Origin of the sequence: Paenibacillus sp. MER 180 (assembly GCF_023713665.1) — a bacterium.
GTDB classification, from domain to species: domain Bacteria; phylum Bacillota; class Bacilli; order Paenibacillales; family Paenibacillaceae; genus Paenibacillus_B; species Paenibacillus_B suaedae.
In genome coordinates, this window is the sequence record NZ_JAMAVT010000005.1 from 1 (window position 1) to 230,686 (window position 230,686).

Sequence of the window (230,686 nt, forward strand, 5' to 3'; positions counted from 1 at the left end):
ATTTGAACGAAGCATTCTTGAACACCTTCCCGATCTCATTTATTACCGTAATTATACAACATTAACGCGGTGTCGTGTTGAAATAAATGAATATAAAAATAGCTGTCGAGACTTTCTCGACAGCCTGGGGGTGCCTATACGGCACCCTTTCTTTTATAACGGAAAATACCGGAGTGGTGTGGGCAATTCAGGTGTTTGGCTAAACTAATGTCTATTTAATTCGCCGTATAGTATCCTTTCCCTGTATTAGCACCATCACCTACCACATAGATCGTGCCTGTGTCTGTTGTGCGATAATTGCTGGTTGAGGCTGAATGATGAACCGGATCGCCAATAAACGACGAGCCGTAATTCACTGCGTCTGGATAAAGGTTCAGCACATTATTTCCAGCGGAATACCAACTATCACTCCACTGGAACGGAAACCCGTACATAGCCGCGGCCCACCAAGCCATTTTAAATTTATCGGTCGTATTATCTGTTGGCTGGGCGCTGCTCGGGGCATTCGTAGAGATGACAGCCGTTTCAATGCCTTTATTGCGTTTGTAGGTGAGGCATTTGTCAGCCTTTACAGCCCAGTCAGAAATCGATTGATACGTATTGCTGTATATAAGCCAGCTCTCGGCAAGATACCAGTCACCAGCACCGACACGCGACGGCTGATACACTCCTTTTTCGTTAAGATCTCCTCCAATATGATCCGGATTCCAAGCGTTCATAAACACCTTGAGACCCTTCCCGTGTGCATAATCAGTGATATCATTCTGGATTGTTCTGGTCACGCCAATATAATCAAATCCTGCGCAATCAAGGAACACACCATATACGTTCATATCACTCCATTTGTTGATTTTTTGCTTAATCGCTGTTGTATCAGGGTTCGGAGTACATCCTAAATTCACGTATCCAAACACTTTCTTGCCGCCGAGTGCATTTAGATTGTTTATAACCGCAACTGTGTTGGCATGATCTCCATGTGTTGTTTCTTCAAGACCTGCCCCAAACACGATGATATCAAACTGAGCAAAGGTGTTCGTTGCAGTTGTTACATTTCCACCCGCACCATTTACGACAGAAGGCCAGCCATAATAGATTGCCAATCGCTGTTGCGGTGAAATGACCTCAGAAGCGCCAGCAGACGAAATAAAGCTGGTTAGCCCTATTAGGAAAGCTAGCAACGCCAACCATTTTTTATTCTTCATGCCATCATACCTTCCTTCACATGTTATTGATGATAAAGTCTTTATGCATTCGTAAATCGTCCAAGCCTTTTATTAAGCTGATTCTCCTCTCCCTCTCTTTACATCGCTTACACATGCTGGATGCAAAAAGGACCGCTATACTTATATTAGCGATCCTCGATCTTCATGAATATATTTTTATTTTGATTTCTCCGAACATTTGTCATTATAAATACTCCTATACGACACTCACCCAGTATTTCAAGAAGTCAACGATTCCATTGAGAAAAATGACAGTTTAACAAGGGAACCTGGAAATGTTTATAGAATAAGTATCTACAATGAAAGAAAGAAGTAAGTTTCCTTAGTTAAGAAAAGGACAGGGAATTACTAAAGGGAGAAAAAATAAATCACTTCACCTTTAAAATAATTTTACCTGCATTTTGGTTTCTCTCCATGCGCACATGAGCTTCGCTCACCTTTTCCAATGGATAGGAGGTATCGATGATTGGTTTTATGCTCCCGCGTTCGAAGTGCTTCATAATATTCAAGACGAAATCCTGTGTCAGCTTCGCCTTGTACTCATCACTTCTAGGCGTCAGCAAGGTTCCTGTGACTTGTACGCATTTTGCCATTAAGGCAAATAAGTTCACCTGCGGTACCTTGACCCCGCCGAGCACGCCAATGAGCACCCACCGGCCTTCCTTCTTGATGCTGGCAAGGTTCTTCTCCCAATAATCCGCCCCTACAAAATCCAGAATTACATCTGCCCCTTGCCCATTCGTAGCACGAAGCACCTCTTCGTCAAAGGATTGCTCCTTATAATTGATGAGTACATCTGCACCCAATTCTCGACAGAAGTCCAGCTTCTTCGCAGAACCTGCAGTTACAATTACGGTTGCCTTGCTGATCTGTTTCGCAAGTTGAATCGCAGCTGTGCCTACTCCGCTGGCGCCTGCATGAATAAGCACCGTCTCGCCTTGTTGTAGCTTGCCAATCCAATATAACGTCTGGTACGCAGTTAAGAATACTTCTGGAATTGCCGCCGCATCAGCAAATGAGAATGAATCGGGAATCGGGATAACCCGGTCAATTGGCATGACCGCATATTCGGCATATCCTCCCCCATTAACAAGCCCCATTACTCGATCACCAACCGTATAGGTGCTCTCTCCATTGACTTCGATGACCGTTCCGGCAACTTCTACCCCTAGAATAGGGTTTGTAGCATATCCGGCCTTGCCTTCGCGCATGACAATATCTGTTCGATTCACTGCTGCAGCATGCACTTCGATTAGCAGTTCTCCAGCTTGCGGCTGTGGGCTCGGTAAATCTGTTATCTCCAGCTGCTCTGGTCCACCTGGTTTGTTCACGATTACACCCTTCATTGAGAGCCTCCTTGTTTATGTATCTCTTCACTTTGTTTGATAGTTATAGAACTATCATATTTAAGGCAACCCTTAAAGTCAAGATTACGGTATCGGAGTTCGTTTCTAGGGTAATTTCATGACGTCCCGTCACTTTTTTCTACTAACCATTGATTTAGAAGCTTGAGCTGTTTTTGACGGGCATCATCTATAGTCCGATAAGATTTATTACTTGAGTCTGCATACCCATGAAGTAAAATCTCGCCTCCTTCGGACATGATATAGGACACCATATCACCCTTTTCTCCATAGAAAGATAGCAGATAGGCTGGGTATTCGGGGAAATTGGATGCCGAGAAGTCATTTCGAACCCGAATATCTTGAAGTGTACTCATAACGAGCTCAATTTGTTTGTTATCAGTGATGTGAGCGTAATTATTTCCTTCGTTATCCCCTGACATAAACTTCTTCAGAAAAATAGATTCGATCTTGGCTTCATTTACATAATCCATGACTAAATCATGTAGTGAATACGTAATTCGTGTCTGATACACATGATTACCTAGTACGCCCGAAATCAACAACAGGGCAACAATCATAATTGGCATTTTGTATCGTGACATTCCAACCGCCCCCACTATCGTTCTAGTTTTCGTATCTACGTAAATACTACCAGATTATAGAATTCAATAGAGCTACTCTTTTTTGAAACAAGTTATAAATGTAAATGAAGTTATTGATCAGATGACGGGATCGCAGATATTTCCCACATGGTAACTGAGGAATGACAGTATGAATAGGTGCAATTGTGTGAACACTGATTCAGAAGCATTGATCCTATTAGCTAATTCGAGGTGTGAATACTTGAATAACCATTTCTCAATCCGTTTTCTATATCTATATGTATTCATCACGGGCGCTTCCGTCATGGCGATCGAAATTGCAGCTTCCCGCTTCCTAGCGCCATACTTTGGTACTTCGATGATTGTGTGGGCGAACATTATTGGACTTATCCTTCTATCACTCTCTCTCGGATATTGGGTTGGTGGCAAATGGGCCGATCGTTGGCCGAGCGGCAAGTTGTTAATGATGCTGTCACTACTGTCCGGTGTCCTTGTGTCCTTATTGCCCTTATGGGGTAGCTTCATATTTCAGTTTCTTACCAATGGCATAATGAATACACCCGTCTGGATCATTTTCTGTTCGTTCTTCGCCGTTTTAATCGTATTTGCTCCCCCTGTATTTTTACTGGCGATGGTGAGTCCGTTTGCAATTCGGTTAGTATCCGATCAATCGAAGGACATTGGCCGTGTAGCTGGCAATCTGTATGCGTGCTCCACATTAGGGAGTTTAGTGGGCACATTCGGCACTGCTATGATTACGATCCCATTGTTGGGAGCAAGAGAGTCAATTTATATTTGGTCTGCTGCTCTGATTGTAATTAGCGGTTGGGGACTGCGACATACGAAGCAGCGTTGGTTGGTTTTGCTTCTACTTGTTCCTGTGCTTTCCTATTTCTTCATCAATGACAACGTGTCTACTTCCGCAAATGAGAAAGTCCTCTGGTCCAAGGATACGTTCTACCAATATGTCAGAGTCGTCGAGGCTTCTAATGGAGATATTTCTTTAGTATACAACGAGGGCGGTGGTGTTCAATCGATCCGGAGGGCTAAGCCAGGATTGCATGCTGGCGACTACTACAATGATTATTTAGTGCTTCCCTATTTGACCAACTCGCCGGATCAGCTGCTCGTATTGGGTTCCGCTGGTGGTACGATTCCTCGGTTGTTGGCTGAGTATGTGAAGCCACAATTTCCAAATATGAATGTTACTGGTGTAGAACTAGATCCCGAGGTTATTGCGCTTAGTTATCAATTTATGGGGCTGAAGCCTGAAGATGCTCAGATTGTGAATCAGGATGCGCGTGTATTTATTAGTAATACGAATCGAAAATACGATATCATAGTTGTCGACTGCTACTCGCAGCAAATCTATATTCCTGCTCATTTATCGACTCTGCAGTTTTTTGATACCCTTCGATTGCATCTGAATCCAGATGGACTCATTGCTTTAAATGTGAACGTGACAACACCCGATTCTCCACTGCTCTTAGCGATGGCGAAGACAGTGAAGCAGGTATTTCCCAACACGTACATCGTGAAGTCGTCAGGGCAATACAACTACATGATCATCGGATCCATACGCCCGCTGCAAACAGATAATCTCAATCGAATACATCTGAATAGTCCCATTCACCCGTATCTCGAACAATGGCAGAAAGGGCTAAAGGAAGTGAATGATGAGCTGCTTGCCAACGCACAAGTATTGACTGACAACCACGCTCCAACTGAAATGCTAACAGATTCGATGATTTTTGGGTCAATTCCGGATCGCCCTTAATCCTTGTATACGAATAAAGCCACTTTACTGAACAATATGTTCAAGTACAGTGGCTTATATTCATTTCATTTTTTTGACTCTCATAACGGGGGATTCGCGGCTTTATGATGTTGTTGTGAAGAATACCGTATATACAGCACTTTGCGTGATATTAGGAGCAGCATAGTTGTTATACCAATTTGGAAACCGTTTTGTTTCAGAACCAATTATCGCAGTAATAGGTGCTGCCAATTGAGAGGTAACTGGTTAGTATGGACATGTTGATAGCTTGTTATTTTCACTATGTTCGTAATAAGTGGCGATATTTCTAGAGTCATCCGATCCTGCCCTACTGCAATATGTGGCCCAATGACAGGCTGAACCTCAAGCGTAAGGAGAAAGTCATACCCACGATTCTTGGGATTTTGATCTATTCTCTCTGCCTTTACAATGTCTATTTCATATGGATACACAACAGGATCTACCTTCAATATCTTACTGTAATAAGAATTGACGGCCTCTTGGATTTGGGGCAGAAGCAGAAGCAACAGCATGTCGGGATACAAATCAGAATCTGCCTCTTTAAGCATTCTATTGACCTCGGCGTTTGCCTGAATGGGCAGGGACAAGACAACTGTGATTAGAATAATGGTTGTAAGAACATGAAATTGTTTCATTTGATTCACCTCATGCAAACTATCTCCAGAATTATGTTCCTCTATACATGTTCAGGTACTAAGATTCGTCTTCACAAGAAATTATTTTGCTCCAGGCAAAATATGTGTTGTTGGTGAAACATATTTGGAATATACTACATTCAAAGCTCACCTATTCATTATGAGAGAAAAACAGTTGAAGGAGGAGAATTCATACATATGGTTAACATGTATCGAATTCTAATAGAGGGATCAATTTACTCAATCCTATTTCTAGTCATCTTGCTCACCTCTCTTGCCTACAATCCAAGAATATGGCTACAGGATTATCCGAAGGAAATACAACGGTTGGCAAAGCCTAAAAGCAAGACGGAAGAAAGGCAGTTTCTTCTTATAGGCTCGGTTGTCATGCTGCTTACGCTTGCTCCATTGCTATCATCGATTGTACTCGATGGAAATCAGATTACGTTTTGGACTACTTTCATTCAGTTTTATTTGATTTTCACAATGGTTAGCCTGACGGATCTCATCATCTTGGATTGGCTCCTATTCTGTATCATTACGCCTGCATTCATTATCATTCCAGGTACACAAGGCGCTCGAGGATATAAAGACTATCAATTCCATTTTATTGGCTTTTTAAAGGGTGCCGTTATTTATGGAGCATTTAGCTTGATATTGGCCGGCATTCGCATTGTGGTAACGTATATTTAATCAAAAAAGACAAGCACCTTGACTCCTAATGATAAGGATGTGAGGTGCTTGTCCGTTATTCAATGTATGATCCTACTGTTGTGATATTATTTAAACGATGCGTAGCCTTCATCAGCCATGACAACACTGCCATTAATTGCGCTAGCTTCATCAAGGGAGAGCAAGTATACCGTATCGGCTACTTGTTCAGGCTGTGTCAACTTATTGCCGATAACCTTCGCTTTCATCGCATCTACCATGCCTTGATCTTTGTAGCCTTGAATAATCGGTGTGTCGACAGCGCCCGGTGCAACAGCAAGCACTCGAATGCCATATGCAGCGAGTTCAAGCGCAGCGGACTTCGTCATCATGATGACAGCCCCCTTCGTTGCATGGTAAGCGAATGTCCCCGGCGAAGCCAGAAATCCGAACACCGAAGCGGTATTAATAATTACCCCACGAATTCCGAGCTCTCTCATCTTGCGTCCAGCTGCAATAATTCCGTACGCAACTCCATGTTGATTCACATTAATCACATCATGGTAATCCTTCAGATTTTGGTCAAGCACAGGAGTCACGCGGCCAATCCCCGCATTATTGAACATCACATCAATTCGGCCGAACGTTTCAACAGCCTTCTCTACGAGTGCTTCTACCTCTTCTAGTTTGGACACGTCAGTTTTGACAAAGATCGCTTCACCGCCCAGTTTTTTAATGAGGGCAACGACTTCTTGTCCTGCTTGTTCATTAAAGTCAGCGACAACGACACGATCCCCTTTTTTGGCGAACTTCAATGCCGTCTCTTTCCCAATTCCACTTGCCCCACCTGTAATAACCGCTACTCTTGTCTCAGCCATGCTCGATTCCTCCTCGTCGAATGTGTACGTACTTCATCATAACTGTGAGATTATTCATTGACTCTTGCTTCTTGCTATGCCTTTATTGTAACACTCTAGATAATTAACTAAAATTTATATAAACTAATATATAATTAAGTATTACTTAAGTAATGAATTGAGGTGTCTATATGAATATTGAGCAGCTTGAGAATATTGTTGAGGTGGCGAAGACAGGATCTTTAACGAAAGCCGCACAACAATCGCATGTAACCCTTTCGGCCATTAGTCAGTCCATTTCCTTGCTGGAATCAGAACTCGGCATTCGAATATTCCAGCGTTCACGCGGACAAGGAGCGGTTCCAACGCCTGAGGGTCAAGCAATCATTGGCATTGCGAGTGAAGTATTAGCGAAACTCAATGAACTGAAGGCAGAAGCACAGTCTTATACCAATACCGTAAACGGACTATTACGGATAGCCACAATTCCCGGGCCAATGCATTTATTAATCGATGTTATATCCCGCTTCAAGCGCGATTACCCTGCTGTCAAATTTGAAATCATGGAAAAAGGCCCCAAAGAAATCGTGGATCTAATCAAGCAGGATAAGATTGATATCGGTTTGATCGCTTTATCGGAAAGTCTCCTTCATCAACAGCGCAATTTAACATTTCAGAGATTGCTCGAAGGCAAGCTTGTCGTCGGAGTGAATGAGCAATCACCACTGCGCTGGGAACATGTGATAACACCAGAGAAGCTAATCAATCAGACGTTCGTCCTCTATGAGGATGAACATATTCGGAATTACATGTCACAGTTTGTCGAAACGTATGGTGGGGTTGATGTTTTGTTCATCAGCAACAATACGCAAGCGATTCACAATGCGGTAAAAGAAGGAATTGCGGTGACGATAGGAATAGACTACTCGTTCAAAGAGGATAGTCAGCAAATCATTCCTATAACCTTGGAATCTCCTAATATAGAGCGATTTTATTATGGCTGGGTGCATGCCTCAGACAAGCAAATTTCGCATGTGGCGAAGCGGTTTCTGAATCGTTTAAAATCCGAACTCTAACTCAGTCGTCAAAAAATTACTGTTGACAAACGAATGCAGAGGTCTATAATTTGATTTATCACATGAAAGCCAAAAAGCAAAAAAGCAAGAAAGCAAAACAGTAGAATATCAAAAAGCGTAGAACTAATACAGTAGCTGTCTGTGGCGGAAAATCAGAGACTTGGTGGAAGGTGCGAACTAAGCCGGGACATGCAGTGAATTACAATTAGGGAGCTGACTTCGGTCCGGCAATGCCGTTAAATAGATGAGTGAACAAAAGTTATTTTGTTAATCAGGGTGGTACCGCGGAACTTCCGTCCCTATTTGGGGATGGAGGTTCTTTTTTTATATATACAGGTTGTTCAACAAGTCGACTTATGAGCATCAACCACTACAACTACGACATAAAGGAGTGAAACGAACATGAAACGACAAGTATCAATTGGGTTAGCGCTGTTACCTATCCTTGCGCTAATGGCTGCGGGGGCTGCCTCGATTTCCATCTGGAAAGCAGGCATGTTCATCCCGCTTATGATTGGCATCATCGTCACCGTTATAGTAGGGGTGATTAGCGGTTATAAATGGGATGAGCTTCAGGACATGATGGTAAATGGCGTATCCAAAGCAATGCCAGCAATATTCATTTTGCTTGTCATCGGGATGATCGTTGGAACATGGATTTCTAGTGGAGTCATACCTACCATGATCTACTACGGCTTATCTTTTATTCATCCCTCATTCTTTGTTCCAGCAGTCGCTATCGTAACTGGCATTGTTGCCATTACGCTCGGCAGCTCCTTCACTTCCATCGCTACGATTGGGTTGGCATTCATGGTCATAGGTGAAGGCATGGGATTCTCCCCCGGCTTAATTGCAGGGGCAGTCATATCAGGAGCATTCTTCGGCGATAAGCTGTCGCCGTTATCCGATACAACGAATATTGCACCAGCAATGGCTGATACGGATTTATTCAGCCATGTACGACACATGTTATGGGATACGATTCCCGCGTTTGTTATCGCAGTTGCTTTATATGCCCTAGTTGGCACGCGCACAGTAGAAGGTGCTGTGGATACAGCCAATATCGATATGATATTAACCGGAATTCAAAATTCGTTCATTATCCATCCCTTACTACTGTTGCTGCCTGTTCTTACCATCTTCTTAATGATTAAGAAACTTCCGGCTCTGCCGACATTGCTGTTAGTAGGAATCATTGGCGGAATAATCTCTATGGTCGTGCAAGGTGATAGCCTCACAACGATGGTGAACACAATGACGAACGGATTCCATACCGAATCCGGCGTGAAAGCAGTCGATTCCTTATTGAATCGCGGCGGTCTAGTCTCTATGCTGAATACGATCGGGCTGTTGACCATTGCAACTGCACTTGGTGGATTGCTTGAAGGAACATGCATTTTCCAAGCACTTGTTCGGCCATTCGTATCCAGAATTAAGACTTCAAGTTCGCTCATTGCGACTACTATTGCATCAACCTTCCTTGTAGCCTTTGCAAGTGGCGCGCAATTTCTGGCGATTATATTGCCTACACGTACATTCGTTCAGACCTACAAGGACATGAATATTGATACGAAAAATTTATCAAGATGTGTGGAAGCTGCTGGAACAGTCGGCATAACGCTAGTACCCTGGGGAGTTCCCGCTGTGTTCGCTGCAAACATGCTTGGCGTGAGTGCGGAACAATTTATTCCATACATTTTCTTCGCCTTCCTTGTTCCGCTTATTAATATCGTATACGGGATCACCGGTTGGACCATTGTGAAGAAGGAATATCCTGTTCACGCGAAGGGTGATCAAGTAACAGCAGGAGGAATCGGACATGAATGAGGTTATCGTCAATATTGTCGGAACAGCACAAGATGCTGGGGTACCGCACCCGAATTGTTTTTGTCAGAATTGTATGGCTGCAATGCACAATGGTACGCGCAGACGCGCCGCTTCCTTAGCCATTATCGAACCGGATCGCAAACAATGGCATCTTATAGATGCAACACCAGATATGCGAGAGCAGATGGCTTCCGTACAGATGAAGTACCAGCTTCAAGGAGAGCTCATGAGCAGTATTTGGCTGACCCATGCGCATATTGGCCACTACCCTGGGTTGATGTTCTTGGGCAGAGAGGCGATCGGTGCGAGAGGTGTTCCTGTCTTCAGTGGGAACAAGATGAAGGAGATGCTGGAAACCAACGCCCCTTGGTCGCAATTGGTGGAATTGAATAATATACAATTGAACAGCATTCACCACGAGCGGCAAGAACAGTTGTCTCCTCTCGTTCGAATAACACCGATTGAAGTACCGCATCGCAATGAGTTGTCGGAGACATTCGGGTTCTGGATCGAAGGCCCTTCACGCAAGCTGCTCTACATTCCGGACATCGATCGATGGAACGAATGGGATCGTGATATTTATGACATAGCGAAGGAAGCAGATATATGCTTATTAGATGGAACATTTCATTCCATTGAAGAAATTGAGCGGATGGGACGCAATTACAAAGAAATACCCCATCCTGTCATGACCGAAACGATGGATCGGTTGCAAGGATTGGCTGAGCATACTGAGATTTACTTTACACACTTCAATCATACGAATCCGGTTAACGACCAAGCAAGTTCCTTTTCGAAGCTCGTACTGGATAGAGCGTTCTTTATCGCTGAAGATGGAATGGAACTAAAATTGTAAATCGTTGATCGTTCAACAGCACTGCCTTTCTTTCTGCAAAGATAAGAAGGCGGTGCTGTTTTTTCTCTCCTTTGCAGCGCAGGGTTCATTTTTCTGGTTAGCGAAGCTTCTGATTTACACTTATGCTATGGATGAATTTCCTAACTTCGACTCAAAATAATGGTTATACATGATCGCATTGATTACTGAGTTGACTTGAGATCGAACAAAGGAGAACAAACCTCATGCCGCGACCTTCCATTACCTTTCTGCAAGCTTGTTTTATTGTCATTATGTCTACAGGCCTTATGAATCACGTTACTGTTATTCCACTTCTGCTGCGTGAAGCTCATAAAGACGGTTGGGTTAGTGTTCTGATTGCACTCGTACTCGCCTTGTGCTGGATTCCGCTGCTTTTGATCATAGTTCGAGCCAAGCCGAATCGCCCCCTACCCTTGTTCTCTTGGGTTTATTCGCTGGGTGGCAGCTTTGCCGCTTGGACGGTTACGATTTTGATTATTACGTATTTGCTCTTCTCGGCATTTGTGACATTAGAAGACACGGCAACTTGGACCAGAATCTCATATTTGCCAAGTACCCCGGCGACTGTAATCGCTGGTGCGTTGATTCTATTGTCCCTCTCCAGTGCCTTAATCGGCATACATTCAATTGCGATCTGTGCTGGCATTCTTCTTCCGATCGTCATTATTCTCGGATATGTCGTAATGAGTGCTAACTTTCAATATAAGGATTATTCCCTGATATTCCCATTATTCGAACATGGGTTTACTCCTATTATAAATGGGCTCATTCTGATCGGAGCCGGTATGGCCGAGCTGATTCTTATCATTTTCATGCTGCCGCACATGTCAAATAAGCCAAGATTCTGGGGTATGTCTACGCTTGCGTTCATTCTTGCCGGCCTTACAATCGGCCCTTATATCGGCTCTATAGCTAACTTCGGAATTGTAAATGCTTCTTCCATGCGGTATCCGGCCTTCGAGCAGTGGAGAATTGTAACCGCAGGCAAATACATTGAGCATCTTGATTTTTTGTCAATTTATCAATGGTTATCGGGTTCTTTCATCCGAATAGCTTTGGCGATCTTCCTCATCATCGATGCCATTCCACATCGAAGCCATCATACGAGGATCGGTGTTGGCGTGGCGACGACTGCAATCATATTCCTTGCTGTTGTTACTTATCGAGATGACATTCAATTCGTCAATTTGTTAAGAATCGTCTATTTCCCAATCGTTACGTATGTACTTATATTTCTGTCCGTGATGCTCGCTGTTCTCACCTACTACAGACAGCACAGATACAAAGGAGGGATCGTTCGTGAAACCAAATAAAACGTTGAATCAAAGACCGAAGGATCATTCAGCTGAAAGCCAGCCGATTACCCTCCAACAGTTATTTTGTGCATTGGAGAATTGTGCAGATGTTCAGAAGAAAACCTACTCATTTGGATCAAGCATGCGTTCGTACACTGTATCTTTCATCTATTGTGAAGGATTGGCTGACACTAAACAGTTGAATCAATATGTGATCCCCCAGTTGAAAGCCAATTTGGAGGATGCCAATTCTGTGCAGGATCTGCTTCACAAACATAATAGCTTATTAGCAATCCAGCCTATCGAGGCAAAGAATAGAGTACATGATGTAGAGACATTATTGTTCGCTGGGCATCTCATTATCGAGTTCAAAGAACAAAACGCTTACTATTCGCTCGACATTGCAGACCCGCCCAATCGAGCTCCCGAAGAATCCAATACCGAAATTTCAATTAAAGGATCGAAGGACGGCTTTACGGAGAGCTGTATGATGAACATTGCACTTATTCGCAAGCGTCTTCGTACCCGCTCATTAAAGTGTGAGTCCTTTGTTCTTGGAGTTCGAAGCCAAACCAAAGTTTCCTTGCTCTACATCGAGGATATAGCGAATCCAAGCATGATGCGTGATATTAAGCAGCGCATTGAAGCAATCGATACAGATGCTATCGTCAGCAGTTCGCAGCTAGGAGAAGCTCTTGGCGACTCAACTTATTCCTTGTTCCCTTTACTCGATTACATTGGAAGACCCGACTATGCCGTACAATCCCTCGTCAGGGGCAGATTCATCATCATTGTTGAGGGGACACCCATGGTGCTGATTGGTCCAGCAAACTTGGTATTAACATTAAAATCGCCTGAAGATATCCATTTCCCGTATTTTTTCGTAACGTTTCAAAGGCTGCTGCGGATTGTCGGTTTGATGATCTCTATCTTTATGCCGGGATTTTGGATTGCGTTAATTGCCTTCAATTTAGAACAGCTCCCATTCCCTCTATTAGCAACAGTAACGAACTCTCGATTAGGGCTTCCACTGTCTGCTCCTATGGAGATGGTATTAATGCTTGGGTTATTTGAGATTTTCCGTGAAGCAGGCATTCGCTTGCCAAAGGCGGTCGGGCAGACGATCGCCGTCGTAGGAGGGCTCATTGTTGGAGATGCCTCGATTCGAGCAGGTCTCAGTTCCCCTACTACGCTTGTTGTAGCAGCAGTCACGGCCGTCGCTACCTTTACTTTGGTAAATCAATCGCTGAGCGGCACGGTAAGTATATTGCGTCTGTTTGTGTTAATCGTGTCTTCCATGCTTGGCATGTACGGTTTCTTCATTTCCGTCATGGCCATACTTGTCTATTTGTCGTCACTGCATTCATTTGGCATACCCTACTTATCACCACTGTCACCGCCTATTTTCGGGGATATGCTGAAATCGCTTATTGCTTTGCCTGTCAAAATTGTAAATCGTCGCCCTATTATGCTCCGAACTACTGACAAGACCCGCGAAGGAAAGGAGCCAAAATGAGCGTATTTGATCACACAGTAGATAAATCTCCGTGCAGACACGGTATAAATAAACTATGCTTACTTATCAGCGTGCCTTGCCTATTCTTGCTCCTTACGGGCTGCTGGGACATTAAAAATGTTCAGGATCTGAACTACGTCACTGCTTTTGGCATTGATTATGATAACGGGAAATATATTGTGTATACGAACTCCTTGGAGTTCACAAATGTCGCCAAGCAAGAAGGGACAAGAATCTCTAGCAAAACACCTACTTGGATTGGACGCGGAGAAGGATATACACTGGACACAGCAGTAAATGACATTTTTGCAGCTTCCACGCTGCAAATTATTTGGGATCATACGGCTGTACTCATTTTCAGTGAGCGCGCCTTGCAAAAAGATGTGAATAAGATGGTTGATTCCCTTCTTCGTTTTTCAGGAATTCGTTATACGCCATGGGTGTACGGCACCAAAACTCCAATCGAAGACCTATTCACGGTATCGCTTCCATTCAATTTGTCACCCATCGCTTCTATGCTATATTCCCCGGACGATGTACTGAAGCAGCAGTCGAACATTCCTCCACTGCAGTTGATGAAAATGGTCGCACAGCTGAATGAGCCGGGAAGTACCGTATTATTGCCCAGCCTTTCCTTGAACAATGAGGAATGGACCAAGGACAAGAAGAAAATTAGTCAGTACGAGCTCAATGGAGTGTTTGTACTTCAAAAAGGGAAGTATAAAAGTTGGCTGAAGCAGGAAGAAGTACTTGGCTTGCGATGGATGTCAAATCAAATTAAAAGGGTTCATATAGGAGTAGGGCGTCCAACCACTCCTGATGCGGTTCTTACAATAAATAAACCGAAAGCATCAGTTAAGGTGTTGCTGCAAGGCGAAGTCCCTAAGTTCAACCTCGTAATCGATGTCCGAGGCTCTGTCGAAGAAATTACGGATAATTCAACCAAAGAATATATCGTTGCCGCGGCCAAGGAAAAAATAAGGAATGACGTACAACAAACATTTCAACAAGGATTGAATAGAAAACTCGACATTTATTCGCTGCAAAATCGTGCATATCGCAAGTACATCTCCATTTGGCAAAAAAACAAAAATGGTTCCTTACTGCAGCTCACGCCCAACTCTCTTGAACGGATTGACGTCAATGTCCAGATAGAGGATTCTGGGATGAATCGTCTGAACCGATAACAAAAGCCCTGACAACCTGTGTCAGGGCTTGCTTGTATGTTTGAAGCTACTGTCCCCACACCTCAAACTCATAGATGCGTGCTGCAGAATCAGATTCTTGTGTTGCCTTTGTTATGTTCAGCTTCGCGTAACGTGCCGAAGTTGGTACAATATTATGTGTCGTCTTGCCAGCATTATTGCCGCTTACCGTCACTACATCCATCCAGTTCACGCCATCTTCACTTAGCTGAATGTTGAAATCTCTTGTATTGAAGCTTGCCGCTTCTCCGCCTTCTTGCGCATGCTTGATGATAAATTTATCAACGGTATATACGGAGCCCAGATCGACCTGCAGCCAGTGGGGCTCAGAGCCCGTTGCACACCACTTGCTATTATTTGCAGTAGTTCCGTCAAACGCCTTGGCAGGTGTCTCACCCGGTACGAAGCGGTCTGCCGTAGCATTTTGATTAAGAGCTAAATTCATTGTGGAAGGGGCCTCCTGCCATGCAAAGCTTGCTTGAGCAGCGGAACTTCGTACCCCATTCGTTCCTAGCGCCAACACTTCTAATGTTGTTTGCTGCTCCCCGGAGTTGCGGCTCATCGGTTGAACATAATAGGCTGTATTCGGTGTCGCCCCTACGAACTCACGTGTTCCATCTGGCTTCACTCGATATACTTCATACGCTTGCACATTGCCGCTTGCAGATGCATTCCAATTCAACCGAGCATCTGCTGTATTGCCTGAGAAATCAACTTCCTCGATAGCCAAGTTGGTTACCGCTTCTGGAGAGGACATATCTCCTCTATTCCGAATAGATAATTGCCCAATATTGATCGCGTAGTTGTTAATTGCATTGCTGCTGTCGAACTTCAGTGAAATTGCATCAACAGTTCGATCTGCGAAGCTGCCGACGGATATCTCCTTGGTATTCCATACGCCTGGATCCCCATCCCCTACTTCGAAGAATTCGAATTGACCCGGATTATCAGCGAACGAAACGCCAACTTTCATATGAGATGCAGCTTGTCCTGTCTTATAGGTAACGGATATTTCCGTATCACCGGACAGCGGCAGATTCGTTCGATAGAGCTTCAGATGCGTTGCGTTCTGTGAACTCAATGAGCCAGACACCTTCAGTGAGCTTCCACCGTAATAAGCTGTACTCCAATCGAAACTCGGCTTCAACGCTGTACCGGAGCTTTCTGTAATCCAACGCCAAGTTGGCAGTACATCCTGTAAGCTGCGATTGTTCCATTCCTTCATACTTAGGACGGTACCATCGACTGCAAATTGATTGCCGTGCCCCGTATTAAAGGTAGTCGTGAACGGCAGATGCTGAATTGATGATTTATCAGCAAAGTAATTAGCGATCCCTTTCCAGCTTGAAGATGTTGTCGTATTGCGCGGGTCGCTGTTCGGACCTACCCAATATTTCATCTCCTTCGTATAGAATTCATCATTGCTCGTTGAACTGCGATATGCCCAATCTGGCCGATAAATGCCGAGTGAGGTAGCAGCTTTCTGATTGCTAGGGAAGATTCCAGCCCAGTTGACGTTCGTGTTGTAGCCATTCGCCTCTGTATCAATGCCGGCATATAAATCATAAGGATCGCGATTTAAACTGATCGCTTTATTTTTAGAGTTCTGAAGCATCGAAGCGGACCAATTGAAGTTGAGGAACATACTGTCCGCAACCTTTTGCGTACCATTTTGCAGGAACATTTGATTTCGTGCATTTAATTCATTTTGCCAGCTGATGCTGCCGCCGTTCGTCATTGAGTCATACCACATGATCTGCATATTGGATGGCTTATGCGCTTGCAAGTATTGCATAAATTGCTGCATCTTCGTGGCGTCCGAAGAATTCCCGCCAGCTGTCTCTTGGTTGATGAACCAGCCATCGAAGCCGAAGTAGCTGGCTGCTTCAATCAGTTTGTCAGCTACTGGAAAGGAACCATCCGGTTTCTGCTGCAGCATTTGTTTTACCCATTGGTATTGGCCACCATATGCAGTTGGAGGGAAGAAGATGGTTCCGAGAATCGGAACTCCATTCTTGTGTGCTGCATCAATAATATCTGCACTTGGCGGAACGATCAGGCCCTCGGAAGCTGATCCTCCCCACAGCACCATAACATCAACATATTGCCAGTAACCGAAGGCATCGGTACGGAACTGCCCTGTACCTTGAGACGGAACACCACTCGTATTATCATTCAGCGCCGACAATGCAACAAGCCGGGAATGGTCTTGCGCATTCGGATTTACTTTCTGTCCTGTGAACCGATCTGCAAGTGAGATCGTTCCACGGTTGAATTTCGCATCCTTGTCGGTTGTTGGGCTCCACTCTAGGAGAGTAGCTGGATGCCAGTATGAGGTGTGCGGCTGCTCCGCATATGCAGTGGGAGCCATCACCGGGCCGAATGTGGAAATAGCCAGAAGCGAGGTGATGAGTAGAAGCTTCACTTTCTTTTTCATCGTGTTGACCACTGTAAGTCTCCTCCTCGCACCATGAGGTGCTATATTCGAATACAATTTAAATCTACTAGAAATAAAGCGCTTACATAAGTGTAATTAACTTATATTCAATGTATAAAGTATAGTGTGTTTGAATTGTATATCTGGTATTTATATACATATCAATCAAAATTTAAAACATCCCTCTTTACTTGTGCTTGAAAAAGAAATCTCTTGCATTGAGAGGCGATCAGTGTGCTGAAGTCAATTACGAAGATATTGATAATTTAGATATTGGGGGAGTAGCCGTTTACAGTGGTCAACTCAACTGCTTTATACTGTCTGATTTGAGTGTTTACTCAATTCGTTAAATTACATTTTCTGTATAGTGCTTCGATGATGGCTAGCGAGACCAACGAGATGAATATCCCCCTGTTCTATTGGTCTCGACCTCAGTAATACCTTCCTACAGAAATTTTCCCTGGCCTGTTCTCTGACAGTCTAGCTCTGCCGAGAAACAACTGCCGTACAGAGTTAGCCTTGCGATTGTTGTGAACCGCTTGAAGCTCTGATTGCAAACAAGCCGGAAAGTGCAGCAGCTATCCCACAAGCACATAAGACCAGAAATAAATTGATCTGTGTATGATTCATTACCAGTGCTGCTATCATTGGGCCGGCAGCAACGCCGACAAAACGCATACTGCTGTACAAGGAACTAATCGTACCTCTATGCTTCTTCTCAATGCTTGCGGTTATAAAGGAATCGAGACAGGGCAAGGATGCTCCTATTCCGAGGAAAGCAGCGCTTAGCCAAATGAACAGGGATACAACAGATTTCGTTGGTATGCACATGCCAAGTCCTGCTGCTGTTAAGGCCAATCCGCACACAATGATCCATTTCATCGCGATTTTATTACTTCCTATGCATTTTCCAGCAATAAAAGAGGAAGTACTCAATACAGCCAACGGTATCGCAAGCAGCAGACCCTTTACAATTCCCTTATACCCATGCTTGTCTTCCAGCGATTCCGATAAATAAAATAACGAACTGAACAGCATGAACATGCCGAGTCCCCCGATAACAAATATGGCGATTAACCAACGCGAATTCTCTCGAATCAACTTCATCACTTGTATTAAAAAGTCGCGAACGGGTATTGGTTCGGAATCAGAATCAGATTCTTTGGGCTGCTTGACAAAAAAAAGGACGAGCAGAATTGAAATTAGACACAATACTGGAATGGCCCAAAAAGGAAGATACCAAACGATTGCTACCAGGGCTGTTCCCAAAATAGGGCTCAATACTTTACCGCATGTATTGGCCGTTTCGATAATGCCGAGACCACTGCTCACATCTTTTTCACTTTTGAACATATCCCCTACTAACGGCAGAACGATGGGCATTGCTCCAGCAGCACCAATTCCCTGCAGAACCCTTCCCAATAAAATGACTGAATAGGAATGATCCATCCAGACCGCTGCTGCGCCGCACACACCACCTCCAATGCCTGTTATGATAAGGCTGGGAATAATGACTGCCTTGCGGCCAATTCGATCAGATAAATAGCCGGCAATGGGTATGAGGAAAATCGCCATTACGGAATATACGGTAATGAGCAGGCTTGTTTGGAATGAGCTCACCTTCAACTGTCTCCTGATTTCAGGCAATACGGGAATTAGCATTGAATTGCCTAACGTCATTATCAAAGGAATTGATGAAAGTGCTAATAAGTCAAAACGTTTGTCAGCTTGCACTTGGGCACACCTCCGTGGGGTATCCACGTCATTTTAGAATTATTGTACACTTCCTCAATCCTTTTATTCTCTAATTCCGATGAATTAAAACGGATTTAAAGCGAAGTATGGGTACATCTAAGCAACACTTATGGCTTTAATACGACCTTTACGCATGGCTTGCTTGATCCAACGGCATTCGATGCGTAATGATGGCTGTAGGATCAAAACTGCCCTCCATTATTTTGTTATACAGCCCCGGCATATAATGGATTACTGGTGCTTGTCCCATTTTTAGTGTAATATTCCTTGCAAAAAAAGCACCTAACGGAAACAAATTATAATTGCCTCCATATACACCTGTTATCTGGACTGTGCCGCATTTGCGAACCGCTTTCGTCGATATTTGGATCGGTCCAAGCGTTCCCCCCTGCAGCTTCAGCTTCTGCTCGATATATTCAAGTGTTGATTTCTTCCCGTCAATACCAACGCAATCAATGACTACTTCGGCTCCCCCATGTGTAATTTCCTTTAAATGCTCCCCCATATCATCATTCTTCGTAAAATCAAACGTCTCGACACGATTTATTTGCTTGGCACGTTCCATTCGATAGGTAAGATGATCAACAGCTATGACGCGTTCGGCCCCTTTCATCCAAGCAAAGCGTTGAGCCATCAATCCTACAGGACCGCATCCAAGTACAATTACGGTATCGCCTGCTTTGACACCTGCATGTTCCACACTCCAATAGGCTGTCGGAAGCACATCAGACAGGAATAGAAGCGGCTCATCTTCAAGCTCGCAGGACGGGGGGATAACGAACGGCGTAAAATTGCCAAAAGGCACTTGAAGGTATTCCGCTTGACCGCCGGGGTAATTGCCGAACTTCTCAGAATATCCGAAATAGCCTCCCGAATCATAATGGGGATTACAACACGATCACCCTTCTTCATTCGAGCTACTTCCGATCCTACCTCTTCCACAATTCCCATTGGTTCGTGACCGATGATATAGCCTTTTGGCAGTGGAAAATTTTCTTGATATAAATGAAGATCTGATCCGCAAATGGATGTGCTTGTAATCCGCACGATAATATCATCTTTCTTTTCAATCTTCGCGTCATCTACGTTTTTTACTTCGATTGAATTTGCTCCCTGATATGTTACGGCTTTCATCATGATGCACCTCGCTATGGTTGTATGTTATTCCGTTATTGAGACAATATAATCATCGATATTATGTATCAGGGTTAGTAAGTTATTCAAAATAACACGGACTTCTATATTGGCATGAAAAAAGCCGCGCTGAGGCGGCCTGTATTCTATCGTATGAATATGAAAAATTAGCACCATGTTAGGTCTACAACTACAGGCAAATGGTCGGATGGAAACTGACCATTATCCTGATCCGAAAGAATTGCATATTGAAGAACATCGGCATGCTCGTTCACAAATACATAGTCGATAGGCGAATCTAGCTCCTCCCCGTTATCCCCTTTGAATACTGGTCCATTGTAGTATAGACAGTTGATTAATTGTGTCAACTGATAACCGTGGAACGTGAACGAAGGCCCAATGTGGGAGTTCTTAGCGGCGTATCGCGAATCCCTCAGCACCGCTTTGCCGTTAGCCTTGCCCGTCGTGAGAATCTGATAAGGTTCGGACGATTCCGTGCAGTTGAAGTCTCCTGTTACTACTACTGGTTCATTACCAGCCAATTCGGGAATCCGGTTCAAGATCATATAGGCACTCTGCTTCATCGCAACGGTTCCAATATGATCAAGATGCGTATTGAAATGTATGAACTTGGTTCCTGTCAGCTTGTCCAAAAACTGAACCCACGTCAGAATGCGTGGACAAGCGGCATCCCATCCTCGTTTTCCTGGGATTTCGGGTGTCTCGGATAGCCAAAACGTTCCGAACTCTAGCGGCTCAAGGCGATCCTTGCGATAGAATATAGCAACGAATTCTCCTGTGTCTGCACCATCGTCCCTGCCTGCCCCAATCCAGCCGAACTCAGGAAGCATTCGTTCCAAATCAGCAACCTGATGCCTCAATGCCTCTTGTGTGCCAACCACATCTATCTGATGGTAACGAATCATGCTAGCCACCATACCTGACCTGCGGCTCCAGCTATTCTCGCAATCTTGTTTGTAAGCGTCGTCATACTTGACGTTAAAAGTCATGAATCTGATATGCTGCTCTCCAACATTGCTCTTCATACTTTCTGCACTCCTCCTGATGCTAAGCTTACTTATGCACTAATCCAATTCATAGAGCTAAAATAACTCCAGAAGTATGTTCATTATCGCATGATTGAAATCGGAATGCCAGATTGCCATGTTAACGGATGAGAGGGATAGAAGTAGTGCCTGAACCGGCTGACGATAATAATAGTCTTATTGCTCATGCAATGAGTACTTGCATGGTTCTGCGTGGAACAAGGCTGAAGGAAGATATCACAGAAAACGGCACATTTAATCGAATGTGCCGTTCATGCATTAACCTCGCAACACCTAATTCGTCATGATCTCGGCCGGTGAACCTTATGCTTTCGAGCGAGTTAATAAATACAGAAAGTAAGGGGCGCCAATTACAGCGACGACAATTCCCGTGGGCACCTCTGATGGCTGTAATATCCATCGCCCAATTGTATCTGCCGTAATCACAAGCAAGGAACCGGCTAAAGCCGAAGTCGGCAGAAGGAGTTGGTGTTTGGAGCCCACAAGTCGTCTAGCTAAATGCGGTCCAATAAGCCCCACAAAGCCGATGCCACCGCTGACCGCCACACATGAGCCTGCCAATCCTACTGCTGCTGCCAACAGCAAAATTTGTTCTCTCGATACAAATGCCCCCAGCCCAGTTGCCGTCTGTTCACCCAAGTTTAGAACATTCATGATTCGAGCTTTGTAGAAAATGTAGGGTAATAGCACGGCGATGAACGGAAGAAGTGCAAGTACATACTTCCAATTCGTTCCCCAGATGCTTCCGGCAAGCCATGTCGCCATCGTTTGATATTTTTCGGGACTAAGCTTTAATGTCAGAACGATCATAGCTGCACTGATGCCGGCAGCTACCGCTATACCAGTTAACAGTAATCGTGTAGGCGATATATTCTCATGCCGTTTGAAGGATAGCAAGCAGATGAGAGCTGCTGTAAGTCCAGCCCCAAGCCACGCGAACACAGGCAATAAATAGATTGGAGCCTGTGCAGTTGACGGGTAAAACGAGATGAACAACATTACGGCAAGACCAGCGCCCGCATTAATGCCTAAAATGCCTGGATCAGCCAATGCGTTGCGCGATATGGCCTGCATGACACAGCCGGATACCGCCAGACCTGCACCGATAAGCAATGAAATTACAATGCGCGGTAATCGGAAGTCGAATAAGATTAGCTCTTCTTTTTTTGTTCCTGAACCGAACAATGTACGCAGCAAATCCATGGGGGATAAGCGAATAAATCCTGTATTCATGCTAATGATAACCATAATGACAATCAGCACGGCTATCGTAATCATAATCGCGATGCTCCGCTGCTTCTTTCGTTTTTGAATCATCGGTAAAGATAGACTTGTCATCGTTTACAGCCCCCTCCTTTCCTTGCGTGCCAAAAAGAGGAAGAAGGGTACACCGATTAAAGCGATTAATGCCCCGACAGGTGTTTCGTATGGCGGATTCACCATGCGAGCGGCAAGATCAGCGATTATAACCAGCAAGCTGCCAAGCAAGGCTGAGCATGGGATAATCCAGCGATAATCCACGCCAACTAAATAACGGGTAACATGTGGAATAATCAAGCCTACAAAGCCAACAGCTCCAACAACAGATACGGCTGCACCAGCCAAAATAAGCACAATGACCGTGCCTGCCAATCTTACGAGGCGTGTTCGCTGCCCCAGTCCCTTGGCGATCTCCTCTCCAAGACTGAGCATTGTAATCGAACGTGATAATACAATCGCCCCTACAAGAGCAGCTGCAATCCACGGAAACATCACTTCTAGCTGCGGCCATTTCGTGCCCGCTACTCCACCGGCGTACCAAAAAGCCAAATCCTGTCCAATTCGATAATATAATGCGATGCCTTCGCTCAGTGCGGATAAGAGAGCACTGAGCGCTGCCCCAGCCAATACCATTCGAACAGGGGTTAGTCCTCCCCTAGCTAATGAACCAATTCCATACACGAGCCCTGCGCCCAAGCCTGCGCCAAGAAAAGAATACAAAATTAAATACATGTAAGGCAGGCCTGGAAAAAATGCAAAGCATATGGCCAGCATGAACCCTGAACCCGCATTCAGGCCAAGCAAGCCTGAATCCGCCAGCGGATTGCGAGTCATGCCTTGCATAATAGCTCCGGCAACCGCGAAGCAGGCTCCTACCATTGCCCCACCCAATACACGCGGCAGTCTAATTTCTTGAATAATTTGATGCTGTGTTACTTCAGGATTGAAGCGAAAAATTGCCTCCCATACGGTAGACATCTGAATATCTGCCGCACCGAACGATACAGATATAGCGATCCCGAACAGCAATGCGAAGGAACCGCCAATAAGAATAAGTGTTGCTGCCATTGGACGTGAGCGAAATTCAAATGCTTGCGATGCAGCTTCCTTAGGTAAAGACTTAGCCACTTGACCCATACATGCCACCCTTGCTGATTCTAAATTAAAATGATATTGATTATCATTTGCATTAAGATATATTTTAGGACATTTTTCCTCTTGTGGCAATGGAGAAAATGAATTGATTTTTTGTACAATTGTCACTACTAATTCAGTTCATATCCGTCTTTTTTCAAATAGATGCGGACTAAATTTCTCATTTTCCAATCGTCGTCCACGACCAAAATTTTGCCGCTGTGCATCTCCTCCTCGATGTTCAAGCTTTGTATATTCACAATACTGCATAAATTTGTGTTTTTTATGAATCTCCATCATTTCTCCATATTTGCTGTCTATACTGAGACTGTATTCTACAAGAATGATAATTCAGGAGGCATGGAATTGAAAAGCTTATTCTCAACTCGCAATCGGATGCTCCAAACCATGGTCGTCACCGGGATAATTGCATTACTAGCAAGTGGATGCTGGAACGGAGGAACTGCCAAGGATCATACCAACATGGATCATGCTTCTATGTCGAACAAACAAGAGTCGAAGCTTACATCGAATACCGACACAGATATAGTAAAAGAAATAGTGAAGCGTACTGTAACTACACCCACTGTTGATGGCACATCCCTAACCATTACTGCTCAACCAAGTAACTTGGAAGTATCCAATGGGGTGGTGCTGCCCGTATGGACATTTAACAACTCAGTTCCTGGGCCGCAGATTCGAGTAACGGTTGGCGATATTGTCAAGATTAAGCTGGAAAATGAATTGCCGGAGCCTGTATCAATCCATTGGCATGGATATCCCGTTCCCAATGGTATGGATGGTATTCCTGGCGTCACCCAAGATGCTGTTGTGCCTGGGAAGTCCTTCATCTATGAGTTCAAAGCAACGGTACCGGGAACGTATTGGTACCATTCGCATCAAGACAGTGTAAATCAAGTAGACAAAGGACTGTATGGCTCGCTCATCGTCGAAGATCCGAAGGAGCAAGTTGATCGAGATTTTACGCTTGTGCTGGATGAATGGATAAGCATGGGAAAGATGAATACGGAGCGAGCAGATGAAAATCAATCGAATATTCAATCAGATATGTCAGGCATGGATCACTCCAAGATGAATATGTCGAAATCCGGCATGAGTGGCATGGATCATGGAACGATGTCAATGGGCGGTCATGATATGAGCATGTACGACCTGTTCACTATGAATGGAAAATCGGGTGATGCAATAGAACCGCTCATGGTCAAGCAAGGAGAAAAGGTCCGGATTCGCTTAATCAATGCCGGATATCTCTCACATCAGATGCACCTGCAAGGGCATGAATTCAAGGTCATCGCTATGGATGGTCAATACGTCAACAGTCCTGCTGTCATTCAAGATCAAGTGATATCAATTGCGCCTGGCGAACGATACGACCTTGAGTTCGTTGCTGACAACCCCGGTACGTGGCTGTTGGATGAACACAGCAAAGAGGATCGAGCTCGCAATATGAGAGCTGTCATTCAATATGAGGACTTCACGAAGCAGGCTGCCAAATCCGATGCATTGGAAACCCTGCCTCACTTCAATCTCGCTGCGTATGGCAAGATGGCGGAAACGGCATTCACACTCGACCAGAAGTATGATCAACAGGTTCTGATGAATCTAAACACAGAAAAACGAAATGGCGAGATGGTTTATACCATTAACGGCAAGGTATTTCCGGACACAGACAAAATCAAAGTTGCCAAGGGTGACAAAGTCATGGTTACCTTCGTCAATCAATCACCAACCGATGATCATCCCATGCATTTGCATGGACATTTCTTTCAGGTATTGAGCAGAAACGGGCAGCCTTTACAAGGCTCTCCTGTCGTCAAGGATACATTGAACGTTAAACCCGGTGAGCAGTATGTTATCGCTTTTGAAGCAGATAATCCCGGAGATTGGATGTTCCATTGCCATGACCTGCATCATGCTTCGGCAGGCATGGTGACAGATGTTAAATACAAAGACTATAAGAGTACGTATGTACCAGATTCGAATGTCGACAATAAACCTGAATAATGAACGAAATGAATACAGCCAAGCCTGTTGGTTAGAGAGTCAATAGGCTTGGCTGTTCACAGGGTATCAGCATAAATAGACGTTGATTGATTTCATGATGTCCTTTCATGTCTCATGTTGTACTAGCCATATATCGAGACCACATTCCTACTGCTATTGCTGGTGCTATTACTGGTTACTACCATTTTACTGGACAATCCCATTCCGAAGTGCGTATACGACTGCTTGTGTACGGTCATCGACTGCTAGCTTCTGCAAGATACGGTGAACATGTGTTTTCACTGTGCTTTCACTGATGTGGAGTATTGAAGCAATGTCTTCGTTGCGCCATCCATATGCCATTTGTTGAAGCACTTCAATTTCTCTTCCGGTAAAGGCCTCCGCACGCTCATCCTGGCATAATAGTTCAAATCGTTGAAGCGCAGGCTTCTCACCCATTCGTATGACTTGACTCATTACTTTGGATGCAACTGCTGTACGATAGATCGCTTCTCCACGATGTGCTGCACGAATCGCCTCAATCAGTTCATTGGGGGTAGCATCTTTGAGCATATATCCTACAGCGCCAGCACGAATGCCATCGTATACATATTGTTCAAGTTCAAATGTTGTGAGAATGATTACCTTCAGTTCGGGAAATGATGCAACAATGTCGCGTGTTGCTGCAATCCCGCTGTATTTCGGCATTTGAACATCCATTAAAAATACATGCGGCTGTACTTGTTCTGCTACGGCAATTGCTTCGCGGCCATTGGCTGCATAACCGACCATCTCCATATCTGACTGAGCATTAATAATATGGCTCCAACCACTGCGAACAAGCTCTTGATCATCTGCAATCGCGACTCGAATCAACTCATCCCTCATCCCTGCTTCCCTCCTCTACAAAAGGATCGTGATCTACGTAATCGTGAGTCGGTATCGCTACGGATAGCGCAAGCCCATGAGGATGTATGTGTACTAATCGCAAGGTTCCTCCTGCCGCCTTACATCTCATCTCCATATGAGATAAGCCAAACCCTGGAATTATAGGCGTCTGGCTATCGTTCTTTCCATTGTCCTGTACAGTCATTCTAATCTCCTCGTCACGCTCCACGATTGTTATCTTGACCTCCGTCGCAGCAGCATGACGGATGACATTTGTCAATGCTTCCTGAAGAACCCGGTATAGTAGTTCAGTGATGTATGGTGTCCAAGCACTGCCACAGTCTACAGCTTCAAATGTAATCAATAACTGACTCTGTTCTCTAACTTGCTGGATAAGTTTCTCCAGCGCATTCATTCCGCCATAAATCTGGTTATGATCTGTCATTTGATGCACGACCGCACGGACTTCGGTCAGGCAATTTCGAGCTACCTCGAGCACAGTGGCCATAGCCTGCTCGGCTTCTTCCTTATTCGCTTGCATCATATACGGCAATGCCTGAAGCTGGACGATAACCGAGGTTAATCCATGTCCGATACTATCATGAATGTCTCTTGCAATACGGGTTCGTTCTTCTAATACAGCATATTGAAGCAGGCGGCTTGTAGCCTCTTCCAGTTCGTAATGAGCACGCTTCAATTCAAGATGCGCCTGCTCCATATCGATATGCATGTCGCTCAATTGTTGGTGCGCCTCACGTCTCGTACGCGCTCCCCAGAAGATGACATAGATGCCGACGAGCAGAAGCATGTAGACTCCTACTCCATATTCAGGTGAATGGCTGGTATAAAACAACATAACTGCGCTAACAGCCGTGATTACAGCTGCAAGCACAGCTGCAAGCATCCCTTTTAGCCTCAATGCGATGTATGCGATGAGGTAAATTACTAATGATGCTGACGTTCGTACTGTATCAAAGAACAACCATGAAGACATGGTAAGTAACCATAGTAATAGGATGATTATGTAATAGTTCCGTGTATTCCGAACTCTTCCGCCTGGGGTCCATATCAGAAGGAAGACGTACGAGACGAACATCGCCAGTCCTGTCCCGATACTCCAAACTGAAGAAGAATTCTCATACGGAATAAAGATGATGAGGATGATTAGACTTAATATAATCACCCTCAATCGGCTATGCATAGGCTTCTCATATGAAATTATGGGTCGATTGACTCGCATAGATTGCAGATCACACCTTCTGAGAGAGGGATTCATGCCTCATATTCTCCCGTGGCCTTGCAGCTGCCGATAGCGCAAAAATAGAAAAAAGCGTCTCGCACATACACTGCCAAGCGGAATCATAACGAGTGCATTACTTAATGATACCAGAGCATGCTCTCTCCCCCAATAGCCAATTGCCAAGCGTAGAAGCATTGCAGCCATAAAAATAATGACGCCTGCAATTGAACTCTGTGAAGTTATTCTCCCAGTAACCGGATGAACACGGAGTTTTTCCAGGGAAGCCCTCCACATGCCCAGCCCTATGCCAAGAACAAGACAGATCGCATATAGCAGGAAGCTCATCCAAGTCAAGTTCGCAGTCTGTGAGATTGTCGTAAAGGTTACCCAAATGAACAATACTGGAGTGATCCACATGCGTGATGGGCGCAATTCCTTTTCCTTTCCCATGCGTAGAAGTACAATGGCCAGCACAATCATAAAAGTTGAAGCAGATGTCATGATATCTCCTCTTTACCTTATATTTGATTTTCTAATTAGCAGTATAAACAGAATGCTGCATATTGAAGTCCACCTACAGATTGAATTTTGATAAATAGTATGCAGGTTGGTTCATTGCTGCACGCTGTTCATCGTAGAGTTCAATGGTTGAACTAGACATTCATAGCCATTACAGCGTGTTACAAAAAAACGGTGCACTTCCTCACAAAAACAAGCTGCTGCCTGCAGATTGTGAGGATGTACACCATTATCTCCGCTTACTTCTCAATGTAGTCTCAGTGACGAATGACGTTCAGTTATCCGATATTAATGATGTTGTTGCTCGACAACTGGCGGTATTCCAGGATATTTCACGACTGGCCACTTCGCAGTTCGCAGGGCATTCATTAATTCAGGCGAAGCATTCACATTCGATTGGACGAGCTGCTTCGGCGTAAGCGCCATCCATTGATTGAGGGACACGTCTGCAAACCGATCACTCTTGAACATTTCGAGGAACCATAAGCTGTCTGTCCCTGTATTCTGAATATAATGTCCAAACGCAAAAGGAACGTATCCGACATCCCCTGCCCGATAGTTAAAAGTCCGTGCTACACCATTCCCCGAGAAAACAGTCATTCTGCCCTGTCCGGTAAGATAATATTGCCATTCATCATTGTTAGGATGCCAATGCATCTCTCTCATGGCGCCAGGCTTAATCTCAACAAGTGCTGCAGCTATCGTTCGTGAAGCTGGAAAATTGGTTGCATCCACGATGCGAACTGTCCCACCGGGAGTTGTGATTGGCGGCTGAGCCATCAAGCGATGTACGAAACCCGGCTCAATCGTCCCGTAAGGATCAGGCACCTGCTGACTCTCAATCGATCCTGGTACTTGAGATTGATAAATGTACACCTGCTCAGAAGGAATGTGCTCAAATGCACTTATCGGTACACCAAAATTAGCTGATAAAACCTCCTTCGGTGTATGCGCAAACCAATCCGATATCGAAAGGGTATTTAGATCCGAAAAACTCCCGTCATCGAACACGAGCAGGAACTCGCAGCCCTCCTCTAGCCCCTGAATGGAATGTGGAATGCCGGGAGGGAAGTACCACAGATCTCCCGGTCTAACATCTGCGATAAAATTACGACCGTTCTGATCGACCGCGGTCACCCGGGCGCTCCCCAGGATCATGAACGCCCATTCTGCCTGTTGATGCCAATGAAGCTCCCTTACCCCACCTGGAGTAAGCCTCATATTGACACCTGCCAGCGTCTTCGCTACCGGCAGTTCTCTTACCGTGACTTCGCGTGACCACCCCCCCTTATTCAGCTGCATGTGTGCATCGGAAAAGGAAAACTTCAAATTCGGAACAAGTCCTGCATCCGTTGGCGGAGGAACGAGCATATCTGGATTTTCCATATCCCGCATAACATCGCGTGGACCGAGATCAGTTGCCCCTGCACCGTCACTTTCGCGAATGGGCTGCGGAATATGCATCTGCTTCGAATCATGTATATCCACGATCCCACCTCTCCCTTCTCTGAAACTTATCGAACAACGCTAATGAGATGTTGCGTACATATAATGTTGCCTGAATAACAACTCAAGGAACTGGCAACGATTCCATTGATCCTTATGAACATGATGCTTCGATTATGCTGTAATATCCGCGTTCGGATGCAATTCAGGACTAGGAAAATGGATATCTTTCAACAACAACGAGTGATCCCTTATCTGAGGTATATACAAGCACCTTGTTTTAAATGGTATTTATTGTTATTTATCTTCTCGCATTATGGTATAGTAAACTGAAGGAGGGATCAAAGTGAAGCTCCATCGAGTATCGGCATTTGTTTTCATCCTATTGTCTTTGGTAACTGGTTGTATATCGGGTTCATCGGTTCCTGAGCGGATCAATACTCCCCCAACGATAACGTTAACTCCCATTGATCCATTTCAAGGTGAAGCAGCGAAGTTAAATCCTTTCCTCGGAAATATGACGGGGGCGTTTACCTTGAGATATGAAGGCACAAAACCAAAAGCGAACTTGGATATTGAGATCTGGAACTATGGCAAAAAAGTAAAATCCGTTGGCGGCCTTGGCGATATATTCTTCACACCTAATAAGGAGGAACGGAAAGAGATTGAGCTTATCATATCCATTGATACCGTTGCTGTCATAGGACAGGACAATATGAATCATATCAAGATTGGCATCGTCCATGAATCTAGTACAACCCTGTACGGCCTTTCGCCCCCAACAGATCATAAGGTGATGGGACGGGGGATCATTTCATATCATGAGCCTCAATCCTTTATTGCACAGGGTACGATTCGGGTATGGGGCATGCAAATGACGAGTGCAAATCACATGATTACTGCAGATTTCTCACAGGAATCACTAAGCAAAGTCGAGCAGGCGATCCTCTTCACTTTGCGGTTTGATGATTAATTTACGGTACATCATGTTTATGCTACTATCATTCACGAAGGAGTGTGTTGTTTGTGCAAGAACCATGTCTTCCTACTGGTGTGGATGTCAAAGACACCCCGTTTGGCTACACACTGTCTTTAATAGGCGGCAAATATAAAATGATCATTATGTATTGGCTGTCCGAGCATAAGGTCATGCGGCATAATGAGCTGAAGCGAAGCATCGGTACCATTTCATTCAAATCATTGAGCGTTATGTTAAAAGAGATGGAGGCAGATGGCCTTATCCAACGCAAGGAATATCCACAAGTGCCGCCAAAAGTCGAATATTCCTTAACGGAACGTGGTCTATCGCTCATCCCTATAGTAGATATGATGTGTGATTGGGGAGAGAAGAACAGACTATCACCCTTAGAAACTGTGGAACATTCATAATGCAAAAGAAGTATCTCCTGCATGAGGAAATACTTCTTTTGCTATTAGACGGGATAAAAAGAATAACTTACAGATTGTCAATGAATTTCACGTATTCAATTGCTCCCTGATCCAGCTTGCTTGCTGACGGCTCATGCTCCGCCCCGTAAAACGCATAGAACGAGCGATAATCTGCTTTACAATACTGAAAGCTTAATTCGAATGGGGATAATACTTGCTCGAATGTATAACGATATTTCCCCTCCTCGAAATCCTCTTTTTTAATTCCGGCAGATACAGCCAATGCAGCTTTGCGATCTTTCAGTTTATCGCCACTTGAACCATAGGCCCAACCATAAGTAAATACTTCATCAAGCCATTTTTTAAGAAGAGGCGGGCAATTAAACCAATAGATTGGGAACTGCAAGACAAGATTGCCATGAGATTCAATCAACTGTTGTTCTTGCTGAACATCAATGTTGCCATCAGGGTATACCTTATACAATTCGTGAACTGTATATTTGTCCGGGTACTTCTTGAGTTCTTCGGCCAAGCGTTTATTGACAACGGACGTATCTAAGTTAGGATGAGTTAAGACAACAAGTGTTTTCATCGATTTGACCTCCATAGATTGGTTTGCCTCTTGAGTATATGCTGTAAACTATCTATTTGTAAGTACGCACTTTTAGTTCAGGTACTTACATAAAGGTTAGTATCAAATGGTCAAAACCGACAACACTTGTGCAGTTGACTAGATGCTGGAAACCGATCCCCCGTCCACCCGAAGATTGCTTCCATTGATGAAAGAGGCCTGTTCGGAGGCTAGTACCTGTTACAATGGAGATGTCTATCCTCAATACCATGTGCAACATAAACAGAGAGCTCGCGCATGTGCACGTCCTCTCTGTTTCCTTACTCATTCAAATACGTTGTCACCCGATTTTGGATTAATTTTGCTACCTCTTCGGCAGATTTCTGACCAGCAATATACGATTTCGCTTCTTCGGTTACGATCGCGGACAGCTTGTCATCACTAGACCGATAACCGCCCGCTGCTGCCAGCAGCGTCTGACCTTTTTGGATGTAGCTCCCTTCTTTCACGTAGATCTTGCTAACCCGCCACGGTGCCGCATTCGCTAATTTCACTTCGGACACAGGCCGCAGGATACCACTTGCTTCAAGCTTATAATCAAGGCTCCCTAGTGCCGCTTTCTCAGTAACAACCTTGGGGAGCGTTAACGATTCCAATGTATTGCTGAATAAGGTACAGAACACTAACAGTCCGATAAATAACCCGAACAAAATGACTATCGTTCGTTGACGCTTTTTCTCTGTAGCAGCGACTTGTCCTTCACTCCCCACTTCCAATACTCCCTTCAAACCAATCTATCCCTTGATGCCTGACAACTGGACACCTTCGATAAAGTAAGGTTCCACATATAAGAACAAGAGCACCATGGGGGCCATATACAGCATCGAAGCAGCGAAAGCGACTCCCCTGGCCCCTTTATTGATGTTCGATAAATATACGGAGAGTGGCTGCTTAAGTGCATCGTGCAGGAAAATAAGAGGCTGCTCCACCATGTTCCAATAATCCACAAATAGCAAAATGACAAGGCCCGCTATTCCTGGTTTGATTAAGGGTGCGATAATCGACCAGAAAATTCGGAGGTGACCAGCCCCATCAATTTTAGCTGCCTCGATGTAATCGTACGGAATGTGCATCATGAACTGGCGAAGCATAAATACACCGAAGGCGGCAAATATCCCAGGAAGAATAACCGAGCTAGGATGATTCAGCAATCCAAGTTGATCGGCCATCATATAATGGGGAACAAGCGTAACTTGATAAGGCATTAGCATCGTGAACAGGTAAACAAGAAATAGGAGCTCGCGACCACGAAAACGCAGTTTGGAGAATGCATATGCGGCCAGAGCTGCAACTAAGGTTTGACCAGCGATAATCGGCACCACCATAAATACAGAATTCCAGAACATAGCTATATATTTCGAGTTCCGTATCAATAGCATGGAATACTGCTCTATGGACACTTGATCCGGAAGCAGCTTCAAATTCACGAACTGCTGGGCAAAAGCAGATACAGTTGAACCTACATGGCCAATCAATCCATAATTCATTTCAATTTCTTGTTCTGTCATTATTGAATTTGTGAATGTAATCACAATTGGTGACAATAACAATCCAGCAAACACTACCATAATGGCCGTCATTACGATTTTTTGTATTCTTCTCATACGATTGATCTCGTTACCTCCTTTCTCATGTCTGCTGCTCTATCTGTTGCTTAGTCCAACGAATGTCGAACACGACGCTCTATGAAATACATCCCGAATACGATGACTAAGATGCAAGCTGCCATTAATGAGGCCGCCGCCGTAAGCTTCTGGATGTCCAAGGACACAAACATATTGTTCATAAAATGCTGCAGCATATAAATGCTGTCATGCGGATAGTCGCCGGCAACTAAGTATGTTTCCCGAAATACCTTGAACGAATTCATAATCGACATGAGGACTACAAAGAACATCGTAGGTGTTAGATACACGAGCGTGATGCTTCTGAATTGACGGAAGCTGCCTGCCCCTTCTATATAGGCTGTCTCATAATAGTCCTTCGGAATCTGCTGTAAGCCTGCCAAGAATAGAATCATGTTATAGCCAATGTTTTTCCATATGTATACACCGATGATTACATAGCGAGCGGCGTCAGTCTTCATCCAATCCACACGTTCAAGCATCCAAGTACCTAACCAAGCGTTAAGGGAACCATTCCAGTCAAAGAGGATCTGCCAAATGAGCACGATAGACGCCGTAGGAACGACGAGCGGCAATACATAGGCTGTGCGCAGAATGTTGCGGCAATAGATGTGTTTGTTCAACATAATAGCGATGCATAGGGACAGCACGATGAGGATCGGAACGCTTATAACTGTAAAATATGTCGTATGTAAAAAAGCTTTGCGAAAAGAGTCGCTATCGAGCAGTTCGCGATAATTGTCAAGTCCGACAAATTGTCCTTGAACAGCGTTGTTCTGAAATGAATACATCATCCCTTGTACAAAAGGGATGAAATAAAAGATCGCAAACCCTATTCCGCTAGGCAAAAGAAACATAAAAGCTGCAGGTGTATCCTTGCGGAGCCATTTTGTCATTTCACATCCCCCATCATTCCTATCCCAAATGAAAATTCTTCATATAAACTATGGAAGTTGATATCAGACTCTACGTAGTATGAAGCATCCACATAAACATGAAAAAACCCACTTTCTCTCAACGCTTCTCTTATCCTGCACTTAGAATAGAGCAAACTGTTTAAAGAAAAAGTGGGGTAAAAATAAAGTTTTTCTTAAATTAACGTTTTTGGGCTAAGAGAGAATCATCGTTGTGATAAGGCAAGCGCACTTCGAAAATCGTTCGTACCGCATCACTCTGAACGGATATCGTTCCATCATGCTGTGAAATGATATTCTTCGTAATGAATAAGCCTAAGCCTGTGCTATCCCCTTGCTGGGATCGGGCTTGATCAGCGGTATAGAACATGTCAAACAAATGAGGGATATGCTCCGGCTTGATTTGATCCCCATAATTAATCACCTTCACAATCACCTCATTCAACACGATTTGGGCTTGAATATCTACAAACTTCCCATCACTTCCGTAGCGATTCGCGTTAGACAGTAGATTCTCGAATACTCTCGCTAGCATCTTTCCATTTCCGCAAATATACATGTGTGACGGTATATTCAAACGAACCTGTAAACCATTCTTCTCTAGAACGGGATATAGTTCCTCGGTAACCTGTATGAGAAGCTCACTTACATCCATTCGATGCCTCTCAATGGCCGCTGTACCATAATTCATTCTCGTTACTTCAAATAACTGATCGATGAGTTTCTCCAATCGTTGCGATTTAGTATAAGCGATTTCCGTGTAATGGATGATTTGTTCTTCTGTTAGTTTTTTATCTCGAAGAATGAGATCCAGGTACCCAAGGATAGACGTTAGTGGAGTACGCAAATCATGTGCCAAATTCATGACCAATTGATCCTTGCTGTTCTCAGCAAAGTCTCCTCTCTCAACCGCCTGCTGCAGCTTAATCTTGGCCAAGTTAATGTCTTTCGCGATAACCCCGAATTCATCTTTGGATTCGATATGTACTGGACTTGCGAAATCTCCGTTGGCAAGCTGGTTAATTCCATCAGAAATCATGTTAAAGTATACTGCATACCGCTTCGTAAGCAAGAAGAAAAACAAGATCGCAAGCGGTGTGAAAATAAGTAAAAAGAAATTAATATCCCCTATATCCCTAATGAAATATCGAACGGAGGTTAATGGATGTTCGTACTTCATGGTGTGATAATACATCTGAAGAAGTTTGTATAGTAAGAAAATGATTCCTCCGGATAGAAGGATACTGACACCAAAAAGGAACAGCATTTTAGCACGGAAGCTGCGAATGATTTTACCCATTGAACGTGTAACCTACTCCCCAGACTGTTTTGATTAATTTGTTTTTCGCGGTATCTTCTTTCAACTTTTTGCGAAGTGTACGAATATGCACCATGACCGTATTCGCATTCTCAAAATAAGCTTCGCCCCACACCTGTTGAAAAATATGCTCCGAGCTGAATACCTTCTTCGGGGAGCTCGCGAGCAGGTGCAAGATATCGAATTCTTTCGGTGTAAGTTCAATCGGTTCATCATACAGCCGAACCGAGCGCTGCTCGAGGTTCATAACAAGTCCGCCGTTCTCCAGTACATTGCGAGCTGATGCAGCAGAAGAATTGAACTGCATGCTGCGCCGCAGATGTGCATTCACCCGAGCAACCAACTCCATGGGGTTGAACGGCTTGGTCATATAATCATCCGCTCCTCTAACCAGACCCGTGATTTTATCCAAGTCGCTTGTCTTGGCGCTTACAAATATGATGGGCATATGGTTCTGTTCTCGGATTTGCCGGGTAACTTCATAGCCATCCAGCTTCGGCATCATAATATCGAGTATCGCCAAATCAATGGAATGGCGATGAACAGCATGTACTGCTTCCTCACCATCTGTCGCAATGATACAATGATAGCCTTCCTTCTCAAGATGATAAGCGATTAAATCAGCTATTTCCTTCTCGTCCTCTGCAATAAGTATCGTAATTTCTCTCATGCGATCTACTCCTGTGAAATGGTAACATTTCCTCCCATTGTAACAGATCCTCACTACAATTACAGAGCTAAGCAGGCATTGAACAATGATCAACCACCTGCTTAGCTAAGCTGTATTCGCTTCATGTAACGAGTACTGCCCATTTTGTGCGTTGTGACCGGATTTGTCAACCTATGCTTGAACTGCTGAAGCCAAGCTTCGAATCCTAGCCTTCCCCTCTTTCTCCATCCATTCCAGAAACGGCATTTGCTTCCTATATTGATGCTTCCACTTCACATCGGGTTCTGCGGAATGAATGGATTGGCTTAGGAAAAACAAACTGATTCGAGACACAGCAGCAGGGAGCAAGTATATCTCAATATCGGACAGCTTCCCATATCCAGTTAGGAAACTGGCGTCGAAGGTACTCGCATAATTCGGCAGCAATAAGTAGATTACCCATATCGAATAGGCAATGTCGAAGAGGCGTGTTCCGTTCCGTACAAAGTCAAAATCCAGCACACAGCTCACTTCATTGCGAATGTACTTCTGATTCCAGAAATGCCAATCACCGTGGATGATTGTCCGAGGCAGCAACGATGCATCTTTGTCGTATTTATGAAGTACTCGGTTCATGACACGCGATACTTCTGCATGCTCCTTGCTAGGAATTGTCGGCAATTCTCGAAGCCGGCTCAACCGTTCCCTTAAATCGCTGCTTTTATGGTAGAATGACCATTCAGGAAGTGGGCCCGGCGGCTCATCTCCCAGAATATGATGGAATCTTCGAAGCATACTTGCACTCGAATGCACTTGCTGCTCCCGGCACAAGAACGATCTACCTTGTACAAATGGCGTAACTTGAACCCGCTTCCCATCAAGCTCTACAAAGCTCATACCCTTCTCATCCTGAACAGGACGAGGTACAGGAATCCCTTCATTCTCTAGCTTCGCAAGCAGATTCGAGACATATTGAAGGTGAGCTTCACTTACGGATGAGCTAATAAAACGTACAACGAATTCCCCATTTGTTGTCGTTATTTTCAGATTAATATTATATGAGCCTTTTAACCTATCTCCTATGCCTACCAATTCCCCTAAGGAGAAATGTTGACAAACGAAATCGATAGCTGCTGCTGTTCGCAGCGATTCGTCTGTGATCATATCGAGTGATGGCTCCATACTCACATCTCCTTCTTCTTGCTTAACACGAAGCAAGTAGACTCTGCTATTCACTATATTCGAAACTACTTCAGTATTGGCATTACAATGGTGGAATAAGCAGGACAATTTCCAAAATATACGATTGTACCTTTCACTTTTGTTCCTATGACATATGAATATACTATACGCTAATCCCCTTATAAAGGGCGTGAACCAATGCAGAGAAAAAAACGGACACCGAATGTAACAAAGAATCAAAGAAAGCGCGAAAATCCTAGACGCAAAAAGATTATCAATACCACACAACACTCTACTTCGGTTACCCTTTCAGAACCTGCTGCCCCCTTATATCGCCCCCCTCCTGTACAATGGCCGCCGCGTATATTAATGATTATCGATCAATTCAATATTGGAGGTACCGAGACTTACACACTCTCATTGACGCGAGAGCTTATTCGGAGCGGGGCAGTCGTAGCAGTAGCAGGCAAGCGAGGCAAGATATTGGATTCCTTCATTGGTCTCGGCTGTCCGTACTATGAGGTTGATTTCGTGCTTGATAATTATGAGCCTGATGTCCAAAATGCAAAGCTGCATCTCGATGTATTAAAAATGATTATTAGCACGGAACGCATTCAAATTATACACGCGCATCAACACCCTTCCGGAGAGCTTGCTAAGCGCGCAGCTGAGGAGATGAATATCCCCTTTGTCTTTACCGTTCATGGCTGTTATTATGATGCATCGCATATGCAGAAGTTGAAGCCAAATACCACTTTTGTAAGTGTCAGTCCAGCGATCGAGCACTCACTGAACATGGATGGCATTACGTCCCATCTTATCCCGAATGGACTCGATGCAGTGGAATTCAGCAGTTACCCCGAAGCCTATCAGCGGTATTTGCGAAGCAAACTGGGCATTCCAAATAATGCCTTCGTCGTCATGTATGTAGGCCGTCTAACATGGGAGAAGGCAGATATATGCAAAGACGTCATCCAAGCGACATCTGCACTACGCAAAAAATCAGTCAGCCCTATCGTCCTTCTGATTGTAGGCGGCGGTATCCATCAAGAACAGGTCGTTAAGCTCGTCGAGAAGGAGCGTCATCAAGCTGGAGATTCCTTCATCATCTATCCGGGAGAAATGCTGAATATGAGGGCTTGTTACGCCATAAGCGATTGTGTGATCGGTACGGGGCGCATCGCATTAGAAGCAATGGCCTGTCAACGTCCTCTTATTTGTTCGGGGAGTAAAGGTTATCTTGGGGTCGTAGATGCAAGCTGTTATGAACAAGCGTGGAACTCTTGGTTCGGGGATCACCATTCTGCCAATTCCGTACCGAAGGGACTATTGACGGCACATATTGAACGAATCTGGAATATGGACTTCGAAGAAAAGAACGCGATGGTTCAGTCCGGACGAACATTCGTCATGCAAAGATTTCATGTCGCACAAATCACAAGTAAAATGCTGGATGTGTATCGTCAATTACTATTTCCTAAGCGTGACTAAAATCGATGTGGAGGGAATGCCGTTGGTTCAATTTCATATAGAACCGTGGGAACATCTTATTGATACCGTACCACCCGGCACGATTCTGGAACAATATGTGCCTCCCGAGGTTGAAGAAGCAGCACGTTATGTGATAACGAAATATGATATGCAAGTGTCCAGCATGGTGCTGATTACCTCTAAACCTGACAAGGGCGGTGCGATCTGGCGAATTGAAACGAATCATGGGCCACGAAGCCTTAAAGTCCTTCATCGTACTCCTGCTCGCAGTCTATTCAGCATCGGTGCACAGCAATATCTGGTTGAGCAAGGTGCTCGCGTACCAGCACTCATCCGGACGGTTGAGAACGATATCTATGTTGAGACTGGCGGAAAGCTGTGGATTGTAACGGACTGGGTTGAGCCCATGCAGCCTGTGTCGAAGGTTGACTTAGAAGGAGCTGCTCTTCTCTGCTACGGTCTCGGTGAATTCCATAAGTTCTCGAAAGGATACATTCCTCCTTCAAGTGCCGGCAAGTCCTCAAGACTATACAAATGGCCAGCATATTATGAGAAGATCATCGCCAAAATCGGCTGGTTCCGTGACATTGCCGCCGTTTATACCGAATATCCTGTCAGTCAGAAACTACTCGAAGTCGTAGATAGTTTCGAAACTCAGGCCAAAGAGACATTAGATCGATTGCTGAATGTATCGAAATATTTCAAAATGGTGGCAATGGGTGAACCCTATTGGGGATTAGTGCATCAAGACTATGGATGGTCTAATGGCCAAATGGGCCCAGGTGGAATATGGGTTATTGACTTGGATGGGGTCGCATACGACCTTCCTTTTCGTGATTTACGCAAACTGATTACAAGTACGATGGATGATATGGGCTACTGGGATACAACCTGGATTCGCGGAATGATAGGCGCTTATCATGAAGCGAACCCAATGGATCGAGAAACGTTCGAGCTGCTCTGCTTGGATATGGCGTTCCCGAACGAATTCTATAAGCATGTCAAAGAAATCGTATTTGACCCAACCACCTTCATGAGTATGGAATTGGAAGGTATTCTGCAACGTGTACTTGCTACAGAGAGCACCAAATGGCAGGCCCTAAACGAGCTTGCTGGCGACATCGAAAATTATGAACCCGGAGATTATTCGCAAGTTCCTGAATCATCAATGTGGCAGTTTACCATGCCTGGTATCGAATATGCTAACGGAGAACTTGTATTCGACAAGCTTCCTTCGCTACCCGAACAATCATCTGATCCTGCTCTTCAGCCAGCCGGAGAAATTGTTCCTGATACAATATCTACCCTACTACCTGATGCCGTCGGTCAATTCGAGAATGCAGTGTCGAGCCTATTACCAGCTGAAGTAATTGACGCAGCTGTCCCTCAAGAGGTCCCTGCACAGCAGCTACACGCCGAGGAGACAGCCGTTGCCGCTTCCGCTAATGAAGCGCTTCCGCTCTTCCCTACCCTCACTCTTACTCCTGATACGATCTATGCCGTCCGCCGCCGTAGAACTGCTCGCCGCAAGCGTAGAAGAATACGCCGCCACCGCTCAAGAAGAGTGCTTACGCGAAGACGTCTTGCTATTCGCCGCAAGCGCCGCAAAAAATCTTCGATCCTGCGCCGAATCCAGAGAACAAAGTTGTCCCGCACATTCGTCGGTCGGAAGAAGCGGATCTCCCGTTCAGCAGCGATACGCAAATCTAGAAAAAAATCACGTTCCGGTAAAACGGGATAAGACAGGAGGAAGCATACGGCGTGAACATATTAATGATCTGTACGGAGAAGCTTCCTGTCCCGAATATTAGGGGCGGCGCCATTCAGACCTATATCGGAGGAGTAAGCTCGCTGTTGAGCCGGAGTCATCACCTTACGATAGTCGGTAGATCGGATCCGGAACTGCCTGATGTTGAAGTGGTCGATGGGATTCCGTATGTTCGCATTCCTTCGGAGGGACTATTCGAGGTATATGCCGAAGGAGTTATTCGATTTCTCGCTCAGAATGGCAAGCAATACGATCTGATCCATATCTTTAATCGCCCACGACTTGTTCTCCCTGTGCGGAGTATAGCACCTCATGCCCGAATCGTCTTAAGTATGCACAATGACATGTTCCATCCTGGCAAGATTCATCCGGAAGAAGGAAGAGCCGTTGTCGAACAAACGGATGCTATTATTACCATAAGCAATTATATAGGACAGGAAATATGCAGATATCACCCTCACGCCGCAGCGAAAATACGTACAATATATTCCGCAGCAGACCTCTCCCTATTCGCTCCTTGGATTGAATCCGATTCTGCTCGCCAGGCACGCAATAGCCTTCGTACAGAGTATCAGCTGAATTCGAAGAAAGTTATTTTATTTGTTGGGCGATTGTCTCGTAATAAAGGCCCGCATGTGCTTGTGCGTGCGATGTCACATCTGAAACATTCAGATGCTGTATTAGTCGTAGTTGGCGGCGCATGGTACAGCGATAATAAAGTCAGTGACTATATTGGATACGTAAGAGCAATTGCGGCTCGCTCTCCTGTTCCTGTGATTACAACCGGCTATGTGCAGGCGAACGAAGTCCATCGCTGGTTCTGTGCAGCAGATATATTTGTATGCACCTCAATATGGAATGAACCACTCGCGAGAGTACATTATGAAGCGATGGCAGCTGGCCTTCCATTCCTTACGACCTCTCGCGGCGGTAATCCTGAAGTGATTCTTCAGGGAAATGGTCTTCTAGTTGAAGACCCAGAGAATCCACTAGAATATGCGAATAAGCTGAATCATCTTCTTGCAAATATGGATGAATGCAGACAAATGGGGCTGCGAGGAAGAAGAATTGCAGAGACACGGTTCGTGTGGCAGCGTGTCGCTCAAGAAATATTAGAGGTATGGGGTTGATTTACTGCTGTCATAACTGTGGCGCCGGCAACTCGGCGCCACCTCCTCCGTTATAGTCCGTACAATTGTCGAATCGATGCAACCTCCCGCTCTAGCCCCTGTAGCAGATCGATTTGTGGATCGTAAGCGAGCAGCTTCTGCGCCTTACTGATATCTGCCCATGTGTGGCTTGGCTCCCCATAAGTTCTTCCCATATATTGAATGCCTGCTTGATGTGGAATCAGCTGCTGCAACATATGAATGCAATCCATAATTGACGCTCGCTGCTTGCCGCCAATATTCAATATTTGTCCCAGAATACCATCCGTATGAACAGCGGCTGCAATTCCCTCAACACAATCGGATACATAAGTAAAGTCGCGTGTTTGGCTTCCATCACCAAATAAGGTGATCGGTTCACCGTGAATCATTTGATGAATAAAGCGGTGAAAGGCCATATCAGGACGCTGTCTTGGCCCATATACAGTAAAAAAGCGAAGTATCGTTACGGGAATCCCATCATTATGCAAATATACGCGGCACAGGTTCTCCCCAGTTAATTTGCTGACGCCATACGGCGACAATGGCTCCGTGATCGCCCCTTCATCCACTCTCCCCGTCTTTTCTCCATACACGGATGACGTAGAAGCATAAATAAATTTGCGTACCGGGCTCGACTTGCACGCTTCCAACAGCCGCTGTGTTGCCACAATATTGTGAGAGGCATAGTGAAGAAAATCCGGCCCCCAGCTCGATCTCACGCCCGGCATGCCTGCGAGGTGGCACACGACGTCGACATCCTTCAGCAGCAGTTCATTATTAGATTGCAATAAATTTGTTTCGTGAAAGGTAAATCTATCATGAGTTCGCAATGAGCTTAGATTGAGTTCCCTCTGAGGGCGCGGTGTTGACGAGTCAATATAGCCATCAATGCCAATAACGTGTACATGTTCATCCAGCAGCAGCCGTTCACAGAGATGGGAGCCGATGAATCCAGCAGCTCCCGTCACCAATATATACATATTCGACTACTCTCCTCCTTATCTATTTCTAACGGAACATTTCATACTCTTCTCTCTACTTGTGCCCACCCACTCCTTCATAATCGTATCCAATTGCTTGCATCTCATTTGCTCTGAGCATATTTCGGCCATCTAACAGAATAGGAGTTCGCATGATAGGGAGGGCCTCACTCCAATTCATAGATTCGTATACCGCCCACTCGGTGCAAATGATAGCAGCATCCGCATTGTGCAATGCATCCAAAATATGAGAATACTGTGTCAACCTAGCTGTTGGATAGTTGGGAGGAAGTGCAGCGACGGGATCATGAACGCTTATAGTGGCACCGCTGTTCCATAATTGGGTAATGATCGCTAGCGAAGGCGCTTCTCGTAAATCATCCGTTCCTGGTTTAAAGGTTAGTCCGAGGATTGCGACCTTTTTTCCATCAAGGGTGCCGAGCTTCGCTGTCAGCTTTGTAAGAAAATAAGCAAACTGCGTTCGATTAATGTGAACTACTTTCTCTAACAAGCTAAGATGGATGCCATACTGCTCTGCTGAACTCAGCAATGCGTTGACGTCTTTAGGGAAGCACGAACCCCCGTATCCGATGCCTGCACGTAAGAAGGAAGAACCGATTCGAGGATCTAACCCCATTCCTTGTGCTACATCTGTTATCGATACACCACATTGATCACACAGTCTGGCCAGTTCGTTTACATAGGAAATTTTGGTCGCTAGAAAGGCATTCGAGGCATATTTGATGAGCTCTGCAGTAGATGGCTCTGTTCGAATGATTGGACACGTATACCTTCGGTACAGGCTGCTTACGACATCGGCCGCAGCTTGCGAATCACTGCCTAGAATAATTCGATCAGGATGGAGCGCATCATGAAGTGCACTGCCTTCTCGGAGGAATTCGGGATTGGATACGACGTCGAATGAGATTGGTTTGGTTTGCTTGTTAGCAACCCATTCCTTGATTCGTTTCTGAGTGCCCACTGGCACTGTACTTTTGACTACAATGACTTTGTGTTCCTGCATATGTTCGCCAATCCATTCGGACACCTGCTGTATATATGTTAGATCAGCACTCCCGTCTTCTCGTGACGGTGTACCCACACAAATAAAAAGAATGTGATGCTTCTCAATCGCTTCCTTAGCATCGCTTACAAATTGGATGTTGCCCTGATCCACATACTTCTGCAACAGTTCTACTAGACCGGGCTCGTAGAAAGGAAGATCTCCCTTCTCTAAAGAACAAAGCTTTGAATGATCCGTATCAAATCCTGCTATTTTCCAACCATTTTCAGCAAAAGCTAGAGCAGTCGTTGTTCCGACATACCCGAGACCTACTACTAAAATATCCATGCTGTTCACCCCCCGGATGGTGATGCGATAGCGTGTTGATTCGCGATCACTTTATTAAGCTGTACATCCGTGATGCTGACATCCTGAAGCACAATGCTGTTCTCGATACTGCAGTGATTAATCTTAGCTCTTGGACCAATAGTTACATAGGGTCCTATGATACAGTCTTTCAATTCACTGGTAGAATCGATTACAACTGGTGGGATCAGGCGACATCCCGGATATTGCAACCGCAATTCATGTAAATCTCTATCCCTTATGTCTTCCAGTACCCAGTGGTTCGCCTCCAGCCATCGTCCTATCGTTCCAATATCAGTATGGTTCTTGTCCGTAATCGTGTAGCCAATTGAGAATTGATAGTCTATCAACCATTGAATGGCGTGTGTAATCTCATATTCTCCCCTCGGAGAGGGAGATATCGAACGTACAGCTTGAAATAGCTGCGGCGTGAACACATATGCCCCGAGAGAAGCTAAATTTGATTTTGGATGCTTCGGCTTCTCTTCTAGTCCTACTACTTGATCATCCCTAACTTCTACGATTCCATAATCTTGCGGATGAGCAACCTGTCCTAGTAGCATGCACGCATCGTGTTTTTTGTGCGCTACAACTTCCACGAGTCCTGATAGTGACTCCGTGATTAGATTATCTCCGAGCATAAGTACAAAATCACTCCAGCCAATGTAGCTTTCCGCCTGTCTAACTGCATCTGCAATACCAAGAGGCGTATATTGGAAAATATACGTAATCTCTACTCCCCAACGTTCCCCTCTTCCCAACTGTTCCTGGAATAACATATGGTGTCCAGGTTGAATCACGATTCCAACCTCTCGTATCCCCACTTCTATAAGCTTTTCGATGCAGTAATAGAGAAGCGGAACATTGGCAACGGGAAGCAAAGGTTTAGGGGTCGTGAATGAAAATGGTTGAACCCGTGAACCCTTGCCAGCACTGAGGATTAACCCCTTCATTTTGCTCGCTCCTTTATCTGTTAACAGCCATACATCACTATATGATTCTCAACTCTCCCAAGTAAGGGCTTCTGGAGGTTTATAGATGAAAATATACGGTTGTCATCTGTACTACAAACATATGAAAATTCCACACTCTAACACTTTTATTTGTCCATACCCTTACAGGATATGAACATAGAATAGAAGGAACGCTCATACTGCTTCCAAATCAATCAAGAGAGGATTGATCCGATTGAGTAAGAATGAATATGTAAACAAGATTAAAAAGTTGGAGGATATCGACAGCGTTGAAGTCGAATATGCCGACGGGGAGAAAGTCGAATTTAAGACTGATGAAGGCAGTGACCTTGCGTCTTTTCTAGAACAAATCGATTGGGATCATGTTGAGGATGTCGAAGTCGAGCTAGTTAATGGTGAGAAGACTGGCATTAAATTGGGTGATGACGAGGAAGACGAACTGAATAGCGACAACGATGATGATGACGACGATGATGGTGATGAGGCTGACAGTTACGACGTTGACGACGAAGACGATGATGAGTATGTCAGCGACGATGATGATGATGACGTTGACGACGATGATGATGACGATGAGTATGTCAGCGACGATGATGATGATGATGATGACGACGATGAGTATGACAGCGACGATGATGATGACGATGACGACGATGATGATGACGATGATGATAAATAAGATTGTTTACGACATAGACAAGACAAAAGACGAGGAGCGAACTCCCCGTCTTTTTTACATCGTTCGACTAGAACCCTCGATGCATGAGCAGGATGTGCCGATGGAACCCCCTAATCACTCGTCCCATAAGGTTGAAATACCTCACTCCAATTCCATCGCTCATAGTAATTGGTCCCGAGTGTCAGATTTGGAATCCACACATGCGCATTCTTGCCATCAGGTCTTGACAGCATAACATCTGCTGTCGAACGATTACTTCGAATCCACGCTACCTTCCTTCCATCTTCCACGAACACAGGCGCATAATCGCCGAATCCCATGGCGGGAGCCGACAGCATCGCTTGTTGCCCTGAATCAAGGTCAACCTTCACAAGCTTAGGCAACGGCCTCTTCTCCGCATCGCTTGACCACAACGCTTCGTCAGCTCTCGACGCGACAATTGTACGATCATTGTACCAAGTGAAACCAGTCTCTACTTTGCCCGCAGGAGTATAGATTTGCTGTTTCATTGGTGTCAAGCTGCTTAATAAGGTCAATTTTTTATTGCTTGTTGCTTCTCTTCCCTCACCCGCAATATAAGCAAGTTGATTTGCACTTGGTGCCCAGTTGAACCATTCTTCATCATGGAGCATTGTTCCTACTTTCAGAAAGGTTGTCCCATCTGAAGACAGCAAGCAGAGTGTATTGCTATCTGCAGATAATGAAGCAGTGGGAACAGCAATAAAGGCGATCCATTTCCTATCAGGAGACCATTTAAATGTGCTGGTTAACACGGCGAAGAAATCATCAGTTTGATTGGGAATCCGATACAGCAGTACTTTATTGGGTGTACCTGTTTCGGTGTCTAGGCCAATACGATATAACAATATATCCTCCCATTTCCCAGTTGGCAGCAGCTTAGAGAGTGTGGATACCAAAAAACCATTTCCGCTCGGATTCCAAGCATAGTTCCCGATGTTGTCTTCTATCGTTGTCACAATTGGGGTGCTAGGTGTATCCACATTGGCCATTCGAAGCGTGTAATCGGTTTGAAATGCGACTATGCCGTGCTTGGGCGACCACTGTATATTCTGACCCTTTCCTACTCTTCGAAGCGATTTCGTAGTCATATGGTATACCCAAACCTCATTTTCTTCCTTGCCTTTTGTAAAAGCGACCCACATCCCGTCATGCGACCATTTGGGATTCCGGATGTACTCCCCTGTTGTGATCTGTGTCTCTTGTGTGCCGCTAGTTATCCATAAATCATTGTTGCGAATAAACGCAGCTGTATAGGACGAATTTGTCGGCCATCCACTAGAGGGTGTCGACCATACGAACATCAGCACGAATACAACTATGGCTTGTATGCACTTTCTCATGACACACCTACTTATCATTTTCCTTAGTGTGCCACTGAAGCGAACAGCATATGTGTTGGCCAGATCATGCATGGATACATTTACAAAAACGTCCGTAACTCTAGTCGATTATCTTTTTAGAAATTCAATCGAATATGATCTTCCTCATGATACTATGCGAATTCCTAACAAATAAAAACACTCGATTTATAAGCTGCCGTCAGCTTCATAAATCGAGTGCTATCACTCTTACAATTGGCATTATACTAATCGACAAACCGATATTCCCAGAATACTTCCTTACTATATTTAGCTCGAAATGCCGGATCGTCCAACGTTCCATGGTCTAATAAGAACCTCACTTGCGATTGATGGGCATGAATGGCATAAATCTTTTGCTCGACAAAGTCACTAACATCATTCACTACGCCCGGCTCGCCTAGCACAGCCTTACGATTCGAAGAAAATGCGATGCACAGTACTGTAGGGCGCTCGCTCTCAGGCAGCAGCTTCACCGCTTGCACGACGGCAGCTCCAGTTGCATCGTGATCTGGATGCACACTATGTCCTGGATAGAACGTGTATACAATCGCTGGCTTAAGCTCTACCAGCAAGTCTGCAACTCTTCGCGCCAGCTTCTCCTGTTTTTCGAACTCAATCGTTTTATCATGATACCCCCACATGCGGACATCCTCGATTCCGATCCGCTTGCACGCCTCCAGCAATTCTTGCTTGCGGATGAGCGGCAATGTCACCCGATTGGCAAAGAGAGGGTTACCCATGTTCCGCCCCATCTCTCCCAATGTCAAGCATGCATAAGTAACGGTCATGCCTTGATGAATATGTCTCGCCAATGTACCTGCCATAATCCCTTCATCATCGGGATGAGGCAGCACGACGACAATGCGCTGTTGTGATTCCATTTGATGTCCCCTCTTCAGTTGTCTCCTAATAATGATCATTCGCAATCAGCAGTGAGAAGGCTTGTTCCTTAGAATGGCTGCTCACTAAGCATGAAGCTGACAAGCAAACGTCCCTCCGAATCATGGCCAGCCATAATCAGGCGTTTCTCGTCGCTCTCTTCCCAATGTGTCAGCCCTTCCGCATAAATCCACCCTTGCTCTGTCTTTAGGCCGATACGATAAGGGCCTGTTCCTGCCAATGTGCCATGTGAATAGCGGACGGGGGCATTTTTAAAAAACACGGATGCTGTCATTTTTGATTTATCCCGATGTGCCGCATAAGCACCAGTAGTCATCTCAAGATGCGCATATAACAACTTATCCTGTAAGCTTTGCAGCTGCTGTTGAACGCGATCTGGTTGTATAAGTTGCATGATTCGTTCCTCCATGGATCAATTAACCGCTGACATTATGATATGAATTTCAGTTCTCATTGTATCATATAAAGTTATAGCTTACGTACCTATTCGAGCAAACAACCCGCATCCTCCCCGTACCCTGCTTTACCTTGCAACTAATGACCTTTCTCGTCTCGACTTCACATTAACAAGGTATATGCTGAACAAAATGAAGACAAGCCCTACTACCAAATTGAACGTAAATTGTTCATGCAAAAATATGACACTTGCGACATTCGAGATGAGTGGAATTAAAAAAGTATAGGCCCCCACCTTGCTGGCCTCCCCAGACCCGATCAGTACAAAGTAAGTCAGCCAGCCTAATGCGATTACGAAAATAGATATAAACAATAAATTCAAAATAAACGACAAGTTCCATACAATATCCGACCAGTTCTCAATGAATGCTCCCGAACCCGTTAGCAGCAAGCCTCCAATCGTTTGCTGCAGCGATACGACCCACAGGGAGTCGACACGCTCGCTAATTCGCTTCATATAGACGGTTCCGAATGCCCAGCTAAGTGCCGTACCAAGTGCGAGACCGATTCCAATCACCGATGCATGCCCAATAATGCCAAACGCACAAATGACGGCAACACCCAAGAACCCAAGCACTAAGCCGAACATTTTTCTCGGATGCATCGATTCGCCCAGCCATAGCCATGAGAACACGCCTAGCAAGACAGGCTGAAGAAATACAACTGCCGAAAAAAGCCCTGCAGGCGTATAGAGCAAACCGAATGTCATTAGGCCATAGTACAGCACAATATTCAAAAAGGCAGACACTAAATAAATGGGCCACGTTTCCTTGAGTCGCAGGCTTTTGTATCGCGGCAGCGCAAGCAGGAGCAAAATGATCCCCCCGATAAAGGTACGCAGCCCCGCAAATAGCAATGGCGGCGCATACTGAAGGCCTATTTTCGTCAAGGGCCAATTCACGCCCCACATAATCACAAGAAAGACAAGCAGCAAGATCGTTTTATGTTTGGACAGCTGATTCATCATATTCATCCATTCCTTCCCTACCATTCTATCTGTAAAAGTTTACTTACACCTCCATGTATCATGTTATATTGTTTATGTGCATAAATAAAATGAATCATTGTTATAAGGAGCATATCAAAATTGTTATGACCATTACACAATTGCGTACTTTTTTGACCGTAGCTGAAACTTCCAGCTTTACAAAAGCCGGAGATATTCTTCATATGACGCAGCCTGCAGTTAGCCGTGCCATTTCAAGTTTGGAAGCCGATCTAGGCGTTACTCTTCTGATTCGTGATCGAAAGAACGGCATACTGCTAACAGATATAGGAAGGCGCATGCTCATCCATATTCGCGATATTATGAATGGAATTGAGAAGCTGGAGCAAGAGGCAGCTGCGGAGAAGGGATTAGAGATTGGCACGATCCGCATTGGCTCATTTCCAACCGCATCTGCCTTTTTCTTACCTAAGATTATTAGCCGTATCGAGCACAGATTTCCTCAGTTGGAAATCGAACTGTATGAAGGGACAATAAACGAGGTTAACAAATGGTTAGCTTCGCGCGAGATAGACGTCGGTATTGTTACACAGCCTAATAATGAATTTGAAGCCATACCGCTGTATAGTGACAAGATGGTTGCACTGTTGCGGGAAGATCATCCCTTATGTCACAAGCCCATTATTTGCATTCAAGATCTGAATGATGAACCGCTCATCATTTGCAAGGGAGGTAATGAAATCCCCATCATTGACATTTTTGAGAAGACGGAAACCAGTATGAATATCAAGTTTGTCGTTCATAACACGGGGGCTCTGCTCAATATGATCCAGGAAGGGCTGGGAGTGGCCATTTTATCAGAATTATCACTGATTACTACACCTCCTCATATAGTGACACGCGAGCTCGATCCGATAGTACGAAGAGAGATTTTATTAGCTGCCCCTTCCCTAACGGAATGTTCACTTGCCGTCCAATTATTCATACGAACAGCTCAGGAGTTATTTTGTCATAAAGAAGAGCCTTGATACTCAGATTCTGTTCTGATTCCATCAAGGCTCTACATGCTTCCAATTTTGCTTCTAGCACAAACAGCCCTGCCTCAATTGAGAACAGGGCTGTTCTTCATTTTATTCACTCTTCGACTACTTACCGACTACTAACGCACTAACAAATCCATCATAGCCTTTGCTTCCAACGGTTTGGATCGCCGTAGCATTTAAGCGAGGCTCCGCAGCAATCAGTTCGAAGAAGCTGCGCACGCCTAGTACGCTTGGATCATCGCTATACTCGTCCACGACAGCGCCGCCGCGGACGACATTGTCCCCGATTATGAGCGTTCCCGGACGGGATAGCTTTAAAGCCCATTTCAAATATTCCGGATTGCCCTGCTTGTCTGCATCAATAAAAATAAGATCGAAGGGACCGCGCGCTTCTTCTTCAAGCTGAGCAAGCGAATCAGCGGCAAGTCCTGTTCGAATCTCCACTTTATCCGCTACGCCTGCGTTCAGCAGGTTCGATTGTGCGACTTCAGCGTGCTTGAGACTGGCTTCCAGCGTGTATACCCGGCCATCCTGCGGCAGTGCACGGGCAAACCAAATCGTGCTGTAGCCGCCTAATGTGCCGATTTCTAATATCGTTCGAGCAGCTTGAAGTTTGGCCAGAAGATGCAGCAGTTTGCCTTGATTGGGCGATACATCATGAGCCGGCAAGCCTGCTGCGGCATTTGCTGCCAGTACCGCTTCCAGCACAGGATCGGAAGGAATGAGTTGCTGATTAAAGTAATGATCAACTGCTGTCCATGTATCTTGTTGATTCATGTCCTTGCCTCCTATTGATTCATATACTCTTACCTGTTTAGATAGAGACGTTCTACGATCTCTTTCATATGCGTCAACTTCTGCGTACTCCTGCTGCAATATTGATGGGTACGCTGCTCTAGACCGTAACGATCTATGATCACAACCACCCCTCTCATGATCCAGAGGTGGATATTTTCTAGCAGTAAGTCAGCGTCTACCTTCCCGTATAGCATATATCCCTCTATGAAACTGTGCAATGACCTAATACGATCTTCTTGTTCGCCAGTCCACTTCACACTAGAATCCAGCAGGGCAGCAAGATCAAAATGAGTATTGCCGTAACGCGCTTCACCAAAATCAATGATGCGGCATCCTGAATGCGTATATATGACGTTCCACATGCCAAGGTCGGCATGAATCATACCATTCTTCTCATGCTGGTAGGAAATTGCTTGCGTGACTGGAGCCTGGAGTTCACACAGCCATTCTGCTTCCTCATCACGGTATCGCTTTTGCACTCGATTCCATGTCGCGTCCAAGTCATACCGATCTGGCTGATCTGGGATGTTATCCTCATGCTGCATGACAAGATGCATTTGCCCCGCCGTTTGTCCCAATTCAAAATAGTCGGTCTCCTCGCACGCTATCGAATCCATATAAGGTTGTAGGTTGTAGTAAGCTTCATCCAACTTGATACTAACATCTTCCGCTGCAAGAAGGATTGGAGGTGTAATGTTATAGGATTAACGGCTCACTTATCATCTTCTGCATTCCATTCATTATGAAATTGCTCCAAGAACTCTTCCATAACAAGATGACGCTTATGAGCCAATTGTTTGCCACTGTTTGTATTCATGAGCGTCTTCAGCTTTAACAGCTTCTCGGAGAAATGATTAATGGCCGTGGAAGGCTGCTGCTTATACTCGCTTTCGGTCATCGCTTCCCTAGGAGCAAGATAGGGATCATGCATAAGGTGACCCTTGCATCCAGCATATGCGAATGTGCGTCCGATTCCGATTGCCCCCATTGCGTCCAATCGGTCTGCATCCTGCACGACTTGTCCCTCAATCGAGTCCATTGGCGGATTATGACCGCCATTGTAGGACATATTCGCAATGATCGAAAGGACTTTGTCGCGAATCTTTGAATCGACGCCATTTGACTCCAGCCACTGTGCAACTTTCTGCAAGCCGCTGTCATGATCCGGATTAAGCTTGGCATCTGCCACATCGTGAAGCAGCGCCGCCATTTCACATATGAGCACGTCCGCTCCTTCTTCACCTGCGATGCGGACTGCCAGGCGCCTTACCCGAACAATATGCCACCAATCATGCCCGCTGCTGTCGCGGCACAGCTCTTCGTGGACATATTGCTCTGCTCGTTCAATCCATCCTCGCTGCTCCTCGTTCATCTTCATTCTACTGCCTTCCGAATGTCCGCAAGCTGTGGCGACGCCGGATGTCGCAACGCCTCCAGGACAGCCTGAGCTTCATACCCATCACGAAAATCGAAATAATCTGCATGCTCTCCGTGAATGGCCCGAATGACCTGAGCGACTATCGGAGTTTGCTCGATTTCTTCAACGGCAACTTTCTCCAGTGGCTGTCCAATTGCTCCAACATGCAGCTCACTCCAATTTTCAAGGGCAATTGTGCCTTTACTGCCATAAACAACGAGAGAAACACGTTCCGCGCCTGCCATGCCCGATAAGCCATTCACATAGATCGGAACCTCACTGTTCAGCAGCATTTTTGCGCGTATCCCTGTTTCACAGCGTTCTTCATCCGCTGGCAGTTCCAACTCGCTCTGTACATGCGTAATCGTGCCGAACAGTTTCTGTATAACGTTAATCCAGTGAACGCCTACTTCTAACACGAATCCACCCTGTGCTCGTGTCGAAATCCAGCTATTATGCTGCCAGCTGCGCGGCCATGTCGGAAAATGCAAGATAAGCTCCATACTGCGGATCGTTCCAATGGCCTGCTCCTTAATCATCCGTTCCATTCGTTTCACAGATGGCTCGTGTGGCATCGAGAAATGAATAGCATGAACAACGTTCGCTTCTTCTGCCAGCTTGAGCAATTCAGCAGCTTCTTGTAAATTGTTAGCAAGCGGCTTCTCACAGAAGACATGAATTTTTTTGCGTAATGCCGCGCATACGAAATCATAATGATAGGCAGGAGGGACAGATACGTATAAAAGATTGATATCCAATTCTTCTATCATTTTGGAATAGTCTGTATAGTACTGCACATGCGGATAATCCTTCTGATATTGTTCATGTGCAGCCGCATTCGCCTCACATATCGCAACCAGCTCCACCTTTTCTGCCAACCCTGGATTGGAAATGGTTCGAATCATGTACCTCCCCATATTTCCTAAACCTACAACAGCTAATTTGATCTTGTTCTTCGTCATTGTTCGTTCTCCATTCCATTCGCATGTTGTTGTATGTATAAGTTCCACAATTCGGCAACAGGGACAGCTTTTCTGCTGCTGCGCTCCGCCGAGCCTTCTTCCGTCCACAACGGTGGATAATAACTGATTGCTTCATTTCCTTTCAGCGCTGCTATATCGTTTTCCCAGCCATCCCATCTGAATGTACGGTAAAAAAGCTCCAAGTCCCCATTGGCCAGCCACTCACAAAAATCGGAGTAAGACAATTCCGTATCCTCCCACTCTAATGTATCCGGGGCAAAATAATAGACGTTATGTCCTTCGCTAGCGAAACAGCCGCCATTCAAGGCAAAGAAACCACCTGCCAAGTCATAAGCAATTATGCATGCACCATGTAGCAGAGTGATGCCAATGTCATTACCAAAGCCATTCCAGCTCAGTAAATCGCCAAATACAGCATCATTTCCGGAGCCAAGCAGCTTAATCCAACCGCCATCTACTAGGACACCTCCCGAATGACGCGCAATCGCGCCTATATAACTATTTTCGCTTACTTGCAGACTCGATACTGTATTCTGTGCTCGTGCAGGATCAACGAACAAGACGTTAATGCGGTTGGTTCCTTCGTCAAAAATACGGATTATCTCGTTCCATGTCTGCTCATTCACGTTCACGTCACCATTCACATCACTGCTCAATATCTCATCCCCTTTTCCGTCATGATATTCTTGTTGATAGAAAGTGCAAATAGCGTTATTAGCCTCACAGTTTCATGTCTCTGTCCTACTATGCGCTATATGAACCAAGACCGTCAATCAAAATGAATGCCTTAAATTTGAAATGGTAGTTATGCAAAATCTGTTCTCTCCTTCTTCCTGATGTAAAATGAGTAGATCTTACGCAGTCGGAATTGATATATTTCTCAACATGTAATGGTGATTGAGGCCTGTTCCATTACCGAACGGCACTTGTCTCATCGTTCACGAAAAACAAAATTAGGTAGCAAGAGGCAAGAGGCATCCCATTGGTCGGGATGCCTCTCATTTGCAGCATTGTTATTTATATGGACGATTCGCTGCTGCTATATACCTGAGCTTTTCGCTCCCTTTGCCGTATGACAGATTATAGTCCAAGTTCTGCAGCATAGTTGCCCCAGTGAGGTCGGTTCCCATCCTCATCTACGAAATCATACTCGTCAGACAACCCCCACGAGCTAAGGGATTGCCCCGTCTTTTCCATTTTGTTCGGATCTGCCGCAAGCGCCGCAATTGCTCTTCCGACATACATCGGTGTTTCCGACATGATGAAATGCGGATCCTGCTTCACCGCATCCTTCCAATTCTCCTTCGTCACACCGAAGAGTTCAAGCATCGCCTCCGAACGCAAAAATCCAGGCGTAACCGCTACAGCAGTTACTCCGTGTGGGCGCAATTCTTCCGCCATCGCTGCTGCTAAGTGAATAGCTGACACCTTAGCTAAGCTGTAATACAGATTGCCGCGATAACGATAGTCAACGCCGTCTGTAATCTCAATAAGGAGCCCTTGCTTACGCGCTACCAATAGCGGAGATCCATAATAACTTGTGATCATATGCGAGTGAACCGCACGCTCCTGCATGAGTAGACCGCCCGCAAGCGAATGTTCCCAGAACGGCGTTCCCCATTCGGTTAATGGGTCTCCTCCCCATACATCATTGACCAATATATCAAGACGGCCATTCTGTTCCCTGCGAACTCGTTCGAAGAGAGCCTTCACTTCTTCTTCCTTCGTATGATCCACGCGCACTGGAATTCCGACTCCCCCGTAAGCCGTCACGATGTCTGCCGTATCTTCAATGGTTTCACTGCGCTTCATATCGGATTGGAGGGATCGTGTGCTCCGCCCCGTACAATATACGGTTGCTCCAGCTTCTCCAAGCATCGCCGCAATCCCACGGCCTGCCCCGCGGGTTGCTCCTGCTACTACCGCAACTTGGTCTTGTAATGGCTTCATGAATTGTCCTCCTCAATCGACATGTCTTCGATCTCATTATATCGGGACATATATGACAGCAACTGTCATATTGGATATGATACACTAAGATCACCTTGCAACCAAGAAAGGATGAGTTCGCTTGAGAGCTGATCGTTTACTGTCGATTCTGCTCATGCTGCAAAGCTACGGGAAGATGACAACCCGAGACCTCGCCGACCGATTAGAGGTCTCCGAACGAACCATTATGCGGGATATGGAATCACTCAGTATCGCCGGTATCCCCGTCTACGCTGAGCGTGGTTCCTACGGAGGGTGGTCCTTATCAGAAGGGTATCGAACGCAATTGACGGGAATGAAGCCGCAAGAATTGATGTCATTGCTCTTAATGAAATCCTCGTCATTAGTTGACGATCTCGGTCTTCGACAAGAACTCGACAATGCTTATCATAAATTGCTTGCCGCAAGTCCGATTGAAATGAGGAGAGACGCCGACATCGCTAGAGAACGTATACACATCGATGGAGCGGGATGGCGCCAAACGAAAGAGGGTACTCAGTGCTTATCAATCGTTCAGGAGGCTGTATGGATGCAGCATAAGCTCCGCATCACCTATGAACGTCATGACAGTACTGTGGTTCGAGACATCATGCCGCTAGGATTAGTTGCCAAACGAGGGGTTTGGTATGTCGTGGCTCAAGTAGAAGATGGATTCCGCAGCTATCGCATTTCACGGATACGCAACGCAGAAGTTTTGAATGAAGCCTTTGCTCGTCCTGACGGATTCGATCTGGCTCGCTATTGGGAGGAATCCACGAAGCAATTTACGTCTACCCTGCCTCGGTACTCCGCACGAATTCGTGTAAGAGATGAATTACTCCAGCGCCTTAAGCATGAACGATACGTAAAATGGTTGCATATCGAACCCGATCATAACGGTTGGTCATGTGCAGACGTCGAGTTCCATACACTTGATTCAGCAGCAGTGATAATCCTAGGATTTGGTGCTGCTATGGAAGCTCTTAAACCAGCAGAACTTCGAGACAAAGTCATAAATGAAATACGAAATATGCTGTCAACTTATGAGGGAGAACAATAGAGCATTCCATTGTGATCTCCCTCGCCTCCTGCTAGCTTTCCAAGAATTCCAATATATCGTCGCGAGTCAGCTCGTAATGCATCCAGCGCAGCCGCTCGTTGACTTCTTGCCATGACCCCTCTTCTGCAATACGAAGCGTCGTGTCCACTTTATCCATACGGAATGATAGGAATCAGCTGTATCATCCATATACTCCTGCAACATGTTCTCCACATGCATTTTCGTAATCATAATCTGGCCACCCTCGTAAGAAATATTTCCTAATTATTTTCTAACGACATAGAATCCTATAAATCTGCCTATCTGCCTTGAAAATATCAAATTATTAAACAACTCTTTCACATGTACAGTCACACACAAGTGATATATTACCAAATTAAATGTAAATTTTGTTAACGATTTTGTTGACAATGGCCTTTTCATTGAAATAACATATAACCATACAGTTATGTGTGAGGTGAATATTACGGATATTTATCGTGTTCTAAGTGATCCGACACGCAGGACGATTCTTCAAATGCTTGCTCAAGGCGATCGAACGCAATCGGATTTTGTTCAGTTTTTCGACATCTCTCAACCCGCCGTTAAAAAGCACTTGCAAATTTTATTAGAAGAAGGAGTGATCAGCGAGCAGAAGCAAGGGAAATATCGAATTTACCGTTTGGAGCAAGCCTTGTTGCAATCTGCCTATCAATCCCTTTTGCAAGATATGGGTTACATATTAGGAGATCGCTTAACTCGACTCAAAACATTTTTGGAAGGTGAGGAAAACTAATGAATAGCTTACAATCCGTGAAGAGAGATATGCTGATCGAAGCACCCCTTGAGAAGGTATGGAGCGCATTAACAGAAGCAGAACAATTAACTCGGTGGTATGCCAAGGAAGCAAGTGTTGATTTCCGTGTTGGCGGTCGAATGGAACTGGATCATGGATGGGGAGCGAGCACTTCAGGCGTCATTACTGAAATTGAACACGGCAAGCATCTCATTCTGCAAGGCGAGGATATGTCGTTGACCATTACCACACTTACCCAAGAGGCTGCTGGCGTTCGAGTTTCAATCGAGTACCGCCTTGAACTTCCTTTTGGAGATGCGGGACAAGCGATTGCCGACAATATGGCGTATGGAACCCTTCTCTTCCTTCACAACTTGAAGAACGTATACGAGATCTGTCAGGATTCACGAGAAAAAATGTGGAGAACATGGATCGGCATTCAGCATATGACTGTTCATTCGCAAGACGGGCAGCCGGCTGGCTCCAAGGTATTGTCGGTTAAGGATTCTTCACCAGCCGCTGTTGCTGGACTCCAACCTGGTGACATCATAGTGAACATCAACAACAAGACCATTTCTAGCTACTCTGACTTGGAAGCAGCCATCTGTGAACTGGCGATTGATGAGCAAGTCAGCCTAACCGCATGGCGTAACGGAGATATCATAAGCATTACTTGCGGCATTGGCAGCTATCCCGTTCCATATTGCGTATAAGCATCATTCCGGATAGAATTAAAGAAGAGCAGATCGTTTATTTATCTAACGATCTGCTCTTCTATTTGAATGATGCATGGAATTTTACGAGATTGAATGCTTCAAGATAACTTCATAGGCTTCAACAAATCGCTCCATCTCTTCTTCTGTTCCGATTGACACTCTTAGGAAATGTTCCGTTCGAGGCATCATAAAATGGCGTACGAGTATCCCTTGCGTTCTCAATTGCGCCTGCATGGTTTTCGCTGAGATATCTCTCTATATTTCTCTATTTCTTTCTCTTCTTTTTATAGTTCTTACTTTTTTAGGTCTCTCTAGATTCTATGTGCTACTCTTTGTTTCTCTTTGTTTCTCTTTGTTTTCCTATGTCATTCCTATGCGTCACCTATGATTCACCTAAGAACACGGGAACTAGCTTGTTTTCTGTTATGATTCTATCTCTGGATTCTACGCAGTAGGCTCTTGCATGCGGTCTGGAGCTGATCACTCGATGTATGTTCCGATCCAAATAGTGAACACCTACACCATCGTCAACAGCTATGCCATGTCCAACCTTGCCTTCCTGCATTAGCCGATGATAGCTGGGTCTCCGCTCTTGTTCCCCATCATAATGCGGACAATTGCTTCCCGACAAAAAACCTAAGCAAGTTAATCCGGTCAGCTCCCCGGGTATCGAATCTGTTACTCCTTCTTCGAACCAGCAGATGGAGCCAGCGCTTAACCCAGACAAAATAATGCCTTGCTCCCATGCTTTCTTCAGAATGGCATCCAATCCCCATTCCTTCCACAACACTAGCATATTGCGTGTATTGCCGCCGCCAACATACATGATGTCTTTGCTCAGCACATAGTCTTCCAAATCCGTCGTCGGAGGGTTGAATAATGACAGATGGGAAGGCTCACATGTATGTTCTCCAAATGCCTTATAAAACCGCTGTATATACCCATCCGCATCTCCGCTTGCTGTTGGCACAAAGCATACTTTCGGATTTTCCGAACTAGCTTGCTGCAAGACATACAGATCCAGAAGGGGATTCTCCGGCTCCATCGAGAATCCTCCGCCTCCCATTGCAATAATTTGCTTCATCATCATTCCCTCCTGAGATTACTTGTTCATCATCTTTTAAAGATTTCATTGATTTACATGATCGATTCAGCTACTTTGATTTCATCCGCAAACCGTCTAATACAACTCCCAAGCTGTGCAACGCAACGGCCAGCTCCTTCTCCGCATCCTGAGAATTAGCTAACCAGAAGGCTGCGTTCATAAGCCCGCCGTTCAACATCCGTGCTAATGCATGACTATCCGTAACCGCAATGATTCCTTCATCCATAAATTGCTGAAGCATTGTTGCCATTGTCGCTAAGCATTGAGACTGAGAAGGATGAGTAAATCCATTCCCAAGCACGGAAGGCGCGTCTCTAAGTACGATGCGCTGAATTTCCGGCTCAATTGCCATTTCAATATACGCACGGCATCGACCAACAAAGCCTTCCCATGACGTTGCTGCCGCATTCGAAATATCGTGAAGGCGATTATCCATCTCTTGATCAATTTCGTCAACAACTGCCGCAAGCAGACCCTTCTTATCGCCAAAATGATGGTACAGCGCACCTCGCGTCAATCCTACGGAAGCAGTTAACTCATCCATCGACGTATTGGCATAGCCGATTGTTCCGAACGCTTCTCTTGCCGCTTCAAGCAGCTTTCCCTTTGTCTCCTCGATCATTTCTTTTCTTGCTTTTCGAACCATGTTCCCTCCTGCACCGTTATGCAGTTTGCACGATGCTAGCTCAGTTTTATATTTCGTTCTATTCTACAATAAAATTTGAAATTAACAAGATTTATAACATACAAGAGCGAATCATTTCATACCGCATTTTTCCTCGATTGTTATTGACATACGTCCCGTATGTTAATATTATATTTGCATACGCTTCGTATGTAAATGGAAACTACCCTATTTCAGCTAGGAGGAACATTGTAATATGTTACGTGCTTATCGAGAATTATTTGCTGCTCCGGGTTCTCTTATTTTTTCTGCCGCTGGATTTATCGCAAGAATGCCGATCTCTATGACTGGAATCGGCTTGGTTACCATGATTGCTCAAATGCGCGGAGAATACGGTCTCGCTGGAGCCATCGCTGCCACTTTTGCCTTCGCTTCGGCGCTGATTGCCCCGCAAATATCCCGATTGGTTGATCGGTTGGGGCAATCACGAGTTCTTCGTCCCGCAGCAGCGTTAAGCATTATCTCCATATCGGCTCTGCTGCTATGTGCACGATTAGGCGCGCCCGATTGGACGCTCTTTCTGTTCGCAATCATGGCTGGCTGCATGCCCAGCATGCCCGCAATGGTGCGTGCACGTTGGACGGAGCTGTATCGGGGATCGCCCAAACTGCATACTGCTTATTCCTTTGAATCCGTCGTCGATGAAATTTGCTTCATTATCGGCCCTGTCATTTCCGTTGGATTATGCGTGTCCGTTTTCCCAGAAGCTGGCCCTCTCGCCGCATGCTTATTTATGGCATTTGGCATTGTACTATTTACGATGCAAAAGAGCAGTGAACCGGCAGTACAGCCGCAGCATAACACGAGTCAGGGATCTGTGTTCAAAATCGGTGCATTGCGCTTGCTTGCTCTTACGCTTGCTGCAATCGGCACGATATTTGGAACCGTGGATGTTGTAAGTGTTGCCTTTGCCGAACAGCAGGGGAACACCATCGCAGCCAGCTACGTCCTGTCTGTCTACGCAATCGGATCATGCTTGGCAGGTCTTATCTTCGGCACACTTACAATCAACATGCCGTTGTATCGTCAATTTGCAATTGCGGTTAGTCTTGCATTGGTAACCTTGTTTCCTCTATTCTTCGTCAACAATCTAACTACATTGGCGATTACTGTCTTCTTTGCGGGTATGTCCGTCGCACCTACGATGATTATCACGATGGGATTGGTGGAGAAGATCGTTCCTTCACATCAGTTAACCGAAGGAATGACATGGGCAACAACAGGACTTGGTATCGGGGTTGCGCTTGGCTCTGCGATTGCTGGATGGATGGTGGATCATTTTGGTGTACATATGGGGTTCACGGTGGCAATTGCAGCTGGTGTGCTTGCGCTTGGCATTATGATGGGCGGTTATAAAACCCTTCGCTCAGCATACAACTTTGCAGTAGCAAGTTCTGATCCAAGTTCAGATCATTCAATGAATGTGCCGAGCAACAAAACATATGATTGCTGATAAGAGGAATTGAAGAAAGGATACGATCAGAGTAAACGTAGAATACGAAATCTGTACTCGAAAAAAGTCCACAAACTTATTTCCCGAAGAGACATGACAGAATCATGTTTCTTCGGGTATCTGCACAACATACCACAAGTTTGCTTCTTCGTGAACGTTTTAAAACATGACTAAATCCTGCTTCTTCAGGTATGCCATTCTAGACATAAATGAAAACTCATTTTGTCTACTCATCCCATATGTGATCCAGCTTATCTGCGTAGAAACGAATTGCTTTCTCGAAACTAGCAATTCCTGCATCTTTCGTCGTATCTGCTAACTCTGTCAGCAGCAATTTCATCGCTTCTGCATGCTCACCAACATTGTACAGTGCCATTGCATAGAACACCTTTAGCTCTCTGTGATTCGGGAATTCACTCACACCCTGCGCCAATATCTCCTTCGCACTTTCGTATTGGCCCAGTGTCCGATAGGTGCTTCCTAGGCCTAATAAAGCTCCAGGTCGATGAGATTCACCTAATTGATTGCGAAGAGCTGCTACATAATAGGGCACCGCCTGCTTCTCTAATCCTAAGTTATCGTGTGCGCATGCCATTTGATACAGCAGCTCGGCATTATTCGGGTCCTTCTCCAGCAATTGTGCAAAGATTGTTATCGCCTGCCCGGCTTGCCCTTGAGCCCTCAATTGAACTGCTTCTTCATATGTGCTTTCCATTTCTACCGTTCTTCTCCCTTATTGACCAATTGATAAATGGATCTATAATGAAATTAGCAATCATTTCTTCATCTACCAGAAATAATTACAACCATCTTATCACGTAAGAACTTTTGTTATCAATCTAAAATGCTCTTACCGTCCTCTTTGTCAATCAGCATTGCCTTTCAGCAAATATCATCGCTCAAACCTACATTCAGTAAAAAAGGAGGAATCGTTGATGGTATCAGTAATCAGTCTTGTTGCGGCCTGTATCCTATATCTCATCAGCCTGCTCCATGTATATTGGGCATGCCGTGGTACATGGGGCACAACAGCTGTAATTCCCGAAAAAAATGGCAAGCGCACATTCTCTCCACGACCGGGAATGACCCTGCTCATTGCTGTTCTTCTTGCCCTTTCAGCCGTCATTTTACTTATGCGCGCATCCTACATTTCATTTCGTTTCAATGCTGTTCTCCTGCAAGCAGGCGCATGGATATGCGCTGTCGTATTCGCCTTGCGAGTCATAGGCGACTTCAATTATGTCGGGTTGTTCAAGCGAATCAGCAAAACGAAATTTGCAAAAATGGATACCTGGCTGTATGTGCCTCTATGTACTTTCTTATCGTTTGCATTTCTACTATCTATTTTCTTTGGTGGAACGCAGCAATAAAACCATGATTCCTTCTACATACAACACACTTCGAATAATAGACTCGCTTCCCATTCCGGAAGCGAGTCTTTGTATTTCCTGCAGCGTTAGCAACATCCCTTTTCCCTATTCAACAAACAGGTTACAACATCAACCACATCAGAAACTGGGTAAATGTGGGTTGACAGATAACACCACCAGTTATATAGTTAGTTACATGAGTAATTAACCAATTTGGTGGTGTAGATATGACAGTCACAATGGACGACAGCCGCCCCATTTTTGTGCAAATTGCCGAACGGATTGAGGATGACATCATCGAAGGTCGATTGCCTGAAGAATCGCAAGTCCCTTCAACGAATCAATTTGCTTCCTTTTTTCAGATCAATCCCGCTACTGCGGCTAAGGGCGTCAATGTGCTGGTTGATGAGAACATTTTGTACAAAAAGCGTGGGATAGGTATGTTTGTATCGACAGGAGCGAGGGCAAAACTCATGGAAAAGCGGAAAGAACTTTTTTACGAACAGTATGTGGTATCCATGATCCGCGAGGCAGAGAAGCTTGGCATTTCCAAGGAACAATTAACAGACATGATTCAGAGAGGAGATCGAACGAATTGAGAACCATTACTGAAGTTCAGGGATTAACCAAGTCATTCGGTGATGTTACTGTCGTACACGATGTTAGCTTTACACTCGAAGCTAACAAAATTTATGGCCTGCTTGGGCGCAATGGCGCAGGAAAAACAACGATAATGCATATGCTGACGGCGCAGTTGTTTCCAACAAGCGGTGAACTTCTTGTCTTCGGAGAAGCGCCTTATGAGAATAATCGCGTTCTGAGCAAGATTTGCTTCATTAAGGAAAGCCAGAAGTATCCAGACAGTTTTCGAGTCATTGATGTCATTGAGCTCTGCCCCTCCATTTTCCCGAATTGGGATCAGGAATTGGCGAGCAAACTGCTGAATGATTTCAATCTTCCTTTAAGGAGACGTATCAAGAAGCTGTCACGCGGGATGCTTTCTTCCGTTGGCATTGTTATTGGATTGGCAAGTCGAGCTCCGCTGACCATTTTCGATGAACCCTATCTCGGACTTGATGCAGTAGCTCGCAACTTGTTCTACGACCGCTTGATTGAAGATTATGCGGAACATCCGCGAACGATCGTACTGTCCACACATTTAATTGATGAAGTCAGTCAATTTTTAGAGCATGTGATTGTGATCGATGGAGGAAGGATCATTTTGAATGAGGAAAGCGATGCTTTGCGTGGCCGTGCCTACTCTGTCGTTGGTCAGCGAGAAATGGTCGAGTCATTCATCTCAGGCCATACCATCATCAATCGGCAGCCATTAGGCGGACTATTGTCTGCAACCGTGCTGGGCAATCTAACTTCTCATATCCGAGAACAAGCCGCATCGTTAGGCCTTGATCTCTCAACAGTATCCCTGCAGCAGCTTATTGTTCACCTCACAAAAAGAAAATCTGATCGCAAGGCGGTGGAGACGCGATGAATCGAGTAACAACCGTTATGAAAATGTACAGCAAGGATCACATCATGTGGTTTTTCGCTCCGTGGTGCTTTGTACTGCTTCCTAGTTTTCTGATCAACGTGTTGATCGGTTACTTGCTTCAACCGGAACAAGGCTACTACAGCGGCGGTGTGGTCTCCATTTTTATCTATTTACTGATTCTCGGCATTGTAGCCGTGACCCAGAACTTTTCATTCGCTTTTGGAATAAGCATCCGCAGAAAAGACTATTATTTCGGGACTATATTAATGTTCCTGATAGCCAGCGTAACTGTAGCCACAATTGTGATATTATTGTCTATTGGTGAACGAAGTATTACCCAAATGCTAGATGCAAATTTTCATTTCTTTTCCCTGCCTTATATTACGGATGGGAGTTTGCTCGAACAATGGTGGGTTTACTTCGCAACAGCTGCTCATTTGTCTACTTTAGGATTCATGTTCGCTATGTTTTTCCGTCGTTTTGGCCGCACGGGAATGTTTATCTTATTTCCAGTCACCCTTGCCATCTCCTCCATCTTCAGTTATCTCTGCACGTACTACAGCTGGTGGGGCAACATATTCTCATGGTTCGGCAGCCATTCAGCTGCGCAGCTTGCTTCTTACTTTTTCGCCTTGGCGGTTATCCATTCTTTACTTACCTTCATCATGATCCGCAGAACAACAATTGCTTAGCATATCTACAAACAAAGCCGCCGGATATATATCCAGCGGCTTATCAGCTATATCATTACCTAGTGACTCATGATTTCATATTAAGAAATGATTGCTCTTGCTTCTGCTTATTTAATCGAGACTTCGAACTTAGCTCCCGCTCCACCAGCAAATACAATGGTACCACCGCTTGGCAATTCAATTCCTTGTTTCCCTGTTGATGATAAGGAGAAATGTACGACATGCCCCTGCTCATTGTACACTGCAAATGAAGATTGCTTAGGCATTGTCGTAAAGGTCAGCTTCTTCCCAGCAACTGCTTTTGGCAGCTTAAACCATCTTGCATAACCATCCTCTTGAATGGTTACTGTAGATTTCGACCCTGGATACAAGGGCTTAATTGTATCCTCTGATACCATAATATACCCTGAACTATCTAAGTACTCCACTCCGTCCTTTGTGAAGAACTGATATTCCATAGTATCCCTTCCGCCCATAGCTGGGATTTGCACCTGATTACTTGCCGAATCCGGGCCTGTAATGGTCTTATCGTCCACGTAACCAGGCAGATCGGCGTGTTTATTGATTTTACCCCCATCCATAAGCAAATAAGTGAGGGAACTATATTTTTCATTCACTGGAAAATACTTTTTGCCTATGCGCTTCGTCCATGCGGATTCAACTTCTTTGGAGATATCATTTTTCTCAAGCTTCTCGCCAGTATACTGAGTCAGAGCTAGTTGAGAAAGTCCTGGTACATCTAGGTACATACTTTGCCATAAATAAGTACGTCCATTGTCTTTCGCATCGAACCGTATCTTCGTCGTTCCTTCTTCATTCATAAATGTGCCGTCTGCTGTATATACATACTTCGCTGCAGGCATATCAGGCGCTTGATTATAAGTGATAGACAGTTCGCCGTTCTTGGCAATGGCCACTTTCATGACAACATTGGTTGACGCATAATAACCTGCATACTTGGCAACATCAGCTGGCATTGCTGCTTTCTTCGGCTTGCCGAATGACTTAGCAGGTTGTAACTCCTTAATCGTACCTTTCTCTTTCAATGCCTGCAACACCATCTCGTTCGCCAACATCGCATTCGTCGAGCTGGATCCACCTGAAGACAAGACGGCCGCTGCCATATTGTGCTCTGGAAGTACAACCAGCGAAGCATGATACATGATCGTGTCGCCGCCCTTATTCTCAGCTTGGATACCGTATCTATTGAATGGATAGAGCTTTACACTGTCCCATCCAAGTCCATAGTTCACAACCGTGTCTACTTCTCCTTCTGGCCAGAATCCGCGCTTATATTCCTCTTGACGCATTGCTTTAACAGATGTAGACGACAATACTTTGTCATTCTCCCCTGTAAAGATTTGCGCGAAACGAACTAAATCCTCAGCCGTCGAGTATATTCCCCCCGCACCGATGACATTGCCGTTTTCCGTAGGGAGCTGCCCTTCATATGCAGGGTGATACGTGCCTGCAAACTTTGTTTTATCTGCATTGTCCAATGGTGTTTTTGTATGAGACATAGCTGCTGGTTCTGTAATATATTGATGAAGGAATTTAGTAAAGCCCATTCCACTCACCCGTTCTACCAGAATCTCAGCTAATGTAAATCCATCATTGCAATAAACAGAGAATGCACCTGGATCAGCCTTCAGCGTCTGCTTCTTCAATTGCTCCAGCATCGTATCGTGGTTAATCGTGTCATTGTCCCCAAGCAAGAAGCTATTTCCTAACGTTGATCCCCGGAGCCCCGAAGAGTGATTCAACAGCATCCGCGGTGTAATCTTCTTGTACCGCTCATCCTTCATTGTAAATTCAGGGATGTATTGCACAACAGGAGTATCTAGATCTACCTTTCCTTCTTCAACCAGTTTCATAACGGCTACCGTGGTAAATACCTTGCTGGTTGATCCGATTCCGTACATCGTGTTTTTCGACAGTGGTACTTTTCCTTGAGCATCATTCTTACCGGCTTGCCCAGATACTACGATGTTACCATGATCAATAAGTGCATATTGAACACTTGTCGTACCGAAAGTGTCCGTCAACAGTGAAGCTTTTTCAGTAGCAACTTTTTTAGTAGCGGAGTAATTCAAGCCCCCATTTGAAGCTGCAGCCATTGCGCTCGTCGGAACAAGCATTGCAACAACCATACTTATTGCCAATACCAAAGACAAGCTTTTCTTCATTCTTATGCCTCCCCAATTATGTACTTATAGGATAGTACGTTTGAACGCTAAGAAAGTTCAGTTTATTTCCAGTAACATCTGATTTATCTCGACGAATCACCCCCCATTAGCATGTTGGATTCCTTGATTTAGCTTCAGCAGCAAAGCTTCCGGGTTATCACACCTGAATACCACGGAACGTTTCGGGATCGTCCTCCCGAACAACCCTTTTGTCTCGATTGGTTCTTTTAGAACAATTTCGTATTGTGGGGAATCACAGATAATGACGGCATAATGCATATCTTTCGGAATTTTCTCCCCCATGCTGATTTCTTTGGCCTTCTGTATGACGGCAACATTGTTCAGGGGCACTTCAATCCTGTTTTGATAACCACAACGAATAATGATTCGATTGTCCACAACTAGGTGTGGCAAGTATTTCGCAGATTTATATAGTGCCATCAAATAGAACAGTCCATAGATATTAATAGCTGAAAGGATCCATGCAGCAAGTTCACTCCACATTTGTACGAGAAAATGAAACAATACACCTTCGATTATAAGTAAAATGGATAAAAAGATGGCCATGGTTTTCAACTGAGAATGTTGATGATAGGAGAATGCCTCTCCCCGCTCCTTACCTGGTTTCTTCATCCAAATCATAATCGAATAATAGATCAGATGACGTACATCTGATACGATGCTTGACATCTTCAGCTCCTCCTTAACTGATTTTCCTCAAATCGATGCACGGCCTCTTTGATGTAATCCTCTACTTCCTTGGAGAATATGGACACGTAAAGCAGCGAATGATCATCGAGATCTAACTCCGCTATTTTCTCCTGATAATGTGGTGCAATGTGTTCATTCATAGTCGTAATCATGTGCTCGATGGTACGCTGAACCACTACTTCGGATGGCGATACTCCTAATTTGCAATAATGCTGCAATTGATTCACAATTGCGAGCATTTCCCTCTCGAATTTTAGTCGTTCCTGTGGGGAAAGATGCTTTAGAAGCGCATGTTCGATAACTGATTGTGGCAATCGGTCTGATAGCCACTCTTCTTGTTCCTTTTCACGATGGATCGAGTGGATGATCGCTAGTAACAGGTCACTGTCTAAATCTTCATCTTGCATGATCTGCTCCACCCGCGTAATCGTATTGATTACATAGTCAAGCTCTCCTCTTTTTTTCGCGAGCATAGCCTTCTGCTTTTGCAGTGTATCGCGCATTTGAGGTGAATCGTGGTTCGCAAGGTAATCCGCGATTTCCTGTAAAGAAAACCCCAAATATTTGAGAGTAATAATTTTCTGCATGGTTGAAATGTCATCCTTACTGTACAGACGATGTCCATGTTCATTGTAACTAGAAGGAGCCATCAACCCTTTCCGATCATAAAAATGAAGTGTGCGTTCTGTAACACCAGTTAGTGTTGCAAAAGCTTTAACGGTATACATGTGTTCATTCAATAGGACATCTCCTCTCGTCATAATACCTTCAATGTACACTATGACGTAACGTCATAGGCAAGGCTTGAAAACAGAAAGAAACAGCATCTCACCTTAGATATGGAGAAATGCTGATTCCAGTAGTACCCTATTCCAATAGTTATTAAGATATTACCGTATAACTGAGCTTCTTTTTGCCAAAGTTAATAGCCGCTTGATGATTGGCAGTGCTATATTTCCCGAAATAGACATCAATCCAACGATATGAGAGTTTAGCTGTATTCTTGAGATCCCCTGTATCTTCCACAACAAACGTGTTTATCACGTAACCGCCTGGAATCGATATGCTCTCATTATTATTTAATACAATCATTGTACCAAACGGAAAAACAGGCTTGTTCCAGTTTCCCGCCCCCCAGATTGTCGGATGCACAGCAACACCACCGATGTAGGCAGCTTTTCCACCAGCAAACACCGGGTTATTGTCTCCTGCTGCCCCTGTATAAGCAGTAAAATCTTCATTCATATACGTGATATCCGCCTTCGCTGTAGATACTCCGGTAACTAGAAGTGCTGCTGACATGATTATGGCTGCAAACCACTTTCTCATCTTAATCACTCCCCTTGTCCAGACAATATCCTCCCCGTTACAGCATCGAACTCGATCTGCTGCAGTTGATCTTGATCATCTCGGCCAATCACCAAAATTGTAGTCAATCCTTCTCCTGCCTGAAGAATAAAGTGATAGCCGTTAGCCCATCCATCTCCAGGCAGCAAATGTCTTGAACGTATGCTTTTGAGTACTGCCACAGTACTGTCAATCTTGACCTTGTCGGTAGATACCATCCATTCGGAATTGTAATTACCTATTCCAGGTATGACCTTATCCACCTTTCCATCCCGAATCGCAATAACAGCGCGCTTGTTCGCAGGGGCACCCACTTGTAAATTCCATCGACTCCTTGTACCTTCTTGTCCACTTGTCTTCCCTAACCCGTCATCCACGCTTGTCACATAGAGTAGGACAGCTTCGGGATTCCACTTTTTTGCCGCTACCATTCCAACATGCAGTGCATCGATAAGCGATAATTGACTGTGTGAATTGGTACGTTCAACATGCGAATCATCCATTACAAAATGGTATATTAGTAATGAACATGCTAATACGATGACTGCACTTAGCGTGGCAAACATCTTATTCATCCCTAGCAAGCACCTTCCTGTAATGTACTATGATATAGACCAAAATCCTTTTATTGCCATTATTGCTATCACTACTCTATCAGACATTTCAAAACAAGCTCAATAGACAGACATGGATCTTGGAACAATCCCATTAAAGCCTATGAATATCACCGATTGCAAAAGGAACTTTCCAACTCTACAGACTCTACAGCGAAATCAAAATTTCCAAAGTTCATTTATTGTTGACATCCAGTTGTCAGGTTACCAATGTCATACTATATACAGGAACTGAATAGGAGGGATAACACAATGACAGCATATCATTACAACAATAAGGCTGCCTTAATTGATGCAATCCAATATACCTACAGGCGGTTTGATGAAGAATTCAACGATATCGAGGACAGTGCAAGGGATGTGCGGATCACTGGGGTAGATCGAACTCCAGCCGAGATCATCGCCTATCAATTAGGCTGGCTGCATCTCGTTATGGGGTGGGACAAGCAGGAACAGGAAGGCGAAATCGTAAATATGCCTTCTCTAGACTATAAGTGGAATCAACTCGGTGAATTATATCTATCTTTCTACGAGCATTATTCATCTTACTCATTAACTGAATTGCGCAATCAACTCAAGGATGCCGTACAGCTGTGGGTGAATTGGATTGATAGCTATAGCGATGAGGCATTATTCATACAAGGGGTTCGCAATTGGACAGGGGATAAGCAGAATTGGCCGATGGCTCGATGGATACATATTAATTCGGTTGCTCCATTTACATCATTCCGTACGAAAATCAGAAAATGGAAGAAAGGTTTTCTGAGTATGCCTTAACACTGCTCACCTAGTTGTGCAGCGGCAGATCAGTACGCTCGTAACCGGATATGAACCGTCTGCCGCTGATTCAACTAGGAATTTATCTATTCACCTTTTTATCTCTTCTTTTTATCTATATCTATAACTATATATCTATATCTATATCTATTTCAGCTTTTCTATATCTAGTTCAAGCAAATGATTGTATCTATTGTTACCTCGTCATAATAGAGGCAACATCCTGAATGGCCGTCCGTGCAGCGCCGCTTATGCCCGCAAGTTGGAAAAATCCGTGATTGACACCAAAATACTTCCTGCACTCAACACCAACTCCTGCTTCAAGCAGGCGTCGATACAACATTTCTCCCTCGTCTGCAAGAGGATCGAATTCGGCAAGAAGAATATGCGTGTATGGCAATCCTTCCAAGTCGCTTCGCTGAATAGGACTCGCCTCTAGATGTTCAGATGAAATATCTCCGAAATAAGCTTCAAAACCGCTGAGCAGTGCATCGCGAGTGATCACGTAATCATCTCCGTACCGTTGATAACTCTCGCTTGAACCACTAGCGTCCAACATCGGATATATCAAGATTTGTCTTGTTGGCATCCATTCCTTCTGCGCCTTGAGCCGCAAGGACGTTACTAGCGCAATATGTCCGCCCGCACTATCACCTGCCAGTGTAATATCATTCGGATTTCCTCCCCAAGATACGGCATGCTCACGCACAATTTGTGCGGCCTTATAGGCATCATCATGAGCAGCTGGATAGGCATGTTCTGGTGCCAAGCGGTAATCTACCGCTACCACGATCGAGTTCCCCTTGTTAGCTAGTGCTCTTAACTGACGGTCATGAGTTGTGAAATCCCCGCTCACAAAGCACCCGCCATGATAATAGATCATAACAGGAAGATTAGACATATACGACGGTCGGTAAATGCGTAAAGGGATGGAATCGATCGTATGATCGGTGATTTCCCATATAGGCTCCGCTTCTCCTGCCAACACAACCGATTGTACATAACCTTGACGGCGATCCTGATAGCTCTTCTGTCTCGCAGAAGGACGTCCTGATTCAATAAAATCCTTAACGATGCTTCGAATACCTGGTTCCAAATCACTCAAGCGCTCCATGATGTGAACTCTCCTCCGACTGAAATACATGATGTAATAGCATAATTCCATCAATATTCATGTTACACGCGAATGATCGAGGAATGCAATCCTTTCATCGAACGGGCAGCTTGAACTCCAGTTGTGGAATATAATTCTTATCCGGGCCTTTTCTAACAAACGGCTTAATGACGATTAAGCTAGGCTTCACCTTGAACGGCTCGTAAGAGGTTGAGAACACCATTCCTGTTCCTTCTCCTGAACCATTCCCAGCAATTGCATTCTGTTCATTTCCCTGCTCATCCTCGATATCGAACTCCAGATTGAGGAACCCATCAACTTTATAGCTATCCGGTATTGCATCCAGCATTTTACGATAATCTTCTTCTCCGCTTGCCCCGTGGACACCGACGAGCAAGCGGGTTGTGATGGGGGTAATTTCGACTCGATCGATCGACATATTTATCGAATCATGTGATTTGGTCTCTGATGTCTTCAGGATAATCGTTCGCTCCGTATCCTTCTTGATCGGGAAGAGAAACTCGTAATTCTCATCCACATCAGCCAAATACACGACCATCTTCATTTCGAACGAGTCTGGAAGCTCAAGATCAGCAGAATCTAAAGCGGTAACGATTATCGATTGCGGAGCATGCTCCCCACCCGGCTGGAGCCCCATCCCGGTATTTATTTGCTTGTCTCCCATATAAAAATCGATATTATTGGCTCGCTTGCTTAGCATGCGCTGCTTGTTCCATAACTGAAAAAAAGAAACCTTCGCCGCTTTCGAATCTTCTCTACTGAGCACTAGAGATAGCCTGCTGCCATCATACATCATCTCAGAAATCGTGAGCGTCACTCCCTTATGGGTTACGCGCTGATTGACTGAGGTGACCATCCCCTTTTCTCCAGCGGTTTGCAAGCCAAGATCCCCCACCAGTTTGAATACGCTATCCATGAACGGAATCTGCTTTAACGTCTGTGCGATCGCTGGAGAGGCAAGACCCGAGAAGATCATGACCATCCCGAGGCTCGCTACACCCGCTGTTGAAATCAACACTCTGCGCAGCCAGCGGTTCTTCCGACTTCTTCTCTTCCGTCCAGGAAGCATCTCGTCGATGATCTGGTATGTCCGATCCATTCGGTTGCGAACGGATTCTGGCAGCTCGCTAATATATGGTTCCCTAAGCTGTTCCAGTCGCTGATCGATAGGCAGTTGTATGTCTTTCATCCGTTCATCTTCCTTTCTTCAGTATCATCCAGCCATTCTGCGAGCGTGTGACGTGCCCGATGCAGCCGTGTCTTCACCGCGCCCACGGACATATCCATCATCTCGGCGATCTGATGCATAGGCAAATCCTGAAAATAAAACAAAATAACAATATTGCGAGATACTTCCTCAAGCCGATAGATCGCCTGACGCAAATCAAGATGATCACTGTATTCAGCCGTGGCAACACCAACTTCTGGGAGTTCAGCCAGCATGATGATGCGAGCCTGCTTCCGCAATATCATATTGCATTCATTGATCAATATCCGAAAGAGCCAAGTCTTAAAATAGGCATGATGATTTAGGTTTGTCAGTGCGCGATAAGCCTTGAGCACAGTCTCCTGCATCGCATCTGCACAATCCTCGTCCCTTCTGACGATCGACCTGGCCATGTTGAACATTTGGGCTTCATGCTGCTTGATGAGTCGAATAAATGCTTCTTTATTACCTTCCTTAGCCAATCTCACTTCTGTCTCTATATCGCTATGCAAGCCGTTTCTACTCCCTTCTTTACCCCATACACGCGAATCAAACTGTCAATTAGATGCACAAGATAGGCAAAAGGTTTCATTAAACGCAAAAAAACTGCCAAATGTTCACTTTCATGCATTTGGCAGTTTACTTAAAAGCAGGAATTGCTTCCTGCTTCTATTTATTTTTCGGATTCCCTATGCTTCCAATATAGACGCGTCTCAGACACGACGACTCCAGACAAACCGAGCAGTGCAACTAAGTTCGGCAGCGCCATTAATCCATTTACAATATCAGCAAGCTTCCATATCATATCCAGCTTGATAAATGCCCCAAAGCCAATGATCGCAATGAACATAAGGCGGTACGGCAGAATCGATTTGACACCGAATAAATAAACCATGCACCGTTCGCCGTAATAGTTCCAGCCAAGAATCGTCGTGAATGCAAATAAAATCAAGCAAAACATAAGAATGAGGGAACCGTATGGCAGCGCAGCATCAAATGCTGCCTGTGTCATGGCCGCTCCTTCCATTGGGCCATTCCATACACCCGTTACAATCAATGTTAATCCTGTAAGCGAGCAGACGATGATCGTATCGATGAATGTTCCGGTCATTGATATGAGTCCTTGCTCAGCTGGCCATTTTACCTTCGCAGCCGCAGCCGCAATCGGTGCGCTTCCGAGTCCCGACTCATTGGAGAATACACCTCTTGCAATCCCGTTGCGGATCGCCATCATAACCGTTGCTCCCAAGAAGCCGCCACCTGCTGCTGTTGCATTAAACGCGCCTTGGAAAATTAACGACAGTGCGTGCGGTATCTGATCCGCAAATGCAATAAGCACAACAAAGCTCGCGATAAAATAGATAATAGCCATGACAGGAACAATTGTCGTCGTCACATGCGATATACTCTGAATCCCGCCAATTGTAACAAGCGCGGTCACGATAGTCACGATTGCCGCAGTGACTACTGCAGGTACACCAAGGCTTGCTTCTGTAGAAGTGACGATCGCATTAATTTGCGGAAATGTACCAATTCCAAGCAAGGCAACCAGTACTCCGCTAATCGCAAAGAATACAGCAAGCGGCTTGAATTTCATGCCAAGTCCCTTCTCAATATAATACATAGGACCGCCTAGCACTTGTCCATTGTCATCAATGTTGCGATACTTGACAGCAAGCAATCCTTCCGCATATTTGGTGGCCATTCCGAAGAATGCAGCAACCCACATCCAGAATAATGCACCGGGTCCACCCACCTTAATTGCAGTAGCAACCCCCACGATATTACCAGTTCCAATTGTCGCCGCCAGCGCAGTAGCCAATGCCCCGAAGCTGGATACATCCCCTTCTCCCTCGTTCTTCGACTTGAATATTAACTTCAAGGCGAGCGGCAGGCGGAACAACTGTAGCGCTCCCAAGCGGATCGTTAATAAAATTCCCGTTCCTACTAATAAAATAAGAAGCGGTGCTCCCCATACCATGTTGTTCAATTTGTCTAACCATTGTTCCATCATTGTCAAATCAGTTCCCCTCTTTGTGAATAATAAAAAGAGTCAAATCGAATGATTTGACCCTGGGGACATGTGTGCAGAATAAATAACCTGACGTAAGTGACATACCTAAATAAGATCATCATACCAATGACTTACGATTTTTCTACGCTTCTGCATCCCTGTCCTTTTACCTGAGAGTTTTAACGAATCCACGAGAATCAAATTCGTCTTGCCCCTTCGGTGCCCCAATCATGGAGTCTCTCCAGAGTCCTGTCCATTTACGGTCCTGCTTATACGTATTCGAGCTCAAGGTTCGATATGTCTAAGCGCCTGAGAGCTTACCCCTTCGGCTAGACGATTCGTCTATCTCCCGCAAACTTCATCCAGTTATAAAGTTGTAGGTAACATTATAGTAGACACACTATCATTGTGCAATGATCCATTGCATTGTAATTTATCCCATACCATCTATCACACATGTGCTTGGTGACTGTAATATAGGGATCTGGCCTCATTTAATAAATGAATGAGTTCACTCACATTCTGCACATTCGTATCGTAATTGGTAAAGCATGCACGCAGCGTTGGTACACCATGAATGGTAAATACGGATAGCCACACTTTCCCTGTGCTCAATACGTGTTGATTCACAAATAGAGCGAAGTCCTGGTCGTTTCGTGTCCATGCTTCTTGATCAAGAAAGCAAATGACAGGCAGCACGGTATCATTGGCAACTGTCCAGCCAGATCGCATTAATTCTTCTCGGAATAGCTTGCCCATTTCAACTTGATGTCGCAAGACAGCCCGATATCCTTCCCAACCCGCTGTAGCCAGGGATAAATACAGCTTCAATCCTATAAATCTCCGTGACCATTGAATGGAATGCGTATATGGATCAATCGTGGGCAGCTCCTCACCCTCCTTCGGCATATAATCTGCCGTTATACGGAAGGTTTCATTCAATATACGTGAATGCCGTGTGAAGTACATGCCCGCCCCCATCGGAACGGACAGCCACTTATGAGCATCAAACGCGATTGAATCTGCTTGCTGGATACCATCCATATGGAAGGACAGCTCGGAATCCAATACGATTGCGCCGCCATAAGCAGCATCCACATGAAGCCACATCTGTTCATGCTCCGCTACTGCCGCGATTTCCATTAACGGATCAATTGCACCGGCTCCCGTCGTTCCCGCTGTAGCAATAATAAGAAATGGGGCAAAACCCTGCGCGCGGTCTATACGTATTTGTTCTAATAACGCTCCAATATCCATTTGCAAGGAATCGTTCGTACGAATGGAGCGAATTGAATTCGTTCCAAGCCCGCAGGAACGAGCCGCTTTCACCAATGAATGATGACTCTCTTCAGAAGCATACAGAATGGGTGGCTTCTCCAGAGCTGCTAATCCGTCTGTTGCATACTTTGGAAAATGATAAGATAGAGCCGTTAAGACTGCAGTCAAATTGGCTTCCGCTCCCCCAGTCGTGAAGGTTCCATCAGCAACATCACGCGAGTAACCAAATTGAGTGGCGAGCTCACGCAGTACATAATTCTCAATTTCTACGGCAAGCGGCGCATGACTCCATGCAGCAAGCTGGGGGTTAAACGCCGCTGTTATCGTGTCTGCCATAATCCCCATAAAGTTCGGGCGGGGATTGTATAAGCCATAATATCCTGGATGTGCTGTGTGCACTTGATATCGACGCAGTCCTTCTATAACATGCTGAACCGCAGTTTGAGGCTTGACAGGAGCAGCAAAGTCAATTTGCTCCGCATACTGCACAATCTCTGATGGGATTAATTCAGGGGCAACTACTACCTCGTCGGTGTATGATAGATACTGACTGATCTTCTCTAACGTATATGAGCCTAGCATATACTGTTCCTCAGTTGATAGATCCAAGATCGGATTCTGTCTAAGCATACGGAATCCAGCAACTCCCTTCCACTGTTCAATTCAAGAAAGATGTTCCAATTGAATAATAGCTTACCGACCAAGACGACAATTGAACAGGTACAGTTTATCAGCTCGCTATGAGGACAGACCATTTATCACTCTATTATACTTACCGTCCTTCCATTTACATCGTTTTTCGAATATGAGCGCAAGATTTCGAAATCTCAACTCAAAAAAACCGCCCCTATTACCTAGAGACGGTGTCTATTGCTTCCTTACTTTCTCATTTACTCAGGCAACCGGTATACGGCAAAAGGTTCCCCATAACGATATCGACGGCTTATTTCATCCAATAGGTTCAACTGTTCTTCATTAAGTTCGACATTGACACTCGTTATATTGTCCTCTAACTGCTCCACCTTCGTCGCTCCTACAATGACTGTCGATACACAAGGCTGGTGCATAAGCCAAGCTAATGACAACGAGCTTGGGCTACAGCCGATGTCCGCTGCCAATTCGCTCACCTGTTCACTTAACGCAAACCGTTCTTCATTGAAGAACTTGTAGAAATTCGGATCCGTATCTGCTCGTGAGCCAGCTGGCTTCTGATCGCCCACACGGTATTTCCCTGTCAGAATTCCTCCTGCAAGCGGATAATATGGAATGATTCCCACCCCTTGATCCTGACATAGCGGAACCAGTTCCAGTTCTGGCGTTCGATCAGCCAGTGAATAGCTGGTTTGCATGGACACATAACGATTCAGACCAAGCCGTTCACTGATGCCAATCGCCTTCATCAGCTCCCAAGCAGCGTAGTTAGACGCTCCGATATACCGCACCTTGCCTGAACGTATCATATCATCAAGCGTCCGCAGCGTCTCCTCAAGTGGAGTATGCGGATCAAATGTATGTATTTGATACAGGTCAATATAATCGGTATTTAGCCGCTTCAAGCTATTGTCTAATTCCTGCTGCAAATGAAAGCGAGATGACCCGCGCTCGTTCGGCCCCTGTCCTCGAATTAATCCTGCCTTCGTTGTCAGCACGACATTGTGTCGATTGCCTATCAGCGCCTCACCGATGATGCGTTCTGATTCTGAACCAGCATAAATATTAGCCGTATCAATAAAGTTAATGCCATAGTCCAGCGCTTGATGAATAATTCGAGTCGAAGCCAGCTTGTCAGCCCGCTTGCCGAAAGCATTTGTTCCTAATCCAAGCGCTGACACCTTCAATCCACTATTGCCAAGACGACGATATTGCATGACGATCAACTCCTTGCTTTCCTTATTTAGCAGTAATTATATCACAAGCTATCCCCTTGATCTGAATCCGATCAAATATGTGTCTGCCTTATGATTCCACTTCCGCGCACAAAAAAAAAAAAACTCATGCAGGCATGAGTTCTCAACAACAATAAAGAATCCAGAATCTCTATGGATTACAAGACATTTATACGAATGGAAAAATCGTCGGACATTGCATTGGAAGGCTGATGCTGCATGACTCTGGTATCGGAATTAATGCCCTAGGTTGACAGAATGTAGCTTCAACCATCAGCGGTATTGTAAATTTCACGATAAGCTCCAAACACCAATCCAATTGCAACTCAATCGTTAGGCTGTCAGTAATTCGTGCAGCACAATGGATATCGAATATTTGAGAAGTAATGTTGGATTCATCTAATGGGAGCGGTAAGCAGAGTGATACTTTCTCGTTGTTCTTGACTAATAGTGTAAACGTGCATGTTTCTCCTGTTCCGCTATCTGTTAACGTAATTGTTACCTCTGCAGAGCACGTCGTCAGTACAATAGCTGCTTGCGATCCGATAATGGGCAGCGGCAGCCGCTTTACAACCGTGATGCTGCATTCTCCCATAGCTGGCACTGCATTGCAGCTTACAAGCACTTGCCGACCGCCAGCAATTGCTTGTTCTACGAAAGCCCTGCAGTTTTCGGGAATAGACTCTTCCACGATGAAATCACTCCGAGTAACAACCCAATCGAACAGTTTGCTGACAGAAATGCACTCTAAAGGACGTACAACTAGCGTCGTAATCGTAGCTGTAACAGGAGGCGTATTATCCGCCTGAGCGGTAGCCGTGTTGGTAACCACCCCTTCTAACAAAGGAATGACTGTAATGATAATCGTCTGTTCTTGTTGACCCTCCAATGTGCCCAAGAGACAAGTAACGGTCTGCCCGGATACAGAGCAAGTGCCTCCTTCAGATTGAACACTAACAAATTCAACCGTAGGAGGAATGACATCACGCACGATTACATTCGTTAGAGGAAGTTCTCCGAGATTTGCAACACTGATCGTATATTGCAACAGGCTGCCGACAAGCACAGGGTTGCTTGAAGCTTGCTTCGAAATGGCGAGCGGCTGTAATACCGTAATGCTTGCGGTTGCTGTTTCAGGGTCTTCAACATTATCAGCGGTCACCACTGCTGTGTTCGTTAATATTCCTGTTATAGTCGTAATTGCTTCGATCGTAATCATAGCGCACGTTCCAGGGACAATGACACCGAAAGATGCTGTGATCGTTTGCCCGACCTGCGTGAATGTGCCTTCAGATACTTGGATACCAGTGACTTCAACGCCTGCAGGCAATGTGTCCACCGCAACCACATTTGTGGCCGCCGTTTCTCCCATGTTGCACACCGTCACTTGAAAGATGACTTCATTTCCAAGGGTTACAAGATCCGGCTCGGCAAGCTTCTCAATGGTTAAAAAAGCCGGAGGAAGCGCATTGACGGTTGTATCAATCGTGGATGATACAGGTTCTGTTTGATCAGATGTCGCTGTAGCTGTGTTCGTTACGACGCCCGGAGCTGTAGGAATAACGGTAATCGTGATGATTTCAGACTGACCAGGATCAAGATCGCCAATCAATGCTGTCACGGTGCCAGCCACTTCAGTTACGGTTCCTTGCGTAGTTTCGGCAGATACGAAGACGAGACCAGGCGGCAGCACATCCACCACTTCCACGCCGGTTAATAACTCCGTCGTCTCGTTGGAGACAACGATCGTATAGATGAGTTCTTCTCCAACAGTTGCAGGATCCGGCCCTGCAAACTTCGATATCATTAACTCAAGTATCGGCTCTTCGATAACTAGAGTTTCGGTAGTAGAGGATTGTGGCGCAGTCTCATCTGAAAACGTCGTTGCCGTGTTCAAGACTGTACCTGTGACCGTTGGGATGACGACGATAAAAATGACCACAGTCTCTCCCGGAGCAAGTGAACCAATGTCATTCGTAATTGTCGTGCCATCGAACGAAATCGTCCCTTGATCCGATTCAGCGGATACAAAGGTGGTTCCTGCCGGCAGCGGATCATTCATAACAACATTGGTCGCTGTGCTCCCTCCAATATTGGAGACAAATATAATATAAACGAGTTCTGAATTTACGGCGACGATTGGGGGAAAGTCCAGCTTCTCAATTTCTAGGATTGGAGGTGGCAGAGGATTTACGGTATTGACTGCGGTTGAGGAGATGATGCCGGTCTGATTTGCTTGGGCTGAAGCTGTATTGGATATGAGTCCAGCCGCTGTTGCCAGCACGGTAATATTGACGGTAATACTCTGACCAACCGGGATCGTCCCGATATCTACGGTAACCGTTCCAGCAGCAAACGATGCCGAACCTTGCGTAGTTTGAACCGATTGAAACGTAACACCAGCTGGTAGCGGGTCAGTAAGTACAGTGTTCACAAGCGGGGAGTCTCCATCGTTGCTGACGACAATGGTGTATACGATCTCTTCTCCAACGGTGACTGTATCAGGAAAAGAGGTCTTCTCCAGCAGCAGCGTCGGTGGAATATTGTCAATTTGAATCGCCAGCAGATTGACGGTATATCCGTCGCCATTCGTTCCGAATTGAAGTGCTGCTGAAGTTTGCCCGTTCACGAGACTGTTGGAAATGCTTACGTTGGCAATATCCCATCCTTGACGGTTCCCTGCAATGATATTCGTCCCTGGCTGCCCAGGTATAGGATTGCGATCCCCGAAAGTAGCTGTCGGGTTGATATTCCCGTTATCATCATAAATTAGTGATTGGAAGAAGTTATTCGTAAATCCTGCGGGCTGCGGAATCGTTGTAAGGTTGGCAAGGGTTGGGCCAAAGCGTACGAAATCTCCCGTAATCTCCGCATCTCCTTCTTGCGCGCTGACGAGCAGGCGGCCGGTAATAGGGCCTGTTGATGGAGTTTGGAAATTCCCGATCATTTCATTGACTGGTGGAGATATGGCTTGAATCGGGACGTTCCCGACATATAAATTCATGCTGCGGAAAGGCAATGCAGGATTCACGTATACGACCCCGAGTGACCAACCTGCGAAACTTGTCGTATTCGGATCCGGAACCAGTGTCCCAACAATTCTGCCAGCCCCGTATGTTCCCGCACCGCCTCCCGCAACCAGCGCAGTTACGTTGGCAGAGCGCACATAGCCTAAATCGCCTTGAGTATTAATGGCATAATTGAAGAACGTCTCTGGCTGGATATTGAACATGCCTGCCGGTGTACTGAATCTGACCGGGTCATTCAAGCGGGCTGATAAATCCTCGCCGCCCGGTGTATTGATCAAATATGTCCCGCCCCATACCAATTCAGCGTATACAACTGTACTTCCAGGAGGGAGGACGAGCGAATTTGTTGAGAAATTTATCAAATACATATTCGTCGTCCCCCCGCCAGTCGAAGGACTGGACGGAACTGTACCGCACATTACATTTGGATTATTAATAATAAAAGACCCTATCGCATCAGCCGTACCCGGTGTACAAGCAGGAGAAAATCTAGAGGCGCGGCTAATACCAAGAGAATTCCCAGTGAACGTAATCGCACCTCTTGTTATCGTACTGAAGCGCAATATAAATGGCATTGTCTACACATCCTTACAGCATACGTGATCGTGTGAGCATTATATTCTGTACGTACGCTGATAGTTCATTAACCCGATGTAGGCTTAACCACCCATCCTCCAAGTCCCTCAATGAGGGGAAATCATTGATTACAACTGCAAAATTATTTACAAATGCAAATACATTTCATATTGCTCGAGCTCATTTCGATTGAATCCATGCTTAGATACAAAGCCTTCTAGATAATGATTATTCGCAAAAGAAACCGATAATCGCTCTGGCTGCTTCTCTCTTATCATGGTCATAAGCATTTCGGTAGCAATCCCCTGATTTCGATATTCAACATCTACATAGAGAAAACTAACCTTGCCACTATCATTCATACATAAACTTGCAATGACCTTATCGTCTTTATAAGCTGCGACATAGTTATTGGCGTCAGACAGCCTCATGTAGTCCAAATCATTCTGCCAATTGATATGCGGGATGCGCCAATTATGCACATGCCGCTCAAAACATTCGTACGGAACTGGCTTTATTTCATGCCCCTCAACATTTCTGCCCAGCATACTAGCTGGATGATTCAAGGTAAAATAGCTAAGATCGTATACTTTGGAGTAGCCTTTCTTTTTATAGAATTGGATCGCTCTGTCATTCCCAACAATGACTTCAAGGAACAACTGCCCACAACCGCACTCCACTGCTCTAGCCTTGTGCAGCTCGAATAATTTTGAGCTCACTCCGATTCCACGATAATCAGGATGGATTGCAAGTGCTCCACAGCGCATCGTTAGTATGCCTTCATATCTCTTCAATCCGCCTAGTATCAACCCGACTGGTCGTTCCCCATCCATCGCAATATAAGAATTCTCTAGCTGGTTGCCTTCAACGCCAAAGAAACGAGTCTTGAACATCTCTTCGGTGATATCCATCTTCACGATATAATCAGAAAAGCCAACTGTAAACGCTTCATAAATGTTTGAAATATCTACTTTTGAACATGCAAGATACTTTACCATTTGCCATCATCCTCCAGTTCATTCCTCTCGGGACATATCTTACTCCACACAAAGAAAAGAAATCAACCAAAAGGTTGATTTCAAGGTAGCTCAATCTAACTTACATGTTGGCTCAATGTAAAGTTGCAGGGGTAGACCTCTGCTGCCTCGCAGAGATGGAGGCGGGATTGGTATGCTTAAGTATGAAGGCAATTTGCCCTGCATGCAGACTGGTATGATACAACAGGCGTCCAACCGCTTGTAGCGGTGTGATCGTTCCCATTGGCGACTTCACCGGAACATGCCATGCTTGTTCAGGCAGCGTACACATCGCTTGACGAATATGATGTTGCGAATGTTGAATCAATTGCAGCATGTCAAGTATGCTTGTATATCGATTCGAGTCTCCTGACGGCCCTCGACTCGTGCGAATTTCCACATCCGCAGGCAACTCTTGTCCAAAGTACCAATCTGCAAATAAATATTCCACCTCTGCATTGTGTCTAATCATGTAGCCAATTGTGGCACTGCCCACTCCATAACTCAATTCATCATCAGTCAGTTCCTGCACCATCTGATAGAACCGTTCTTGGATCGTATCCCATATGACCGATACCGTATCGTACGTCATTCCCTTCATCTCCCTCCTACATTGTTGGTTCAGACTGTTGATGCCCATCTCTTGCAACATGATCGAAGCGCAATGCTTCCAAATCGATATCATAGGCTTGACCAAATCCAGCAACATATCGTCCTTCTGTAGGTGACAGTTCAAACAATGAGAAATCAAGTCCTCTTAGCATGTGAATAAGACTTGATCCAAACGACGCTTCAAACTCAGCAAATATGTCCTCATTCGCCTCATTTTCCAGCTTCGCCGCTTGACATGAGAAGCGAGCACGTTGTCTAGCGAACATGTTTCCGGTCCTGGATTCATCTTCAATCATGAGAACATCTACACACGGATTATGCTCAAGATACCGATAATGCTGGGCAATTTTACTCAAATAAATATACAGCTTGCCATCCTTCCGCACATAGGGAGCGTATGAGCCAAACGGAGAGCCATCTTCGGCAATTGTGCTAAGCACTACAGATTGAACACTATCAATGAAACTCATATATTTTTGTTTCATTTTGTCATTATCCTGTTGCTTCATTCCCAATCCTCGCTTCCTTATTCCATTTATTCAACACATGTATTCGTGGATGTTCTCGATCCGGTAAATACTGAATATCTGTATCTACCCCATATACACTGCGAATCAGCTCTGATGTAAATACCGTACCCGGGGTCCCACATATGCGGATTCCCCCGCTCTGGATGACACATACTCGGTCACTGTAGGCACTGGCATGGTTCAAGTCATGCAGCACCATAATAACGGTTAGATTCAGATCACGATTTAGTTTGCGAACCAATTCCAAAACCTCAAGCTGATGCGCGATATCGAGAAAAGTCGTTGGTTCATCCAACAACAGCACTTTTGGCCGCTGGGCCAGCGCCATTGCAATCCATGCGCGCTGCGCCTCTCCACCTGATAAGGATACAACCTTTCTCTCCTTATAGGAGGTCATCCCCGTTAGCTCCATTGCCCAGCAGATAATCTCCTTGTCCTCATCATTCATCCGTTCATACCATTTCTTATGGGGCATTCGCCCATATCCAACCAGTTCTTCTACGGTCATATCGGAAGGGCTTGAATTGGATTGGCACAACATGCACATGATCTGCGACAACTGTTTCGAACTGAACTGCTGCAATTCCTCATTCGCAATACAAATTCGCCCACTATCACAGGGAATTAATCGAGTAATTGCCTTCAGAACAGTAGACTTGCCCGACCCGTTAGGGCCGATGATCGTAAGCACCTCGCCTTCATTCACATGAAGCGAGAAGTCGTGCACAATCTGTTTGTTCCCATAACGAATGTTCAGTGATGACAGATGCAGCATCGATCAGGCATCCCCTTTCCGCATCAAATATAAGAAGTATGGCCCTCCTACCATGGCCATGACAATTCCTGCGGGAATCTCTACAGGACTAAAGATTGTCCGACCAATGGTATCAGCGATGAGGAGCACCATTGAACCAAGAACAAAACTAAGAGGAAGACGATAACGATAGTCAGAGCCGATTAGTATTCTTGCAATGTGCGGCACAAGCAGGCCTACAAACCCAACAAGTCCGACCGTGGACACGGATATCGCTGCTAGATAGACCGCAATAAAAGAAAGTAGGATTCGAATATGAGTCAGATTAAGGCCTAAATTGTGTGCTACCTGCTCGCCTAATCGCAAAATATTCGCATGCCGTATACATAGCAGTGCTGCTGCCCATCCTATCAATGAATACGGAAGGATGACGAGAACATCTGCCATACTAGTACTGGATAAACTCCCGTTCAGCCATTGCAGAGCAGCAGGAAGCCTGTCGCTATACAAGATGGAAAGCAGTCCAATCATTCCTCCAAATACTGCATTCACAGCTACCCCTGACAAAATAATGCGCACAGGCGTTAAACCAAAGTGCTTCTTCCATGCGAGTCCATATACCATAAGCGCTGCTATACTGCCCCCAACAATTGCCGCGAGCGGAACCATCGAATAGTACCCAGGAATAACAAGCATAATGAACAGTACCGTTACTGCCGCACCGCTCGACACTCCAGTGAGTCCTGGATCTGCAAGCGGATTGAGCACCACTGCCTGCATTAGTGCGCCTGAAGCGGCCAGATTAGCACCAATAAACAAGGCCATCAGCACCCTCGGAATTCGAATATCCCACAATATCGTATTGGCGACATCATTCCCGTATCCGAGTACAGCATCTAGCGTTTCCTTCATACTGAACTGCACGCTCCCAATCCCAATGGAGAGCAGCGTCAGAATGGCAAGCAGAACAACAGCTAGAAGTAGTAGGATATATTTATGTCGTGACGCACTCTTCTTCACTCCGTAAGAACCCCTTATTCACCAAATAGGATTTGTGCCATATCTTTATAGGCTGCAGGCGCCTTGACTATGGACGCAATACCGTACAATTTGGAATCAAGAGCCTTCAATTTTCCATTTTTAAAGGCATTCATTTTCTCCCAAGCGCCATTCTTCTTCACGTCATCCTCAAATTTCTTGGCAACCGCATTCGGATCGCCGTGCGCGACCAGCAAGATGGCATCAGGATTTGCAGCTATCACACTCTCCATATTGAGCGGTACATAGTCCTCTGACTTCTTCATTACGTCAGACAACACATTTGTAGCCCCCAAATTGCGAGCAATACTTCCGGCGAATGTATTGTCATTCATTAGCATCAAGGCTTCTGCTGAACCGAACAGAATCATAACCTTTGGTGCAGGCTTGCCCTTCACGGAATTGAGTACTGCCTGCTCCTCATGCTGAATCTTCTCCAGATAAGCATTTGCCTTGTCTTCTCGGCCGAACACACGTCCTAGTACAGTCGTTGATAATTTCAACTGTTCTAACGAATCTGCCGGCAAATAAGCCGTAGGCAATGACGCTGGCTTCAACTTCTTCTCAATGCTGTCTTTAATAGACATTGGGCTTACGATTACATCTGGCTGCAGTTTAGCGATTTGCTCGAGATCAGGCTGGTGTGAAGAACCTACACGGGGGACGTTATCAAATGCTTCTGGCAGTTTATTGCTTGACTTAGGGACACCAGCTGGCGTTACCCCGATTTCGTTCAAAATCTCCGTAATGGAGACTGATAATGTCACAATCTTCTCTGGCTGCTTCGTCCCGAATTGCTTCAAGAGCTTCTCTACTTCTGGGTCTTCTTCCGGTTTCTTATCAACATGATTTGGCGAGTCTTGACCCGAATTTGTTGTGGACTTAGTTGCAGGCACCGAACCAGTGACCGTTGAATTCTCCTTCGCATTGCCGCAAGCGGCAAGCACGACGATCATGAGTGCGATGACCCCATATTTAATTACTTTCATTGATTATGTAAGCCTCCTTATTACCTTGTGTATGAGAATGATTATCAATTATATGATAACGATTCTCATTATATAGATATTGATTCTCATTATCAATGATATTTTTAATCTGATTCTCATTTGATTATCATAAAGCTCGATATTTGCTGTAGTGGTGCGGGATTCACGGATCGAAGGAAGATTATGGACGAAAAAAGATATGCTATGCTGATTGCAAGTCAACTAGGCGGTTATCACATTTGTTTATCCATAAGGAGGATTACAACATGAACAACATCATGGCAACACGTATGGGAAAAACTCTACTCAGCATCGGAATATGCGCAACGCTCGCCTTGTCGGGTAGTATTGTTAGTGACGCTGCAGTCATGAAGGTGGAAGCAGCCTCCTCTACTTCCGTAGCAAATAAGGTGATCCAAACAGGCAAGAAATTTATGGGGACTCCATATGTATTCGGTGCAGCAACAGGAAGAACGAGTGCATTTGATTGCTCTTCCTTTACACAATATATTTTCAAAAAGAATGGCATTAACCTCCCTCGCTCTTCCAGAGAGCAATCGCGAGTGGGTACTAAAGTCTCGAAGAGTCAATTGAAGGCGGGAGACCTTATCTTCTCTGACACGAATCGTGATGGCATCATCAATCACGTATCTGTATATATGGGCAATAACAAAGTCATCCACACATATAAGAAAGGTGTAGGAGTGACGATTTCCAACTTTAAAGGCAGCGCGTGGGACAAGACCTTCAAAACAGCACGTCGTGTGATTAAATAATTGTGAATTGGACGAGCACTTCCTTACATTCAGTTGTTAAGTAAAAGAAATTATTGCAACAGAAAAAATATAGGAGCCCATATCATTCGGATATGAGCTCCTCTTCTTTTTATCCTTCCGAGGAATGAAGATGGATAACGAAGAATATATTGTCCCCTCCAACTTCTCCTCCTAACCTACTTACGGCAGTTCCCATTCCTCATTATCGGTTCAATATATGTTCATATCCAACCGGCTCACACTGCAGCAGCAGCGCTTATGAACTAGTGGTGATATGTCGGTGCATAGAACGATTATTTATTGTACAATATAAGAAACTCTACCTGACGTATGGGCAAGAATAACGATGAACGAATGCTTCTGGATTTGTTCAATATGGTTCGAACGCCTAGGCTCATGTGAACGCGTCAAGTTCTGTTTCTATTATGACCTCATTCTTAGATACGTTGCGTATACGAAGTGTCGAGGTCATCCATCCCACACATAGGAAGGAGAAACATCAATGAACAAGGAACAAGTGGAACGAATTCATACGGGAGAGGGTTTTATTGCAGCATTGGATCAGAGCGGCGGAAGCACGCCAAAGGCTCTGCTGCAATATGGGGTTACAGAAGATCGTTACTCCAATGACGAGGAGATGTTCGAGCAAGTTCACGAGATGCGCACACGCATAATTACGAGCTCAGCATTTGATTCGAAGTACATATTGGGGGCCATCTTATTTGAGAATACGATGGATCGGACGATCGATGGACAGTTTACCGCAGATTATTTGTGGGAAAGGAAAGGCATCGTACCTTTTTTGAAGGTGGACAAAGGATTGGCTGATCTTGAACAGGGTGTTCAACTGATGAAGCCTATGCCTGATCTGAACGACCTACTGAAGCGTGCAGTCGAGAAACATATTTTCGGCACGAAGATGCGCTCAGTCATTAAGGAAGCGAACGCAGAAGGAATACGTAAAGTAGTCGAACAGCAATTCGAAGTCGGCATGCAGATTTGGTCGATGGGTCTTGTCCCAATTATTGAACCTGAAGTCGACATCTATAGCAAGGACAAGCAGCAATCGGAACAACTATTGAAGGAAGAGCTTCTGAAGCAATTGAATGCGCTTGGCGAAGACGTAAGAGTCATGCTGAAGCTGTCCATCCCTACTGTCGATAATTTCTATCGTGAATTGATTGAAGATCCGCATGTCCTCCGCGTTGTAGCCTTGTCAGGCGGATACGATCAAGATGAAGCGAATGAAAGACTGGCTCGCAATCATGGACTCATTGCCAGCTTCTCACGCGCCTTGTCGGTAGGATTAACTGCGCAGCAGACAGCTGAGGAATTCGATGAGACACTGTACCGCTCCATTCATTCCATCTACGAAGCATCCATAAGCTAACACGTATGCTTGCATGACGGACATCTCAATAAGCAGTGGACTGTCATGTGTGTAAATATGGAAGGAACTCCCGTGAATGCAGCCATTCACGGGAGTTTTTCTGTTTACTTAACCCTTAACTATCCCGCCGGTACAAGATGAGATCCGATATATAGACTCAAGGATTGTTCGTATTCCATTCACTTAGTAGATTGAGTGGTACCTTCTCATGAACGCAGCTGATTACTTGTTAGAAAGGCTTCAATCGTAGGACTTCCCGTTCGAAAGGCCAGACTGATCGGACGACTTGTCGCCTGCTTCACTGGTCTGATCGCCATTTGCTCATTGGACTGAAACAACAGTTTTGGCCCAATGGTAACACCGATCTCTTGGGATACCATGTTCATAATCGTGTTACAATGCAGGACTTCCATCAGCACATTTGGCGTCACCCCATGATTGGACAGACACTCCATCACCTGTGAATGATAGGACGCCATAGGCATGATGAAATCGACACCCTCAAGCTGCGAGATATCGATTGTGTCCAGCTGTGCAAGTGGGTGCTTTGGCGACATACCGATGACAAGCTCATCTTCATGAATGAATACTTGATGCAGATCTTGGTTCTGTCCCGCATTCATCATAAATCCAATATCCACAGTTCCCTTTCGAATCCATTCTTGAACTTCTTCATACGTTCCCTCAAATAAAATCACTTTCACACACGGATGATGTTTTTTGATTTGTGCAATCATCGGTGGCAGCAATTGTGACGCTGCACTTGTAAAAGCACCGATTCTAAGCAAACCTTCAAGCTGGTTGTTCTCTAGCGATACTTCCTCGCGAATAATTGCTTCGCTGCGCAGAATTTGCATCATATGCGGAATAAGACGATCTGCTAACACCGTCGTACTAATCTTAGCTTGCTTGCCTCGATTCAGCAGCGCATGACCAAGCTCCTTCTCCAAACTCGCAATCGCATGGCTGACCGCAGACTGAGTCATATTCAACTGCTCAGCAGCCTTCGTGAAATTCCCCTGCTCCACTACCTTCATGAACACTTCATAGCGCGCCAATGTCATGAGTTATCCTCATACCTTTCATGCCAAACATTAATTTCACTAATATAAGTATACTCGATACAATACATTCAGAACAGATGCTTGCTCTTACAGCGATCCATGTGTTTCATGCATATTATCATAAGGTTGGTGATCATCTTGAGAAACATTACTCTTCTACTATTCGGCATGTTCGCCTTAGGTGCTGATGCCTATGTGATGGCCGGAATCCTCCCCCTTATCGCAGGAGACTTCAACATTTCTATTGGTGCAGCAGGACAATCGGTCAGTACGTTCACCCTCTGCTATGCCATCGCAGCTCCATTCTTTGCAGCTATCTTAAGTCGAGCAAATACGAAACATATTTTACTTGCTGCATTATCGCTCTTTACATTGGCCAATATCATGTCTGCGATTACGCATCAATTTGCCGTATTTCTTATATCCAGGGGAATAGCGGGAATCGGAGCAGGATTATATTCGCCATTGGCATCCTCTGCGGCCGTTCATCTTGCTCCTGAAGGGCAGCGGGGCCGAGCCTTAAGTTTAATCTTGTTCGGTATGAGTGCTGGAACCGTTATCGGCGTGCCATTAGGGATTTATATTTCTTCCTTGTATAATTGGCGATTGACAATGTGGTTTATTGTAATTGTCGGTCTCTTGGGCATAATGGCACTAGCGAGTCAGTTTCCTACAATTCAGAGCAATAGTTTGCCGACGTTGAGCGATAGATTGTCGCTGTTCAAAAATAAGCAAATCACGCTCGTAATGCTTGTTACGGCGATTTTAAGCTTTTGCAGCCTAGGATTATATACGTATTTGGATCGAATCATCGCCGCATTCGAATATGAGCAATCGATTTGGTTCATTTGGATGTGGGGGCTGGGCGGAATCGCCGGAAGCTTCTTGATTGGCTCAATTATGGATCGATATAAGCGTCCGCGAACGATTATGCTTATTCTCATCATTGTGCTCATGTTGTCCATGATGCTCATGGGTAGTGTTCATCAAAACGCAGCAAGTCTCGCATTCTTGCTCATACTGTGGGGTGCGGCGGGTTGGGCATCCATAGCTGCCCAGCAAAAAACACTTGTCGAGATCAGCCCAAGCCATGCGACAATCTCAATCGCACTCCTTAGCTCGATGAACTATTTGGCGGGATCTTTCGGTACAATGACCTTCGGTGCCTTTCTTGAGCGGAATGCAGATCCTGCCAATCTCCCCTATCTCGCAGGAATGGTTCTCGTCGCTGGATTCTTGCTTCAATGCTTCTTCATGCACAAGGCACGTACCAGTAGAATCCGTACATCAACATAAGGCGCTTACTACAAAAAAGGATGGACTTCATAATGAAGCCCATCCTTCTTTCTATCATTCCGATAAATTGCGTACATTCGCTTCGTGATGCGGTTTGTCCACAATACGGCTTTTGCTGTCCTTGTCCTGAACCGGAACAATGCCGAATGCAATCCATGACCATGAAGTAACACGCGAAATCATATATACGATGAACCAAGAACCAATGAAGGCAAATATCCAGCCGCCTGCAATATACAGTGCATACTCGAGCATATTTCCCTTAATCCCTATTTTCCGATAAATAAAGAGCAGGAACGGATGCAGCAAATATATGCCGAATGAGCATGCTCCGATGGAAGTAACCCATGAAGATACTTTTCTTCCACAACGGTAAAATAGAACAAATGAGATTTGGATCAAAATGATGCACGACAATAAGGAATGAATATACCAAACGAGCTCATACCACAAGGTGTTGACGAATATCTTGCCAACATTCGCACGATAAAACATGTATGCATGATAGATTCCGAGCCCAATCCACGCACTCCATAAGATGACCCAGCCTACAATTTGCTTATATCCCTTCGACAAGTGAACAAGCCAATTCCGGATCGATTCGTAATGCATAGCGATCCATGCCCCGAATATGAAGTATGACAGATAGGAGATTGCCAGATTCCCTCTTGGGATTTGCCAACCATACTTATTAACAATGATAAATCCCCATTGCAGCAATGCAGCTGCCAGGAACATGAGCGGCACAGTCCGACGCATCTTTTGGAATACAGCCAGCAATAACGGAAACAATATATAAAACTGAACCATAATAATTATGTAATAGAGGTGCGTATACGCCCTGCCGCCGAACAAAGCTTTTATAAAGTCATATCCCACCGCCCACGATAGATCGAATAACATGTCGCTGCGATAGAGCTTCAATAAATAATAGAAGGCGGAAAAAACAAGGTATGGTACTAATATGTACAGTAATCGTTTCCGGTAAAACTGTCGTATCGTTCCTCCGCTTAACGGCTTGTCCGCATAATTATAAAACAATACGAACCCACTTAAAAAAATAAAAACAGGTACGGCAAATTTACTAAAGGTATTTATCAATAAGTAAAGCGGGTATGCCCGACTGCCGATTGTCGCTGCCAGCGCTTCCGATGTCGCATGGATCGCCAGCACCGCCATGATAGCAAGTGCCCGATAAGCATCGAGCTCTTGTATTCGTTCTCTCTTTGTCACGTATTTACAACTCCTCATTTGAGTTTTCTTATCATACGAAAAGTGCTCTTCACCATATCTAACAATCGAAAAGCCAAAAATGTGACATTGACAAAAAATTTTTTTATATAAAAATTGTAGCACAAAAAAAAGACCGAGTGTGGGAACATTTCGTCCCTGCTCTCGATCTTCTTCTGAACATTTACTTTTGCTGCTTGGTTTCCCGCGACCTATCCAATATCTCTTGTCCCTTGATTTGAAGTTCAGCAACCGCCTCATCCAGTGTTTTCTCTTTTTCAATCACAGAATTCAATGCATCCGACAGTAAAGCATCAAATTCGGAATGGAATCCTGCCGGAATGCTCTTTTTATCAGACACTCCACTGACTTGCATTGGCTTTAACAGATAGAACGCATCCGTTTCCCGCCCTCTAAAATCCTTGAAATAGTCTGACCGCGTGGGGAGCGTATCGTTCATTGCCTTCCCAGCAACCTGTGCCATTTCCGGCCCGTTCACGAACTTGACGAATTCCCAAGCCGCCCGCTTGTTCGGAGAATCTGCAGATATGGCATAGATCTCCGACAATTTCACGTAAGCCGATTCATCGGGCTTAGCAGGATTAACAGGCGCGGCCGCGACGCCCCAGTCGATCTCCGGTGTCTTCGAGTAGTATGGAATATCCCGCAAGAAGGAAGCAAACCACGGCGCTTGAATCGTCATTGCGGCTTGCCCCATGTAGAACATCTCGTTAGATCGGCTGTACTGCTTCAAGTAGTCTCTATGTTTCTCATAGTCGGCGTCATCGTATCCATCAAGCTGTTCACCTTCCTTCATTGGAGGAGGAGCATAAGCCGCATGATTGCGGACTGCATCTGCCGTCATCTTCATCGCTTCTTTCCAACCATCCGAATCGATCAACAGCTTGCCTGATTTCGCGTCAACTAGCTTAAGTGCCGATGCAGCAGCGATATCATACATCAAACTTGCTGGCCCTTTCGTTTGATACAAACCAAACACTTGCTTCTTTCCTGATTCAACGCTCGCAAATCTCTCTGCCAGATCAAGAAGTTCCTTCCACGTCATTTTCCCGTTTGGCGGCTCAATTTGATACTTCTTGAACAAATTTCGATTATAATAGATGACGTTTGTCTCAAAGGATGGAGTAAGCCCGTATAGCTTTCCGTTCCCTTTTGCCCGCAGCCTATCAATAAGTCCAGGCATGAATCCGTCCAGCTTGTATTGATCCTGGCTAATAGCTGGCTCAATGTCATACAACTTTCCTTCTTGAGCGAAGGCCTCAAACATGCTTTCATTCAAAAACAGCACGTCCGGCTTGTATTTATCGAGCAGCTTTTTCTTTTCCTCTGTCAAATTGAATGCCTCGTTTTTTTCGGCTTCGTCAAATAATTCTGCTTCACTGATAACCTCAATGTCGATATCAGGGTTCATCATTTTGAAGAAGTTCCCATAATCACTATAAAATCGATCTTCATCTTGATAGACGACCCTGATTTTCCCCTTGCCGTCCTTTAATGGCGCAAGCTCTGATCGTTCTCCGAAGCAGCCGCTTAAGAGAGACATGATCGTCAACAGCATAATGACGGTCTTTCCATTTTTCAACACGTACTACACGCTCCCTATTTTGCCTTGTCTTTGTTTGCAGATTCTCGTACTTTCATTAGCAATTCCTGTGCCTTCTCCTCAAGAGCAGCTGCTGCCTCATCAACTGTTTTCTCGTTCGCGACGACGGCATCCAGCTCCACACGCAGCAGCTTATCGAATGATGGGAAGAACTCGGATGGGATACGCTCATCTCTCTCAATGTTGTTCTCCGCCCTGATCTTTGGCGTATAGTACGGATCCGTACTTCTGCCCTTTATGTCCTTCATATAGCCGTTGCGCGAAGGAAGCTGGCCCTTCAGTGTACGAGAGCGGGCCTGCGCCATTTCCGGGCCATTTACGAACTTGACGAATTCCCAGGCTGCACGCTTGTTGGCTGAGTCGGCTGCAACTGCATAGATGAATTCAAAGTCGATACTTGAAGAATCCATTGCAGGATCTATTGGCGCTGTAACTACACCCCAATCTTTCTTGTTATTGATAAGCTCCAGGGATGTGTAAGCATTGCTAATCATCATCGCAGCTTGATCATTATAAAAATAACTTTTTTGCGAATAAATCTGGCCTTCCGGATGGAAAAATACCGTTTTGCTGCGCATCGCATCTGTTGTCTGCTTGATCGCTTTTTTCCAGCCCTCAGTGTTCAGAATCACCTTCTCTCCCTTTGGATCGAACAGTCTCAATCCAGAGGTATCGGCGATTCTGAACAAGAAGTAGCGTAAGCTTCCTATCCATTCGTAGTACCCGTGCACCTTACTCTCGCCGCTTCCGATATTGGCAAATCTTGCAGACAAATCAAGCACTTCCTGCCAGGTCATATTATTCTTCGGCGGTTCGATGTGATGCTCTTTGAACAATGCTGCGTTATAGTATAAAGCCTGTCGATCTATATAAGGAGCAAGCCCATATAACTTGCCGTTGCCTAAGCTTTTCATTCTATCGATGACCCCCGGCAAAAAGCCCTCCATATCATAGTCGTCCTGCCGGATTACATCCTCTAACTCGTACAATATGCCATTTTTCGCAAATAATGGGAACATATCCGTACCCATCCTTAATACGTCAGCACCGGAGTTTTCTAGCAGTTTCTTCATTTCCGCATCCCAATCTTCTCCACTAATCGAAGAGCCGAGATTTTTGAGTATCTGAGTCTGCGGAATGACTTCGACTTCAATTTGCGGATATTTCATATGAAAATACTTACCGTAATCTCGGTAGAAGGCATCCTCATCCTGATAAAGTACCTTGATTTTGCTAGGCTGCAATGGCTCCAGCACTTCCTTCTTGCCCATGCAACCGCTCATTAAGGAGACGATCGTCAACAGCAGAATTGCAACTTTCCATCTATGATGCATATTTTTCTAGCTCCTTTTTTTGATTAAACCTGTACGTAGTAGCGAACCCTTTGCTTCTTCTATTGTGAAATGTAAGCATAGATAGCTTGTGAAGCCTTTTTAAGGCTTCTTCTCCGCTGCTTCGCGCGCTTTTAGGAGTACCTCTTGCCCCTTGATCTCCAGCTCGGCTAACGCTTCGTCCACTGATTTCTTATTATCAATAACGGCTTGCATCTCTTCCTGCAGCGGCTTATCGAACAATCGGAAGAAGATATCTGGAACATGCTCATTCATCCATACCGTGTTCCCCTGCTTGACCTTCAGCAGATAGAATGCCTCCATGCTCTTGCCGTCGATCTCCTTTGCATAGCCAGTACGTGACGGGAGTGAGCCGTTTATTGTTCTTGAACGAGATTGGGCCATTTCCTCCCCATTCACGAACTTGACGAATTCCCAGGCTGCACGCTTATTCGGCGAGTCGGCTGCAATTGCAGCGATTTCGAAAAGAGAAATTGATTGCGATGGCTCCGCAGGATCAATTGGCACCGTGACTGCGCCCCAATCTATCGGCTTCTCTCCCTCCACATAAGTAGGTCGCTGCTTCAATTCCATCATTACGAAAGCATTCGCAACCATCATTGCGGCTTTCCCTTCGAAAAAATAGCTTTTTTGCGTATACACTTGACTCTCAGGATGGAAAAATACCGATTTACTGCGTACCGCACCCACTGCCAGCTTCATTGCATCTTTCCAGCCCTCTGAATTTAGAAGCACCTTCTCTCCCTTTGGATCGAACAGTCTTAAGCCGGATGTATCAGCGATTTGATACATCAGCCTGCCAGGATCTCCGAAGTATTCATACAAGCCGTACACCTTATTGCTGCCAGCACCGACATTAGAAAATCTCGCGGCTAAATCAAATAGTTCCTGCCAGGTCATGTTGTTCCTCGGTGATTCGATTTGATGCTCCTTAAATAAGGCCTTGTTATAATATAGAACCTCCCTGTTGAAGGATGGCGCCAGTCCGTACAGCTTCCCGTTGCCCAAACTTTTGATCTTGTCCAGCAATCCCGGCATAAATCCATCCACATCATACTCATCCTGGCGGATCGCGTCCTCCAAATCATACAGCTTGCCGTCCTGGGCAAAGATCTTGAATACATAATCGTCCAGTAAAAATACATCCGCGCCCGAGCTCTCCAGCAGCTTCTTTTTTTCTACAAAATATTCATCCGCATTAATGATTTTCCCAAGCTTTTTCAGCAGCTGCATCTCGGGAATAACCTCGACCTCAATTTGCGGATATTTCATATGAAAATACTTCCCGTAATCGCGGTAGAAGGCGTCCTCATCCTGGTAGACCACCTTGATTTTGCTTGGCTGCAGCGGTTCCAGCACTTCCTTCTTGCCCAAGCAACCGCTCATTAAGGAAACGATCGTTAGCAGCAGGATCGTTATTTTCCATTTGTGATGCACGTTTTCTCACCCGTTTCCTTACTTATGACTTTCCTTTTGTTTTCTGCTTTGCTTCTTCTTGCAATTTGGATAATAGCTCCTGTCCCTTTATCTCCAAGGCGGCAGCCGCTTCATCTACTGACTTCTTGTGATCGATAACGGCCTGAAGCTCTTCCTCCAGCGTCTTATTGAACTTCCCGAAGAAAGGAAATGGAACATAGTCATTCATCCAGACGCTGTTGTGCTGAGTCTTCAGCATATAGAACGGTTCCATGCTCTTGCCCTTGAATTCCTTCAAATAACCGGTACGTGAAGGTAAATTACCAGTCATCGTCCGTGATCGGGCATGAGCCATTTCCGATCCGCTTGTAAACTTGACGAATTCCCAAGCAGCGCGCTTGTTGGTCGAATTCGCAGAAACCGCAAAAAGCGGATAAAAGGAAACATTCGTCGATTCCACCCCAGGCTCAATTGGGACAGTGACGACCTCCCAATCTACCGGCTCGTCCTCATTAAATCTAACGGCATATGTAGCAGGTGGGCCGAATATAGTCATCGCAGCCACACCATCATCAAAAAAGTCGCTTTTTGACGAATACATCTGATCTTCTGGACGGAAATAAACCGCATTGTTGCGTACAGCATCCACAGCCATTTTCATTGCTTTTTTCCATCCATCCGAATTGATAAGCACCTTCTTCCCCTTCGGATCGAAGAACTTTAAGCCGGAAGTATCGGCAATATCGAACATCAAATTGCCTGCATGGCCATTCGAAAAGTACAAGCCATGCACAGGACGGTTTCCATTTTTAACATTAGAAAATCTCGCTGCTAATTGCAGCACCTCTTCCCAGGTCATCTTGTTCGTCGGCGGATCAATTTGATTTTCCTTGAACAATTTTGTGTTATAGTACAGAGCTCCAATGCTTACTTGTGGAGCCAGCCCATACAACTTCCCGTTGCCCAGGTTTTTGATCGAATCGATAAGTCCCGGCATAAACTCCTCGATATTATAGCCGTCCTGCCGGATGGCTTCCTCAAGATCATAAAGCTTCCCGTCGGTGGCGAACTGCTTGAACATTCCGCTGTCCAGCATATATACATCTGCGTCCGTTTTTTCGAGCAGCTTCTTTACTTCCGCCTCGTATTCATCCGCGCGGATCATTTTACCGAGATTTTTGAGCACCTGAACCTGTGGAATGACTTCGACTTCAATCTGCGGATATTTCATATTGAAGTACTTTCCGTAATCACGGTAAAATGCGTCTTCATCTTGGTAAATCACTTTGATCTTGCTTGGCTCAAGCGGTTCCAGCACTTCCTTCTTGCCGAAGCAGCCGCCTATGAATGACATGATCAATACGAGTAGAATTGAAACTTTCCAAACTTTGTTCATATTTCTCCTTCTCCATCTCCGCTTTTTCCCCCGGGGTAGGAAACCGTTTTAGATCACCCTCTCATGAGGCTTTCCTATATATAACAATCCGGATGATGTGAAATGTGACACATTGCGAAATTTAATGAGTCAGAGGGCGTCAGCTATCGGTGAACCGTACGCTTGAAGCAAGTCAGTGCAAGTCATTAGTTGTCAATCTCAATAGGTCAGCAAATAAAAAAATCCGTCAAAGTGTGGACTTTAACGGATTTCAAGACATTCGGATCAGTCTATTTTATTTGTTATTTTTGCCGTGCATTTGTTTCTCTTGTTGTAGTTCATGCGCGACCCGAAGCGCTTCTTGGCCCTTCGTCTGCAGTTCATTCACCGCCTCATCCACCGATTTCTTATTGTCAATAATGGATTGCAGCGCTTCGGACAACAATAGCCGGAAGGAACTGTTAAAGTCATCAGGGACGTTCTTGTTGCCCCACAAAGCATCCAATGCGGACAGTTCCTTCGGCTTCAATGCATAGAATGCTTCCGTGCTTCTGCCGTCCAATTCCTTGAAATATTCCGGTCTGGAAGGAATGGTAGGGATCATACCGACAGTCGTTCGAGCTGCCACCTTAGCCATTTCCGTGCCGTTTATAAATTTGACGAGTTCCCATGCGGCCTCCTTATTGCCGGAATCAGCTGCGATCGCATAAATTTCGTGAATGGTTATATTTCCGGTTTCATCGGGTGTCGCAGGATCGATCGGAGCTGTCACAACATCCCAATTGATTTTCTCGGCTTTCTTATTCCTTAAATGCGCCAAATCCCACGGCCTTCCCAGCTTCATTGCAGCCTTACCTGTGAAGAAGAGCCCTTTCTCCGGTTCAATGGGCTGCGGACCTTTATTAGCTGGTGGAATATACAGTGCCTTGCTTCGCACCGCATCCGTCGCCTGCTGGATGGTCTCCTTCCAGCCCTCCGAGTTGATCAACAGCTGCTCTCCCTTCGTGTCGAACAGCCTCAAGCCTGTTGAGGAAGCAATTTCATACATCAGGCTGTCTGCTCCGCCATATTCTTGGGCTAGCGCATACAGATGCTTATCCGTACCGCCCGCATTCGATATGCTTGTCGCCAGTTCAAAAAATTCCCTCCAGCTCATTTGATTTCGAGGAGGTTCAATATTATGCTCCTTGAATATATCACGATTATAGTATAATACAGTGGTATCTATAGTGGGGGAGAGTCCATACAATGTCCCCTTGCCCATTGCTTTGAGCCTATCGGTAAGACCTGGCATGAACCCTTCTAAATCATAACGATCTCGCTTAATGACTCCATCAATTGCATACAGCTTCCCGCCTTGGGCAAATTCTGTGAACGATGTCTCATCCAGCAGCAATACATCTGGCTTGTACTTGTCCAGCAGTTTCTGCGACTCTTTCTCAAAATCGAATTCAGGATCTCCGAACTTGGAGTACAACTCCGATTTACTCACCACTTCAACATCAATATCAGGTTGCTTCAGTTTGAACAATTGCCCATAATCTCGATAAAATGCCTCTTTATCCTGATAGACGACTCTAATTGTCCCTTTTACCTTATTGAAGGTCTCTACTTCCGATTCTCTACCAAAACAACCGCTTACTAATAACATGATGATGAGAAGCATTATCCACATTTTCCAGCTAGTCCGCACTCGCAATTCCCTCTCTCCCTTGCTTCGTTAAGAATATGGCTCTTCATATTCGGGAACCAGAATTGAGATTCCCTTACGATTTCTTCGCCGCCGTTTCACGCGCTTTTATTAATGCTTGCTGCCCCTTCATCTCCAGCTCTGCGAGGGCTTCATCTATCGTTTTCTGTTTATCAATGATCGCTTGCAATGCTTCTGCTAATAACGGGTCGAACAGGTCATAAAACCCGTGAGGAATGTTCTTGTCATCTAACAGTCCTTTTCCTTGTTTCGGCTTCAAGAGATAGAACGGTTCCGTGCTTCTGCCTTCTAAATCTTTAAAATAGCCTGTACGCGTAGGCAGCTTCCCGTTATTTCCCAGCGTCGCAACCTGAGCCATGTCCGTTCCATTTACGAATTGGATAAATTCCCATGCTGCCCGCTTATTTTCAGAATTTGCGGATATCGAATAAATTTCTGACAAATGCACATAGGCTGATTCATTCGGGCTGGCCGGATCGACCGGTGTCGTAACAATGCCCCAATCGATCTTCGGCGTTTTTTCATACATCGGAACTTCTTTCAAACGAACAGAGAACCAGGACTCTTGAAATGTCATCGCGGCTTTTTCTTGGTGAAAAGGCTCGTAATAGCGATCCATACGCTCATTGTTGGCGTCTTGCTCCGGGATGTATACGGACTTATTGCGGATCGCCTCCGTGGTCATTGTTATAGCTTCCTTCCAGCCCTCGGATTGAATAAGCAGTTTCTCTCCTTTAGCATCAACCAGTCGAAGCCCAGATCCAGCCGCAATATCATACACAAGCTTCTCGGGTTTCTCCGTTTGATACAGGCCATATGCCCCCTCTTTCGCGAATCTGCTGGCCAAGTCCAACAATTCTTTCCAGCTCATTTGATCTCGCGGCGGTTCGATATTGTATTGTTTGAACAGTCCACGATTGTAATACAACACAGGTGTTTCGAAATAAGGCGCCAATCCGAACAGCTTCCCGTTCCCCTTCTCTTTCAGCCTATCGATAAGCCCTGGCATGAATCCGTTAATATCATATTTATCCTGGTTAATGACCATATCGAGGTCATACAGCCTCCCATCCTGGGCAAAGGTTTCGAACATGCTCTCATTCAACAGCAATACATCAGGCTTAAATTTCTCTATGACTTTCTTCTTTTCCTCGTTCAAGTCAAATGGAGCATTCTGCTCTGCGGATTGATCAAACAAATCATCCTGTGCGATGACTTCAACTTCAATATCCGGATATTTCATCAAAAATAAATTTCCATAATCCCGATTGAATGATTCCTCATCCTTATACACGATCTTAAGCTTCCCTTTGCCGTCTTTCATCGGCTCCATTTCTGAATTTCCGCCAAAGCACCCACCCAATAGTGACGTGATTGTCAGCAATAGAAGTACTAGTTTATATTTTCTATGCATAATTCGCTCGCTTCCCCTTTTTATTGTCGTTCGTGACATGATGTATATGTGGAGTACGCTGCCTCATCGCTTCCTACCAACGATTCCTTATTTTCCGGTTTCGCTGCGTGCCTGCATCAGCACCCCTAGTCCTTTTTCCTCCAACACGGCGGCTGCTTCATCAATCGTTTTTCGATTCTCAATCACAGCCTGCATTTCTGCTCGCAGCGGCTCCACGAACAGGCGAAAAAAAGATTCCGGAACATGGTCATTCCCCCACTTTTGCGCTGTTTCCTTCACTTTTAGCATATAGAAGGCTTCTAGGCTTTTTCCGTCGTATTCCTTCAAAAATCCTGTCCGCGACGGCAATGTCCCGTTATATGTTTTGGAATTGGATTTCGCCATGTCTGCACCGTTTACGAACTTGACCAGCTCCCAAGCTGCCCTCTTATTGGAAGAAGCGGCTGATATGGCGAAGATTTCACGTGAAGATATATTCACGGACTCATCATTTGAATGGACGGGCATGGTTGCGATGCCCCAATTCATTTGGATACCGTTCTGCTTGAGCGACAGCATGAGATCTGGCGAACCAAATATCATGGCCGCTTCTTTGTTCATAAAATGTTTGTTGCTGCCATTCGAATTTAGAATCACCGACCCGCTGCGGACTCCATCCGTGACGAGCTTCATGACGCTTTTCCAGCCGTCCGTATTGATAAGCACATGATCTGCCTTCTCATCAAATAGCCTCAAGCCAGAATCGAAGCCGATATTCAGTACCTCGCGTCCGGGATCGGAATAGGTTTCCTCCAAGCCGTACACGTGTCGGCCGCCACTGCCTTGACCCGTAAATCTTGCTGCCAGTTCCATTAGCTCTTGCCAGGTCATTTTATTTCTCGGCGGTTCAACCTGATATTCCTTGAACAGATCCGCATTGTAGTACAGAGCATGTACGATGACGCGCGGCACAAGACCGTACAGATCACCCTTGCCTAACGCTTTGAGCTTGTCGATAAGTCCAGGCATGAACCCATCCAGATCGAAGTTATCTTGATGAATGGCTGTCTCCAAGTTATATAGCTTACCCTCCTCAACGAAGGCTTTGAACATCTCCTCATCTAACAGCAATACATCAGGACTGTATGTATTCAGGAACTTCCTTGTCGCTTCCTTATAATCAGTAACATGATTGAATTCGGTGATGAGCTTCGATTTGCTGATCACTTCCACGTCGATTTGTGGAAATTGTAATTTGAAGTACTTCCCGTAATCCTCATAGAATGATTCCTCATCGAGATAGACGACCTTGATTGTTCCTGCCTGAAGTGGCTCGAGTTCTTCTTTTTGTTCAGCGCAACTGCTCAGCAGGGATATGATCGCCAACATGAAAATTCCCGTTTTCCATACCCTTTTCATGGATATCCTCCTACTCACTTATTCATCGTAACGGACATGACATTGCCGACCCAAGGCTACATGGCTTTCATGTGTTTACTTGGCAGTTGGATTACTCGTACGCGCTTTGTCCCGTAATTGGCGTAATGCAGCTTGCCCCTTCTCCTTTAGTTCGGCAGCGGCTTGGTCTACTGTTTTCTTCCCGTCAATGACCGCTTGCAGTTCTTCCGACAGGATCGGTTCGAAAACGAGAAAGAAATCACGAGGTACATTCCGGTTGTCCCATATGCCGTCGGCCTTCTGCGGCTTCAATTGATAGAACGGCTCTGTTACTGTTGAATCAAAATCATTCAGATTGCCCATGCGCGTCGGCGCGTAGTCATAAACAAAGCGTTGGAAGTATGTCCCCATTGTTTCCTTGCCATTGATGAATTTGACGAATTCCATCGCAGCCTGCTTGTTATCTGAATCTGCTGCTACTGCATACACATAGGGCAGCTTCATATTCGCCTCTGCCAACTTCGGATTGCCAGGCGGCGACAGGACGCCCCATTTTTTGTGTAATTTTCTCTTATCGTCCGGCTGCATCACATCTTTATGAATAAAGGATGGATCCCCGATTAACATGGCAGAATCCCCATCTAAAAAAATCCCATCATGGGTCATGTTGCGCTCTTTCGGATGAACGAGCAGCGCACGGCTTCTCACTGCTTCTGTCATTTTCTTTATGACATGCTTCCATCCGTCTGTATCGATCAGCAGCTTCTCCCCCTTCTCGTCGAACAAGCTCAGTCCGGAAGAAGAACCGATCTGGTACATCATCGCCGGGGCGGCGGAGTACGTATGATAAATGCCGTGAAAATCCCGCTTCCCCGAACCGGGATCGGAGATTTGTCCAGCCAGCTCTAGCACCTCATCCCATGTCATATTGCTTCGTGGAGGAGATATATGATGCTTCTCGAACAGATCCTTATTGTAAAATAAGACTTGTCTGTAGAAATAGGGCGCTATTCCATACAGCTTCCCGTCTCCTCTGCTCTTCATTCGGTCGATCAGTCCAGGCATAAATTCGTTTAGATGAAAGCTTTCATCTTGCAGATCGGCCTCCATGTCATAGAGCTTCCCTTCCCGGGCGGTATCCGCGAACAGGTTCTCATCAACAACAATGACATCCGGCTTGTGCCTGTCTAGGAACTTTTTCTGCCCCTCGTAAAACTCATCTAGTGATTTTCCATCCTTGAACTTGGCGAACTCGTTCGTCTGGACAATAAATTCGATTTGATCCACTGGATAGTTCATCATTTTTATTTTGCCGATATCGATGTAGTACGCATTTTCATCCTGATACAGCACCTTGATTTTGCTTGTCTGTATGGACTCGTCATGCTCTAGCGTCTTGCCGGCACATCCACTTATCAATGCGATTATCATAAGGAGTGTGATTGTGACTCTCGATTTCCCCATACTTGCTGCCTCTCCTTCCTCGCTCCTAAGACGCTATTCCTTCTCTAGCTCTATGGTGAACTCTAGCTCTTTCATATAATGTTTTTCGATTTTCCGGGCTTCTAAAGACTCATAATCATACAAAAAAGGCTTGATCGTAATCGACTTCGGTTTTTGCCGGAATGGCTCGAACATCAAATCCAATCCATAATCATTCGACTCTTCGTACTTATTAGCTAATCCTCCAAGTCCCGCATGTATCAGTCCTTTCGCCTTGTTCCCCTGATCATCGAACACGTCTGCACTGAACAGCAGGTTATCGCGCAGTCCAAAGTCTTTTTTCGGACCTATAAATTTATCGGGAACATGCTGCATTTCTCCTCTTCCTCTCAGCATCACTCGTGTCGTGATTGGGGTTAACTCCAATTTCTCAAGCGACAGGCTAAGACCGTCATAGGATCTCGTGATATTCTCTGTAAAATTAATATTTTTCGTATTCTTCTTCACCGGAATATTGAACATGAACACCTCCCGAACTCCCGATAATGATACATTCATGCGGATATTGAACTCATCGGGTAGTGATTTCGGCTCGCTGCTGAGATTTCCATTTCTCGTTACTGAAGGTTCACTCCTACTTACTGAGATACCAGAATCTGGGTCTCCAGGAGTTTGGTACATGCTTAAACTTAAGTCGTATGTTATCTCCTCAAGTGAAGAGTCTAAGAAACGAATTCGACGAATTACTCCCCTATCGTCCGTTAAAGAGGGACTGAACAGATAGGAAGACACATTTTCGCCTTCACGCTCCCACGTAAAAGCCAAGCGGATGCCATCATAAACCATGTTTTTAATCCGAAGCGTTACCCCGTCATGGGTGATGGATTGATTGATTTTCGTAACCAGATTGTTATCAACCGCATAAGAAAGGCCAAAATCGCCGGTTTGCTGGAACACGACACCGATGAATGGCAGCTTGCTTAATGCATGTGCCATCGTTGGTGATACGAACCCGCTTCCAACTACACCACCGCTAATAACGGCTGCTAAGGAGGTAGCGATCAATGCTGGCTTCCAGATAGATTTCTTCTTCGCTGCTTTTTCTTCCCGAATCCGATTCATGATCCGATGACTGTATGTATAGACCGGCATTTCGGTATCGTGAATGATTTGTTCAAGCTGATTGATTTCTTGATCGGTCAGCTTAGTTCGATTGGACCATTTCGCCATTCGCAAAGACCTCCTTATCGTTATTTCGAAGCTTGGTACGCAGCCGCTCATATTTCTTGCGAATCGCAGCTGGATTACTGCCCATAATGTCCGCTATATCAGTAAAGCTATATTGCTCAACTGCTCGAAGCAGCAGAATATGCCTTTCCTCCACTGTCAATAGTTCGAGCATATTCTCAATGATTGCTGCATGATTGATAGGAACAGGATTAGGTGCAATCTCTCTACTGCGTAAGAGCAGCCGATACCAGCGTTTTCTCTTCTTCAGTACATTCATGCTGTGGTTATATGCAATCTTATACAGCCAAGCCGAAAAGTTCGTGTTCTGTATGTATTGATTCAGATTGCGGTAGGCCTGTAGGAAGATCTCCTGCAAAGCATCTTCTGCTTCTTCTCGATTCATTAATAGATAATAGCAATAGCTGTACATTTGCCTCTCGAAATGATGAATAAGGATTGCAAAAGCTTCATCATCTCCTTCCTGCACCTTCACAACAATTGCCTCAATAAATTGCTGCTTCTGTTGTCGTTCCCCCGGGCTGGATAGTTCCACAGGTTCACCTCCCTTGATGCTCTCCAACCTCTATAACAACCGTAATCTTCGATTTGTGACACGTGTCCAAAAATAAAAAAACAGATAGCGCCAACCGAATAGTTGTTCTATCCGATTGGCGCATACTGCTTATCCATTCCGGTATTTCAATTCAAAAGATTCGTTCGTTAATAAGTTTAATATGTAATCAGTTTCTTGCCTGCCTTGAAACTAAATGGAATGCTGGCCATAATGACAACACCAGCAATGATCGTACTGATAATAAGCTCACTTGCTGAAATTACATTTGCAGCAAGCCCTGTCTTCATAATGAGGCTATCAATCGGAACGATGACCAATAGGCCCGTAAATAAACCTGGCGAGTAACAGCGTTCGATAATCGTCGATATCAAATGCGGGAAGATGATGTTAAAAATCATTCCGCCCACATAGCCGAAATACGCGTATTTGAATACCGCAACGTCTGGATAGATGATATATAGGGCTGTAATCAAATAAGCGAATCCGGTTACCCAAAATAAGCCAAACAAAAACTGATCCTGAGTAACGGCTTTATGCATCTTCACCTTCCCAGCTGCGGAAGATTGTCTGGTGAGCCACACTGCTTCTTCTAAGTTGTGTATCGTAAATGCGAACAAAAACAAGATAATAATAGAACTATTCATATAGTATTCCTCCTTATTGGAACATTCAAGCAATACCAAGTATTTGTACAAGGATCACCTAATGGTTACTTCAACCCATTCAAGAGAAAATGAACGGTGCATGCAGCAATCTCGTCAACACTCTCTGCATTCTCTTCCATGACTGTTGTCTCGAACAAGTCGTCTAGCGCAGGTACATTTCGAGTGAAAATGAGAGCTCCTATGATAAAGTGCAGCGTCTGCTTCAAGGATGTGAATTGGAAGCATCCCTCCGCTCTTCCCGCCTTCAGTATGTCGCGAAGCTGCTTCCACAATGTGTAGACATAGGCTTGCAATTTCTCCATACGCGGACTTTGCATAATGATCTCCTGCTGCAGCAAGTTAATGAGCTCAGGCTCTGTCTGACGCAGACGAACAAATTCATGTATAAATTGTGAAAAGTCAGCCTCCGGATCTTGCAGCGTATAGGTTGCCGTTGCATAATTGGGAATCGACGACTCAAATAGCGCATAAAATACCTTTTCCTTGCCGCCAAAATGGTACGAGACAAGCGCGAGCGCTACTCCTGCCTCTTCGCAAATTTGCCTTACCGTTGTTCCTTCGAACCCATTGCGTGCAAACAGCTTCTTCGCCGCGCCGAGAATCTTTGCCTTCACGTCATTTGTGTCTTGAACCATCTTTGTTCTCCTCTCATGTTGTTATTGATGAATAAGTTCTAGGTTGATATTGACACTAGCAGTGAACAAAAAATTGAACATTGAAATTGAGTATAGGAACTGCGAATATGCTGGCCCTATTTATTGAACATTTGTTTTGAACGATCGTTTTGAACATATGTTCAAATCCCTATATTCCCATCCTACTCCTCTATAACAGCAGTGTCAACCCTAATATGTAATATGGAATATCTAAGAATCTGAGCCTCGGAAATCGGACACGATAACGGTATATGCCAATTTAACAAATAGAAGGAGGTACTTCCGTGAGTGATGGTATCAGTATATGGGCACTCAAGAAAATGCCCCTGCAGCAAGTGATTCAATATATAACGCAGCATAGTGCGCCTGAATTTCAAGCGCGAATGATAAGTATGCAGGAAGAAGACTTTGAAGCTCTGTCTCCTGAGCAAGCTGAGGATAGACTTCGTGATGCCATATCGGGAATGAGCGAGGAAAAGTATACCGATTATTTGCTGGAGTTAATTGACGAGTGATACCGGATGAAGCACAAGTGACGGCGCTTCAAACACAAAGAAGCATGCCCTCTATAACGAGAGACATGCTTCTTCTATTCATGATGCTAAGACATAGCCTGAACAACAACATGACTGTCAACATATTGCTTGAATGCTGCTATTTTGCCATCATCCAGCTTCCATACATGTACGAAATCTGCACGAATGGATTTCCCTGTAGCCTTGTATGTTCCGGTATAAATGCCCTCTGTAATTACGATTTTTTGATTCGTAACCTCATGGAAGGTGTGCACAGTGGCGACAAAGCCGTCCCAGTCCGTTCCTAAGCGTTCAAAAACATTGCTCTTAATGCTAGCGGCTCCATGGAATGTGCCACCGTACGGATATCCGGCCGCTTCCGTCCATACTGTGCTGTCAGTTAATGCTCCAAACAGAAATTCAGGCCCTTCATAGGTGCGGCGGATGATGTCTACATTTGCTTGCTGACTTTCCATATTCAGCCCCCCACTGTAACAATAGGATGCATAATCTTATTTATGGAACGTTACAACTTCTTCAAACGGCAGGAAGCTGCGCTCACCTGGTTGTTCATTCGGCTCACCGAATGGCATTTGCGCGATCAACGACCACTCTTGCGGAATATCCCATGTACGTTTCACTTCTTCATCTACGATCGGGTTGTAGTGCTGAAGGGAAGCTCCGATACCCTCTGCTTCCAGCGCTGTCCATACTGCATATTGCAGCATTGCACTGCCTTGATGGGACCAGAACGGGAATTGCTCTTTATAGCTAGGAGCATTTTCTTGCATGCTTTGAATCGTTGCTTGGTTCTCGAAGAACAAGACTGTTCCTACACCATCGCGGAAGCCTGCCAGTCTTTGAACGGTTGCATCAAAGTTCTCTGCCGGAACGCGAGCACGCAGCGTTTCTTTCACGATGTCCCAGAACTTCTCATGTTCACCGTCCAACAATACGACCATACGGCCGCTTTGCATGTTGAATGATGTTGGAGCATGCAAGGATGTTTTCAAAATTTCACGGATGCGCTCTTCTGTAATCGCGGGATTTTTAGTTACTTTGCGAATGGAACGGCGGTTGATGATTGCGTCTTTGAATGTTGTCATTGAGGTTTCCTCCATTTATAAATAATGTGATTGGTATACATGATAAACTTAGCAATTTCCATCGAGATCGCACTGCATACCTTCAACCGAGTCAAATGACTGCTTGGAAGCTGCGCGATCAATGGCTTGAGCCAAACGCTCCTTGCTAGCCAGACCTTGAATCACCTGATCACCGATAATGAATGTCGGTACAGCTGAGATGCGAGCCTCTTCATAAGCATGCTTGATCGCTGCTTGATGAGCTTCACGATATGTGCGGGATTCAAGCGCCCCGCGGAACGCTGCTGCATCCAAGCCAAGCTCCTCTGCAACCTTCGTCAATACTTCAATCTCCCCGATATTCTGCTCTTCTTGGAAAAAGGCTGTAAACACGCGCTGAATATATTCGTTGCCCTTGCCTTGTTCCTTCGCATATTGATACCCTTCAAATGCCAGGTTGGTATATGGATGAGGAGATACATGCGGCAGACGCATATCGATGCCGAGCTTCTCTGCTGTTGGCTTAATAAATGCATCCCACGATGCAAGCTTATCAGGTTCATTCCATGGATCGATCTTCGGATATGGTTCGGGACGAAGCTCGAATGGCATCCATTCCACTTCAACGTCCTTCTCCTTTACGATTTCATCCAACGGGCCTTTGCCCAGAAAACAAAACGGACATACAAAATCAGAATAGGCTTTAATCTTCACAGTCATATTCAAGTCCTCGCCTTCCATATCTCAATATGATGTAACAACTGTAGTTACACCGATAACAAAAAAATAATTCGTTCGATGTAACTATTATAGTTACAACCATAAAGAAAGTCAACTCTTCCTATTTATCTTCCTTCTCTATTTCGAAACTGAAGACAAAACTGTCTCTAAAAATGTTAATAAATTGAAACTTTACATGATAATTGCTTCCATACAAACAAACATTTTCATAGATTTCGTATATCTGCTCAATCAAATCAGCTAGGAAACGTATAAAATGTATCATATTTTATCGAAAAATGAAGAAATCAGGTGAGACGCTTATGTGGTTCAGAGCAAATGAGAAAGAGCTGCAAGCATTGCTCGAAGGAATTAGCAATATTGTCAAACAAGCAGTGCATGATTCACTGCTTAGCAATCCAAATGAGGATAATCCCATCATTAAAAGACTCAAAACTGAAGTCAAACAGGAAATGGAAAAACTGAACACGCCACATCCCCCCTCCTCTCCACTTCAGGAAATGATTGAGAGGTATGTGAATCGGAATGTGTCCATAAATACACCGGCCGGAATCGTAGAAGGGATAATCACAGAAGTCGGAAACGATTATGTTGAAATTATGGAGTCGGAAGATTTGGTCGTTATTGTGCAGCTGGCCAACGCGATATCACTGCAAGCTGGTTAATCTCATGAGAGGAGGTGATGACCATGATGGACAAGCTGAGACCCCTAATCGGTTCTAATCTGCAAGTTGCTACTTCGTTGGAGACTACAACCGGTACGCTCATTTCTGTCGATGAAACCAAGCTAACGCTGCGCACATCAAGCATATCTGGGTATGAGAATGGCCAATACGCTGTTTTCCCATTAAAATCTATCTCTTACATTCGTATTATTTAATTTCATATTGAATTCTGATATTGGAGTGGTATAAATATGACTTATTCTCGAATTAAAGGACTTGTCAGTGTGGTAATTCCAAATTATAACCGTGCAGCTTATTTGCAGGAATGCCTGAACGGCATCCTGCAGCAGACGTATACAAATTGGGAGATCATCCTGATTGATGATGGCTCGACCGATGATTCCATCCAACAGACACAAGCTTGGCTTCTCGATAATCGCATAAACTTACCCAATCATAATTCGATATTTACAATGGCACTTCCCCGGAATATCGGGTATGCAGGAGCAATGACAATTGGATTCTATATGGCCAAGGGAGAGTACATTGCAATCCAAGACTCCGATGATATCTCCCATTTGCAGCGGCTGGAAAAGCAAATCAACTTTCTTGAAGCTCATCAAAATATTGAATTGCTAGGCACAAACTATCACGTGTTCGAACATGACCCGAACGAGGTCGTTACAATCCCGAAGTGGCTTCGCTATGGAGAGCATATCCGTACAACCTATCGCAAGGGAGGGCACTGTGTATGTCATGGCACAATCATGATGCGCGGCGCTCTGTTCGATCGTATAGGCGGTCACACAAGACGTGTAAAAGGCGCGGAAGATTATGATTTTATTGCTCGTTCTCTGGATCCTAACCATTTGAATATTGAAAACATCCCTGACGTTCTCTATTACTACCGCAGTCACCCAAAACAACGCTCTCGAAAATATTTTTCAAAAAAGCAGGATCCAACGAATGAATCCTAATCGTATTCGTGTGATGATGGTGATGGACAGCTTAGCCGTCGGGGGTACAGAGACGCATGTGCTTAGCATTGTTAAAGCCCTTAAAAAGCGTGGAATTCACTCGATATACGCCGGCGCCAGCGGCAATATGTATGAGGCTTATGCACGAGCAGGATGTCAAATTCACGCTGTTGATTTATCGCCAGGAACACTTCTTCATTTGCAGAACCACATGCTGCCAAAAATCATCTCCTCATTAAAGCAAATCATGAAAACCCAGAAAATCAACGTCGTTCACGTTCACCAATCACCATCCGGCCTATACGCCGCAATGGCTGCAAAAGAGCTAGGAATTCCCGTTGTATTTACCGCTCATGGCACTTATTATCCTGAAGATCAATTAACTAGTATGAATCAATATAGTGACGCTGTCATTAGTGTAAGCCATCCAGTAAAGCAATTTTTGGAGGGCATGGATATTCAATCCGAGCTAATCCCAAATGGAGTAAATCCGGACGAGTTCATTGAAGTGGATTCCTCCTCTTTACGAAGCCGTCTCGGTATACCAGATCATGCAGACACCATCGTGTACGCCAGCAGGTTGTCATGGGACAAGGCTTATGTGTGCACAATGCTCATCTGGGCTGCGAGAAGACTGCGCTTGGAAGGACGTTCTCAACTGAATGTCGTCATCGTCGGAGATGGGCATCAATATCACGAAATTCGTGAATTGTCCAAAAGCATCGAATCTGAAATTGGACAACCGTTCATTCACATGGTAGGAAGTCAAAAAAAGGTTCGCGATTATCTAAGTCTCGCCGATATAGTCGTCGGCACAGGGAGAGTAGCATTGGAGGCAATGGCCTGCGGCAAGCCGGTAATTGCTATCGGCAACCACGGGTACTTCGGGCTTGTCACGCCATCCACGTATGAACAGGCATGGAAGCAATATTTCGGTGACCATGCTTCCGTATGTAAGCCGTCCGAAGAATTAATCGCGAATGAACTGCGCGAGGCATTGGCTAATAAAGCATCCTTGCGCAAGACCGGGTTACAGGGCCTTAAGTGGACGTTAGAGCATTTCGATATTCACAAAATCGTGAATCAGTTGGAAGATCTCTATCGACATGTCATCCTGCAAGCCGGCCAAGAGGAGGTGCAACACAAATGAGGAAAATACTATATCTGGGGTGGATTGGCTACAACAATTTCGGGGATGAATGGATGTGGAGCATGTTCCAGAACATGTCACAGGAATATTTGGAACCGGATAAGTACGAAATTATCCCTTCATTGCCAGGTGTTGATGTGAACGATATCTCCCCTTATGACACCGTAGTGCTTGGCGGAGGTTCTCTTCTTATACCAGGGTATGTTGATATTATGTATCACGCTGCCAAGAAGAACAAAACAACAATTATCTGGGGCAGCGGGCATGATCGACTCAGTCGGCTGATGATCAATGATGACCGCTCCTTAAGCCCTGAACCTGCAGCTGATAGTGCCGAATATCGCACAATGCTGCAAGAGGTTATCAGCAATGCGGCATATTGCGGCATTCGAGGTCCATGGACTTACGAATACTTGTCCAACAACGGTGTACAAATGGATCGTGTATCCATTAGCGGGGATCCCGCCATGCTGGCCCCGCTCCCTACTTCAGACCATGCAGGTGTGAGACAAACTAGTGAACGCTGGATCGGTCTGAACTGGGGAACGTCTTATAATCGCATCTATGGACGCAATGAATCCGTTGTAGAAGATGAACTTGCCTATGCGGCACAGCGCTGGATTCGAGAGGGATACAAGATCTACATTTATGTGGTATGGGGACCAGACCGTGAAGCCGCCAAACGTTTGCAGCAAAAAATCGGATTCCCAGACCATGTCGTATTCGATAAAGAGATTCATTCCCTTGACTCCTATTTAAAACTAGTACAAAGATTCGATTTCACTGTCAACCTGAAACTACACGCCAATGTATTGTCCGCTGCTGCAGGAATCCCATTCATCTGCTTGGGCTACCGCTTCAAATCGTATGACTTTGTACATTCGATGAGTCTCCCATCTATTATCATACCAACTCATGCCGATTATATGGAGATAGCATTAATAGAAACAGCAAACTACATTCAAGAAAATCGTGCGTCCCTCGTTAGTCATATGCAGGAGCTTCGAGATCGTGTGAAATTACAGCTTGTTACTCCTTTCGCAGACAAACTGCTATAAAAGCAAGACGCAACATGTGCATGCAAGAAAGCCCTGTGACATCGTCTAGGGCTTTCTTATATGTTCCTGAAATCAGGGGAAACCGTTAGTTTGCAGCATTCCAACTTTCTGCGATCTGAATAAGTTCTTCCTTCGTTAATGGGCTTTGCTTATTCGTAGAAATCCGATATTCAAGCTTCTTCTCTTTTACTTGCCACATCAGTACATTCGAATAAAGTGCATTGCTCCCTGTCGTATAAACCGCATCTAATCCATTTACCTTAACCTTCTCCAGTTTTCCGCCAACAGGAGCCGCGGGTGATTTTTCAATAGTCAGAGGCTGCATTCTAGTCACTGTCAAGAAAATGAAGTCCGACCCCTTCGCATACATGACTCCTGCCTCCCCGGCTTCCTTCCAGTTCAGCTTCTTCTGATACTCCTTTTTCCCTTTTGCTTCCTTTTTCAATTGGTCAAGTAGCACCCGATATGCCTCACTGAACGAATCAGGGTATGGAGGAGTGATTTCGCTCTTAATAAACCCATAACCTTCAGGCAAGGAAGCTGGCTCCGTAAACTTTGGCGCTTTATACTGAACAGCTTGTTTGAGAAACTCCTCATAAGTTTCCCCGGTTATCGTTCTGAAACTAAAATTAATGGAGTTATCCTTGCTTGTATACGTAGCATAAAGCTCACCATCCTTGATTGTAAGCTCTCCATTTTGCTTGGCATCTTCCTTTTTCTGTGACTCCTTTTTCTTCGTGGACGCTCCCTTAGCTGCAGAAGCTTCCTTTGCCGTCACCACTTGACTTATACTCATTGACATCGCAAGAACGGCGCACATGGTAATTAGAAATGATTTTGATTTCATAATTTGTCCATCCCTTTCTTCCCTTTGTTTTCGAAGGATATCGTGGAACCAAATGAACTGACTCACCTGACTCTCACTATGTATAACACTTGGCACCTGTTAAAAGGGACGGGAAAGATCTGTTTTTTAAAATAAATAAAACGGCCACTCGGGCCGCTTTCAAACATGCCTATTTCCCTACCATACTTTTCGCAATCTCAATAAACTCGGATTTGGATAGCTTACTTTCCGCTTCATCAGACAACATATAATAGGTATTTTCATCCTCCCGCATCCATTCCACTTGATGCTTGAAGCTGGCATTTTTCCCTTTTACATTTTCTTTGTACAGAACTTCCATCCCGTTCAACTTTAATTTGGTAACGGCAATTTCTGAAGTGTTTTGCGAGACCACTCGCGACTGAGTATGGTAAAAACCTATCAACTTTAGTTGATTTCCATCGTAATTGAAGTTCGCGCGTGAGCTGCCTACTTCTTTCCAAGCTAGAGGTTTGATAAACAGGTTTTGATTATTTTTTGCTTGTTTTGATTCTTTCTCCAATTGTTCTGCTAATCTTTTTATATCGTCAAATGGATATAAACTCGGAAATACCCATCCTGACTCAAACTTTAGCCCTGTTGGAGCATTTGCTATATCGACGGCAGGCACTCCAGCTTTATCCTTGATCTCCTGCTGCAAACGATCATAATTGGTATGCACGACCGGATTATATTCAAAATTAACTCTATTTATTGTAGTCAAATGAGCAAACTGTTCATCTTCAACGTAATACGCAGCCCATTCCCCCGGCTTTAATTGTGCTTTCACCATCTCCCCATATTCCTCTAGTGTCTTATCTATGCGAAAATCTCGTGGAGTGAGATTCCTTTCTCTTGTCTCAACAACGACATCCCCTTTGGAATTAAGAATTTGGATTATTCTAGATGCCGCATATCCCGAGATAGAGGTTAACGCAACAATGATGGAGGCAAGAACAATGATCGTCTTTCTACGAAATCTTGCTTTTGGACGATTCATGGGTTTCCTATGTATGTGTAAACTATCAATGCGCTGCATAACGGGTTCGCGAATATCGATCTTCATTTCAGTATCAAGTCCTCGCTCATATTGTCTTATTTCTTCATCTTCGATAATAGATCTGATTCGCTCCATCGAACCCGCCCCCCTTCTTCCGTCATGAACTGCTGCAATTTGATTCTAGTACGTCCAAACCGTTTCTTCACTGTCTCCGTGCTTTTGTTCAGAATCTCACCGATCTCTGCAAAGGACTTTTCCTCAAATACGCGAAGAACTAATAAGTTCCGTTCCTCCACGCTAAGTTGCTTCAATGCGGAATGAAGCGGCTCATCAAATAATGACTTCCCGACGGTGTCTTCAGCACTCTCCGTTGTCGACTCTTGTGTAAACCACCATTTGAATTTTTGTTGTATGTTGCGCTTGCGAATTAGATTGAGGCAATAATGGTAAGCAATCTTATATAGCCAAGAAGAGAACAATACATTTGGCTTATACAAGTGAATTTTCTCGTAGGCTCTCACGAATATGTCCTGAACAGCATCTTCTGCTTCATGCTTGTTTCCCAGCAGACGTGAGCAGTATCGAAATAACGGGTTTTGGTAGGTATTAATGATATGGATATATTCTTCGATTTGGCCTGCCTGCACCTGTTCAACAAACCCTTCAACAGACTCCATTCCAACTTTCCCCTCCTTCCCTCACCTATACAACACTTAAACTCACACAAAAGGGACATTGCCTAATAAAAAAGTTGCACCGCCTTCTGATCAGCAGTACAACTTTGATGGTAAGCTTATGAAGCTGTGTTCCTGTTATTTGCGAAGCAGTCCCTCCGTCACACATTCAAGCAGCAGTTCCTTGACCTGATCGAACTTACCTCCAATTTCCTCTCTGTGCAATGACAGCAGCATAACCGAGCGCAGTAAACCGATAATGACTTCTGGGTCTTTATCAATAATGACCTGCTTCTCCTGCCACTGCTTAATCAGCTCGGCACCAGCTCGATTGTCAGCTTGAATATGTTCTTCCAACTTATCTTTAGGCAATTTTCTGATCAGCAATTCGTATTCGTCTCGTTGTTGAACTCGTTTCAGGAACGGATTTGTCTCCAGCATCTCAAATGACAAGTCGAACAGGCCCTTCAGCAGTTCCTTCGGAGATCGTTCACTGTTCAGCATTTCTCGAATCTTCTGATCCTTGAACGATTCTTCTTCTTGCATGATGGTATAATACAGTTCTTCCTTCGACTGGAAAAAGGCATAAAATGATCCCTTCGCGATGCCGCATGCCTTTACAATTTCATCAACACTCGTTTTTTTCAGCCCATATTGAGTAAACAGTTCCTTGCCTGTGGACATCAGGCATGAACGAACCGCTTCTCTCTCGCTCTCACTAAACTTCGGAATAATGACTCTCTCCTTTACTTCAGGCAGCGATATACCGCCTGGCGCACCGCATTTTCACGCGGATTATTGTCCATATACCCGCCTATCTCATTTAACCCGTAGGCATATCCCAGCTCATAGTCTGGGTCCGCATAGCAGAAGGAACCTCCGGCTCCCGGATGTCCGTATGCCCGGTGGCTGCTGCCGAACGCATGCCCTTCAATGGGCTTCCAGAATCCGACGGAATAAGCCAGCTTAGTCCGATTCACATGGTCATAGGCCCCTGATAATGGCAGCTCCGGTGGAGCCTCTAGCGTTCGAAGTACCGATTTGGACAAGTTCAGCTTCTTGCCTCCCGCAGCAAATTCACCATATATGGCAGCCATTGCGCGTACCTCGCCAATTCCATTGCCGGATGGAAATTCGATCGCCAGCATCTCACGACGGTTGAAGTTCTCATTCGCAACTAGCCGCTTCGGATCAACCATGCTCCGCGCTGTTAACGAGCGAGGGTTGAGGAACCCCAGCAGCATGGAGAAGGGAATCTCATGAATATGCTTCAAGATTTGAGCTGGGCTGTTAATGCCTCTCACCTGAGCCAGTCTTGCATCTGGCACCGAAGCAGGCAGACCAATATAGAATTCCGCATCAAGCGGATGCGCAATCTCCTCGTGGAAAAATCGGCCCAAGCTTCTTCCTCTTGGGTCTACGCGACGTATAAGTTCACCGATATACCAGCCAACTGTCCAAGCGTGGTAGCCATGCCTCGCACCTGGTGCCCATTCCGGCCTTGCGTTCGCAAGCTTATTGGCAACTTGAGCCGTATCTAAATCTGCAAACTTCTCCAATTGTAATGTATCTACCGTGCACAGTCCAGCTTGATGCGACAACAGCTGCCTAACTGTGATGCGATCTTTGCCATGAACAGCGAATTCGGGCCAATAGGCAATGACTTGCTCATCATAATCGAGCAGCCCCCGTGATACCGCAAGTGCCCCTGCCAGAGCTGCGAAGCCCTTCGTGCTTGAAAACACCTGTACCATCGTATGTTCTTGCCATAATGTTCCGCTATAAGGGTCTGATACCCCGCCCCATAAATCTACAACCTTCTTCCCCTGTACATATACAGCACATGCTGCACCCGTTTCTTTGCGCCTCGTAAAGTTCCGTACGAACTCTTCTTCCACTTCTTCAAATCCTGCTGCCACCCAACCTTGTACATGAACCTGTGTCATCTGCTTCACGCTCCTATGTATGCTGCCAATAAACTTTCATTTATATGACTATTTTAGTTCATTTAGTCATATAAACAATAACGCATCTTATTCCATTTGTATATAGACAAAAAAATAGACAGCTATCGGAGTCGGCGAACTGCCCAACTTCCTACGCTGTCTATCCTTCTGTGCGTCTGTACAGACTATAAAATCCCTACAGTAATTCATGTATTTGCTATCTGTACTCACTGGCTTTACTGGCTTTACTGGCTTTGCTGTCTATTATATCAATGTCTACGCTGGGGCAAAGCCCTTCTGGCTTATATGAAGTTGATCGGGAGCAAACACGCGGCTGAACCGATCATACACGAGCTGATATGCATCTGGCTCGTACCATTCCTGTAAACCGAGCTCCTCGTACAATCTGAATATTCCCAATTGTCTCGTTCTAGCTCCCCCGCTACCATCACCCATAACGTAATCATCGATACAAATTCGATTCGTCAGCCCTGCCAGCTTCTGTGGAAACGATTCACTGCTTGGAAGAACGGGAGCGATCGTTGCCTGCGTCGGAATACCCGCCAGACGCAATTGTTCCAAAGCCTTCAATCTAGCTGCAATTGGCGGCGCCCCAGGCGTAAAATGCTTGCGAATCTCTTCCCTATCGGTCTCAACCGTCATACTTACACGCACCCTGTCCCTCATCTGCTGCAGCAGATCGATATCCCGCTGAACAAATGGGCTGCGTGTTTGCACCAATAGGAATTCAGGCTGCTCATCAGCCATAACCTCCAGCAGCGAACGAGTTACCTGTTCCTTGTATTCGATCGGCTGATAGGGATCAGTACTTGATGACATGAAGATCGTGACTCTGCCCTTCGTCTTCGCTCGGCGCAGTTCTTTGCGCAGCGCCGCTGCCGCCTGCTGTTTAATATCAATCCAGCTGCCCCATGCCGCCTTGCGGAACTTAGCCACTGGCATTTGTCGCACATAACAATAAGAGCAGGCGAATGAGCACCCGGTATATGGGTTCAGTGTATGGGAATAGTCGGCTAGGAATCCGGTACCTTTATTCAGCAGCGTTTTCGGTGTAGTAAATTGCAAGTCAATCATTCGCCTCACTCCTCCCTTCGCCAGCGATCAATCTTTATCAACCTTCTACGTCATGACTTGATCGCAGGCCGTTGTTCAACGTGCAGAAGACGTCTCTTCATCTCAAGCCCACCTCGATAGCCGGTTATAGAACCATCCTTCCCAATGACACGATGGCAGGGCACCGTAATCAGAATAGGATTCGCCCCGATTGCACTGCCAACGGCTCGCGCGGCCTTCGGTTTCTTAACCTGTTCCGCGATTTCGGAATAAGTTCGAGTTTCACCGTAGGGTATTGCACACAGTGCTTCCCATACTTCACATTGGAACGGAGTTCCCTGTATATCCAGCGGCACAGCGAATTCCGCACGATGCCCTGCCAAATATTCCACTACTTCCGTAACATATGGCTGCATACGTTCAGCAGCACGTACTAGACCAGCAGCGGGATAGTGCCGCTCAGCCCATTGACTAAGCTGTTCAAATGATTCATTCTGACCGCTAATATAACATAAACCGCGTTCTGAAGCAGCAATATACAGCTGCCATTCATCATGTTGCAACAATGCCCAATATATACTGAGGTTCTCAGTTCCCATGATTGTTCTCTCCTCCGCTTATCTCATCCTGATCGATATTCCATTCGCGCATCCGATAGGCTGCCGGTGTATGTCCGGTCATTTTTTTGAACAAGGTGATAAAATACGGGGTATTCGAAAGCCCTACAGTCTGCGCTATGTCCGCAACGGGATACTTGGAATGAATAAGTAGATGCTTGGCATGATGCATGCGCGTACGCTGAACATATTCCATCGGAGATACCCCCATTATCCGCTTAAATGTACGTTGTAAGTGATAAGGACTGCCGTGACAAAATTCGGCGAGTGCTTGAAGCGTCAATGACTCCGTGTAACGGCTGTGAATGCATTGAACGATCTGCTGGACCCATTCCTGATCCGGCATGCGTTCTCCTGATGGCTTGCACCGTTTGCACGGGCGAAATCCAGCCTTCTGTGCATGTTCCGCATTCTGAAATATACATATGTTCGCTCTAATTGGAGGTCTTGACTTGCATGAGGGTCTGCAGAAGATCCCTGTTGTCTTCACTGCATAGATGAATTGGTGATCGTAGGATGAATCATTCCCTAAGATGGCTTGCCACTGTTCCTCTGTCGCAATACCTACCATGATGGTTTGCTTTCCCCCATCTTCAGACAAAACTGTGAACCGAATAGGTTCGTTCCTCTCTGGCATAGAACTTCACCTCCTCTTCCAGTATAACCTGATAGACGGGGCTATGTACGCGAATAGGAATAGAAACGCAATATTTCGAAATCCATGTGATTCGGAAGTATGATACAACTAAAATAGTAGATATTTCTCGTGCAGGGAGGGATAACATGACAATGGAACACAAGAAAAATCAGACGCGGTTGGAGGTTCCTAAAGAATTCAACTTCAACGAGAATCTGAACTACTTATCTCGTACGACCAATGAATGTCTATATGAGATACAACAACACAAGGTATGTAAGGCAATTCCTCTTGAACATAGTTCGCCAATCGTAGAAATTAGCGCCAATGTAGATCAATCTCTGAACATTGTCTATCTCGGAAATACGGTTCCTCGTAGTCCGGAGGAACATCATGCTGTCGAACATTACGTTCGAGATTGGTTCGACCTAGATACAGACTTGACACCCTTTTATGCTCTGGCCCAATACGATCCCTTGCTTCAACATGCTGTCCAGTCATTCTCTGGATTGCGAATCATTGGCATCCCTGACCTATTTGAAGCGATGAGCTGGGGAATTATTGGCCAGCAGATTAATCTTGCGTTTGCGTATACGTTGAAGCGGAGACTAGTCGAACATTTTGGCAAGCGAATTACATATGATGGGAACACCTACTGGATCTATCCTACTGCCCACGATATCGCTTCTCTAGCCGTCCAAGATCTACAGCAATTGCGCATGACCGAACGAAAATGCGAGTACCTAATCCATACTGCACAGCTAATTGCCGATAAGCGATTGTCAAAAGAAATGCTGCTCGCAGCCGGCGACTTCAAGCAAGCCGAACAGATGTTGACGCAAATACGTGGAATCGGTCCATGGACGGCCAATTACGTACTCATGCGCTGCTTGCGAATGCCGTCTGCATTTCCGATTGATGATGTCGGACTTCATAATGCCATTCGCCATCGCCTCGGCTCCGACAGAAAGCCGACAAAGAATGAATTGCGAGAGATGTCCGAGAAGTGGAGCGGCTGGGAAGCTTATGCGACATTTTACCTTTGGAGATATCTCTACTAATCCACAAACGATCCTATAACGGACAATGATTATAGCATTGACACCAAATAGACCCGCCTTGCGTTCGAAGCAGGGTGGGTCTACCATTCCTTATTTCTTGTATACAATTTTCTTGATGCTATCTACAGATAGGCAATATTGTTCAGATAACTGATCAATCGATGCCCCTTCACGGAAATAGTGCCGAATCTTCTCATTTCTAAGTTGGAGCTCTCTTCGAATCCCAGAGTTTTCGCCCCATTTTTTACGAGAACCTTGCGGTGCTGGAATGTATATGAATTCACCACAGACATATTTCTGTATTTCTGATAGTAGATGTTCTGGCAAGCATTCATTCGCCTTCATATATTTCATGATACCTTCGCTCCTTAAAAAATTGGTCTCTTTTAAGGGAGCAAAGCCTACATTATAAACGTATTTTCACCATGAAAGTCAAAATGAAAGTGAACGGTTAAGAGATGTAACTCCACACAAGCAACCGTTCATGTCCATAATATAGACTTTGCATGGAGAAGTTCTAAGTCGAAACGCATGTATAACAAACGATCCCCTCATTTCATTATGTAGTAATATTTGAATATAACCAATTGTACCAGTATATCCCTTTACAATCAACGGAATGGCATCGTTTCCCCCTTTCTTACCTCTAAAGTTTATGAGCTGATGAAATGAAATTTAAATTTTGAAATTTACATAGTATTACATTGACATTTCCAACCTTCTATCCTATTATTCTTACTAATCCTATCAGATTTAATATTTAACAACCGGTTGATTACGATTTCGTTAGGAGATTTTATTTAATTATAATCCCGATTTATTCAATGTGTATTATGAGATTTTAAATGAACAGGAGACAACAGAATAATGGCTGTGCTGAAACGCTTATTCGCCATGCTGGTCACGCTGTGGATCATTGTTACGCTGACTTTCGTGATCATGCACATGATCCCAGGTGATCCATTCGCTTCAGATTCGAAGACGCTCCCAGAGTCCGTATTGGAGAACATGAGGGCAAGGTATAACTTGGATAAGCCTTTGCCTACACAGTACTTATTGTATTTGAAGAGCTTGATCACCTTGGACTTAGGGCCGTCAATCCAATCCAAGACAACGGATGTTAACACCTTGATAGCCCGCGGATTTCTACCATCAGCGATTCTCGGTATTCAATCTATGCTGCTAGCAATCGTGGTCGGAATCGGATTAGGCACGGTTGCCGCCCTTCATCATAACCGCGCGCTGGATTTTGTTGCGATGATGATTGCGATGCTCGGCATCTCGATTCCGAGCTTCATCTTGGCACCATTGCTTATTAAGTACATGTCGGTGAAATGGGGTCTTCTACCCGTCGCTGCATGGGGAACTTGGAAGCATACCGTTCTTCCCTCACTCGCGCTTGCAGTTGCGCCGATCGCGATCATTGCCCGCTTCGTGCGAACGAGCATGTTGGAAGTACTGCAACAGGAATACATACATACAGCAGAAGCCAAGGGTCTGCCTACTTGGAAAATTGTGATTCGTCATGGATTGCGAAATTCCTTAATTCCTGTACTTTCCTTCATGGGCCCCCTGTTCGCATCCGTCCTCACAGGCACGTTTGTGGTGGAGAAGATCTTTGCGATCCCTGGTATCGGAAAATACTTCGTCGATAGTATTTTCAATCGGGACTATCCCGTCATTATGGGCACAACGATTTTTTACAGCGTCGTATTAGTCGTTACGTTATTTTTAATCGACATGTCTTACCGGATCGTTGATCCGCGAATTAAACTTGCTAGCAAAGGAGATTAGCATGAAAGCTTCATCAGCCGAACTGGATCATCTGTTCCATCCCATCGAACGCAGCCACCAAGCAGAGCATCAGCTCGCAGCTCGCAGCGTTCCATTGTGGCAGGATAGATTGCGCAAGCTATCGCGCAACAAGCTCGCCGTACTCGGACTCGTGCTGCTGCTGGTCATTATTTTGCTCGCCGCGATTGGTCCATCGCTCGTTCCCTATTCTTCGAGCGCTCAATCGTTAACAGCTACGAATCTCCCCCCTTCCGGAGAACATTGGTTTGGAACTGACGATTTGGGACGCGATGTGTGGGCGCGAACTTGGGCAGGAGCACGTATCTCGCTTACGATCGGATTCGCAGCAGCGGCAATTGATCTTGTCGTCGGCATTTTAGTAGGTGGCATTTCAGGATATATGGCAGGTCGCGGCAGGCTCGGTGATCGCGTTGATAATGTGTTGATGCGCATTGTTGAAATTTTATACAGCATCCCTTACTTGCTCGTAATCATTTTGCTTCTTGTCGTTATGAAGCCAGGAATTTTCACCATGATTATCGCCCTATCTATAACAGGCTGGGTTGGAATGGCGCGTGTTGTACGTGGACAGATTCTACAGCTTAAGCAGCAAGAGTATGTACTTGCAGCGCATAAGCTTGGCACATCTCATGCTGGCATAATCTTTAAGCATCTGCTCCCGAATGCTGCGGGCATCATTATTGTCAACTTAACGTTTACGATTCCGGCGGCAATTTTCTCTGAATCATTTCTAAGTTTTCTCGGTCTAGGTGTACAAGCACCTGATGCCAGCTGGGGCACAATGGCCAACGATTCACTTGGCGTCATATTAAGCGGCCAATGGTGGCGACTGTTCTTCCCAGGATTGATGATTTCGCTCACCATGTTCGCATTCAACGCATTTGGAGATGGATTGCAGGATGCCCTAGATCCACGATCACAACAATAAGGAGGTGCACTCATGAAGCATTTGCTCGAAGTTCAACAATTGCATGTTGTATTCCAATCAAGAAATAGAGAGCTTCAAGCCGTGCGAGACGTGTCCTTCCATATTGATGAACGGGAAACACTCGCAATCGTCGGCGAGAGCGGCAGCGGCAAAAGCATAACCGCTCGAACCATTATGGGAATGCTCCCTGCTCCACATGCGAAGCTGAAGGGTGGAGACATTCATTTTCAAGGCCAAGACATCACTTCACTCTCTCGCTCTCAGATGAGGAAACTAAGGGGTTCCGAGATTGGTATGGTCTTTCAAGATCCGATGTCATCCTTGAATCCAACGATGAAGATCGGTACGCAGATCAGTGAAGGTTTGCGACAGCATCAGGTGCTTACCAGAACCGATGCACGAGCGAGAACGATACAATTGCTGCAGCTCATAGGCATTCCAGATGCGGAACGAAGATACGATCAATACCCGCATGAATTTAGTGGAGGAATGCGGCAGCGGGTATCCATCGCAATTGCACTCGCCTGCAATCCCAAGCTGCTGATAGCGGATGAGCCTACGACCGCACTGGATGTCACGATTCAAGCCCAAATTCTTGACATGCTGACAACGCTGCAAGAACAGATGGGGAGCTCGATTCTGCTCATTACCCATGATCTCGGTGTCGTGGCTGAGGTCGCACACCGCGTTGCAGTCATGTATGCCGGAATGATTGTGGAAACGGGCACAGTCGAAGATATCTTCGAGCGCCCGAAGCATCCATATACATGGGGCTTGCTTCAGTCCACCCCGAAGCTGGATACCTCCGAGGACGAACGGCTGACACCGATTGAAGGTTCTCCTCCAGAGTTATCCGAACAGATTACTGGCTGTCCTTTCGCGAAGAGATGTCCTTATGCCATGCAGGTCTGCCTGCAGCATCTGCCGGACACCCATTCGTTCTCAGATCAGCATAGCGCTCGCTGCTGGCTGAATGATCCCCGAACTCCAGTCGGTCACGGGACAGGCCCTGCAAGGAGGAATGAACATGTCGAAGCCTATTGTTGAGCTCCATCAACTGCACAAGCATTTTCGGACAGATTCGAATCACACTGTGAAATCAGTTGACGGAATCAGCTTATCCATCCTTCCCGGCGAGACGGTTGGCCTTGTTGGTGAGAGCGGCAGCGGCAAGTCAACATTAGGCAGAGTCGCTGTAGGCCTGCTGGAGCCTACAGCTGGAAAGGTGGTGTTCAATGGCAAGGAATTGGCTAGGGCACGCGGCCTGGAACGTCGTGAGCTGAATCGGAGCATGCAAATGATCTTTCAAGACCCGCATGCATCACTTAACCCTCGACTGCGTGTTGGCGACATTATTGCCGAAGGAATCGACGCACATCGCTTGGCAAGAGGCAAGGCCCGCAAAGAGCGCATTGCTGAGCTGCTTGAGAAGGTCGGGCTGCACCCTGATCATGCGCTTCGCTACCCGCATGAATTTAGCGGCGGGCAAAGACAGCGTATCGGAATCGCCCGTGCATTGGCCGTGAATCCGCAATTTATTGTCGCTGATGAACCGATCTCAGCACTCGATGTGTCGATACAGGCACAAATTGTAAATCTGATGAAGGATTTGCAAATCGAACAAGGCTTAAGTTATTTATTCATTGCCCATGACCTGGCGATGGTCAAGCATATTAGTGATCGAATCGGCGTTATGTATTTAGGCAAAATGATGGAGCTGGCAGATCGAAGCTCATTGTTCACCAACCCGCTTCATCCTTATACGCAAGCCTTATTATCAGCAATTCCAACAACGGATCCTTCAAATAAGAGACTTCGTGAACGCATTGTACTGCACGGCGATCCGGCAAGCCCGCTATCTCCGCCTACCGGATGTCCGTTCCATAGCAGATGTCCGGCAGCAACGGAGCTATGCGCCAATCAAATGCCGGAAGGCAAGCAAGTGTACAGCAATCACTGGGTTGCCTGCCACTTGTATTAAGAATGATCTATTACATATGAAGATATTATTGGAGGAACGAGCATGAAAAAATGGAACCTGATGTTAGCAATTCTTATCTTAGCCGCAACTGCCTTAACCGGATGCTCTGGAAGCAATAACGGGACAGCGAAGGAAACATCTGCTGCCGGTACAGAATCCAGCGACAAGATTCCGCAAGTGATCACAACGAATCTATCGGGCGGCGAACCGTATACCCTAGATCCAGCTCTCGCTTCAGATACAACATCTTATTTTATTATCGATAACCTATATGAAGGCCTCTACACTTATGACAAAGCCGGCAAAATTGTAGAAGGTGCTGCGAGCAAAGTCGATGTATCTGCTGACGCCAAGACGTATACATTCACGATTCGCGATAATGCGAAGTGGTCGAACGGTGATCCTGTTACAGCACAAGATTTTGAATACGCTTGGAAACGGGTACTGAATCCGAAGACAGCAGCGTATGACCCATCCTCCTTGTACTATATTAAAGGTGCAGAAGAGTATAACACTGGCAAAGGAAGCGCAGATGACGTTGGCGTTAAAGCCAAAGATGATCATACGTTGATCGTTGAATTGAAGGCACCACTCGGTATCTTCCCGATTATTTCAATGGGACATGCATATTTGCCGGTTCGTTCCACTGTCGTAGACAAAGACGAGAAATGGGCAGCTGAAGCGAGCACAATCGTCGGCAATGGTCCTTACACTTCGAAGGAATGGAAGCATAACGAAGAGATCACACTGGCAAAGAGCGATCATTACTGGAACAAAGACGCCATTTCGATGGATACCATCCATTTCAAAATGGTGCAAGATGCAACAACCTATTATCAAATGTACAAAACCGGCGACCTTGATTTGATTACGGCACTGCCAATCGATACACTGGATCAAGAGAAAGAAAATAAAGAATACTTGGCTCACCCTACTTTCAGTGTCTATACGTATTCGTTCAATGTAAATGAAAAACCATTTACGAATCCAAAAATTCGTCAAGCATTCTCCTATGCGATTGATCGCGAGACTCTGACAAAGAATGTAACGAAGGCTGGCGAACAGGCTGCTTACGGCTATGTGCCATACGGCATCAAGAACCCATCGGGCAATGACTTCCGTGATGATGCAGCTAAGTATTACGAGTTCAATCCTCAAAAAGCAAAAGAATTGCTCGCTGCAGGCTTGAAGGAAGAAGGGTTATCTACTCTTCCGCCTGTTACATTCAAATTGAATTCTGCTGATAAGCACAAAAAAGTGGCTGAAGCATTGCAGGCAATGTTCAAAGAAAATCTCGGCGTAGAAGTTAAGCTTGAATCACAAGAATGGAAAACATATATTGATACGTTCAAACAGAAGAACTTCCAAGTCGCGCGTATGGGATGGGAAGGGATCTTCCTTGATCCACTTGGCGTACTTGTACACTATCAATCTTCAAACTCGAACAACTTCACAAATTGGAGTAATAAACAATTTGATGAGCTGATTGCAAAATCAACGTACGAGTTGGATCCAAATAAACGGGTTGAAATCCTCCAGCAAGCTGAAAAAGTATTGATGGAAGACTTGCCAATCATGCCGATCTTGTTCTCCGTGGATACAGCACTGGTAAGTCCAAAAGTAACAGGCATCGTGTTCGATGTTCGTTCTAACCCGGATCTGCGCTTCGCAAAGCGTGTTGAGCAATAATCATGTTGGCACGATACGCGGTATCGTCGATTATCGTCGTGGCCCTCGTGTACATCATTTGTGCTCCCCCATTCGGGCTTATGAGTGATCGAATTGATGTAGGCAGTGTGAACAGATGCTTTCTGTATGGACTGATTCTATTGATTATTGGTGCATTCGCTTATGTCATGCGTACTGGATTTTTGAATCCAATAGTACGTGGAGCTTCTTCACTAGGCTCCATGTTCACAGCGACATCGAATGCACTGCGCGAGGAAGATAGACGTCTTCAAGCCAATGCTTCACTTCAGCACTGGAAGCTGACAGTTAGCCGCAAGCTGAGCGCATATGCGCTTGGCTGTGGCAGCGGCATGTTCATCGGCGCGGTTATCCTACAAATTCAATATTTCTAACCATGCGCCGCTATCAGGCTATCCCCTATTCTCAATAGGAGATAGCCTGTACTTCACTTCTTCATAAGTATAGATGATTCTCGTCTGCACGGTTGAGCGATTCTCTCATTCCTACTATTTTTCTAGTGATTGCGCATAATAATGTGAAAATCATTATATTCATGCAGAAAATGCAAGCTTTTAGTCAAAAAATAGCTCTAATGGGGCTTGCAAATTAGCGTCCTGCACTATAAAGTGTTTATGCATCCTATATATGGGAATCACACGAATAGTAAGGAGGATTGGTTAATGATCGATTTTTTACGGAAAAATGTGTGGGCAGCAGCACTATTGTTGGCCCTCCGGCTTTATGTAGGCTACACCTGGGTTTCAGCCGGATTGCACAAAATGACTGGTGGAGGCTTTGATGCAAGCGGATTTTTGAAAGGTGCTCTAGCAAAGGCTTCTGGCGAGAATCCTATTGTTCAGGGTTGGTGGGCGTCATTCCTCGAACATGTCGCAATCCCGAATGCCCAACTATTCAGCCTCATGGTTCAATGGGGAGAACTTCTTGTCGGTATCGGCCTGATCGTAGGCGGGTTAACGAGAACTGCAGCATTTTTCGGCATTGTAATGAATATGTCATTTCTACTAAGTGGTTCTATCAGCGCCAATCCTATCATGATTATCCTTACGTTGTTCATTCTCGTCGCCTATACCAATGCAGGCCGCTTCGGAGTGGACCAACTGTTGTTCCGCAGACTGAAATTGACTCGCAGCCATTCACCTCAAAGCAGCACTTCAACCTCAGTAACCTCGTGAGTAACACAACTGCTCATCAACACGCTCACAATGGTAAACAACATAGCTCGATCACTATTGTTCTTTTTTAGTCCTGCAAGTTATAGCGTATTTATTTTATTGACTATACAATTACAATTGTCAGCGTGACTCCCCAACCGCCTTTATTTAATCGCTTTAATACACTCGATGTTGTCATCGTATCCAACATTTCTTATTTACCTGACCCCATCAAGACATAAGCTTCCAGTCAGGCTCTATCTATAAGGCATGTAAGATTCACCTCTGTTTTCGCATATCTCCCATTTTATTTTGATTCATCCTGTGCTAGGCTGAATGCACCGTAAACTATCCTTCTAACGGTTCCTGTCATTGAGCTGCTGCGAGAGAACACTTCTTAATAAGTGATTTCTTAGCGGCTCTATGGCAGCTAACCTATGATCGCAGTACAATATAGATGTCTAGATGGACAATCAATGCCATGGGAGAGGATACTTTGATTGCAATTTCTATTGCCAGACTCGAAGCTGCCTTGAATACGGTGCCTGAACAGTTTCAAGCGCTGCAAGAGGAAGTCTATCAACCGCGTACGCCAGGAAAATGGTCTCGCCTGCAAATTCTCGGACATCTATGTGACTCAGCAATCAACAATGTATCTCGATTTATCCAGCTTCAGCAGAGTGGAAGCGCCAATGATTCCGCAGATCCGTCAAGTATCACTCCATATAATCAGAACCATTGGGTTGATGCGCAGCAGTACAACAACGCCCCAATTGAAGACGTAATCAGATTATGGTGCAGCTTGAATCAAGCCGTCCTTCGAGTGATCACACATCTCTCTCAACCAAGCCTTGATGTGAGCTGCAAGCTCCCTGACGGACAAATCGTGACCTTGGAATGGTTGATTCAAGACTACGTGGCGCATATGGAGCATCACCTGCACCAAATTTTCAGCAATCATGACATCTTGTCATCCAGTTCATAAATCAAAATGAAAAAAAGGACGGTTAGCATACCGTCCTCAGCCTGTTGAGAAACCTCACTATTTTACAGAACTATCAAAATTCGTGAAGTTCTTATCAAAAAGTCGGTTCTCAGAGCGTTTTAAATCGATTTTTATTTTATGAGATGAGAGCCACCACATAAAAATTAAAGTGTCGAAAAGTCCAAGGGACTTTCTCGACACTCTGAGGACGGTTAGCATACCGTCCTTACCGTCCTTTTTAGATTTATAACGTTGTGAGCACCACATCACTTGGTACCTACCCGCTTAGCTAGTTCAGTCAGATCATGCCCTTTCAAAGCTCCTTCAACCAATTCCGGCAGCAAGCTTGGTGTACAAGCGAAGCATGGTGTTCCATCCCGCGCTAGAATCTTAGCAAGATTCTCATCATAGAAGGGCTGGCCTTGATCAGATAGCGCGAGCAGGCACATTGTCCTTACCCCTGCCTCCCTTAGCTCCTTCATCCGGCGAATGAGCGCTCCTCGGTTACCGCCTTCATACAGGTCGGACACGATAATGAACAATGTTTTCTTCGGCTCCGATATGTACTGCTCACAGTACGCCACCGATTTGTTAATATCCGTTCCGCCGCCCAATTGAATTCCGAACAGCATGTCAACCGGATCATTAGCACACTGTTCTGTCAGATCAACCACTTCGGTATCGAATACGACAACCCGTGTGTCCAACGACGGAATCGATGCAAATATTGACCCAATAACAGACGCCCATATTACGGAGTCCGCCATCGATCCGCTCTGATCGATATCTACGATGACCGTCCATTCTTTATTGCGCTGCGCGCGGTCGAAGAAATAGAACCGCTCCGGAATGATCTGTTTCCGCTCCATATCATAATGCTTCAAGTTGCGCGAAATGGTTCTCTTCCAATCGATACCGCTTACAGACGGAAGCGGAGAATGCTGTCTTCGATTCAACGCCCCCGTAACCGCTCGACGTATGTCATTTTCTAGCATCTTCACAAGATCATCCACAACCGCCTGTACAAGCATACGCGCCGTATCCTTTGTCTTCTCAGGAATTTTGCCCTTCAATGACAGCAACGTGCCCACTAATTGTATATCAGGCTTTACTTGTGCCAGAACCTCCGGTTCGAACAGCAGCTGCTTCCATCCTTTTCGCTCCATCGCATCATGCTGAATGATCGATACGACATCTTCAGGGAAGAAGGAACGCACATCTCCAAGCCATTTCGATAAGCGAGGTGCTGATTTGCCTAGTCCTGCGCCCTTGCCGCCAGCAGATGAGCCGGATCCACCTTGTGAATCAGTCGTCTCGTCATAGATTGCAGCCAATGCTTGATCCATAATCTGTTCTTCTTCCGACAGATGGGTACAACCATTCATGGAATAGCTGGACAGCTGCGCCTCCGCTGGCTGGCCGAGGATGAGCCGCCAACGTGTAAGTGCTTGTGATTCAGCGAATGTGCTCATGTTATATGTCCCCAAAATCAAAATCATTCAATTCGTCAATCATGCTCGCTTCTTCCTCCTTCAACTCACCCATAAGCAATTCTTCGGCCTGTTCGGGTTGGACGCCCCACAATTCCCCAAGCAGCTCTGCTATCATCGCCTTCTCTCTCGGATCGAATGTGCTGAATGCTCGCCGCAGGAAGACGAGTGCTCTTACAAACTCGCTATCATCAAGAGATAGAATATATTCATTCAACTGTTCCCAGAGCGTCATGCGTGACAACAGCGCATAACGATTGCGCATTGATAATCCTTCGAACCACCCCGCACCCAGCTCTGCTGGGATACCTGGGGACAAGCGGCGTGACACCTCCTCTGCACATTGCTGTGCAGAGATGACGTTGCGTTCCATCAATATGGCACAGGCAAATCCGCATAACCGTGGATTCCGATCATCCCGTTCTGCCAAATGTTGCAATTCTTGCAGCCATAGCACTTCATCAACCCGTTCGCTATGATCGAGTGATATGCTATTCAACTCGTTCATCGCGATGATCATGGCATTGGCAGCCTCATCATTGCAGCTACTGGCATCGAGCAGGAACAGACAAGCGCGGAAGAACAGCTGCTCCAGCAGCGGCAGCAATGGCGTCATATCGATACGTCTTATATCACCGTAACGGATAATCGTAGACAGGTCTCTTGCAGCCGCCGCAATCTGAACGACATCCCGACTGTCCACTGCCAGCCGCTGCAGCGCTTGGCGAGCGGCTTCCATCTGCGTCAGCATGCCGCACTCGCAGGCGACGCGGATTAGCTTGGATGCCTCGTCAATCGTTACGCAGCCATCCAGCCTCTGCTGAAGCACGTAAGCAGCAGCTACCTCAACTGTCTCCCCCAGCAATGTGGATTCGACGACTTCAATTTCTACTTCCGGCGTCCATTGAAGAACCCAATGCTCGGCCCAGGTTGCTTGCTCTTGCGCGCTCGGCTTCTGCTTCGCAAGCGATATACCAAGCAGAGTTAGCCGATGGAGTAGAAATGAGCGATTCAAGTCAAGAAATGCAGCTTCTTCCGAGCTGACACGACGATTCTCGCGAAGATCAAGCGCCAGATCGGTCGCCACGGTCGTCTTGTACTTCTCCAGCTTCAGCTTGCGCAGCCAACGGTTCAGATCATCCTGAATCGGTGTCTGGCTAACACCATCAGCAAGTGATCCAATTGCAGTTCCGATATCAATTCGCGCTAATGCTTCAGCGATGACAGACAGTTCACCGCGACCGAGCAGTGTAAGTGCCGCATCACGTAAATCCAGCAAGGTCGGCGCACTCCCTCCGTGTAAGGAGGCAAGCGATTGCGCCAGACGTACGGCTTCAATTACCTCTGCTGTTGAGCGATGCGTCCCTGATTCACGCAGTTGACGGGCAACTGCTGATAAATAATGCATGGGCAGATCAGCAAGCGTGCCGTCCAGCATGTGCTCCCACATCAACTGGAAGTAGCCAGGCGCATGATTACCCGCTCCATAACCTGAGCGTGAGGACAATCGATAATAGGAATAAGGCATCAGGGTAAGCTTCGAGCTCCGCTTCGGCAGCTGCGCCACTTCTTCATCCGTCATCGCTGCCGTTAGATCCGCCAGTGCAGAAGCATGATACGCACCGCATATCACGACGATTTTTTCAGGAGCATGGCCTGCGTTTATCGTGTCTTGGATGTTCCGCCGCATATATGCTTCTCTGATCGCGTTGTAGGCATATTCCGTGCGATCGGTCAGTCGTTCTGTCTCTTCTGTTAACAGCCGCATCTCAGTGGAAAAAGCCAATATGGAATCACGATAGGCACCCGGGTTCAAGTTGTGCTCGTAGTTTCGTTCCCAATACGTATCGTAATCAGGCTCCCCTGCCAGTTCGGCAATTCGGCCGTAAATCGAGCGCTGTTCCCCTTCCTGTATCCGTTGCTCAGATGATACAGTCTCCATGCTGTCACTTTCCTCATCAGCAGAATCTGCACGATGCCGTGTTTCCTGCAAAGCAAGCGTGACAGAGGATGGAAGATCGATAAATGCAGCCTGTGCGCCATGTTGCTCTGCCCATCTCATGGCTTGCAGCTCTGGCGAATAAGCGGCAAATGGCCACATGACCGTCCGCACAGGCAGATCATCCGTAAAGGCCAGAATAGCGATAGGCGGTTTCGTTACTTCATTCGTCAAATGACAGATGACCGGCGTCGCGTCCGAGGGGCCTTCGATAAGCACAGCTGTAGGCTGTATCCGCTCCAGTTCATCCAGCATATGCTTCGCGCCGCCCGGCGATAAGTGCCGAACCCCGAATATGTTCACGGCAGAAGCCGCAACCACGCTCATCACTCGTTCAGCTCCTTACAAGCCGTGTATAGTCCGCGCCATTCCGCGCCGCGCTTTTTCATCACGTTGTCGAGATATTCCTTCCAGACGAGTTTATCCTTGACATCATCCTTCACGATGGCTCCCTGGAGACCAGCCGCTAAGTCCTCATCGCTCAGTTCTCCGCTTCCGAAGCTTGCTGCAAGCGCCATGCTGTTCGTGAGCAGGGATATCGCTTCTGCCGTCGATATGACACCCGCCGGAGACTTCACCTTCTCCTTTCTGTCAACCGTCATGCCGCTGCGCAGCTCACGGAATATGGTCACAACCTTGTGAAGCGCCTCGTCAGAAGGAGCAGCTGTCTGCAAATCATAAGCGGAAGCGATCTCCTGAACGCGCTTCTTCACGATCTCAACCTCGGTATTCATATCCGATGGCGTTGGCAGCACAATAATATTGAATCGGCGCTTCAGGGCAGCCGACATCTCATTGACTCCGCGATCTCTTGTATTTGCCGTCGCAATGATGGAGAAGCCCTTGCGCGCGTTTACTTCCTTGCCGAGCTCAGGCACAGATATTGTCTTCTCCGAAAGTATCGAGATAAGTGCATCCTGCACCTCAGAGGCGCAGCGAGATATTTCCTCAAACCTAGCGATTCCACCAGCTTCCATTGCCCGCATAATTGGGCTCTGGACAAGCGCTTCCGGCGTTGGTCCGTTCGCAAGCAGCATCGCGTAATTCCACGAGTAACGTACATGTTCTTCGCTTGTTCCAGCAGTTCCTTGTACAACAAGACCGGAATGACCATAGATAGCGGCCGTCAAATTCTCGGAAAGCCATGACTTGGCTGTACCTGGTTCCCCGATCAGAAGGAGTGCCCGGTCTGTAACAAGCGTTGCAATCGCCATTTCCACTAATCGTCTGTTACCGATATATTTGGGTGTAATTGTCGTCCTGCCTGCCTTGCCTCCCGTGATGAACGTGAGCACCGCTTGCGGAGACATTTGCCATCCTGTTGGAATCTTTCCTTTGTCCGCCTTGCGTAGTGCCGCAATCTCATCCTCATACAAGCGCTCGGCTGAGAGTCGCATGATATCCTGCATTTGCTGTTGGCTCGTTGCCATCTCATCATCTCCCCTGACGTTTAAGCTCGTTACACGCACCTGTCTTTTAACTCTGACATATGCGCCCGTAATTTCAATTTTCGTGTTAGAAAGAACTAGCGCTATACCGATTCTGACGCAATCATTGCTTGCTTCTTCTCCATCTGTTCCACAACATAGCGCAGCTGTTCACCGGCCGTATACTTGTATGTAGGAAGAACCAATGACAAGCGGGCGTGATACGAGGCTGGCAGCTCATATAAGCACTCAAACACATTTCCATCAAATGTGTAACAATTCGAATTTTTTTTGTTCTCGATAGCTCCCACTAAAGCTTCCCAAATTACTTCTTCAGGCGCGTCAGCTCGCTTCAATCCAGACAAAATCAGTCCAGCGTACGTATTGCGGAATTCAGGATGCTGCTCCAACTTCCTCAACATAAACTTGACGCTTCTTTCATGTCCCGGTCGTGCAAAAGCACAGACGAGCTCAAGCTCATTCTGCTCAATGAACCAATCCAGCCAGCGCTCATCCCATGCAGCAAGAATAAGTGGAAGTGGTTGAATGACAGTAGTGTACAGTGACATCATTCCGTTGGAATAGCTCCACTGTGCAGGAACCTCAACATATTCCCTGGACAGTACCCGTGCTTCGATTGTGGAGCACAGTTCCTTCTTCCTTCTCTGCATCTCTTTGTTCGTCTGCATCTTCCATTTGTTCCGCATCGATTCTACATAGTGATCGTACATTGCCTCTAGTGATAACAGATTGAACGAGGCGCGAACAGCATAAGACATGAATCGTACGTCAAGGTCTTCAATTTTCCGCAAATGAGCAAGTGCCTCTTCCGAATTCTCTGTCTCCATATACCAAGCGACGGAGTGGAGCAGCTCCAGCCATTGGAAGGGTCTATATTCTTCGTAGCGGTTCACGAAATTTGAATATACGTCGTAGAGTTCTGCGCATCGCTTCTCATCCAATGCACGCACTACATATCGGATCCTCGTCCAAGCCGCATCCAGCTTCTTCTTATCATCTGCTAGTTCCAACGCTGCTCTCAAATCGCGATCCAAATCCTGCACCAACTGGGCAGTCAGCTGCGGATGATCACATCCAGCTGCCGCATCTGAGGCAAGTTCAATATCCTTGCTGGCAAACGCTTCATGCAACCGTGCCACCGCTCTGTCTGTTCCATAGTTCGCAAGCGTATGATACGCGGATTCTCGAATCGCTTTCTTCTTCTCCTTCGTCCAATCAAGAACCGATTCTTCATATTGGATATAGGCTGACAACAATCGGATTGCTGTCGCTCTCACTTCATCCGAGCCGGACTGGGCCGCTTCATAGATAAATGCTGCCACTTCTTCTCCGCCGACGGTACCGATGACGCGAAGCTTTCTTGCTTCCAGCTTGCCGCCATCGATTTGGAATGTCTTCATCAGATGTGGTACGACTTGCGAACCGTAGGAAGGAAGAATCTTATCCGTAGTCAGATCTGCAATTTCCGTATAGGGGTCTCCAAGTGCTGCAATCGCATACTGGAGCAAGCGCAGATCGGCGAACATTCCGTCCTCGAATGCCTGCAAGATCACTTCATAGCGTCCTCCGCCTGTTGTCGTTAATGCTTCTTGCACCGCCGCCAGCTTGCGGTAGGACAGCTTCGTAGACAGATTGCTCGGATAGCTCTCCATGTCAGTCAACTGCCCTGCCGGAGCCGAGCTTCCCTGCGTATATAAGACGGAATGAAGGAGCATTCCAATGTCCTGCAGCGTCTCCGCTGAAGACTGCTCCTTGCCCGCAGGAGGCTCAATTAATGATGCAATTCCTTCTGCCAGCCGCTTGAAAATGGGGGCCCGCTCACCTAGCTGCTGGAACTGCGGAAGTAGTCGTTTTAGACGGAAGTCGCCTACTGCCAAATCACTGCCTGCAATATACAGTCGCCGTACTTCTTGATGAAGCTCTTGCAACAATGCTGTACTCATGGCCAATCCTCCTTAATACATGAGACGGATCATTTCCGCATCCTTCATTATTGTTAATGGCTGTGCAAGCAATCGTCCGCTTGCAAGTCGGTGCTCGAACATGACCAGCATCGAAGCATCCTTCGTCCAATCAGCAGGGAGCAGCGGGAGCAGAGACACTGTGGAATGATGAGAAGCGCACACATCATCAAGCACGATCTGCTGGCCCGCTTCATCCAACAATACATATTCATTCTGATCTGTCTGCTTTATGTCTGACACATGAAGGAGCATCACTGGATTTTTATCGCCGAGCGGATTTTTCAGCTGATTTTTCACTTTCTTGAGTACATCAGCATACGAACGCTGTGCATGTGCGGACAAGCATTCCACATCTTCCGCTCCTACTACTCTAGTAATCAATTCATCCCAGCGTACTCTGCGATTCATCTCTCCCGGATATCGATAGAGCGTCTTCACTTGTGCAACATCGAAGAAGCTATCATCTGCACGCATTTGCTTAGCCGCCTTATACGGACGATACTGCATCGTGCGATGAATATCACCAGTTTCTCTCTCCATCCAATAGCCCTGGTCGACATATTCTTGTCGAGCTTGATCATCATAGCTGAGGAAGGAGAGTTGAATAAGCTCCACATTCTCGCTCATCAATCCGCATTCTTTCAATTCGTTAAGCTGCCATGCATGACCCAGCCACTCTTCTACGGTGCTCTCGTGATCCAGTGCCAGTTCCGGATCATCCAGCTTCGCAGTCAGATGGCTCCGCCCCTTCTTAATGAAGGCATGTAGGAGAGTCAACTGCTCCATTACATTGGTATAGATGGTTTCTCGATCTTCATCACTCGATAAATATAAGGCCAGTCTGCGTAGTTCATTCTGCGCTCCAGGCAAATAGTGATTCCCTAGCTGCTTGGCATGATCCTGAATCATCTTAATCGTCTTCGTATCAATCGTACCGATGCCCCCGCGCACGAGCGACAGCACCAGCTTCTCTAACGTCTCCAGTCCGTCCAGCTGTGCCTGAACTTTCTTCTTCAGCGCGGTCTTGTTTACTTTCTTCGGCTTCGGCTCAGCACCATCCGCTGCTTGCTGCTGCTTCTTCTCTTCGCGTTTCTCGGCCTTCTCCCGCTTGGAGAGGATATCCTCAGGCACAGGCGCTGTTGCGAATTCCCCTCCGCCTACATAAGCATATAGCAGCCCAAGCGCATGCTTGCATGGCAGCTGCCTGCTTGGACAGGAACAGCGCAGAATTGGCTTCTCAGGCTGGATGAAGTCTGCCGAGCATTGATAATTCGATTTGCCGCTGCCCGAGCATTCCCCAAATAAGAGTGAACCGTCCTCTGAGCGGTTCAACTGTACGAAGCTCCGCTTTTTCACGAGCCCCTGTCCATTCTTGATGGCTGAGGCGTTCGGGGCAAGTGAATCTACGTATGACTCTGTAATTTCGATCATGTTGATTCCTCCTATCTGTCCAATGTCAACTATCCTTTTTATGTACTCGATTCCTATTCATACAACCACTTGCCAAAGTAATGCTCAACCGCATGATCGGAATACCCATCCACTCCACGCCAGTTTACAACAGCGAAGAAGTCGTTTTTCCCACCCCTGCCTGGCCTGTTCTCCGAACCAGCTCGCAGCACACCCGCATAAGACAAAATTTCCATCATCACATCGCGTTCCTGTTTATTGGATGGCAGCACATTGCTTAAGTTCTTCTCCAATTGACGCGCAGCATCGCTAGGCTGGCAGCTTTTTATCGCGGTCAGCATATGTTTGAGAATGGTCACGTCCTCTTCCGTAACGTCAACCGCCCCTTCTGCTAGGAGCTGTTCCAGATCTAATAGACAATATAGGATATGGTTAAGACGAACGCCTCCCCATTTCATCCGCTCGAAATTCAGAACATTGATATCTTCATTCGTATAGGATTCAAGAACGGCAATCCCGCTCTTGTCACATTCATAGCAATCCCCATACATCGCGTACGTGCTGCTCTTGCATCTACCGATATTGCTCTCAAATAGATGGGGTAGCAAACTATGTGTTAGTGCCCAACTGGAGAGCGCACTTCGCAAATGCACCTTACGCGTAGACAGGCTGTGCAGGAAGGCTTGTGCCACCATCTCCTTCGTAATCAATTTATGCAATTCTACGATGCGCAGCACACATTCATCGTGACTCATTGTCACGGGATCGAACATCAGACCTTTGTCCTTAGCGTACTCGAAATCCTCCCCAGCGAACGTTATCGTACGAGTATCTTTCCATCCCGCACTGCTCCAGAACGTTTTCATCAGTATCTGCTTCGCCTTCTTGTCCACTTCGTCCTCCTTCAAATTTACCGCATTCGTGTCATTTTGATGAAAGGTTGCGAACATACGTTTCTTTTTATTGTGAAAAAAAACGCCGAAAGCAGTGCTTCGACGAATCTCTTCTTCATAATAACGAATTTATAAGCTAACAGAACAGGTCTCTTAGTCCCATTCCTTTCGTTTCTTCATTGCAAATTTATAGGAATATAGTACCACCTGCATATTCAGAACTACTTATAGATTGTTCTCGCGAGTGCATTCACAGCCATTATGCCCTTCTCCAATTGCTTCCCCCCTATTGGATTTATACAGCTATAGTACATGTTGCCCTACGATTTCGTTCAGTCTATAAGACATGAAAAATCCCCTCCAATGTCATTGGAGAGGATTCATAAGTAAATTTCATTTGCTCTACTCTATAGGTTCATGCAAACTTGAAGATCATGATTGCGTCTGGCATCGAGCTTCATCCCAGGCAGATTTGAAAGCTGCAATGCTTGGAAATCGTTGGTCTCTATCCTGCTGAACGGCTTGCAGAGCGATCTCATACAGCGCTTGTCCCGCTTCCCAGCGTTCCAGAGCGTGATTTCGTTCCCCACCTAACAGTCCAAAAGCAATGGCTCCTAAATTGTACACATTCGTTCGGGAATCGATCGGCGCGCCTAATTCGTATTCCTCTGGCGATTTGGATCGCACCGCTCCCCAGAATTGTTCCCCGATATCATTGACCGTAGGAGATCTCCGATAAAAGTCGATGTCACAAATCTTCGTTCGATTTGTAGTGAAATCATATAGGATACTTCCATCATAAAAATCTACTGCCACATATCCCTGTGCTTCCACATGCTCATGAAATGAGAAAATGACATCCAATGAGTTCAGTCGCTGCTGCATGGGAAGATGCCGATGTCGATAAAATGGAGATCTTGGATCATGATACTTAGCCGGCGGCGGGAACGACCAGTGGGAATGAAGACATTTCCCATTGAACCACTCAAAAACAGCGGCATAGCCACCGCCCTGAACCTCAAAGTGCTCCAATAACTCAATCAAGTTCGGATGCTTCAGTGCCGTATATAATGGAACCGCCGCTTTTAACCGCTCGATGGCAACTTCCGGCTCGCCTGTATACTCCTTCGTTCTAGCACCTGCATATTTAATAAATCGCTTGCGCCCTTCCTGCTCAACGCCAAACGCAATATTCCCCGAATCCTGCTCGTCGAATACGCAGAATACATGACCATACTTGTGAATCCAATCGAAAGAATGAGCTTCCCTGAGCTCAAATGCTACATTTCCTAGCTGAATCGTTACAGAAGTGAATGATTGTGTTGTCACGATGCTTCCCCTCTCATCCTATCGGGGCTGCCGCAGTTTCGTGGGCTACTTATGCGTTGACCCCATCTCGTTGATACACCCAATTCATTTTCGTCGTTTTTGCCATAGCACAACGCCTCCTTCACTGTTCACGTTTCTCCAACCTATCACATTCATTAGCTACATACAATAGAACTACAATTAAGCTTGCTTCCTTTCTACCACAACATCGTTGTAAGTTCTTAGCGGTCTGTCTTCGAAGAAATCGATAATCATCTCATTGAAAATATCTTTGCGCATTGTGCTCAGAGGATCGTAAGCATCTTTGAACAAGGCGAGTATCGCATGATTGATTTGATCATAAATGGTACGAGACCCTTTCCCCTCGTCAATACCAGTCATTACCTTTCCTTCTCCCCCCATGACTAAAGCTGTTGACTGAATGCGGTGCAGTTCATTCGTATGCGTCGGGAAAGGAGCCTTTTTCATAGCAAGAAGCATCTTCTTATCGATTGAGAAAGAATTGCGTAATATTCGCTGTGTATATGGATCATCCTTATAAAACTTCATCATGAGATTCACGATCGTACGGTAAGGAAGCAGGCTGAAAAGAAAATTGGAAATGGACAGCACCCAGCCCGCTGCAACCGTCGGCATTTCACTATAGCTGTTCGATATGACTAGCTTATCTATATATTGTGGATACCGGATCGCAAGCAGGGTCGCCAATTGTCCGCCCTGCGAGACACCGATGACATGTACTTTGTTCAGCCCAAGCTCATCCAAGAAACACTTCAAATCTTCAACAATCACGTAATGATCATATTTGCCTTCTGGAAATTCCTTAGTAGAATCGCCATGCCCCCTATAATCCGGCATTATCATGCTGTACCGTTCTGAGAAGGCTTCGAATTGCGGTTCCCACATTCGCCATGATGATCCACTGCCATGCAAGAATAAGACAGGCGTACCCTTTCCTTTACGCTCATAATTCATGATCATCCCATTCACAACTGCCTTCGGCATGATGCTGTTTCCCCCTAGTTATGACTGTCCTTATGTTGACGTTGTTCCTGCCACTGAACTAGAATTTGCTTCATTTGGTGGACGACAAAATCAAAAAACTCGATGCTTTCATCCATTTTCATTTTTGCTTGTTCATCCGATGCGATGGACTTCGCCCGCCTCACGTAATTCCCCATCATTCCCCCTTGCGCAATGCTCGTATGCAAAATCGACGTCCAAGCATCCGGATGCAGTTCGTAGTAATCCCGTTTGCTTCCAGGGATACCTACTTTGCGAAATAAGGATACTTGAACCCCTTGACGGACAGATAAGGATGCTGTGCCTTTACTAATCTGCAAGTCCAGCACCATTTGATCAAGCGAACGCGGCTCTCCTGCTAGCAGCAGATAGCCCCATATTTTCCCGAGTGAGCGTGCACCCCCTGATGATTCGATATACGTTCCGAAATCCTCTATTAAAGATTGCTGTGCATCATTTAATGTCATCTTGTTCAAGCCTAAACCTCCTAATGATTATTCATTATGTTTTGTACGTTTAATATATATTAAACATTATAAACGGGAAATAGCAAGCATTTTCCACTGAAGAAATAAAAGAAGGGCATCTCAACAGTGTTGATGATATCCCTTCTCTTTTGGTTGGTTATCGTAGCCTTGCCTGCCTTATTCGTCTTTGTCCACATCGATATCTTTCACTTCTTCAGGCAGTTCCTTCGAAGCACCAGGTACATCACGTTGCTTGTAGCGAATCTCTTCCGATGAGTAAACACCAATATGTACGCTTCCCCCGTTGGCAAAGGCTCGGATCAATATCGGTTGATTATAATGATTATGGAAGGTAAAGTCGGGGCCATTCCAGCTTACCGTTGCATCACGACCAGGCGGTACATAGGTTACATTCCTAGAGTGAGAGTAGCGCTTCACAATCTGAAGTCCTGCTCGGTCGACAGCGTTGAACAGGGTGGATGATATCTGACATATGCCGCCCCCTATTCCTTCTGACAATTCCCCCTTCACGATGATAGGCGCACGCACATACCCTCTCTCTTCCGTGCGCTGCCCAACAACTTTATTAAAAGAGAACGTCTCTCCTGGAAATAGGACGTGATTGTTAATCGCCTCAGCAGCAAGTTTTATATTCATAGAACGGTTTTTATTGTTCGTATTATAGAAGGTTGTGTAATGACCAATTTCCTTCTCACGAATATGCGATAGGAGTTCACTGTCTACTTTTGGATAGACAATCTGCATCGGCACCTCTATCCTCATCGAACCGCTATTGACGATGTATTTATAAAACTGCTCGATAAATGATTCTCGATCCAGCCGCATTCCATTTTTCTCAGGAATAATCCCACCATAACCATTCAATGCTGCATTAATCGGAGCAATGGCTACTTGGCGATCTATCGCTTTCATCAGCTTGTCTAATTGTTGCTCGTTCACAATAGCAGCACCAGGAAGTAAATAATCCGCACGGTGAGCAGATGCGATTTGTTGGCCATGATGTCCAATAAGGATTGGTTCCGATACGGTTGGCCGTGGGAGCAGCAATAGCACTAACCAGAGAAGTTGCAGATACATGTTATTCTCCTTTATGACAATTCCTTATCCTTGAGGCACAACTGAACCCATTCCACTTGCATGAAATAATTGCCGCTACCTTATCCTTTTCTTATTCCAAACGATATATACATGCTCTACCAGTTCGCGCTGAGTTTTGCATTTTATGACTGTTATTTTCATGACTTTGGTCACTTTATTGTTCATGTTTCATGAAAATGATATGATATACATACGTAAAGTTAGTACTAACCTATAGACAGAGAGGATTTGTTGCATGGCTAGAGTTCATAAGAAAATGTCCGTTCTAGACATCTTGAAGAGATTCATCTTCATCACGTCTGGTGCAATTCTAATGGGGGTCGCGTTGGAATTGTTCCTCGTCCCTAACAGTGTGATCGATGGCGGAATAACAGGGATCTCCATCGTAATATCCAAGCTAACCGGAATTCCGCTAGGCGTGTTCATCTTCCTTATTAACCTTCCGTTTCTCATCATCGGATACAAGCAAATCGGGAAAACATTTGCATTTTCCACCTTATATGGAATCATAGTCATGTCCGGAACGACATTTTGGCTGCATCCTTACAGCGCATTCACGAATGAGAAAATCTTGGCGGTACTGTTCGGTGGCTTTATTCTCGGTCTCGGTGTTGGTCTCGTTCTTCGCTTCGGTGGATCACTGGATGGTACTGAGATCGTAGCTATTCTCGTGTCCAAGAAGACTCGGGTGCCAGTTGGTCAAATTATTCTCTTTATTAACGTGTTCATCTTTATTATTGCTGGGTTTGTCTTCGGTTGGGATTCAGCAATGTACTCCATCTTTACTTTCTATATTGCTTCGAAAGTGATGGATATTGTCGTTGAGGGCTTGAATGAATCGAAGTCGGTAACCATCATATCGCAGGAGTATGAGGAAGTATCAGAAGCAATTCAGAGCCGCTTGGGTCGAAGCACGACCTTCATCTACGGCAGAGGCGGTTACAGCAAGGAAGATACCCAAATTATCTATTGTGTCGTTACCCGTCTGGAGCTTGCGAAGCTGAAGTCTGTTGTCCAAGAGATTGACAGCAAGGCGTTCATTGCGATCGAAAGTGTATCGGATGTACTCGGAGGCAACTTCCAGAAGAACGATATCCACTAATCACAAATCCCCTGCATGTCTCAGCGCTTCGCTGACGTATGCAGGGGATTCTCTATTTAACATCTCTAATTAGCTTGTGTAGGCACGGTACATGGCATCCAGCAACGTATGCGTATGATCGCAGCTATATTCCCAGAACATAACGCCGGCAATTCCCTGCTCCATCACATACTTGCACTTGTGCGTTAAGGATTCTGGATCGTCATACGTAATAAAGCTATGTCCGTCGTACAAGTATGGAGATTTCGCTTCCTCATCCCAATGACGAACGAATCCATTCTTGTCGATATATTCCGCAACCAGCTTCGTATAATCAGGTCCATATCCACCCGATCCAGGCGCCATTTGCAAGTAGCCATTATTCGTATTCGGCACATCCTTCCACATTCTTGAATAGAAGGCAGCACCGATGACAATCTTCTCTCTAGGCACTCCTGCAGCAGCGAATAAACGTACAGATGCATCTATGCTAATGCGGAACAAGTCGCCAGTCGATGTGTACAAGTTCGTGTGATGCCCCGTCAAGGTTTGGAAGCCGCCGCGCATATCGTATGTCATGAGCTGAATGAAGTCCAAATACGAATGGATCACATCCATTTCTGTACCATCGATATAGTATTGGTCTGCCCCTGCTGCAATCGTCAGCAGATAGTGTCTTCCGTCTGCTTGCCCCTTGGCGTCAAGCACCTCGCGCAGTTCCTTGAGAAGCAAGGTGAAGTTCTGCTTATCATTCGGGCTGGACGCTATTCCTGCTTCCGAATAGCATGGGTACTCCCAGTCAAGGTCGATGCCATCGAACGGTGCTGTCTCTAAGACTCGCACTGCAGACTCTGCGAACAGCCGTCTTCCTTCTGCTGTCGACGCAGCCTCAGAGAACCCCCCTGCACTCCATCCGCCCACAGACAGTAGAATGAGCAGCTCAGGGTTGTAAGACTTCAATACTTGCAATTGAGACAAATTCTGCAAATGATCAATCGTAATGCGGTCGTTCTTCACATGACCAAATGCCACGTTCAAATGAGTTAGTTTCTTCGCATCTTCTGCTGTAACATTCGGCAGTACAGGATCACCTGCATAACCCGCTAAAATTAGCTTGTTGCTGCTCATGCTGTCGTCTTCCTCTCTCCACGTTGTGTTCTCTATGATTGCAACTTCCTAGTTGTGTGTAACCACGGCACCGGAACCGCCGTACATATCCAGTTCGCCTTCCAGTTCAATCTTCAATACCGTTACATTCTCATGCGCATCTTCCGGGGTCATATGTATCCATGTTGTACCCGGAATATTGAACCACGGCACACCGCCTTGAATTTCATAAGTTAATTCCTTGCCAGAATGAAGCACCGTAATCTTTTTAATTTTATTCGAGAGACCTTTTAAGCAAACGCTTTCTTTCGGATCATCATATACAAACAAATATAACGTCTGACGATCCTTGGACACGGTACTGCCGCCCAAATAATAACGTGTATGAATGCCTTCATCCGTCTCATAAATAGCCTCTTCATGCGTCCGAATCCAGTTGCCCAGACCAATGAGCGTCTCTTCCTGACGCTGCGGAATTGTTCCGTCCTCCATTGGCCCTACATCCAACAGCATATTCCCGCCCATCGTAATGCAGTCACAGAACATTCGGATAATTTGATTCAATGTTTTATAATAATCATCATCGTGTTGATAGCCCCAAGAGCTGTTAATGGTCGTGCAGAACTCCCATGGCCCTTCTGGTCTTGTAATTGGCAAGCCCTGTTCCGGAGTCTTGTAGTCCCCATGCCCTTGAAGCCTGGAGTTAATGATAAGCTCAGGGTTGAACGACAGCAGGTAATCCTTGAACGCAGGCAAATTCCACTGTTCTGCGCTTCGCTCCCAATCCCCGTCGAACCACAACAGATCCACCTTGCCATAGTCAGTAAGCAATTCACGCAATTGATTGTTATTGAATTCAAGGAAGCGCTGCCATGCCTCTTCATCCTGTACACCATCCGTCGGACTGCAGAAGCGGTTCACCTTGTTCAAATCCTCAGGCACCTTCCCGCCTTCGTACACACTTGCATAATCTGGATGTGACCAGTCTATCAAGGAATAGTACATACCAAGCTTAATACCGCGATCTGTAAGCGCCTTGGCATACTCTTTGATAAGATCACGCTTGGCAGGCGTCTTCTTCACAACGTTCAAGTCACTGTACTTCGTATCCCACAATGCAACGCCATCATGATGCTTCGTTGTCAGAACTGCATATTTCGCACCAGACTTCTCGAAGAGGTCTGCCCACTTGTCTGCATCGAACTTGCTTGCCGTAAATCCATCGAGCTGCTTCATGTAGTCTTCATACGACACTCTTCCATTATAGAAAGACCAGGATTCTGAAATCCCATCGACCGCATAAATGCCATAATGAATGAAAATCCCAAGCTTCGCTTTCTCAAACCACGGTTGTACCATTGTTGTGCCCTCCCATATTCTAGTTGTACAATTCGTATTATCGCACATTTTGGCAGAAAAGTGTTAGCGAAAACATTCCGCGCCACACCTAACTTTTTCACAGTTAGATGTGGCGCGGAATCCAAGTGGCAGACACGCCATATTTGGTTGTTGAAGTCTGGTTATTTCGTAATATCAATAAAGCCTTCTCCGAACACATCCCTAACATCATGAATCGTAATAAATGCATCCTTATCTGTTGCTCGGACGATTTTCTTCAGGGTTGATACTTCCTGCTTACTAATAACAATGTACAGTACTTGCTTCCGATCCTTCGTATAATAACCATGTCCTTCCAGCACCGTCACTCCACGATCCATGACGACATTCACTTGCTCCGCGATCCGATCATGCTCCACGGAAATAATCGTAACCGCCTTCTTCGGATTCAATCCTTCGATAATGAAATCCATCACTTTCGTCCCTACATACAGCATCGCAATAGTTAGCATCAAGCCTTGCGGTCCAATGATGAAGAACGACGCGAATGCCACAATGAGGTCGAAGAACAATAATGCGTAACTTACATTCCAATCCAAATACTTGTTCATAATGCGAGCCAAAATCGTCGAGCCTGCTGTTGTGCCCCCAACTCGGATGATAAGACCGATCCCGACACCTGCGAAAATACCGCCAAAAATCGCATTGATCATGAGCTCATTGGATGCAATCCGCCAGCTCTCCGTCAAATGCAGGAATAATGAGTTGAACACAACTGCAATGATGGTATAGATCGTCGTTTTCTTATCCAAGAATTTGTAGCCAACGACTAGCAATACCGCATTTAAGATCAGGTTCATCAATCCTGGTGACCATTCGAACAGATAGTAGAGAATAATGGTGACCCCTGTTACCCCGCCCTCACCGAAATCATTGGGGATGACAAACAAGTTAACTGCTAATGCAAAAATGAAAGCGCCTGCGATAATGATAGCAATATCCGTAATTCTTTTTTTCATGAAAGCCCGTCCTTTATGTATGAAAATCATCTGTCCGAATTATCTCATCAAACTAAAGCAGTGAAAATTGATTCATGAATATACGGGTGTTCCCCTAGTATGGATATACATGCAGCCGGTACATTAAGTATTCCGCTCTTATGACACGACAATACAAAAACAACTGAGCGTTCCCACTCAGTTGTTCTTGCATCATTCCTAGCAATCCTTATCATCTTATGCAAAGATATCTGATTGTTTGACACGATCGTTCAGCATTGTAAAGTCTTTGTCTTGCAAAGGCTCTACCTTACCCTTTTGATACCCGCTTCCCTTCGTGGAGAAGAAGTCATGTGTACTTGTTTCGGTACGGATACCGTTCAAGACAACGGGGTTAACATCTTCTTCTGGGAAGTATTGCTCAAAGCCCAAGTTCATAAGCGCTTTGTTGCCGTTGTAGCGAATGTACTTCTTAACTTCATGTGTAAGTCCAATTGCATCATACAGCTGCTCGGTGTATTCAAGCTCGTTCTCGTACAATTCAAGCATCAGCTTGTTCACGAATTGGGACAACTCACGCTGCACATCCGCACTTTGCTTATTGTAAATTTCCTGTGCAAGCAAGCCTACGAACACACCATGGACGCTCTCGTCGCGGATGATCAGCTTAATGATCTCACCGCTTGCTACCATCTTGCCTTGTCCAGCCAAGTACAGTGGATAGAAGAAGCCGGAATAGAACAGGAAGCTCTCCAAGAATACCGATGCCACCATCGCTTTGTACAAGCTGATTGGATCGTTGTCTTGAATGCCTTTATATAGGCCGTCAATGATTGCTGTTTTCTTCTGCAGGTGCTTATTGTCTTTTACCCAATCGAATGTCTCATCAATCATTGCTGTGCTAGCAACCGTCGTAAAGATAGTGCTATAGCTCTTCGCATGGATTTCTTCCATTGCTGCTTGGAAGATCAGAATTGCCTTCTTCTGCTTGCCTTCTACATGCTGCGCAATAACCGGCATTCCCACGTTCCCTTGTTCTGTATCCAGCAAAGTCAAGCCGCCAAGCACATGCATATAGGCAAGTTTCTCATCATCGGACATTTTCGTCCAAGACTTCAAGTCCTTCGAGATTGGAATCTCCGTATCAAGCCAGAATTGGGACGTATTTTGCGTCCACAGCATTTCCATATAATCCGATTCAGGTCTGTTCCAGTTAACAGCTTCAAAGTTTCTCATCTACGAATCTCCTTCTAGAGGTAATTCAAAAAGACCGCTTTTGATCACGAAGTAATCTACACAGTGCTCGGTGCTGAAAACCATCCTTTTTGAACTCTCATTTAATGCAGGTTGCGCTCAATTAGACAACGCAGCTTACACACTCATCGATTGTTTTCTTCTTCGTACGTGTATAGTAGAGCGTCTTAAGCCCCTTCTTCTGTGCGTAAATATAATATTTTGCAAGATCACGAGTCGTCAGATCATCCTTAACAAACAGTACCGTTGAGATCGCTTGGTCAATATGAACTTGAACATCCGCAACCAAGTCAATCAGGTTGAACATATCCATGTCATATGCTTCTTTGTAATAGAAGTAGTTCTCATCGTTAATGTAAGGCATTGGATAGATCGTCTTGGAATCTCCGTACTCACGCTCCTCGATGCGCTGAGTAATCGGTGCGATCGAAGCTGTTGACGACTGCAAGTACGAGATAGAGCCTGTAGGTGCGATTGCCAGACGGTATGCATGGTACAAGCCGTGCTCCATCACTTGCTCCTTCAAGCGAGCCCAATCCTCCAATGTAGGCATCGTGTGACCTTCGAACAATTCCTTCACGCGATCTGTCTTCGGAGTGAAGTCCGTGTTCAAGTATCTATCGAAATATGCGCCGCTCGCATATTCACTCTTGTCAAAGTCCGTGAACGTCACGCCGCGCTCTTTCGCAATCAGCATGGAACGTTCCAAGGAATAGAAGTTCAGCATCATGAAGAACGCACGCACGAAGTCTCTTGCTTCCATGGACTCATATGCAATCTTGTTCTTCGCCAAGTAACCGTGCAAGTTCATTGCACCAAGGCCTACCGAATGAAGCTCACGGTTCGCCTTCGCTACGGATGGAACGATACTGATATTGCTGCGGTCAGATACTTCTGTCAGTGCGTCCATAGAACAATGAACCGTATCACGCATCCGCTTATTCTTCATGACGTTAACAATGTTAAGTGAACCCAAGTTACAGGAAATATCGCGGTTAATCTCATCCTCAATGCCGTAATCGTTAATTGTGGACACTTCACTAAGCTGTGCGATCTCACTGCACAGGTTGGAGAATTTAACCTTACCGATTTCTTTCAGGGCATGATATTCATTCGTGTTATCTACGAACATGATATATGGGTAACCAGATTCCATCTGAATCTGTGCAATTTTCAAAACTAGGTCGCGAGCGACAATTTTCTTTTTGCGGACTTTCGGATTGTCTACGAGCTCATCATACATTTCGGAGAGATCCATATCATCCAAATGCTTGCCATATGCTTGGAATACCGTGTGCGGATAGAACAAGTACATGTCTTTATCCTGCTCAACAAGCTCGAAGAACTTGTTCGGAGCAACGACGCCAAGCGACAAAGTCTTAATGCGGATTTTCTCATCACTGTTGATTTTCTTCGTATCCAGGAATTCATGGATGTCAGCATGGAACACGTTCAAGTATACAACGCCGCTTCCGTCACGCTGTCCAAGTTGGTTCGCGTAGGAGAAAGCATCCTCGAACAATTTCATAACGGGGAGTACGCCGCTTGCCTTACCGTCTAGCCCTTTGATCTGCTCGCCTGCACCGCGAATCTTGCTCAAGTTCAAGCTCACGCCGCCGCCAATTTTACTTAACTGAAGTGCGGAGTTGATCGCAAATCCGATCGAGTTCATGGAATCGTTCACTTCGAGCAGGAAGCAGCTGACAAGCTCTCCTCTGCGCTTCTTCCCTGCATTCAGGAAGGTTGGCGTTGCTGGCTGATACTCTTGTGCAATCAACAGATCTGCATATTCGAATGCTTTGTTCATATCTCCGCTCGCTAAGAACAAGGATACAACCGCCAGTCTGTCTTCATAACGTTCCAAGAACTTCGTATCATCATTCGTCTTCATCGCGTAGTTATTGTAGAACTTGAACGCACTCATGAAGGATGGGAAGCGGAATTTCTTCGAGTACAGGAACTCGTACAATTTCTTAATATCTTTAAATTCATATTGGTCGAAAAGCTCTTTCTCATAGTAATCATTCTCGATCAAATAATGAATCTTCTCTTCAAGGTTATGGAAAAACACTGTATTTTGATTGACATAATCAACGAAGTAGCTCTTTGCTGCATCGTGATCCTTGCCAAATTGAAATTTACCGTCCTTCTGAACCATGATTTCATTGTTAAGCTGTATCCATTTTGGTATCAAAGTCATGGACCTCCCGAATAAAGTTGTCTACATCTCGTTTTGTCCCGCTGAGTTCAAACTTCATCAGTACGGGGACGGAGTATTCTCTGGAAATATGGTCAGCTGCAAGCCCATACCGAGTGCCCCAGTTCATGTTGCCGCTGGCCGCGACACCTTGGAGCAAATGACTGTGTTCTTCCAGGAACTCTTGCGTGGACTGTGGAACTTGTCCGAACCCGGTTGTGTACGTAATCAGGATAAAGGGTTCATTAAGCTTGGTGTCAGGCGTTACACGAACACACTCCAAATCCAATTTATCGACGAATCGTTTCACGTTACCCGTCTTCGAATCGTAAGCGATAAGCACGTGATCCCTCCGTTGTTCGACTAGTTTGCAAATGGAACGAACAAAAAATGCTCATTCAAAAACAAGGATCAAAACGATCGACACGTGGCGTACCCTAATTTCGTGTATGCTGTCGCTTTAATCTCTCAATCTCTGAATAGGCATGTCTTAGAATCTGGCGCGTGGCGCCGCTCGATCCCAATTGCTGTCACAATATATAGTGTATGTATCGCATCCAACCAACTATATATAGTTCGCTATAGAATCATATACAATTTTAAGAGAAATGGCAAGGTCCATTTTATGACGCTTTCTCTATCAAATTTCATGTCGACTATTGGCACAAAACATTACTATCGTACCACACCTCAGACGAATATTGGAGATCATTTATTTTGGAATTGTAGAGAAATACATGATAAAAAATTCGATTGTTCCCCTTTTCAGCGACGGGATGGCGATCTCCCCAATCTCAACTTTTTTTATTTAACCAAGACATTGGAGTCAAATCAGCACACTTTTTGATTATCACATATAACAATCCAAACATCCGATATGAACAAGCATACAATAATTGGAGGTGATTACTAGAAGTGATCCATGTCAATTCATTTTGAATAGACGGAGGGAAACATCCGATGAGCAAATCTAAAGCGCTACGAACATCGAGATCATCTGATGTGGTAAATCAGGTGTATTCAAACCGGGTACTGCGATCTGAGTTTGATCGGAATTGGAGAACGGAAATTTCAAGAAGTGGTTATGTCATCTACATTGCAACTGCAAACCGGGCTCAAGTTGAGGTAATACTGTCGGGCGGGATAAACAAGCGATTGGTGTTTCCGAGAGGCGGAAGAGTGATCGTCGGTGGTGGCGGAACATCGCATTATAGCAAACCACATCGCACGATCACGATCTAATGATGATTTGTCAACTTGCATAGTATGTATATGGGTTACCGGGGAACGTTAAAGATATAGACCAGACCTGATACTAATGCAGAGATAGCGGCAGTACAAGACGCCGGATGCGTGTCTGACTGCCGCTGATTCGTGGAAAGTCACCAAATTTGCACCCTACGATTCATCCTCTGTTGCTGCCAAAAAAGATTGAATATGCGAGGCCATCTCTTGAGGATGCGTCAATGGGAGCATGTGGTCTGCACCTGCTATTTCGACGAAAGCAACACGCGGTATCCGCTTGAACTCCTGCGCGATCAGATGCATATCGTCCCACTCCACTGTCCCGTACATAAACAAAGTAGGAACCGCGATTTTCTCCAACTGTTCGATCGCAGGTGGCTGAGGCCAGATCACCTCAAAGCTGCGCCACTCTGTGAAGACACGCGTAAAGTATTGGGTGTGCATGTCAATAAAGAGATCACGCTGACCGCTAGCCATCACTGTACGATAAATAGGCCCCTGCAATGAAAACTGTATCACCTTGCTCACATCCGGAGACTAAGGTCACCTGTTCCAGCTTCAGGTCGTCCAGCAGTTGACGTAAATCTTCAACAAGGTTGAGCGGCTCTTGCGGTGCGGGCGATCGTCCCGTACCACGGGCATCAAAGGTAACGACCTGGTGAGTTCTTGCGAGAAGTGGTACAAGCTCCCCCCATGCCCTTGAATCGATGTCTCCGCTGTGAATCAGCACAATCGGCTCGCCTGTTCCATAAATCGAGTAGTTCAGATCCATTCATGCTCCCTCCCATGTGGCTTTTTATTGATTCTTTCATCTCATATATTAGATATGGCTCAATATTCATATCAATGATTTTTAAGTTTTTTCCTTGCCACAGAAGCACTACGGTTCCATCCTAGTCGGTCATCACCAATATCCAATATAGGGAACCGACCCGATACGGTTCTTTTGCTAACTCATGGGATTTCCCCAGCAAACCATACTCATTTCCCGTGCTTGTACTCTCATTTCCCGGGCAACCGCGCGGTTTCGAGCCATTGTGACAGTGAGGTACAACATAATCACAGAAAAACAGAGTCTGCTCCATGCCGAACATCACTCCTTTTTGTCTCTTCAAGCAGCAATGTGCATAACCATGCAAAGAATGATCCGCTACGGAAATAAGAAATTTCATTTTTGCGATGCCACCCTATTCCCCCATCTCATTCATATTGCTTGTACATCCATCACCTACTGAGAACATAAAGAAGACCGACCCGGAGGCCGATCTGCATCATTTAACTCCCTATATAGTTCACTTCATTTAATATCCATTCTATTAAAATACATAACGCTTGCTGCTAAGCCAAATAGCGAAGTGATACCAACCGCAATAAACGAGTATAGCGGTGGATAATCCGCTACATAACTTTGGGTCACAATTACATGTGCAGCTGACCAAGGGAACAGCGCCTTGTAATCGGAGCTGATCACGGTAACATTCCCTAACGTGATCACCGCTGTGAACATGATGGTAGGCACATAATTTTTGAATAAGAAGGTTACCCAAATCGTCGGTGTGGACAACAGAAACATAAGGACAGCACCTAGTACATAGTCACGCAATGATGACAACAGAACCGCAGCACTTAGCACGTCTGATTTGATAAAAAATGCGAAACCTAATGTAAGCACCCATGCCACCATCGTCAATAGAAGTATCCAGATGAATAGCATTAGCATTTTGCTCGCGATTAGAGCAACTCTTGATACCGGGATTGTAAGCAGGTTCTTAAGTGTATCTTCCACAAATTCTCGATTGAATAAATATGCAGTAATAACACCATACAACAGCACTCCAAGCAGCAGCATCACATTCAGATTTGTATTATAAAAGGAAATTTCGAAAGGGATTACTTTCTCTGGATCACGCTTCATCTGGCTCAAGTAGGCGATGAACATCATAATCGGTGCGGCAGACGCCCCAATTATACTCACGAGAAACATCTTCGATCGTTTCAGCTTTAATAATTCGGTATAGAGCAAATTAACCAATTGTACCACCGCCAATCCGCTTTACAAAATAATCTTCAAGCGTGTCCTCGTGGAGCGTCATTTTGAACACATCAATATCGTTCTGAACGAACATCTTATTCAGCTTGTTCTGTTCTCCAATCCGTGAATATACACGTATCAATCCGTCACCATGGATTTCATAATCATGGACGCCTGCTTGCGACTCGAGCAGCATCGCTGCCTTATTGTCATTAGACACACGGAACTCGATATATCTGCGATTTCGTTTATGCAGCTCTCCAATCGATATTTCCTCAAGCAACTTCCCCTCATGGATAATGCCAAGCTGGTCGGCAAGCTGCTCAACCTCAGATAAAATATGACTGGATATAAGCACAGTGATGTTGCGTTCTACCGCTAAAGATTTAATGAGCCTGCGCATCTCCTTAATGCCAATCGGATCAAGGCCATTCGTTGGCTCATCGAGAATAAGCAGCTCTGGATGATGCAGGATCGCCCTGGCAATCCCGAGTCGCTGCTTCATCCCCATCGAATATTGACCTACCAGCTTCTTCGTCTCTTCCTGCAGCCCGACCGTTTCTAGTGCTTCCTCCAACGCATTACGTTTGTATACGCCCATCAGCTTCGCATTAATGAGCAAGTTCTCATATGCCGTTAAATTCTCATAGAATCCGGGATGCTCCACCATCGAGCCGATTCTGGATAGGATTTCTCTAGGCTTAGCGTTCAATCGCTGCCCGAATAGCTCAATTTCCCCTTCTGTAGGCTTAATTAATCCGAGCAGCATGCGGATAGTCGTTGTTTTGCCAGCGCCATTGCGACCGAGAAAGCCGTATATTTCGCCCTGCTTCACATGCATGTTCAGATCATGAACAGCAATCTGTTCCCCATACTGCTTCGTGAGCCGGGTCGTACGTATGATCGTGCTCATGCAGCACCTCCTGAGTATGTAAGTCTACTATTATCGTAAGGGGATGAATTTAAATGCTGCTTAATGAGTTCTTAACTATCTCTTAACTGGTGGCAATGTCTTTCGAATTGGAATATTGACGATAAAGGCTGTTCGGACGTGCGGCTCGCTCAACACGGAGATGTGCCCGCCAAGCTTATCGACAAACGCCTTCGTAATTGCTAGTCCTAGCCCACTACCGCCATGCAGCAGATTCCGTGATCGTTCGGAGCGGTAGGTGCGCTCAAATATCTTCGATAACTCGTCCGCCGGAATGCCCGGCCCTCTATCCCATATCGTTATGGCAATGTTCGACTCATTCCACTCTAGTTCCACCCCTAACAACTGACCTTCCTTGCCGTACTGTATCGCGTTCTTGATCAGGTTGTTCAAAATTCGTATATACCCATAGCGATCCATTGCAACCATACAGGACTCCTCAGGAATCTGAACCGCTAGATCCATACCGTTCTTCTTCAAATCCGGCAGGAATGAAATCAGCGCTTCCCTCAGCAGCTCTGCAGCATCTAACGACTCCCATCTCATCTCGACTTCATCGGCATCCAGCTTCGCCATCTGGAAGATATGATCAATCAATTCCTTAAGCGCTTGTGCCTTCGCTGAAATAATCGCAACGTACTCATCCCTCTCTTGCTCTGAAGAGATATGTTCATCCTGCAATGCATCAACATAACCGATAATCGAAGTAAGCGGTGTCCGTATATCGTGCGAGATATTAGCGAGAAGCCTCTTGCGGGCAGCATCGGATCGAATTGCATTCACTTGAAGCTTCTCCATCTGCTCGATTAATTCATTAATCGAAAAGAGCATCTCATCATACGCCTCAGATTCATTCGCCAGCAGTCTCGTATTGACATTGCCGCGAACAGCACGCTTCACGGCGGCAGCATGGCTCCTAACCTCCGCGATAAACCGAACACGTCTGTAGAGCAGCAGCGCAGCAACGATGAACAATACAGCAAACAGCCCCCACCTGTATATACCTAGAGGCTGTATTGTCATACTATCGATGATGAACCATATCGTTAATCCCATTAACAAAATAACCAGCATTAGACTGTTTTTGTCATGCCTCATCGCGTTCACCTGTAAACTTATAGCCAATGCCCCACACCGTCTGAATCAGCTTCGGTTCAGAGGGGTCTGTTTCAATTTTCAGCCGAAGCTTACGAATATGAACCATAACCGTATTGTCGTCCTCAATGTATTCTGATCCCCACACCTGTCTAAAAATCTGCGTCTTCGTAAATACCTGCTCAGGATGAGAAGCGAACAATCTCAACAACTCAAATTCCTTGGCGGTCAGATTTACTTCTCGCCCATTGCGGGTAACCACGTATTTTTTAACATCAATTATTAATCCCTTAAATCGCATGGTTGCTGATCCTTCTTCTGCAAGGCTGCCGGCTTCACTGCCTAGGATCATGAATCTTCTCAGCAATGCCTTGCTCCTTGCAACCAACTCATGTATGCTGAAGGGCTTCGTCATATAATCATCAGCCCCGATACCCAGACCTACAATCTTGTCCATCTCTTCGTCCTTCGCTGTCAGCATCAATATCGGAACATTGCTTCTCTCGCGAATACGGCGGCACACCTCTACTCCATCTATGTAAGGCATCATTAAGTCGAGAACGATAAGATTATATTTATGCTGTTCGAACAATCGCAGCGCTTCTTCACCGTGAGCTGCTGTATCTACCGTGTATAATTCCCGCTCCAAGTACTTCTTCAATAAATCTCGAATCTCTAGCTCGTCGTCGGCGACAAGCACGCGAATAGGCTGCATCGTTCCGTTCTCCCCTTGTATCTATCGTAGATTCCTCATATCTGATTCGCATTCTACATACTTGCAAATGTAAGTGTAACGAATCTAGTAGCCAATTGCACGTGTTTGCCAATTTCCATACGACCGTGTACCTTTATCGGGCTGCAAATGGATACACTAGAGCCCTATCTGTCTGTCTCCAAGCAATACTGGGGAGAGTTCTCACGAACGCATCAATGTATGAACCGTAATTTCAGGCTTGCTAAGGAAGCGGACAGGCAGTTCTGTCGTCCCGATGCCTCGATTGACATAGAGTTTCATCGGCTTGTTCAGGGTAGTTGTTCCCTCGATTTTATACATCCCCTCAACATACTTCTTCGCTAATGGCGGCGTGTATATCGTGCCGTACCACGGCAATTGAACTTGGCCCCCGTGACTGTGTCCAGATAATTGCAAGTCGATCGGATAATCGATGACTTGATCGGCAACATCCGGCTCATGCACGACGAGCAAATTGAAGTTGTCAGGTTCTATGTCTTTCAGCGTTCCATGTATATTGGGCGTACCTAACAAGAAATCATCAAGCCCGCTAATGGTGATATATTCATCATGATTCGGGAGATGGATTTGCTCCGTAGCGTTCACGAGTACAGTGAAGCCTGCTTCTTCCATATAAGACCGATAAATCCGGCTGCCGCCTCCACCGCGATCATGATTGCCGAATACGGCATACTTGCCTAATGTTGCTTGCAGCTGTCCTAGTATTCGCTGGGAACGGTCTCTCCGATTTCCATACGCATTGAAATTGTCAACCATATCTCCCGTAAACACAATAATATCTGGATGTTCTTGATTAATCCGATCAACAAGTTCAAGCAGCTGGACATCATTAAAATGATCCCCCAAATGAACATCGGAAAAATGCACAATCTTCATGCCATGAAAGCTTGGAGGTATATACCTACTTAGTATCGTCTGCCTCGTCACGCTCAAGCTGTTCGGTTCCATCTTCATGCCATAAAATAATGTTCCTGCAAGGAGAAGCAACACAATCAGAGACACACGAATCGTATGCTTGCTCCACTTCTTGTTCTTCATGATCTCACCTCAGCCCAATCATAGGAGACCAATGTTACGCCAATATGACAAAATGAAAATAGCCCTCTAGAAACCTGTCTGCGTGAACATGAGCATCAAATAGCAAGAGCATGAAATTTATTGCCTACATACAAAAAACTGCCTTTCAGCAGTAAATTGAAAATACCACTCGAAAGGCAGCTTACATCTGCTCCCCCTGCTTGCATAGAGGAAGCACAATATGAAATTCGATATCTCCAGTATGCAGTCGTACGCCATAAGCCGCCTTGTGTTTCTGCAGGATCCCCTTCACAATAGCTAAGCCAAGTCCCGTTCCGCTAAGCTGCTTGTTGCGCGAGCTGTCAGCAACAAAGAACGGCTCCCACAATTGCTTCAGCTGCTCTTCAGTCATGGAAAACGTACATCCATTCCGAATGAACAGAACTAACGCATCATTCTTGTTCGTAAGATCAATCTGAATTTTCCGATTCGTCGTGTATTTCATTGCGTTCGATACGAGATTGTTCAGCACCATTTCAAGCTTGACCCTATCAGCCTGAACGCAACAGCTTTCCGCATTCTGATCATTCAAGGTCAATTCAATCGAATGCTGTTGCAGAGGTAGCTCATATTTCGCAATGACTTGATCAAGAAGATTAACGACATGAACATTCTCAATGTTCAGCTCTTCCGTCTGCAAGCGAGACCATTCCAACAGCTTCGTAACGAGCTCGGACATATCATCCGTTTGCGACTGTATGACATCCATGTAGGTGCCGTCATCCAGACCATCCTTCACCCCTGCGGAATATGCCTTGATCACGGCAAGCGGTGTCTTCAGTTCATGTGAGATGTCACGAATGAGGACACGCAAGTTCCGGTTCTTCTCCTCCAACTCTTGATGCGCCTGCTTCAGCTTATCACTCATCGTATTAATGCTGTGTGCAAGATCCTCAATCTCATCTCCTGTTCGGATATCAACTGTCCGGTATCTTTGTTCTGCGATATCCTCTGCCGTGTTCTTAAGCTGCTCAATTGGCTTCACTGTTCGCTTGGAGAACCAAGCAGCGAGCAGTAGCGCTAGTGTGAGCGCACCAACTGCCATAATTAAATTGAACTGATTGACGATACGTATCGTCTCGCCGGAATTGGCCACCGATTCGCCTGCTGCGAAGATCATTCCTTCCTTCATGACAAATGTAACGAGAACGCTCGACTTCAACTTTTCCTGCTGATACGACTTCGTAACTGTCCCGCCGCGCATTAGCTGTGCAAGGCTCTCTTCCGTGAGCCAGAATTTGCTCATCGCAATCCTCTCCCGCGTAAATTGTTCGCGCAGTGTCCAATTCAAGCGGTCAATGTCATGGTCGTAGGATGCATGAACGATTGTGAAATGGTAATCATCCGCTACCCGCTGAACTTCTTCAAGGAGCTGCTTCGACTCTATGCTGCGCAACCTCTCCACCGCTTCCGCCAACGCAGCACGCTTCTGATGGACAAAATAATTTGGCATAAAGAACGTATTCACACAATACGAGAGTCCGAACACAACGACAAGAATAAGCGCAATTTGCACAAACAGCTTGCGACTAAGCTTATTCATGGCTATTCGGATGCTCGAAGCTGTAGCCCATACCACGGTGCGTCCGTATCCATTCCTCGCCGATCTTCTCCCGCAAGCGGCGTATATGCGTATCTACCGTACGTTCCTCACCGAAGTAATCATAGCCCCATACATGATCAAGCAGCGCTTTGCGCGTTAAGACCTGCCCCTTGTTCAGAATAAAAAACTTCATCAATTGAAATTCCTTCTTCGTAACCCGCAGATCAATTCCACACTTGCTAATCTTCTGTCCTTCCATATCTACCTGGATATCCCCGAATAGATATTGTGCCTGCATGTTCAGCAGCTTCTTCGCCCTCGCCAGCAAAACCCGAGGATCGAACGGCTTCCGAATATACTCATCCGCTCCAGAATCAAGAGCTGTCAGCTCATCTTCGTGCTCTCCCTTGGCCGTAAGCATGAGCACCTTCAACTTCGAATTCGCTTTGATTTCTCGACACAACTCAATCCCGCTCATCTGCGGCATCATCCAATCGAGCACTGCCAAGTCCAGCGGCTGGTTGTAATAGATCTCAAGCGCTTGACGCCCGTTCTCTGCCGTAAACGTTCGAAAGCCCTCTTTATCAAAATAAGCCGCTAAAATTTTCAACATATGCGGTTCATCGTCTGCAATAAGTACATTCATTTACTTTGTATCTCCTTACCCTTGTATGTCTTGCGTTGAGTGCATTCTATATTATTGCATTTTTAATTGAATAAGGAAAACCCCACTGCTATACTGGAAGCAACAATAATGAGGAGGCGTTAAGATGAAGTGCGTAACATCAACTGGGGCAGGTATTGATCGGGGATAACGCATAATACCCCTGTAAACTGCGCAACTCCCCTTTAGCAAGAGAAAGGGGATTCCTATTCGTGGAACAAATGAACAATGACAACCGCATCGATGCGGCAGAACAAGAACAACCCGTGTATGCCTTTCCCAATGTGAAGAAATCGATCGCGTGGTTAAGCTTTTTAGCTTTTTTCAGTGTGTTGAATGAGACTGTTTTCAACGTATCATTGCCCGACATCGCATACGATTTCAATATCACTCCGTCCGTTACGAATTGGATCAACACATGCTTCATGATTACCTTCGCGCTCGGCTCCATCATTTATGGCACCCTGTCATCCCAATACGGCATTAAGAAGCCGCTGCTCATCGGTGTGCTCATCTATGGTAGTGGCTCGTTGCTCGGTTTCTTTGCCCATGACTACTTGTCAGCTGTATTGGCAGCCAGATTGATACAAGGTGCCGGGGCTTCGGCCGTGCCCGGACTCATCATGGTTATGGTCACTCGCTACGTTGGAGAGCAGCATCGAGGCAAGGCGTTCGGCATGATTGGTTCTATGGTAGCGCTTGGTGAAGGGATTGGCCCAGCTGTAGGCGGTGTACTGGCAGATTATGTGCATTGGTCCTACCTGTTTGTCATTCCGGTAATGACGATAGTCAGTCTCCCCTTCTTCTTGACCGCACTGCCGCAGGAGCCTTCTCGCAATGGACGAACAGATATCATCGGCATTGCCCTCTTGTCAGCAGGCATTATTCTATTTACCTTGTTTACTACGACATATGTCTGGTTCTATCTTGTCTGCAGTATGATTCTCGTTCTTGGGTTTGCCTTCCATATCCGCCGTATTCGCGAGCCGTTTATTGCTCCGTCCCTGTTCGCTAATCGCCCATATGTACTCGGCACGCTTGCTGGTTCCATTTTGCTAGGAACGGTAGCTGGATTTATTTCGATGGTTCCTTACTTCATGCGGGATGTACACCAACTTTCGACCGCCGTTATCGGCAGCGCGATCATTTTCCCAGGGACACTCAGCGTCATTCTGTTCGGCATACTCGGTGGAACTCTCGTTGATAAGAGAGGAACTTCATTTGTATTTGTCGCTGGAATAGGTCTCGTCACATTCAGTTTCGTCACGCTCATTGCATGGGGGAATGATTCTCCATGGTTGATGACGTTCGCCCTCGTGCTCGTGTTCGGAGGGTTGTCATTCATTAAGACAGTTATATCTGCATCCGTTGCAGAATCACTAGCACCTGACCAAGCAGGAGAAGGCATGAGCATGCTCAGCTTTGCATGCTTTATAGCTGAAGGCATCGGCATCGCTGTAGTCGGCGGTCTGCTTACACATAGTTGGCTGCTGACTTCACTGACACCTACCGTTGCCGTTGCCAATGAAGCTTCATTTCCCTTATACAGTGGCCTGATTATGCTGCTCATAGCAGTCCTTGCTTGCGGAGGGATCGTATACAGCTTGTCATTGAGACGACATTCTACAGCTTCACACGATTAACTATTAATGAGGATCAGGGTTTCTTCCTGATCCTCATTTTGTTCTATTCTCTCTCCAAATCTCCTAAACACGCTCACCACTCCTCCTCTTCTATGTTGTCCAGCGAACAATTTCAACCTCATAGACTTCTAACTTCCTCGTATCTTTTATGTTTTTTTGTAAACATTTCGTTGTCAACCTAACATGAATATTGTATGATATGAGCAATTGCATAGTCATACAAATTCGGGGGCTTGAGGAATCAAGCTGAGATTGTAGATAAGTATACCGCTACTGACCGTTAATCTGATCTGGGTAATGCCAGCGTAGAGAATCTGTATTTGTCATGTGATCATGCTCTGCTGTGATCTAGGACTCTTCTACCGTCTGGTTGCCAGACGGTTTTTTGTATGCTAACTATACAACAAAGGAGAGGGTTATGTTGCCAGAACAACAGAGAAGCAACAAATTAAAGTTCACGGATATTCTCATTACCGTGATGATCGGGGTCGTATTTGGTGTGATCTTCAAAATGTGGGAGAGCGTCTACAGTCTCGCGAAGCCGCTGTTCCCGCAAGCAGGACAATTAACATATGGCATGTGGTTTATGGCTGGCCCATTCGCGTACCTGGTCATTCGCAAGCCCGGCGTCTGCTTCCTGGCAAGTCTTGCTGCCGCTAATTTATCGGCTATTCTTGGCTCTGCTTGGGGACTGGAGACGATTGTGTATGGCTGTGTACAAGGTCTGGCAGCAGAATTGGCATTCACCATGACCGGATACCGCAAGCACAGCATCGTCATCGCAGGCATCGCTGGCATTCTGTCCGCAGTCGGCTCATTCATGATCGATCTCGGTTACGGATATGCAGATTACGAGACATGGGTGCTCGTCTTGAAGTACGGACTTCGTGTCATTAGTGCGTTCATCTTCGCTGGCGTATTTGCCGGCTTGCTCGTTCGCGCATTGGAAGCGACAGGGGTGACCAAATCCATACGTCCTGTATCCAAAGAGGATTACGCGGTACTTAATCAATAGCACGCATAATATGAATAGATAAAATTTGTGCGTACGCCACAAATTCGGAATAAGGTGGTTACACATGCAACAGGAATCTCATGCGAATTCGTCTGCATTTGTTGACCGCTTGCGCCTAACATTTCCAGGAGAGGATTCCTTGCTGTTCAAGGACCTCTCCTTCCACATTTCTATCGGCGAGAAGGTATTGCTCCTCGGGCCAAGCGGTTGCGGCAAATCAACACTGCTGCAAGTATTAAGCGGAATTATGCCCCACTCTATTGAAGTACCGATGAAATACGATCAGATTAAGATTCCTTCAAGCTGGGGCTTCGTATTCCAAGATCCGGACAGCCAGTTCTGCATGCCATATGTAGATGAAGAGCTCGCGTTTGTACTGGAAAATCTCTCGATCCCCCGTGATCAAATGCCAGCATGCATGACAGGCATACTCGAAAGAGTGGGATTGCAGTTCAACAATCTGCATACAGAAATCCATACGCTATCCCAAGGCATGAAGCAGCGGCTCGCGCTTGCGTCCGTCCTGCTGCTAGAACCAGAGGTGTTGTTCCTCGATGAGCCCACAGCGCTTCTTGATCCAGAAGGAACGAAGCAAGTCTGGGACACCGTGAAACAAGCTGCCGATTCCTCCACTATTCTAATCGTGGAGCATAAAATCGAGCATGTTATCGACATTATCAATCGTGTGGTGCTATTCGACAGCACTGGACAAATCATTGCGGACGACGAGCCGAAAAATGTATTTCTACATCATAAAGATAAGCTCATTGAATATGGCATTTGGTATCCAGGTGTATGGCAGGACTACATTCATTCAGAAGCTTACCAAGCCATATCGCAGCAACGAACGGCGAACGAATATCAACAACCTCATTGCAAGCAAGATGGCGGGCGCACTTACGCGCGTCTGCAAGCCGTGCAGCCACTGCTCTCTTTGCGTGATTTTAGCGGCTACTATGAAGAAATTCGTCGCATATCCGTCCCCAGCGTAGATATTTATCCGGGTGAATGGATTACGATTATTGGAGAGAACGGCGCTGGCAAGAGCACACTATTGTTGTCTCTTATGCAAATTCTGCGTACTACAGGCATGTATCTTATTGAGGGTCAAGAGCTGCCAGCACCAGCTCGCAAGCGATGGTTCCCGCGATTCAGAAATAGAGGAAAGCAGCCTCCAGCCGAACTCGCCTTCGTATTTCAGAATCCTGAGATGCAGTTTCTAACGGATTCGATCTATGATGAGCTTGCTTATGAACCAAGGCAGAACAACTGGGATGAATCGGACATTGCACATAGAGTGGAACAAATCTTGGAATCATTCGATCTGAATATCGAACAGGATCGGCATCCGTATCATTTGTCACTTGGTCAGAAACGCAGATTAAGTGTCGCTACAGCGATGATGCGTAAGCGTCCGATACTGCTCCTGGATGAGCCAACCTTCGGGCAAGACGCTAAAAACACATTTGCTATATTGGAAAAGTTGAACCGTCTTCGGACAGAAGGAACCGCCATAGTCATGGTGACACATGACATGAATATCGTGAATCGTTTTGCAGATCGGATATGGCATGTTGAGAAAGGCCAACTGATCGAACAAGAAGTTTCCCCACATGGACAGACAATGCGGGAGGTGCAGATGAAATGAAGCTGCTCGCTCCCAAATCGGAAACATGGCTTCATCAGGTTAACCCTGCGCTCAAGCTTCTCGTCTTTCTCGCTCTGCTCATCGTCGCGCTGCTTACCCGAGAGCTTGATTTTGCATGTTATCAGCTAATCTTGTACACACTGCTGTTGTTTCTATGTAGCGGCCACTCTACGAAGAAGCTGCTGTTCGTGACAACACCGTTCCTTCTCCTGTTCGTCTCGACAGCATCCACGATGATCTTGTTCGGCAAGGGGGAGCATGAATGGTGGTCATGGGGAATAATCCGCATTACAGAGGAGAGCTTCCTCCGCGGACTTGTCATCGGAGTGAAGACACTTTGCTTCGGCATGCTCGGCATTACATTCGCCTTCACGACGAAGCCAATATTGTTATTCTATGCGCTGATGCAGCAATTCCGGCTTCCGCCGCAATATGCTTATAGCTTCATCGCCTCCTTGCGGCTGCTCCCTGCGATCTGGGAGGATTACCGAGTTCGCACGCATGCCCTGCATATCCGCGGCGTCCAATACAGCAAGGGATTTAAAGGGATGTATGAGCGTCTACGCATGTACGCCCTGCCACTGCTCGCACAGAGCATTCGCCGTGCACAGCGAGTTGCTGTCGCAATGGAGGCGAAGCGGTTCCAGATGGGTCGATCACGTACCTACTATTATATTACACGCTGCCATTGGCGCGATGTATGGTTCACTCTGCTCATGGTTGGATTAATTACGCTCGCCTATATGGCCGCACTGCACTTCCCGTTCACCGGCTCGACCGTCTAATTGGCTTCAGATACAATCTGATAGGTCATTTAATTTTTATCATCAAAGAAACTCTCCCAGATCTAATAAGGAGAGTTTCTTCTCTTTCTTCTCTTTCTTCTCTAGCATGGAGATAAGATTCGACAATAGTCTTGTTGACGCGTCCAAGCTGGCTGATTGTATCCCTTCAGAGTGTTGCATATTCAAATCTACCTTCGATTTACGGTATATGACCACGTCTCATCTTCTATCACTTCACCGATTGATCGATGATTGATGTTCTAGCTCTTCGTCTCGGCTGAATGGTTGCCAAGCATACACCTGCCAGCACGAAGACAAGACCCACAGCAATCGACCACGTCATGCTGTCGCCGTACAGCCATACGGACAATAGTGAGGTTACGATTGGCGTCAAGTTCAAGTATATGCTCGCCTTGCTCGCACCGATCTGCTGCACGCCAAGGTTGAAAATAATATAACCGATAAGCGTTCCGCATACGACCATATACGCCATCTCCGTCCAACCTTGCAGAGACATATCGGGAACTTTACCCCAACCCCCTTCAAATAGCGAACTGACTCCCAGAAACAGAGAACCTAACAAGGTCATTACTGTAGTCGTGAACAAGGGAGAGACATCATGCACTACCTTTTTCCCAACAAGACTATATATGACCCCGCACATTAATGCTGCCAGAAACAATAAATCTCCTTCGTTGAAGGACAAGCTAGCTAATCGGTGCCATGAGCCCTTCGTAATTACGATAACCACACCGATGAAGGACAGCGCAAGGCTAATCCCAAACTTGCCGCTCCATCGTTCCTTGAAGAATAACATCGCACCAAGCGATACGAACAGCGGCATCGTCGCAATGATGAGTGAACCGTTAATTGCAGACGTATAATGCAGCGCCATAAAGAACAACGCATTGTATCCGAAAATTCCCGTAAGCGATACAATGAGAAGCCCCTTCCAATTATCCTTCCATGCACGGATATTCCACTCTGATCGCATCGTGAGCAGCACCGCTAAGATCATCCCTGCCAATGCAAATCGAATCGTTGCGGCTACGAGTGGAGGAATCTCGGTAATGACATGAGCTGCTGTAGAAAATGATCCACCCCAAAATAACGGCACGAGCAGCATAAGCACATAAATGCTTCGGTTAGACTTTTGATTACTCATGATAATCGTTCACCCTTTAATTAGATAATATGTTTAAACATTTAAACATACTTAGCAAAAAAATAAGCACTTCTTGCACAGAAACACTTTACCCATTGGATTTTACATCTTGATCCTATATAATAGGATTAGGAATTTGAAACTGTGTTCCACTGAATGGAACAGAAAAGGAGGTTACTCATGTCCCACATCTTTCATGGTCTTGACCATATCCAGTTAGCCGCCCCCGTCGAATGTGAATCCGTAGCACGGAAATTCTATCACGAATTATTGGGCTGGGCAGAGATTCCGAAGCCCGAAGCTCTTCAGCAGCGTGGAGGTGTATGGTTCCAATGCGGAAGTCACCAAGTGCATATCGGCGTGCAGCAAGACTTCATTCCTGCGACAAAAGCTCATCCCGCCTTCGTTGTTACCAATCTTGAATCCTTACAGTCCCATCTCCTGCAGCATCATATTGAAGTGACCGACGACTCCGCCCGGATAGAAGAAGGTGTAATTCGATTCTATGTAAACGATCCATTTGGAAATCGACTTGAATTCATGGAGTACCTGTAACACGATACGCATTCTTCTATCCGAACCAATCTGCCTTCATTGGTTATACTCCCGCTTCAATGGACAGCATCAACTCTTTAATCGTCGTCATAAATCCCCCTGCACGCAAGGAATACAGCTTCTCATTCGCCTGCTTGTCGAACGTGATGAGCCCGGCTTGTCTTAAGATTTTCAGATGGTGCGAGACGGCCGGTCTCGATATCTCCATATGTTCGGTGATTTGGTTCACATTCAGAGCGCTATGTTCAAGTAGGAGTATAATAATCTGCTGCCGATTCGTGTCTCCAAGCGCTTGAAAAATGGGGGTCGCCTGCTGGAACTTCTCCAGCACCTGCTCTTTGTTACTGCTGCAATCATATTGTCCGTGCTCAGTCGTGATGATTCTCACCTCATATGTTTATATGTTTAAACATTACATATTATGATGTGAAAATACCCATTTTGTCAATAGAGTAAGTCTCCATCGCACGAACCAATAGATTAATCATTTCCATTGCCATTCTCACGCTGCAGGAAATCATCAAATTCACCCGCAATCGCCGCAAGTTTCGTCATTGTATTCCAATTCCGTGTCGTTACATTCGATCCTAACTTTTGGAAATTATTTGCCAGTTTCGAATCCAGAACACTCTGGCGATACAAACAATATATCTCACGGCCTTGTATCTGGAATTCATCAACTTCTTGCATAGCATTAGACAATATACTTGCGGTGTCAGGCGAAGGCTCGTCCTTGCACATTGTAATCTGAATCCCCTCTCCTTCCTTCAGCACAGCTGCATCATACGGACATTCAGCTACAATAGCCTTCATTTCCTGAGCCGTCCGCAGCATGACGTTCGGCTTGAAGCCAAATGCATTCCCTATTTCCTCCTGAATTCGTGCTTCTAGCCATTCCCTTGCTTCTGATGAAGCAAATACAACATTGCCGCTCTGCAGCAGCGTTCGTACATGGGTAAGTCCCATATTTTCAAGAAGAAGCTTCAAATCTGCCATTTTTATCTTGTTTTTGCCACCTACGTTAACTCCACGCAGTAACCCGACATACATTTGCATCGGTCCGACCACATCCCTCAGTATCTTCTTCATTTCCATAACTACTTCACACAAAACTTCAAACCACTACTTCAAATAAATGCCGAGCGGTAAATTGGATTCCCCTGCCGTCATCAATTTGCATTGAAAGGTGCGAACACCAACAGGAGCCACAACCTTCGCGATCAAGCATACATTCGTGTTGTCCATCATGAGCGGTACACCGATTACTTTTCCATCAACGAATATAGCCCCTGCAAATGCTCCCCCTCTAGGATTTACATAAATGCTAACAACCGCTTCTTCCTCCGTATCATTATGCAGCGGAATATCCACCAAGTAAATAGCACCGAATTGACCGGTATTATCAACCGCACCTTCCCGTAATTCGCTAGCATTTGCGGCAAACAAAAAATCTGAAGCCACTTCTCCATTCATCTTCTTTCGGGCACACACACGGTATACACACTCTGTCCCTATAACATAGGCAGGCATACTAGCATGAACCTCGGCATAAGGCCAGCTTCCTCTAGGATGAGTGCCGTACGGAGTCAGCGGATCTGAATGAATGAGTCTTATATCGGCAGTGACGTCCCGACTTGCGACTGTACGGATCGCATACTCCGTCTCCCCTGCCCCTGAATCCCGTTCTATCGTGAACTCATAGATGAACCCTGCAAAATAGTTGGTATCGAGCCTTACCGACTCAATCATTGCTGTGCTAGTCACATCTGCGTGTTGGTCTACGGAAGTATAATGATCCAGCGTTCCGCTTAAACAAGACTTTGCAAGACATTGTCCTACTTGAATCATCTGATCTGACACCGGCTGAATATGGATATCCCTACGGATATGCTGAATGGCTATCCGGGTAGATGTGGACAGGTTTTGTACAGTCACCCCCAGCTGCAGCGGCTGTCCTGTTTCATTGCGATGCCATCCGAATAGGCGATGCGTGACAGATTCCTCATCGGAGCACACGATATCATGCCATAAGGTACACGCTGTCCCCGGGAATGAGGACTCATTTAATATTTCAGGATTATCGCTAACCAGTAAGCGGCGTTGATCACTGGCGAACGCACTTTCTACATCAACAAATACAGAAGTAGGTACATTTATTATATCAACGGTCAAATCTTCTTGTTGACAAGCCATTATGTATATCCCCCTCATCTATAGCAGCTTCAGCAACCCTATATCCTATGTAGATGGATGACTTAGTCTTTTGCTGCAAAGAACGTACTCTATGTATCCGTAGTCAGGACTTATATTCGAATAATATCAAAGAGGGTGGGACAAACTCCAATTACAAAGGAGCGTGCATCGGTGGACATCATAGCTCGTACTATATTTGCTTTCATCTCTTTGCTTGCATTTAGCCGATTGCTAGGCAAAAAACAAATGAGCCACATTACCTTATTCAACTACATCACTGGAATCACATTCGGTTCTATCGCTGCGGATATCGCAATTGAGACTCATATTTCCATTGTTGACGGAATCATAAGCTTAACAGTATGGAGCCTGCTAACAATAGGGATCGGTAAGCTGTCCTTAAAGTTCCCACGAATTCGCGTACTCTTAGACGGTGAACCTACCATTGTCATTAAAAAAGGAAAGATTCTCGAAAAAGCAATGGCGTCCATGCATCTCAATATGGACGATATTAGCATGCTGCTTCGCGAAAAGGATGTCTTCTCCATTCAAGATGTTGATTATGCAATTCTGGAACCGCATGGAAGAATGAGTGTGCTCAAAAAAGCCGAAAAAGAGTCCCCTACGAAAGAGGACCTGAAAGTGTACGTGCAGCCTACATTGTATATGCCTACCGAGATTATCGTTGATGGCTCCATCGTCTATAAAAATCTCCTTGACCTTAACCTGACGAAGGAATGGTTAAGCCAAGCGCTGCGTAAAGCAGGATGCTCTCCCGAGCAAATCGAGGAAATCTTCTATGCGGAGATACAACGTGACGGCACGCTGTATATAGACAAAAGAGTAGACAACATGAAATGATAACACACTACTTCAAGTGAACCGGGATTTGCACATAATGCTCCACCTGTGGAGGTGACTCATAATAAGCTTCCAGCAGCGCATTCCATTGTTCATATTGCACGGTATGACGAAAACCAACCGCATGCTCTTTCAAAGAGTGCCACTGCACAATCACCATGTATCGATCGGCTGCCTCTACACATTTATGCAATTCATGTGTGATATACCCTCTTGCAGCTTCCAATATCGAAGATGCATGACGGAAGGCGCTTTCGAAATCATTGCACATACCAGCCTTAATGGATAATGTAGCAACTTCCCGAATCATTTCAGCGCCCCCCTTCCCTAGCATATCCTCTGTTGTTAAATCCATGTAATGAAGTATGTTTGCTTCACAGGAACACCATTGCGTTCCGCCCATTTCAGAAGCTCCTCATTTCCACGTTGATCTCCCTTCGCGAAGGAAAAACAACATTTTAACGGAATTATATGCTTCGATTTTAATTGTATACCGATTGCAGGGGAATTGGCGCCTTTTATCTTAATGGATTCGATCTCATTTGCATGATACACATTGCCATGCAAGCGAATCGTGTCTGAAGTTGGATGTATTTCGACTGTCCGCTTAACCCATGTCGCGTATGCTCCCGCGATCAATGACATTACTACAATGCCAATAACCGCCATCTGCATGAAGAACAATACAGGAAATGTCCGCTCTGTCATAGCCGCAATTTGCAGCATTCCGGCACTGAATAACAGAGAGCCTCCCAATATCTCTTTTGTTCGCGTAGGAACCTTCACCTGATAATTCATTTCATCCGCCCCAATCTGAATATGCATGATAGGTTGTATGAAGTTTCTTTGTTGTCATTCCTTATTATACCATTAACGTTAACGGAATTGACACATATTTTTCACAATAAAGACACAATTATATTCAGGGTCGGTAATTCTACCTTACGAATACATTTGTTAGAGAATCGAATACACTTGCTTCAACACAAAAACACCATTTCCATGCAACAAAAAAGAGCCTGCCTTATGAGAAGGAGGCTTCACCTAGCCGTTATGAATCCCTTGCAACTAGCGCGAGAACTTATAATACCAAATAATCGCTCTTTCCTTCGCAGTTGCAAAATTCGCATACATCATATTGTCTACTGCGCCAATGACAAAGCCATACTTGGCATATAAGCGACACGCTTGAATGTTCACATCCTGTGTCTCGAGCATAAGACCGGCACAGTTATTTTGCATCGCCCATTCCTCAGCCGTCTTCAATAATGCAGTTCCAATTCCCTTGTGCCTCCAAGCTGCTGCAACTTGAATATGTTCAATGAGCGCAAATCCATTCCAGTTTGAACAAATTTTCATTTGTCCGACGCAGCTGTCCTCCCCGTAATAGAAGAACACTGCCTTATCTTTGTCCTCCATATAACGGTTATCAAGTTCTTCCTCTTCATATTGCTTGAAATACGGCTCATCAAATCGTTCTTCTGTATAAGACCATGTATCATTTTCATAGGTAGGAACAATCCGACCAATCACAGTAAACCCGTCGTCGTTTGGTTTATTGTAATCATCCCTATTCGAATGTGTCATTTTCACTATCATCGTTTCTTGACCCCTTTTCTTGCATAATGCCTAAGCAAATGCTCAACAACATATTCTGATTCTATTCGCTCCCCGTTCGTGTATTCCTTCTGCTAATTCATACAGCGAGATGAAAAAAAGCTTAATCTCCTAACTAAGGAAATTAAGCTTATACTCACTCTACCATTATTCAATTGCTTCAGTTGCTTCCGTTGGCTGACTATCCTGTGACTCCTTGCGAGCAAATGCCCACAAATAGCCGACAATTGCCCCCGCAATGGCAGGAACGACCCAGCCAAGTCCAGCTGTATACCACGGGAGATGGCTGTACAGTCTCTCAACCGCTCCCATTTCAATATTCGCCTGCTTCAAGCCATCCACTATACTAATAAATGCAGTTGCGAGCAAGCTGCCAATATATACGGCTGAATGTCCATGGAACATGCGATGAAGCAACGCCAAAATGATAAGGACAATGGTAAGTGGGTAAATGGCGGACACGATTGGCGCTGAAAATGAAATAATCTGATCAAGCCCCAAATTGGTTACGCCTACACTTACGACACACAAGATTCCAATCCACTTGTTATACGAAATACGCGGCATAATGGAATTGAAGTACTCTCCACACGCTGCCAACAGGCCGACCGAAGTCGTTAAGCAAGCAAGAAGGAATACAATCCCAAGCAGTACGGTGCCCCATTTTCCAAATAAAAATAGCACGATTGTAGTCAATATTTGACCGCCATTCGCAGCCCCTTCGATTACAGAATGGCTCGTGGAGCCAAGGTATCCGATCATCATGTAAATGATGGCGAGACATACACCTGCGATCAGCCCAGCCTTAATCGTGATGGCAGACAGCTTCTGTGTGTTCGTAACGCCACGCTTGCGTATTGCCGATACGACGACACTACCAAGCAACAGAGCAGACAAGGCATCCATCGTTGAGTAACCATCTATACCACCCTTAAAAGCAGCATATTGTACATACCCTTCTGCAGGCACACCATAGTCCCCGAGCGGATGGAATAAACTCTGAATGAAGACGATAATAATCATCACCAACAATATCGGTGTCAGTATTTTGCCGATGCGCTCGAACAGCTTCGATGGATTCAAGCACAACCAATAGCTGATGACAAAATAAATCACGGAATACGTCAATAATGACCAGCCGCTTGTTCGAAGCGGCTCTGGAAGGAGTGGGACTGTTCCCATCTCAAACGCTACGCTGCCGGCACGCGGAATGACGAGAAACGGCCCTAGCGCTAAATACGTAATAAGCGTAAACACAAACCCAAATCCTGGGTGGACGCGATTTGTAAGCGACTGCAAATCACCAGATTTAGCGATTGCTGCAACACCTAGAATCGGCAGTCCTACTGAGGTAATTAAGAACCCTACCATCGCCTGCCATACACTTGAACCTGCCGCATATCCCACCGCAGGTGGGAATATGAGATTACCTGCACCAAAGAATAAAGCAAATAACATTAACCCAAAAACAAACGTTTCTTTTTTTGATAGTTCAGTCATGCTGCATCTCCTGCTGTTATCTACCGACCTTATTATAACAATTCATTATAGAAAGCGGGCTTCTTTCCTGTCAAATCCAATTCCTGTGTTGCATTTGCTTCAGATTTATGCTCCTGAGATCGTCAAGCCCTTTACCTTCAATGATGGCGCATTACATCTGCCTGTGAATCGGATATCACTGCCTACAACCTCTATCTGCTTCAACATCTCGAACAAGTTGCCGGATACCGTGATTTGATTGACAGGACGTACGACTCTCCCCTGCTCGATAAGGAAGCCGGTGCAGGATAACGAGAATTCGCCGGATACGGCATTCGTCCCCGCGTGCAGACCTTGGAGTTGTACAATCATTACACCTCTCTCCATGCCTGCAATCATGTCCTCAAGCGCCGTCGAACCTGGAAGTACATACATATTGTGAGGCGCAATACCGATTTTACCGCGGTACCCGCCCTTAGAGGCATGACCTGTCGAGACCAAACCTGCCTTGCTTGCCGTCTTCCCATTATGCAAATAAGTGAGCAGCTTGCCTTCCTTAATCACTTCCGTACATGTGCAGGCATACCCCTCTGCATCGAACGAGCAAGCACCCAGAACGCCATTCATGAGCGGGTCATCCACAAGGGTGACATTACTTCCCGCTATCTGCTCGCCGATCTTATCCTTCAAGCCTGAGAAGCCCTTATTTACCGCCTCTGCTGAGAAGATGGACGTATAGGAACCTAGCAGCTGGCTGGCTGCATCATGGCGGAAGATGACTGGATATTGATCAGACAATATGGTATCCGCCCCCAGCTTCGACACCGCTTCCTCAACTGCCTTGTGAGCAATAACCTCGAAGTCGATATCCTCGAAGCGTTCCATGGAGTAATCGAACCAATCGCCTGTCGTCGTCTGGCCAGATTGTGTCGCCACAACGGATAGGCTGCCAACTGCAGTGCTGTATGATGCGCTACAATTCAACCCCTCTGTATTAGCGATCATGACCTCATTCTCAGTGAGCGTAACAGAAGAGCTTCTCACTAAGGTAATCCGTTCATCGGATGCTAGCGCGATTCGCTCCATGCCCATCGCTGCATCAATGAGAAGCTGTGGTGCCGTAAGCAGCAGCTCCGCTTCATGGGTTTTGACCTGCTGATAAGTGGGTGCTCCAGGGAACAACTTGTCTATTTCGCTGCTTTCGAGTGCATACGCATTACTTCTTGCTTCTTCAATCAGAAATGCAATGACATCCGTTTCTAATCTTTCCGAATAGGCATAGCCCATTTTGCCGTTGAATTCGCCGCGAAATGAGACGCCGCCCGTCTCCTTAATTGTAAATGCGTCGATATCTCCCTTAGAGACACGCACAGAAGTTGAACGAGTCTGTTCATAATAGACTTCCATCTTCACGCAGCCTTGTTTACGCCCTTCTTCAAATAGATGCTGTTGAAATGCTGCAATCTCCAATGCCATCGTTTATTCCCCCTTTCTTCCGCCGACCGTCATGCTGGATACACGAAGCATTGGCTGACCGCAATTGACGGGAATACTGCCGCTCAATGAGCCGCACATGCCTTGACCGTGATCTAGATTGTTGCCTACCATATCAATTTTCTGGAGAACATCGATTCCCTTGCCGATTAGAGTTGCACCTTTGACCGGTTCTTCGACCTTTCCGTTGCGCACGATATAGCCTTCATTGACCGCAAAATTGAATTCACCTGTCGCTGTATTAACGGAGCCTCCGCCCATTGTCTTGGCATACAGGCCATACTCTGTATTGGCAATAATCTCTTCCGGTGTGGAATGACCTGCTGCAATGTACGTGTTATTCATGCGGGAGGTCGGTGCAAATTGATAGGATTGCCGGCGGCCAGATCCCGTTGACGGCATTCCCATTTTGCGGCTGCCCAGCTTATCAATCAGATAGCCCTTCAGCACCCCATTCTCGATGAGCACATTACGCTGTGTTGGCGCTCCTTCATCGTCGATATTCAGTGAGCCCCAAGCATTCGGAATCGTCCCGTCATCGATGGCAGTTACAAGTGGAGACGCCACTTGCTCACCGATCTTGTCGGCGAACACAGAAGCCTTCTTCGCAACAGCTGTCGCCTCAAGTCCATGCCCGCATGCCTCATGGAATAGGACACCGCCAAAGGCATTATCGATAATGACCGGCAGCTTGCCGCTCGGCGCATAGCCGGCGCCTACCATTGTAGTCGCGATGCGGGATGCTTCTCTAGCGTACCAATCAATATCCATCGACTCGATTAACTCCAGACCCGCGTGAGAACCAGGAGCGACGTATCCTCCTTGCTTGACGCCCCCCGCTTCAGCAATTGAGCTGAAGCTTATTCTCGTGTAGGTTCTGCGATCTTCCACCAGCAGTCCTTCGGAATTGGCAATGCAAATATCTTGTACCCAGTTATTCAGTGCTATCGAGGTTTGCGTAATCGCTCGGCTGTATGCCATAGATGATGCATGCGCACGTCTCATCCAATCTATCTTGCGTCCCTTTCCCACTTCATTCGGTGGAATAAGAACCGGATGATGATCAGCGATGCTCGCTCGACGCAAATCAATTACAATATCTTTGGTTTGACCACGGATCGCTTGTGCAGCTGAAGCAGCTACCTTGATCAGATTATCTGCGGTGCAATCATTCGTATACGCATATACCGCGAACACCCCGTTGAATATGCGTATCCCGACGCCATAATCTCGACCGCCAAGTGTATGTTCTACGATCCCACCAATCATCCCCAGGCTAGACGTCGTCCGATCTTCCATAAATACCTCAGCAAAATCCCCGCCAGTTGCTAAAGCGGCGGTAAGCACATTCTCAATTAACGACGGATGAAGCATAAACTGTGCCCTCCTTGTAAGCTAGATTTCTTAGTTGCATATGTATGTATGTCGAAGCAGAGGATATCCCTAACGAACCATTTTCGCAACATCTTCGATGACGCGTAGCTTAATAATTCGTGTAGCTCGATAGCTAACTCGATAGAATGCCTCTCTTCTATATGTAAATGATTATACTATGATTTCTAGCATAACCAACTCAAACCAACAAAAAAAGAATGGTTAACCCACATTAACTCCATCTATTTACTTCATGCAAATAAGAAAATTCTCAGCATGAGCCCCATATTTACTAAAAAGCAGCGCAAATAGATGCTCAGCAATTGAAGTACCGTGCAAGAATGACACAGTCTCATATGTACTCGCAAGTTCAGTCTCCATTAATCTTTATCCATATTGGAGGAGAGAAAATGCAACCACATTCAACAGATAGAACATCTGCAAGAACTAATCCGAATCATCGCCGTGCTCGGAAGCTGATGATAATACTCTCACTTGCCGTGGCACTCACAACTGTCGCTCCGGCGTATGCGGCTGATTCGAGTACAGAATCTTCCCCGTCCGCAAGCACAGTAATACGGAACACACAAGCCTCGTCCCCATCAATCTTGACTAACGGCCCCTCCGATCCTAAGGAGGTTGAAGCATTTGCTGACAAGTTATTTTCCTCACCTTCAATGAAGAAGCTTCCGGGAGCTGTCTTTGTCGTCGTCAAGGATGGGCAAGTCGTATTAAGCAAAGGGTATGGCTATGCAGATGTAGAAACCAAAAAGTCCATGGATCCCGATCGTACGATTCTAAGGTTTGCTTCCATAACGAAGCCCTTCGCATCATTGGCGCTGCTTCAGCTCGCTGAGCAGGGTAAGATTGATCTGAAGAAAGACATCAGCGCGTACATGGGGGATGTCGCCATTCCTCGAAAAGTCGAAGGGTCGTTAACAGCTGAGCATCTTATGACGCACACGTCTGGTTTCGATTACCCTGAAGCTCCTGACGACATAGCAATCAAGACGAACGCTGAGTATATTCGCAAGTATATGCCAACGGTTGTACGCAAGCCAGGCACTGTATACAGCTATGACAATTTCGCCTTTCGACTTCAAGGTTATCTTGTTGAGCGCATAACTGGAGTTCCGTTCCACGAATATGGCATGCAGCATATTTTGCAGCCGCTTGGGATGACGAACAGCAGCTTCGTAATGACGCCAGAGGCTAAGAAGGATCTAGCGACAAGCTATACGAAGACAGGTGAAGTTCTTCCTTATTACGAGGTATCTCCCGCAGACGGCCCTGACGGAAGCCTGGTATCAACCGGTGCGGATATGGCTAAATTTATGATCGCGCTTTTAAATGGCGGTATGTACAAGGGGCAGCGAATCTTACAGCCTGCAACCGTACGCGAGATGGTAAAAATCCGTGTATCCGCTCATCCGAAAATTCCGAATACGACATACGGCTTCGAATCCTTGTTTCAAGAGTCCTATCATGGTGAAACCGTCATAAGCAAGGGTGGAAATCTTCCAGGGTTCGGCTCTTGGTTAAGTCTCTTGCCAGAACAAAATGTCGGCTTTTTGGTCGCATACAATTCAAACGAAGACTCTAGTGCAGATTATCGCAATACGGTTTTTCGTTCCTTTATGAATCACTATTATCCAGACAAACGGCCTGCCCCACCGCAAACGGAGCCCTCACAAGAGGTGAAAAATAAACTAGTTGGCCAATACCGTAGTCTTCGGATGGGCATCCAGGTCGTTCGAATTGCTGAGCAATCTGACAAAAAATTATCCCTGATCGATCCATTCTACGGAACCCATACATTGACTCAGATCGAACCATGGCTGTTCCGCACGGATCATGGAAAGTTAGTTGGCTTCAAACAGGAAGACAATGGAGAAATTTCCTACATGGATAACAGCAACGTAACATGGTTCGAGAAGCTGCCTGTTCCTAAAGTCCTCTATTCAGATATCGACAAGAATCATCCGTATTATGGATACATTCAAGATATCATGATGAGGAGTGGAGTATCCGAACATCAAGGGCAGTTCCGTCCCTCCTCCACCATTACGCGTGCTGAATTCGTCTCCATGCTCATGCAGTGCTTGCGCATGCAGCCTTCGTTGAACGCAGTCTCCTTCACCGACATGAAAGGCCACTGGGCTGCCAAAGACGTTCAAACGGCGTATGAGCTGGGGCTTATCACCGGAGCATCAGGTGAGCTCTTCCGACCTGATCAACCCATTCAACGGCAAGAAGCGGCAATGATTGCGTGGCGAATCGCTCAAGCGTTCGGAGCTCCTGTGCAAGAAGCGAAACTGGTTGGCGATACTGACGTCTGGGCATTAGACGGTGTCAAGTATGCTGCCGCTATGCACAAATACGGCCCCGAAATTAAAACTAACGCAGACGGCTCTCTGAATTATGAATCCAAACGCAGCATGCTCAGGCAAGAAGCAGCTGCCTTGATCAGCACATTGCTTGCTCAGCCGATTCCGCTTTAACCACAAGATAGCTCTCGTCGAATCTCTACGTTGCGGCGAGAGCTATTTCCTTTTCCAGCAGTCCAGAATGCATTCCCAACCCCAAGGTCATACTATAGGAAAACTTTGTGTAAACGTGGTGAACACATGTCAGCCCACTCCATATTACTAGTCGAAGATGAACAAAGTGTATCTCAATTCATCCAGCTTGAACTTGAGCATGAAGGGTACGAGGTACTTGTCGCTGTAGACGGGGAACAAGCATTAGAATTCTTTCAACAAGGCGAGTGGAGCCTCATCCTGCTAGACTGGATGCTGCCCAAGCTGAACGGCCTTGAAGTATGCCGGAGAATTCGCCGCGTCAGTGATGTCCCAATTATCCTCTTATCTGCTCGTGATTATGTTGGAGATATCATTGCTGGTCTCGATACAGGTGCAGATGATTATATTACGAAGCCGTTCGAGATTGAGGAACTGCTTGCCCGCATACGCACTGCTTTACGACGCCCCAACCATGCCGCTAATCCGGAAGAGAAGGAAGTATACCAGCTCGCAGATCTCATCTTGGATGTGAAGAAAAGAGTCGTAACCCGTGCTGGGGATCGTATCGAATTAACGCAGCGTGAGTTCGAGTTACTTCAATACTTAATGGAACATCTCGGTGAAGTGATTGGCCGTGAACAGCTATTGTCCTCTGTGTGGGGATATGACTTTGTTGGTGAGACGAATGTCGTCGATGTCTATATCCGATATTTGCGCAACAAGCTGGATCGCGGCTATCAGCATAAGTTAATCCAGACCGTTCGCGGTGTCGGATATGTGCTGCGTGAACCATAGGGTATCTGAAATGACCATGTTCAAGTCACTTATCCAGCAGCTTAAGCATTCTGCCAATACGTTAATGTTCCGCTTCACGATCTGGTATGTTCTTAGCCTATTAGCTGTCATTCTGTTAATCGGGATCTGTATTATGGGAGCAGTCACCCATCTGTTGCTCCAAGACTCCAAGCAGGAACTTTTCGCCGTCGAACGCAAACTAAGAGAAAGCATTCAAGATGGCTTTCTGGAGTGGCAATCCCTTCTCGATGAACTGCTATACCCCGATCACGCGAACTATGATGTTCAAATTGTGTCCTCTGATGGACGCATATTAGCACAAACTCGCAACTGGGACGAGGCTTTCCTCGCCGAACAGAAAAATCGAATCCGATGGTTTGATACCGTGCAGTGGAACACCGACTATGGACTGTTCATCAGAGATGAAGTCATATGGAATCAAACCAATGGGCAGGTCGGTCGAATCTATATTCATGTTCAGCTCCACTCCATTGAACGCATCTTGCTCATTATCACTAAAGTACTCGTCATTACTGCACTTGCCAGCTCAACAGCAGGCTCGCTGCTTATTTATCAAATAACAAGGAGGAACCTCTCCCCCCTGTTCAGCATAATGAATTCAATTGTTCAGATGAAGAATTCACCGAATTTAAGGCAGAGGGTTCATGTCCCGAAAACGCCGGTAGAGCTAACGAAATTGGCGGAGCGCTTCAATCAGTTGTTAGATGAGCATGAAGAACTGATTGAACGGGAGATGAACTTTATTACAAATGCTTCACACGAGCTCCGCACTCCGCTGACCGCGTTTCGTGGTCATGTGAAGCTGCTGAAGCGCTGGGGGAATCAAAATGCTGAGGTTCTGCAAAAATCACTGGATTCGCTAGATCTAGAGAGCCAGCGCATGCAGCGGCTTATTATTCAGCTATTGACGTTAGCCCGTTCAGGCAAGAGCGCCACGCCGAAGGAACAAGTAAATCTCACCGACATTGTCCGAGAAGCAATCAAGCAGCTATGGAAATCCGATTCAAAAATTTCCTTGCGTTTGCATCTGAATAAGGCTTCTTATGTACATGGGGATAAGGAACAATTGCGCCAGGTTGCCGTTATCCTCATTGAAAATGCCATAAGGTATACCAATGACCTGGGCTGGATCGAAGTTGCCGTCTATCAAGAGAAAGAAAATGCATGCCTTCGAGTATCGGATTCCGGAATTGGCATACCCGAAGAAGATTTAGATAAAATTTTCGATCGATTTTATCGTGTCGATAAGGCTCGCTCTCGCGTAACGGGAGGCACGGGCTTAGGGCTGGCCATTGCGAAGGAGCTCGTAGAGCAGCATCATGGCACCATTCGAGTTGAGAGCACGATCGGACAGGGCAGCACATTTATTGTGTGCATACCGTACTTGCACAATGCCTGAGAACATACAACAAGCCTAAAGCAGTACATCGTATTGCTTTAGGCTTGTCCATTATAAACTATTTAATTACACGACGAACTTTCGTCAAGCGGGACTCCCACTTGCTCAAGTTGTCAATTCTTACTCCGCCCTTGCCATAAGTGTGCAAGATTTTTCCATTGCCCATATAGATTCCTACATGATGAACCGGAGAGTAGAAGAACAGGAGATCACCCTTCTTCATATTCTTTTTGCTTACTGCAACTCCAACCTTGGATTGCTGCTTCGATGTGCGTGGAAGCTTGATTCCGTGTTTTCCATATACATATTGTGTGAACGAGGAGCAGTCGAATGCTTTCGTGCTTCCCGACTTGGCACCAAATTTATATTTAACACCTAAGTATTTTTTTCCTGTTGCTATAATTTTGTCTGCCTTAGAGCTTTGCGATGTAGAAGCCGCGCTAGCTGTTTGAACAGGCATTACTGCACCTGCTGACAGTGCAAAGGACAATGTTAATGTTACGCATACAAATATTTTTCCAAACTTCTTTTTATTCAACAATATTCTCATCTCCCAGAAAAATGGATAGTGCTGATGTGCTCACCAGCGACGTTACATACCATAACACATAATTTTTATCCATTATTTTCTAGAGAAGAGCTGAAACATTGCTGTTGTTTACTTTTTTGTAATCTATTAGAGCAACATTATAAATTTCTCATCTCTCTCTTCTTGACAAATAGGTCGTTGTGATCATTCCTCCTTTGGCAGGATAAAAAAATAAATAGATTCGATACTAGATCATCAAAATTTTGCGGTGCAGCAACTGCCGTTATCTCAGGATGCAGAATAAGCGATGAACACATGAAACAGCGCCATCTCATCGCATACAAACGTTGAAATGGCGCTGCATATGAATATTATCAATTGCCCAAGCTGCAGAGGCAACTTACATCGTAAGATGATCGTCATAGAGATTAGAGCGGCGCTTGAACCAGTCAAATAAATGCGTAACAACAACCTTGAGCACTGCATACCCAGGCACAGCCAGAATAATGCCCACTACACCGAACAGGTTGCCGGCTGTCAAGATGACGAAAATGATCGTAATCGGATGAATGCGGAGTGTCTTCCCCATAATTTGTGGCGAAATGAATTTCCCTTCCACCAATTGGACAATCGTCCAGACGATGATCATTTTCAGCAGCATCATCGGTGAAGTGACAAGCGCCACGATCATCGCGGGTGTGATTGCAATTGCAGGGCCCAAATACGGTACAATACTCGTACAAGCTGCAATTACTGCTAGAATTAGTGAATATTCAAGCCCAATGATTAAATAGCCCGCATACAGTAAGATGCCGATGCAGAAGCTTACAATAATCTGACCCCGTATGTAGGAACTGATTTGATTATTCATCTCGGACATCACTTGATGGGATTGCTTGCGCAGCGTAGTCGGCAAAAATGTAAGGATATAATCAGGCAGCCGCCGGCCATCCTTCAGTAAATAGAAAAGAACGAATGGAACGATGACAAGGCCGAGAATCGTTTCGGTGACTGCACCTAGAAATCCACCGATTCCATTGAATGTGTTGTTTAAGAGCGAGGTAGCCCGCTCGGACAAGGAGCTTACGAAGTTGCTGGAATTAATATCGATGCTCTGCTGGATACGGTTGAAGAACTCACTGCCGATCATGTCGCGGAACAACGTCTCAATCTGGGTACTGAACCCTGGAAAGTTGGCAATCAAGTCCATAACTTGCTTCTTAATGACAGGAATAACAGCAAGGACGACGACCGTAATAATGCCGATAATCAGAATATAGAGAATGAGAATGGATATGAATCGTTTGACTCTCCATTGTTCCAGAAGATCAACGATCGGATTCAGCAAGTAATAGAGCACACCTGCTAAAAGCACTGGAAAAAGTACTGTCTTAATGAAAATAATGAATGGTGAAAAGATAAATGAGATTTTCGTGAAAAGTAACACGTTCAAACTAACTAACAACACAATCAACAAAAACGAGATCAATCTATGATTCAAGATGAACGTTAACATTCGGCCTGGCCTTGTTGATCGTTTCTCCATGCATTAGCTCCCCTCAGTGTTGGATGTAATCTTAATCACGAATTGCCCCTTCCCATGCGGAATGATTGTTAAATTCCAATCAAATGCTTGCGCAACCCATCGTACTTGTACATATAGTTGGCCGTCTCGGATGATTGGTCCGCGGTATGACTTCTTCAACACTCTACAGACATCCGAGTTTGGAGCACAATCCTGATCTGGTTGATAAACATGGGTGTAATCTTCGTACTCCTCCTTGCCATTCGGATGTGTACTGACCCAATATCCACGATAGTCATTCCCCCAAACTTCGACTGTCTTGGTCTTCTGCGGCATAGCGTATACATGATAATCATATAATCCCGGTTGAAAAGCATAGGACATGTCGAGCCCCATAGAACCCGTTATTGTGGATAGTGGAACTAGGATCATCCCATGCTCATTCAATATCTCATTTTGTGGTACCGTTGCATTTCCTAGCTGAACTGCATATTTTGATTTCGCAGCAGCAGCGGTATCATCAATATTGACACTCCATCCCAGCAAGGCAAAAACAAGCAGCACACCAGCAAGAAACTTTCTTTTTATGTGATGTACAGTCAACTCCAGTCCTCCTTTTTTCGCTTCACAATTTCAATCACACATCTACCCACATATTACCACAAATAATTAATCAGTTGAGAAAGACATTTTGAATCATTTTCTGCATAAAAAAAGCAATGACATGGAACGACAACATCGTCGTTTCCTCTGTCATTGCTAGTTGTTTCTTTCCGCTGCGCAAATTTCCAACCATCCGATGAAATAGTGAATATCCAGACGAACATAGATGGTGCAGCCTTATGTTCTGGATGCTACAAACCAGACCACACATCCTTTGCGAATTTCCCTTCCGCTTGCAAACGTTCCAGCCAATGCTTCGCCTCCTCCTCATGAACACGATGCACGTTCTGAAAAGCTTGCCGCACAGTAGCTTCCACATCAGGCGCCATTTTGCTTCCATCTCCGCAGATATATAAGTGGGCTCCCTTATCCAGTAATTCTACGATTTGTTCCGCATGCTGAGCTATAATATGCTGGACATACGTTTTAGCCTCACCTTCTTTACGAGAGAAGGCGGTATGCACGGTTACGATTCCATCCTGCACGAATCTCTCCAGTTCCTCACGATATAAGTAATCTGCTTCATTCCGGCAGCCGTAATAGAGGATGGCTTGTCCAAGAGATTTCCCTTCTTGCTGCAGCGCCTGTCTAGCCTGCAAAAAGCCGCGGAAAGGTGCGACCCCGGTTCCAGGTCCAACCATGATAATCGGCGTTGCAGGATCGGCAGGGGGCTGGAATTTGGATTCAGGTGTCCGTACGAACATCAGAATCGAGTCGCCCACTTCACGCGAAGCCAAGTAATTGGAAGCAACTCCACGATATTCTCCCATGCCGCTCCACGCCGGGCCGAGGACGACCCCGACCGTGATGCTCGCCTGCTTCTCCTGAATGCGAGGTGAACTGGAAATGGAATAGTATCGAGCCTTAAGCGGAGGCAGCAGTTCTAAAAAACGCTCGAACGGCATCTCGCAAGCTTCGTATTTCTCTAGCAAATCAAGCATGGAAACCCGTTTGCGCAGCACTTCAGCTACATACTTATCCTCAGCTAGAAGTGATTCCAACTCACGTCTATGAGGCGGGCAAGCTGTATAAGACGCCAATTCACGGAGTTGAGCCCGGGTCGCAGCTTCCTGCAATTCTACACTATGACTCAACAAATCGGACAGGCTGACCGGTTGGCCAGTAGGCAGATGAGCCGCACTGCGTCCGCTTGCATTAACGATCAGATGATCGCTGCCGTTCAGCGCAAATCTTTGCAGCACGCGATTAACCTGTGAAGGATGATTGCGCGGCAGCACTCCCAAATGATCGCCTTCCTCATAGGTGACTCCATCGGGGAGTGCGATCTCGATATGACGGGTACTGCGCCCGCTTCCTTCCTGCTGCAACTCGCGATTGCTTACAACTTCGGCATGAACCGCTTCATACGAATTGGCCAACCTGCTGCCTGCATAATCCTTTACGAATTCAACAGTAAGCGTGCTGCGAACGGCTTCCGATTGCTTGCTCAGCTGTAATCCTAGCGCATTCATCATATCTGGCCACAGCTTGGAACGCCAGCTCTCGACATTCAGCTCAAAGTCGCCGCTCGCATCCCCTTCGCCCCGAATCACCAACCGTTCAGCACCCTTTTTCTGCATCTGCTCGTCAACGAATCGCGGTACATCTTGATAGGTGCTTGCCCAGTTATGATCCCCACATCCAAATACGGAATAGCGGACACCTTCCAGCTCGCCATCGTCAATCTGCTCGAGCCACTCCACGAATGCCTGTGCATTGCTTGGCGGCCTGCCGTTGTAGGAAGAGGTTACAATGAGGAGAGCCCCAGTCTTCGGGAGCTTGCCTACATAGTCGTTTAGTGGAGCGACCTCACTCCGGAATCCTTGGTAGCGTCCCTCATCCGCTAGCTCGCGGGCAATGCCCTCGGCCGTCCCGAGATTGGAGCCGTATAGGACGAGCAGCGGCGTGTCGTGCGCTTCGGCCATTGGAGCTTGTTGTTGAGCATTTTCATGCGATTCTGATTCGCCACTCAGCGCTCCTTTTGCAGACAAAATCCCCGCCCCCAGTTGCTTCCGCAGCCGAATGCGAATCCGAAAATCTTCAGGCTTCAGCGTCAGTGCTTCCTTCACCTTCAGCTGATAGTTGGTATGATCGATTATCTCAAAATGCTTGAGCACCATGCCCAAAACGAGCGCAGCCTCTTGCAGCGCGAACTGCTGCCCGATACACGCGCGTTGGCCATTGCCGAACGGCTTGTAGGCATGATGAGGAATTTGGCTCGGGTCTTCAAAACGTTCGGGTCGGAATTGCTCTGCATCCTCACCCCATACAGCACGGTCTCGATGAAGCCTCGGTACAAGCACATTCACACTCTCGCCCTTTGCAAGCGGGTATTTGCCAGCCAGCAGTGTATCCTCCTTCGCAAATAGTGAGAATGCCGGGGCGGTCGGCCATAAGCGAAGTGATTCATTAAGTATCATCCGTATGTATGGCAATTGTCTCACTTGTGCATACGTCGGAACAGGATCTGTCAGCACACGATCCACTTCCTCGTAAGCCTTCTGCAAGCATTCGGGATGCTTCAGTAAGTAATAGATTGCGAACGACAGCAGGCCGCTTGTCGTCTCGTGACCCGCAATTAGAAACGTAATAATCTGGTATCGGATATTCTCGTCATCCAATGACTCTCCGGTTGCTGGATCCTTTCCGTTCAGCATATGGCTCAACAAATCCTGACCAGCTTCATCCGGCTGCTGCTTCCGCTCCGCAATGATTTTGTCTACGAGCGAGTACATAAACTGGATATCATGCCGATACTGCCGCTTCGTGACCACCATGAGCTTATCTTGAATATTGAGGCGCTGAAGCTGATGCATTGCTTCGCTTAACGCACGAACCATGCTTGTAATAAACGGATGGGGCTGATCGCGATAAAAGCTATTGAATCGATAATTGAACCCACAGAGACCGATTGTATCGAGTGTCAGACGTGTCATGTCTTCTGGCACATCGATACTTTCATCCGGATTCAGCCTTGACCATTTTTGGATAAGCTGCACCGCAATATCAACCATCATCTCATGGTAACCGCGCATAGCCGACTGGCTAAAGCTCGGCAGCAATATATTGTGCGCCCTCTGCCAGTTCGGCTCTTCTGTTTCGCTTGTGAACAGTCCGTCGCCGGTAAATGCCCGCACACTGCGCAAAGGCGCCCATACGTTTTTATCGAAGCGCGATTCGTCGCACGCATCCTTTACCAACTCATGGCCAGAGATAAAAATTTCGCTTCTCCCCGGCAAATCAATGCGAAATATAGGGCCATACTCCTCAGCCAGCTGTACCATGGATTGAACTGGAGCTTCCAAGTTCAGCTGCGGCAAATTCCCCAGCAGACCAAATGTCTTCGGCTGAGGAATATGGGGTGAATTTGATTCTGACATTGCGGTATCTACTCCTTACTAATAGACATATCAAATCGTATATACTTTCAGTCTATTATTTGCAATACCGCATCACTTCATCCCACATAGCAAAAGAGCCGCTGCAAAACAATAACGGTTTCCCGAAATTATCTTCACAGAGGCTCTTTTACCTAGAGGCTATAAGTGCAGCTTCACTTGCTTACCACAGCTCTTCTTTCTTTTTCTTAGGCTGACGCTTTATTTTATTCTGAACAGCAGGCAAATGCTTCATGCTTCGAATCATTGGTCCTTTGCAGAGTGGGCAAGATTGCTCCCCAGAGGCAAATTCGTCTCTTACCCATGCTTTACATTCCGGATTTCTGCATTTCAGAATTTTTGTGATAATCAATTTCGGTTTGTCGTCTTGACTCGTTGTCACTTTCCAGTACATCCCTTTCCCATCAGCATTCATTTACCATTAGGCCGATAAAATATATCATTACTTAGCGTCACCTGTCAAAGCAAAATGTATGCTGATCCGACTATAGAAAAGAGACATCTCACGTGAGATGTCTCTTACATTCTTTATTATACAATTATTCCCGCTCGAACAAGGCAGCACCAGCAATTCCTGGCTTCGTCATTTCATGTGCATCCAGAATCGTATCCAGCTCTTCCTCTGTCAATACGTTATAGAGCAGGCACAACTCTCGAACGGATTTGCCGTTCTCCGTTGCTTCCCGTGCAATACGGGCTGACACTTCATAACCAAGGTGCGGGCTGAGTGCTGTAATAATCCCTACACTGTTCTCCACATAATCACGGCAGCGTTCCTCATTCGCCTCAATTCCTTCTAAGCAATGGGTACGGAATACAGTGAACACATTTTGCATCATGCTCAGCGATTGCAGCAGGTTGAATACAAGTACTGGCTCCATGACGTTCAATTCAAGCTGACCCGCTTCCGAGGCAAGACAGATCGTATGATCGTTGCCAATCACTTGGAAAGCTACTTGATTGACAATTTCGCACATAACCGGATTCACCTTGCCCGGCATGATGGATGAACCTGGCTGGCGTGCCGGCAATCGAATTTCACCAAAGCCAGCTCGTGGACCTGATGCAAGCAAACGCAGGTCATTGGCCATCTTCGACATATTCATCATACATACCTTGAGCGCAGCAGATACTTCAGTATACGCATCCGTATTCTGCGTTGCATCAACAAGATGCTCCGCATGCACGAGCGGCAATTGACTAATCTCAGCAAGCAGTTCAACGACACGCTGAATGTATCGCGGATCTGCATTCAAGCCAGTTCCCACAGCCGTTGCGCCCATATTCACTTCATATAAATGCTGCTTCGATTGTTCAATACGGTGCATATCTCTCGCGAGAACACGACTGTATGCTTCGAAGGACTGTCCCAAGCGAATCGGAACCGCATCCTGAAGATGTGTGCGCCCCATTTTAATGACATGATCGAATTGCTTGGCCTTGCTGCAAAATGCGCTGTGAAGCTCCTTCATAACAATGAGCAGCTTATCTAAGAGCGTTAAGACAGAAATATGAATTGCAGTAGGAAATGCATCGTTCGTCGATTGCGAACGGTTGACATGATTGTTCGGGCTTAGGCTTGCATAGTCGCCCTTCGCTTTGCCAAGCAATTCAAGCGCTCGGTTCGCAATAACTTCGTTCGCATTCATATTCATCGACGTGCCTGCCCCGCCTTGAATCGGGTCAACGATGAATTGATCATGCCATTGACCGCCAATAATCTCATCAGCGGCTTGTACGATCGCATTGCAAGTGTCTGTTTGAAGCTGCTTCACCTCCATATTGGCAAGGGCGGCAGCCTTCTTGACGATAGCCAAGCCACGAATCAATTCCTTGTTCATCCGCGTGCCCGAAATTGGAAAGTTCTCTACGGCGCGTAGTGTTTGAATACCGTAGTAGGCTTCGGCTGGTACTTCTTTTTCCCCTAAAAAGTCTTTTTCGATACGAGTCGGGTTCATAATCATTGGATTCCCTTTCCTTCTCTCATGAGTAGTAGGTTCATGTATAAGACAGAAAAAGCAACGCTCGCTTTGATTGTAATACTGTTTCCATAAATGTTCAATTTATCATTTGAAAAATCATTATATTTCATTTTTTAATGAATCGAATTATAATAGATTAGCAAACGTATGTTTGCCTTGATGAACGACGTGTGCACGTATAGAAAGGAGATTGTATGAAAGGTTCAACACACCTTAGTATCGGTGTGGCTATCGGAGCCGCAGCTGCGGCGCATTACCCGTTCTCCATTCAGAATGCGTCCATCTACCTCGCAGTTGCTGCGTTATCTGCGCTAAGCGCGGATCTTGATGGCCCAAGCATACTAAGCAGACGAATTGGCAAGGCTGCCAAACGGGTACATACTCTATTGATGTGGCTTGGCGTATGCTGTGCTGCAGGTGCCATCTATCAATATGGAGCGAATGGTTCGTTAAGCCAAGAGGCCATCGTTCTTACAATTGTAGTGCTTCTGCTCGGATTTGTAGCGAAGGAAGGGTTAATTCGCAACATCATCGTCAGCTGTGTCGGTGGGAGCATGCTCATAGGCGGCATCCTGCTTGGCTGGAGCTGGCTCATCGGCCTGGGCGTATTCGTTGCCTGGGTGCCATGGCTGAATCATCGGGGATTATCCCACACCATCTGGGCTGCTCTTTTATGGGGAGCTATTGGCTGGGGATTAGAACAACACTTGGAGCTCGAAGGAATTGCGCTCGTATCCTTACTTAGCTACGGTTCCCATCTCATTGCAGATACCTTAACCCCTCGTGGTGTGAAGTGGTTTTATCCACTATATAAGCGGTCGATTAAGCTGCGTCTGTAATGGCGCTGTCTCTTAGACGGTCAACCCGTTCCGTATCATGACAATGATGTGATGTCCCATGCAACTATCCATAGCCTTCATCATTAACTAGGCGAGGAGCCTCTAAGCGGTTGTACAATAGTACTTATCGCGATAGAGGCTCCTTTTCTCATGATTTTAGTAATGCGATATGATTTTGTTGTCGGTACTTCGTTGGACTCGTCTCCATTCGATTCTGGAATACCCGATTGAAGGTCGGATATGAACGAAACCCTGCCTCAAATCCTATTTCCGTTATCTTCATATCCGTACTGATTAACAAGTTGCATGCATGTGCCACTCGTATCCGCTCTAAGAAGGAGTAGTAGTTCTCTCCGACCATTTGCTTGAAGGCCGTGCTAATATAGGACGAGCTGTAATTATACTTTTGCGCTAAGGACTCAAGCGTAATCTCTTCTTTGAAATTTTGGTATACATAGTAGACAACCTCCCACATTCCCCTTCGCAAATGATCCTCGCCAGTATGGGCACCCTCATGAAGGTGGGAGATACGATATCGGTCGAACCACACGAATAGCTCGGTAAGTTTCGCAAGATAGATCATCCGGCTCCAAGGCTTATGCTCCTGCATTTCCTCAAACATGTCTTGAAGCAGCAGATGAATGCGCTCAGCGGTGCTTGGATCCAGTTGGTATGTCGTATTGCTGTCGCCCTCTGCGCCTTTGAGCAAGCTGTGAAGCGCAAGCAGAGATTCTCCAGCCCCAAAGAAGGCCTTAAGTCCGATTGCCCCAACATACAGCTTCAGTTCCTCTCCTTCCCGTATATCCAACTCATGAACCTGATGCGGGAATACAAGGGTGAAGGTTCCTGGAGTGAACTCCTTCTCTACCCCATTGATCAACTCCTTGCCTGAACCCTCTATAACGTATGTAAACTCAATAAAATGATGCACATGAGCGGGAACCGGTGCTTCAAGATGATGGATCTTCAGTGTGAACGGAAAGTCTCCATATATCTCCTCATCCCCCTGTAAATTGTATGGATACATCCGCTCACCTCCTCTTATCTTTCGATTGTTTGCTAAGATTATTGTATCATAAAAGTTGAGAGTTTTTTTAAATTAATGATAGGAGATAAATGAAATTATGTCATATAATACATTGTGTAAGTCATATTTGATATAACATTTAATATGTTGTGTGATTGGAGTATTCATTGCTCCTCCTGCGCAACTGTCTACAAAGGAGCGAACACCGATGAGCTTGCTATCTCACGTAAACCCACTTCAAGGTACGGATTCGATATATCCTTATTCCAACGGGAACACATTGCCGCTTATTTCCATGCCATTTGCTATGAATGCATGGAGTCCACAGACGACTGAAGCCGGTGGCGGCTGGTTCTTCAACCCGAATCACAATCGATTTGAAGGCATTCGTCTTACCCACCAGCCGAGCCCTTGGATTGGAGATTACGGACATATGACATTTATGCCGCAATCCGGACCATTGAAAGCTTGGGCACCTGAGCGTTCTTCCTCTTTCCGCAGACAGGACATGATCGTGCGTCCTGACTATTTCAAGGTTCGGATGCTGCGCTATCAGGCTACATTGGAATTGACGCCAACGACGCGCTGCGCAAGCGTGCGTCTGACCTTTGACCGTCCTGAGCAGTCTCGTCTAATCCTGTCTCCATTCCCTGGTGAATCTTCGATGAAGATTGATCCGAAGAACGGTACACTGACAGGCTACACGACGGCTAAGGCTGGAGGAACCCCTGACAATTATCGCATGTACTTCGTTGTGAAGTTCGACTGCGCAATCGATGCAGATGCAAGCGGATTGACGAACCATGAATCCAAGCCGGTTGCTGGCTTGTCTGGTACAGATGAGCGCCTCGGTGCATATGTAGGACTGCACGTGCCAGCCAACCGTGTTGTTCACGTTCAGGTAAGTACTTCATTCATCAGTGAAGAGCAGGCCTTCATCAACCTCAATCGCGAAATCGGCGAGCGCAGCTTCGATGAAGTACAGAAGCTGGCTGCAGATGTATGGGAGAAGCAGCTAGGCGTCATTCAGGTCGAGAGTGATGACAAGGACAAGCTGGATACGTTCTATACTTGTCTGTATCGGACTTCCCTGTTCCCACATCAAATCCATGAATTTGATGCGAATGATAAGCAAATCCACTTCAGCCCGTACAATGGGAAGATTGAAGATGGCCCTCTCTTCGCAGATATTGGATTCTGGGATACGTACCGTACTTCGTTCCCGCTGTACAACCTGCTCTATCCGTCCTTCATGAATGAAATGATGCAGGGCTGGGTGAATGCTTATAAGGAAGGCGGATGGATGCCGAAATGGGCTTCCCCAGGTGAGCGCAGCATGATGCCTGGTACGTTGATCGACGTCAGCTTCGCAGATTCCGTAGCCAAAGGCGTTACTGGTTTTGATGTTGCCACTGCCTTCGAAGGTTTGTTGAAGCATGCGATGACTGTAGCGGATGATCATCGTGTAGGACGCAAAGGAATGCAGGAGTACTTGAAGCATGGCTTCTTGCCTGCTGACATCCATACCCATGAGAGTGTCTGCAATACACTGGATTATGTGTACGGTGACTTCTGTATTGCACAAATTGCGAAGCATCTGGGACGCGATGCGGAATATGCGCAATTGATGGAACGTGCCCGCAACTACAAGCACCTGTATGATCCAACAATCGGTTTCATGCGCGGTAAACTCGAAGACGGAAGCTGGCTGGAGCCGTTCGACGCTACAGAATGGGGTGGCCCTTATACGGAAGGTGGAGCATGGCAGAGCAGCTGGGCTGTGCAGCATGACCTTCTTGGATTGGCAGACCTGATTGGCGGACGCGAGAAGTTGAAGGAGCGATTGGATGCCTTGTTCGCAGCAGATCCAGAATTCAAGGTAGGGTCCTATGGCTTCGAAATTCATGAAATGTCGGAAATGGCTGCAATTGACTTCGGTCAGTTCGCGATCAGCAATCAGCCAAGCTTCCATATTCCATATGTGTATACCGCGTTAGGCTACCCATCCTTGACTCAATATTGGGTGCGCAAGACGATGGACGAACTGTTCAGTGCTCAGCCTGACGGCTTGCCTGGCGATGAGGATAACGGCAGCTTGACAGCTTGGTATGTATTCGGTGCAATGGGCATCTTCCCTCTTACACCAGGGGTACCGCAATACGTACTAGGGACACCAATGTTCAAGAAGATGACTGTCAACCTGGACAACGGCAAACAGATTGTCATTGAGGCGCCGAACAACTCTTCGGAGACGAAATATGTAGCAGGTGTACAAGTAAATGGCGAGCACGTATCCAACCTGTATATTAATCACGAGCAGTTGAAGAATGGGGCTTCGTTGTCCTTCACGATGTCAGAAGAACCACAACAGCAGCAATATGAGGATGCGACCCTTCCATATGCAATGTCAAGAGCATAAGGATGCCACATCGTCTCGAACTTGATTAAGCTCATTGCGTAGATATTAACGAACAAGAATGAAACAAGACTAGGGGTGCTCCGGTCAACATCCGACCTGGAACACCCCTATTTCTCTACAATGCGCTCTGCAGCCTGAAGGGCCGTCAGTCTCTCCATCGCCAACTGCACTGCCATCACATCATCAATATATCCAATTGGGAACAGATAATCTGGAATAATGTCTGCCGATAAAATGAAATACAGCAGTGCGCTTCCTAATACGGCACGTTCTTCTACTGTTCCTTGTTCGCTGCAATATTGGGTGTACGTATCATTCAATTGATCGATAAATGGTCCCCAACCGCTTACTTCCTTCACCTTGGCATGGAAATTGTCGCGAATCATTCGATCTCCTTCATTGGTTTGCGCGTATTGCTCGTATTTATCCAGTTCTATACGTACATGCTCCTTCGTGAATGGATAATCAAGCAGCTGTATGGACTTGAGTATGAATTGAAGGCTATCCTCCTGTAATTCATCTCCAATCGGTACCACTGGTACCGTGCTCAATTTGCCGAACTCGACGCCAACCGCCTCCATGAGCTGTTCAACGGGAATTGATAAATGCTTGGAAAATGAAGTTAGATGGTGTATCTTAGCGGGTTGCTTGCCGTTAATAATTCGAGAAATTGTAGCGGTATCCATTCCAGTCCGCTCCCCCAATTTGCGCATGGAGAGCGAATGCTCCTTCATCGATTTTTTCAACATGTCACCGAGTGGGTTGTTCTGTCCGATGGTTATCACCCCTTGTCGCAGGCACATTCTACTGCCCATTCTCGCTCTCATTATGACATGTATATGCATAAGTTCGCCTAGCCTACCCCATAAATTTGACATCAACGTATGACCAAGTTTGAACGAGGAAGGCCACAGATGTAGACAGATAAGCATTCATTGCAATACCTCAACACATCTCCCATCAGCATGCAGTTGATTCCTATCACAGGCCAATCAGCTTCTGTTGATTTTTTTTCAACATTTCGGCGATTCCGGTTCACAACTCTCAACATCGTGACATATGATACCTCAACAGTGCTGCAAGCGGCACCGGATTATACCCACAATAAGGAGTTGAACAGCTATGTATTACTGCCTGCAATGTTCCAAAGTCCATCAAGAGGATGGCACATCGGTAGTATTTCGGAATGTGTTCTACGTAGATGAGATGAGCAAACGCAAATTCCAGCTTGGAGATTGTCATTCGAACCCCCCCCTGCCCTATTCAGCAGGAAGTGAGCATCAGCTAGTGTTCGTGCCTCCGAGGGAAACTGTGCTGCAGATGCTTCACGATTGACAGGACGGCAAATGACATTCGATAAACAACCATTTATAACTTCGAATAAAGGGAATTAACCAAGGGAGAGATTCATCATGCAATGGATTATGATTTTAGGATTAGCAGTCGCTTCGAGTATAGATAATTTAGGGGTGGGAATATCGTACGGAATACGGAAAATACGAATTGGAGTGCTTTCGAATCTATTCATTTCGCTCATCTGCTTCATTTTCAGTATGGCCGGTCTCATGTTCGGTCAATGGATATCGCAGGTTCTTCCTGGTATACTGCCTACCTTGCTTGCCGCATTCATCCTGCTTATTGTCGGCATCCGCATTGTTCTACTGACCTCTCACCATGGCAACTCGACGGAGACCACAGCAGTAGAAGCAAGCAATGAAGCTAATTCAAACTCTTCACTAGAACGAATGCTGCAGAGACCAGAGGAAGCGGATAAGGATAAATCGGGGACGATTAACTTATGGGAAGCAGCTGTGCTTGGCGTTGCACTGTCTGCCAATGCGCTTACAAATGGCCTAAGTGCTGGACTTATCGGATTATCACCGCTCGCCATATCCCTAACCGCAGCGATCGGCAGTTTTGTCACATTGTGGCTGGGTGCCGTGCTTGGGCAGAAGATGGCCAACATTCGCATAGGACGCTATACAGTAGGACAATTCAGCACGGTGCTAAGCGGAGCTATCATCATTCTTGTCGCTATCAATTCTTTCTTCTAACCTAACTAACATAAGAGACCCTGTCTGCTATGCGTTCAAGGCATAGCAGACAGGGTCTCTTATCATTTATGGAAGACGATTGACAGCAACTTCATTAAGAATCATTGCACTGCCACCGCCGATTAATTTTGTCTTGATACCATATACAACGCAATCCAGATGAGAACGAAGCCTGAAATTTGCGCTGCAGTGACCGCCTGATGGAACACGAACCAGTTCATCATCATCCCTACCAATGGGAATGACAACTCAGCTAGAGTCGCATAAGAGGCCTTAGTAGTGGATAGACCGCGATAATACAGCAAGAGACTAACCAATCCTGGAAGAAGGGCCTGCAAGAAGATGTAGAACGACAGCGTTCCCCATTCTGATGCGGCGAAATTCCAGCTTGGAGACTCCCATGATGTCAGCACAATGAGCAGAGGGAGTGCCATCACAAATCGCAGCGATGTGACCGTCTCATATTCCATTTTGTCGAGAAGCAACCGTCCCATAACTGTGGAACCGCCCCATAGGAATGCTGCTCCAAGTGCCAATAGACTGCTGAAGCCAATGACTTCATTGTAATGCCCAATTGGCAATGACCATCCAAAAGTCAATAAATACGTACCGATAATAGCAAGAATAAGCAGCAGTGAGAAGCGACGCGGAAGTGTCTCCTTCAACAACAGCCGCGCTAAAATGATAGCAAAGACTGGTTGAAGCTTCTGCAATAGCAGTACTCCATTCGCATCACCATGTGCAAATGCTTCTGTAAACATAATGGTGGCTATTACTGAGCCGCCCCATGACAGGAACAGCAATGCCAGTACATGCTTCCATGTGCAGTTGCGCAGCTCTTTCCGGTGCATCCATAACACCGGTATCGCGTACAAGGCGAGCATCAGATGCTCAATCAATACAATTTGGGTGGAAGTCATAGACTCCATGACCCATACCCGGAACAGTGGGCCAATCCCCCACAGTGCCGCTCCCATCGCGACGAACCATACTCCTCTTGCGGAGCCGCTCATGCGTGTGTCGGCCTGGATACGATGTTCCATATTCAATAACCTCCAAGGTTGTTGAATATAGGATCTAGACATGCAGAAGAGAAAAATTCGCATTAGACCTGTTGTTGTATGCAGTTGTACCAAACAACGTGTGCGAGATCTTCTTCCATCCGGACTATACCGTCGGCCTTGGCTTCTCACCAAGTCAGTCGCTGTTCATCCGTTCTATGCTTACATGTTACAGTAACCGAGTAAGCGAACAGCGAGTCGCGGGCTCGGGCGCAGCTGCACCCATACCGCCGGTCAGGAATTTCACCCTGCCCTGAAGATCCATATTCAATCCACATAGTAGCATGCTGTTGCGTCCTTGACATGCCCTGACTTCATTATATCTAGATTTTCAGATTGAGCAATATGACATTTCGCATTTTCATGAAAGTTTTCACCATTTGCATATATTACCACTCCCAAGTTTTCAACCAAACCTTCTTCACTCAATCATTGCATCTCTGTCTATTTCATCTACAATAGATCATATATAGCTGCACAATCATATATTGAGGAGGATTGTTCATGTCAATTGTTCGTTTGAACAAGAAACAGTTTTCTGAAGCCATATCGCTATCCGAGTATTCTTTCCAGTACAGCGTTGATTCTGGAGACTATGATGAATATTTGCATAAGATGGGGAAACATGAGATTTTTGGCGTGTACGATGAAGGCAAGCTCGCTGCGAAGCTTCATATCCTTCCTTTTCACATCTATATTGGTCAGAATAAGCTGAAAATGGGGGGAATCGGTGGGGTTGCCACCTATCCTGAATTTCGACGCAAAGGATATGCCAAGCAATTGCTGCACCACTCACTACGTGTGATGCAGGCCGCGGGAACTTCTATATCCATGCTCTATCCTTTCTCCATCCCCTTCTATCGCAAAGCAGGCTGGGAAGTCTTCAGTGACCGCATGACCTGCCAATTTACCCGTCATGATCTTATTCCATTTAACCCTGAACCGACAGGCGTTGTTCGCCGCTATACCAAGGATACGCATTCTATAGATATTGAAACGGTATATGACGCATGGTCATCGCAGCATTCAGGTATGATCGTTCGCGATCACGAATGGTGGCTTGATCACTATCATAATCGCACCGCGGCGGTGTATTATGACGAGCATTCGCATCCTCAAGGGTATATGTTGTATGAGATAAAAAACAATGCTATGCATGTACATGAATTCATGTGCGTTACAAGGGATTCTAGACAGGGGCTATGGAATTATATTTGTCAGCATGATTCTATGCTAGAGCAAGTAAATATGCGTCTTTGTGAGAATGAGCGCCTGTTTTTTGCCTTGAACCTTCCACGAATTGTGCGTACCATACAACCATTTGTCATGGCACGAATTGTAGATATCACTTTATTTCTACAGCAATATACGTTTGCACCTGTACCTGTACACCTTCCCCTCTCTATATACATAAGTGACGACCAGGCTCCGTGGAACAATGTTGTCATTCATTTTGACAACGGGCAAGCTGCTATTCACTCTCAAGATAGGAATCAGGTTCTTACCGCTGTCAACACGACCAACACCCTGTCCATGAACATTAGAGCACTCACAACCATGCTGCTAGGTTATCAGCGACCATGCGAATTGTTCGATAACGGATTTATTGCGGGTTCCATCAACAGTATTGAAATTCTAGAGCAGTTCGCTCCCCGACTTCATCCGTATATATCCGACGCTTTCTAAGCTAAGCGAAGTAAGTATGATCATCCATCTCCAATTGGCATGACGGTACGATCAGTTGCAGCGTCTCTCCCTCTCAATTGAGCAATAGGATTGTGAATCACAATTCATCTTCGTTATAATAAGCTGTATGAATCTTTGTAAGGGAGTTTTTGCAATGACGCGTAGTGAAGTAGAACAACAAATTATCGACAATTATGAACGTGATGAGCAAATGATGATTCTTATCTTTGCACAATGGTGTGTGAACCATGATCTTGATCCAGCCGAGCTCTATCATCGCGCATACCCGAAGCAGGGCGACAACTATCGATTGCAGCAGGCAATTGATCTTACGGTTCCGAAGGAGGAGGCCGGACCGATTCCTGACGACACTCTGTTCGCCGTGCTGTCTATGTACAACAACGAAGATCTTGCCTTCGTCGTGTCGGAAGAGTTGGAGAAGATGAAGCAGGCTCACAACAAATAAGGATTGCTCGTATTCGCATTAGGAATGCATGGGTATCAGTGCGTATAAGTTTACTGCAAATATGGAATAGTAAGCCATGATTGACCGATTCTAACCTACATCAAGGAGTATATTTGCATATGAAACGCATTCTGATTGCCACTGCTCTCCTCTGCTTGCTTGCCGCAAGCATTCAGCCAGCCGCATACGCCGGACAGGGTCCCGCATTTCACTTTGGATTCAAGAAGAGTGTAAACGGCAAGCTTCCTTCGATTGACGAGGAAGGCTTCAAACCGACGATTGAGAAGCACGGAGCTATTTTTCTCGGTGATACAAACAAAAAAATGATTTACTTAACCTTCGATAATGGATATGAAAATGGATACACAGCTCAAATTCTGGATACGTTGAAGGCGAAGAAGGTTCCAGCCATCTTTTTCGTTACTGGACATTATGTAAATACACAGCCAGATCTGTTGAAGCGAATGATTAATGAGGGACATCTGATCGGCAATCACTCGTGGAGTCATCCAGATATGACTACCATATCGGATGAACAGATTCGAACCGAGCTGGATAAGGTCAAACAGGCTGTATCAGCTGTCACGGGCAAGCAGGATATGCCTTTTCTGCGACCACCACGTGGTATCTTTAATGACCGGACTCTGGCCATCACGAAGAATATGGGGTACACGAATGTATTCTGGTCCGTGGCTTACTTGGATTGGGATGTTAATGCCCAACGGGGAACGAGCTATGCATATGATAAGGTTGTAAAGCAACTTCATCCTGGTGCGGTCATTCTGCTACACTCCATATCGAAGGATAATGCCGGGGCTCTAGGTGCCATTATTGATGGCGCACGTCAACAAGGATATGAATTTGCAAGCCTCGATCAACTCAACGTGCAGAAATCCAAATAGAAGTTATCTTCACTTGCTCATCACAAGCTGATGATGTGCTATTAAGGGCTGGGGACGGTTATTCGTCCACAGCCTTTTTAAGTTGATAATCATGATTTTTATTTCAAGATGGGAGCAGTTGGTGTATACTAGCACATTGTGATTACCATTTCATTCATATACCGAGGTGTCTTCTGCTCATGTCTTCAAGAAAACCATCGCAACTGTATGCCCTGCTCATCGTTGGTATGATCGCAATCTCTTTCTCTGCCATTTTTGTGAAATGGTCAACTGCCCCCGCCGCTGTCATTGGCATGTATCGTCTCTTGATAACGAATATCGTGCTTCTGCCCTGGGCGTGGACATATCGATCCGAATGGAACTCTGTTCAGCGCAATGATTGGTTGCGGCTGTGCCTGTCAGGCTTCTTCCTCGGTTTGCACTTTCTCCTCTGGATGGAGTCGCTGCGCTATACGACGGTAGCCAGCTCGACCGTTCTGCTTGCCTTGGAACCTATTCTTGTGATGGCCGGTTCATTCTGGATTTTCAAACAACGATCGACGAGCAATTCATTAATCGGTATCGGGATTGCTCTATGCGGCATGCTGCTCATTGGCTGGGGTGATATGGCCATTTCCGGGAAAGCGTTATATGGAGATATTTTATCTATCCTGGGTACGATTTCGGTCGTCATACACATGCTGCTAGGTCAGGATTTGCGACAGCGCGTCTCGTCTTATGTATATAACTTTACCGTTTTTCTCGTAGCTGGTCTGGCGTTGGCTGTTTACAACCTTTCCGCAGGCTACTCCTTTATTCGATATGAAGCTAGAGAAAGGCTCTTATTCGCATTAATGGCTGTCATCCCAACCGTGCTTGGACATATGCTGTTCAACTGGTTGTTGAAGTACATCAGTGCCACATCGATTTCGATGAGTGTGCTCGGCGAGCCTGTAGGTGCTACCGTTCTCGCGTGGCTTCTATTGGGAGAATCATTAACGACTACCCAATTTATTGCCTGTGTGCTTCTCATTGCTGGGGTATGGATATTCCTCATGAGTGAACGACGGGAGAACCACTCCACTCCGGCCGCAGCAATGGACGCGAACACGACTCGTTCGGTATCCTAATCAACTACATTCCATTCAATCGTATCATTCAACCGTTTACGACAAAAAGCCGATACTCGCAGATGCGAATATCGGCTTCTTCTATCCTTACTGCCCTATCTGAACGCTGGAGAGAAATTACTTCTTGACGTAGTACACCGGCTTCACACATACCGGCTTGGACACATCAACGGAATGTCCAGTAGAGGTAATCATACCTGTCGACTTATCTACACGGAATACGACAATATTGTTCGAGTCCCGATTAGCAACCAGCAAATACGCTCCTCCAGGTGTCAATGCAAAATGACGGGGATGACCTCCCTCAGTTGAAACAAATTGTACAGTCGTCAACTTGCCAGTGTCAGGCTGTACTTCGTATACAACGATACTGTCGTGTCCACGATTGGATCCATACAAGTACTTTCCATCTTCTGAAATGGCGATCTCTGCACAGTAGCTCTCGCCATCGAAGTCCACAGGAAGTGTCGACACCGTCTCAATCGCATGGAGCTCACCATTGCTCGCATCGTATGAGAACACACTCACCGTTGAATTCAATTCATTGATGACGTAGACGAATTGACCATTCGGGTGGAATGTCAAATGACGCGGCCCAGATCCTGCTGGAACCTCATATTCACCGTGCGGAACAAGCACGTGGCGCTCCTTATCTATGGAATAGCACTTCACCCGGTCAATCCCCAAGTCAGACACGTAGATATACTTCTCATCTGGACTGAAAAATGCAGAATGCGGATGCGGCTGGTTCTGATTCGGATGCGGGCCATGGCCGTGATGCTGCTGTACATCAAGCTGGCTTCCTACTTGTCCATCTTCTAGGAGCTCTACCAATCCAATGCGGCCGCCATGATAGCTGGCAACAATCAGGTAACGGCTCTGAGAGTCTCGTTGAATATGGCATGTCGGAGCATCAAGTGAGAAGGCGCGGTTCAATTGCGTCAGCTTGCCTGAAGCTGTATCTATTGCGAAGCTAACTACCTCCGCCGTCTTCGAACCATCTTCAATGACACATTCTCCAATGGAATAGAGCTTCTGCTGATCAACATCGACATTGATGAACGTTGGATTTTTCAACCCTGCTGCTTCATCCAGCTTCGTCAATTGACCAGTATTCTCATCCATCGAGTATACATAAAGTCCAGAAGAATCTGCTTCAGCATACGATCCAACAAACACTAACATACGTTGTTCCATGTATGTAACTCCCTTCGGTGTTGTCCTTATGTAATATAGGAACTGATATTGTGTCTCTACTTTACACTTGGTACAGCGGAATATCAACATCCGAGGCTCAATCAACACAATCAAATAAAGAGAGAGCCACCAATTGGCGCTCTCCTCTTTTACGTTGCTTATATGTGCTCAGGGATAATGCCTGCTGGGATTTTCCCATCTGGCCCTAAGTAATATCGATGTGTTGGTGTCAGCTTCTCATCAAGCTCGTACACAAGCGGTGTCCCTGTTGGTATGTTCAAATCTGCAATGCCGTCGGCAGGGATGTTGTCCAGATACTTCACAAGCGCCCGCAGTGTATTGCCATGAGCAGCAATGATGACCCGCTCCCCTGCTTGAATTGCCGGAGCAATGGTCTCATGCCAATAAGCAAGCACTCGCTTCTCCGTATCTTCCAAGTTCTCTGTTAGCGGGAATTGACCCGGCTGCAAGGAAGCATATTTCCGATCTGCTGCTTCATAGCGTGAATCGGTCGGCTCCAATGCAGGTGGACGTACATCCACTGACCGCCGCCACAGATGAACCTGCTCTTCCCCATACTTCTCTGCTGTCTCTGCCTTATTCAATCCTTGCAGTGCCCCATAGTGACGTTCATTCAGCTTCCATGTATGGTGGATAGGAATCCACATCTGATCCATCTCATGCAGTGCGATCCATAGGGTTCGTATGGCCCGCTTCAGCACAGAAGTATACGCAGTGTCAAAGACGAATCCATGCTGGCGCAATATCTCACCCGCCTGTCTCGCTTCAACGAGACCTTGTTCAGACAGATCGACGTCCGTCCAACCTGTAAATCTATTTTCCAAATTCCATACGCTTTGTCCATGTCGAATCAGTACAAGTTTAGCCATTTGTTGCCCCTTTCTGTGAGCGAGCCACGTTCATGCTATGTTAGATAATCATATTTGATCATGTCCTTCTATTCTTTTTTTAACCAAAATGAAAGGGTATGAAACAATAATGAAAACCAATGTAATCCATATAGATTTATCCCCTACTCCTGGCTACCGCTCGGCCACAGAGTCGATTACGTCTAACAGCTGATCGATCGCATCGTCTTGACGATAATGCTTCATCTTATCCCGCATCACTTCTTTATTGGCATAAGCGCTATGAATGGCGTCCATAAATGCGGTTCCTTCCATTTCTTCTTCAAGCAGTACATGGCAATAACCGGCGGATTGAAAAGAGCTGGCATTCTGTATTTGATCTCCTCTGCTCGCCTTCATAGATAATGGGATCAACAGCATAGGAATCTGCAGCTTTAAATACTCAAATATTGCATTGGAACCTGCTCTTGAAATGACCAATTCAGCAGCTGCAAGCGCATCGCCAAGCTCTTCCTTCATATATTCGTATTGTCGATAGCCGCGATACGTAATGGAAGAATCGATATTCCCTTTTCCACATATATGTATAATCTGATATTGTTCCAGTAACTTCGGCAGGCTGCTCCGAATTCGCTCATTCAATCGTTTAGAGCCTTGACTTCCGCCCATGAAGAGGAGTACTGGCTTCGTACGCGTAAAGCCGCATGCATTCAACCCTCTGGATCTACTGCCCAGCAGCAGCTCAGAACGAACAACTGCTCCCACATAGATAGACTTTCGCTGCTTCACATGTTCTATCGTCTCCGGAAACGTAACACATACCTTCGTGGCAAAGGGCAAGGCCATCTGATTCGCCAATCCCGGAGTAAGGTCTGATTCATGAATGATAACCGGTACACGATTCAGCCAAGCACCAATAACAACGGGGACAGATACAAATCCCCCCTTAGAGAAGACCACCTCAGGCCGATATGTACGGATATATTGATACGCCTGCCATGTCCCCTTCAATACACGGAATGGATCCTTCACATTGTTCCAGTCCCAATATCGGCGCAGCTTGCCCGTTGCAATCTTGCAGTATTCTACCCCATCTAAGCCAGCAATCAGTTCTGCCTCGATTCCATGTCGGGAACCAATGTATCGTACTTCCCATCCTCTGTTGATAAACTTAGGGATGAGAGCAAGGTTCACAGCCACATGTCCTGTCGTTCCTCCACCAGTAAAAAGGATGCGTCTTGTCACATTCAGGCACCTCGCCTTCTATCTGTAAATGGACCGATCCGCACAACGCGTATCTCTAAGAACTCACCTGCTCATAAAAAATGATTCGGTTGCCAAATGGATCAGAGACACACATTTCATGTTCATCCGGATCAAGTCCAGGTTTCGCGTATTTATACTGCTTGCCGCACATCTCAGCGTGCAGCTGCCGTATATGGCTAACTTCAATTCGTACTGCCGAGCCAGGACAGCAATCCCCATGATGCTCTGATAAATGAAGTATGCAATTGCCGCGGGCAACCTGCATGTACAATGGGAAATCATCTCCGTAACGATGCTCCCACTCCATACGGAACCCTAAGAAATCTACGTAAAATTCACGTGCTTTATGCTCATTGAATATTCGCAATATCGGTATTGCTGGTCGAAACGAAATATCCTCCATGAAAACTCCCCCTATTCAACTCAAGATATCAGAATGATATACTATCGAAATGATACCACAATTTGGTTGCACACTCACAATGTTCCCGCTTCGTTCGTTGCGATCCCATTCCCCTTTATTCGTCTTCTTGACTGACTCTTGACAGCTAATTCCTTCAACAAAAACAGCACAAGAGCAGTAGCTCCTGTGCCGTTATCATTGCGTTTCATGAATAAATCAGCCTATTAATTGCGATTGTTCCATGCGCATTAATTTCTAATGGGATTTCAGTACATGATCAAGCTGACCTCAGCATGCACTCTACCTCCGTCAAGATTTCACTCTAGCAGTGACTTAACATCCTCGACAATCTTATCTTCTGGCGGTTCTAATCCATTGTAGCGAGTGAGCACGGTCCCCTCTTGATCAACGAGGAAGACTGAGGTGGTATGGATCACCTGATCATCGCCTTCCACCTTCTGCACTTGTGATTTGAACATCTCAAGACTGTATTTTTCAATCGCTGCCTGACTGTAACCCGTGACAAAGCGCCAATGAGTCGTATCAGCCTTATATTTACCAAGGAACTCCTTAATCTTCGCCGGCGTATCAATAGAAGGGTCGACACTGAATGATAGTATATGTACGTCTTCAATTCCCTTTTCTTTTAGCTTCTGTTGAATTTCTGTCAGGTTGAAGGTCATAGGTGGACATACCGTAGTGCAGCTTGTAAACGCAAAGTTAACAAGCCATATCTTACCTTTCATTTGTTCGGTACGAAAAGGCTGTCCGTCTTGATCAACCGCCTCAAATGCAGTAACTTTCCAGTCGTAATCATTCGGCTTCGGCTTGCCGCCACAAGCGACTAGAACGATTATAATCATAGTTATTACACTACTTACAAGTATCTTCTTCATACCGACCTCCACATTACGATACCACATCGTTTTTACTCCTATTGTATCGTAATTGCAAGTATATTTTTACCATCTTCGCCCTATTAAGCTACGATATTGTGACATTTTCATGCATACATTCGAGTGTGCAAAAAAACACTCCCCGCTTATTGGCGAAGAGTGCTTGGTGTACTTCCGGACAATGCTTCAATAGATTTGCATAGGCGCTCATACAAGGAAGTCCGAGGTGCAATCTCTTTCAAATTTAACAGCATTCCAAGCAAAATCACCTTACGGGGACGTACTTGCAGCAGTTCTTCTTCTAGCACTTGAATAGAATCCATAACATCTTGCTTATTCCAGCTTTCCTTCTCTGTCGAATCAATGTCCATGCTCTCTACAGCCTCACGCAGTTGCTTCACAAGCACAAGCGGATGCAATTGCTTTGGCTTCAAATGCTCCTCATCCCCGAAGCCGAACATGCTTCCATTCAGTAGCGGCTCCGGTCCATACTTCAACATCCCCTCGGCTACATAATCCATGATTGTAACAATGAACCTGCTGATGCTGTCCATCTCGATGGGAACATCGTCGAATAGCTTCATATACATATAGGTAAAAATCAGACTGCTGAGCAATGTTGCGCTGTCAAGCATATAAGGGCTGAATTGCTCCCCATATATATCTTGTAAGGATTCCATCAGCGTCTCTACATTAAACTTACTCATTTGCTGCATGTGTTCACGAAGCTCTTTGCTTGTGGTATGCTCCGTATTATCCCGCATCTGCATCTTGATAAATTCAGGATGTTCGTTCCAGATGTGAATATAAACCCCGATTTTGCTTACTAATCTTTCACGAGGATTGGGCTGTTTCTCGCGCTCCACCATCAGCAAGCGATCCTTCAATAATTTGGATTGATACATGAAGATGTTCAGCAGCAGCTCATCCTTGGAACTATAATATTGATACACACTTCCTTTTGACATTTTACAGAAGGAAGCGACTTCCTGCATCGTCGTCTGTACGTATCCCTTGGATGCAAACAATTTCATAGCCGACAATAGAATCTGCTTCTTCTTCTCTGGCATATGTTCTTCCATTGCTGTCCTCCACACTTCATTCCTAATAAGTTCTTAATATGACTACTGAGTTCTCAATATCATAACAAAAAGTGGCCATTACCTGCAACCACAGGGGATTGGACATATGAAGATAAGCTTATCACCTACTCTTATTGAGCCATGATACACTTGTTATCGAACCATTTCTCCGCGTTCTGCTGCAGTGGAATAAGTTGCTTCCCGCTTCCAGCCAACAAGCATGCCCGCACTTGCAAGCAACACAATGGCGCCGAATGCATAGGGGATCTGAACATGAACATCAAACAGGATTCCTGCAATCGCTGGCCCAATAATATTTCCAAGACTCATATAAGCATTGTTCATTCCTGCAACGAACCCTTGCTCATTCCCTGCCATCTTCGACAATAACGTATTGATAGCAGGCCGTACGATGGATGTTGCCACGAAGAACAACATCGTAACAAAGAAAATAAGAAAATAATTCGAAACGAACAATAGCAAAATCATACTGATGGCAGATAATCCAAACATCGTGAGCAGAATCTTCTTCTCACCAAATGTTCGCAACAGGCGCTCAATTAGGACAGCTTGACAGATGACTCCGATTATCGCACCTAGTGTAATCATTAAGGAAATATCCTTCGGCGTAAATCCATATTTCACATCAACATACAAACCAAATATCGCTTCAAAATTCTGCAATCCGAACGTTAATGCGAACACCAGCACAAGCAGCATGAAATACGGCGCCTTCGCAGAAGCGGCCATCTGTCGGAGCAAATTATCCTTCTTCTTCGTGTTGCTTCTCGCTGCCATCCGTTCCTCGACAGACAGAGATTCTGGCAGGAACAACAAAGAGACTACCGTGGACAATCCAGCAAGTGCTGCTGCTGCGTAAAAAGGAACTCGTATTCCGTACTCCGCCAACATGCCTCCGATACCAGGCCCTATGACAACGCCGAGCGTCATGGAAGCCATCAGCATGCCGAGCCCCTTCCCCCGTTTCTCTTCCGTCGTAATGTCCGCTACATAGGCCATCATCGGAGGTGTCATTAACGCTGCTGACATTCCGCCTAGCAGTCGTGATACATACAACATCCACATGTGTTCAGCCATACCGAACAGTAGCTGTGAAACGGTAAATAATCCAATTCCCGTTACGATTAGCAGCTTCCTGCCATATTTGTCTGACAACTCGCCTGCAATCGGCGAGCACAGAAATTGCGTTAATCCAAATGCCGCCACCAAATACCCCATTGCTTGACCCGTAGCCCCAAACGCCGTCACATATTTCGGCATAATCGGAATGATCAGCCCCATTCCAACCATAGCAATGAACATGTTGACCATGAGGATAACAAGCGAACCTGAACCTTGCTTTTTTGTTGACAATGTTCTCCACCTCTCCTAAGAACCCGAAAGTTTTATTTATGACTAAACAGTCAAAACCCATAGTACTCTACTCGACTCCAGAATGTCAAACTCCATTGCCAATCCCTGTGCTCCCCATACTTCTGTTGCCATCTACAAAAAAAGCCCTCAGACGAGGTAACTCGCCGAGGGCTGCCGTTCAATTCATGAGATTGAAAGATTATAGATATAATGGGATCAGACATGTTGAATTCCTTCACCCTTGCTATCAAGCTCCTTAAGGAAGTTATACAGGCAGAAGGTGTTTCCTCCTGACCTTGTGCAGAACAATTGTCTGGTTCCGCTAAATATATTCCCTTAGATAGTGGTTGATGCGTCCTCTGCAGTCACCGGAGAAGCAACTGTATCAATGGACTGCGGCGTCACCTCGGCTGGACGGCTTTCGTGACTGCCTCCTTGCAAATTCAAACCAATTACGCCGAGAATAATAAGCAAGATCGATACAACCTTAATCCAAGACATTGACTCAGAGAAGAAATAATATCCGATAACGGCAATGGCTGCAGTACCAACACCCGACCATATCGCATAAGCGACACTAACATTAATCTGCTTCAGTGAGAAATTCAAGCTCGTAAACGCAAGCAAATAACAAACAATCATGAGAATGGAAGGAACCGGTCTTGTGAAACCGTTCGACATCTTCATTGAGATGGTTCCGATAATCTCCAATGTAATCGCACCGATTAAGTAAAGCCAACTCATCATAATTGCATCACAGCATTTCCCCCAAATCTATCGTTCTTCGCCTATTGACTTCACGAAGAATAGGCACAATAGAGCTATTATGTTGCATCACGAGCACCTTGTCAAACAGCATAGCCACTCGCCCCAAATTAGGCGTTCTCTTCCCTCCATTCGTCTAGTCACCATGCTTCTGACCTACATACACTTATAACGTAAGATAATTGCATGACGAAAGGAGCCAATGAACATGTCCGAAGTATGTGGTTCAGTTGGAGGCTTTTGTGGTGGAGGTTTTACTAGCATCGGCGTAATTCTCGTTCTCTTCATTTTACTCGTCATTATTACCCGTTCCTTTGGCTGCGGTTTCGGTTTCTAATTTACGCCAACAACCCCGGCTGTTGCAGCCGGGGTTGTTCTTCTATCTCCTACTTCTTCACCTATTAGATTCAAATAATGCGTCTGCGATATAGTGCCCTTGAGCACACCCGCCCGGTATGGCGAACAATGCACTCGCTACCGTCTTCGTAGATTCGTTCATCTTGTCCTTCTGTCCAAGCATTTTTAACATCTGACAAGCTGTTTATATGGATTCATTCATAAAGGAACCGTCATTCATCCATGATCGTTCTATATACTTCTTTCCTGCGGTGATCACTGCATGATCGCTGCAAAATGGATATGGTCATGTATTCAATGCTGCGTTCCATCATAGCTAAGCCTCGCTTTGGCTTTAGGTTTTATCATTGCACATGCCATACCTGCAAAGATGAGAACGATTCCCCCTATCTGCATCCCTGTCGGCCGAAATCCAGTGATCCACGTATCCAGTAAAATTGCCACGGCGGGATCGAGAAATACGAGTACTGAAATGACTCGTGTAGGCAGCTCTCGCAAACTGTCAAAAAACAATAAATATACAAATCCGGTATGAATGAACCCAGTCGCCACGATTGCGAACCAATTGCTCCATGTTAATGCACCATAAGACGACATATCAACGAACGGCAGCAGCAGCACGATCCCAAGGCTAGTCTGCACAATCGTAATCGCATACCCACTTAGTTGGACAACACCCTTGCCTAACAATGTGGTCATTGCATAAAACACGGCTGCCATGAATGCCCACACTACCCCTGATGTGAACAGCTCATCCATGCTTGCGCCTCCTTCGATACCGATAACAAGAACAGTACCGACGAAGCATATCCCCACAGATAAAATAGACCAGACCGTTAATTTTTCCTTGAATAAGATACTTCCAACTAGCACGACAATTACCGGAGCCAAATGATATATCGATATCGCAATCGTAATCGACATCCACTCGAAGGACTTAAACAAGAACACCCAATTGCCCACAAGAAATACACCGCAAGCTATCGTTTGCAGCAATTCCCGTTTGCTCCACTGTTCACGCCGGTATTGGCCTGAAGCCGCCCAGCAAATTCCCAGAAATAATGTTGCGCAAATGCATCGTATGAAGACAAGCTCCATTGACGGTAATCCAGTATGCTCGGAGAAAAATCCGATAGAGCCAAAGATGCACATGGATATGATCATTTTCATCATTGGCAGCGAGTTATTCCATTTCAAGACGATGACAACCTCCTTAATGTACCTCTCCTGGTGAATGAATTTCATAGAACGCAGCCTTACTACCCTTCTACATTTTACCACATGTAATATATATAAAAAGAAGGGACAAGCTGTGCATCGCCTATCCCTTCCCTATAATCAACCTATCTCTGTTATTCAGATGCTTTTACCGCCCTTGTCTTCCCCTGCCACTTGTTCTTAATCGAATGAATGATTTGGGCAATCGCGCCATCACCAGTTACATTAGCAGCCGTACCGAAGCTGTCCTGTGCAATATACAGTGCAATGGCAAGACTAATCATTGCTTCATCGAAGCCGAGCATGGATTGGAACAATCCGGTTGCCGCCATGACGCCGCCGCCAGGAACACTTGGTGCTGCAATCATCGATATGCCTAACATGAAGATGAACGGCATCATTGTGCTTACCGATAATGGCGCGCCATTAATGTACATGATCGCACTTGCTACGGAAGTAATCGTAACCGTTGAGCCAGTAATATGAATCGTTGCACATAACGGTACCACGAAGTTTGATACTTCTTCATCGGTACCAAGCTTCTTCACTTGAGACATGGTCACGGGTATCGTTGCCGAAGAAGACTGCGTCCCTAGCGCTGTTAAATACGCCGGGAGCATCGTACGCAGCATCGAGATTGGGTTGCGCTTGTTCAATATGCCCGCGATCGTATACTGTCCAACAATGACCACAGCATGCAGCAATAATATGACAAGGAAAACTTTAAGGAACACTTGCAGAATGAATGCAACCTCGCCTGCTTGTGTCATGTTCATAAAGATACCCGCAATGTGGAACGGCAATAGTGGAATCAATATCGCATTGATTACCTTGCCTACAATCTCCTTGAACTCCAACGATGCGGTAAGCAAGACATTAGACTTCACAAACGTAATGCCGACGCCGATAACGAAGGACAGCAGCAGAGCAGTCATAATGTCGAATACCGGGGGCATGTCCAATTTGAAGTAACTTGTTAACAGCATCTCTTCTGGATTGCTCGCCCGAAGGCCAGATGCTCCAGACAGCAGCCACGGGAATGTTGTCTTGGCGACGCCGTATGCCAGCATGCCAGACAATACCGTGGATACATATACAATCAATGCCGTTATGCCAAGAAGCTTGCCAGCTCCTCTCCCCAACTCTCCAATGCCTGGAATAATAAAGCCAAGAATGATTAACGGGATGAGAAAGCTCAAAAATTGCCCGAATAAATGATTAAACGTAGCAAATATTCTTATAAACCAATCTGGCATAATTAGTCCCGCTCCAGTGCCGAGCAGGATTGCGATAATAATACGCGGTAATAATCCTAGTTTCCTCATAATGTACTCCCCTCCAGTGCACGCAAACAAACCAATATATATGTCCTCACACAGTATACATATGTATTCTTCTTGAACACATTGTCCATATTAGCACACAACGAACGAGAACAACACTGACAAATTGAGGTATTCATTGCTCAACTATAGGATGTACTCGTCCCCTTGAATCCATGATAACTGATTCAAGCATTCTCATTAACTTGGCGATACGATCATTTCAAGATTATGCTTCGCTGCTCATATGTGGTAATGTGATAGAGAGACAACTGCAGCGTTGCTGCAGCAAGGACAAGGAGGAAATATTTTGAATCGCACAAAATCCATTACATTCTTCACGCTCATGCTAGTCGTACTGCTTATCGTCGCTGGCTGCGGCAATAAGCCAAGTACTGGACAGAGTGGAGCAGCAGACACAACCAAGCCTGGACAAGAGACTAACAAGGAAGCTCCGAAAGAAAACAGCGATAGCAAAAAGTCTTCCGATTCCAAAAATCCGATTGTCACGATCGAAATGGAAAGCGGAGACAGCATTGAAATTGAGCTGTACCCTGACAAGGCTCCTAACACCGTAAACAACTTTATTTCTCTCGTGAACAAAGGATTTTATGACGGGACGATCTTCCATCGTGTTATTCCAGGATTTATGATTCAAGGAGGAGATCCTCAAGGCATCGGTATTGGCGGGCCTGGTTATGGCATTAAGGGAGAATTTGCGAACAATGGAGTAGAAAATGACCTGAAGCATACGGAAGGCGTATTATCAATGGCACGCTCTCAGGATCCGAATTCAGCAGGATCCCAATTCTTCATCATGGTAGCAGACGCACCACACTTGGATGGGGATTACGCGGCCTTTGGCAAAGTGATCAAAGGGATGGAAATCGCGCAAGCGATCGTGAATGTACCAACTGGGGCTAACGACAAGCCGGAGAAAGACCAAAAAATGAAAAAGGTTACTGTAAATACATTCGGCATCACGTATCCGGAGCCTGAAAAAATTCAAAGCTAACTCATAAGCTACTATATTTGATAACAGGGACAATAGAAGGCTGGCTCCTTCTTTTGTCCCTGTTCTATTTTATATAACCCATCAATGGGAATCACGTAATCATGCTGATGTGCTGGTGAGCACTCTATTTATCGGCTTAAGGTGATTTCGCAGCCTAAGGAACGTTGTAAGGAGACAGGGGCTGCACTACTTCCGTGCGCCCCGTTGTCCTTTGCTGGCATTGCTGCGAGATGAACGAGATTGGATCGACGGCTGTGACTTGCGTACTGGCTTTCCAGAATGACGGCGACCTTCTGCTTTTGCACGATTTCCTTTTGTGAGCGCAATTGGGCCCATTAATGACTGAAAAGTGCTGTACATGGATCGTGCTTGCTGGAACATGCCGAACATCTTCTGAATTTTGCCGAACGTATTCATCAAATCATCGATTCCATACTGTCTGTTCAATGAAGTGTAAGAACCACCGCCTGCGTTGCCTGCAGCTTCTTGATTCGCAACTGCATTGGATGCAGAGGGATCCGTTGGGGTTGTCAGCCCCATTACATTTTGATTCATGTAAGGCGCAGATGCTTTCGTTCTGCCCGGCTTGCTGATAGATCGTGAGGCTGCTCTAGGCGAGGCGGACAGCTTGTGCTTGGGTTTCGAGCCTTTGCGTCGAGACGTTCTCATGATGACGACCATCCTTTACCTCTGCTTGTATGGGTGATTCCACTCTTGGTAGAGCGGAAGCCTTACAAGATAATCTATGCACTCCCGCAACAGCTCGTATAGGTATCTATCTCTTTATTCGTATTTTTGTGCCATTACCCAACTAGGGGTCTGATCTTAGGAAATACTTGCAAGGCGTTATGATAAAATACTTCCTCATGATGACGTTCCGGAATGACTGCTTTTATAAAGTCAATGTAGGTTCCAATCGGTGCAAGTGGCCAATCTGTTCCGAAGAGCAGCTTATCATAGCGGTCACAATACACGATGGCGTGGCGCAAATGCTGAAAAAATAATGGCGACTCCTCGTCCAAACGCGCAAATCGCCTTGAATCTCCCACAAGCAGCCCCGACAGATCTGCATACACGTTTCGATTCTTATATACGACCTCTGCTCCGTCCAGTACCCATGGATCACCGAAGTGTGCCATCATCATCGTCACATCACGATGCTTCACGGCCACTTCATCAATCGTTAACGGATGGGCGTATTTCAGCAGCCCCCGTTCTGAATACGTATCTCCACAGTGGAATACAACCGGAACCTCGTACTTGGCAGCCAACTCATATACCCGATCATAGACACTGTCGAATGCATAGAATGGATAATAGCCAAGATATAATTTCAATCCCACTGCTTGCGGCTTCTGCAGTTCGAGCTCTGTCCGTGCCCATGCCTCTTCACCGCATTGATAGGGATTAATGCCAATACAATAAGCAATCGAAGGAGGGAGCACATCCACAAGATCAAGTACCATCGGGTTATGGGCCTCAGCATCAGGGAATCCCTCTGCTTTCGTCTCTGCCAGCCCCATTCCGATACCGAAGACAACACCATGCTGTGCGTATTCTTGCAGAAGCCCCTTCACACTGTAATCTACCTTGGATAATTCGTCTGCCGTACGCTGGAACTCCTTGATTCGGGACAGGTGCATATGGGCATCAATGATTTTCACCCCTTGACCACCTCCGGCTCAGATTCCGGAAAACGAATAGCACGAAGATCGGTTAGCGCCTCCGGTTCGATTCTTTCCATCGAGAACATCAGCATAACGGGAGAAGTACGCTGAGTATGACCGTTCGGGATGTGCAGCTTGTGAATCACATTTGTATGTGTCACTTCTTTATTGGCATACACGCTCGAGCGAGAAATCGTATGATCCGTAACGATGTGCATAATGGCTGTCTTATCCCTGGAACCGAATCGATAATCAGAATTTTCATATACATCGACAACTCCCTTACCTTGAGGGAAAGCGATTGGCTTTCCGTTCGAAGAATGCGCTTCGAGCCAGCTATTTTGCTCAGGTTCCCCGTTATTAATGAACATTTCTTGCTCCAATCGATCATTCAAATAAGCTTGAGAAGCTTGATGCACATCTGTGAATTGGCATAATATCGGTACACCTGGCAACAGTAAATAATAATTGCTCAATCGAATCCCCTTATACTTTTCATGCTCACGAATATGAAGATCAACCCGAATTCCCTGCCATTCATTACGATGCTGATCAAACAGCTTAACAAATTGTGCAGACCGTTCTTGTTTTAAGGCTGACAGCATCGTAAGCTGATCGAGGCTGGAATAAAGCCCACCAACAAATGGATTCCACCATGACTTAACGTCCCGAGCTGGGAAATTACTCATTAACCATTCTTCCCCTTCAACTTCGAGCGAGAACAGAGAAGAATAATAGTCAGGTGCCGCTTTCATCCGAATAACTCCGTTATCAACCGTGTATACGGTATACTCCGACTCCACCGTCTCGGTGCAATCAATCGGGCTCGATAACTGACGAAAGATTGCTGAATGATACTGCCCTAGTTCTACATCCAAGCATGTGTGAGCATCAACAACATCAATCGATTGAAGAAGTGGCCGCAACGTCACGCTTGCTTGCGTCACCTCCTCTTCAGGCGATATGGAGCACTGGGCTTCAATCTCTGCCGAATAGCGGTATGACATCTGCACATTGCCACTCCATATGCCATGTTTCCGATCCTCCAAGATCATGGTAGGTTCGCCCTTCACGAACGGATTCCGATCTACTGGCTGCAGATGCGTCTGAGGGGTAAGTTCGATATGCTCATCCCATCCCTCCTGCATGGAGCAAGCTCGAAATGCCTTCCAATCCACAAAGCTTCCCAGTGAAATGAATATGGGCTCACTCTTCACTGTCTTCCAAGCATCAAGCATCCCTATATTCGTATCCAAATCCATATACCAGCCTTGAAACTTCAATTCGTATTTCTTACCCCAGCTTATCCCGATCGGCAGCTCGTCTCCGCGGCTGAATAACCAACGTTCCGTTATTAGGTTGCTATCCCAGAACTCATATTCACTTCCGATAGAATCATTCATTTCTACAAACTGACCCGCATAAGGAATGATTGCGCGGTAGAGATCATGACGAACGGATTGGGATATCCATAAATCTTCAAGCAGCGGCTTATCCCCTTCATTCGCTGCTTCGAACCAGCGTTCAACGATGCCATCGCCATGAAGCCGAGTCATTACTTTCAATAAGACGCCCGGGAAAGCTGAGGAGCGGTAATGCACTTCCTTCACCACGGCTCCGTTCTCTTCTCTTGCAAAAGACACATGACTAGGCGCTGCCTTGGAGAACTCATCCGAAAATGGCTTGCCTAGTTTCGGAAATAAGAGACTCATGTGCTTGTCCATTCCGACGCAGCTAAGCGTTGTGTCGTTATGCTCCTTCATGAGAGATACTGCATATTTTCCATGTCCAATCTGCCATCCTGAGTTGCAACGCCCCCCGTAAGCTGCACCTATCCCTGGGAATGACGCACTGATTAACGGAAGGAATGACAATGATTCTCCAGACCCTGTCTCAACTTGTATAAGAAGCTCGGTTTGGTAATAACCGAATTGAAGAACTTGATACCGGAGTGGAATGGACTTGCAGGAGAGCGGCTCGATCTGAATTTCGAACTGGCTGTGCTCCCAATCGATCTGATCTTGAGAAGGGAGCATGAAACGGAACGTCGCTGGCTCTGCCAGGTGACTTGCGATGTCAAGATAGGCAACGCCTTGCTTCCTATGGAAGGCGCCGAGATCAGGAAGCCTCAATTCCACAGCAGCGGGCTGTTTCGGAACAACACCGACTCGGAACTGTGCGGATTTCCCATTGATCAACAGCTCTGTACATACAGTTGGAGTCGTTCTCCACTGGCTGATTTCCTCCTGCAATTGCTGAACATTGAATTCTGCCTGGAGGGTTGCTTCTCCAATCACATCAATTGATGACTGCCAATCAAAATGAATATTGCGATCACTCTTCCCTTGAAGTTCGATGTGAAGAGGTTTCCCTGACTTATTTACGAGATGGTAGTGAATCGAGTAGGTTCTTCCGCAAATCAGATCCGGCTGCGCGATCTCGGCCGTCAATATATAATCATCCGTATCAATCAGCCTCATACCGCGTCCTCTTCGTTCAAATTCCACTCTCAGCTTCTTGCCGGACTTCTCCCACTCATACCGATAATAGTCGAACCCATTCTGCTTGATGCCGTCAGGTGCGAGGGTGATTTCTCTCACGGAATCCTGATACCAATCAAAATACTCAAAATGAGATGCCAATGCTTCTGTGCGGACTACCGTTGGGATAAAGTTCATGAGATGTGTCGTTTCATCCCGATCCTCCCAGAAGAACCCGCATTTTTTATATAAAGGAACCGCCTTCGTATTGCTTTGCCACGTGTACAAATCCAATCTTGGCCATCCTAATGTAATCGTGTCATCAATGACTTGAAGTAAGAGCTGCTTGCCAATCTTCTGCCCATGATAGTCGGGATGGACATTTAATAAATGCACATACAGTGCGCCCGTGTCTTCCCGATACTCGCATATTTTGCAATAGCCTACGACCCGTTCGCCGTCTACCGCTAAGTATAAGGCTAGAGTATCCGCACTCTCCTCCCTCTGCCGCACTTGCTGTGCCGTCATCCTTGAATTTCCGCCGCCGAATGATTCATGACTATCATTCCACATGTCGGCAATCGCTGCTGCCAATTCGGGTCGATACTTCTCAATTTGGATTGTACGAATCATACCGCAACCTCCCAAGATTACTTCAACTAGAGCTAGCGGAGATGCCATTATATGACATCACCACTGTTGATTATATCATCATATCAGTGGATAAATGTTACATTTGAAATACACTTTCGAAATCACGTTCTCCCTCGTAAAACAGTCCAAAATCTAGTTGACAAGCTCAATCGTGAACAGCTACGATATGATTGTTTATATGTCCATATATTGGAATTTACATCGTCGCCATCCTTACGATTCCCTGACTTTGGACGTTCCTTTCATTCACTGCAACTCATTTGTTGTTTAGCTTCGAATGCATAATTGAATCCCCCTCTAGCGTATATTGAGGAATTTCCAATTTGTAGATCTAGAATATACGTTCTCAATCACAGTACATAGCGTCTTAGGTAGATTGGATGTGGAACTAGTATGAAAATACGGAGAACAAGACCGGACTTTCTCCTACTGCTGCTAACTGTCTTATTGGTAAGCTTCGGAATCATGATGACATTTAGCGCAAGCTCATATACTGCGCTGCAATATTATAAACAACCTTGGTATTTCGTTGATCGCCAGCTCGGATTTGCCTGTGTTGGATTCGTTCTTATGCTGCTGTTTATGTGCATCCCCTACCCGAAACTCAAGAAGCTATCTGTCCTACTTGTCTTCGGCTCCATTGCCACCTTACTGCTCGTCCTGCTCATTGGCAAGGATGTAAATGGTGCAAGGCGCTGGCTTATGATAGGCGGCTTCACCATACAACCGACAGAGTTCATCAAACTATTTGTGCTGCTATATGCATCTATTCTCATTGCCCGCAAGGGAGACAAGATTCGCAGCTTCAAGCTCGGGCTACTTCCACTCCTATTCGTGGTTGGCTGCATCGCCTTATTAATATTGAAACAGCCAGATTTCGGATCTTCCCTGCTTATCATCATTGTAACCGGGGTTCTCATCTATGTCGGTGGTGCAAAGCTGTCCCATCTTCGTTCGATCCTGCTAGGACTGACGCCCATTATCATATTCCTAGCCGTGTTCAAAAGCTATCGGTTGAAGCGGATTACTTCCTTTATGAATCCGTGGGACGATCCTGATGGAAGCGGCTATCAGCTGATTCAATCATTATATGCTGTATCCCATGGCGGGATTGCTGGGACTGGATTTGGGCAGAGCATACAGAAGATGTCTTACCTGCCAGAGGCACACACAGATTTCATTTTCTCCATCATTGCGGAGGAATGGGGGTTATCAGGTACAATCTGTTTTCTCTTGCTCTACTTCCTCTTCCTGGCTCGTGGACTGCTTGTAGCCTTGCGTTGCAATGAACCGTTCGGACTAATCCTAGGTACGGGGATTATTTCTATGATAGGCATTCAACTTGTGATGAACATAGGCGCTGCCACAGGATTTCTGCCGATTACAGGTATCCCGCTTCCCTTCATCAGCTATGGAGGCTCTTCCCTGATTGTATGTATGACTTCGGTTGGCATGCTGCTGAACATCTCTCGCTACACCTATGAGACTCAACAGGCTGAAAGTGAAAATATAAAGAGGAAAACGAGGTTTACTCATGAAAGAAAGATTGGAGCGTATTAACTATGTCATTAGCTGTTGGTATCGATCGGTCTCGTTCTAAGTAAAAGCAGCTGCCAGAAATCCGAAAGCGGCTAACACTTATCTGAATCGAATCCATATAGCCTGCCATCATGATACTGTTGCACACTGTTGCTTTACCATGAAGCACGTTGAGGCTACACGGATAAGAACACGAACTTTAGAACATGCCAAAAAACCCGCGACTCCGCGGGTATCTTTATGTATTCGACTTGCGGTACAACATGCAGCCGTGCATCGCCTAGTCTGTTTATATTTCTTTGTTCGAATCCTGACCAATGGTCATACGATATTTCAATTCCGTAATATTTTGCTCCATTTTACGAACGATTTCCTCAATAAATTTGACATCCACAGACGGCTCCGTGTTTACGATTTCTTCACGTTCACGATGCATCATTGAGATCTTATTTGCTCGTTCTTGCAGCTTCAATTCCTTGTATTTCTCCAACAGATCAGAGATTACCGCATAGAATTGGCTGTAATCCTTAATAATATCATCCAAGAATGCATCTACTTCATCGGGATCATATCCACGGAATTTGATCTGAAAATCCTTCTGATGAATGGTGAATGCATCCAGCGTAATTCCTAGCTGCTCAAACAATTCCTTCTGATGATCATATTGATCGTTCTTATTCTCTTCCATCTCTGTTCCTCCGTTCCATGCCAACCGGATCGCCTTCCTATTCCAAGTTGCGATCGATTTTATCTAAAGAACACACTATCAGCACTAACCGAACATTTCAAGTGTTTCCTTGTAACCTGTAAGTAAATGGCAATAAAAATCCTCCTTAGCCCGCGTCAAATCGGAAAATGCCCCAGTCTTGTATGATAAGACTGAGGCAAGGTGCCTGCACGATTACACGGTATCGTTGTCCTTCGCTGCGGAACGGTTCGCTCCCGTTTGTTCGAAAGCTTCTGCACTAAACTCCACATTATTGGCCTGCTCAGGAACAGGAAGCTTATTCAGCTTCGTGGATTGAACCTCTGCTTTTGTAGCAACTTGATCATCATGAGATTGCTTGTTGTTCATTGCTGCCCCTCCTTTCCCTAACCTAGGATCGAAGGTTATTATGTGCATGAACATGCATTTCCATACCTATCCATCACATTGTTCGTAGTGGATTAGGAATTCACTACAGCAGCATTCCCGTTTATATAAGTCCGTTCTTGCAGTGAGATTTCGATAATACGATGAAGCAGCTCACCGTACGATATCCCCGCTGCTTGTGCACTTTTAGGCAATAAGCTGTTTTTCGTCAACCCAGGAAGCGTATTGACTTCAATCACGTACGGAGTTCCTTGATGTAAAATCATATCAATACGAGCGTACACACTGCATTGCGCAGCTTCATATACGCCAAGTGCAGTCCGGCTAACCTGCTGCATCACTTGCTCCGGCAGCTCGATAACTACCTCGTCCGCACCACCATCTTCGTACTTGGAGGTATAATCGAAAAATTCCCCCTTCGGCTTAATCGATAGAATTGGCAGCATTGCTCCATCTAATATGGAGCATGTGATCTCTTCGCCTCGAATATATTGCTCAATCAGCACTTCCGAATCATATTGGAACGCTTCCTCTAAGGCCGCGACAAGCGCATCACGATTGTGCACCAACTGTACACCGATGCTGGATCCGCCTGCGTTTGGCTTAATGACGAGCGGATAACCTAGGTCTGCCTCAATCCGATCAATATCATAAGCGGAATTCGATCGCAGCATAAGCCAATCCGCTGTTGCGAAGCCTTCAAACTTCACCAGCTTCTTCGTCAGCAGCTTATTCATACATAAACTGCTTGATAATATCCCGCCCCCGGTGTACGGAATCCCAAGCGTATCAAGTGTTCCTTGAATGGTGCCGTCTTCACCGAACGCCCCATGCAACGCGAGGAGCGCGATATCAATCCCTGCAACCTTGTCAATCAGCTCTGCCTTGCTGTTCAATACAATAGGTACCGCCTCATACTTGCCAGTTAAGTGTTTCATCATTTCCTGACCTGTCATAAGCGAGACGTCCCGTTCTGTAGACACGCCCCCCATAATGATACCAACCTTCATCTGTTATCCCCCCTGGATGATTTGCTTTATTACGTTCCCTATGATTCGAGTCCCTCGCTCGATGTCTGGCTCCGATACGCGTGAAAATCCAATTCGGAATGTGTTGGCGCCTCCTCCATCTGTGTAGAATCGGCTTCCAGGTGTAAATAGAACGCCCTGTTCACGGCACTTCATAAGTACATCCTCAACATTAACCGAAGGATCCAGTTCAATAAATAAGTGGAGTCCACCATCGCCCCATAATCTGCGGAGTGGAATATGTTGTTCACAACACTGTACAGCCCATTCGTACTTGCGTTTATATACGGATTTGGCTTTTTTCAAATAAGATTCAAAATGCCCATTGTGTAAGTATTGATAGAGTACCGCTTGATCCAATGTTGAGGTATGGATCGTTCGAGCCCTCTTCATACTAACGAGATATGAAATGAGCTGCTCATCTGCAATAATCCAGCCGATTCTCATCCCTGGAAACAGAATTTTAGAGAAACTCCCAATATAGATAACATGATTAGCCCCGCCAGCGCAGGCAATAAGTGGTGCGACATGCGCACCTGAATAGCGCAGTTCCTCACTAAAGCCGTCTTCGATTACGGGTATGCCGTGCTTGGCAAATAAGCGTATTGCAGTCATCCGCTTGCTAGGAGACATCACGACTCCAGTAGGATTCTGATAGGATGGGATTAAGTATGCCAGATCATAGGAACGTTCCTCTAAGGCGTTCGTTACCTGTTCCATGTTCATCCCATCGTGCTCCATCGCAATGCCTTCGATCTTAAGGCCATGCATCTTGAACAATTTGATGGCACTATGATGGGTAGGATTCTCACAAATGACACGCCCATGACGCTTATCCATAGCAGATAGGACAATATCGAGTCCTTCCGTGAAGCCGTTCGTAATGAGCATATCCTTGCCCTTCATATCAATGCCCTTAGATTCCATATATCGCTTCAACTCTTCAATTAGCGGCTGATATCCCTGAGCATATCCGTAATTCAGCATAATCTCGCCTTCGGCTGCAATACGGTCTACCAATGCCTGCTTAACATATTGAAGTGGAAATAATGATTCATCTGGCGCAATACTCATAAACGAGATCATTCCGCGCTCGCCGCGTACACCGTGTTTCATCACATCCATGCGCTCAGCAGTTTGCGCCTTCTCGCTCATTCTCTTGTTCCAGTCCATATTTGCTACAATTGTATCGGCTCGTTCAGCAGGTGAAGCATAGCTGCCCTGCCCAGGGATTGAATAGATGAGCCCTTCATCAGCAAGTTCTTGATAAGCTGCAATAACGGTGTTGCGGCTTACACCCCATACATTGCCAAGCTCCCTTGTCGAGGGAAGCTTCTGATCAGCTGTAAGCCATCCGCGATTAATGAGCAGTCGCAAATAATCTCTAACTTGCAAATAAGCTGGTCTCCCTGGGATCAGCTTAAAATCTTGGAACATGTGCTCAACTCCCCTTTCTTATCTTGGCACAAACCCTTCCAATTGAGAAGAACCACATTCAGGTTATTTTACAACCGATGCGGTTCTTAGTCGATGTGATAGTGGAATCTAGCACTCTGCTGTAGTAAACTAGTAATGCATCATCCAGATATGATTTGGACGAGCTCTAGGAAGCAACACGATTACTATTAATATTGACTACTACATTGGAGTGATTGCTTGTGACAACGTTACCATTGAATGAACGTGGAATTCCGGCAAGCCGCATCGTGCTTGGCTGCATGGGAATGGGCGGAAGCTGGGATAATGAGCCGTATACAAATGAACATGTGAAGCGTGCGGAAGCTGCTATTGAAGCGGCGCTTGAGATTGGCATCAACATGTTCGACCATGCGAATATTTACTCCCGCGGCAAAGCGGAGCAAGTATTTGGCGACGTGCTGAAAGCGCAACCAGGATTACGCGAGAAGATTATTATCCAATCCAAATGCGGCATTCGTTTCGCTGATGGTGATATTCCGGGAAGATATGATTTCTCCAAGTCTCACATCTTAGAGAGTGTCGACGGCATTCTTAGTCGTCTCGGTATTGAATACTTGGACATATTGCTGCTGCACCGTCCTGATCCTCTGATGGAACCGGAAGAAGTCGCTGAAGCTTTCAACCAATTGAAGCAATCCGGCAAAGTGCGTCATTTCGGCGTATCCAATATGAGTGCTGGTCAGATTCGACTTCTGCAATCATGCTTCAATGAACCGTTCGTTGCAAATCAGTTGGAAATGAGCTTAGCCCGCTATGGCTGGCTGGATGCAGGCGTGCACGTGAATCAAGCAGCTTCTGCTGACGATACCTTCCCAGATGGAACGCTCGAGTACTGCCGCATGAATGGCATTCAAATTCAATCTTGGGGACCGCTGGCGCAAGGCTTGTACTCTGGACGAAATCTTGACAATGAACCCGAATCGGTTCAAGCTACCGCTAAGCTTGTTCAGAAGCTAGCTTCTCAATACAACACAACTTGCGAAGCGATTGTACTTGCATGGCTAATGAGACATCCGACACATATTCAGCCCGTAATTGGTACTGTTAATCCAGAGCGGATCCGCGCTTGCAAGGATGCAACTTCCATTACATTGTCACGTGAAGAATGGTATTCCCTCTACGTCAGCACGAGAGGCCGTATGCTGCCTTAATCATCGTTGACACAGCGATATAGATGACTGAAACAAGCGGCATCCGGATGGATGCCGCTTTTCTTCTGTTGAATACGATTTTTTCGTTCAATATCGTAAATTCAAGATGATTCAATGTACATAATGATTCGATGTGCATATTGACAAATAATTATTTATGTGTTATGATTAAATATTTATCTATTGATATTAAATTCCATCCGTGATAAAACATACTATGCTAAGACGTAATGGCAAGCCTTACTCACGATGGAGGGATATACAATGATCGTTGCACCAGGAATCATGATGTTAGAGTTGGAATCTGAAGGCATCGGAGGACCAGTAGCACTTCATCCTACTCTAATATGGGATGAAGAGGATGCAATACTAATCGACACTGGGATGCCAGGGGATTGGATTCGAATCCAGCAGGCGATGCAAGAAGCAGGCGTGCCGCTAGATCGATTGCATGCTGTCCTGCTTACCCATCAAGACCTCGATCATATCGGGAGTCTGCCTGATGTGGTATCATCCAAGAACGGCAATCTCGAAGTGATAGCGCACCACGAAGACGCCCCCTACATAGAAGGCAAATATCCACTCATTAAGACAAGCCATGAAGCTATGGCGAAGCTTCTGCCGCTGCTGCCAGATGAACATCGTCCTAAGGTTCTGGCCATGTGCGATATGCATCCATCAGCGAACGTAACCCGATTAATTACGGATAATGAAGTTCTTCCTTACTGCGGCGGAATCCACATTATCCACACGCCTGGCCATACAGCAGGGCATGTCAGCGTCTATTTGGAACGCAGCCGTATCTTGATAGCCGGCGACGCGATGATAAGCGTCGATGGAATGCTGCAGGGTCCCGTCCCGCATGCAACACTGGACATGGACAGTGCAATTCACTCTCTCGACAAGCTGACCAAATATCCGATTGACACCGTCATCTGTTATCATGGCGGTCTGTCCGAACAGAACATACACCATCAGATCCTGCAACTATCACATTCGTCGATAACGAAGCCGTAATAAAGAGGGCAGCTAACCAACATCCTATTGTGGTTAGCTGCCCTCTTCTTTCCTTTTGACATCAGCACACCATACACTTTTCAATCGGATAATGTAAAAACCACCTCACTGGTTCCTACTCTTACATTTCCTGCTCGCTCATAGAAATATTGATTATTATGTATTGACCTTCACATCATGTCATCCTTTACACTATATTTGTGGCCGCATTATGAAGGAGTTGGTACCAACAATGCATATTCGTGAATTATCTAAGCTTACAGGAGTCAGTCTTCGTTCCCTGCGTTATTACGAGCAGAAGCATCTGCTGTCCCCCGCTCGTTCAGAGAATGGGTATCGCATATACGAAGACATCGATGTCCAGCGCGTTCAGCTGATCCAGTTATTCTTGAAGCTTGGAGTTAGCACTGATGAGATAGCACTCCTGATTCAGAACTGTGAAGGGTTGCCAGGGCGTAACAGCAATAACAGCAATAACAGCAATAACAGCAATAATAGCAATCATCAAGCTGAATGCGCTGCAGCATTTTATGAAGAACGACTTCAGGAGATAAGAGAACAGATTCAATTATTACGAGAAGCAGAGCTGCAACTAGAAAAACTAGTTACTCATTGGAAGTAACATATCACAGACAATTAATATTGTAATTTGAGAAGAAACGAGGGATTTCCTTTGCTGTTTTTGGATCATGTTACACTTGCAGTACCTAATTTGTCTCAGGCAGTCCATCTTATTCAAGAGACTACCGGCATTATATTTACGAAGCAAGTCATTCCGTTCCCAGGAACAATTGGGCAGGTTGCCTATTTAAGAGAGGGATTTATTGAACTCATCGCCTTAGAGGATTTAGAAGAAGCACAGAAGACGCCATTGGGCTCTGCATTCGCTGCATTTGCCTCTCAGCGTGCAGGGATTTTCGGAGTCGCATTAGAAGTAACAGGAGGTTTGCCTTCATTTATTGAACCTGCAAGAAGTCTAGGAATACCTTACATAGGACCTAACCATCAACTCGCTCCAGTAGAAGACGGAACCAGCATCTCTTTTCAGACAGCCTACATTGGACTACAAATGCCGTGGTTAATCGAGTACGAGCATTCGCGTGTCTGGCCTAGTTCATATACATTGACTGGAGTCGAAATTCAAACAACGAATATTGAAGAGGATCTATCTGTATATTCCAGCGCCTACCAGCTGCAATCATCCATTGCAACAGATTCCGGCAGCCTGGATCGGATATTCTTGCTTGATCGTGGTTGGCTATCACTTCGTCATACCGATACAAATGAAACATCAGGGTTTAACGCCGTTGTCTTGAAGAAGGATAGCGATACATTCCGTATTCTATGTACATCTCAGGGTGTACAAGTAACTTCGTAAGGATGCTGGCTTCATAAGCTCCCTATTATACCATCATAAATTCAATACTCGTTTTTTGATTGATTTTATTCGAATTTATTTTGATCTAACTTTCACATAGGTTGAATTTGGTGTATGATGGGTAATAGTGGAATTCAAGGAGGTATGATATGATCTTACGACGTCTTGCAATTGGGCTCGTTCTCATTGTACTTTCAGTATTGTATGTGTACATTTGGCAAAATGGAGATCTCCACTCCTTATTCAACATCAATTGCTAATTAGGTTTAGGGTTGTGGGTAGTTGGTTCCCTTTTCTCGGGTCTATTCCAGGATGATACGAAGCTTAAATTTAATATGGGTCACATTCCGGAAGAAGACCATCGAAGAAATATTAAATTTAGCGGTACGATGTTTTTAATTGGGCTGCCGTGTATTGTAACATCCATCATTATCTTTACTTTTGTCCTATAAGCGAGCGGCTTAATCATCATATAAGAAAGAGAGGATGTTAGCCCCATCTACTTGGTGGGCACATCCTCTCTTTGTATTATTGATACATAACTGTGAATTGAACGATTGAATAGCGGTATAACTACACATACACCTGGTGCAAATATTGCTCGAGCCTCTCCTTCACCTGTGGCCATTCCTCATCAACTATGCTGTACACATTCGAGTCGCGAATATACCCGTCTTCCATCACCCGATGTCGGCGCAATTTCCCTTCGTATACGGCTCCTAACCGCTGAATGGCGCGATTCGAGCGCTCATTGCGCACATCTGCCGTCAGCTGAACACGAATCGTATGCAGCTGTTCAAAGCAATATTGCAGCAGCAAATACTTGCACTCTGTATTGATGCGAGTACGCCATACAGAAGGATGATACCATGTGCCGCCAATCTCGGCATATCGATGCAAGGCAGACATATTCATTATTCTCGTTGCGCCAATAATTCGCTCTGTAAGCTGATCAATGACAACGAATGGATACTCAGTCCCCTTCTCGCGGTTCAGAACAGCATCATGAATCACTCGTTCTGCATCCGTAAGACTGCGGATGGTGCGCGGCAAGTAGTGCCAAATATCAGGATGAGATGCTGCTTCATATAAATCTTCCTTATGTTCAGGAAGCATCGGGATCAGCTTAGCACTGCTCCCCGTCAGCTCGAACAATTGATTGTTCATTCGTATCCATTCCCCCGAAGGTCTGATAGGTATAGAGTGCAGTCTGTAACTTGTCTATGTATTGCTGCTCATGACTTGAACACATAAATTGAATTGAAGGGCGAACTGACGTATCTGATGACTGCTTAAGCTGGTTTTCCTGCATTACTTGTGCTAGACGCTGCACGGTGCCATGGCTGCCGTCTATAAGCTGGATATGAGCAGGGATAATGTCTCTCAATATGTGCTTGTAATAGGGATAATGCGTACACCCTAACACAATTGTTCCATACTGATTCAAATCCAATCCAGCAAGCTTATGCACGAAGTAGTCTCCTATCACTCCCTTATCAAAGTTTAACTGCTCGCAATATTCTACCAATTCCGGCAAGGGAATCGAATCCACAATATGTTCTTCGTCAATTCGACTGATTAATGTATGGTATTTGTTCTGACTTAAGGTTAAAGCTGTCGCGAATACAAGCACACGCTTGCCATTGTCGCGGTTCATTTCCACGGCAGGCTTGACTGCTGGTTCCATCCCGATGATCGGAATGTCGTACTTCCGTCTTAGTTCAGACGCTGCGATGCTTGTCGCTGTATTGCACGCAATAACAAGCGCCTTAACATTGTGCTGCATGATGTCTTCCACAGCTGAATGTACATGGCGCATTACTTCAGATTGAGATTTCGTCCCATAAGGGACATGCAGCGTATCTGCATAGAATAAATATTGTTCATGCGGCATATGCTTCATAGCCTCAGCCAACACGGTTATTCCACCGATTCCAGAATCAAAAAAAGCGATTGTCATTCCATTCACCTAGCATTCTTATTAGCATTGCAACATCTAGTTGTCGATGCTTATATTGTACTCCTTTTCGGCGGTGAATCCTATCGAAATTTGTCAGAAAGCAAATGAAAAAACCTGCTGCACCAGCATGATACCGGTACAGCAGGTTCTTAGATTCTCAACCTATTGTTCCTTCAACTATTCATCTATCAGCTTCGTGTACTGCTCTGCATTCAGCAAGTGCTTCACAGCTTCCTCAACGCTGCCTTCTACTTCAACTTCTGCAATCCATCCATCTTCGTAGGGGCTGCTGTTCACAAGCTCTGGCGACGCTTCCAATCCATCATTGACCTTCGTAATTGTTCCGGATACCGGACAGTACAACTCAGATACGGTCTTCACCGATTCAATTGATCCCATGCTGTCCCCTGCGGACAAGCTGGTTCCTACTGGCGGAAATTCGATGAATACGATGTCTCCCAGCTGGGATTGTGCATGATCTGTAATGCCAACCCGTACCGTATTGCCTTCTATGGCAACTACCCATTCATGCTCTTCACTATACAACAATCCATTCTTCACTTCACTCATGTCAACGCCCCATTTCATTCATAATGTCATTCATCAGGCCGTCTATCCAATCGAGATCGTAAAAATGGACAGGAAGCGGCCTTGTCGCCTTGTTCTCTGTCCTCGGTACCTGAGAGTTCCCGTTCCTCCACAGCCACAACTGCGGTTGAACTTACCCCTTTGGCGGCATAGAAAATGCACTCTCCAGAGCTGCGTCAGAATGGCGGTTATGGAACCTGAGAGATTCATTGCCAATCGGCGGCTGGCAACTTGCTCCTTCGGTGTTGACAATCGCAATTGTCAAACTCTCCCGACCTTCCTCGTTCGCGAATTACGATTAAACTGGGTAATTATAACACCATTAGATTATTGCAAGATATGCATGATTGTCAATATGACAAGCTATGAAATCAGTTGTGAAGAAAATATCAATTGACAAAGTGTGGAAAGCTCAACTAATGTAGAGATGACAGCTGAAAATGGCGAATGATGGTAAAGGGAGAGACTGCTGAGACATAGCAGCGCCGAAGGAGTAAGCCTGAATGGGTGAATCTCTCAGGCAAAAGGACTTTTACCGGACGCACCTCTGGAGAGCACTGCTATTCATGAAAACGAATACAGTCACCCAAGGGGAAAGTCGATGGTAGACACGGAAACAAACAATTTGTTTGCGACAATCGGCGACACTCTCAGGTACAAAGGACAGAGCGAGAGAATGAGAGGATGCGATGCATCCACTTTTCTTTCGGCTGTCCTTTTTATGTTCGTATACCGATAATTAGTCCAAATACGCGTATCGAGGTGAATTCATGAGTCAATTGAAGAGAACGCCAATATTTGATCAATACTCTGCTTATCCGGGTGCACGCTGCATTGACTTCGGCGGCTGGGAGCTCCCTGTTCAATTTATCGGCATTCAGCGAGAGCATGAAGCAGTTCGTACACATGCAGGTCTATTCGATGTCTCCCATATGGGTGAATTTATCGTAAGCGGCCCTGCCTCCCTGACATTTCTTCAACAGATGACAACAAATGATGTATCGCGGCTCGAGGATGGCAAAGCACAATATACGCTGATGTGCTACCCTGATGGAGGAGTTGTCGATGATATTCTCATTTATCAGATGAAGAGCGACCGTTACATGCTCGTCGTTAATGCCTCCAACATCGATAAAGACTACGCATGGCTGCAGAAACACCTGATTCATGGCGTTACCTTGACCAATGTATCGAATCGCACAGCATTGCTTGCCCTTCAAGGGCCGAATGCCCAAGCTATTCTTGCTGCGGTAACTGAAGCACCTATTGATTCGCTCACACCATTCCATTTCCTATCAGATGCACAAGTCTGCGGCGTATCAACATTGCTGTCTCGCTCAGGCTATACCGGTGAAGATGGCTTCGAACTCTACTTGTCCGTAGAGGATGCAGCACACGTATGGAATGAACTGATTCGCGCGGGCGAACCGTTCGGCTTGCTCCCAGCAGGGCTTGGTGCTAGAGATACCTTGCGCTTCGAGGCACGTCTCCCCCTCTATGGACAAGAAATTACAGCCGATATCTCGCCGCTTGAGGCAGGACTAGCACGATTCGTCAAGCTGGATAAGGGCGACTTCATCGGCCGTGTAGCATTAACGAAGCAGAAGACCGATGGACCGGCACGAAAGCTGGTTGGCATTGAGATGATCGACAAAGGCATTCCTCGCTCCCATTATCCAGTGCTTGCAGATGGGCGCGTGATCGGAGAAGTTACAACAGGAACACAGTCGCCGACATTAAAGCGCAATCTAGGGCTGGCCTTGATTGAATCCGCATTCTCTGAATTGGATACAGAAATTCTTGTCGAAATTCGCGGCAAGCAGTTGAAAGCCCGCGTCGTCTCGACTCCATTTTATAAACGAATCCCGACCCCTGCCAAAGGAGCGAATCCATCATGAAGCATCGTTACATTCCAGTGACGGAACAAGATCAGGCTGACATGCTGCAGCAGATCGGCATCTCTTCCATTGACGAGCTATTCCGCGATATCCCAGCCTCCATTCGTTACAATGGAGTACTGCCAATGTCTGAACCATTAGATGAAGCAGCCATGATGAAGCATATGAAGGAATTGGCCTCCCGCAATGCTAACAGTGAGAGCCATACCAGCTTCCTTGGTGCTGG

Annotated in this window: 222 protein-coding genes, 1 pseudogene, 6 riboswitches and 1 other annotated feature (1 of these 230 cut by a window edge); of the genes and pseudogenes, 73 read left to right on the forward strand and 150 right to left on the reverse strand. The window is 45.7% G+C overall.

Features of this window, described 5'->3' with window-relative positions; all coding sequences use genetic code 11:
* A partial coding sequence (locus tag M3661_RS09335) for a hypothetical protein (protein ID WP_251484021.1) occupies positions 1–208 on the forward strand: 208 nt, incomplete at its 5' end.
* Positions 209–215: 7 nt separating this feature from the next.
* Here M3661_RS09335 and M3661_RS09340 read toward each other — a convergent pair.
* From M3661_RS09340 to M3661_RS09350, 3 genes are all read right to left on the reverse strand, one after another.
* Positions 216–1,202, reverse strand: coding sequence for a hypothetical protein (locus M3661_RS09340; RefSeq protein WP_251484023.1), 987 nt, complete (start codon positions 1,200–1,202; stop codon positions 216–218).
* 389 nt (positions 1,203–1,591) lie between these two features.
* Positions 1,592–2,569: an NAD(P)H-quinone oxidoreductase gene (locus M3661_RS09345; RefSeq protein ID WP_251484025.1), complete on the reverse strand. Its 978-nt coding sequence runs from the start codon at positions 2,567–2,569 to the stop codon at positions 1,592–1,594.
* A 116-nt stretch (positions 2,570–2,685) separates the two neighbouring features.
* Positions 2,686–3,171: a hypothetical protein gene (locus tag M3661_RS09350; RefSeq protein WP_251484027.1), complete on the reverse strand. Its 486-nt coding sequence runs from the start codon at positions 3,169–3,171 to the stop codon at positions 2,686–2,688.
* Positions 3,172–3,412: 241 nt separating this feature from the next.
* On the opposite strand from M3661_RS09350, the gene M3661_RS09355 reads away from it, so the two are divergent.
* Positions 3,413–4,948, forward strand: coding sequence for a spermidine synthase (locus M3661_RS09355; protein ID WP_251484029.1), 1,536 nt, complete (start codon positions 3,413–3,415; stop codon positions 4,946–4,948).
* A gap of 206 nt (positions 4,949–5,154) precedes the next feature.
* Here M3661_RS09355 and M3661_RS09360 read toward each other — a convergent pair whose 3' ends face one another.
* On the reverse strand, positions 5,155–5,604 hold the full coding sequence (locus tag M3661_RS09360; protein ID WP_251484031.1) for a DUF3888 domain-containing protein: 450 nt from the start codon (positions 5,602–5,604) through the stop codon (positions 5,155–5,157).
* A gap of 198 nt (positions 5,605–5,802) precedes the next feature.
* Here M3661_RS09360 and M3661_RS09365 point away from each other — a divergent pair, with 198 nt between their 5' ends.
* Positions 5,803–6,297: a hypothetical protein gene (locus tag M3661_RS09365; RefSeq protein ID WP_065292751.1), complete on the forward strand. Its 495-nt coding sequence runs from the start codon at positions 5,803–5,805 to the stop codon at positions 6,295–6,297.
* 86 nt (positions 6,298–6,383) lie between these two features.
* Here M3661_RS09365 and M3661_RS09370 read toward each other — a convergent pair whose 3' ends face one another.
* Complete coding sequence (locus tag M3661_RS09370) at positions 6,384–7,133, reverse strand: SDR family NAD(P)-dependent oxidoreductase (protein ID WP_065292752.1); 750 nt, start codon at positions 7,131–7,133, stop codon at positions 6,384–6,386.
* A 170-nt stretch (positions 7,134–7,303) separates the two neighbouring features.
* On the opposite strand from M3661_RS09370, the gene M3661_RS09375 reads away from it, so the two are divergent.
* The 6 genes from M3661_RS09375 to M3661_RS09400 all read left to right on the forward strand — a co-directional run bounded on the left by M3661_RS09375 (position 7,304) and on the right by M3661_RS09400 (position 14,890).
* On the forward strand, positions 7,304–8,188 hold the full coding sequence (locus tag M3661_RS09375) for a LysR family transcriptional regulator (RefSeq protein ID WP_251484033.1): 885 nt from the start codon (positions 7,304–7,306) through the stop codon (positions 8,186–8,188).
* A 109-nt stretch (positions 8,189–8,297) separates the two neighbouring features.
* Positions 8,298–8,492, forward strand: a binding site (T-box leader).
* Positions 8,493–8,590: 98 nt separating this feature from the next.
* The gene (gene nhaC, locus M3661_RS09380; protein WP_065292754.1) at positions 8,591–10,015 is read left to right on the forward strand and encodes a Na+/H+ antiporter NhaC; all 1,425 of its coding nucleotides are present in this window, start codon (positions 8,591–8,593) and stop codon (positions 10,013–10,015) included.
* Positions 10,008–10,871, forward strand: a complete 864-nt coding sequence (locus M3661_RS09385; RefSeq protein WP_251484034.1) for an MBL fold metallo-hydrolase — start codon at positions 10,008–10,010, stop codon at positions 10,869–10,871. The genes nhaC and M3661_RS09385 overlap by 8 nt, the downstream gene beginning before the upstream one ends.
* 224 nt (positions 10,872–11,095) lie before the next feature.
* Positions 11,096–12,205, forward strand: a complete 1,110-nt coding sequence (locus M3661_RS09390) for an endospore germination permease (RefSeq protein WP_251484037.1) — start codon at positions 11,096–11,098, stop codon at positions 12,203–12,205.
* Positions 12,192–13,703 (forward strand): spore germination protein, encoded by a 1,512-nt coding sequence (locus M3661_RS09395; protein ID WP_065292757.1) that lies wholly within the window; start codon positions 12,192–12,194, stop codon positions 13,701–13,703. Before M3661_RS09390 ends, M3661_RS09395 begins: the two co-directional genes overlap by 14 nt.
* Positions 13,700–14,890, forward strand: coding sequence for a Ger(x)C family spore germination protein (locus tag M3661_RS09400; RefSeq protein ID WP_065292758.1), 1,191 nt, complete (start codon positions 13,700–13,702; stop codon positions 14,888–14,890). The genes M3661_RS09395 and M3661_RS09400 overlap by 4 nt, the downstream gene beginning before the upstream one ends.
* A 46-nt stretch (positions 14,891–14,936) precedes the next feature.
* Here M3661_RS09400 and M3661_RS09405 read toward each other — a convergent pair whose 3' ends face one another.
* The 6 genes and pseudogenes from M3661_RS09405 to M3661_RS09430 form a co-directional block, all read right to left on the reverse strand.
* Entirely contained in the window at positions 14,937–17,357 is a 2,421-nt protein-coding gene (locus M3661_RS09405) for an endo-beta-N-acetylglucosaminidase (protein WP_251484040.1), read from the reverse strand.
* Between the two features lie 501 nt (positions 17,358–17,858).
* Complete coding sequence (locus M3661_RS09410; RefSeq protein WP_251484890.1) at positions 17,859–19,025, reverse strand: MFS transporter; 1,167 nt, start codon at positions 19,023–19,025, stop codon at positions 17,859–17,861.
* Positions 19,026–19,227: 202 nt separating this feature from the next.
* Positions 19,228–20,234: pseudogene (locus M3661_RS09415) on the reverse strand (alcohol dehydrogenase catalytic domain-containing protein).
* A 167-nt stretch (positions 20,235–20,401) separates the two neighbouring features.
* Entirely contained in the window at positions 20,402–21,280 is an 879-nt protein-coding gene (locus tag M3661_RS09420) for an endonuclease/exonuclease/phosphatase family protein (RefSeq protein WP_251484043.1), read from the reverse strand.
* 324 nt (positions 21,281–21,604) lie between these two features.
* Complete coding sequence (locus M3661_RS09425; RefSeq protein WP_065292761.1) at positions 21,605–22,639, reverse strand: FecCD family ABC transporter permease; 1,035 nt, start codon at positions 22,637–22,639, stop codon at positions 21,605–21,607.
* Positions 22,640–22,642: 3 nt separating this feature from the next.
* On the reverse strand, positions 22,643–23,698 hold the full coding sequence (locus M3661_RS09430; RefSeq protein ID WP_251484046.1) for a FecCD family ABC transporter permease: 1,056 nt from the start codon (positions 23,696–23,698) through the stop codon (positions 22,643–22,645).
* 357 nt (positions 23,699–24,055) lie between these two features.
* Between M3661_RS09430 and M3661_RS09435 the strand changes: the two genes are divergently transcribed.
* Positions 24,056–25,720 carry a multicopper oxidase family protein gene (locus M3661_RS09435; RefSeq protein WP_251484049.1) on the forward strand — a complete coding sequence of 555 codons (1,665 nt, stop codon included), beginning with the start codon at positions 24,056–24,058 and terminating at the stop codon, positions 25,718–25,720.
* Positions 25,721–25,906: 186 nt separating this feature from the next.
* On the opposite strand, the gene M3661_RS09440 is transcribed toward M3661_RS09435, so the two are convergent.
* The 4 genes from M3661_RS09440 to M3661_RS09455 form a co-directional block, all read right to left on the reverse strand.
* Positions 25,907–26,587: a response regulator transcription factor gene (locus M3661_RS09440; protein WP_251484052.1), complete on the reverse strand. Its 681-nt coding sequence runs from the start codon at positions 26,585–26,587 to the stop codon at positions 25,907–25,909.
* Positions 26,577–27,491, reverse strand: a complete 915-nt coding sequence (locus M3661_RS09445; RefSeq protein ID WP_251484054.1) for a sensor histidine kinase — start codon at positions 27,489–27,491, stop codon at positions 26,577–26,579. Before M3661_RS09445 ends, M3661_RS09440 begins: the two co-directional genes overlap by 11 nt.
* A gap of 375 nt (positions 27,492–27,866) precedes the next feature.
* Complete coding sequence (locus M3661_RS09450) at positions 27,867–28,328, reverse strand: CcdC protein domain-containing protein (RefSeq protein ID WP_251484057.1); 462 nt, start codon at positions 28,326–28,328, stop codon at positions 27,867–27,869.
* A gap of 306 nt (positions 28,329–28,634) precedes the next feature.
* Positions 28,635–29,810 (reverse strand): oxalate decarboxylase family bicupin, encoded by a 1,176-nt coding sequence (locus tag M3661_RS09455; protein ID WP_251484892.1) that lies wholly within the window; start codon positions 29,808–29,810, stop codon positions 28,635–28,637.
* A gap of 328 nt (positions 29,811–30,138) precedes the next feature.
* On the opposite strand from M3661_RS09455, the gene M3661_RS09460 reads away from it, so the two are divergent.
* Entirely contained in the window at positions 30,139–30,765 is a 627-nt protein-coding gene (locus M3661_RS09460; RefSeq protein ID WP_251484059.1) for a hypothetical protein, read from the forward strand.
* Between the two features lie 53 nt (positions 30,766–30,818).
* On the forward strand, positions 30,819–31,181 hold the full coding sequence (locus tag M3661_RS09465) for a winged helix-turn-helix transcriptional regulator (protein ID WP_065292769.1): 363 nt from the start codon (positions 30,819–30,821) through the stop codon (positions 31,179–31,181).
* 67 nt (positions 31,182–31,248) lie between these two features.
* Here the strand turns inward: M3661_RS09465 and M3661_RS09470 are convergent, their stop codons facing one another.
* The 7 genes from M3661_RS09470 to M3661_RS09500 form a co-directional block, all read right to left on the reverse strand.
* Positions 31,249–31,773, reverse strand: a complete 525-nt coding sequence (locus M3661_RS09470) for an NAD(P)H-dependent oxidoreductase (protein ID WP_251484061.1) — start codon at positions 31,771–31,773, stop codon at positions 31,249–31,251.
* A gap of 299 nt (positions 31,774–32,072) precedes the next feature.
* Complete coding sequence (locus tag M3661_RS09475) at positions 32,073–32,540, reverse strand: RND family efflux transporter (RefSeq protein WP_251484063.1); 468 nt, start codon at positions 32,538–32,540, stop codon at positions 32,073–32,075.
* Between the two features lie 6 nt (positions 32,541–32,546).
* Entirely contained in the window at positions 32,547–33,416 is an 870-nt protein-coding gene (locus tag M3661_RS09480; RefSeq protein WP_065292772.1) for a carbohydrate ABC transporter permease, read from the reverse strand.
* Positions 33,417–33,466: 50 nt separating this feature from the next.
* The gene (locus M3661_RS09485) at positions 33,467–34,333 is read right to left on the reverse strand and encodes a carbohydrate ABC transporter permease (RefSeq protein WP_251484064.1); all 867 of its coding nucleotides are present in this window, start codon (positions 34,331–34,333) and stop codon (positions 33,467–33,469) included.
* Positions 34,334–34,532: 199 nt separating this feature from the next.
* Positions 34,533–35,651 carry a HAMP domain-containing sensor histidine kinase gene (locus M3661_RS09490; RefSeq protein ID WP_251484067.1) on the reverse strand — a complete coding sequence of 373 codons (1,119 nt, stop codon included), beginning with the start codon at positions 35,649–35,651 and terminating at the stop codon, positions 34,533–34,535.
* Entirely contained in the window at positions 35,644–36,339 is a 696-nt protein-coding gene (locus tag M3661_RS09495; RefSeq protein ID WP_065292775.1) for a response regulator transcription factor, read from the reverse strand. Before M3661_RS09495 ends, M3661_RS09490 begins: the two co-directional genes overlap by 8 nt.
* A 171-nt stretch (positions 36,340–36,510) precedes the next feature.
* On the reverse strand, positions 36,511–37,500 hold the full coding sequence (locus M3661_RS09500; protein ID WP_251484069.1) for a phosphotransferase: 990 nt from the start codon (positions 37,498–37,500) through the stop codon (positions 36,511–36,513).
* 198 nt (positions 37,501–37,698) lie between these two features.
* On the opposite strand from M3661_RS09500, the gene M3661_RS09505 reads away from it, so the two are divergent.
* The 3 genes from M3661_RS09505 to M3661_RS09515 are packed head-to-tail and all read left to right on the forward strand — an operon-like array spanning position 37,699 to position 41,889.
* Positions 37,699–38,991 carry a glycosyltransferase gene (locus M3661_RS09505; RefSeq protein ID WP_251484071.1) on the forward strand — a complete coding sequence of 431 codons (1,293 nt, stop codon included), beginning with the start codon at positions 37,699–37,701 and terminating at the stop codon, positions 38,989–38,991.
* A gap of 16 nt (positions 38,992–39,007) precedes the next feature.
* Positions 39,008–40,732, forward strand: a complete 1,725-nt coding sequence (locus M3661_RS09510) for a CotS family spore coat protein (RefSeq protein ID WP_251484073.1) — start codon at positions 39,008–39,010, stop codon at positions 40,730–40,732.
* A 20-nt stretch (positions 40,733–40,752) separates the two neighbouring features.
* A complete protein-coding gene (locus tag M3661_RS09515; protein ID WP_065292779.1) occupies positions 40,753–41,889 on the forward strand; it encodes a glycosyltransferase family 4 protein in 1,137 nt (378 codons plus the stop codon).
* Positions 41,890–41,939: 50 nt separating this feature from the next.
* Here M3661_RS09515 and M3661_RS09520 read toward each other — a convergent pair whose 3' ends face one another.
* The 3 genes from M3661_RS09520 to M3661_RS09530 are packed head-to-tail and all read right to left on the reverse strand — an operon-like array spanning position 41,940 to position 45,212.
* Complete coding sequence (locus tag M3661_RS09520) at positions 41,940–42,890, reverse strand: NAD-dependent epimerase/dehydratase family protein (protein ID WP_065292780.1); 951 nt, start codon at positions 42,888–42,890, stop codon at positions 41,940–41,942.
* Positions 42,891–42,945: 55 nt separating this feature from the next.
* Positions 42,946–44,241 carry a UDP-glucose dehydrogenase family protein gene (locus tag M3661_RS09525; protein ID WP_251484075.1) on the reverse strand — a complete coding sequence of 432 codons (1,296 nt, stop codon included), beginning with the start codon at positions 44,239–44,241 and terminating at the stop codon, positions 42,946–42,948.
* A gap of 5 nt (positions 44,242–44,246) precedes the next feature.
* Complete coding sequence (locus M3661_RS09530; protein WP_251484077.1) at positions 44,247–45,212, reverse strand: sugar phosphate nucleotidyltransferase; 966 nt, start codon at positions 45,210–45,212, stop codon at positions 44,247–44,249.
* Positions 45,213–45,447: 235 nt separating this feature from the next.
* Here M3661_RS09530 and M3661_RS09535 point away from each other — a divergent pair, with 235 nt between their 5' ends.
* On the forward strand, positions 45,448–45,912 hold the full coding sequence (locus tag M3661_RS09535; protein WP_251484079.1) for a hypothetical protein: 465 nt from the start codon (positions 45,448–45,450) through the stop codon (positions 45,910–45,912).
* Positions 45,913–46,022: 110 nt separating this feature from the next.
* Here M3661_RS09535 and M3661_RS09540 read toward each other — a convergent pair whose 3' ends face one another.
* The 4 genes from M3661_RS09540 to M3661_RS09555 form a co-directional block, all read right to left on the reverse strand.
* Positions 46,023–47,273, reverse strand: a complete 1,251-nt coding sequence (locus M3661_RS09540; protein WP_065292534.1) for a TolB-like translocation protein — start codon at positions 47,271–47,273, stop codon at positions 46,023–46,025.
* 245 nt (positions 47,274–47,518) lie between these two features.
* Entirely contained in the window at positions 47,519–48,175 is a 657-nt protein-coding gene (gene bshB2 / locus M3661_RS09545) for a bacillithiol biosynthesis deacetylase BshB2 (protein ID WP_065292535.1), read from the reverse strand.
* 68 nt (positions 48,176–48,243) lie between these two features.
* Positions 48,244–48,588, reverse strand: a complete 345-nt coding sequence (locus M3661_RS09550) for a YojF family protein (RefSeq protein ID WP_021253524.1) — start codon at positions 48,586–48,588, stop codon at positions 48,244–48,246.
* A 129-nt stretch (positions 48,589–48,717) separates the two neighbouring features.
* Complete coding sequence (locus M3661_RS09555) at positions 48,718–49,614, reverse strand: DMT family transporter (protein ID WP_251484894.1); 897 nt, start codon at positions 49,612–49,614, stop codon at positions 48,718–48,720.
* Between the two features lie 128 nt (positions 49,615–49,742).
* Here M3661_RS09555 and M3661_RS09560 point away from each other — a divergent pair, with 128 nt between their 5' ends.
* A complete protein-coding gene (locus tag M3661_RS09560) occupies positions 49,743–50,624 on the forward strand; it encodes a LysR family transcriptional regulator (protein ID WP_251484089.1) in 882 nt (293 codons plus the stop codon).
* A gap of 117 nt (positions 50,625–50,741) precedes the next feature.
* Here the strand turns inward: M3661_RS09560 and M3661_RS09565 are convergent, their stop codons facing one another.
* From M3661_RS09565 to M3661_RS09590, 6 genes are all read right to left on the reverse strand, one after another.
* The gene (locus tag M3661_RS09565; protein ID WP_251484099.1) at positions 50,742–51,416 is read right to left on the reverse strand and encodes an O-methyltransferase; all 675 of its coding nucleotides are present in this window, start codon (positions 51,414–51,416) and stop codon (positions 50,742–50,744) included.
* Positions 51,417–51,445: 29 nt separating this feature from the next.
* The gene (locus M3661_RS09570) at positions 51,446–52,015 is read right to left on the reverse strand and encodes a phosphotransferase (protein ID WP_065292538.1); all 570 of its coding nucleotides are present in this window, start codon (positions 52,013–52,015) and stop codon (positions 51,446–51,448) included.
* 134 nt (positions 52,016–52,149) lie between these two features.
* Complete coding sequence (locus M3661_RS09575; RefSeq protein ID WP_311279551.1) at positions 52,150–52,815, reverse strand: HD domain-containing protein; 666 nt, start codon at positions 52,813–52,815, stop codon at positions 52,150–52,152.
* Positions 52,812–53,816, reverse strand: coding sequence for a Gfo/Idh/MocA family protein (locus M3661_RS09580; protein ID WP_065292540.1), 1,005 nt, complete (start codon positions 53,814–53,816; stop codon positions 52,812–52,814). Before M3661_RS09580 ends, M3661_RS09575 begins: the two co-directional genes overlap by 4 nt.
* Complete coding sequence (locus M3661_RS09585) at positions 53,813–54,493, reverse strand: DUF2625 family protein (RefSeq protein WP_251484101.1); 681 nt, start codon at positions 54,491–54,493, stop codon at positions 53,813–53,815. Before M3661_RS09585 ends, M3661_RS09580 begins: the two co-directional genes overlap by 4 nt.
* A gap of 424 nt (positions 54,494–54,917) precedes the next feature.
* Complete coding sequence (locus tag M3661_RS09590; protein WP_251484104.1) at positions 54,918–55,787, reverse strand: SDR family oxidoreductase; 870 nt, start codon at positions 55,785–55,787, stop codon at positions 54,918–54,920.
* 121 nt (positions 55,788–55,908) lie between these two features.
* Between M3661_RS09590 and M3661_RS09595 the strand changes: the two genes are divergently transcribed.
* On the forward strand, positions 55,909–56,865 hold the full coding sequence (locus M3661_RS09595) for a helix-turn-helix transcriptional regulator (RefSeq protein ID WP_251484108.1): 957 nt from the start codon (positions 55,909–55,911) through the stop codon (positions 56,863–56,865).
* Between the two features lie 66 nt (positions 56,866–56,931).
* Here the strand turns inward: M3661_RS09595 and M3661_RS09600 are convergent, their stop codons facing one another.
* Positions 56,932–57,096, reverse strand: a complete 165-nt coding sequence (locus M3661_RS09600) for a hypothetical protein (protein ID WP_251484109.1) — start codon at positions 57,094–57,096, stop codon at positions 56,932–56,934.
* A 217-nt stretch (positions 57,097–57,313) separates the two neighbouring features.
* Between M3661_RS09600 and M3661_RS09605 the strand changes: the two genes are divergently transcribed.
* Positions 57,314–57,640: an ArsR/SmtB family transcription factor gene (locus M3661_RS09605; protein WP_285852943.1), complete on the forward strand. Its 327-nt coding sequence runs from the start codon at positions 57,314–57,316 to the stop codon at positions 57,638–57,640.
* A complete protein-coding gene (locus M3661_RS09610; RefSeq protein WP_251484110.1) occupies positions 57,640–58,353 on the forward strand; it encodes an SRPBCC domain-containing protein in 714 nt (237 codons plus the stop codon). Before M3661_RS09605 ends, M3661_RS09610 begins: the two co-directional genes overlap by 1 nt.
* An 84-nt stretch (positions 58,354–58,437) precedes the next feature.
* On the opposite strand, the gene M3661_RS30715 is transcribed toward M3661_RS09610, so the two are convergent.
* The 3 genes from M3661_RS30715 to M3661_RS09620 all read right to left on the reverse strand — a co-directional run bounded on the left by M3661_RS30715 (position 58,438) and on the right by M3661_RS09620 (position 60,107).
* Positions 58,438–58,590 carry an aminotransferase class I/II-fold pyridoxal phosphate-dependent enzyme gene (locus tag M3661_RS30715; protein WP_397376507.1) on the reverse strand — a complete coding sequence of 51 codons (153 nt, stop codon included), beginning with the start codon at positions 58,588–58,590 and terminating at the stop codon, positions 58,438–58,440.
* Positions 58,591–58,738: 148 nt separating this feature from the next.
* The gene (locus tag M3661_RS09615; RefSeq protein ID WP_251484111.1) at positions 58,739–59,440 is read right to left on the reverse strand and encodes a Type 1 glutamine amidotransferase-like domain-containing protein; all 702 of its coding nucleotides are present in this window, start codon (positions 59,438–59,440) and stop codon (positions 58,739–58,741) included.
* A gap of 70 nt (positions 59,441–59,510) precedes the next feature.
* A complete protein-coding gene (locus M3661_RS09620) occupies positions 59,511–60,107 on the reverse strand; it encodes a TetR/AcrR family transcriptional regulator (protein WP_065292546.1) in 597 nt (198 codons plus the stop codon).
* A 235-nt stretch (positions 60,108–60,342) separates the two neighbouring features.
* On the opposite strand from M3661_RS09620, the gene M3661_RS09625 reads away from it, so the two are divergent.
* Positions 60,343–61,599 (forward strand): MFS transporter, encoded by a 1,257-nt coding sequence (locus M3661_RS09625; RefSeq protein WP_251484112.1) that lies wholly within the window; start codon positions 60,343–60,345, stop codon positions 61,597–61,599.
* Between the two features lie 226 nt (positions 61,600–61,825).
* On the opposite strand, the gene M3661_RS09630 is transcribed toward M3661_RS09625, so the two are convergent.
* Positions 61,826–62,314: a tetratricopeptide repeat protein gene (locus tag M3661_RS09630; RefSeq protein ID WP_065292548.1), complete on the reverse strand. Its 489-nt coding sequence runs from the start codon at positions 62,312–62,314 to the stop codon at positions 61,826–61,828.
* A gap of 220 nt (positions 62,315–62,534) precedes the next feature.
* Between M3661_RS09630 and M3661_RS09635 the strand changes: the two genes are divergently transcribed.
* From M3661_RS09635 to M3661_RS09650, 4 genes are all read left to right on the forward strand, one after another.
* Complete coding sequence (locus M3661_RS09635) at positions 62,535–62,969, forward strand: DUF3995 domain-containing protein (RefSeq protein ID WP_021253542.1); 435 nt, start codon at positions 62,535–62,537, stop codon at positions 62,967–62,969.
* A 227-nt stretch (positions 62,970–63,196) separates the two neighbouring features.
* Positions 63,197–63,568, forward strand: coding sequence for a GntR family transcriptional regulator (locus tag M3661_RS09640; protein WP_021253543.1), 372 nt, complete (start codon positions 63,197–63,199; stop codon positions 63,566–63,568).
* Positions 63,565–64,461: an ABC transporter ATP-binding protein gene (locus M3661_RS09645; protein ID WP_251484113.1), complete on the forward strand. Its 897-nt coding sequence runs from the start codon at positions 63,565–63,567 to the stop codon at positions 64,459–64,461. The genes M3661_RS09640 and M3661_RS09645 overlap by 4 nt, the downstream gene beginning before the upstream one ends.
* On the forward strand, positions 64,458–65,153 hold the full coding sequence (locus tag M3661_RS09650) for a hypothetical protein (RefSeq protein WP_065292550.1): 696 nt from the start codon (positions 64,458–64,460) through the stop codon (positions 65,151–65,153). The genes M3661_RS09645 and M3661_RS09650 overlap by 4 nt, the downstream gene beginning before the upstream one ends.
* 107 nt (positions 65,154–65,260) lie before the next feature.
* Here the strand turns inward: M3661_RS09650 and M3661_RS09655 are convergent, their stop codons facing one another.
* The 5 genes from M3661_RS09655 to M3661_RS09675 form a co-directional block, all read right to left on the reverse strand.
* Positions 65,261–67,339, reverse strand: coding sequence for a serine hydrolase domain-containing protein (locus M3661_RS09655; RefSeq protein WP_251484114.1), 2,079 nt, complete (start codon positions 67,337–67,339; stop codon positions 65,261–65,263).
* A 96-nt stretch (positions 67,340–67,435) separates the two neighbouring features.
* Positions 67,436–68,029 carry a hypothetical protein gene (locus M3661_RS09660; protein WP_251484116.1) on the reverse strand — a complete coding sequence of 198 codons (594 nt, stop codon included), beginning with the start codon at positions 68,027–68,029 and terminating at the stop codon, positions 67,436–67,438.
* A gap of 2 nt (positions 68,030–68,031) precedes the next feature.
* Positions 68,032–68,790: a MerR family transcriptional regulator gene (locus M3661_RS09665; protein WP_251484117.1), complete on the reverse strand. Its 759-nt coding sequence runs from the start codon at positions 68,788–68,790 to the stop codon at positions 68,032–68,034.
* Between the two features lie 142 nt (positions 68,791–68,932).
* The gene (locus tag M3661_RS09670; protein ID WP_021253549.1) at positions 68,933–69,379 is read right to left on the reverse strand and encodes a hypothetical protein; all 447 of its coding nucleotides are present in this window, start codon (positions 69,377–69,379) and stop codon (positions 68,933–68,935) included.
* Positions 69,380–69,384: 5 nt separating this feature from the next.
* Positions 69,385–69,972 (reverse strand): hypothetical protein, encoded by a 588-nt coding sequence (locus M3661_RS09675; RefSeq protein WP_065292554.1) that lies wholly within the window; start codon positions 69,970–69,972, stop codon positions 69,385–69,387.
* A gap of 291 nt (positions 69,973–70,263) precedes the next feature.
* On the opposite strand from M3661_RS09675, the gene M3661_RS09680 reads away from it, so the two are divergent.
* Complete coding sequence (locus tag M3661_RS09680) at positions 70,264–70,788, forward strand: ClbS/DfsB family four-helix bundle protein (RefSeq protein WP_065292555.1); 525 nt, start codon at positions 70,264–70,266, stop codon at positions 70,786–70,788.
* Positions 70,789–70,984: 196 nt separating this feature from the next.
* Here the strand turns inward: M3661_RS09680 and M3661_RS09685 are convergent, their stop codons facing one another.
* The 13 genes from M3661_RS09685 to M3661_RS09745 all read right to left on the reverse strand — a co-directional run bounded on the left by M3661_RS09685 (position 70,985) and on the right by M3661_RS09745 (position 86,852).
* Positions 70,985–71,902 carry an alpha/beta hydrolase gene (locus M3661_RS09685; RefSeq protein WP_251484118.1) on the reverse strand — a complete coding sequence of 306 codons (918 nt, stop codon included), beginning with the start codon at positions 71,900–71,902 and terminating at the stop codon, positions 70,985–70,987.
* Between the two features lie 94 nt (positions 71,903–71,996).
* Positions 71,997–73,112, reverse strand: coding sequence for a DUF4179 domain-containing protein (locus tag M3661_RS09690; RefSeq protein WP_065292557.1), 1,116 nt, complete (start codon positions 73,110–73,112; stop codon positions 71,997–71,999).
* The gene (locus M3661_RS09695; RefSeq protein ID WP_021253554.1) at positions 73,109–73,642 is read right to left on the reverse strand and encodes a sigma-70 family RNA polymerase sigma factor; all 534 of its coding nucleotides are present in this window, start codon (positions 73,640–73,642) and stop codon (positions 73,109–73,111) included. Before M3661_RS09695 ends, M3661_RS09690 begins: the two co-directional genes overlap by 4 nt.
* Before the next feature lie 161 nt (positions 73,643–73,803).
* Positions 73,804–75,144 carry an alanine/glycine:cation symporter family protein gene (locus M3661_RS09700; protein ID WP_251484119.1) on the reverse strand — a complete coding sequence of 447 codons (1,341 nt, stop codon included), beginning with the start codon at positions 75,142–75,144 and terminating at the stop codon, positions 73,804–73,806.
* A 148-nt stretch (positions 75,145–75,292) separates the two neighbouring features.
* Positions 75,293–75,399: riboswitch (glycine riboswitch) on the reverse strand.
* Between the two features lie 195 nt (positions 75,400–75,594).
* On the reverse strand, positions 75,595–77,052 hold the full coding sequence (locus M3661_RS09705) for a pyridoxal phosphate-dependent decarboxylase family protein (RefSeq protein WP_251484123.1): 1,458 nt from the start codon (positions 77,050–77,052) through the stop codon (positions 75,595–75,597).
* A gap of 260 nt (positions 77,053–77,312) precedes the next feature.
* Complete coding sequence (locus M3661_RS09710) at positions 77,313–78,290, reverse strand: aldo/keto reductase (RefSeq protein ID WP_251484137.1); 978 nt, start codon at positions 78,288–78,290, stop codon at positions 77,313–77,315.
* A gap of 187 nt (positions 78,291–78,477) precedes the next feature.
* Positions 78,478–81,912, reverse strand: a complete 3,435-nt coding sequence (locus M3661_RS09715) for a BMQ_0737 family morphogenetic spore coat protein (RefSeq protein ID WP_251484141.1) — start codon at positions 81,910–81,912, stop codon at positions 78,478–78,480.
* Positions 81,913–82,059: 147 nt separating this feature from the next.
* Positions 82,060–82,911 carry a GNAT family N-acetyltransferase gene (locus M3661_RS09720; RefSeq protein ID WP_251484143.1) on the reverse strand — a complete coding sequence of 284 codons (852 nt, stop codon included), beginning with the start codon at positions 82,909–82,911 and terminating at the stop codon, positions 82,060–82,062.
* Between the two features lie 112 nt (positions 82,912–83,023).
* A complete protein-coding gene (locus M3661_RS09725) occupies positions 83,024–83,521 on the reverse strand; it encodes a DinB family protein (RefSeq protein WP_251484147.1) in 498 nt (165 codons plus the stop codon).
* A gap of 16 nt (positions 83,522–83,537) precedes the next feature.
* On the reverse strand, positions 83,538–84,050 hold the full coding sequence (locus M3661_RS09730) for a HugZ family pyridoxamine 5'-phosphate oxidase (protein ID WP_251484150.1): 513 nt from the start codon (positions 84,048–84,050) through the stop codon (positions 83,538–83,540).
* A complete protein-coding gene (locus M3661_RS09735; protein ID WP_251484152.1) occupies positions 84,034–84,846 on the reverse strand; it encodes an ABC transporter ATP-binding protein in 813 nt (270 codons plus the stop codon). Before M3661_RS09735 ends, M3661_RS09730 begins: the two co-directional genes overlap by 17 nt.
* 3 nt (positions 84,847–84,849) lie before the next feature.
* Positions 84,850–85,845: a FecCD family ABC transporter permease gene (locus tag M3661_RS09740; protein ID WP_065292564.1), complete on the reverse strand. Its 996-nt coding sequence runs from the start codon at positions 85,843–85,845 to the stop codon at positions 84,850–84,852.
* Between the two features lie 14 nt (positions 85,846–85,859).
* Positions 85,860–86,852 (reverse strand): ABC transporter substrate-binding protein, encoded by a 993-nt coding sequence (locus M3661_RS09745; RefSeq protein ID WP_065292565.1) that lies wholly within the window; start codon positions 86,850–86,852, stop codon positions 85,860–85,862.
* Positions 86,853–87,118: 266 nt separating this feature from the next.
* On the opposite strand from M3661_RS09745, the gene M3661_RS09750 reads away from it, so the two are divergent.
* Together M3661_RS09750 and M3661_RS09755 are read left to right on the forward strand one after the other, a co-directional pair.
* Complete coding sequence (locus tag M3661_RS09750) at positions 87,119–87,628, forward strand: C40 family peptidase (RefSeq protein WP_065292566.1); 510 nt, start codon at positions 87,119–87,121, stop codon at positions 87,626–87,628.
* A gap of 502 nt (positions 87,629–88,130) precedes the next feature.
* Positions 88,131–89,018, forward strand: coding sequence for a fructose bisphosphate aldolase (locus M3661_RS09755; protein ID WP_251484154.1), 888 nt, complete (start codon positions 88,131–88,133; stop codon positions 89,016–89,018).
* A 206-nt stretch (positions 89,019–89,224) separates the two neighbouring features.
* Here the strand turns inward: M3661_RS09755 and M3661_RS09760 are convergent, their stop codons facing one another.
* Positions 89,225–90,082: a LysR family transcriptional regulator gene (locus tag M3661_RS09760; protein ID WP_065292568.1), complete on the reverse strand. Its 858-nt coding sequence runs from the start codon at positions 90,080–90,082 to the stop codon at positions 89,225–89,227.
* A 138-nt stretch (positions 90,083–90,220) separates the two neighbouring features.
* On the opposite strand from M3661_RS09760, the gene M3661_RS09765 reads away from it, so the two are divergent.
* Entirely contained in the window at positions 90,221–91,378 is a 1,158-nt protein-coding gene (locus tag M3661_RS09765) for an MFS transporter (protein ID WP_065292569.1), read from the forward strand.
* A gap of 54 nt (positions 91,379–91,432) precedes the next feature.
* On the opposite strand, the gene M3661_RS09770 is transcribed toward M3661_RS09765, so the two are convergent.
* From M3661_RS09770 to M3661_RS09830, 13 genes are all read right to left on the reverse strand, one after another.
* Positions 91,433–92,611 carry an acyltransferase gene (locus M3661_RS09770; RefSeq protein ID WP_065292570.1) on the reverse strand — a complete coding sequence of 393 codons (1,179 nt, stop codon included), beginning with the start codon at positions 92,609–92,611 and terminating at the stop codon, positions 91,433–91,435.
* 181 nt (positions 92,612–92,792) lie between these two features.
* The gene (locus M3661_RS09775) at positions 92,793–94,214 is read right to left on the reverse strand and encodes an ABC transporter substrate-binding protein (protein WP_251484155.1); all 1,422 of its coding nucleotides are present in this window, start codon (positions 94,212–94,214) and stop codon (positions 92,793–92,795) included.
* Between the two features lie 14 nt (positions 94,215–94,228).
* The gene (locus M3661_RS09780; protein WP_251484157.1) at positions 94,229–95,566 is read right to left on the reverse strand and encodes an ABC transporter substrate-binding protein; all 1,338 of its coding nucleotides are present in this window, start codon (positions 95,564–95,566) and stop codon (positions 94,229–94,231) included.
* Between the two features lie 99 nt (positions 95,567–95,665).
* Entirely contained in the window at positions 95,666–97,021 is a 1,356-nt protein-coding gene (locus M3661_RS09785; RefSeq protein WP_251484159.1) for an ABC transporter substrate-binding protein, read from the reverse strand.
* Positions 97,022–97,043: 22 nt separating this feature from the next.
* Positions 97,044–98,396, reverse strand: coding sequence for an ABC transporter substrate-binding protein (locus M3661_RS09790; protein WP_251484161.1), 1,353 nt, complete (start codon positions 98,394–98,396; stop codon positions 97,044–97,046).
* A 274-nt stretch (positions 98,397–98,670) separates the two neighbouring features.
* Positions 98,671–100,068, reverse strand: coding sequence for an ABC transporter substrate-binding protein (locus M3661_RS09795; RefSeq protein WP_251484164.1), 1,398 nt, complete (start codon positions 100,066–100,068; stop codon positions 98,671–98,673).
* A gap of 73 nt (positions 100,069–100,141) precedes the next feature.
* Entirely contained in the window at positions 100,142–101,419 is a 1,278-nt protein-coding gene (locus M3661_RS09800; RefSeq protein ID WP_251484167.1) for an ABC transporter substrate-binding protein, read from the reverse strand.
* 168 nt (positions 101,420–101,587) lie between these two features.
* The gene (locus M3661_RS09805; protein WP_251484170.1) at positions 101,588–102,898 is read right to left on the reverse strand and encodes an ABC transporter substrate-binding protein; all 1,311 of its coding nucleotides are present in this window, start codon (positions 102,896–102,898) and stop codon (positions 101,588–101,590) included.
* 75 nt (positions 102,899–102,973) lie between these two features.
* Positions 102,974–104,341, reverse strand: a complete 1,368-nt coding sequence (locus tag M3661_RS09810) for an ABC transporter substrate-binding protein (protein ID WP_251484173.1) — start codon at positions 104,339–104,341, stop codon at positions 102,974–102,976.
* Positions 104,342–104,374: 33 nt separating this feature from the next.
* Entirely contained in the window at positions 104,375–105,550 is a 1,176-nt protein-coding gene (locus tag M3661_RS09815) for a DUF4179 domain-containing protein (protein WP_251484176.1), read from the reverse strand.
* Complete coding sequence (locus tag M3661_RS09820; RefSeq protein ID WP_251484180.1) at positions 105,525–106,103, reverse strand: RNA polymerase sigma factor; 579 nt, start codon at positions 106,101–106,103, stop codon at positions 105,525–105,527. The genes M3661_RS09815 and M3661_RS09820 overlap by 26 nt, the downstream gene beginning before the upstream one ends.
* A 176-nt stretch (positions 106,104–106,279) precedes the next feature.
* On the reverse strand, positions 106,280–106,768 hold the full coding sequence (locus tag M3661_RS09825) for an HXXEE domain-containing protein (protein WP_251484183.1): 489 nt from the start codon (positions 106,766–106,768) through the stop codon (positions 106,280–106,282).
* Positions 106,769–106,833: 65 nt separating this feature from the next.
* The gene (locus tag M3661_RS09830; protein ID WP_251484185.1) at positions 106,834–107,424 is read right to left on the reverse strand and encodes a TetR/AcrR family transcriptional regulator; all 591 of its coding nucleotides are present in this window, start codon (positions 107,422–107,424) and stop codon (positions 106,834–106,836) included.
* 305 nt (positions 107,425–107,729) lie between these two features.
* Here M3661_RS09830 and M3661_RS09835 point away from each other — a divergent pair, with 305 nt between their 5' ends.
* Positions 107,730–107,960: a hypothetical protein gene (locus M3661_RS09835; protein WP_251484188.1), complete on the forward strand. Its 231-nt coding sequence runs from the start codon at positions 107,730–107,732 to the stop codon at positions 107,958–107,960.
* An 86-nt stretch (positions 107,961–108,046) separates the two neighbouring features.
* Here the strand turns inward: M3661_RS09835 and M3661_RS09840 are convergent, their stop codons facing one another.
* From M3661_RS09840 to M3661_RS09850, 3 genes are read right to left on the reverse strand one after another with little or no spacing between them, the layout of a single operon-like run.
* On the reverse strand, positions 108,047–108,436 hold the full coding sequence (locus M3661_RS09840) for a nuclear transport factor 2 family protein (RefSeq protein ID WP_251484191.1): 390 nt from the start codon (positions 108,434–108,436) through the stop codon (positions 108,047–108,049).
* Between the two features lie 36 nt (positions 108,437–108,472).
* The gene (locus M3661_RS09845; RefSeq protein ID WP_021253587.1) at positions 108,473–109,066 is read right to left on the reverse strand and encodes a nitroreductase family protein; all 594 of its coding nucleotides are present in this window, start codon (positions 109,064–109,066) and stop codon (positions 108,473–108,475) included.
* A gap of 48 nt (positions 109,067–109,114) precedes the next feature.
* Entirely contained in the window at positions 109,115–109,765 is a 651-nt protein-coding gene (locus M3661_RS09850; protein WP_072729989.1) for a DsbA family oxidoreductase, read from the reverse strand.
* A gap of 323 nt (positions 109,766–110,088) precedes the next feature.
* On the opposite strand from M3661_RS09850, the gene M3661_RS09855 reads away from it, so the two are divergent.
* The 5 genes from M3661_RS09855 to M3661_RS09875 are packed head-to-tail and all read left to right on the forward strand — an operon-like array spanning position 110,089 to position 113,636.
* On the forward strand, positions 110,089–110,451 hold the full coding sequence (locus tag M3661_RS09855) for a DUF2642 domain-containing protein (protein WP_065291101.1): 363 nt from the start codon (positions 110,089–110,091) through the stop codon (positions 110,449–110,451).
* Between the two features lie 23 nt (positions 110,452–110,474).
* Positions 110,475–110,666, forward strand: a complete 192-nt coding sequence (locus M3661_RS09860; RefSeq protein WP_065291102.1) for a hypothetical protein — start codon at positions 110,475–110,477, stop codon at positions 110,664–110,666.
* Positions 110,667–110,702: 36 nt separating this feature from the next.
* Positions 110,703–111,428 carry a glycosyltransferase family 2 protein gene (locus M3661_RS09865; protein WP_251484194.1) on the forward strand — a complete coding sequence of 242 codons (726 nt, stop codon included), beginning with the start codon at positions 110,703–110,705 and terminating at the stop codon, positions 111,426–111,428.
* The gene (locus tag M3661_RS09870; RefSeq protein ID WP_251484208.1) at positions 111,418–112,578 is read left to right on the forward strand and encodes a glycosyltransferase; all 1,161 of its coding nucleotides are present in this window, start codon (positions 111,418–111,420) and stop codon (positions 112,576–112,578) included. Before M3661_RS09865 ends, M3661_RS09870 begins: the two co-directional genes overlap by 11 nt.
* Positions 112,575–113,636, forward strand: coding sequence for a polysaccharide pyruvyl transferase family protein (locus tag M3661_RS09875; protein WP_251484211.1), 1,062 nt, complete (start codon positions 112,575–112,577; stop codon positions 113,634–113,636). Before M3661_RS09870 ends, M3661_RS09875 begins: the two co-directional genes overlap by 4 nt.
* Before the next feature lie 85 nt (positions 113,637–113,721).
* Here M3661_RS09875 and M3661_RS09880 read toward each other — a convergent pair whose 3' ends face one another.
* From M3661_RS09880 to M3661_RS09915, 8 genes are all read right to left on the reverse strand, one after another.
* Positions 113,722–114,483, reverse strand: coding sequence for a DUF4367 domain-containing protein (locus M3661_RS09880; protein WP_251484214.1), 762 nt, complete (start codon positions 114,481–114,483; stop codon positions 113,722–113,724).
* Positions 114,484–114,652: 169 nt separating this feature from the next.
* The gene (locus M3661_RS09885; RefSeq protein WP_251484218.1) at positions 114,653–115,636 is read right to left on the reverse strand and encodes a DUF4367 domain-containing protein; all 984 of its coding nucleotides are present in this window, start codon (positions 115,634–115,636) and stop codon (positions 114,653–114,655) included.
* Complete coding sequence (locus tag M3661_RS09890) at positions 115,597–116,178, reverse strand: RNA polymerase sigma factor (RefSeq protein WP_065291107.1); 582 nt, start codon at positions 116,176–116,178, stop codon at positions 115,597–115,599. The genes M3661_RS09885 and M3661_RS09890 overlap by 40 nt, the downstream gene beginning before the upstream one ends.
* A gap of 135 nt (positions 116,179–116,313) precedes the next feature.
* Entirely contained in the window at positions 116,314–116,859 is a 546-nt protein-coding gene (locus tag M3661_RS09895; RefSeq protein WP_021253597.1) for a TetR/AcrR family transcriptional regulator, read from the reverse strand.
* 62 nt (positions 116,860–116,921) lie between these two features.
* Positions 116,922–118,121 (reverse strand): serine hydrolase domain-containing protein, encoded by a 1,200-nt coding sequence (locus tag M3661_RS09900; RefSeq protein WP_251484221.1) that lies wholly within the window; start codon positions 118,119–118,121, stop codon positions 116,922–116,924.
* 276 nt (positions 118,122–118,397) lie between these two features.
* Positions 118,398–119,216 (reverse strand): SPL family radical SAM protein, encoded by an 819-nt coding sequence (locus M3661_RS09905; protein ID WP_251484233.1) that lies wholly within the window; start codon positions 119,214–119,216, stop codon positions 118,398–118,400.
* 50 nt (positions 119,217–119,266) lie between these two features.
* Positions 119,267–119,794: a methylated-DNA--[protein]-cysteine S-methyltransferase gene (locus tag M3661_RS09910; RefSeq protein WP_251484236.1), complete on the reverse strand. Its 528-nt coding sequence runs from the start codon at positions 119,792–119,794 to the stop codon at positions 119,267–119,269.
* Positions 119,784–120,383, reverse strand: a complete 600-nt coding sequence (locus M3661_RS09915) for a bifunctional transcriptional activator/DNA repair enzyme AdaA (RefSeq protein ID WP_251484909.1) — start codon at positions 120,381–120,383, stop codon at positions 119,784–119,786. Before M3661_RS09915 ends, M3661_RS09910 begins: the two co-directional genes overlap by 11 nt.
* Before the next feature lie 212 nt (positions 120,384–120,595).
* Between M3661_RS09915 and M3661_RS09920 the strand changes: the two genes are divergently transcribed.
* Positions 120,596–121,510 (forward strand): DNA-3-methyladenine glycosylase family protein, encoded by a 915-nt coding sequence (locus tag M3661_RS09920; RefSeq protein WP_251484238.1) that lies wholly within the window; start codon positions 120,596–120,598, stop codon positions 121,508–121,510.
* 90 nt (positions 121,511–121,600) lie between these two features.
* Here the strand turns inward: M3661_RS09920 and M3661_RS09925 are convergent, their stop codons facing one another.
* Positions 121,601–121,864: a CD3324 family protein gene (locus M3661_RS09925; protein WP_251484241.1), complete on the reverse strand. Its 264-nt coding sequence runs from the start codon at positions 121,862–121,864 to the stop codon at positions 121,601–121,603.
* Between the two features lie 513 nt (positions 121,865–122,377).
* On the opposite strand from M3661_RS09925, the gene M3661_RS09930 reads away from it, so the two are divergent.
* The 8 genes from M3661_RS09930 to M3661_RS09965 all read left to right on the forward strand — a co-directional run bounded on the left by M3661_RS09930 (position 122,378) and on the right by M3661_RS09965 (position 130,080).
* A complete protein-coding gene (locus M3661_RS09930; RefSeq protein ID WP_065291114.1) occupies positions 122,378–123,304 on the forward strand; it encodes an ABC transporter permease in 927 nt (308 codons plus the stop codon).
* Between the two features lies 1 nt (position 123,305).
* A complete protein-coding gene (locus tag M3661_RS09935; RefSeq protein WP_251484243.1) occupies positions 123,306–124,253 on the forward strand; it encodes an ABC transporter permease in 948 nt (315 codons plus the stop codon).
* A gap of 12 nt (positions 124,254–124,265) precedes the next feature.
* On the forward strand, positions 124,266–125,300 hold the full coding sequence (locus M3661_RS09940) for an ABC transporter ATP-binding protein (protein ID WP_251484263.1): 1,035 nt from the start codon (positions 124,266–124,268) through the stop codon (positions 125,298–125,300).
* Entirely contained in the window at positions 125,281–126,234 is a 954-nt protein-coding gene (locus tag M3661_RS09945; protein ID WP_251484271.1) for an ABC transporter ATP-binding protein, read from the forward strand. Before M3661_RS09940 ends, M3661_RS09945 begins: the two co-directional genes overlap by 20 nt.
* Positions 126,235–126,276: 42 nt before the next feature.
* A complete protein-coding gene (locus tag M3661_RS09950) occupies positions 126,277–127,923 on the forward strand; it encodes a peptide ABC transporter substrate-binding protein (protein WP_251484273.1) in 1,647 nt (548 codons plus the stop codon).
* Positions 127,924–127,925: 2 nt separating this feature from the next.
* A complete protein-coding gene (locus M3661_RS09955) occupies positions 127,926–128,315 on the forward strand; it encodes a DUF3899 domain-containing protein (RefSeq protein ID WP_251484275.1) in 390 nt (129 codons plus the stop codon).
* Positions 128,316–128,603: 288 nt separating this feature from the next.
* Positions 128,604–129,116, forward strand: a complete 513-nt coding sequence (locus M3661_RS09960) for a DoxX family protein (protein WP_021260279.1) — start codon at positions 128,604–128,606, stop codon at positions 129,114–129,116.
* A gap of 475 nt (positions 129,117–129,591) precedes the next feature.
* Positions 129,592–130,080 (forward strand): DinB family protein, encoded by a 489-nt coding sequence (locus tag M3661_RS09965; protein ID WP_251484277.1) that lies wholly within the window; start codon positions 129,592–129,594, stop codon positions 130,078–130,080.
* 266 nt (positions 130,081–130,346) lie between these two features.
* Here M3661_RS09965 and M3661_RS09970 read toward each other — a convergent pair whose 3' ends face one another.
* From M3661_RS09970 to M3661_RS10015, 10 genes are all read right to left on the reverse strand, one after another.
* The gene (locus tag M3661_RS09970; protein WP_251484279.1) at positions 130,347–131,552 is read right to left on the reverse strand and encodes a VWA domain-containing protein; all 1,206 of its coding nucleotides are present in this window, start codon (positions 131,550–131,552) and stop codon (positions 130,347–130,349) included.
* A gap of 1 nt (position 131,553) precedes the next feature.
* Positions 131,554–133,896 carry a DUF5682 family protein gene (locus M3661_RS09975; protein WP_251484912.1) on the reverse strand — a complete coding sequence of 781 codons (2,343 nt, stop codon included), beginning with the start codon at positions 133,894–133,896 and terminating at the stop codon, positions 131,554–131,556.
* Positions 133,896–134,999 carry an AAA family ATPase gene (locus tag M3661_RS09980; RefSeq protein WP_251484281.1) on the reverse strand — a complete coding sequence of 368 codons (1,104 nt, stop codon included), beginning with the start codon at positions 134,997–134,999 and terminating at the stop codon, positions 133,896–133,898. The genes M3661_RS09975 and M3661_RS09980 overlap by 1 nt, the downstream gene beginning before the upstream one ends.
* Positions 135,000–135,100: 101 nt before the next feature.
* Positions 135,101–136,960, reverse strand: a complete 1,860-nt coding sequence (locus M3661_RS09985) for a HEAT repeat domain-containing protein (protein WP_251484284.1) — start codon at positions 136,958–136,960, stop codon at positions 135,101–135,103.
* A gap of 12 nt (positions 136,961–136,972) precedes the next feature.
* Positions 136,973–138,412 carry an SWIM zinc finger family protein gene (locus M3661_RS09990; protein ID WP_251484287.1) on the reverse strand — a complete coding sequence of 480 codons (1,440 nt, stop codon included), beginning with the start codon at positions 138,410–138,412 and terminating at the stop codon, positions 136,973–136,975.
* A gap of 53 nt (positions 138,413–138,465) precedes the next feature.
* Positions 138,466–139,284 (reverse strand): hypothetical protein, encoded by an 819-nt coding sequence (locus tag M3661_RS09995; protein ID WP_251484288.1) that lies wholly within the window; start codon positions 139,282–139,284, stop codon positions 138,466–138,468.
* A 432-nt stretch (positions 139,285–139,716) separates the two neighbouring features.
* Positions 139,717–140,616, reverse strand: a complete 900-nt coding sequence (locus tag M3661_RS10000; protein WP_397376514.1) for a serine/threonine-protein kinase — start codon at positions 140,614–140,616, stop codon at positions 139,717–139,719.
* A gap of 177 nt (positions 140,617–140,793) precedes the next feature.
* Positions 140,794–141,618 carry an alpha/beta fold hydrolase gene (locus M3661_RS10005; protein WP_251484293.1) on the reverse strand — a complete coding sequence of 275 codons (825 nt, stop codon included), beginning with the start codon at positions 141,616–141,618 and terminating at the stop codon, positions 140,794–140,796.
* Positions 141,619–141,632: 14 nt separating this feature from the next.
* Positions 141,633–142,112, reverse strand: coding sequence for a GbsR/MarR family transcriptional regulator (locus M3661_RS10010; protein ID WP_251484295.1), 480 nt, complete (start codon positions 142,110–142,112; stop codon positions 141,633–141,635).
* Between the two features lie 168 nt (positions 142,113–142,280).
* Positions 142,281–143,201: a VanW family protein gene (locus M3661_RS10015; protein ID WP_251484297.1), complete on the reverse strand. Its 921-nt coding sequence runs from the start codon at positions 143,199–143,201 to the stop codon at positions 142,281–142,283.
* 256 nt (positions 143,202–143,457) lie between these two features.
* On the opposite strand from M3661_RS10015, the gene M3661_RS10020 reads away from it, so the two are divergent.
* Positions 143,458–144,324, forward strand: coding sequence for a YitT family protein (locus tag M3661_RS10020; protein WP_065291130.1), 867 nt, complete (start codon positions 143,458–143,460; stop codon positions 144,322–144,324).
* Between the two features lie 69 nt (positions 144,325–144,393).
* On the opposite strand, the gene M3661_RS10025 is transcribed toward M3661_RS10020, so the two are convergent.
* The 6 genes from M3661_RS10025 to nrdI all read right to left on the reverse strand — a co-directional run bounded on the left by M3661_RS10025 (position 144,394) and on the right by nrdI (position 151,540).
* Positions 144,394–145,431: a glycoside hydrolase family 18 protein gene (locus M3661_RS10025; RefSeq protein WP_251484299.1), complete on the reverse strand. Its 1,038-nt coding sequence runs from the start codon at positions 145,429–145,431 to the stop codon at positions 144,394–144,396.
* 48 nt (positions 145,432–145,479) lie between these two features.
* A complete protein-coding gene (locus M3661_RS10030) occupies positions 145,480–146,769 on the reverse strand; it encodes an alpha-L-fucosidase (protein WP_251484301.1) in 1,290 nt (429 codons plus the stop codon).
* Positions 146,770–146,930: 161 nt separating this feature from the next.
* Positions 146,931–147,767, reverse strand: a complete 837-nt coding sequence (locus M3661_RS10035; RefSeq protein WP_065291164.1) for a YitT family protein — start codon at positions 147,765–147,767, stop codon at positions 146,931–146,933.
* Between the two features lie 216 nt (positions 147,768–147,983).
* Positions 147,984–148,982 (reverse strand): class 1b ribonucleoside-diphosphate reductase subunit beta, encoded by a 999-nt coding sequence (gene nrdF / locus M3661_RS10040; RefSeq protein ID WP_021260297.1) that lies wholly within the window; start codon positions 148,980–148,982, stop codon positions 147,984–147,986.
* A 121-nt stretch (positions 148,983–149,103) separates the two neighbouring features.
* Positions 149,104–151,200 carry a class 1b ribonucleoside-diphosphate reductase subunit alpha gene (gene nrdE, locus M3661_RS10045; protein WP_251484304.1) on the reverse strand — a complete coding sequence of 699 codons (2,097 nt, stop codon included), beginning with the start codon at positions 151,198–151,200 and terminating at the stop codon, positions 149,104–149,106.
* Complete coding sequence (gene nrdI, locus M3661_RS10050; protein WP_021253639.1) at positions 151,169–151,540, reverse strand: class Ib ribonucleoside-diphosphate reductase assembly flavoprotein NrdI; 372 nt, start codon at positions 151,538–151,540, stop codon at positions 151,169–151,171. Before nrdI ends, nrdE begins: the two co-directional genes overlap by 32 nt.
* A 617-nt stretch (positions 151,541–152,157) precedes the next feature.
* On the opposite strand from nrdI, the gene M3661_RS10055 reads away from it, so the two are divergent.
* Positions 152,158–152,439 (forward strand): hypothetical protein, encoded by a 282-nt coding sequence (locus M3661_RS10055; RefSeq protein WP_051613988.1) that lies wholly within the window; start codon positions 152,158–152,160, stop codon positions 152,437–152,439.
* Positions 152,440–152,595: 156 nt separating this feature from the next.
* Here the strand turns inward: M3661_RS10055 and M3661_RS10060 are convergent, their stop codons facing one another.
* From M3661_RS10060 to M3661_RS10105, 10 genes are all read right to left on the reverse strand, one after another.
* Positions 152,596–152,961: an alpha/beta fold hydrolase gene (locus tag M3661_RS10060; protein ID WP_251484306.1), complete on the reverse strand. Its 366-nt coding sequence runs from the start codon at positions 152,959–152,961 to the stop codon at positions 152,596–152,598.
* The gene (locus M3661_RS10065) at positions 152,912–153,214 is read right to left on the reverse strand and encodes an alpha/beta fold hydrolase (RefSeq protein ID WP_251484308.1); all 303 of its coding nucleotides are present in this window, start codon (positions 153,212–153,214) and stop codon (positions 152,912–152,914) included. The genes M3661_RS10060 and M3661_RS10065 overlap by 50 nt, the downstream gene beginning before the upstream one ends.
* A 121-nt stretch (positions 153,215–153,335) precedes the next feature.
* The gene (locus M3661_RS10070; protein WP_251484309.1) at positions 153,336–153,614 is read right to left on the reverse strand and encodes a hypothetical protein; all 279 of its coding nucleotides are present in this window, start codon (positions 153,612–153,614) and stop codon (positions 153,336–153,338) included.
* A 125-nt stretch (positions 153,615–153,739) separates the two neighbouring features.
* Positions 153,740–154,474, reverse strand: coding sequence for an ABC transporter permease (locus M3661_RS10075; RefSeq protein ID WP_285852969.1), 735 nt, complete (start codon positions 154,472–154,474; stop codon positions 153,740–153,742).
* Positions 154,467–155,387: an ABC transporter ATP-binding protein gene (locus tag M3661_RS10080; RefSeq protein WP_251484320.1), complete on the reverse strand. Its 921-nt coding sequence runs from the start codon at positions 155,385–155,387 to the stop codon at positions 154,467–154,469. The genes M3661_RS10075 and M3661_RS10080 overlap by 8 nt, the downstream gene beginning before the upstream one ends.
* 75 nt (positions 155,388–155,462) lie before the next feature.
* Entirely contained in the window at positions 155,463–156,503 is a 1,041-nt protein-coding gene (locus M3661_RS10085) for a sensor histidine kinase (RefSeq protein ID WP_251484323.1), read from the reverse strand.
* Positions 156,493–157,215 carry a response regulator transcription factor gene (locus tag M3661_RS10090; protein ID WP_251484325.1) on the reverse strand — a complete coding sequence of 241 codons (723 nt, stop codon included), beginning with the start codon at positions 157,213–157,215 and terminating at the stop codon, positions 156,493–156,495. Before M3661_RS10090 ends, M3661_RS10085 begins: the two co-directional genes overlap by 11 nt.
* Before the next feature lie 201 nt (positions 157,216–157,416).
* The gene (locus M3661_RS10095; protein ID WP_251484327.1) at positions 157,417–158,292 is read right to left on the reverse strand and encodes a metallophosphoesterase; all 876 of its coding nucleotides are present in this window, start codon (positions 158,290–158,292) and stop codon (positions 157,417–157,419) included.
* 181 nt (positions 158,293–158,473) lie between these two features.
* Positions 158,474–159,874: a sensor histidine kinase gene (locus M3661_RS10100; protein WP_251484329.1), complete on the reverse strand. Its 1,401-nt coding sequence runs from the start codon at positions 159,872–159,874 to the stop codon at positions 158,474–158,476.
* Positions 159,867–160,520 carry a response regulator transcription factor gene (locus tag M3661_RS10105; protein ID WP_065291144.1) on the reverse strand — a complete coding sequence of 218 codons (654 nt, stop codon included), beginning with the start codon at positions 160,518–160,520 and terminating at the stop codon, positions 159,867–159,869. Before M3661_RS10105 ends, M3661_RS10100 begins: the two co-directional genes overlap by 8 nt.
* A 239-nt stretch (positions 160,521–160,759) precedes the next feature.
* Here M3661_RS10105 and M3661_RS10110 point away from each other — a divergent pair, with 239 nt between their 5' ends.
* The 4 genes from M3661_RS10110 (at position 160,760) to M3661_RS10125 (ending at position 165,629) form a co-directional block, all read left to right on the forward strand.
* Positions 160,760–162,181: an MFS transporter gene (locus tag M3661_RS10110; protein ID WP_251484919.1), complete on the forward strand. Its 1,422-nt coding sequence runs from the start codon at positions 160,760–160,762 to the stop codon at positions 162,179–162,181.
* A gap of 215 nt (positions 162,182–162,396) precedes the next feature.
* A riboswitch (TPP riboswitch) is annotated at positions 162,397–162,510 on the forward strand.
* An 89-nt stretch (positions 162,511–162,599) separates the two neighbouring features.
* Positions 162,600–163,196: an ECF transporter S component gene (locus M3661_RS10115; RefSeq protein ID WP_065291145.1), complete on the forward strand. Its 597-nt coding sequence runs from the start codon at positions 162,600–162,602 to the stop codon at positions 163,194–163,196.
* Between the two features lie 64 nt (positions 163,197–163,260).
* Positions 163,261–164,844 carry an ABC transporter ATP-binding protein gene (locus M3661_RS10120; RefSeq protein ID WP_251484332.1) on the forward strand — a complete coding sequence of 528 codons (1,584 nt, stop codon included), beginning with the start codon at positions 163,261–163,263 and terminating at the stop codon, positions 164,842–164,844.
* On the forward strand, positions 164,841–165,629 hold the full coding sequence (locus M3661_RS10125) for an energy-coupling factor transporter transmembrane component T family protein (RefSeq protein WP_251484335.1): 789 nt from the start codon (positions 164,841–164,843) through the stop codon (positions 165,627–165,629). The genes M3661_RS10120 and M3661_RS10125 overlap by 4 nt, the downstream gene beginning before the upstream one ends.
* A gap of 229 nt (positions 165,630–165,858) precedes the next feature.
* Here the strand turns inward: M3661_RS10125 and M3661_RS10130 are convergent, their stop codons facing one another.
* On the reverse strand, positions 165,859–166,794 hold the full coding sequence (locus M3661_RS10130) for a DMT family transporter (RefSeq protein ID WP_251484338.1): 936 nt from the start codon (positions 166,792–166,794) through the stop codon (positions 165,859–165,861).
* A gap of 180 nt (positions 166,795–166,974) precedes the next feature.
* Between M3661_RS10130 and M3661_RS10135 the strand changes: the two genes are divergently transcribed.
* Positions 166,975–167,349 carry a VOC family protein gene (locus M3661_RS10135; RefSeq protein ID WP_065291149.1) on the forward strand — a complete coding sequence of 125 codons (375 nt, stop codon included), beginning with the start codon at positions 166,975–166,977 and terminating at the stop codon, positions 167,347–167,349.
* Positions 167,350–167,392: 43 nt separating this feature from the next.
* Here M3661_RS10135 and M3661_RS10140 read toward each other — a convergent pair whose 3' ends face one another.
* The 3 genes from M3661_RS10140 to M3661_RS10150 all read right to left on the reverse strand — a co-directional run bounded on the left by M3661_RS10140 (position 167,393) and on the right by M3661_RS10150 (position 169,542).
* Positions 167,393–167,737 carry an ArsR/SmtB family transcription factor gene (locus M3661_RS10140; RefSeq protein WP_065291150.1) on the reverse strand — a complete coding sequence of 115 codons (345 nt, stop codon included), beginning with the start codon at positions 167,735–167,737 and terminating at the stop codon, positions 167,393–167,395.
* A gap of 92 nt (positions 167,738–167,829) precedes the next feature.
* Complete coding sequence (locus M3661_RS10145) at positions 167,830–168,438, reverse strand: DUF1697 domain-containing protein (protein ID WP_251484341.1); 609 nt, start codon at positions 168,436–168,438, stop codon at positions 167,830–167,832.
* A 33-nt stretch (positions 168,439–168,471) separates the two neighbouring features.
* On the reverse strand, positions 168,472–169,542 hold the full coding sequence (locus tag M3661_RS10150; RefSeq protein ID WP_251484345.1) for a hypothetical protein: 1,071 nt from the start codon (positions 169,540–169,542) through the stop codon (positions 168,472–168,474).
* 171 nt (positions 169,543–169,713) lie between these two features.
* Between M3661_RS10150 and M3661_RS10155 the strand changes: the two genes are divergently transcribed.
* The gene (locus M3661_RS10155; protein WP_251484348.1) at positions 169,714–170,403 is read left to right on the forward strand and encodes a DUF421 domain-containing protein; all 690 of its coding nucleotides are present in this window, start codon (positions 169,714–169,716) and stop codon (positions 170,401–170,403) included.
* Positions 170,404–170,410: 7 nt separating this feature from the next.
* Here M3661_RS10155 and M3661_RS10160 read toward each other — a convergent pair whose 3' ends face one another.
* The 6 genes from M3661_RS10160 to M3661_RS10185 all read right to left on the reverse strand — a co-directional run bounded on the left by M3661_RS10160 (position 170,411) and on the right by M3661_RS10185 (position 176,367).
* A complete protein-coding gene (locus M3661_RS10160) occupies positions 170,411–170,713 on the reverse strand; it encodes an antibiotic biosynthesis monooxygenase family protein (protein WP_251484351.1) in 303 nt (100 codons plus the stop codon).
* Between the two features lie 35 nt (positions 170,714–170,748).
* Positions 170,749–171,201 (reverse strand): 6-phosphogluconate dehydrogenase, encoded by a 453-nt coding sequence (locus M3661_RS10165; RefSeq protein ID WP_251484355.1) that lies wholly within the window; start codon positions 171,199–171,201, stop codon positions 170,749–170,751.
* Between the two features lie 270 nt (positions 171,202–171,471).
* Positions 171,472–172,002: a GNAT family N-acetyltransferase gene (locus tag M3661_RS10170; protein WP_251484360.1), complete on the reverse strand. Its 531-nt coding sequence runs from the start codon at positions 172,000–172,002 to the stop codon at positions 171,472–171,474.
* Positions 172,003–172,167: 165 nt separating this feature from the next.
* Complete coding sequence (gene brnQ, locus M3661_RS10175; RefSeq protein WP_251484363.1) at positions 172,168–173,520, reverse strand: branched-chain amino acid transport system II carrier protein; 1,353 nt, start codon at positions 173,518–173,520, stop codon at positions 172,168–172,170.
* Positions 173,521–173,625: 105 nt separating this feature from the next.
* Positions 173,626–174,975, reverse strand: a complete 1,350-nt coding sequence (locus tag M3661_RS10180; protein ID WP_251484365.1) for a TldD/PmbA family protein — start codon at positions 174,973–174,975, stop codon at positions 173,626–173,628.
* A 3-nt stretch (positions 174,976–174,978) separates the two neighbouring features.
* Positions 174,979–176,367 (reverse strand): TldD/PmbA family protein, encoded by a 1,389-nt coding sequence (locus M3661_RS10185; protein ID WP_251484367.1) that lies wholly within the window; start codon positions 176,365–176,367, stop codon positions 174,979–174,981.
* Positions 176,368–176,777: 410 nt separating this feature from the next.
* Here M3661_RS10185 and M3661_RS10190 point away from each other — a divergent pair, with 410 nt between their 5' ends.
* From M3661_RS10190 to M3661_RS10200, 3 genes are all read left to right on the forward strand, one after another.
* Positions 176,778–178,868, forward strand: a complete 2,091-nt coding sequence (locus M3661_RS10190) for a serine hydrolase domain-containing protein (RefSeq protein WP_251484369.1) — start codon at positions 176,778–176,780, stop codon at positions 178,866–178,868.
* Between the two features lie 126 nt (positions 178,869–178,994).
* Entirely contained in the window at positions 178,995–179,684 is a 690-nt protein-coding gene (locus tag M3661_RS10195) for a response regulator transcription factor (protein WP_021253666.1), read from the forward strand.
* 10 nt (positions 179,685–179,694) lie between these two features.
* Positions 179,695–181,104 carry a sensor histidine kinase gene (locus M3661_RS10200; RefSeq protein WP_251484371.1) on the forward strand — a complete coding sequence of 470 codons (1,410 nt, stop codon included), beginning with the start codon at positions 179,695–179,697 and terminating at the stop codon, positions 181,102–181,104.
* A 58-nt stretch (positions 181,105–181,162) separates the two neighbouring features.
* On the opposite strand, the gene M3661_RS10205 is transcribed toward M3661_RS10200, so the two are convergent.
* The 6 genes from M3661_RS10205 to aspA all read right to left on the reverse strand — a co-directional run bounded on the left by M3661_RS10205 (position 181,163) and on the right by aspA (position 189,177).
* Positions 181,163–181,654, reverse strand: coding sequence for a C40 family peptidase (locus tag M3661_RS10205; RefSeq protein WP_036590961.1), 492 nt, complete (start codon positions 181,652–181,654; stop codon positions 181,163–181,165).
* Positions 181,655–182,033: 379 nt separating this feature from the next.
* A complete protein-coding gene (locus M3661_RS10210; RefSeq protein WP_028531490.1) occupies positions 182,034–183,179 on the reverse strand; it encodes an AI-2E family transporter in 1,146 nt (381 codons plus the stop codon).
* 3 nt (positions 183,180–183,182) lie between these two features.
* Entirely contained in the window at positions 183,183–183,761 is a 579-nt protein-coding gene (locus tag M3661_RS10215) for a hypothetical protein (protein ID WP_251484375.1), read from the reverse strand.
* 251 nt (positions 183,762–184,012) lie between these two features.
* The gene (locus tag M3661_RS10220) at positions 184,013–187,201 is read right to left on the reverse strand and encodes a bifunctional cytochrome P450/NADPH--P450 reductase (protein WP_251484378.1); all 3,189 of its coding nucleotides are present in this window, start codon (positions 187,199–187,201) and stop codon (positions 184,013–184,015) included.
* A gap of 181 nt (positions 187,202–187,382) precedes the next feature.
* Complete coding sequence (locus tag M3661_RS10225; RefSeq protein WP_021253672.1) at positions 187,383–187,601, reverse strand: cold-inducible protein YdjO-related protein; 219 nt, start codon at positions 187,599–187,601, stop codon at positions 187,383–187,385.
* Positions 187,602–187,758: 157 nt separating this feature from the next.
* Positions 187,759–189,177 (reverse strand): aspartate ammonia-lyase, encoded by a 1,419-nt coding sequence (gene aspA / locus M3661_RS10230; RefSeq protein ID WP_251484921.1) that lies wholly within the window; start codon positions 189,175–189,177, stop codon positions 187,759–187,761.
* Between the two features lie 218 nt (positions 189,178–189,395).
* On the opposite strand from aspA, the gene M3661_RS10235 reads away from it, so the two are divergent.
* On the forward strand, positions 189,396–190,040 hold the full coding sequence (locus M3661_RS10235) for a metal-dependent hydrolase (protein WP_251484382.1): 645 nt from the start codon (positions 189,396–189,398) through the stop codon (positions 190,038–190,040).
* Between the two features lie 148 nt (positions 190,041–190,188).
* Here M3661_RS10235 and M3661_RS10240 read toward each other — a convergent pair whose 3' ends face one another.
* On the reverse strand, positions 190,189–191,067 hold the full coding sequence (locus tag M3661_RS10240) for an AraC family transcriptional regulator (RefSeq protein WP_251484385.1): 879 nt from the start codon (positions 191,065–191,067) through the stop codon (positions 190,189–190,191).
* Between the two features lie 208 nt (positions 191,068–191,275).
* Between M3661_RS10240 and M3661_RS10245 the strand changes: the two genes are divergently transcribed.
* Positions 191,276–193,486, forward strand: a complete 2,211-nt coding sequence (locus M3661_RS10245; RefSeq protein WP_251484404.1) for a GH92 family glycosyl hydrolase — start codon at positions 191,276–191,278, stop codon at positions 193,484–193,486.
* Between the two features lie 107 nt (positions 193,487–193,593).
* Here the strand turns inward: M3661_RS10245 and M3661_RS10250 are convergent, their stop codons facing one another.
* Positions 193,594–194,301: a DUF1232 domain-containing protein gene (locus M3661_RS10250; protein WP_251484406.1), complete on the reverse strand. Its 708-nt coding sequence runs from the start codon at positions 194,299–194,301 to the stop codon at positions 193,594–193,596.
* 307 nt (positions 194,302–194,608) lie between these two features.
* Here M3661_RS10250 and M3661_RS30720 point away from each other — a divergent pair, with 307 nt between their 5' ends.
* Entirely contained in the window at positions 194,609–194,821 is a 213-nt protein-coding gene (locus M3661_RS30720; protein ID WP_021253678.1) for a DUF3973 domain-containing protein, read from the forward strand.
* 77 nt (positions 194,822–194,898) lie between these two features.
* Positions 194,899–195,540: a sporulation membrane protein YtaF gene (gene ytaF, locus M3661_RS10255; protein WP_251484409.1), complete on the forward strand. Its 642-nt coding sequence runs from the start codon at positions 194,899–194,901 to the stop codon at positions 195,538–195,540.
* Positions 195,541–195,662: 122 nt separating this feature from the next.
* On the opposite strand, the gene M3661_RS10260 is transcribed toward ytaF, so the two are convergent.
* Positions 195,663–196,583 (reverse strand): DMT family transporter, encoded by a 921-nt coding sequence (locus M3661_RS10260; RefSeq protein WP_065291172.1) that lies wholly within the window; start codon positions 196,581–196,583, stop codon positions 195,663–195,665.
* A gap of 103 nt (positions 196,584–196,686) precedes the next feature.
* Positions 196,687–196,866: riboswitch (FMN riboswitch) on the reverse strand.
* A gap of 239 nt (positions 196,867–197,105) precedes the next feature.
* Between M3661_RS10260 and M3661_RS10265 the strand changes: the two genes are divergently transcribed.
* From M3661_RS10265 to M3661_RS10280, 4 genes are all read left to right on the forward strand, one after another.
* On the forward strand, positions 197,106–198,287 hold the full coding sequence (locus M3661_RS10265) for a GNAT family N-acetyltransferase (protein WP_251484412.1): 1,182 nt from the start codon (positions 197,106–197,108) through the stop codon (positions 198,285–198,287).
* Between the two features lie 154 nt (positions 198,288–198,441).
* Positions 198,442–198,753 (forward strand): hypothetical protein, encoded by a 312-nt coding sequence (locus M3661_RS10270; RefSeq protein WP_065291174.1) that lies wholly within the window; start codon positions 198,442–198,444, stop codon positions 198,751–198,753.
* A gap of 119 nt (positions 198,754–198,872) precedes the next feature.
* Entirely contained in the window at positions 198,873–199,655 is a 783-nt protein-coding gene (gene pdaA / locus M3661_RS10275; RefSeq protein ID WP_065291175.1) for a delta-lactam-biosynthetic de-N-acetylase, read from the forward strand.
* Positions 199,656–199,834: 179 nt separating this feature from the next.
* Positions 199,835–200,764 carry a DMT family transporter gene (locus tag M3661_RS10280; protein WP_251484415.1) on the forward strand — a complete coding sequence of 310 codons (930 nt, stop codon included), beginning with the start codon at positions 199,835–199,837 and terminating at the stop codon, positions 200,762–200,764.
* A gap of 117 nt (positions 200,765–200,881) precedes the next feature.
* On the opposite strand, the gene M3661_RS10285 is transcribed toward M3661_RS10280, so the two are convergent.
* The 9 genes from M3661_RS10285 to M3661_RS10320 form a co-directional block, all read right to left on the reverse strand.
* Positions 200,882–201,961, reverse strand: coding sequence for a lactonase family protein (locus tag M3661_RS10285; protein WP_251484417.1), 1,080 nt, complete (start codon positions 201,959–201,961; stop codon positions 200,882–200,884).
* A gap of 158 nt (positions 201,962–202,119) precedes the next feature.
* Positions 202,120–202,851, reverse strand: a complete 732-nt coding sequence (gpmA, locus tag M3661_RS10290) for a 2,3-diphosphoglycerate-dependent phosphoglycerate mutase (RefSeq protein WP_065291178.1) — start codon at positions 202,849–202,851, stop codon at positions 202,120–202,122.
* A gap of 153 nt (positions 202,852–203,004) precedes the next feature.
* On the reverse strand, positions 203,005–204,075 hold the full coding sequence (locus M3661_RS10295; protein ID WP_251484418.1) for an undecaprenyldiphospho-muramoylpentapeptide beta-N-acetylglucosaminyltransferase: 1,071 nt from the start codon (positions 204,073–204,075) through the stop codon (positions 203,005–203,007).
* Positions 204,076–204,130: 55 nt separating this feature from the next.
* Positions 204,131–204,499 carry a glyoxalase superfamily protein gene (locus tag M3661_RS10300; RefSeq protein ID WP_251484420.1) on the reverse strand — a complete coding sequence of 123 codons (369 nt, stop codon included), beginning with the start codon at positions 204,497–204,499 and terminating at the stop codon, positions 204,131–204,133.
* A gap of 74 nt (positions 204,500–204,573) precedes the next feature.
* Positions 204,574–204,708, reverse strand: a complete 135-nt coding sequence (locus M3661_RS30225) for a hypothetical protein (RefSeq protein ID WP_285852947.1) — start codon at positions 204,706–204,708, stop codon at positions 204,574–204,576.
* Positions 204,709–204,816: 108 nt separating this feature from the next.
* Positions 204,817–205,422, reverse strand: a complete 606-nt coding sequence (locus M3661_RS10305; RefSeq protein ID WP_251484421.1) for an SCO family protein — start codon at positions 205,420–205,422, stop codon at positions 204,817–204,819.
* Between the two features lie 119 nt (positions 205,423–205,541).
* Positions 205,542–206,477, reverse strand: a complete 936-nt coding sequence (locus M3661_RS10310; protein WP_251484423.1) for a TetR/AcrR family transcriptional regulator — start codon at positions 206,475–206,477, stop codon at positions 205,542–205,544.
* A 153-nt stretch (positions 206,478–206,630) separates the two neighbouring features.
* Positions 206,631–207,851 (reverse strand): MFS transporter, encoded by a 1,221-nt coding sequence (locus tag M3661_RS10315; RefSeq protein ID WP_251484426.1) that lies wholly within the window; start codon positions 207,849–207,851, stop codon positions 206,631–206,633.
* Positions 207,852–208,187: 336 nt separating this feature from the next.
* On the reverse strand, positions 208,188–208,598 hold the full coding sequence (locus M3661_RS10320; protein WP_083189134.1) for a DMT family transporter: 411 nt from the start codon (positions 208,596–208,598) through the stop codon (positions 208,188–208,190).
* Positions 208,599–208,824: 226 nt separating this feature from the next.
* Here M3661_RS10320 and M3661_RS10325 point away from each other — a divergent pair, with 226 nt between their 5' ends.
* Complete coding sequence (locus M3661_RS10325) at positions 208,825–208,953, forward strand: YjcZ family sporulation protein (RefSeq protein WP_217492498.1); 129 nt, start codon at positions 208,825–208,827, stop codon at positions 208,951–208,953.
* Positions 208,954–209,267: 314 nt separating this feature from the next.
* Here the strand turns inward: M3661_RS10325 and M3661_RS10330 are convergent, their stop codons facing one another.
* Both M3661_RS10330 and M3661_RS10335 read right to left on the reverse strand, forming a co-directional pair.
* Positions 209,268–210,146 carry a DMT family transporter gene (locus tag M3661_RS10330; RefSeq protein ID WP_065291218.1) on the reverse strand — a complete coding sequence of 293 codons (879 nt, stop codon included), beginning with the start codon at positions 210,144–210,146 and terminating at the stop codon, positions 209,268–209,270.
* 179 nt (positions 210,147–210,325) lie between these two features.
* Positions 210,326–211,516 (reverse strand): dicarboxylate/amino acid:cation symporter, encoded by a 1,191-nt coding sequence (locus M3661_RS10335; protein WP_065291183.1) that lies wholly within the window; start codon positions 211,514–211,516, stop codon positions 210,326–210,328.
* Between the two features lie 307 nt (positions 211,517–211,823).
* On the opposite strand from M3661_RS10335, the gene M3661_RS10340 reads away from it, so the two are divergent.
* A complete protein-coding gene (locus M3661_RS10340) occupies positions 211,824–212,528 on the forward strand; it encodes a peptidylprolyl isomerase (RefSeq protein WP_397376508.1) in 705 nt (234 codons plus the stop codon).
* A gap of 186 nt (positions 212,529–212,714) precedes the next feature.
* On the opposite strand, the gene M3661_RS10345 is transcribed toward M3661_RS10340, so the two are convergent.
* The 3 genes from M3661_RS10345 to M3661_RS10355 form a co-directional block, all read right to left on the reverse strand.
* Positions 212,715–213,197 (reverse strand): hypothetical protein, encoded by a 483-nt coding sequence (locus M3661_RS10345; RefSeq protein ID WP_065291184.1) that lies wholly within the window; start codon positions 213,195–213,197, stop codon positions 212,715–212,717.
* A 134-nt stretch (positions 213,198–213,331) separates the two neighbouring features.
* Positions 213,332–214,192: an amidohydrolase family protein gene (locus tag M3661_RS10350; protein WP_251484429.1), complete on the reverse strand. Its 861-nt coding sequence runs from the start codon at positions 214,190–214,192 to the stop codon at positions 213,332–213,334.
* The gene (locus tag M3661_RS10355; RefSeq protein ID WP_251484431.1) at positions 214,189–217,308 is read right to left on the reverse strand and encodes a GNAT family N-acetyltransferase; all 3,120 of its coding nucleotides are present in this window, start codon (positions 217,306–217,308) and stop codon (positions 214,189–214,191) included. Before M3661_RS10355 ends, M3661_RS10350 begins: the two co-directional genes overlap by 4 nt.
* A gap of 414 nt (positions 217,309–217,722) precedes the next feature.
* On the opposite strand from M3661_RS10355, the gene ftsW reads away from it, so the two are divergent.
* Positions 217,723–218,889: a putative lipid II flippase FtsW gene (ftsW, locus tag M3661_RS10360; protein WP_065291187.1), complete on the forward strand. Its 1,167-nt coding sequence runs from the start codon at positions 217,723–217,725 to the stop codon at positions 218,887–218,889.
* A gap of 268 nt (positions 218,890–219,157) precedes the next feature.
* Here the strand turns inward: ftsW and M3661_RS30230 are convergent, their stop codons facing one another.
* From M3661_RS30230 to pdxR, 4 genes are all read right to left on the reverse strand, one after another.
* Complete coding sequence (locus M3661_RS30230; protein ID WP_065291220.1) at positions 219,158–219,556, reverse strand: DivIVA domain-containing protein; 399 nt, start codon at positions 219,554–219,556, stop codon at positions 219,158–219,160.
* Between the two features lie 213 nt (positions 219,557–219,769).
* Complete coding sequence (locus tag M3661_RS10370) at positions 219,770–219,943, reverse strand: hypothetical protein (protein WP_251484433.1); 174 nt, start codon at positions 219,941–219,943, stop codon at positions 219,770–219,772.
* A gap of 92 nt (positions 219,944–220,035) precedes the next feature.
* Positions 220,036–220,971 carry a D-alanine--D-alanine ligase gene (locus M3661_RS10375; RefSeq protein ID WP_251484435.1) on the reverse strand — a complete coding sequence of 312 codons (936 nt, stop codon included), beginning with the start codon at positions 220,969–220,971 and terminating at the stop codon, positions 220,036–220,038.
* 3 nt (positions 220,972–220,974) lie between these two features.
* The gene (pdxR, locus tag M3661_RS10380; RefSeq protein WP_251484438.1) at positions 220,975–222,426 is read right to left on the reverse strand and encodes a MocR-like pyridoxine biosynthesis transcription factor PdxR; all 1,452 of its coding nucleotides are present in this window, start codon (positions 222,424–222,426) and stop codon (positions 220,975–220,977) included.
* A 221-nt stretch (positions 222,427–222,647) separates the two neighbouring features.
* On the opposite strand from pdxR, the gene M3661_RS10385 reads away from it, so the two are divergent.
* From M3661_RS10385 to M3661_RS30725, 5 genes are all read left to right on the forward strand, one after another.
* Positions 222,648–223,619 carry an aldo/keto reductase gene (locus M3661_RS10385; protein WP_251484441.1) on the forward strand — a complete coding sequence of 324 codons (972 nt, stop codon included), beginning with the start codon at positions 222,648–222,650 and terminating at the stop codon, positions 223,617–223,619.
* Between the two features lie 264 nt (positions 223,620–223,883).
* Complete coding sequence (locus M3661_RS10390; protein ID WP_065291191.1) at positions 223,884–224,636, forward strand: MBL fold metallo-hydrolase; 753 nt, start codon at positions 223,884–223,886, stop codon at positions 224,634–224,636.
* Positions 224,637–224,868: 232 nt separating this feature from the next.
* Positions 224,869–225,258, forward strand: a complete 390-nt coding sequence (locus M3661_RS10395; RefSeq protein ID WP_251484443.1) for a MerR family transcriptional regulator — start codon at positions 224,869–224,871, stop codon at positions 225,256–225,258.
* A 51-nt stretch (positions 225,259–225,309) separates the two neighbouring features.
* Positions 225,310–226,014, forward strand: a complete 705-nt coding sequence (locus tag M3661_RS10400) for a VOC family protein (protein WP_251484445.1) — start codon at positions 225,310–225,312, stop codon at positions 226,012–226,014.
* Between the two features lie 272 nt (positions 226,015–226,286).
* Complete coding sequence (locus tag M3661_RS30725; RefSeq protein ID WP_397376509.1) at positions 226,287–226,466, forward strand: DUF5316 family protein; 180 nt, start codon at positions 226,287–226,289, stop codon at positions 226,464–226,466.
* Positions 226,467–226,587: 121 nt separating this feature from the next.
* Here M3661_RS30725 and M3661_RS10405 read toward each other — a convergent pair whose 3' ends face one another.
* The 3 genes from M3661_RS10405 to gcvH all read right to left on the reverse strand — a co-directional run bounded on the left by M3661_RS10405 (position 226,588) and on the right by gcvH (position 228,544).
* Complete coding sequence (locus tag M3661_RS10405; RefSeq protein WP_065291195.1) at positions 226,588–227,181, reverse strand: GNAT family N-acetyltransferase; 594 nt, start codon at positions 227,179–227,181, stop codon at positions 226,588–226,590.
* Positions 227,141–227,974, reverse strand: a complete 834-nt coding sequence (gene murI / locus M3661_RS10410; RefSeq protein ID WP_251484448.1) for a glutamate racemase — start codon at positions 227,972–227,974, stop codon at positions 227,141–227,143. Before murI ends, M3661_RS10405 begins: the two co-directional genes overlap by 41 nt.
* A 177-nt stretch (positions 227,975–228,151) precedes the next feature.
* The gene (gcvH, locus tag M3661_RS10415; protein ID WP_021255041.1) at positions 228,152–228,544 is read right to left on the reverse strand and encodes a glycine cleavage system protein GcvH; all 393 of its coding nucleotides are present in this window, start codon (positions 228,542–228,544) and stop codon (positions 228,152–228,154) included.
* A gap of 193 nt (positions 228,545–228,737) precedes the next feature.
* A riboswitch (glycine riboswitch) is annotated at positions 228,738–228,846 on the reverse strand.
* Between the two features lie 163 nt (positions 228,847–229,009).
* A riboswitch (glycine riboswitch) is annotated at positions 229,010–229,104 on the forward strand.
* 3 nt (positions 229,105–229,107) lie between these two features.
* Positions 229,108–229,231: riboswitch (glycine riboswitch) on the forward strand.
* 101 nt (positions 229,232–229,332) lie between these two features.
* Here gcvH and gcvT point away from each other — a divergent pair.
* Positions 229,333–230,460, forward strand: a complete 1,128-nt coding sequence (gene gcvT / locus M3661_RS10420) for a glycine cleavage system aminomethyltransferase GcvT (protein ID WP_251484451.1) — start codon at positions 229,333–229,335, stop codon at positions 230,458–230,460.
* Positions 230,457–230,686 carry the start of an aminomethyl-transferring glycine dehydrogenase subunit GcvPA gene (gcvPA, locus tag M3661_RS10425; protein ID WP_065291198.1) on the forward strand. 1,126 nt of this gene lie beyond the right edge of the window, so only the first 230 of its 1,356 coding nucleotides appear in the window; the start codon lies at positions 230,457–230,459; the stop codon falls past the right edge of the window. The genes gcvT and gcvPA overlap by 4 nt, the downstream gene beginning before the upstream one ends.

What these genes read in the sequence shown, in the direction of transcription:
- M3661_RS09690 (WP_065292557.1), bottom strand. Translation starts at nt 73,112, where the DNA reads ATGAAAGACATACAACTGCCTATCGATCAGCGACTGGAACAGCTTAGG.
- M3661_RS10165 (WP_251484355.1), bottom strand. Translation starts at nt 171,201, where the DNA reads ATGAATTATCAGGTGAAGGTTCCTACGCGAACAAAAGAGATATTGGGA.
- M3661_RS09860 (WP_065291102.1), top strand. Translation starts at nt 110,475, where the DNA reads ATGATGGACAAGCTGAGACCCCTAATCGGTTCTAATCTGCAAGTTGCT.
- M3661_RS09880 (WP_251484214.1), bottom strand. Translation starts at nt 114,483, where the DNA reads ATGAAATCAAAATCATTTCTAATTACCATGTGCGCCGTTCTTGCGATG.
- M3661_RS09450 (WP_251484057.1), bottom strand. Translation starts at nt 28,328, where the DNA reads ATGACATCTGCTTCAACTTTTATGATTGTGCTGGCCATTGTACTTCTA.
- M3661_RS09990 (WP_251484287.1), bottom strand. Translation starts at nt 138,412, where the DNA reads ATGATCGAAATTACAGAGTCATACGTAGATTCACTTGCCCCGAACGCC.
- M3661_RS10170 (WP_251484360.1), bottom strand. Translation starts at nt 172,002, where the DNA reads ATGATAGTGAAAATGACACATTCGAATAGGGATGATTACAATAAACCA.
- M3661_RS10015 (WP_251484297.1), bottom strand. Translation starts at nt 143,201, where the DNA reads ATGTATCTGCAACTTCTCTGGTTAGTGCTATTGCTGCTCCCACGGCCA.
- M3661_RS09575 (WP_311279551.1), bottom strand. Translation starts at nt 52,815, where the DNA reads ATGAAGATGAACGAGGAGCAGCGAGGATGGATTGAACGAGCAGAGCAA.
- M3661_RS09905 (WP_251484233.1), bottom strand. Translation starts at nt 119,216, where the DNA reads ATGATTGACTTGCAATTTACTACACCGAAAACGCTGCTGAATAAAGGT.
- M3661_RS09815 (WP_251484176.1), bottom strand. Translation starts at nt 105,550, where the DNA reads ATGGCGAAATGGTCCAATCGAACTAAGCTGACCGATCAAGAAATCAAT.
- M3661_RS09525 (WP_251484075.1), bottom strand. Translation starts at nt 44,241, where the DNA reads ATGGATATTTTAGTAGTAGGTCTCGGGTATGTCGGAACAACGACTGCT.
- M3661_RS10085 (WP_251484323.1), bottom strand. Translation starts at nt 156,503, where the DNA reads ATGAGGCATGACAAAAACAGTCTAATGCTGGTTATTTTGTTAATGGGA.
- M3661_RS09625 (WP_251484112.1), top strand. Translation starts at nt 60,343, where the DNA reads ATGTTACGTGCTTATCGAGAATTATTTGCTGCTCCGGGTTCTCTTATT.
- M3661_RS09760 (WP_065292568.1), bottom strand. Translation starts at nt 90,082, where the DNA reads ATGACATTGGCGCGCTATGAAGTGTTCATGAAGGTAGTGGAGCAGGGG.
- M3661_RS10345 (WP_065291184.1), bottom strand. Translation starts at nt 213,197, where the DNA reads ATGAGAACGTCTCGACGCAAAGGCTCGAAACCCAAGCACAAGCTGTCC.
- gcvT (WP_251484451.1), top strand. Translation starts at nt 229,333, where the DNA reads ATGAGTCAATTGAAGAGAACGCCAATATTTGATCAATACTCTGCTTAT.
- M3661_RS09725 (WP_251484147.1), bottom strand. Translation starts at nt 83,521, where the DNA reads ATGACGTACGATACGGTATCGGTCATATGGGATACGATCCAAGAACGG.
- M3661_RS10190 (WP_251484369.1), top strand. Translation starts at nt 176,778, where the DNA reads ATGCAACCACATTCAACAGATAGAACATCTGCAAGAACTAATCCGAAT.
- M3661_RS09805 (WP_251484170.1), bottom strand. Translation starts at nt 102,898, where the DNA reads ATGAAAAGGGTATGGAAAACGGGAATTTTCATGTTGGCGATCATATCC.
- M3661_RS09930 (WP_065291114.1), top strand. Translation starts at nt 122,378, where the DNA reads ATGGCTGTGCTGAAACGCTTATTCGCCATGCTGGTCACGCTGTGGATC.
- M3661_RS09530 (WP_251484077.1), bottom strand. Translation starts at nt 45,212, where the DNA reads ATGAAGGGGTTAATCCTCAGTGCTGGCAAGGGTTCACGGGTTCAACCA.
- M3661_RS09920 (WP_251484238.1), top strand. Translation starts at nt 120,596, where the DNA reads ATGACAATGGAACACAAGAAAAATCAGACGCGGTTGGAGGTTCCTAAA.
- M3661_RS09655 (WP_251484114.1), bottom strand. Translation starts at nt 67,339, where the DNA reads ATGAAGAAAAGCTTGTCTTTGGTATTGGCAATAAGTATGGTTGTTGCA.
- M3661_RS10035 (WP_065291164.1), bottom strand. Translation starts at nt 147,767, where the DNA reads ATGAAAAAAAGAATTACGGATATTGCTATCATTATCGCAGGCGCTTTC.
- M3661_RS30720 (WP_021253678.1), top strand. Translation starts at nt 194,609, where the DNA reads ATGTATTACTGCCTGCAATGTTCCAAAGTCCATCAAGAGGATGGCACA.
- M3661_RS09420 (WP_251484043.1), bottom strand. Translation starts at nt 21,280, where the DNA reads ATGAAGAGCAATGTTGGAGAGCAGCATATCAGATTCATGACTTTTAAC.
- M3661_RS09385 (WP_251484034.1), top strand. Translation starts at nt 10,008, where the DNA reads ATGAATGAGGTTATCGTCAATATTGTCGGAACAGCACAAGATGCTGGG.
- M3661_RS09370 (WP_065292752.1), bottom strand. Translation starts at nt 7,133, where the DNA reads ATGGCTGAGACAAGAGTAGCGGTTATTACAGGTGGGGCAAGTGGAATT.
- nrdF (WP_021260297.1), bottom strand. Translation starts at nt 148,982, where the DNA reads ATGAGAAACTTTGAAGCTGTTAACTGGAACAGACCTGAATCGGATTAT.
- M3661_RS09750 (WP_065292566.1), top strand. Translation starts at nt 87,119, where the DNA reads ATGAACAACATCATGGCAACACGTATGGGAAAAACTCTACTCAGCATC.
- M3661_RS09485 (WP_251484064.1), bottom strand. Translation starts at nt 34,333, where the DNA reads ATGACAAAATGGCTCCGCAAGGATACACCTGCAGCTTTTATGTTTCTT.
- M3661_RS09940 (WP_251484263.1), top strand. Translation starts at nt 124,266, where the DNA reads ATGAAGCATTTGCTCGAAGTTCAACAATTGCATGTTGTATTCCAATCA.
- M3661_RS09435 (WP_251484049.1), top strand. Translation starts at nt 24,056, where the DNA reads ATGGAATTGAAAAGCTTATTCTCAACTCGCAATCGGATGCTCCAAACC.
- M3661_RS30715 (WP_397376507.1), bottom strand. Translation starts at nt 58,590, where the DNA reads ATGCAGGCGCAATTGAGAACGCAAGGGATACTCGTACGCCATTTTATG.
- M3661_RS09900 (WP_251484221.1), bottom strand. Translation starts at nt 118,121, where the DNA reads ATGACACAGGTTCATGTACAAGGTTGGGTGGCAGCAGGATTTGAAGAA.
- M3661_RS09400 (WP_065292758.1), top strand. Translation starts at nt 13,700, where the DNA reads ATGAGCGTATTTGATCACACAGTAGATAAATCTCCGTGCAGACACGGT.
- M3661_RS10145 (WP_251484341.1), bottom strand. Translation starts at nt 168,438, where the DNA reads ATGAAGAAGATACTGAGGGATGTGGTCGGACCGATGCAAATGTATGTC.
- M3661_RS09980 (WP_251484281.1), bottom strand. Translation starts at nt 134,999, where the DNA reads ATGGCAACGAGCCAACAGCAAATGCAGGATATCATGCGACTCTCAGCC.
- M3661_RS09425 (WP_065292761.1), bottom strand. Translation starts at nt 22,639, where the DNA reads ATGACAAGTCTATCTTTACCGATGATTCAAAAACGAAAGAAGCAGCGG.
- M3661_RS09650 (WP_065292550.1), top strand. Translation starts at nt 64,458, where the DNA reads ATGAATCGAGTAACAACCGTTATGAAAATGTACAGCAAGGATCACATC.
- M3661_RS09580 (WP_065292540.1), bottom strand. Translation starts at nt 53,816, where the DNA reads ATGACGAAGAACAAGATCAAATTAGCTGTTGTAGGTTTAGGAAATATG.
- M3661_RS10200 (WP_251484371.1), top strand. Translation starts at nt 179,695, where the DNA reads ATGACCATGTTCAAGTCACTTATCCAGCAGCTTAAGCATTCTGCCAAT.
- M3661_RS10115 (WP_065291145.1), top strand. Translation starts at nt 162,600, where the DNA reads ATGTTGCCAGAACAACAGAGAAGCAACAAATTAAAGTTCACGGATATT.
- M3661_RS10320 (WP_083189134.1), bottom strand. Translation starts at nt 208,598, where the DNA reads ATGATGAGTTGGCTTTACTTAATCGGTGCGATTACATTGGAGATTATC.
- M3661_RS09495 (WP_065292775.1), bottom strand. Translation starts at nt 36,339, where the DNA reads ATGAGAGAAATTACGATACTTATTGCAGAGGACGAGAAGGAAATAGCT.
- M3661_RS10105 (WP_065291144.1), bottom strand. Translation starts at nt 160,520, where the DNA reads ATGAATGTACTTATTGCAGACGATGAACCGCATATGTTGAAAATTTTA.
- M3661_RS09675 (WP_065292554.1), bottom strand. Translation starts at nt 69,972, where the DNA reads ATGAATAAGATGTTTGCCACGCTAAGTGCAGTCATCGTATTAGCATGT.
- M3661_RS09430 (WP_251484046.1), bottom strand. Translation starts at nt 23,698, where the DNA reads ATGGGTCAAGTGGCTAAGTCTTTACCTAAGGAAGCTGCATCGCAAGCA.
- M3661_RS09960 (WP_021260279.1), top strand. Translation starts at nt 128,604, where the DNA reads ATGATCGATTTTTTACGGAAAAATGTGTGGGCAGCAGCACTATTGTTG.
- M3661_RS10370 (WP_251484433.1), bottom strand. Translation starts at nt 219,943, where the DNA reads ATGAACAACAAGCAATCTCATGATGATCAAGTTGCTACAAAAGCAGAG.
- M3661_RS09345 (WP_251484025.1), bottom strand. Translation starts at nt 2,569, where the DNA reads ATGAAGGGTGTAATCGTGAACAAACCAGGTGGACCAGAGCAGCTGGAG.
- M3661_RS09605 (WP_285852943.1), top strand. Translation starts at nt 57,314, where the DNA reads ATGTGTGAGGTGAATATTACGGATATTTATCGTGTTCTAAGTGATCCG.
- M3661_RS09560 (WP_251484089.1), top strand. Translation starts at nt 49,743, where the DNA reads ATGACCATTACACAATTGCGTACTTTTTTGACCGTAGCTGAAACTTCC.
- M3661_RS09390 (WP_251484037.1), top strand. Translation starts at nt 11,096, where the DNA reads ATGCCGCGACCTTCCATTACCTTTCTGCAAGCTTGTTTTATTGTCATT.
- nhaC (WP_065292754.1), top strand. Translation starts at nt 8,591, where the DNA reads ATGAAACGACAAGTATCAATTGGGTTAGCGCTGTTACCTATCCTTGCG.
- M3661_RS09620 (WP_065292546.1), bottom strand. Translation starts at nt 60,107, where the DNA reads ATGGTTCGAAAAGCAAGAAAAGAAATGATCGAGGAGACAAAGGGAAAG.
- M3661_RS09890 (WP_065291107.1), bottom strand. Translation starts at nt 116,178, where the DNA reads ATGGAGTCTGTTGAAGGGTTTGTTGAACAGGTGCAGGCAGGCCAAATC.
- M3661_RS09810 (WP_251484173.1), bottom strand. Translation starts at nt 104,341, where the DNA reads ATGGGGAAATCGAGAGTCACAATCACACTCCTTATGATAATCGCATTG.
- pdxR (WP_251484438.1), bottom strand. Translation starts at nt 222,426, where the DNA reads ATGTTCCAAGATTTTAAGCTGATCCCAGGGAGACCAGCTTATTTGCAA.
- M3661_RS09340 (WP_251484023.1), bottom strand. Translation starts at nt 1,202, where the DNA reads ATGAAGAATAAAAAATGGTTGGCGTTGCTAGCTTTCCTAATAGGGCTA.
- M3661_RS09910 (WP_251484236.1), bottom strand. Translation starts at nt 119,794, where the DNA reads ATGGGAACTGAGAACCTCAGTATATATTGGGCATTGTTGCAACATGAT.
- M3661_RS10065 (WP_251484308.1), bottom strand. Translation starts at nt 153,214, where the DNA reads ATGGATCTGAACTACTCGATTTATGGAACAGGCGAGCCGATTGTGCTG.
- M3661_RS09615 (WP_251484111.1), bottom strand. Translation starts at nt 59,440, where the DNA reads ATGAAGCAAATTATTGCAATGGGAGGCGGAGGATTCTCGATGGAGCCG.
- M3661_RS09955 (WP_251484275.1), top strand. Translation starts at nt 127,926, where the DNA reads ATGTTGGCACGATACGCGGTATCGTCGATTATCGTCGTGGCCCTCGTG.
- M3661_RS09375 (WP_251484033.1), top strand. Translation starts at nt 7,304, where the DNA reads ATGAATATTGAGCAGCTTGAGAATATTGTTGAGGTGGCGAAGACAGGA.
- M3661_RS09945 (WP_251484271.1), top strand. Translation starts at nt 125,281, where the DNA reads ATGTCGAAGCCTATTGTTGAGCTCCATCAACTGCACAAGCATTTTCGG.
- M3661_RS09885 (WP_251484218.1), bottom strand. Translation starts at nt 115,636, where the DNA reads ATGGAGCGAATCAGATCTATTATCGAAGATGAAGAAATAAGACAATAT.
- bshB2 (WP_065292535.1), bottom strand. Translation starts at nt 48,175, where the DNA reads ATGGAATCACAACAGCGCATTGTCGTCGTGCTGCCTCATCCCGATGAT.
- M3661_RS09895 (WP_021253597.1), bottom strand. Translation starts at nt 116,859, where the DNA reads ATGTCCACAGGCAAGGAACTGTTTACTCAATATGGGCTGAAAAAAACG.
- M3661_RS09705 (WP_251484123.1), bottom strand. Translation starts at nt 77,052, where the DNA reads ATGCTTAGACAGAATCCGATCTTGGATCTATCAACTGAGGAACAGTAT.
- M3661_RS09800 (WP_251484167.1), bottom strand. Translation starts at nt 101,419, where the DNA reads ATGGAGCCGATGAAAGACGGCAAAGGGAAGCTTAAGATCGTGTATAAG.
- M3661_RS09500 (WP_251484069.1), bottom strand. Translation starts at nt 37,500, where the DNA reads ATGGAGCCATCACTCGATATGATCACAGACGAATCGCTGCGAACAGCA.
- M3661_RS09845 (WP_021253587.1), bottom strand. Translation starts at nt 109,066, where the DNA reads ATGACAACATTCAAAGACGCAATCATCAACCGCCGTTCCATTCGCAAA.
- M3661_RS09975 (WP_251484912.1), bottom strand. Translation starts at nt 133,896, where the DNA reads ATGAGCGTGGTTGCGGCTTCTGCCGTGAACATATTCGGGGTTCGGCAC.
- M3661_RS09350 (WP_251484027.1), bottom strand. Translation starts at nt 3,171, where the DNA reads ATGTCACGATACAAAATGCCAATTATGATTGTTGCCCTGTTGTTGATT.
- M3661_RS09855 (WP_065291101.1), top strand. Translation starts at nt 110,089, where the DNA reads ATGTGGTTCAGAGCAAATGAGAAAGAGCTGCAAGCATTGCTCGAAGGA.
- pdaA (WP_065291175.1), top strand. Translation starts at nt 198,873, where the DNA reads ATGAAACGCATTCTGATTGCCACTGCTCTCCTCTGCTTGCTTGCCGCA.
- M3661_RS09735 (WP_251484152.1), bottom strand. Translation starts at nt 84,846, where the DNA reads ATGCTGCATCTGTCATCACTGAACATTCGTTATGGGAACAAACAGATT.
- M3661_RS10335 (WP_065291183.1), bottom strand. Translation starts at nt 211,516, where the DNA reads ATGAGGAAACTAGGATTATTACCGCGTATTATTATCGCAATCCTGCTC.
- M3661_RS10325 (WP_217492498.1), top strand. Translation starts at nt 208,825, where the DNA reads ATGTCCGAAGTATGTGGTTCAGTTGGAGGCTTTTGTGGTGGAGGTTTT.
- murI (WP_251484448.1), bottom strand. Translation starts at nt 227,974, where the DNA reads ATGACAATCGCTTTTTTTGATTCTGGAATCGGTGGAATAACCGTGTTG.
- M3661_RS09660 (WP_251484116.1), bottom strand. Translation starts at nt 68,029, where the DNA reads ATGTCAAGCATCGTATCAGATGTACGTCATCTGATCTATTATTCGATT.
- M3661_RS09600 (WP_251484109.1), bottom strand. Translation starts at nt 57,096, where the DNA reads ATGATTACGAAAATGCATGTGGAGAACATGTTGCAGGAGTATATGGAT.
- ytaF (WP_251484409.1), top strand. Translation starts at nt 194,899, where the DNA reads ATGCAATGGATTATGATTTTAGGATTAGCAGTCGCTTCGAGTATAGAT.
- M3661_RS10265 (WP_251484412.1), top strand. Translation starts at nt 197,106, where the DNA reads ATGTCAATTGTTCGTTTGAACAAGAAACAGTTTTCTGAAGCCATATCG.
- M3661_RS09715 (WP_251484141.1), bottom strand. Translation starts at nt 81,912, where the DNA reads ATGCCATTTATATTGCGCTTCAGTACGATAACAAGAGGTGCGATTACG.
- M3661_RS09915 (WP_251484909.1), bottom strand. Translation starts at nt 120,383, where the DNA reads ATGGTAGGTATTGCGACAGAGGAACAGTGGCAAGCCATCTTAGGGAAT.
- M3661_RS09825 (WP_251484183.1), bottom strand. Translation starts at nt 106,768, where the DNA reads ATGAATAGTTCTATTATTATCTTGTTTTTGTTCGCATTTACGATACAC.
- M3661_RS09510 (WP_251484073.1), top strand. Translation starts at nt 39,008, where the DNA reads ATGCCGTTGGTTCAATTTCATATAGAACCGTGGGAACATCTTATTGAT.
- M3661_RS09410 (WP_251484890.1), bottom strand. Translation starts at nt 19,025, where the DNA reads ATGACGTTAGGCAATTCAATGCTAATTCCCGTATTGCCTGAAATCAGG.
- M3661_RS10270 (WP_065291174.1), top strand. Translation starts at nt 198,442, where the DNA reads ATGACGCGTAGTGAAGTAGAACAACAAATTATCGACAATTATGAACGT.
- brnQ (WP_251484363.1), bottom strand. Translation starts at nt 173,520, where the DNA reads ATGACTGAACTATCAAAAAAAGAAACGTTTGTTTTTGGGTTAATGTTA.
- M3661_RS09950 (WP_251484273.1), top strand. Translation starts at nt 126,277, where the DNA reads ATGAAAAAATGGAACCTGATGTTAGCAATTCTTATCTTAGCCGCAACT.
- M3661_RS10250 (WP_251484406.1), bottom strand. Translation starts at nt 194,301, where the DNA reads ATGGGCAGTAGAATGTGCCTGCGACAAGGGGTGATAACCATCGGACAG.
- M3661_RS10100 (WP_251484329.1), bottom strand. Translation starts at nt 159,874, where the DNA reads ATGAATAAGCTTAGTCGCAAGCTGTTTGTGCAAATTGCGCTTATTCTT.
- M3661_RS09865 (WP_251484194.1), top strand. Translation starts at nt 110,703, where the DNA reads ATGACTTATTCTCGAATTAAAGGACTTGTCAGTGTGGTAATTCCAAAT.
- M3661_RS10390 (WP_065291191.1), top strand. Translation starts at nt 223,884, where the DNA reads ATGATCGTTGCACCAGGAATCATGATGTTAGAGTTGGAATCTGAAGGC.
- M3661_RS10070 (WP_251484309.1), bottom strand. Translation starts at nt 153,614, where the DNA reads ATGAAATTTCTTATTTCCGTAGCGGATCATTCTTTGCATGGTTATGCA.
- ftsW (WP_065291187.1), top strand. Translation starts at nt 217,723, where the DNA reads ATGAAAATACGGAGAACAAGACCGGACTTTCTCCTACTGCTGCTAACT.
- M3661_RS09565 (WP_251484099.1), bottom strand. Translation starts at nt 51,416, where the DNA reads ATGAATCAACAAGATACATGGACAGCAGTTGATCATTACTTTAATCAG.
- gpmA (WP_065291178.1), bottom strand. Translation starts at nt 202,851, where the DNA reads ATGGCTAAACTTGTACTGATTCGACATGGACAAAGCGTATGGAATTTG.
- M3661_RS10310 (WP_251484423.1), bottom strand. Translation starts at nt 206,477, where the DNA reads ATGGAAGAACATATGCCAGAGAAGAAGAAGCAGATTCTATTGTCGGCT.
- M3661_RS09365 (WP_065292751.1), top strand. Translation starts at nt 5,803, where the DNA reads ATGGTTAACATGTATCGAATTCTAATAGAGGGATCAATTTACTCAATC.
- M3661_RS09540 (WP_065292534.1), bottom strand. Translation starts at nt 47,273, where the DNA reads ATGAGAAAGTGCATACAAGCCATAGTTGTATTCGTGCTGATGTTCGTA.
- M3661_RS09590 (WP_251484104.1), bottom strand. Translation starts at nt 55,787, where the DNA reads ATGAAGCCATTACAAGACCAAGTTGCGGTAGTAGCAGGAGCAACCCGC.
- M3661_RS10185 (WP_251484367.1), bottom strand. Translation starts at nt 176,367, where the DNA reads ATGCTTCATCCGTCGTTAATTGAGAATGTGCTTACCGCCGCTTTAGCA.
- M3661_RS09680 (WP_065292555.1), top strand. Translation starts at nt 70,264, where the DNA reads ATGACAGCATATCATTACAACAATAAGGCTGCCTTAATTGATGCAATC.
- M3661_RS10405 (WP_065291195.1), bottom strand. Translation starts at nt 227,181, where the DNA reads ATGAACAATCAATTGTTCGAGCTGACGGGGAGCAGTGCTAAGCTGATC.
- M3661_RS10245 (WP_251484404.1), top strand. Translation starts at nt 191,276, where the DNA reads ATGAGCTTGCTATCTCACGTAAACCCACTTCAAGGTACGGATTCGATA.
- M3661_RS10030 (WP_251484301.1), bottom strand. Translation starts at nt 146,769, where the DNA reads ATGGTACAACCGTGGTTTGAGAAAGCGAAGCTTGGGATTTTCATTCAT.
- M3661_RS09490 (WP_251484067.1), bottom strand. Translation starts at nt 35,651, where the DNA reads ATGGGTAAAATCATTCGCAGCTTCCGTGCTAAAATGCTGTTCCTTTTT.
- M3661_RS09440 (WP_251484052.1), bottom strand. Translation starts at nt 26,587, where the DNA reads ATGAGGGATGAGTTGATTCGAGTCGCGATTGCAGATGATCAAGAGCTT.
- aspA (WP_251484921.1), bottom strand. Translation starts at nt 189,177, where the DNA reads ATGAACCCGACTCGTATCGAAAAAGACTTTTTAGGGGAAAAAGAAGTA.
- M3661_RS10260 (WP_065291172.1), bottom strand. Translation starts at nt 196,583, where the DNA reads ATGGAACATCGTATCCAGGCCGACACACGCATGAGCGGCTCCGCAAGA.
- gcvH (WP_021255041.1), bottom strand. Translation starts at nt 228,544, where the DNA reads ATGAGTGAAGTGAAGAATGGATTGTTGTATAGTGAAGAGCATGAATGG.
- M3661_RS10020 (WP_065291130.1), top strand. Translation starts at nt 143,458, where the DNA reads ATGGCTAGAGTTCATAAGAAAATGTCCGTTCTAGACATCTTGAAGAGA.
- M3661_RS09970 (WP_251484279.1), bottom strand. Translation starts at nt 131,552, where the DNA reads ATGAGCACATTCGCTGAATCACAAGCACTTACACGTTGGCGGCTCATC.
- M3661_RS09875 (WP_251484211.1), top strand. Translation starts at nt 112,575, where the DNA reads ATGAGGAAAATACTATATCTGGGGTGGATTGGCTACAACAATTTCGGG.
- M3661_RS09925 (WP_251484241.1), bottom strand. Translation starts at nt 121,864, where the DNA reads ATGAAATATATGAAGGCGAATGAATGCTTGCCAGAACATCTACTATCA.
- M3661_RS10135 (WP_065291149.1), top strand. Translation starts at nt 166,975, where the DNA reads ATGTCCCACATCTTTCATGGTCTTGACCATATCCAGTTAGCCGCCCCC.
- M3661_RS09640 (WP_021253543.1), top strand. Translation starts at nt 63,197, where the DNA reads ATGACAGTCACAATGGACGACAGCCGCCCCATTTTTGTGCAAATTGCC.
- M3661_RS09830 (WP_251484185.1), bottom strand. Translation starts at nt 107,424, where the DNA reads ATGGTTCAAGACACAAATGACGTGAAGGCAAAGATTCTCGGCGCGGCG.
- M3661_RS10330 (WP_065291218.1), bottom strand. Translation starts at nt 210,146, where the DNA reads ATGATGAAAATGATCATATCCATGTGCATCTTTGGCTCTATCGGATTT.
- M3661_RS10080 (WP_251484320.1), bottom strand. Translation starts at nt 155,387, where the DNA reads ATGAGCACGATCATACGTACGACCCGGCTCACGAAGCAGTATGGGGAA.
- M3661_RS09550 (WP_021253524.1), bottom strand. Translation starts at nt 48,588, where the DNA reads ATGCAACTTATACAACCAGATCGCGTTCAACAGCAGCTGCAAAGCTTA.
- M3661_RS09790 (WP_251484161.1), bottom strand. Translation starts at nt 98,396, where the DNA reads ATGAACAAAGTTTGGAAAGTTTCAATTCTACTCGTATTGATCATGTCA.
- M3661_RS09480 (WP_065292772.1), bottom strand. Translation starts at nt 33,416, where the DNA reads ATGAGAAGAATACAAAAAATCGTAATGACGGCCATTATGGTAGTGTTT.
- M3661_RS09520 (WP_065292780.1), bottom strand. Translation starts at nt 42,890, where the DNA reads ATGTATATATTGGTGACGGGAGCTGCTGGATTCATCGGCTCCCATCTC.
- M3661_RS09710 (WP_251484137.1), bottom strand. Translation starts at nt 78,290, where the DNA reads ATGCAATATCGTCGTCTTGGCAATAGTGGATTGAAGGTGTCAGCGCTT.
- M3661_RS09780 (WP_251484157.1), bottom strand. Translation starts at nt 95,566, where the DNA reads ATGCATCATAGATGGAAAGTTGCAATTCTGCTGTTGACGATCGTCTCC.
- M3661_RS30230 (WP_065291220.1), bottom strand. Translation starts at nt 219,556, where the DNA reads ATGGAAGAGAATAAGAACGATCAATATGATCATCAGAAGGAATTGTTT.
- M3661_RS09730 (WP_251484150.1), bottom strand. Translation starts at nt 84,050, where the DNA reads ATGAAGCAACAGGATAATGACAAAATGAAACAAAAATATATGAGTTTC.
- M3661_RS10195 (WP_021253666.1), top strand. Translation starts at nt 178,995, where the DNA reads ATGTCAGCCCACTCCATATTACTAGTCGAAGATGAACAAAGTGTATCT.
- M3661_RS09610 (WP_251484110.1), top strand. Translation starts at nt 57,640, where the DNA reads ATGAATAGCTTACAATCCGTGAAGAGAGATATGCTGATCGAAGCACCC.
- M3661_RS10305 (WP_251484421.1), bottom strand. Translation starts at nt 205,422, where the DNA reads ATGTGGTATCGTAATGTGGAGGTCGGTATGAAGAAGATACTTGTAAGT.
- M3661_RS10055 (WP_051613988.1), top strand. Translation starts at nt 152,158, where the DNA reads ATGAGCAAATCTAAAGCGCTACGAACATCGAGATCATCTGATGTGGTA.
- M3661_RS09470 (WP_251484061.1), bottom strand. Translation starts at nt 31,773, where the DNA reads ATGAAAACACTTGTTGTCTTAACTCATCCTAACTTAGATACGTCCGTT.
- M3661_RS09745 (WP_065292565.1), bottom strand. Translation starts at nt 86,852, where the DNA reads ATGAAAGTAATTAAATATGGGGTCATCGCACTCATGATCGTCGTGCTT.
- M3661_RS10285 (WP_251484417.1), bottom strand. Translation starts at nt 201,961, where the DNA reads ATGGAACAACGTATGTTAGTGTTTGTTGGATCGTATGCTGAAGCAGAT.
- M3661_RS09630 (WP_065292548.1), bottom strand. Translation starts at nt 62,314, where the DNA reads ATGGAAAGCACATATGAAGAAGCAGTTCAATTGAGGGCTCAAGGGCAA.
- M3661_RS10300 (WP_251484420.1), bottom strand. Translation starts at nt 204,499, where the DNA reads ATGGAGGATATTTCGTTTCGACCAGCAATACCGATATTGCGAATATTC.
- M3661_RS10395 (WP_251484443.1), top strand. Translation starts at nt 224,869, where the DNA reads ATGCATATTCGTGAATTATCTAAGCTTACAGGAGTCAGTCTTCGTTCC.
- M3661_RS10005 (WP_251484293.1), bottom strand. Translation starts at nt 141,618, where the DNA reads ATGCCGAAGGCAGTTGTGAATGGGATGATCATGAATTATGAGCGTAAA.
- M3661_RS10240 (WP_251484385.1), bottom strand. Translation starts at nt 191,067, where the DNA reads ATGTATCCATACAATTTACAGGGGGATGAGGAGATATATGGAGACTTT.
- M3661_RS10280 (WP_251484415.1), top strand. Translation starts at nt 199,835, where the DNA reads ATGTCTTCAAGAAAACCATCGCAACTGTATGCCCTGCTCATCGTTGGT.
- M3661_RS09635 (WP_021253542.1), top strand. Translation starts at nt 62,535, where the DNA reads ATGGTATCAGTAATCAGTCTTGTTGCGGCCTGTATCCTATATCTCATC.
- M3661_RS10210 (WP_028531490.1), bottom strand. Translation starts at nt 183,179, where the DNA reads ATGGAGAAACGATCAACAAGGCCAGGCCGAATGTTAACGTTCATCTTG.
- M3661_RS09455 (WP_251484892.1), bottom strand. Translation starts at nt 29,810, where the DNA reads ATGCATATTCCGCAGCCCATTCGCGAAAGTGACGGTGCAGGGGCAACT.
- M3661_RS10180 (WP_251484365.1), bottom strand. Translation starts at nt 174,975, where the DNA reads ATGGCATTGGAGATTGCAGCATTTCAACAGCATCTATTTGAAGAAGGG.
- M3661_RS09755 (WP_251484154.1), top strand. Translation starts at nt 88,131, where the DNA reads ATGAACAAGGAACAAGTGGAACGAATTCATACGGGAGAGGGTTTTATT.
- M3661_RS09670 (WP_021253549.1), bottom strand. Translation starts at nt 69,379, where the DNA reads ATGAGAAAGTGGTTTGCAGCCATAATCATGTCAGCAGCACTTCTAGTT.
- M3661_RS10090 (WP_251484325.1), bottom strand. Translation starts at nt 157,215, where the DNA reads ATGCAGCCTATTCGCGTGCTTGTCGCCGACGACGAGCTAGAGATTCGA.
- M3661_RS09360 (WP_251484031.1), bottom strand. Translation starts at nt 5,604, where the DNA reads ATGAAACAATTTCATGTTCTTACAACCATTATTCTAATCACAGTTGTC.
- M3661_RS09720 (WP_251484143.1), bottom strand. Translation starts at nt 82,911, where the DNA reads ATGGTAAAGTATCTTGCATGTTCAAAAGTAGATATTTCAAACATTTAT.
- M3661_RS10160 (WP_251484351.1), bottom strand. Translation starts at nt 170,713, where the DNA reads ATGATTCGGGAAGTTGCTACATTATCCATTAAGGCTGGTATGTGCAAT.
- M3661_RS09985 (WP_251484284.1), bottom strand. Translation starts at nt 136,960, where the DNA reads ATGAGTACAGCATTGTTGCAAGAGCTTCATCAAGAAGTACGGCGACTG.
- M3661_RS10120 (WP_251484332.1), top strand. Translation starts at nt 163,261, where the DNA reads ATGCAACAGGAATCTCATGCGAATTCGTCTGCATTTGTTGACCGCTTG.
- M3661_RS10025 (WP_251484299.1), bottom strand. Translation starts at nt 145,431, where the DNA reads ATGAGCAGCAACAAGCTAATTTTAGCGGGTTATGCAGGTGATCCTGTA.
- M3661_RS10220 (WP_251484378.1), bottom strand. Translation starts at nt 187,201, where the DNA reads ATGTCAGAATCAAATTCACCCCATATTCCTCAGCCGAAGACATTTGGT.
- M3661_RS30225 (WP_285852947.1), bottom strand. Translation starts at nt 204,708, where the DNA reads ATGAAACGCAATGATAACGGCACAGGAGCTACTGCTCTTGTGCTGTTT.
- M3661_RS09555 (WP_251484894.1), bottom strand. Translation starts at nt 49,614, where the DNA reads ATGAATCAGCTGTCCAAACATAAAACGATCTTGCTGCTTGTCTTTCTT.
- M3661_RS09850 (WP_072729989.1), bottom strand. Translation starts at nt 109,765, where the DNA reads ATGACTGTGAAGATTAAAGCCTATTCTGATTTTGTATGTCCGTTTTGT.
- M3661_RS10355 (WP_251484431.1), bottom strand. Translation starts at nt 217,308, where the DNA reads ATGATTCGTACAATCCAAATTGAGAAGTATCGACCCGAATTGGCAGCA.
- M3661_RS10205 (WP_036590961.1), bottom strand. Translation starts at nt 181,654, where the DNA reads ATGAGAATATTGTTGAATAAAAAGAAGTTTGGAAAAATATTTGTATGC.
- M3661_RS10125 (WP_251484335.1), top strand. Translation starts at nt 164,841, where the DNA reads ATGAAGCTGCTCGCTCCCAAATCGGAAACATGGCTTCATCAGGTTAAC.
- M3661_RS09505 (WP_251484071.1), top strand. Translation starts at nt 37,699, where the DNA reads ATGCAGAGAAAAAAACGGACACCGAATGTAACAAAGAATCAAAGAAAG.
- M3661_RS10095 (WP_251484327.1), bottom strand. Translation starts at nt 158,292, where the DNA reads ATGAAGAACAAGAAGTGGAGCAAGCATACGATTCGTGTGTCTCTGATT.
- M3661_RS09700 (WP_251484119.1), bottom strand. Translation starts at nt 75,144, where the DNA reads ATGATGGAACAATGGTTAGACAAATTGAACAACATGGTATGGGGAGCA.
- M3661_RS10375 (WP_251484435.1), bottom strand. Translation starts at nt 220,971, where the DNA reads ATGAAGGTTGGTATCATTATGGGGGGCGTGTCTACAGAACGGGACGTC.
- M3661_RS09870 (WP_251484208.1), top strand. Translation starts at nt 111,418, where the DNA reads ATGAATCCTAATCGTATTCGTGTGATGATGGTGATGGACAGCTTAGCC.
- M3661_RS10150 (WP_251484345.1), bottom strand. Translation starts at nt 169,542, where the DNA reads ATGGCTTGTCAACAAGAAGATTTGACCGTTGATATAATAAATGTACCT.
- nrdE (WP_251484304.1), bottom strand. Translation starts at nt 151,200, where the DNA reads ATGACTTTGATACCAAAATGGATACAGCTTAACAATGAAATCATGGTT.
- M3661_RS10110 (WP_251484919.1), top strand. Translation starts at nt 160,760, where the DNA reads ATGAACAATGACAACCGCATCGATGCGGCAGAACAAGAACAACCCGTG.
- M3661_RS09685 (WP_251484118.1), bottom strand. Translation starts at nt 71,902, where the DNA reads ATGGAGCGCTTGAGTGATTTGGAACCAGGTATTCGAAGCATCGTTAAG.
- M3661_RS09840 (WP_251484191.1), bottom strand. Translation starts at nt 108,436, where the DNA reads ATGGAAAGTCAGCAAGCAAATGTAGACATCATCCGCCGCACCTATGAA.
- M3661_RS09445 (WP_251484054.1), bottom strand. Translation starts at nt 27,491, where the DNA reads ATGCTTGCAGCTGTGCTTGCAGCTGTAATCACGGCTGTTAGCGCAGTT.
- M3661_RS10235 (WP_251484382.1), top strand. Translation starts at nt 189,396, where the DNA reads ATGAAAGGTTCAACACACCTTAGTATCGGTGTGGCTATCGGAGCCGCA.
- M3661_RS10130 (WP_251484338.1), bottom strand. Translation starts at nt 166,794, where the DNA reads ATGAGTAATCAAAAGTCTAACCGAAGCATTTATGTGCTTATGCTGCTC.
- M3661_RS09935 (WP_251484243.1), top strand. Translation starts at nt 123,306, where the DNA reads ATGAAAGCTTCATCAGCCGAACTGGATCATCTGTTCCATCCCATCGAA.